Raw genomic sequence first — 230,686 nt, forward strand, 5'->3', positions numbered from 1 at the left:
AGTGGGAATAATGGAAATGACCGGATCCATACGGCAGGGCAGCTTCGGCAGGGACAGACAGAAAATGTGGAAATGAGTATTGGATCTTATGAGACAACTTTGAATCTGCAGTTATGGAAAGCCTATGCAGATGAAATCGAGATTTCCATAGAAATGCCATCCGGTGAAAGACTGCCGGCACTTTCGGAAAAAATCGGCACACAGAGATATCGTGCCGGGGAGACGGAGCTTCTGATTTATTATGGAAAGCCGGGGCCGTTTCAGGTGACACAGGAGATTTATTTTGAATTTATTCCTGTGGGAACATATCTTACCAGTGGAATCTGGAAGATTCATTTGCAGGGAAAACGAATCCGGGAAGGTAACTATAACCTGTGGCTTCCTGGGGGAAATGTCCTGAATCCAGTGACCGGATTTTACCGTCCGGTCGCTGCAGAAACACTCACAATCCCATCCACAGCGGCGAAAGTGATCACGGTGGGAGCCTACGATTCCAGACTGAATGCTTATGCCGATTTTTCTGGTCGCGGCGGAGAAAGACTTTCCTATCAAAAACCAGATCTTGTGGCTCCAGGAGTGAATATCACCGCACCGGTTCCGGGCGGCAGATATGCTGACGTAACCGGAACATCCTTTGCCACACCGTTCGTGACCGGGTCGGCAGCACTTATGATGGAGTGGGGAATTGTGAGGAGAAATGATCCATTTCTATGGGGAGAGAAGGTAAAGGCATATTTAAGACGCGGAGCACAGCCCCTGCCCGGGTTTGAGAAGTATCCGAATGAAAGTGTGGGGTGGGGACGCTTATGTATGCAATCAAGTTTGCCAAAATGAAAAAGATATAACTTATGAAATTGAATACTCGGTGAGAAAAGGAAAAAACGCAAAACATGAGTAAATATAAGGGATGAGGGGCCTATTTTGAAAATCAAACGTGTCGTTGAATAGCGCAAAAGACTCTGATAAAATATAATTATGTTAGCGCTGATAAATACTGATAAACAGAGGGAAGAGTATGAATTATAAAAAGGCATACAGGTGTAAAGTGGACTTGAAAATGTTAAGGGAAGAAATGAATTTATCCAAGGAGTTTGTTGCCAATGAGATTGGATATTCTGTTAGAAATTTAGAGCGAATTGAAAAAAATAATGCGGTTGCTAGTGAAGAAGCAGCACATAGAATATGCACACTTTATAAATTAAAATATGAGGAAACTTTTGCCATATATGATGACAGAGATCATATGGAAAGGGTTTTTAAAAATATAAGAAAAATTCCTAAAAATCAGATAAGACAAAATGAAACATATTACCTGTTATATGTAAATTATCAGGGGTTCTTTAGAGATTGTGTACTTGGTAAAGTGGGATGGATAGAAAATTGTGGTAAGAATATGGAACGGCGAAAACTTCGTAATGTCAATCCAGAAGGTGTTGTAAAACTAAATCCGGGAATTATTATTTTGAATGAGGAAGATGAATGGATGAATTGGTATTGCAATTTAATTGTAGGAAAATGGAATAAAGTGATGATTTCTGAAAGTTGCCTGATGAGGTGCATGAGGTCATGTCTGGATGAGGTGGTGGTAAGTAGTGACGAGCTGTTGAGATTCGATGGATTTTATGATATGGCTTTTCTCGGTGTGAAGAAACGGTCGAAACGTAAATCTAAAAATAAAAGGGGATAAAATATAAGCCATATGGTATTTAAGTTGCGTTAAGTTTCACTTATAGAAGTGAATAAAAGAAATTTAATAGAATAATATGAAAAAGCATTGAAATCTGTTGGATTATTGGCTTTATAGTGCTTTTTCTTTTACTAAAGAGAAAAAATAGAACGAATTTATAGCAATCCAATAAATTATTACACATAATTACACGAACGAAACCACCCTATGCAGTCCTTTGGACGAATTGTTAAAAATCCTTTTGAAATAGCTGATGGTAATTCCGATGCAATCCGTATCTTTTCTTTCCTTAAAAATGCTTTGAGTTTTGACCACATCTTTTCAATCGGATTCAGATCCGGACTATACGGGGGTAAATACAGATAGGTTACTTTTGAACTGTCCAGTAGCTGTTTCACCGCTTTTGCATGATGGGAACGCATATTATCCATGGAAGAAAAAGAACGCAGGAAATATTTGACGTGGGCAGAAAATATCATTTATAAAAGAGCTGATGCAATTGTATCAGGACAGCATAGAAGCCATTATGGCGAAGTTGCAGTACTTCTGGCAATCGTCGGAGAAATCAAAGAAGATATGGGACTGCAGAGAGCTGGAAGAGACATTTATGAACAGTATAAGAAAAAATTCCCAAGACATTCTTCTTTCCAGAGCCAAATGAAAGACTACTTCAATATAACGAAATGAACAAATCATTTTTGGATGAATGGAGAAAAAGGAAAATGAAATACGATTTTATATCAATCATAGACAGGCACAATATGGACGCCATTGCAGTGGATGGTGTGGGAAATGGGAGAAGGCGTCCTGCAAAACCGAAAGAGGGATTTGACATCATTCCAATGTGGGTGGCAGACATGAATTTTCCGACAGTACCGACAATTCCGGAGGCGATCATTGAACGTGCAAAACATCCCGCATATGGATATTTTGCGCCGCGAGAAGAATATTTTCAATCGATCATTGACTGGCAGACAAAGCGAAATGGTGTTTCAGGACTGAAAAAAGAACATATTGGTTATGAGAATGGTGTACTGGGATGTGTAGTTTCAGCTTTGACAGCTTTCGCAGCACCAGGAGATGCTGTGCTGCTTCATAGTCCAACTTATATTGGCTTCACTGGCAGTATTGGAAACAACGGATTTAAGATGGTTCACAGTCCGTTAAAGAAAGATGAAAATGGAGTCTGGAGAATGGATTTCGAAGACATGGATGCAAAGATCAAAGAAAACAACATTCATGTAGCAGTATTTTGCAGCCCACATAATCCGTGTGGACGAGTATGGGAGAAGTGGGAAATTGAGAAAGCAATGGAAGTTTACAAGGCAAATGATTGCGTTGTGATTTCTGACGAGATCTGGTCAGATCTGACTCTTGAGGATTATAAACATATACCGACTCAGTCCGTAAGCGAAGATGCCAGAAACAGAACGATTGCAGTTTATGCGCCAAGCAAGACATTCAATCTGGCAGGTCTGGTTGGCAGCTATCACATTATTTATAATAAATATCTCCGCGACAGAGTTGTAGCAAAGAGTAGTAAACCACATTATAATGAGATGAATGTTCTGTCCATGTATGCCCTTATCGGAGCATATAAACCAGAAGGCTATGAATGGGTAGATGAACTTCGCCAGGTATTAACAGGAAATGTGGATTTTGCCTGCAATTATATCAAAAAACATTTCAAAGGTGTAGAGGTCTGCAGACCTCAGGGAACTTACATGTTATTTCTGGATTGTACGAAATGGTGTGAAGAGCATAGCAAGAGTATTGCAAAAGTGCTGAAAGCAGGATGGGATGTAGGCGTTGCATGGCAGGACGGAAGAATGTTTCTGCATCCTTGTGCAATCCGCATGAACCTGGCATTGCCGCTTAGCAGAGTGCAGGAAGCATTTGACAGACTGGATAAGTATGTATTCAATGCAGACAAATAAAAATACAAAAGGAAGGAAAACAGATCCATGGTAAAACAGATTGTAAGAGATGTATTTTTTCTCAGCCAGAAGTCAGAGCCGGCGACGAAGGAAGATTTACAGATTGGGAGAGATCTCCAGGATACGCTGCAGGCGAATCGTGAGAGATGTGTCGGTATGGCGGCCAATATGATTGGCGTAAAGAAAAACATCATTATTGTAAATATGGGAATGATTGATGTTGTCATGTTCAATCCGGCCATTGTTTCAAAAAGAGGAAGCTACGAGACAGAAGAAGGATGCCTGTCTCTCGACGGAGTACGAAAAACAACCAGATATCAGGACATAGAAGTCGAATACTACGATTTTAACTGGAAAAAACAACGGCAGAAATTATCTGGCTGGACGGCTCAGATCGCACAGCATGAGATCGACCATTTATCCGGCAAGATCATATAGTCATTGTACATTTTAGTTCATTCACGGTTACACCAGGTATCACAGCCACAGGGAAACAGCGCGTTGCTTTTCCGAGCGATTCTTTTCTGTTATGATATCGATAACGGAGGTGGAGGCGATGGAAACAAAAAATATTATTTTAGAGCTTCGCACGAAAAAGGGATTGTCCCAGGACGAACTGGCGAAGAAAGTTATGGTTACAAGGCAGGCGGTATCACGCTGGGAAAATGGAGAGACAGTTCCCAACACAGAGACATTAAAAATTTTATCAAAAGAATTTGATGTTTCGATCAATACACTTTTGGGCGCACCGAGAAAGCAGATCTGTCAGTGTTGCGGAATGCCGCTCGAAGATGATGCGCTCATAAGTCATAACAGCGATGGCAGCCTGAACGAAGAATACTGCAAATGGTGTTATGCCGATGGAACGTACACGTACAGTGATATGGATGATCTGATCGATGTCTGCGTCACACATATGGTAAATGAACATTTTACAGAAGAACAGGCGCGGGCGTACATGAAGGATCTGCTTCCGAAACTGGATTACTGGAAAAGATATGAAGAACTCAGTGACAATGGGCAATTTGAAGCTTTCAAGAAACAACTGATGCAGGAAATCAATGATCTTCATATAGAAGGGCTGCCGGAAGTTAAGAAATTAAATGCACTTGTCGGAAAATATGTGAATCTTGAGTATCCATTGCCAAATGGTCAGAAAGTGAAATTTCTGAACGACCAGACAACTTACCTGGGAAATCAGCTGGAATCTGAATTTGGTGGTGACCGGTGTTTTGGAGTCCTTGCAGGTATGGATTTTATCATGATCAGTACGTATGAGACAGAAGGTGCGAATCCAGAACTGGTTCTCTATAAAAAAAGATAAATATGTGTTATGCTGAAAAGAGTCAGAAATGGCTCTTTTTTTGCAGTTAAGATATTGTTTTTTCTTTGAAAAAAGTTTTTAATAATATTTAGAAGTGCAGATTTTTGCACACCTATTTATGAGATAATACCTCTATCAGATGGAACAAAACCAGGAGCAATCGTGATTTCAGAAATACAACTTCTATAAAAATTGTGCTATATTGTATTCCAACAAAATAATAACAGAAAGGGGAAGCACAAATGTTGACGTTATTATTTATTATATGCATGTTTGGAATATTTGGAAAACTCTTCTGGTTTGGAATGAAAGCAGCCTGGGGAATTTCCAAATTCATATTGACGATCGTATTTCTGCCAATCGTTCTGGTTGGTCTCGTCGTAGGAGGATTACTTTCCATTGCATTCCCGATACTGATTGTGATCGGAATTATTGGATTCTGTGTATCAAAAGTATAAAGGAGCCCACCACATGCCACCACTGACACAAAATTTACGAATTTTATACCTTATGGATATCATGTTGCAGCGGACGGATGACCATCATATGTTGAATGCGGTGCAGTTATGCGAAATCCTGGAGCAGGAATATTCTCTTCCGACTGACCGACGGACAATCTATTCAGATTTGGAAATTCTCGAGAAGTACGGACTGGATGTGCAGCAGAAGAGAGGTAAGAAGCCGGGATATTACATCGGTGCACGTGACTTTGAACTGCCGGAGCTGAAACTTCTGGTGGATGCAGTACAGTCGTCAAAGTTCATTACCGAAAACAAATCACGGGAACTGATCAGGAAACTGGAGAAGCTGTGCTGCAGAACAGATGCCGATATCCTGGCAAAGCAGGTATTTGTCGTGAATCGTCCGAAGACAGAGAATGAAACAATTTATTATAATGTAGACAAGCTTCATACGGCAATCTTTGAGAATCGGGAAATTGCGTTTCAGTATGCAGAGTGGACCATGCAAAAAAAGATACGTTTGAAAAAGGATGGTGCCATGTATGTGGTCAGCCCATGGGCACTGACCTGGGACGATGAAAATTATTATCTGGTTGCCTATGATGCCGTGGCAGGAATCATCAAGCACTACCGCGTGGACAAGATGCTTAAGATGGCAGTTCTTGAGACAGAGCGCAAAGGGAAAGAAGCCTTTGAGGACTTTGATCTTGCTGACTTTGCAAAGAAAACATTTGGCATGTACGGTGGAGCGGATGCAGAAGTATCCCTGATCTGTGAGCAGCACCTGGCCGGGGTGATCCTGGATCGTTTTGGTCATGATGTCTGGATGAGACCGGTGGATTCCGAACATTTTCATGTAAAGGTGCTTGTGGCAGTCAGTTCACAGTTTTTTGGATGGGTCACAGGGATTGGCAAAGGACTGGAAATCGAAGGTCCGGAGAATATCCGGGAACAGTACAAAGAATATTTGCAGGAATTACTGACAAAGTACTGAGAAAATAGATAATTAAGACATTTATACGAAAGTCACATCACAGTAATTATGTGGTGTGACTTTTACTTTACCGGAAAATTTAGACGAAAAACGTGTAAATCCAATTTCTTCCGACAAATTCCATCAAGAAATCCCTTCAATATAATGCGAAAATATGCTATGATTTTTAAGATAGACAAAGTCTGCAATTCCAAACGGAGATAAAGAATGAACAACGGAGGAAAGAAGGATGAAAAAATGCAGAAAAGCAGCAGCCATACTTCTGATTGTAGCTATGGCAGCACTTGCACTGGCCGGATGTGGCGGCAACACTGTAACGACAGAGAATACAGGCAGTTCTGACTACAGAGTCTGTATGATCACGGATGCAGGAGATATCACGGACCAGTCATTTAACCAGACAACTTACGAGGCGTGCAGAGATTACTGTCAGGCGAATGATATTAATTTTACTTACAAGAAACCAGATGGTGATACGGATTATGCCAGAACAGCCATGGTCGATGTGGCAGTGGCAGAAGGATACAATATTATTGTAATGTCAGGATATGTATTTGCACAGACCGTTGTGGATACCTCTTTTAAATATCCGGATATTAAATTTATTGTACTGGATATGAGTGCCGGAGATATCGGTGCGGCGGCAGTTGGAAATGCATATTATGATGATCCGGATGCGTACAACGTAGCAGATTACTACAACACAGAAAACACCTATCTTGCAATCTATCAGGAAGCAATACCGGGATACCTTGCGGGTTATGCAGCAGTAAAACTTGGTTATCGTCATCTTGGTTTCCTTGGCGGACAGGCCGTACCGGGTGTAATAAGGTATGGATATGGTTATGTTCAGGGAATCAATGCAGCTGCAGAGGAAATGGGAATCACAGATGATGTGACGATTGAATATGCATATGGCGGACAGTTTTATGGATCTACTGAGATTACGGCAGCGATGGATACCTGGTACAGCAACGGAACAGAAGTCGTTTTTGCCTGTGGTGGTGGAATCTTTACATCAGCGGCAGAAGCAGCAGCAAAAGTTGGCGGCAAGCTCATCGGAGTCGATTCAGACCAGTCACCGACGATTGATGCGTACGGAGAGGGGATGACAGTTACTTCTGCAATGAAGAGCCTTACGGCAACAATAAATTCCATGCTGGATTCCATTATCTACGATGGCACATGGGAGGAACATGTCGGACAGGTAGAAAATCTTGGACTTGTTTCCAAAGATGATATGTCATTAAACTACGTTGGACTTCCGGAAGATACCACACAGTGGAATGATAACTTTACAATAGAAGACTATAAAAAACTTGTAGGTGACATCTTTGACGGCAAAGTGCAGGTAGATAACAGTACAGATAAAATGCCACAGGTATCTGTAACATTAAACGTACGTGAAGGTACGATCAAATAAGAAAAAGGGAAGGAACACGAGTATGTCTGAATATGCAATTGAAATGTTGAACATTACCAAACGTTTCCCTGGAATCGTTGCAAATGATAATATTACGCTTCAGTTGAAAAAAGGTGAGATTCATGCGCTTCTGGGCGAAAACGGAGCTGGAAAGTCTACTCTGATGAGTATTCTTTTTGGTCTGTATCAGCCGGAAGAAGGCGAGATCCGCAAAGATGGAAAGAAAGTAGAGATCAAGAATCCAAATGATGCCAATGCGCTTGGAATCGGAATGGTGCATCAGCATTTCAAACTTGTTGAATGCTTTTCTGTACTGGATAATATCATTCTTGGTGTGGAACCGATCAGCCATGGACTTCTCAAAAAAGATGATGCAAGAAAGAAAGTCATGGAATTATCTGAGAAATATCATCTGCAGGTAGACCCAGATGCGCTGATTGAAAATATCACAGTAGGTATGCAGCAGAGAACAGAAATTCTGAAAATGCTGTACCGTGACAATGAAATCCTGATCTTTGATGAGCCGACTGCTGTGCTGACCGTGCAGGAGATCGCGGAACTTATGAAGATCATGAAAGACCTTGCAGCAGAGGGTAAGAGCATTCTTTTCATTACACATAAACTGAATGAGATCATGCAGGTTGCCGATCGCTGTACCATTCTCCGCAAAGGAAAATATGTGGATACAGTAAACATCAAAGATACCACACCGGAGAAACTTTCTGCCATGATGGTTGGAAGAAACATCAGCTTCAAAGTAGAAAAAGCTCCGGCAAAACCGGGCAAAGTCGTTCTGGATGTCAAAGGAATGACTGTTGCAGGCGAAAATAACAAAAAAGATGCCGTCAAGAATGTTTCTTTCCAGGTAAGGGAAGGAGAGATCGTATGTATTGCAGGAATCGATGGAAACGGACAGAGCGAACTGGTCTATGGACTTTCCGGACTGTCCGATCTGAAATCCGGTACGATTCATATGAACGGTCAGGATCTCACGAAAGCATCTGTAAGACAGAGATCGATCCTGGGTGAAAGCCATATCCCGGAAGACCGTCATAAACATGGTCTGGTACTTGATTATTCTCTGGAGGATAACATGGTGCTTCAGACATATTTCAAGCCACGTTTTACAAATAAATTCGGTTTCCTGAAAAAGAATGAGATCCGAAACTATGCAGAGAAGCTGATCGGAGAATATGATGTAAGATCCAGTCAGGGACCGGTGACAGTCGCTCGAACCATGTCCGGTGGAAATCAGCAGAAAGCAATCGTTGCGAGAGAAATCGACAAAGATCCGACGTTCCTGATCGCAGTACAGCCGACCCGAGGAGTTGATGTCGGTGCGATCGAGCTGATCCACAAACAGATTGTGGAAGAACGCGACAAAGGAAAGGGTGTCCTTCTTGTCAGTCTGGAACTGGATGAGGTTATGGATGTGTCCGACAGAATTCTTGTCATGTATGAGGGTGAGATTGTCGGGGAATTCAACCCGGATGAAGTGACAGTAGAGGAGCTTGGCCTTTATATGACCGGTGCCAAGAGACAGGAGGTTTGATCAATGAACAATAAAGAGAAGAAAAATATACTGTCGAATGGAGCGGCACAGACACTGATCGCCTCTCTGATCTGTATTATTCTTGGATTGCTGGTTGGATATATCGTGCTTCTGGCCATCAATCCGGCCGGTGCGGGAAGAGCAATCACATCTATTTTAAAGAACTTTTTGTATTTTCCAAGACCGGAAGTAGCACTGGAATATTTTGGAAGCACACTTGCCAAAACTGCACCGCTTCTGATGTGTACATTGTCTGTTCTGTTTGCTTACAAAGTAGGACTTTTTAATATCGGAGCATCCGGACAGTATACGGTAGGAGCAGGTTTCGCATTGTATTTCGCTATCCATTACAATGCACCGTGGTGGGTATGCCTGATTCTTGCAATGTTTGGAGGTGCAGTACTTGGTGCGGCTGCCGGAGCACTGAAAGCATATCTCAATGTAAATGAAGTTATTGCATGCATCATGCTGAACTGGATAAGTCTTTATGCAGTAAATACTGTTCTTACAGAAGTAAAGGAATCTGGAACAACTTATACATTACCGCTTCGCACGAATAATCCCAATGCAATTATTCCGCATCTGGGACTGCAGCATTTATTTGCTGATAACCGCTATGTGACGATTGCGATTCCAATGGCAGTCGTTTTTGCAATCCTGGTATGGGTTGTACTTGGCAAGACAAAATTAGGATACGAACTGAAGGCGACAGGACTTTCTGTGAATGCAGCCAAATATGCCGGAATGAAAGAAAAGAAAAACATTATCCTGACTATGGCAATCTCCGGAGCGCTGGCAGGACTTGGCGCAGCGTTTCTTTACTTAAGCGGAATCGAGCAGTGGTCCTGTGCACAGACAGCAGTTCCGAATATGGGATTTAACGGAATCGCAGCAGCGTTCCTTGGCGGAATCCATCCGATTGGAGCAATCTTTTCCTCCTTCTTTATCCAGCATATCACCAGTGGCGGTGCGTATGTAGATAAGATGGTTTACTGCTCACAGATTTCTGACCTGATCGCAGCAATCATCATCTATTTCTGTGGTTTTGTACTGTTCTTCAAACACTGCATCAATCATGGAATCCAGAAATCTGAAGATAAAAAATTAAAAGCAGCACAGCAGAAAGGAGGAGAATAAGCATGGCTTTATTATTACAGTATACTCTGATCTACGCATCGGTACTGTTACTGGTTGCGTTGGGCGGCTGTTTCTCCGAACGAAGTGGAATTATCAACCTGGGACTGGAAGGAATCATGGTTGCCGGAGCTCTTGGTGGAGCACTGGTGATGAAATATATGCCGGGACTTTCTGCACCGATGATGGTAATCTGCGTGATCCTTGGAAGTGTGATCTTTGGAATGCTATTCTCACTCCTTCTTGCAGTTGCAGCAATCAATTTCAATGCGGACCAGACCCTGGTCGGAACTGCGATGAACATGCTTGCTACTGCGGCGGCGACTGTATTTGTCAAAGCAGTCAACATGGCAGAAAATCCGAACAATGTGTCATCTACCATTCAGTACATCAATCAGAAAAAAGCACTTTCCATCGTGAAAATTGCCGGATTTGAAATAAACTGGTTCATGATCATCACAGTCGTGCTTCTGATCGTGGCAAATATTGTACTGTACCGAACCCGTCTCGGGCTTCGTCTGAGAGCCTGCGGTGAACATCCACAGGCAGCGGATTCAGTTGGTATAAACGTATATAAAATGCGCTATATCGGTGTTTTGATCTCAGGATTTCTTGGTGGACTTGGTGGAATCGTATATATTACAGCCGGTGTTTCCGAGTGGAAATTTGAAAACGGTGTGGCCGGATTTGGATTCCTTGCACTGGCCGTTATGATCTTCGGACAGTGGAAACCAAATCTCATTGCGCTGGCAGCGTTATTATTCGGGCTTTTCCGTGCATTATCCAATGTATATTCCGGATTTGATTTCCTTGCATCCCTGAATATTCCGGGAACATTTTATAAGATGCTCCCGTATATTATTTCGCTGCTGGTACTTGCTGTTTCTTCGAAGAAATCAAGAGCACCGAAGGCTGAGGGAATTCCTTACGACAAAGGACAGAGATAAAGGAGAAAAAATACAATGGGAATTGTTGTAATTGGAGATGTTTTTATTGATGTCAAAGGCTATTCCACATCTCCGTATATTCCGGCGGGAAGAAATGCCGGAACGATCGTGCAGATCCACGGTGGAGTAGGTCGAAATGTTGTGGAGGATATTGCAAATGTAGAACTGGAACCGACGTTTATCGGAACTGTCGATGATGATGCAATGGGTGAAGAAGTCATTCAGAAGCTGAATCGCCATAAGGTCAACACACAGTACATGCGAAAAGTAAAAGACGGTATGGGAACCTGGCTGGCAGTTTTTAACCATGAAGGTGATGTCGTTGCATCCATTTCAAAAAGACCGGATCACAGTACGATTGAGCGGATTCTGGATGAACAGGGAGACGAGATCTTTAAAAATGCCGACAGTATTGTGATAGAGATTGACCTTGAAAAGGAAATTGTTAAAAAGACATTTGCTTATGCAGAAAAATATAACAAAAAAGTTTATGCGATCGTGTCCAACATGACGATTGCAATTGAACGAAGAGATTTTATCAGAAGAACGGCATGTTTTGTGTGCAATCAGCAGGAAGCCGGAATTCTTTTCTCAGAAGACTATGAGCATGTTACCGCAGAAGAAATGGCAGAGATTCTTGCACAGCGTATCCGCACAGCGAAGATTCCAAAGATGGTTGTGACCATGGGTAGTGATGGTGCTGCCTATGCGGAGCAGGAGGGTGAAAAAGGTGTATATCCGGCGCTTAAAGTGGATGTTGTAGACACAACCGGAGCCGGAGATTCCTTTTTTGCAGGGGTCTGCATGGGACTTACTTATGGAAAGACACTGCGTGAGGCATGCGGAATCGGAACGAGGCTTGCATCAACAGTTATCTGTACATCAGAAAATATCTGTCCGAGATTCATGCCTGAAGAATTCGGACTTACGAGGTAAAAAAAGATGGAAAGTATTATTATCGGGATTGCCGGGGGATCTGGATCCGGCAAATCCACATTTACAAACAGAATCAAAGAACGTTTTGGGAATAAGGTAGTGGTCATTTATCATGACAATTATTATCGCAGACAGGACGGTATTCCATTTGAAAAACGTGTTAAAGTAAATTACGATCATCCGGATTCTCTGGAGACAGATCTATTGGTTGAACATCTGAAGCAGCTCAAAGAAGGAAAGACGATCGAATGCCCGGTATACGATTACAGCCAGCATAATCGATCTGATAAAGTGATTCAGATTGAGCCAAGACCGGTTATTCTGGTAGAGGGAATCCTGCTTCTGGCAGATCCGAGAATCCGAGATCTTCTCGATATCAAAGTGTACGTTGAGGCAGATGCGGACGAAAGAATCCTGCGTCGTATTTCCAGAGATGTGGAGGAGAGAGGAAGAGACCTTAACGGAATTATTGAACAGTATCTGACTACGGTCAAGCCGATGCATTATCTGTATGTACAGCCGACGAGAGCAAAAGCCGATATTGTGATCAACAGTGGAAAGAATGATGTAGCATTTGACTTATTTGTGTCAAAGATTGAACAGCTTCTTCAGGAGCGGTCTCAGAAATAGTACCGAACAGCAGTAATATGGGGGATAAATGTACAGAGAAACAAATTCCAAAGGTAATAAAAGTGAAGAAGAACTGTTAACAGAATATAGTTATAAAGCATTGCACAAACTGATCAAATCCGGCATGTGGAAAATGTACTGCAACCGGGAGTTTCAGATTGACCGCGTGGAGTGGAGCGATGATCTGCGAAGAATGGTGGGATATAAGGATAAGTCGGATTTTCCTGACCTTCTGGAGTCATGGTCAGACCTTCTGCATCCGGAAGATCATGCCAGAGTTATAAATGGTATTGATCCGGTGCTTCGGGATGTGACCGGAAATACGATCTTCGATGAAGAATATCGTTTGAATACCAGAAATCAAGGTTATCGCTGGTTTCGGGCAACAGGAGATGTTTCCAGAAGAGAAGATGGCACGCCGCTCTGTTTTTTTGGAATTTTTATCGACATTACAGAGCAGAAGGAACATGACAGACTTGAGCTGGCAAGAGATGAAGCTCTTGAAAAAGCGAATGGTGCTCTGACGGCGATGAATGTACTGCACGAGACAATTGGTTCTGGTGCATGGAGCAATACATTTAATGAAGAAGGAAAATCTGTGGCAGTGGAATGGAGTGATGCATTTCGTGCTCTTCTAGGATTTAAAAACGAAGAAGATTTTCCAAATCAGCAAGATTTCTTTTTTTCCAGAGTTCATCCGGATGATATCCGGAAATTGTCTGATGATTACGAAAAAGCACTTTATGATACAAGTGGCAAAATAGTTTATGATACAGAATTTCGAGCTCAGGTCAAAAGTGGAGAATATCGTTGGTTTCGTACAACAGGACGTATGACACGGAAAGCAAATGAAAAATCTGGGACTTTTTACGGAATGCTTATGGACATTGACGAAAAGAAAAAAACGGATGCAGAGCTTTTGTGGCGTGACACCCTGGCAGACATTATGACGAGAAACCTGGACAGCGTTTATGTGATTCTGGACAAGCATAACCGTAACTCTGTTTATGTAAGTCCGAGTATTGAGCATGTGTTCGGAATAAAGAAGGAAACAGTGCAGCCGCTCCTTGCTATTCAAAAAATAGAGCAAAAAGGATCCGATGACTTTTCTATAGAAGAAGTGGTCAATCTTTTGCCGGGGCAGTCGCAGGTTAAGGAGTGTTGATCATGCCTGTGGGGAGTTCCGCGGCAAAGATGTTTCAGAAAACGATTCATCATGTAGTTCGAGGGGATGAGGATATTCTGATCTTTGAATTTGCGGATCATACCCATGAGCAGGAAATTCGTAAAAATATTGAAGATGCACTGGAAATTGCAAAGAGTGCCAATGCAGCTAAAAGCAGTTTCTTATCAAATATGAGCCATGATATTCGAACTCCGATGAATGTTATTACAGGTCTTTCAAAGCTGATGGAACATGAACTGGATAATCCGGCAAAGATGCAGGAGTATATTGGAAAGATTCAGACTTCCAGCAGTCATCTTCTGGGGCTGATCAATGATGTCCTTGACATGAGTAAGATAGAGAGTGGAGAAACTCGCCTGAATATTGAAAAATTTAATCTTATTCATCAGATTGAAGAAATCAGTATGCTGATTCGACAGCAGACGGTAGAGCATGGACAACAATTTGATACATATATTTCTGATATCGAACACAAAAATGTGGAAGGTGATGCATTGCGTGTTCGACAGGTATTTCTCAATATCCTCGGGAATGCGGTGAAATATACACCAGATGGTGGTAAGATTTCATTTACTGTAACAGAAGAACCGTGTTTTGCTGAATCCTGTGCAAAATACCGTTTTGTAATCACAGATAATGGAATTGGTATGAAACAGGACTATATGGAACACATTTTTGAACCGTTCAGCCGTCAGGAAAATTCTGTTACAAACAGAGTTCAGGGCACCGGGCTTGGCATGGCGATTACAAAAAATATCGTAGATATGATGGGCGGGACGATCCATGTCGACAGTGCAGAGGGCAAAGGAAGTTCGTTTGAAGTCATTTTGGAGTTTCGAATTGAGCGTGAGGCAGAACAAGATACCCGGACTCTTTCGGAATATGCGAATAATGAAACGATTGAGAATGAGATTTTGAAAGGAAAGCGTTTCCTGTGTGCGGAAGACAATGAATTGAATGCAGAAATCCTGCGGGCATTATTGGAGATGGAAGGGGCCAGCTGCGAAATCTGTACAAATGGTGTGGAAATCGTGGAGCGATTTACAGAGATCGGACCGGATGAATTTGATATGATTCTGATGGATGTTCAGATGCCGCTGATGAATGGGTATGAAGCGACAAGAGCAATCCGCAGAAGCAAGAATCCACTGGGAAAATCCATACCGATCGTTGCCATGACAGCAAATGCATTTGCAGACGATATTCAGCAGAGTATGGATGCCGGTATGAATGAGCATATTTCCAAACCAATGGATCTGCAACGACTGAAGAAAGTTGTGGCGAAACTGGTTCAAAAATAAATTCTCCAATATTTCATTATAACAAAAAGCGGTCTGCCACTTCGGCGAGACCGCCTTTCTATGTCTATATTTTAGCCAATTAATACTTTTTTGCCATGGAAAGCAAAACCATAGCATCGGATTCGTTCGGGATTTATACCATTTGCTTTCAATTCGCAGACATATTGTTTATCCTGGATCTGCTTTTTCGCGGCGGAAACGGTATCCTCCAGTGTCTGCTCGCCCTGTTCGAATACTTTAAATTCCAGAATAAATGCCAGATCATTATTATGAATCGGCTCCAGCATGACATCATAGCGACCATAACCGCTTTCGCGGTTAGAAGATATGCGATAGCGTCCCGCCAGTTCAACAATCAGTCCAAGTACAAAACCATGATAAAATCGCTCTGGTCTGTCTGGTCTTGTTTGCGAATTTGATGAACTGCCAACATCAAAAAAGCTGAAAGTTGCCATTGAAATTGCATTCATATAATGATTCATTTCTTTCACATCATCACGCAACAATGCACGAACAAAGTCATTATATGGTACATCTTCGTTGGAAAACCAGTCTTTTATCATGTTTTCGAACATCATGCGAACTTCACGATTTGTAATACTTAAATGATAGACAAATCGATCGGTATGTTCATCTACTTCTACATTTGATACCTTCAGATATCCACTTGCAAGCAAAAGACTCCAGATTGCATTTTTCTTTTTACTGAGTTGCTCAAAGATAATTTCTTCATCAATTTCCGTGATCAGTTCTCTGCCTTCGAGAAGTTCTTCCATGATAGTCTTGGTCTCTGCGTTTCCACGCTGAATCAGACTGGTGATCATTTCATTAGAACTAGTGTTTACCCAGTAGGGCTTGAATTTTTTTTCCTCAAGGAAACAGGTGATAGACCATGGGTTATATATATCTTTTTGTATTCCAAAAGAAAAACCATCATACCAGTATTTTACTTTTTCTTTCTGAGATTCTAGACCATAAGTTTCCAGTGCCCGGCAAACTTCTTCCTGAGTAAAGCCAAATTGAGTGCTGTATTTTTCGGAAGTTGTCGTTATTACAGTGAGATTGTTTAGGTCGGAAAAGATAGATTCCTTACTGACTCGGGTGATTCCGGTAAGCAGCCCACGTTCGAGAAAGGGATTACTTTTAAAGCTTGCATTAAATAATCCTCTCATAAATTCTACCAGATCTTTCCAGAATCCATTTACATAAGCTTCCTGGAGAGGTGTATCATATTCATCGAGAAAAATCAGTACTTTTTTCTTATAATAGCGGCTCAGATAATCGGACAAAGAGCTGATTGCCAGAGCCGCTGTTGTATCAGACATTTCCAGTCTTACGGAATCAAAAAATTCAAGATCCTGAGAGGACATGAAAGATTCATCACGGAGGTAAGCATACTTCCCATATAATCTTACCAAACTTTGTATGATTCCTTCTCTGACGGACTGAAATGTAGTTCCCTTAATATTGGCAAAGCTCATGTAAATGACCGGATAAGTTCCCTGTAAATCACGGTATTCCCGGGTTTCCCAAATAGACAGGCCCTCAAATAAATCGCTTCTGTTCTGATATACAATGGAGAAAAAACATTCCAGCATGCTTAAATTCAGTGTTTTTCCGAAACGGCGTGGACGGGTGATCAAAGTAACGGCATCTTTGTTTTCCCACCATTCCCGGATAAAATCAGTCTTATCTACGAGAAAGCAGTCGTTTTCTCTGATGTATGCAAAATCCTGCGCTCCCAGAGATACTGTCTGAGTCATGAGTGGTCACCTCCAGATGGAAATTGATAAGTTGTTGTGGAGCAGAGTAAAAAGTAATTTTTAATTTAGTTTAACATGAAGAAAAAAGCAAAACAAGGGATATATAAATGTAAAAATTTAGGAAATGTAGAAATGAATAATTTTTATGTGTTAAGAATTATGAGTGCATGTTATAATATATACAAATAGATGCGTGACAAATAAGGGTAGAAAGTGATTTCATATGACCAATGAAAGAAGATTGAGTAGTATTGAGACAAGTTTCAAAATGGAAGGCATGCCGTTTGATTCAAGTTGTCGCAGGCGGGTTCAGAATGTTCTTAATAATACAACAACTGTATCTGCTGTAATTAAAGAATTAAATAAAAAATATGGAGTATCTAAGAGCTGAAAAATCAGGAATATGAGTATTCGTATGATGATACAAAAGATGCTAAGAACTATTATCCAGGGACTAATGTTTTGAAAAATAAATTGAACATTCAGGACCTGGATATTTTAAAATCCGATGTAAAAATGTTTGGGGCACAGAGTAATTTGAAAAATAAAGAAGCCTGCATACGCAGGCTCAGTCCACACACTGTGGGTCACGGTTAAGTGACGATTTGAATTAAATTCTTATTTGAACTTATGATGTAAAGTTAGTATGGTACTAAACTTATTTTCAGTATAAAACGGGTCAACAGAAAAGTCAATTAAAATTTAAAGTACAGGAAGGAGAAAGTGCATTATGGAAAAAGAATATTTTTTGGGATTGGATATGGGAACCGGATCACTTGGATGGGCGGTTACGAACAACCAATATGAAATCTTAAGGGCACATGGAAAGTCCTTGTGGGGTGTAAGGTTGTTTGAAAGCGCAAATACGGCAGAAGAACGACGCATGTTTAGAACATCCAGAAGAAGATTGGACAGACGGAACTGGAGAATTCAGATTCTACAGGAACTTTTTGCCGAAGAAATTACAGCAGTAGATCCGGGATTTTATCTCCGGATGAAAGAGAGTAAATATTATCCGGAGGATAAGCAGGATATCAATGGGAATTGTCCAGATCTGCCGTATGCATTATTTGTGGACAAAAATTTTACAGATAAGGATTATCATGCACAGTTTCCAACTATTTATCATTTAAGAAAATATCTGATGGAAACAAAGGGAACACCAGATATCCGATTAGTATATCTGGCAATTCATCATATGATGAAGCATAGAGGACACTTCCTTCTTTCTGGAGATATTAGCCAGATTAAGGAATTCAAGGGAACATTCATGCAGATGGTTCAGAATTTAAAAGAAGAAGAACTGGAGTGGGGAATCGAGCCAGATGTAGAAGAATTGGGATGTATCGAAAAAATATTAAAGAACAGGGAACTGACTAAAACCGCAAAAAAGACAGCTCTTATCAAGCAGCTTAAGGCAAAGAGTACTTGTGAGAAGGCTATTTTAACATTGTTATCTGGTGGTACGGTAAAATTAAGTGACATTTTTGGAGTTGCTGAATTGAATGAAAGTGAACGACCAAAGATATCATTTTCAGATAGTGGATATGATGAGTATATTGGTTCTGTAGAAGCTGTTTTGGGAGAACAATATTATATTGTAGAATCAGCAAAAGCAGTTTACGATTGGTCTGTATTGGTAGAAATTCTTGGAGACAGCAGTTCTATATCTGAAGCAAAAGTAAAAACATATAAAAAGCATAAGCAGGATCTGAAATATCTGAAAATAATTGTGCGTGAACATTTACCATCAGAGTTTTATAAGAAAGTTTTTGTTGAAACCAGTGATAAGCTGGACAATTATTGTGCATATATCGGAATGACAAAGAAGAATGGAAGGAAAGTTGATTTACAGAGCAAACAATGCGATAAGGATGCTTTTTATGATTTTTTGAAAAAGACTGTAATAAAAAATATAACAGATCCTACGGTGAAAGAATATCTTGAAAAAGAAATAGACCAGGGCAGTTTTTTACCGAAACAGGTAAACAAAGAAAATGGTGTTATCCCATACCAGGTTCATCTGTATGAGTTAAAGAAAATATTAAAGAATCTGGAAAACAGAATTCCACTTATAAAAGAAAATCAGGAAAAAATTATTCAGCTGTTTGAATTTAGGATTCCCTATTATGTCGGACCATTAAATTATACGGATGGAAAAGAAGAAAAATTTACATGGGCAGTACGAAGAAGTAAAGAAAAAATTTATCCGTGGAATTTTGAAGAGGTTGTTGATACGGAAGCGAGCGCAGAAAAGTTTATTCGCAGGATGACGAATAAATGTACATATCTGGTGGGAGAAGATGTATTACCAAAAGATTCATTGTTATATAGTAAATTTATGGTATTGAATGAACTAAATACTCTTCGATTAAATGGAGAAAAAATTTCCGTTAAACTGAAGCAGCAAATTTATGAAGAAGTATTTTGCAGGTACCGTAAAGTAACCATTAAGAAATTAAAAAAATATTTGAAATGTCAGGGAATTGCTGATGAGAATATGGATATTTCCGGAATTGATGGGGATTTTAAGGCACAACTGACTTCGTATCATGATTTCAAAGAGAAATTGACAGGGGTGTCATTGAGTCAGAAAGCAAAAGAAGAAATTATTTTAAACATTGTTTTATTTGGGGAAGATAAGAAACTTTTGAAACAAAGACTGAAGAAGCGATTTCCTGAATTGACAGAAGGGCAGTTAAAAGCAATTAGTACTTTATCATACAAGGGATGGGGACGTTTATCTGACACTTTTCTGGAAAAAATAACAGTACCTGCTCCGGAAACTGGTGAGATTTGGAATATCATTATGGCACTGTGGGAGACAAATGATAATCTGATGCAGCTTCTTAGCAGAAACTATACTTTTGCAAATGAAATCGAAACTTTCAATGTAGGTAAGAAAACAGCAGAACTTTCTTATAAAACAGTTGAAGGACTGTACGTTTCACCGTCAGTTAAACGTCAGATCTGGCAGACACTTAAAGTAGTAAAAGAGATAAAAAAAGTGATGGGAACAGACCCACAAAGAGTTTTTGTGGAAATGGCAAGAGAGAAACAGGAAAGCAAACGAACAGAATCGCGTAGAAAACAGTTATTGGATTTATATAAGGTTTGCAAAAAAGAAGAATCTGAATGGGTTAGTGAATTGTGTGGACAGTTGGAACAGTGTCAGGATTATCAGTTAAGGAGTGATAAACTATATCTGTACTATACACAAAAGGGACGCTGTATGTATTCTGGTGAAAGAATTGAATTGGAAGATTTGTGGGATAATCAGAAATATGATATTGACCATATTTATCCACAATCTAAAACAATGGATGACAGCCTGGATAATCGAGTCCTTGTGAAGAAACGGCTGAATTCAGATAAAACTGATATATATCCAGTTAAGAAGGAAATTCGTGATTCGATGACATCGTTCTGGAAATCACTGCTGGAGCGTGGATTTATAAGTAAAAAGAAATATGAACGACTGACCAGAGCAACAGAATTAAGACCGGATGAACTGGCTGGATTTATTGAAAGGCAGTTGGTTGAGACCAGGCAGAGTACAAAGGCGGTAGCAGAGATTTTACAGCTTGCATTCCCACATACAGAAATTGTATATGTAAAGGCAGGAAATGTTTCGAGATTCCGACACGATTTTGACTTAATCAAGGTACGTGAAATGAATGATCTTCATCATGCAAAAGATGCATATTTGAATGTTGTAGTTGGAAACTCATATTATGTGAAATTTACTCGTAATGCAGCGTGGTACGTAAAAGAGAATCCTGGACGGTCGTATAATTTGAAGACAATGTTTACGTCAAAAGATAAGGATATCATAAGAAATGGTGAGATTGCGTGGAAGTCAGGAAGTAATGGAACGATAGCGACTGTAAAGAATTTTATGAAAAAGAACAATATCCTTGTGACAAGAAAAGCGTATGAAGTTAAAGGTGGACTGTTTGATCAGCAGATTATGAAAAAAGGAAAAGGACAGGTTCCGATAAAAGGAAATGATAACCGACTTAGTAGTATAGAAAAATATGGTGGCTATAACAAGGCAACAGGTGCATACTTTATGTTGGTGAAATCTAAAGACAAAAAAGGAAAAGAAATTCGTACACTTGAATATATTCCATTGTATATGAAGAAGCAGATAGAAAAAGATGAGAAAACTGCGCTCACATATTTAATAGACGTAAAAATGCTTAAAGAACCGGAAATTCTCATGAGGAAAGTAAAAACAGATACATTATTTGATGTAGATGGATTTAAAATGTGGCTGTCTGGAAGAACCGTTGATAGACTGCTTTTTAAAGGGGCAAATCAGCTTATATTATCTCAGCAGGATGCTGTGATTTTGAAAAAAATTATTAAATATGTAAATCGAAAAAAAGAAAACAAAGAAGTAGTTTTAAATCCAAGGGATGAATTGACAGAAGAAATGCTGGTGAGATTGTATGATGTTTTTGTTGATAAAATCCAGAATACAATATATGGAAAACGCCTACTGACCCAAGCGCAGACTTTGATAGAAAAACGTGAAAGTTTTGAGAAATTATGTGCAGAAGATAAATGTATTGTACTGAATGAAATACTACATATGTTCCAGTGTCAGAGTACAGCTTCTAATCTGAAGCTGATAGGCGGACCAGGAAGTGCAGGTATTTTGGTCATGAACAGCAATATTACAAAATGTACGAGAATTTCTATTATTAATCAGTCGGTTACAGGTATATTCGAAAAAGAAATAAACCTGTTGGCATTATGAGCTGGCGTGTAGTGGTAATCACAAAAAGAGCCAAGTTGGATCTGCAATTGGGTAAAATGGTAGTGAGAAGCGAGGAAACGATAAAAATTGTATTGAGTGAAATTTCTACAATTCTTATTGAGTCAACAGCAGTTTCACTTACCACAAGCCTGATTGCAGAACTGGCGAAACGAAAGATCAAGGTCATTTTTTGTGATGAAAAAAGGAATCCGAGTTGTGAGCTGGTAAATTATTATGGAAGCCATGATACCAGTAATAAAGTGCGCAGACAGATTGCATGGAAGCAAAAAACGAAAGAAGCGGTCTGGACAGAAATAGTAACAGAAAAGATACGAAAACAAAAGGAACTGTTGGAAGCATCAGGAAAGGAAGAATCAAAACTACTGACATCTTATCTAAGAGAAATTACATGGAATGATGGAACAAACCGAGAAGGACATGCAGCAAAAGTTTACTTTAATGCATTGTTTGGAATGGATTTTACCCGAACAGAAGATAATTTTATAAATGCTGCCTTGAATTATGGATATTCTATCATTTTGTCAGCTTTTACAAGAGAAGTTGTTGCAAACGGATATATTACACAGTTAGGACTTTTTCATGATAACATGTTCAATCAGTTTAATCTGGCATCAGACTTGATGGAACCATTTCGAATTCTTGTGGATCGAGAAGTAACAGAAATGGATTTGATGCAGTTTGAACACGAGGAAAAGATGCAACTTGTAAATATATTGAATCAGGAGGTTCAGCTGGATGGAAAGATTCAATATGTGAATAATGCGATTAAAATTTATTGTAAAAGTGTATTTGATGCGTTGGAGGAAGATGACAGTTCATTGATTCGATTTTACGGAATTGAGTTATAGATTTATGAGAGTGTTGGTATTTTTTGATCTTCCGGTTATCACAGAAGAGAACAGAAGGGAATATAGAAAATTCAGAAAATTCCTGCTTAAAAATGGCTTTTTAATGCTTCAGGAATCTGTTTATTGCAAACTTGCATTAAATAGTACAGCAGTGAGAACGATTGTTGACAATGTCCACAAAAATAAACCGGAAGAAGGATTGGTTCAGCTATTGACTGTGACAGAAAAACAATATGCAAAAATGGATATTATAATTGGTGACATCAAGAGTGAGGTGCTGGACAGTGATGAAAGGCTGGTGATTTTATGAAATTGGTTCATTTCGAATTGTCTGGGATACTTTTGGATGAAAAGACTGAATTTATGGAATGGATCATAGAGATGCCAGAAGCTTTTTCAGAATATGTAATGGAACTAAGTGCTCAGATTGATGGTGGCGAAGGACGGTTTGTTCTGTCCGAGAAGAATAAAGAATTGGATTTGGCAAAGAAGATGGACATTATATTTAATCCGTTCGCGGTAGATATAAATTCAAGGAAGATATTAAGTAAATTGTATCTGGAATTATCCGCTCTTTCAAAGGGAGAACAGATGTATGTCAAAACAACAGAACTTTTGAGATATTTACAGGAGTACATGCTGGATTTAGAACAGTGTACGGAATATATTCTTGAATTTGATGAGGAAGCAGATGTGACTGCATTATTGAAGGCAGTTAATGTTCATTATGAAACAAGTGATATGGATTTTCTGGAACGTTTGGTTCAATACATAAAAATTTTGGCAGCGATGACAGGGATAAAATTGTTTGTGTTTGTAAATCTCAGGAGTTATCTGGCAGATTACCAGATTCAGGAATTGATTAAAGAAATGAAATATCAGGATACCAGAGGATTATTTATAGAAAGCCAACAAAAAGGTTGCATGGAAGGGGTGAAGCAGTATATTATAGACGTAGATAGATGTGAAATATACTAAAATGTTTGAGTACCATGCATTTTATGCAGATGAGAGCATTTCATTTTTGGATTTGAGGTTTGAGAATGATGTAAATATGTATGGTACTCAAGCGACAAAACATCAGACAGCAAACACAAACTTGTTTGAGAATGATGTAAATATGTATGGTACTCAAGCTGCTGATGTGTACTATGGGAGAAGTACCAGTTTGAGAATGATGTAAATATGTATGGTACTCAAGCCAGGACCCGGCGGCTATGCTGCTATCATCCGTTTGAGAATGATGTAAATATGTATGGTACTCAAGCTTTACCAGAAGTTAAACCAGTGGGGACTTCGTTTGAGAATGATGTAAATATGTATGGTACTCAAGCAAGGACGCGCCAGACAAATAGCAGCTTCCAGTTTGAGAATGATGTAAATATGTATGGTACTCAAGCCGCGGAAGAAGCTATAGCCTATGACCCGTGGTTTGAGAATGATGTAAATATGTATGGTACTCAAGCAGCATACGGTTGAGCGCATGAGGAACATTGAGTTTGAGAATGATGTAAATATGTATGGTACTCAAGCCAGTATCTACCCCGGACTATATGCCGCCTGTTTGAGAATGATGTAAATATGTATGGTACTCAAGCTTGAAGCTGATTGACCCTAAACAGCCGGGAGTTTGAGAATGATGTAAATATGTATGGTACTCAAGCTATGTTGGATTTGAGGGCGAAATCTGGCAGGTTTGAGAATGATGTAAATATGTATGGTACTCAAGCGAAACGAAAAATGAGAACAGAGGACCAGGTGTTTGAGAATGATGTAAATATGTATGGTACTCAAGCAATATCCGGGTCAAGTTCAAAATACGCTTTGTTTGAGAATGATGTAAATATGTATGGTACTCAAGCTGTGGAAGGACAGCACCGCGTTCTTTGTCGTTTGAGAATGATGAAAAAGTGGTATATAAGCTAGCGAACCCGGGGCATTAGCCTCGGGTCGTTTTCTTTAGTATAGAATTAAATAATGAAAAGAATGTGATCGTGGTCACGGTCGCAGCAATAATATCACTCACCGGCTCGGCAAGGAAAACCGCAAATACTTTATCTGCGAAGAAGTGAGGCAGAATAAAGATCAGTGGAATCAGAAAGATAATCTTTCTGAGACATGCAAGCAGCAGACTTACCTTTGCCTGTCCAAGTGCCATGAAACTCTGCTGGCAGCTGATCTGGAAGCCAACCGAGAAGATTCCGGTCATATAGATACGAAGTGCCCATGCAGAATATGTAACGAGTTCTTTATCACTGGTAAAGATTGTTGCAAATGCCTGTGGTACAAGCATGACGATAATCCAGAACAGAGTTGTGTAGATGATGCAGGCACAAAATTGAGTGAAAAAAGCTTTTTTTACTCGTTCAGGTTTATCAGCACCATAATTATAACTGATGATTGGCTGACCACCCTGACAGATACCCTGAAGTGGCATGGTTACAAGCTGACTGACACTGGTGATGATCGTCATGGCACCGACAGCTACGTCACCACCATATCTGGAAAGGCTGCTTGTGAAGCTGATAGAGAGCAGACTTTCTGTTGACAGCATGACAAAAGTAGAGATCCCAAGGGTAAGGCATGGACCGAATACTTTGGCGTTCAGATGCATGTTACATTTCTTAAGGTGCAGGATTGTTTTATTTCCTGTCAGGAAACGCAGAATCCAGATTGCACCGACTGCCTGGCTGAGAACAGTAGCAAGTGCTGCGCCCCTTACTCCCATGCCAAAAGCAAAAATAAAAATCGGGTCAAGGATGATATTGATCACAGCACCTATAACAGTGGTCAGCATGCTGATCTTGGCAAATCCCTGCGTAGTGATGAAAGGATTCATGCCAAGCACGATCAGTACAAAGAAGCTTCCTAATATATAGATTTTTGCGTAAGCAGAAGCATAGGATAAAGTAGCACTGCTGGCGCCGAAAAGCTTCAGTAAAGTTGGTGCACTCACATAAAATCCGATGGTTAGTATAACTGCAAGTCCGACCAATAAAGTAAAACAGTTTCCAACGATCCTTTCTGCAAGATCATTGTCTTTCTTTCCCATGGCGATGGCTGCTCTTGGGGCACCGCCGGAGCCGACAAGCATGGCAAAAGCATTTAGCAGCATCAGAATCGGTGTAAAGAGTCCGACGCCTGTCAGAGCAGCGGCACCGATTCCTGGAATGTGTCCGATATAAATCCTGTCTACGATATTGTAGAGTAAGTTGATGACCTGAGCGACAACTGCGGGGATTGCCAGCTGCGCAAGAAGCTTTGGAATGCTTCCGGTCTCCATACGGTTTGTATTGCCTGATTGATTCATGATGATCGTCTCCTGAAAATGATATAGAAATGATTATATATGAAAAATGAACAACTTGCAATGGACAGCCGGCGGACTTTGAGGGAAGTAGATCACCGGAGGATCAAGTAAATTTGAAATGTTGAATGACCATGAGAGTGGTAAGTCACCAGGGGGGCCACCGAAATTGGAATGTGAAATGACCGGGAGAGTGGTAAGTTACCAGGGGGGCCACCGAAATTGGAATGCGAAATGACCGGGAGAAGAGTAAGTCACCAGGAAGTCCACAGAAATTGTAAAATCGAGTGACTTGAAGCAAAGAAAGTACTATGAGAGCCAACGAGATAAGAAAAATCGGATGACTTGCAGAAAAATATGTGCTATAGAAGTCAATAAAATAGGAAAAATCGGATGACCATGGAAATGGAAAGTTACGACAAGGTCAATGAATGCAAAAAAATAGGTGGTTTGAAGTAAGTTTGCTTGAATCTGAGCCATCAGGGTGTCCAAAAGAAAATGACCCAGATTACAGCAACTTATTTGAAAATCAATCAAATTAAGAAAATAATTCTGTCTGTAAAAAGATGTCCAAGGAATGAGGAGCCAGAAATACAACTCACTTCTCAAGCTCTCTGAACTTTCGTGCCGGGCGGTACACCATCAGTGCGATAAAGATCAGCACTGCCGTAGTCGCGAGGCTTACCGGATATACCAGCATGAGGCTTGCGAAGTTCCTGTGATGTGGGAATACGGTGAAGACCCAGGCGAGTCTTGTTCCGCAGACACCGATGGTTGTCAGGATTGCAGGGACAAAGGAGATTCCGAAGCCTCGGAGGTAGCCGGACATCACTTCGTAGAGCATGCTGAAGGTATATGCTGAAAAGATGATCAGCAGTCGCGTATAGCCGATTTCAATAACCTGCGGGTCGCTGTTAAAGAGTGAGAGCAGGAACTTACCACTGGCAAGGATCAGCAGGATGGAGCTGGCAGAGGCGATCAGGTCCTCAACCAGAGAGAGCGCAAAGACTTTTTTGCAGCGGCTGATCTGCTTTGCCCCATAATTTTGTCCGACAAAGGTGGTACATGCCTGACTGAAAGAGTTGAGCACATAATAAGCAAGGATCTCAATATTATAAGCAGCACTGGAAGCAGCGATAACAACCGTTCCAAGACTGTTGATCGCAGACTGGATCACCACATTTGCAATATTGAATACGGCACTCTGGATTCCGGCAGGAAGCCCGATCCGGAGGATCTTGAGCAGGCAGTCCTTATGGATCCGGAGTTCACTGAGCTGAACCCGGATCCATTTCTGTGTACGGGTCAGGCGAACAAGCAGGATCAGAGAACTGGTCAGGTTGGAGACCACAGTCGCAATCGCAACACCGTTTACGCTCATCTTAAAAACAATGACAAAGAGCAGGTTCAGAAGTACATTCAGAACGCCTGCAAAAGCCAGCGCCTGCAGAGGAACCTTTGTGTCTCCGGTACTTCGGAAAATAGCCGCTTCAAAGTTATACAGGAAGATAACCGGCAGTCCGATAAGGTAGATCCGGATATACAGAAGCGCATAAGGAAAAACATCCTCAGGAACATTCAGCATATTCAGAATATTTCCAATAAATAATTCCCCCAGGAGAGTGACAAGCAATCCTCCGATCAGAGCTGCAAGGACAGAAGTATGTACGGCCTGTTCTACGGCTTTTTTGTCTTTGCGTCCGATAGCATTGGCAATAATGACATTTGTTCCAAGAGAAATACCGATAAACAGGTTCAGGATCACGCCGATTACAGGACTGTTCGCCCCAACAGCGGCGATAGCAACAGTACGGTCGGTACTTGCAAAATTTCCGACGATCGCAAGATCAGAAGCATTAAATAACTGTTCCAGGATCCCGGTTGCAGCTACAGGAAGTGCATACAGCGGCAGTTTGTTCCAGATAGGGCCGTGTAAAATATCCAGTTTTTGAGTTTTGTTTTTTGATTCCATGGTAAATACCTCATTAGAAATAATAAGAAGTCTTTTTTTATCCGATTGTATTATACGTTCGAAACAAAATAATATCAAATACCTATTGACTATGATAAAATATAGATAAAAGGCATGACAGAAAGTAAAATCGAGTTTTGGGTGAAGATGCTGTCAAAGCTGGAGCAACGTGGTATAATAAAAGGATTATACGCATAAACAGATTGTCGAAATACAGGGGAAGGTAAAGGTACAAAATGCCAGAGGCAATGAAAAAGAATAATGAAAATATAAGCAGGCAGGCGTCTATTGTAAATGCACTGGGGAAAGATTACGTGAACATTTGTCTGCTGAATGTGGAGACAGAGACGGTGATTCTGGTCAAAGCATTTGACAGGACATTGGAAGAGCTGGGAAATCACAAAAATCCTGAGATGCCTTACTATGAGATGTGCGAAAGATTTATTCGGGATTTTGCAACATCCTTATGGGATTTCGAATGGTTGATTCCATTGTTGGTCCTGAGAAGCGCAAGAAGAGGGTTCTGGAAAAAACACTGAGTAAAGTATTATGAAACTGTCAGAATAAGAAAAAGGAGACATCGCCTATGAAAGAATTACTTTACGGAGCAGCCTATTACGATGAGTACATGCCATACGACCGTCTGGAGAAAGACGTTGCCATGATGAAAAAAGCCGGAATTAATACCGTCCGGATCGCAGAATCCACATGGAGCACCTGTGAGCCGCAGGAGGGAGTTTTTGATTTTTCTCATGTGATCCGTGTGATGGATGCGATGGAGGAAGCCGGGATCAACGTGATTATCGGAACTCCGACCTATGCAGTGCCGACCTGGATGGTAAAGGCATATCCGGATGTTCTGGCGGAAACGGTCAAAGGCAGAGGTATTTATGGCGCGAGACAGATCATGGACATCACACATCCGGTCTACCGTTATCATGCGGAAAAAGTCATCCGTAAGCTGATGGAAGTTTCCGCGCACCGTAAATGTGTGATTGGATTCCAACTTGATAATGAGACAAAATATTATGGGACAGCGAGCAAAAATGTCCAACTTGGTTTTGTGAAATATCTCCGCGGGAAATTCAATAATGATCTGGATGCACTGAACCATGAATTCGGGCTGGATTACTGGAGCAACCGTATCAATGCCTGGGAGGATTTCCCGGATGTGCGTGGTACGATCAACGGAAGCCTTGGAGCGGAGTTTGAGAAATATCAGAGAAGTCTGGTGGAGGAATTCCTTGGCTGGCAGGCAGATATCGTATCGGAATATAAGAGAGACGATCAGTTTATCACCCACAATCTGGATTTTGAGTGGAGAGGATATTCCTATGGCGTGCAGCCGGATGTGGATCATTTCAAATGTGCGAAACATCTGACTATGGCAGGCGTGGATATTTATCATCCGACACAGGATCATCTGACAGGTGCAGAGATTGCATTCGGTGGTGACCTGATCCGCTGTCTCAAAAATGACAACTATCTGGTCCTGGAAACAGAAGCGCAGGGCTATCCGGGCTGGACACCGTATGACGGGCAGCTTCGTCTGCAGGCATACAGCCATCTGGCATCCGGCGCGCTTGGTGTGATGTACTGGCACTGGCATTCGATCCATAATTCTTTTGAGACATACTGGAGAGGGCTTCTGAGTCATGATATGGAAGAAAATGCCGTATACCGTGAGGCTTGTATCATAGGCAATGAGTTTAAAAAACTTTCCCCTGTTTTATCAGGACTTAAGAAAAATAACAAAGTCGCGATCATGGTGAGTAACGAAGCTCTGACCGCGCTCAAATGGTTTGGGATTGAAGCGACTGCCGCAGGAAATGATGGAATCGGCTATAACGATGTCGTCCGCTGGATTTATGATGCACTTTACAAAGTAAATATTGAGTGCGACATTATCTGGGAGGAGAGTGAGGATATCGAGAAATACCAGGCGATCATCCTTCCGGCTATGTACACGGCAGATGAAAAAATCCTCACACGTCTGAAAGCGTACACCGCACAGGGCGGAACGCTGATCACGACATTCAAGACAGCATTTGCCAATGAGAATGTGAAAGTGTATTCTGACAGACAGCCACATATTCTGAGCGAAGTTTTTGGCATGTACTATCAGCAGTTCACGTTCCCGGAGAATGTTACTCTGACAGGTTTTGATGATGGTGAACCGGAGGCAGAGACATTTATGGAACTTCTGATCCCGGATGGAGCAGAAGTCATTTCTGTGTATCAGCATCCAAACTGGAAAAAATATGCCGCAGTCACACATCATCCATATGAGAAAGGTGAGGCGTGGTATATCGGCTGCATGTTTGAAGAACGTTACCTGCAGCAGTTACTGATGAAAATTTTGACAAAATCCGGTATAAATCCTGTGACATCAGAAACATTTCCTGTGATCGTGCGTGAGGGGATTAATGAAAAGGGCGAAAAGATTTGTTTTTATTTGAATTATTCCTGGGAAGAACGGAAAATTTCTGTGAAGGAGGGATTTGAGACAGTTCTTGGACAGGCGGATGAGCTGGAAAAAGAAGTCATTTTGAAACCGTGGAATGTATGTATCCTGAAAATAAAGTGATTGGGTCAGGGGGACGATGTTTCCGGCCTTTTGAGTGTCTCGCTGGTTCCCGATAGAGAAAATAATAATATATTACATGATAGAGGTTTTGTTCTGTTTTTAGACAAAACCTCTATTTTGTTTAATGACAGTAAAAAGACGAGTATGATATAATACTAACAAAAAGATTGTGAGGTAGACAAAATTATTTGAATAATTTGTACAAATGCATTGAGGTTTCTGTATATATGTGTTAAAATTTGACTATGCGTAAAAGAAAAAACAGGGAATTATTAGTAAAAATTATTGATAAAAAGGAGAACGATATTGAAGCAATGGTCAGAGATCATGCGTAATGTCACGATGTTGTCACAGCTGGGACTGTCGTTTATCACACCGCTTCTTTTGTGTCTGGCACTCTGCTGGTTCATTATTTCAAAAACCGGTGTGGGTGGCTGGATTTATATTCCGGGATTTTTCTTTGGAATGGGTGGTTCGGCAACAGTGGCATACAAGTTTTATCTGTCTGTCAACAAACAGCAAAAGAAAAAGCATAAAAAAGATAAAATATATTTTAACAGACATTCATAAACATCAACATGAAGGACAGAATAATGGAAAGGAAGTAACTGTTTAGCGACAATTTCATAATAATGCAGAACAGTTACGAAAGGAATAGAATTATGAGCAGTATACTGGATAATGTGCAGCCGGCGGTAAAGAAGGAGACAAAAAGAGTAGTTAAGATCACTGCAGTTGGACTGATTCTGATGTGGATTCTTTTTGTAGTACTTCATTTTGCAATGCCGGATAAAGTGCCGTTAGACTATACCGTGTTTTTAGGAGGCATCGGAGGCGGAGCGATCGCGGTTCTGAATTTCTTTCTGATGGGTCTGGCAGTACAGAAAGCAGCGTCAGCATCAGATGAAGGAACTGCAAGAATGAAGCTCAAAGCCAGTTATTCACAGCGTTTCATGATGATGATTCTGTGGGTGATCGTGGCAATCGTAGCACCGTGCTTCCATTTTGTTGCGGGAATTGCTCCACTTTTATTTCCGGGAACGGGAATTAAATTAGTGGGGATATTTCATAATAAAAACTAGGAGGGGAAAATCTGAAAAAGACGGGAGGTGAGTGAAGGTATGGAACTGGACATTAGTGGGGCAAGGATATTTTTTACTTTACCCATTGACCTGCCGGTTCTGGGACAGTTAAAGATCAGTGAGACTATGGTGGTGAGCTGGATTGTCATGATTCTGATCACAGGTTTATGTATCTGGCTGACACATGATCTCAAGGAAGAAAATATTTCCAAACGGCAGGCAGTAGCAGAACTTCTGGTAGAGCAGGCAAACAAATTCGTTGTCGGCAATATGGGCGAGAAATTCAGATACATGATCCCGTTTGTTGCAGCACTTTTTGCAACGAGTGTGGTATCAAACCTGATCAGCCTTGTCGGACTTCGAAGCCCGACATCAGATCTGTCTACTGAGGCAGCGTGGGCGGTTGTGGTATTTATCATGATCACTGCGCAAAAGATCAAGACCAGTGGATTCGGTGGATACTTAAAGGGATTTACACAGCCGATTCCGGTCATGACACCGTTTAATATTCTTTCCGAGCTGGCAACACCGGTAAGTATGGCGTGCCGTCATTTCGGAAATATTCTTTCCGGTGTCGTTATCAATGGTCTGATCTATGGGGCACTGGCAGTGGCAAGTTCCGCACTCCTGGGACTGATCCCGGGACTTGTAGGTGATGTATTGTCACAGATACCTATTCTTGATGTAGGTGTACCGGCTATTTTATCTGTATATTTCGACTGGTTCTCAGGAATTATGCAGGCATTTATTTTCTGTATGCTGACAGTTATGTACATTGCAAACGCAGCAGAGGAATAAGAGAGTGAGGATGTTTGAGGCTACTGTACACAGGGAGTATCCCGCGAGGTGTTTTGCCATGAATATGGCAAAATCCCGAGACATACGGGGCAAAATGCCATCACCGAAGGTGATATGGAATGCATTTTGACTAAACTGCTGTGAACGAAGTGAGCAGTAGCTTTGGGAGCGTTCAGAAGAAAAGGGATAATAATTTTATTACAGGAGGTTTTTACTATGGATTTTCAGTTATTAGCAAAAGGTATCGCATTAGCAGGTTGTGCAATTGGAGCAGGATGTGCGCTGATCGCAGGTATCGGCCCTGGTATTGGTGAAGGTAACGCAGTAGCAAGTGCTCTGGAAGCAATCGGACGTCAGCCGGAATGCAAAGGTGATGTTACATCTACCATGCTTCTTGGTTGTGCTATCGCAGAGACAACCGGTATTTATGGTTTCGTAACCGGTCTGCTCCTTATTTTCGTAGCACCTGGCATGTTCATGAACTTCCTGGGATGATCGGAAACATAAAATAGGAGGTTACAAAAATATGCAGGTACAGGAATTAGTAGGAATTGTGCCGTGGAATTTTGTAGCGACGATCTGCAACCTTTTTATTCAGGTGTATCTCATTAAGCGTTTTCTTTTTAAGCCGATCAACGAGATGCTGGACAAGCGCAAAGCCAAAGCTGACGCAGAGATCCAGGATGCAGTGAAGGCGAAAGAAGAAGCTCAGGCTATGAAAGCCGAGTACGAAAAGAATATGCAGGAAGCCAGGGACAAGGCAAATGACATTGTCAAGACCGCTCAGAAAACAGCGGCTGTCCAGAGTGAAGAGATGCTCAGGGAAGCTTCCAGTCAGGTAACTGCCATGAAAGAAAAGGCGGAGAAAGACATTGCGCAGGAGAGACGTAAAGCAGTCAACGAGATCAAGGGTGAGATCGGAGGCATGGCTGTTGAGATCGCCGGCAAGGTAATCGAGCGCGAAATTAACGAAGAGGATCACACGAAACTGATTAATGATTTTATTGAGAATGTAGGTGAGGCATCATGACACAGGCTGCCAAAGTCTATGGCGGCAGTCTGTACGATCTTGCTGCCGAAGAAAAGCTCGATGGACAGATCATGGAGCAGATGAATGAAATCAGACAGATTTTTCGGGAGAATCCAGGATATCTGAAATTACTGGGAGAACCGGCAATCCCGCAGGAAGAGAGAATGAAACTTCTCGATGAAGCCTTCGGCGGACAGGTAGAGCCGTATCTTCTTAATTTTCTTAAACTTTTATGTGAGAAGAAGATCCTGAGAGAGTTTTCGGGATGCTGTGAGGAATTTACCCGCAGGTATAATGTCGACCATGGCATTGTAGAAGCGGTAGTTACCAGTGCAGTCAAACTCAAAGAAGAACAGATGGAAGCTCTGCGCGCCAAACTGGAGAAGACAAGCGGCAAGAAGATCCATCTCACACAGAAGACAGACCCGACCGTTCTTGCAGGACTCCGCGTGGAGATGGAAGGCATACAGCTTGACGGAACGGTACAGGGACGTATTTCGGATATCACGAAGAAGCTGAATGAAGTAGTTGTTTGATGAAAAGTAAAATTTAGTAACTATTCAGCAGGTAGTATTCCGCGAGGTGTTTTGGCATGATTTTTGCCAAAATCCCGAGACATACAAGGCAAAATGCCATCACCGAAGGTGATTTGGAATGCATTTTGACTTGTAACTGTGAAGGTACTGAACAGTTACAAAAGCTATAAAATGTTAAAGGATGGAATGGACACATGCAATTAAAACCTGAGGAAATATCCAAAGTCATCCGAAGCCAGATAAAATATTACGAAAATGCGATCCAGCAGAATGAGACAGGAACGATCCTTATGGTCGGTGATGGAATTGCCCGTGCCAGCGGACTCGTAAACTGTATGGCGGGTGAACTGCTGGAATTTGAAGACGGAAATTTCGGAATGGCGCAGAACCTGGAAGAAAACAGTGTTTCTATCGTAATATTTGGCTCCGATGAAAATATTGGTGAAGGTCAGACCGTAAAGCGTACAGGCAAGGTCGTGTCTGTACCGGTAGGCGAAGCCATGATCGGACGAGTAGTCAATGCTCTTGGCCAGCCGATCGACGGCGCAGGCCCGATCGACACAAAAGAATTCCGCCCGGTAGAGACCAAGGCACCTGGAATCTGTGAGAGACGTTCTGTATATCAGCCTCTGCAGACTGGTATCAAGGCAATCGACTCCATGATTCCGATCGGCCGTGGACAGCGTGAGCTGATCATCGGCGACCGTCAGACAGGAAAGACAACTATCGCAACAGATACGATCATCAACCAGAAGGGCAAAGATGTTCTCTGTATCTACGTTGCGATCGGACAGAAACGTTCAACAGTAGCATCTCTGGTAGAGAATCTTACCAGAAACGGTGCTATGGATTATACGATCGTAGTTGCTGCTACGGCATCTGAATCAAGCCCGATGCAGTACATTGCACCATATGCAGGCTGTGCAATGGGTGAATACTTTATGAACCAGGGCAAAGACGTGCTCATCATTTATGATGACTTAAGTAAGCATGCGGTTGCTTACCGTGCACTTTCCCTTCTGATCCGTCGTCCGCCTGGACGTGAGGCATATCCTGGAGATGTTTTTTATCTGCATTCCAGACTGCTTGAGCGTGCAGCAAAACTTGACGACGAGCATGGCGGCGGTTCCCTTACTGCACTGCCGATCATCGAGACACAGGCAGGTGACGTATCTGCCTATATTCCGACAAACGTAATTTCCATTACAGACGGACAGATCTTCCTGGAAACAGAGCTTTTCCATTCTGGTATCATGCCGGCGGTAAACCCTGGTATTTCCGTATCACGAGTTGGTGGAGATGCACAGATCAAAGCTATGAAGAAAGTAGCAGGTACTCTGAAACTGATCTACTCTCAGTATCGTGAGCTTCAGAGTTTCGCACAGTTTGGTTCTGATCTGGATGCGGACACCAAGGCGCGTCTGGAACAGGGGGCACGTATTGTAGAAGTTCTGAAACAGAGCCAGAATGCTCCGGTACCGGTAGAGAAACAGGTAGCGATCCTGTATGCCGTAACCAAGGGCATCCTCGAAAAAGTCAAAGTTGAAGATGTAAGCGAATATGAATCAGGACTGTACACCTACCTTGATGCAGATGCAGCCGGCCTTGAAGTGATGCAGCTGATCAGCAGCACAGGCAAACTTGAGCCGGAAACCGAAGAAAAACTGCGTCAGGTACTGGAAGCGTATACAGAGAATTTCCTGAATACAAGACCTGACAAATAAAGTGATTAGGAGGGTATGATCATATGGCTGGAAATATGAAAGCGGTAAAGCTGCGTATCAAAAGCGTACAGAGTACGATGCAGATTACCAAGGCCATGGAGCTTGTTGCATCCTCCAAACTGCGTAAGGCAAAGGAACGCGCAGAAACCTGCCGTCCTTATTTCACAGAACTGCATGAGACACTGAAAGACATTGCCAGAGAAAACATTGATTTTTCTTCTGTGTATGCCAGAGAGTCATCCAATCCACGATACTGTTATGTGGTGATTGCAGGTGACAGAGGACTGGCAGGGGGATATAATGCCAATCTTTTTAAATGTCTGGAAGCGGCAGCAGAAGGTAAGGATTATATGGTTCTGCCGATTGGAAAAAAAGCAGTCGAGTATTTCAGACAGAGAGGCATTGAATGCCTGACAGATAAGTTTGCAGAGATTGCAGGTGTTTCTGTTGCAGACTGTTTTGAGATCGCAAATCTGCTTTGTGAAGAATTCCGTAAAGGAACTTTTGGCCATATTGAATTATGTTATACCGTTTTTGCATCTATGCTTTCCCAGCAGCCGGAGGTATTTTCCATACTTCCTATGACTGATATCCGAGAAGAAAGCGGCGGCAAGGTAGATACGAAGAATCTCATCCTCTACGAGCCGAATGCAGAAGTTGTGTTTGATGCCATTGTTCCGGAATATCTGGCGGGACTGGTTTATGGTGGTGTATGTGAGAGTACAGCCAGTGAACTTGCAGCCAGACGTATGGCTATGGATGCTGCGACAAGTAATGCAGAAGAGATGATCGATAAGCTGAATCTGTATTACAACAGAGCACGACAGGCCAGCATCACGCAGGAGATCACGGAGATTGTTGCAGGTGCGGAAGGGCTTTAAAATATCATAGGAGACTTAAAACATGAGTGAAAAACACATTGGCGAAGTAGTACAGGTCATCGGTCCGGTTCTGGATATCCGCTTTGCGCACGATGAACTCCCGGCTCTTCTCAATGCCATAGAAATAGAATCAAACGGCGCAAAGCTGACAGCCGAGGTAGCGCAGCAGATTGGTGACGATGTCGTGAGATGTATCGCCATGAACTCTACCGACGGTCTTGTCCGGGGCACAAAGGCAGTAGATACCGGCGGCCCGATCACAGTTCCGGTAGGAGATGCCTGCCTGGGACGAGTATTTAATCTTCTTGGAGATCCGGTAGATAACCAGCCGGCTCCGGAAGCACAGGAACGCTGGTCTATCCATCGTCCTGCTCCTTCTTATGAGGAGCAGATGCCGGCCACAGAGATCCTGGAGACTGGTATCAAGGTCGTAGACCTGATTTGCCCGTATGCAAAGGGTGGTAAGATCGGTCTGTTCGGTGGTGCCGGTGTAGGAAAAACAGTCCTTATCATGGAGCTGATCCACAACGTAGCTACTGCTCACGGCGGTCTGTCTGTATTTACAGGTGTTGGAGAGCGTACCCGTGAGGGAAATGACCTTTACAATGAAATGAAAGAAAGTGGAGTTATCGACAAGACTGCCCTGGTTTATGGTCAGATGAATGAGCCACCGGGAGCACGTATGCGTGTCGGACTTTCCGGACTTACCATGGCGGAGTATTTCCGTGATGAGAAGAACCAGGATGTGCTTCTTTTCATTGACAATATCTTCCGTTTCACACAGGCTGGTTCTGAGGTATCCGCGCTTCTTGGACGTATGCCGTCCGCAGTAGGATATCAGCCGACACTGGCAACTGAAATGGGTAACTTACAGGAGAGGATCACTTCTACACGTAAGGGGTCCATCACATCTGTACAGGCCGTTTATGTGCCTGCCGATGACCTTACAGACCCTGCTCCGGCAACAACTTTCTCACATCTGGATGCTACGACCGTACTTTCCCGTGAGATCTCCAGCCAGGGTATTTACCCGGCAGTAGATCCGCTGGATTCCACAAGTCGTATCCTTTCACCTGAGATCGTTGGCAAAGAGCATTATGAGATCGCGAGATCTGTACAGCGTGTGCTTCAGCGTTACAAAGAACTTCAGGATATCATCGCCATCATGGGTATGGATGAACTTTCTGAAGAAGATAAGCGTACAGTAAGCCGTGCACGTAAAGTGCAGAGATACCTGTCCCAGAGTTTCTCAGTAGCAGAGCAGTTCACAGGTATGCCTGGTAAATATGTTCCTCTCAAAGAAACTTTAAGAGGATTCAAGATGATTCTCAATGGCGAATGCGATGACATTCCGGAGAGCTATTTCCTGTTTGCCGGTACCATTGATGAAGTATTCGAAAAAGCTAAGAAGCAGTAAAGGAGGTGTCTTATGAGTACCTTCCCTTTACGGATTGGAACACCGGACGGACTGCTTTTTGAGGGCGATGTGGAGCGTGTAGTCTGCAGAAGTATCAGCGGTGATATCGCGATTCTTGCAAGACACTGTAACTTCTGTACTGCTCTTGGAATGGGTGAAGCCAGCGTAGTCATGGCAGATGGAAACAGACGGACTGCAGCCTGTATCGGAGGGATGCTTTCTGTCATGAACGGAACCTGCCGCCTTCTCGCAACCACCTGGGAGTGGAAAGAAGACATCGACGCAGAGCGTGCACAGGCAGCGAAGAAACGCGCCGAAGAAATGATCGCCAAAGGCGGCCTCACCGACCAGGAATATAAGATGGCATCTGCAAAACTGCAGAGAGCACTGGTGCGTCTGAGTGTAAAAGAATAAAGAGAGTGAATTTGCAGGGAGAGCTGTGGCTCTCCCTGTATTTTTTGTCGAATGATTTTTCTTGAAACAGAACTCGAAGAGCATATATAATAAAAATATGTATGTGCGAAATTTGACAGATGAATCAGTTTGAATTTTGGGAAAAGTAATATTGTATCAAGTACAGTTGCGGAGGTATAATGGGAAAAGTAATTAAAGAAACAATTCATGCTAATGGAATGGATATTGGGATTTATACACAAGATTTTGAAAATGAATTTATTTCGTTGACAGATATTGCGCGGTATAAAAGTGATGATCCAGGAGCAGTTATTCAAAATTGGATGAGAAATAGAGATGTGATAGAGTTCCTGGGGCTATGGGAAAAACTTCATAATCAGGAATTTAAACCCCTCGAATTCGAGGGGTTTAAAAAACAGGCAGGAGCAAATTCCTTCACAATGTCTCCTAAGAAATGGATAGAATCTACGAATGCGATTGGAATTGTTTCTAAATCGGGGCGCTATGGTGGTACATATGCACATAGTGATATTGCTATGTCTTTTGCAACATGGATTTCGCCTGAGTTCCAACTGTATATCATGAAAGATTATAGACGATTAAAGACAGATGAGAACAGTCGGTTGTCTTTGAACTGGAATTTGAACAGAGAGATTTCTAAATTGAATTATAGAATACATACAGATGCGATTAAGGATAATTTAATTCCGCCGGAATTGACATCTGCACAGGTAGCTTATACATATGCGAGTGAAGCAGATATGTTGAATGTAGTTTTGTATGGAAAAACAGCAAAGCAATGGAAAGATGAAAATCCAACTGTTAAGGGAAATATGAGGGACATAGCAACATTGAATCAATTACTGGTTCTTGCAAATTTAGAAAGTTATAATGCTGTGTTAATTAATCAGGGAAAAAAACAGAAAGAACGTATGGAATTACTTCGACAGTTAGCAGTACAACAGTTGAAGACATTGGAAACAGTAAGCCTAAATAGTCTGCCTAAGCTGGAGGTTAATAAAGAACAGGAAAGAGGGATTTTATGAAGGACACGACGCTTGAAGGTAGAGCGAAGACGAAAAATGGTGTTACAAGACTTGTTTTTTCGGCTGTGTGTATTCTGCTGGAAGTGATATTTATTTTACTGCTGTTTACAGGACTCAATCGTTATGCAGAGGCAATCAACCTGTTTACAAGGGTGTTGGGGCTGATCGTTATTTTGAATATGTATGCATCTCCGGTCACTTCGACAATCAAAATGCCATGGATTTTTCTCATCATGGTATTCCCGATCATGGGGCTTACACTGTATCTGCTGGTTGGTCTGAATGGCGGGACAAATAAGATGCGGAAACGTTATAAGGATATCGACGAACAGCTTCTGCCGCTGCTTCCGGAGAATCATGAGATTCAGGAAGATTTACAGCAGACGATTCCGAAGGCAGGAAATATATCTTCCTATATCCAGAGAAATGCAGCCTATCCTGTGTATCAGAATACAGATGTGGTCTATTATGATGAAGCTGCAAAGGGACTGGAAGCACAGATTGAGGAACTGGCGAAAGCAGAGCATTTTATTTTTATGGAGTACCATGCGATTGAGGATGCTGATGCCTGGCACCGTATCCAGAATGTGCTAGAAGAGCGCGTAAAAGCAGGCGTGGAAGTCAGAGTGTTTTATGACGATATGGGTTCTATTGGTTTTATCAATACGGATTTTATCAGGAAGCTGGAGGCAGTTGGAATCCGTTGCCGTGTGTTCAATCCGTTTATGCCGGGTTTAAATATGTTCCTGAACAATCGTGACCACCGCAAGATTACGGTTATTGACGGCAAAGTTGGTTTTACCGGAGGATATAATCTCGCAAATGAATATTTTAATCTGACACATCCGTATGGACAGTGGAAAGATACCGGCATCCGTCTGGAGGGCGATGCGGTGCGCTCCCTGACAGTGACTTTCCTTGAGATGTGGAATGCAGTCAACGATAAAGATGAGAATGATACGGATTTTGCACAGTTTTTGCCGCAATATCCGTATAAAGCACGGCAGACCGGCTTTGTTCAGCCATATGCGGACAGCCCGCTGGATGATGAACAGGTGGGAGAAGAAGTTTATATCAGCATGGTAAATAAGGCAGAAAAATACTGCTGGTTTATGACACCATATCTGATCATTACCGATGAGATGGCGCATGCAATGACACTTGCCGCAAAGAGAGGTGTAGATGTAAGAATCATCACGCCGGGTATTCCGGACAAAAAACTGATCTACAGTGTCACCCGGTCTTTTTATCATGAACTGGTTAAGGACGGTGTGCGGATCTACGAATGGACACCGGGATTCTGCCATGCCAAAATGAGTGTTGCAGATGACTGTATGGCGACCTGCGGAACCATCAATCTGGATTACCGAAGCCTGTATCATCATTTCGAAAACGGATGTTTTATGACAGACTGTGATGTGGTTCTGGATATCAGAAATGACCTGCAGGAGACGATGAAAGAGTGCCGGGAAGTTACCGAAAAATACCGTACCGGACGCAGTGCATATCTTCGCCTTGGTCAGCTGTTGATGAGGCTGTTTGCGGGACTGTTATAAGTGAATGAGAACAGTGCGGGTGGTAGATTTATTATAATAAAACAGCATGAGATATATATCTGTTAGCATTGACTCACTATAGCTGAATAAAGTACAATAAAAACAGAAAAAATGCAGAATAGAATGAAAGTTACTGTGAACGAAGTGACAGTAGCAATGAAAATAAAACAGACTCTGACGGCAAGGAAATCTCCGAGCGGGAATAGTTGGTGTTGTGAAATTTACAGGACTTCTCTACCCTGACGGTGGAGGAGTCTTTTTGATTTAAGGAACATTACAAAGGAAATTTGGAAAATTTGAAACAGACCTGTCTGCTTTGTTTTATAATCTTTTAAGGAACATTACTTTGTACAAATATGGGGAGGGAATTACGAATGCTTAAAGTAGCGATTTATGGAAAAGGCGGTATCGGAAAATCAACCGTGACCTCCAATCTGGCGGCGGCTTTTGCATCCATGGGGAAGAAGGTCATTCAGATCGGCTGTGATCCGAAAGCAGATTCTACGATCAATCTGCTTGGTGGCGAACCACTTCGCCCGGTGATGAACTATATGCGAGAAGAGGACGAGGAACCGGAGAAGCTTGAGGACATTTCCAAAGAAGGATTTGGAGGGGTTCTCTGTATTGAGACAGGCGGTCCGACACCGGGACTTGGATGTGCAGGAAGAGGAATCATAGCAACTTTTCAGTTGCTGGAAGATTTAAGATTATTTGAAACCTATAAGCCGGATGTTGTGCTTTATGATGTGCTCGGCGATGTAGTCTGTGGTGGCTTTGCAGCACCGATTCGTGAGGGATATGCAGAAAAAGTCCTGATTGTAACCTCTGGGGAGAAGATGGCACTGTATGCAGCAAACAATATTTCCAGTGCTGTGAGAAATTTTGAGGACAGAAGCTACGCGAGAGTTTTTGGTATTGTCCTGAATCATCGAAACGTTGAAAACGAAATCGAAAAAGTGCAGGCGTTTGCACAGAAAAGCAATATTCCAATCGTAGGTGAAATACCGAGAAGCGATGAGATTATCCGCTGGGAAGATCAGGGCAAGACCGTGATCGAGGGAGATGCAGGATCTGAGATCAGCAGACGCTTTTTTGACCTGGCAGAAATACTTTTGAAAGCAGAGGAAGAAGAATGAGCAGAGCCTATTATTGTACAGTAGAAGAATTAAATGAGCGTGGGAGGGACAATATTCCGGAGCAGTTCAGATCAAATATGCATCTGATATACAGCTCTCCGGCGACACTTGCCTTTAATTCTCCGGGAGCAGAGGGGTTCGGTGTAAAGAGAGCCGGACTTGCTGTTCCGGATTCGATCATGCTGATCGTGGCACCGGGATGCTGCGGGCGAAATACATCCCTGATCAGCTCCATGCGTGAATATGATAATCGATTTTTTTATCTGATGATGGACGAGACAGATATCGTGACAGGCCGTCATCTCAAGAAAATTCCAAAAGCAGTAGAAGAAATCTGTAACAGTCTGGATAAGAAACCATCGGTTGTGATGATTTGTATCACTTGTGTGGATGCACTTCTTGGCACAGATATGGAGCGTGTCTGCCGTAAAGCGGAGGAGAAGGCGGGACTTCCGGTGCGTCCGTGTTACATGTACGCACTGACCAGAGAGGGGCGGAAACCACCGATGGTACATGTACGACAGTCTTTATATTCTCTTCTTGAGCCGGCAAAAAAGAAAGGAAATGTTGTCAATCTTCTGGGATTTTTTTCGCCGCTTGTGGACGACTGTGAACTGTATGATCTGCTTCACGGTGCGGGAATCAAGACAATCCACGAGATATCCAGATGCAGAGATTTCGAAGAATATAAGATCATGTCGGAGGCGAATTTCAATCTGGTCCTGCATCAGGAATCACGCTTTGCGGCAGAGGACTTTAATGACAGACTGAAGATTCCGTTTATTGAGTTACGACGTTTATATCAGACAGATAAGATACAGAATCAGTATCAGGCGTTTGCGTCTGTACTGGGCGTTTCTTTCGAACTGGACAAGTATCGAGAAGCAGCAGAACAGGCAATCGAGGACTTTCGAAAAGTCTGTCCGGATGCATCATTTGCCGTCGGGGAATGCATGAACGGAGATCCGTTTGAACTGGCACTTGCCCTTCTGAAATACGGATTCAAAGTACCGGAAATCTATGGAACGATCACAGTAGAGAACTTCGTATATATGAAACAGCTTGCCCTCTTAAGTCCGGAAACAAAAGTATTTTCCAATATGGAACCAACCATGATCTACTACGATCCGGCGCAGAGCGGTGTAAACATCACCATAGGCAAAGACGCCCTCTACTACCACCAGGACTGTCCGGGACTGATGTGGAACCAGGACGAGCAGCCGTATGGCTTTGCAGGGGTGAGACGGTTGTTTGAGGCATTGAAGGGTGTATGTGAACGATAGAGTTCAGACGGTCAGGAAATTTGGTGCGGAGTAATTTGTAAAGATTATACTGTAGTTAATAATGGGGCATCTACAGAAATGTGGATGCTCTTATTTGAATTAGTTTGAGTAGGGACTTGATTTTGATGCAAATGAAATGAGACTGGACAATCTTTTTCGATTAAAAGATGATTCACTTGCATTGGTTGATTATGAAAGTACGTATGATTATGAGGATAAGATCAAATATCTGAATTATATTGTGCGTACTTTAAAGAGATGTAAAGTGTTTAAGGATTCGAGGCAGGTTATTCGGATGATTGTGATTTATACAGGAGAATCCCTATTAGAGCAGGAACAAATGCAGTTTATAATTCTGCCATTAATTTACAAAGGCATAGAAGAAAAACAAAACTGCATTCAGCGATGTTTCGAAATGGGAAAAAGGATCGAAAGCAGAGAAATACAGACGTTTGTATTTACCGGACTTCTGGTGTTTACAGATAAAGTAATCCGAAGAGAAGATTCAGAAAAAATCAGGAGGTGGCTCGAGATGACACAGGTTGGACAGATCATAGAAGAAGAGATACAGCAGGCGGTTGCAGAAGTGCGAAGACAGGCAGATGAAGAAAAGAAAGAAGCAGTACAAAGTGCATCAAAAAATGCAAACTACAGTACTGCTCAAAAGATGTTGGCGTGTGGGATTTCCATAGATCAGATTCTGCAGTGCATTGATGGACTGACAAGGAGGGAACTTGAAGCGATGAAATAAAGAAAATAATTGGAATATTCATGAAAAGGCATGTATTTACGACTTGAGATTGCAGGTAATGGATGGGAATTTCCTGTGAACAGTGGTACTGAATAAAAAGTGGTTGCAGATTATAGAAATTGCGAATAAAATAGTAAAAAATCCTGAGAATAGTGAAGCTTGGAATAAAGTATATGGGGGGAGCAATTTCTATGAAAACAGTAATCATACACGGGCAGAACCATAAAGGAAATACATACATGATCGCGCATGAACTGGGTGAGAAAATCGGAGGAGAACTTAAGGAATTTTTTCTTCCCAAAGATTTTGATGAACCTTGTCGGGGATGCTGGACGTGTTTTAATAAAGATTTAACGCATTGCCCGCACTATAAAAAACTAAAACCTCTGGCTGACGCTATGGATGAGGCTGATGTGGTAATTCTGGCAAGTCCTGTTTATGTGTATCATGCGACAGGGCAGATGATGGCTTTTCTTGATCATTTTGGTACAAGGTGGCTTGTGCACAGACCTGATGAACGTGCATTCAGGAAACAGGGAGTAGCTGTCGCGACAGCAGCTGGAGGCGGAATGAAAAGTACGGTAAAAGATATGTATCACAGTATGTTCTTCTGGGGTTATCCGAGAATCTATCGTTTGGGTGTGGCTGTTCGGGCCTCCAAACCAGATGAGATTCCGGAGAAAATCCAGCAGAAGATTCACAGAGAAACAGATCACCTGGCTGCAAAGATAAAGAAAAATCATGGTTCATTTGCACCTACATTAAAAACAAGAGTATGGTTTATGATGATGCGCTGGATGCACAAAGTTTTCTGGAAATTTGAACCGGATTATTCATACTGGGAAGAGCACGGCTGGCATGACAGAAAACGTCCGTGGAAATCTTGCTAAATGAACAAAAATGCAGAATTATATATTATATATGGTCTCTCTATTTTGATGGTAGAGAGACCTTTGATATTTTTAAATACTAATGGCAAAATTACTGTAAATGCAAAGTAACAAGAGCGAATAGAGGGAGAAAGTGTCGAACGATTTTTCTTGAAATAAAGGTATGAAAGCTTATATAATATCTATATTCACATATGAAACTGATCTGAAATTCAAAAGGCAAATCAGCCTGAAATTCCCTAAAATTAAGAGATTTTCAAGAAGAATGTTGAAGTCTGAAAGCAGAACATATATAATATAATTATAGAACAAAATGTAGTAAACATTCTTTGAGAAAAATTTATATCAGAAGATTCATACAGGCGAATCTTTATCGGAGCAGGAACAAATGCAGTTTGTAATTCTGCCATTGATCTACAAAGGCATAGAAGAAAAACAGAACTGCATCCAGCGATGTTTCGAAATGGGAAAAGAGATTGAAAGCAGAGAAATACAGACGTTTGTATTCACCGGACTTCTGGTGTTTACAGATAAAGTGATCCGAAGAGAAGATTCAGAAAAAATCAGGAGGTGGTTCGAGATGACGAAGGTTGGACAGATCATAGAAGAAGAGAAACAGCAGGCGATTGCGGAAGTGTGGAGACAGGCAGATGAAGAAAAACAAGAGGCGATAAAAGAAAATGCAAGAGGAACTGCACAGAAGTTATTGAAATGTGGAATTTCCATAGACCAGATTCTACAGTGCATCGATGGACTGACCAGAGGGGAACTTGAAGAGATGAAATAAAATTCAAATAACCAAAGTAACCCTTGCGGAAAATATATGGCAAAACGAATGTGTTAGCGTTGACTGACAACTTGTGTATGAGATATAATAAATTCTAACAGCAGACAGGATGATTTGATCTACCTGAATGCAACTACACAGACACGTTCAAATTTTATAAATACTAAAGAACAGACTCTGATGGCGAGGAAACATATGTATAGGGGTTACTTGTTCACAAGTAGTAACCCGCGAGGCGTTTTGCCATGAATATGGCAAAATCCCGAGACATACAGGGCAAAATCCCATCACCGAAGGTGATTTGGAATGGATTTTGACCAAGTTACTGTGAACGGAGTGAACAGTAACTTATAGGACCGGGTAGGTCACTGCAGATCCGAGCAGGAATAGTTGTTGGCATGAATTTACAGGACTTCTCTACCCTGATGGGCGAGGAGTCTTTTTGTGTATAAGGGGGAAAATAATGAGAGGACTACGGAAATACCTGACGCCATTCGCACCGGACCAGTCAGGTGCAGTATCGGTACTTTTTGAACTGGGAGGTATTGTGGTGATCTGCGATGCCGGGGGATGTACCGGCAATGTATGCGGATTTGATGAGCCACGTTGGTTTGAACAGAAGAGTGCAATTTTCAGCGCCGGACTTCGAGATATGGATGCGATCCTTGGACGTGATGACCGTCTGGTGGAGAAGCTTGCAGATACGGCACAGAAGGTGGATGCAACGTTCGCGGCAGTGATCGGAACTCCGGTTCCGGCGGTGATTGCAACGGATTATCTGGCATTGAAACGTATGAGCGAGAAGAAGATAAATCTGCCGATCCTGACCGTTGATACAGATGGAATGGAACTTTATGACAAAGGTGAGGAGAAAGCTTTTGTGGAGCTTTTTAAAACTTTTGCGACAGAAAAATATCCAGTGGAAGAACGCAGGATTGCTATCCTCGGGATGACTCCGCAGGATGTCAGCGACCTTGACGCGGCGGAAAAAATACGTGCTCTGTATTACCAGAAATATGACCAGCGGGCGATCTGTTACTGCATGGGAGACGGGCTGGAAGAAGTAAAAAAAGCTTCCTCAGCGAGCAGAAATATCGTGGTTTCTCCGGCGGCACTTATGGCGGCAAAATATCTGGAAAAAACATTCGGAACGCCATATGAAATGCATTATCCGCTGGTAGAGGAACTGATTCCGGATATAGATTATACCGGCAAAAGAGTTCTTGTCGTACACCAGCAGGTAATTGCAGATTCCATCCGTAGAGAATTGTTAAAAAAGGGTGCAGAAACCGTCCAGACAGCAGGGTGGTTTATGATGAAAAAAGAACTTCTGGCGGACGGAGATGTTCTTCTTCGGGACGAAGATGACTACATAGAACTGGTACAAAATGGAGAATATGACATCATTTTTGCAGACGGATGTATGGAGCGTATGACACCGGAATTTAAAGGAATATTTGTAAATACAAGGCACTTTGCAGTATCAGGGAAACTGATCGGGAAGTAAAGTCAGCTGATCACGAGCAGACAAGCATAAATAAAAAATCCTGCTGTATCTATGGAGTGATATAGCAGACTGGAGAAGAGTATGAGTGAAGAAATCACCAGACAGATCCGCGTTTACGGAATCGTACAGGGGGTAGGATTCCGACCAACTGTCAGCCGTCATGCGGCCACGCGGGGCATTCGTGGAAATGTCTGTAACAAGGGACCTTATGTGGAAATTTATGCACAGGGATCAGAGGAAGCGGTCAGAGGATTTATCTCAGATATCCAGAACCGGCCGCCGAAACGTGCAGCAATCCTCAAGGTAAATGTCGAAAATGTAGAGCATCCGGAAGCGTATACACAGTTTGATATCATCGAAAGTGAGAAGACAAAAGGAGAGATTTTTGTCTCACCGGACATCGCGATCTGCGATGAATGCAGGGCGGAAATGTTTGATTCCAGGAACCGGAGATACCTGCATCCGTTCATCAATTGTACCTGCTGTGGACCGAGACTGACGATCCTGGATTCGCTTCCTTATGACAGAGAACGGACCAGTATGAAAGAGTTTCCAATGTGCCCGGACTGTGCGAAAGAATACCATGATCCGGCGACCAGAAGATACGATGCACAGCCGGTCTGCTGCAATGAATGTGGTCCGGAAGTATACCTGATCGGCAGAGAAGAAAGAGGCAGAGCTGCGATCACTTATGCGAGAAAAACAATCGCAGAGGGCGGCATTGCTGCGATCAAAGGCATCGGAGGATTCCATCTCTGCTGTGATGCTTCAAATGAGGCAGCAGTCAGCCGTCTGCGTGAGCTCAAACATCGTCCAATGAAGCCATTTGCAGTGATGGCAAAAGATCTCGAAGCAGTCAGAAAAGAATGCAAAATAAGCGAAGAACAGGTCAGAATCCTTGACGGACATCAGAAACCTATACTGCTTCTGGATAAGAAAAAAGAGGCTGCGATCCTCTGTCCATCCGTGGCACCGGGCAACCCCAAAATTGGAGTGATGCTGCCATATGCACCGGTACAGCTTCTGATTTTTACTTATGATGACGGAATCGAAATGCCGGAATTTCTGGTAATGACCAGTGGAAATACATCCGGCGCACCGATCTGTCGTGACGATCAGGAAGCAGAGGCAGAACTGTCTGGATTCTGCGACTGTATGCTGTCCCATGACCGCAAGATACGTATCCGGGCAGATGATTCTGTAATGGATTTTTATGAGGATAAACCATATATGATCCGCCGCTCCAGAGGTTATGCACCACTTCCGTTTATGGTTTCCACACCGTATCGGGGACAGGTACTTGCAATCGGTGGAGAACTCAAAAATTCTTTCTGCATTGGTGTGGATAACCGTTTTTATCCGTCCCCATATGTGGGGGACCTGGAAGATCTGCGCACAGTAAAAGCACTTCGTGAGACAGTCGGAAGACTGGAAACACTACTGGAAGTGGAGCCGGAGATCATATGCTGTGACATGCATCCGAAGTACAATTCCGTGATGGTTGCAGAAGAACTTGGATTACCGGTAGTGAAGGTACAGCACCATTATGCACACATTCTTTCCTGTATGGCAGAGAATGACTGTGCGGGTCAGGTGATCGGCGTATCTTTTGACGGAACCGGCTATGGAACGGACAGTACGATCTGGGGAGGAGAGATCCTTCTGTCAGATCTGAATGGATTCGAGAGAGTAGGAAGTGTCATGCCATTTCTGCAGATCGGCGGAGATGCTTCTTCAAAAGAGGGATGGCGTATCGCAGTTTCTCTGATCTATGGAATGACAGGTGACAGGGAAAAAGCATCTGAAATTATAGAGAAATTAGGACTTTGTACGAAGCAGGAAGCAAACGTACAGTTTACCATGGCAGACCGGAAGATCAATGCCGTTATGTCAACCAGTGCAGGCCGTTTGTTTGACGGGGTGAGCGCGATACTTGGAATTCGCAGGAAGTCCACATTTGAGGGTGAGGCTTCCATGGCACTGGAATTTGCTGCGGAAGAGTATCGGGATGCAATGCTTGAAAAGAAAAAACAGCAAATTTTGGAACGTGAAAAATATAGTTTCCATAAAGTGAATACAGATGCTCTCGTTGAAAATAAAAATCAGCCAGATATAGAAGATGAAAGGTATCTGAAACAGACTGAGGACAGAATAATTTTTAACAATAAACGAAGGACTTTGGAAAGTGATCGATTACTTCTCAACACAGAATCTTTGATAAAAGAAATTTTGAACAGCCGGTTGAATGGTGAAGATTCTGGCAGTCTGGCATATTTTTTCCATCAGGAACTTGCCCGTCAGATCACGACAACCTGTGTGAAGATCAGAGAGCAGAGTGGCTGTAATAAAGCGGCTTTAAGCGGTGGCGTTTTTCAGAACCGGCTGCTTCTGGAACTGACCGATCATATGTTGAAACAGCAGGGATTTGAAGTGTTGAAACATCAGCTTGTGCCGCCAAATGACGGTGGAATCGCACTTGGACAGGCAGTATATGCGATGGCATATCTTGAAAGAAATAAAAGGGGGACATTACCATGTGTGTAGGTTTATCAGCAAAAGTAGTAAAAATCAGTGAAGGAACAGCAGTTGTAGATGCTGGCGGAGCCAAAAGAAAAGTTTCCGCACAGCTTCTGGAAGACCTGGAACCGGGCGATTATGTGATGGTCCATGCAGGTGTTGCAATCGCAAAGATCACTGATGAAGATGATGACGAAACAGATCAGTTAATGGAGGAACTGCTGTAATGGGAGAAGAGAAAAAAAGAACTGCCCGCGAGATCATAGAGAACTACGACGGACCGGCAGTACGTATCATGGAAGTCTGTGGAACGCATACACATGAGATCTTCCGGCTGGGAATCCGCAAACTTCTGCCGCCGCAGGTAGAACTGATCTCCGGCCCGGGATGTCCGGTCTGTGTGACACCGGTTGGATTTATTGATGAGGCAGTGTGGCTGGCACTGGAAAAAAATGTAACGATCTGTACCTTCGGAGATCTGGTACGGGTGCCGGGAACGAAGATGAGCCTTGCAGGAGCGAGAGAAAAAGGCGCAAAGATCCGTATCGTTTACTCCCCGGCAGATGCAGAAAAATATGCACTGGAACATCTGGAAGAACAGGTTGTATTCCTGTCTGTCGGATTTGAAACCACAACACCGGCAGAATGTCTTTCTGTAAAACAGGCGAAAAAAGACGAACTTTCCAATTATTCTCTGCTGATGGCAAACAAGGCCATGCCGCAGGCATATGAGGCACTAAAAGGAAGCGCAGATGTTTTTCTGTATCCGGGACATGTCAATGCGATCACAGGAACAGAACTCTGCGAACATCTGACAGAAGAAGGAGTCAGTGGCGTTGTTGCCGGATTTACTGCGAAAGAACTTCTCACAGCACTTGCAGTTTCCCTGGTGAAATTCCAGGAAGGAAAACCGTTCTTTGTAAACTGCTATCCAAGAGTCGTGAAACCGGAAGGAAGCCGCGAAGCACAGCAGCTCACCGAAGAAATGACAGAAGCCTGTGACAGTGAGTGGAGAGGGCTTGGTGTGATTCCGAGATCAGGTGTCTGTCTTAAAAAAGAGTGGAGCGATTTTGACGCAAGAAAGAAATACAATATTCCACCGATCCAGGGTAAAGCAAACCCGGCATGCAGATGCGGCGATGTCCTGCAGGGCAAATGTAAACCATCCGACTGCAAAGTGTTCGGCAAAGTCTGCACCCCGCAGCACCCGGTAGGTGCATGCATGGTTTCAAATGAAGGTGCATGTTCAGCTTATTACGCGTATGGAGATAATACCAGTGCTACCAGGGGTTAAAGTTCCAAATGCTGAGCATGTTTACAGGTATGATAATGTTAAGAGAAAAGAGGACAATCCTATGAGCAGTTTAAAAGATAAAACAGTAACAATGGCGCACGGCGCAGGCGGCCGCCAGACTTCAGAACTGATCGACCAGATCTTTGCTGCACACTTTGCCAACCCGGATCTGACAGCAGATGATGCGGCAGTCCTGACACCACCGGCAGGAAAAATGGCAGTTTCCACAGACGGATTTATCGTCTCACCGGCATTCTTCCCGGGCGGAAATATCGGCAAACTTTCCATCTGCGGTACGGTCAATGACCTCGCATGTATGGGTGCAAAACCTCTGTACCTGACCTGTGCATTTGTCATCGAAGAAGGCTTCCCGATGGAAAAACTGGAAGAAATCGCCTCCGCAATGGAAAAAACAGCCGCAGAAGCAGGCGTACATATCGTGTCCGGTGATACAAAAGTTGCAGGCAAAGGACAGGTTGATGGTGTCTTTATTACGACAACCGGAATGGGACAGATCGAGGATGGTGTAAAAGTTGGCGGAACCCTCGCACAGCCGGGAGATGCGATCATTGTGACTGGAGATGTCGGAAGACATGGATGTACGATCCTTCTGGCGAGAGAAGATTTTGGAATCGAGGCAGATGTCACAAGCGATTGTGCTCCGCTCTGGAAAACAGTAGAAGCTGTCATGAATACTACCCACGATCTCCATGTGATCCGCGATGCCACAAGAGGCGGTGTCGGAACCGTTCTTTATGAGATCGCAGGACAGAGCAACGTTGGAATCCGCCTTGATGCAGCCTCTGTGCCGGTAGCACCGGAAGTCAGGGGAGTCTGCGGCATGCTTGGACTTGAACCACTCTATCTGGCATGTGAGGGGCGGATGGTCATCATGGCACCGAAGGATGAAGCGGAGAAAATCGTGGAAACCCTCCGGCAGTGTCCGTATTCTAAAGATGCCGCTATTATTGGGGAAGTTACTGCGGACCAGCCGGGTAAGGTTGTTATGACGACTGAGATTGGAACGCAGGCGTTGTTGCCGCAGCCAGGTGGAGAACTGTTGCCGAGGATTTGTTGAGTCAAGATTTCAAAGCCCGATAGATTTGCATGCATAATCGGAAGGAATGTGAGAATTGCAAAGCAATCACGAACCTGCACTGAGATAGAAAAACAGGGAGATATTTTTAAGAAACTTGAAATTTACATTTTATAAAAAATGGGTAGCAGGTTTGAGTAAGATATTTTTCAAATAGAATCAGAGAAATATATTAAAAATTAGTAAGCATTTTATAGAACTTAGAAATAGAGTTATTGATGAATCCGACACTGCACTGAGAAAACAGGATTGAACTGACGGCAAACGGAGATTTCGTCGAGAGTTATGTGCTAGCTGCTGTCACCGAACGCACTGTCTGAGGCGAAGCCGAGTTTGCGTGAATGACAGCAAATAAGCGCACGTAACGAACAGAAATCGCAGTGTGTCAGGAAAACTGTTTGGCTCAGGCAGTGGAGACATACACACATTAACACAAGGAGGATCAACATGGACACAAGAGTAGCAGTAATCTCCATCATCGTCGAAGACAGCGATTCCATCGAAACCCTCAATCAGCTTCTTTACGATGCCCGCGACTACATCATCGGCCGCATGGGCATTCCATACCGTGAAAGAGGAATCAGCATCATCAGCATCGCCATCGATGCCTCACAGGACATCATCAGCGCCCTTTCCGGTAAGATCGGCCGTCTGAAAGGCGTGTCCACCAAGACCGCTTATTCCAATGTTATCACACACGCGGAGGAAAAACATGATTAAAATAGCAGTATACGGCAAGGGTGGAATCGGCAAATCCACAACCGTATCCAACGTGGCAGCCGCCCTTGCAGAAAAAGGACTGACCGTCATGCAGATCGGCTGCGACCCAAAAGCAGATTCCACGATTCAGCTCCGGCACGGAAAACAAATGCGGACCGTACTCGATCTCTACAATGAGAAAAAACAGAACCTCAAGCTCGAAGACATGACCACAACCGGCTATCAGGGCGTGGTCTGTGTAGAGGCCGGCGGTCCCACACCGGGGCTTGGCTGTGCAGGACGTGGGATCATCACTGCCCTTGAAAAATTAAAAGAAACAGGAGCCTACGAGACCTATAAACCGGACATCGTCCTCTACGACGTTCTCGGAGACGTCGTCTGTGGCGGCTTCTCCATGCCGATGCGAAAAGGCTATGCAGACAAAGTTTTCATCATAACTTCCGGTGAAAATATGGCAATCCATGCCGGAGCCAATATCGCCATGGCAGTGCAGAACTTCAAAAATCGTGGTTATGCAACCCTTGGCGGCATTATCCTGAATCGCCGCAATGTAAAACGAGAAGAAGAAAAAGTACAGGAACTTGCCGATGATTTTGAAACGCAGATAATCGGAACACTTACCCGCAGCGACCTGGTCACAGACGCAGAAGAACAGGGCAAAACCCTGCTGGAATGTTACCCGGACAGCGAAATGGCTGCAGAATACCGCACACTGGCAGAAAATATTCTGGCTATCTGCAGAAAGGACGGCCTATGCTGAAACGAGTTGGCGATGAAATAAACCCGGAAGGTGCAGTCATAACGATCAGAGAAGCTGATTTTCCCGTTCCATTTCCTCTCGGACTGGAATTCAACTCCCCGGCACATGGCAACTGGAATATCGTCCATACCGGAATGCTCATGCCCGAGGCAATCCAGATCTACGTCTGCGCAGACAACTGCATGCGCGGCGTCGTTCTGACAGCGGCAGAGATGAATGCGGCAGACCGATTTTCCTTTGTTACTGTTGAAGAAGAAAATCTTCTGAACGGAAATCTGGAGGATGTGACGATCGAAGGCGTGACAGATGTCCTCAATAAATTAAAACAGAAACCAAAGGCGGTGCTTCTTTTTACCGTCTGTCTGCATCATTTTCTGGGGTGTGACCTGGACAGAGTCTATGAAGAACTGGGCACATGTTTTCCGGAAATCGTGTTTGTGCGCTGCTTCATGGATCCGATCATGCAGAAACATGGACTGACACCGGATCAGAAACTGAGAAAGGCAATGTACGATCCGCTGATCCCGAAGGAGGCAGATCCGCATACAGTAACGCTCGTTGGAAGCGACTTTGCACTTGATGAAAGCAGTGACATCAAGCGTTTGCTGAAAAGTACCGGTTACACTTTGCGGGAACTTCCAGCCTGTAAAACATGGGAGGAATACCAGCAGCTTGGAAGAGCAGGAGTTTTTGTTTCCTGTTATCCGCCGGCAAAATACGGCGCAGACATGCTGGCAGAACGCCTGAACAGAAAGCATCTGTATCTGCCGGGCAGTTTTGATTATGGGGAGATTAAAGAAGAGATACGACGATTGATACAAAATTTGAACATAAACTATATGAGAAAAAATGGAGTAGAGCATGGCAGAGAGAATTGTTGTGTTATAGAAGAAAGACGAGATACAGGAGCATATGAGAACGATAAAAAAGAGGGGAATGAGCACTGTATTAATGAAGAACTCGAAGCCTTCTTCAAACGTGAAATTACTCTTTGCGAAGACTCTATCAACCACGCAAAATCCATCCTCGGTGACACCCCGATCGTTCTGGATTATCTGTACCATCCAAGACTATTAGGTCTCGCAAAACTTCTCCTGGAACACGGTTTCCACGTAACAACCGTCTATCTCGACAGCATAAGCCCGGAAGAAAAGTCAGCGTTCGACTGGCTGAAACTTCATCATCCGGACCTGGAACTGCGTGCCACGATTCAAACCAAGATGCGTGTCCTTCCGCGCGGGACAGAAGGCAAAGTTCTTGCCATCGGACAGAAAGCCGCCTGGTTTTCTGCAAGCAGAAATTTCGTTAATATGGTACAGGGCGGCGGTTTGTGGGGGTTCGACGGGATTCGAAGAACCATGGAACTGATGACAGAAGCTTTTCTTGAAGAAAGAGATCCCGAGGATCTGATCGTTCGCAAAGGATGGGGGTGTGAAAGCTGCATATGAGACAGTCATACAAAATCATACCAATCTACACTGCCGATGTTTCCGGTGTATGCTCTGCCCTGTATGAACTGGGCGGCATGGTAGTCATGCACGACCCGTCCGGCTGTAATTCGACTTACAATACACATGACGAGATCCGCTGGTACGACCAGGACAGTCTGATCTATATTTCCGGGTTGACAGAGATCGATGCAGTTATGGGAAACGATGCAAAATTCATTCACGATATTGAAGAAGCGGCTAAGGAACTGAAACCGAAGTTCATCGCACTTGCAGGCTCGCCAATCCCGTTTATGAACGGGACAGATTTTCCTGCGATCGCGCAGGTGATCGAAACAGAGACAGGAATCCCGGCTTTTTCAGTTCCGACAAATGGCATGCATGATTATACTTACGGTGCAGGACTTGCGTTGGCTGAGATTGCCGAACGATTTGTCAAAGAAGCGGAAGTCAGAGCAGTAACAGCAGCGTCAGATATTGACAGAAATTCTGCATATTCAGAAGTGTCATGTATTCGTCCACATACCCTTAATCTTCTCGGCGTAACTCCGCTGGATTTCGGTCCGCAGGCAAACGTAGATGCCATGAAGCAGACTTTACGCCAGCGTGGCTGGGAGGTCATATCCACCTGGGCAATGGGTGATACACTTGAAACTTTGTCCTATGCAGGTGAAGCAGAAGTAAATCTGGTCGTATCCTCCGTAGGTCTTCCGACAGCAAAGATCCTCCAGGAAAAATTCGGGACCCCATACATCATCGGAACGCCAATAGGGGGATTTACAGAAGAACTCATTCAGGCAATAAATGAAAAAGCTTTCCTTCATAATGAAGCAAAAAAAGCAGACAAGAACAACATTCCAGCGGCATATCTCAAGAATCGTCTGGCAGGAACTCCGCAGATAACTCTGATTGGAGAAGCCGTAACCATGGGCTCCCTGGCAGCAGCTCTCGAAAAGCAATACAACAAACCGGTCCGCGTCATCTGTCCGCTGGAAACTCACGAAGGTCTTCTAGCACCAAATGACTGTACAGCAGATGGAGAGGAAGAAATGGAGCAGCTTCTGAAGGATGCAGGGATCATCTTTGCAGATCCTCTTTACCGCCCGATCTGTCCGCCAGATTCTACATTCATCGAACTTCCGCATATCGCTTTTTCCGGCAGGATTTTTCTGAAAAAGATCAAAAAATGTGGGATCTTTGGAGATTTAAACGATATAAAATTGACGTAAAAACGTACATTTTGGTGGACAAAAACCCTGAAGACTTCTATAATTATTATAGTATGTTTTGGACTTAAGAAATCTTATTCAGCTTCCAGATCTACATGCAGCACTGTAGAGACTGGAAGCTTTTTTTGAACACAGGAAGGAAAAGAATGGAAATTTTTACATCTTATGGGAAGGGTGCTTTTATCAGTTTTATCGTAAATGTGAAGGATGACACTTATGTATGTGCACATATGCCGCGAAAAACAGAGAATCTGGCAAAGACAGGAGACTATTCAGAACTTCTGCCGCGCCTGATCCATGCAAGTGCATACGAGTCAGACTGTGAACAGCTGCTCGAAAAACTCAGTCTGGAATACCTCCGGAAATTCCGCGATGATTTAAATGAAACTAACGACAGCGGTAGTTTTTATATGGATTATCAGGTCAAGGATCTGAGCATAAAACGCTGGGGCAGAGTTTCAGTTTACGCTGTGGACAATGATGAATTTAATTCCGCAGAACACGTAATGATCCTTTTTCAGGACATCACAGAACAAAAAGAAAAGGAAATCGAATACCAGCAGACACTCCGGGAGGCATATGAGATCGCGGAGCGTGCAAATCAGGCAAAAACAACGTTTCTCAACAACATGTCACACGATATCCGTACGCCGATGAATGCGATCATTGGTTTTACATCTCTTGCAGCAACTCACCTGGAGGATCCTGAGCGGCTCAAAGGTTATCTTAGCAAGATCATGGTCTCCAGTAATCATCTTCTTTCCCTGATCAATGATGTGCTTGATATGAGCCGCATTGAGAGTGGCAAAGTCAAAATAGAAGAAAATGAATGCAGTATTCCTGTAGTGATGCATGACCTCCGAAATATCCTTCAGTCAGATATCAAGGCGAAACGACTGGATTTCTTTATTGATACGGTAGATGTTGTGAATGAAGATGTCATCTGTGACAAACTGCGACTGAACCAGGTGCTTCTCAACTGTATGAGCAATGCCATGAAATATACCAGACCAGGTGGAACCGTCGGAATCCGCATTATCCAGAAAGAAAATTCACCGGAAGGCTTTGCTGATTATGACTTTGTGGTACGCGATACAGGAATCGGAATGAGTGAGGAGTTTACCGCACATATCTTTGAACCTTTTACAAGAGAAGAGAATTCTACGATCAGCCGCATTCCGGGAACCGGTCTCGGAATGGCCATCACCAAGAATATCGTAGACATGATGGGCGGCAGTATCAGAGTCAAGAGTAAGATCGGCGAGGGAACGGAATTTACGATCTCCCTTCGTCTCAAGATCGCATCCAGAGGCAAAGAAAGAGGTGTGATACGAGAACTCAATGGATTTCGTGCGCTGGTTGCAGATGACAGCATGGACAGCTGCGTAAGTGTCGAAAAGATGCTGCGTACTATCGGACTTCGCCCGGAATGGACAACTTCCGGCAAAGAAGCAGTGTTCCGTGCGAAATATGCGACCGAACAGAATGACCCGTTCCAGGTTTACATCATTGACTGGCTGATGCCGGATATGAATGGAATCGAAGTAGTAAGAAGAATCCGTTCCGAGATCGGAGAGCAGGTGCCGATCATCATCCTGACTGCATATGACTGGTCAGATATTGAGGAAGAGGCGAGAGAAGCAGGTGTTACTGCATTCTGTGCGAAACCGCTGTTTCTTTCTGAACTGTACGATGTCCTGCAGAGTGCAAGTCAGGCACAGAGTGCAATGAAAGTTCCGACGTTCTACAAAGAAGAATTCGATGGCAAAAAGATCCTTCTCGTAGAGGATGTAGAACTTAACCGCGAGATCGCAGAAACGATCCTGACAGAAGCCGGTTTCCAGGTCTATACGGTGGAGAACGGCAGACAGGCAGTAGAATATATGGCAACGGCGGAACCGGATTTTGTTGACGTAGTACTGATGGATGTCCAGATGCCGGAAATGGACGGTTATGAAGCAACAAGACAGATCCGAAGACTGGAAAATCAGGAGATCGCATCGAAGCCGATCATAGCCATGACAGCCAATGCTTTTGAAGAGGACGTACAGGAAGCACTTAAGGCAGGCATGAATGATCATATGGCAAAACCGATACGGATTGAAACGCTGTATGCATTGATGCGAAAATATTTGTAAAATATTACATTGACTAAACAAAAGTTCAGTGATATGATAAAGAAAAAATGAAGCACAGGAGGAATTTATCATGAAAACACTTGAAACAAAAAAAGCACCAGCAGCAATCGGACCATATTCACAGGCAAAAATGGTAGGAAACTTTGTATTTGCATCCGGACAGATTCCGGTAGACCCGGCTACAGGCGAAGTTGCAGGCGACAAGATCGAAACTCAGGCAGAGCAGTCCTGTAAGAACGTCGGAGCAATCCTCGAAGAAGCAGGTCTTACATTTGACAACGTTGTAAAGACAACATGCTTCCTTGCTGATATGGCAGATTTTGCTGCATTCAACGCAGTTTATGAGAAATACTTCACAAGCAAACCGGCTCGTTCCTGTGTTGCTGTAAAACAGCTTCCGAAGAACGTTCTGTGCGAAGTAGAAGCAATCGCAGTAGCTGAATAAATCATAAAAGGTACAGGTAAGAAGGGGATGTTTTGACACCCCCTTTTTGCGTTGCAGGAGAATAAAATGAAAGACCATCATGTGAAATTAACGGAAACAGACCGTGAGATCCTGAAATCTTACAGCGTGATGCTGGAAGGGCTGTCCATGTATCTTGGGGAAGGGTATGAACTGGTGCTTCACAGTCTGGAGGATTATTCAAGCTCTGCGGTCAAGGTAATCCACGGGCTTCACACAGGAAGAACGGAAGGTGCGCCGCTTACAGACCTTGCACTTGATCTGCTGGAAGAGATGCAGAAGGATGATGCGGACAGTCGCGGGATTACGTATTTTACCCACAATAAAAAGGGAGAACCGCTGAAATCCGTGACGATTCCTGTCCGTGGAGAAAAAGACCGCATCATCGGTCTGCTCTGTATCAACTTTTATCTGAATACACCGTTCTCAGAATATATCAGTAATTTTGTGGCATGTGGCCTGAAACCACAGGAGCAGTACGAAAACCGCAAAGAGAATTTTTCTTCCAGCAGTGTGGAACTTCTGGAGGACATGGCAGAGGAGATCCGACGCGAGGTCATGGAGGACAAAGATATCCCGACCTCTAACAGAAACAAAGAGATCATACAGAGACTTTATCAGAAGGGTGTCTACAACATGAAAGATGCGGTAGGCAGGACCGCGGAGATCCTTGGAATCAGTAAGAATACGGTGTATCTACATCTGAGGAATCTGGAGCAGGAATAACAGAAACAAAAATACGGAGATAGGAGAAGAACTGTTTGCAGGAGGTTCAGTTCATGGAAGTATTGAGAGAAATACAGGATACAGCGATCCTGTATGCCAACATTCTGTCAGAGATCCTGAAAATAGATGTTACGATCGTAGATACGACACTCCGCCGTGTGGCAGGGACCGGACGTATGGAAAAACAGGTGGACAGAGATATTTCAGAAGAAGGGCATATTTTTGCACAGACGCTTAAGACCTGCCGGACGCAGGTGGTCGATACACCGGGAGAGAATGAGATCTGCAGAAAATACTGCTCGCATATCAATGACTGCAAAGAAACTTTTCATATGAGTACTCCGATCATGGAGAAGGGGAAGCCGATCGGTGTGATCTGTTTTACCTGCTATACACAGAAACAGAGAACCCATGCGATGCGAAATAAGGAATCTTTTCAGAGGTTCCTTCAGCAGTTTGCGGATCTGATCGCACTCAAGGCAGCAGAAAAAAGGGAGACACAGCGGGACGCGGCGATGAAGGAACTGCTTAAGACGATCGTCAATCATCTGGATGCAGGTGTACTTGTATTGAATCAACAGGCACAGGTCGTGGAACTGAACAGTATGTGCTGTGAGATACTGAAACTTCCGGAGAGTCAGATCTATGCAGAAAAAGCAACGATCTCTGACACAGGAAACCAGATCGGCGGCTTCGAAGAATATCGTGTACGGGCAGGAGGAAATTCCTATCATCTGGCCGGTCGATTGATAGAACTTGGAATGGAAGAAGGTATGCAATTCCTTCTTTTTAAGCAGGCAGAGAGAACCATGAAGGAGTCACTGGGTCTGCGAAACAGGAATCGCCTCATGGGAATTATGAATATCGAGGGAGAATCCCCGCAGGCAAAGAAGCTGAAACAGGAAATCCTGAAAGTAGCGGACTCTCCGTCTTCTGTTCTGATCCTCGGCGAAAAAGGACTGGAAAAAGATAAGATCGTTCGTGCAATCCACGAAGAAAGCCGGCGGAAAGAACAGCTTTTTGTGACGGTCAACTGTGCGGTGGAAGATCCGGAAAGACTGGAAAAAGAACTTTTTGGAATCGCAGGAGGAAAAAATTCCAAGGGAAAAGTCGGTAAACTTGAAGCAGCGTCCAAAGGTACGGTTGTTCTGGAAGATGTGGAGAAACTGACACAGGAGCTTCAGCGTAAGATATGGCAGTTCCTGGAAAGTGGTTCGATCATTCGATGTGGAGGAACAAGAAAGTACAGAACATCCGCAAGAATGCTTTTTACCTCTTCGGCAGACCTTTCCAAAATGGCAGAAGAGGGAAGTTTTCTTTATCCGTTGTATTATCGGATCAGCGTACTTCTTCTGAGAGTTCCGCCGCTTCGCGAGCGTCAGGGAGACATCCACTATTTTGCACAGAAATATCTCCAGCAATATGCAGATTCGATGAAAAAAGAAATCCGCGCTATCAGCCCGGAAGTATATCGTTGTGTAGATGCCTATACATGGCCGGGAAATCTCTGGGAAATCCGGAATGCCATGGAATATGCAGTAAATATGATGAAACTGGACGGAACGATCACAATGGAAGAACTGCCGGAGAGACTGTGGCTGGAGACACTGACCGAAGAAGACGAGGAAGAAAATCTGAATCTGGAAGCAATGGAAAAGCGCATGATCGAAAAAGCAATCCTCCGCTACGGCAAAGGAACCGAAGATAAGAAAAAAGTAGCAGAAGCACTTGGAATCGGAATGGCAACCCTTTACCGTAAAATAAAAAAATACCAGATAGAGATATAAAGCAGGCAAAATATAAATAAAAAAGACCAAAAATCCAGAAACAGGATTGTGAAGAATGTTGTAAAAAGGGACTTTTCGAAGTCTCTTTTTTTGTTGTCTAAAATAAAAAATTCTCATAATGATAATAAATTCTTATTTTGATAATTAAGAGATGAAAAGTGAGAAAAAGTCTATAAATCCTGTTTTTAATAGTGTTTGGGGTATGGATATTAAAAATAGAAATCTTAAAAATTCTCAAAATGAGAATAAATAAACAGGATTTTATGAAAAAGCTGCCAGTTTGACCATGGAAGAAAGAGAAAATAAAATACAGTCATAAACAAAAAGGAAGGAGCATTTATCTCATGAATGAAACGATCAAGGCGGTAAAAAACCAACATCTTTCTAAGGACTACAGCAAGGATTCGATATTTGGAAAAGCACAGGCGGTACTGGTAAAAAAATATCATGAAAGTTTCCCGACATATCATCCTACAGATTTAAAGAAGCTGGATTATCTGGCAGAGTATCTGGGAATCAGTGCTTTGTATGTTAAGGATGAGAGCACACGTTTTGGGCTGAACGCATTCAAGGGACTGGGTGGAAGTTACTGCATTGGAAAATATATCGGAGAAAAATGTGAGATTCCGGCAGCAGAACTTACTTACGACAGGCTCAAAAGCGAGAAAGTCAGAAAAAATACACAGGATCTTACCTTTGTGACTGCGACAGATGGAAACCATGGAAGAGGTATTGCCTGGACTGCACATGAACTTGGTATCAAAGCAGTTGTCTATATGCCGAATGGAAGCGCCGAGGAGCGTCTTGAGAATATCCAGAAGCTTGGGGCACAGGCGAGCATTACAGATCTGAATTATGACGATACCGTTCGGTTTGCGGCGCAGTGTGAGAAAGAAAAAGGCTGGGTTCTGGTTCAGGATACAGCATGGGAAGGATATGAAAAAATTCCGACCTGGATCATGCAGGGATATACAACGATGGCTCTGGAGGCTGCGGAACAGCTTAAAGGTGAAAAACCAACACATATTTTTCTTCAGGCAGGTGTAGGCGCTATGTCAGGTGCACTGACCGCTTTCTTTGCAGATTACTATCAGGAAGACAAACCTGTTATCGTGATCGTAGAGCCAAACAAAGCAGACTGCATTTATCGCACAGCAGAAGCAGATGACGGGAAACTTCATGTTGTGGCTGGAGATATGAACACGATCATGGCAGGACTTGCCTGTGGCGAACCATGTACTGTGGGATGGGATATGCTGGGAAGTTACGCAGATTACTTTGTATCCATGCCGGATTATGTGGCAGCAAAAGGAATGAGAGTTCTTGGAAATCCGATTACAGGAGATGAAAAAGTCATTTCCGGTGAAAGCGGGGCGGCAACAACAGGATTTGTGGCAGAATTAATGATGAATGAGAGTCTGGAATATCTGAGAAAGATGATTGGAATCAACAAAGATTCTAAAGTACTCTGTTTTTCCACAGAAGGAGATACTGATCAGAAAAATTACAGAGATATTGTATGGGATGGTACTCATCCGAGTTTTTAAACGAAAAATAAATCAAAAAATATATAAAACATGAGGAGGACAATACTATGATGACAATTAACGGAGAACGCATGCTGGAAAGAGTTCGTGCACTTGGAGCAATCGGCAAGGATGCTGAGGGAAGAAGAACAAGACTTGCCGCCTCTGATGAAGATAAGGCAGGAAGAGATGCAGTTGTAGAGTGGATGAAAGACGCGAACCTTAAAGTGGTTGTAGACCGCATCGGAAACATTTTCGGTATCTGGGAAACAGAAGAAAACAAAGATAAAAAACCACTGATGGTTGGTTCTCATATTGATTCTGTTATCAATGCAGGTCAGTATGACGGATGTATCGGTGTGATCGGCGGTATCGAAGTGATCAAAACACTTCAGGAAGCAGGGCTGAAAACAGAAAGACCGATCGTAGTTGGTGCATTTACAAACGAAGAAGGTGTCCGTTATTCACCGGACATGATGGGATCTCTGGTATATGCAGGCGGAATGGATATTGAAGAAGTTCTTAAAACAGTTGGAACAGATGGAACGATCCTTGGAGAAGAATTAAAGAGGATCGGTTATGAAGGAACCGTAGAACCTGGATTCCTTGAGCCGGAAGCTTTTGTGGAATATCATATCGAGCAGGGACCGATCATGGATGTCGAAGGTGTACAGATTGGTGCAGTAGAGAATCTTCAGGGAATCCACTGGCAGAGAGTGACGATCGAGGGAACTGCAAATCATGCCGGAACCACACCGACCAGACTGAGAGTTGACGCAGGTCTTGCAGCAGCAAAAGTCAACGTATTCTTAAGAGAACTGGTAGAAAAATCCAATGGTGTGGCAACTGTCGGAACGATTGCATTTGAGCCGAATGCAGTCAATGTTATTCCGTCCAAAGCTGTTTTCACCGTAGACCTTCGTAACCCGAACAAGGAAAAACTGGATGCAGATGAGAAAGCACTGGCAGATTATCTGAAAAAACTGGAAGAAACAGATAAAGTAAAGATTACGACAGAGCGTATGACAGAGTTTGATCCGGTTCTCTTTGATGAAGGAATCGTACAGAAAATTGAAGCAGCAGCCAAAGCACGTGGATTAAGCACAAGACGCATGACTTCCGGAGCAGGACAGGATGCACAGATGATCGCAAGAATCTGCCCGACAGCGATGATCTTTGTACCGAGTATCAAAGGCATCAGCCACAACCCGGCAGAATACACACCGGATGAAAATGTGATCGAAGGGGCAAATGTATTCCTGGATGTTGTAGCAGATATGGCAGGCGCAGAATAAAAATAAGGGGTTTTTACAGAACAGGAGAGAGTTCGATGAAAATAAACAATCTTCATTATGTGGCGTATGCAGTCAATGAATATGATAAGGTAAGAGAATTCTGGAAAAAACTTGGGTTCTCCATACTTGGTAACAATCGTGAAACAATATTCTGGATTGGAAAAGCACAGATTCAGCTTCATTCAACAGCCAATACAGCGTTGGCTGCTGAATGGAGAAAAAGACATACAAGAGATGACCTGTACGAATTGTGTCTGGAGGTAGAAAACCTTGAGGATACTATAAGGGAACTTCAGGAATCCGGTATCAAAATCGAAGGAGAGATACAGGAAAGCGTACAGGGAAGATCCGTTAGGATCAACAGCCAGCATACGGGTGAATACTATCTGCGCTTCATAGAATTAAAAGATTCCCTGAAACATCATTCTGTACAGGAACAGCAGAATACATTGGCAGGTGAATTTGGACAGAAAGAGATTACGGCTGAGATGCTGTCAGTAAATAAAGTGGGTATGACGAATATCCACCATATAGGAATCAGTATTCGTGATTATGAAAGAGCACGTCATCTGTGGCAGGATGTTCTTGGATTCGAGGCACTGTACCAGCATTTCAAAGAAAGAGATTTCAAAGAAGATGCGATGTATCTCGGAGATGCTCAGATTCATTTATATCGTTCAGAAAATCCAGAACTCAAATTCTGCTGGTGGCCACAGAAAAACGGAGATGGGATGGAGACACTCAGTGTATGTGTAGACAAGATCAATCAGACCATCCGTCAGATCAGAGAATGCGGAATGGATATTGTAGGAGACGGACCGGAATCTATGTCACAGGGAATGGATGTATTTATTGACAAGAAATATACGGGTGGCAATGATTTTGAAATTGTAGAACTGCACTATTTCCTGAAAGGAAAAACAGTTGAACAGCAGAAGAAAATAGTATATCACTTCTTTGGAGAAGGAACTGTGCTGTAGGAGGAAGAACAATGGGGAAAGAGAATAAAGTAAAACAAAAGCCGGGTTTTGCTTATGCAGCATTTGTAATGATCGTCTGCTTTGCATTTGTAATGATTCCGACGATTGTGGCTGGCGTAAACATCAGAGTCATGTTTTTACTGTCCTGGCTTCTGGCGTATCCGCTTTGTATGAAACTGGGATATACATTTAATGAACTTCAGGCAGGTATGATGAAATTTATACCGAAGTGTATCATGCCAATGTTATTGCTGCTCACGATCGGATCAGTCGTAGGAACATGGTGTGCGAGCGGTACGATAGGATATGTTATGGTACTCGGTTTGAAAATAATCAATCCGCAGTATTTTCTGGCAACTACATTTATTGTCTGTCTGGTCTTTGCATGCATGGCAGGTACAAGCTTTGGAACAGTAGGTACTGTAGGCGTTGCGCTTATGGGTGTTGCGATTGGAATGGGAATCGATCCGCTGATCGCAGCTGCATGTATCATCAGTGCGGCATTGATCGGAGATGGCGTTTCACCGATGTCAGATACTCCGAATGTCATCAGTGGTTCAGCAGGTGTGGATCTTTTTGACTCCATCGTATTTCAGCTTCCGATGACAATACCGGTTGCCCTGATTACTTTTTTGTATTATCTCATCATGGGAGCAACGGGAAAAGTACAGACAGCGGATACTTCTTCTATTCAGCAGTTGATCACAGATATTGAGGGAACATACCATATGGGTGTTGTATGCCTGCTTCCGATCCTTATCGTTCTGGTACTTCTGGTTATGAAATTTCCTACGATACCGGCATTGATGCTGGGAGCAGTTTCAGGTGGTGCGGTGGCATGGATCGTTCAGGGAGAAAGTCTGAAAGATATCATCGGATTTATGTGGAATGGTTTTGCAGTGGAATCTGAAAATGCCCTGATCGTTTCTCTTTTTACAAGAGGCGGTATCATGAGCATGGTCGGAACGGCATTGCTGTTTATCTTTTCATTTGGCTTATTTGGAATTTTAAATGAATGTCAGATCCTTGAGACTCTTGTAGAACCAATTCTTGGAAAGGTAAATGGAAGATTCAGTGGATATGTATGTACGATCCTTCTTGGATTTATTGCATTGTTTTCTTCATCTGCAAGCTTTTCTGAAGTATTTACCTGTAACATCATGAAAGAAGTTTATGAAGCAAAAGGGCTGGACAAACGAGATCTGGTCAGAGCCGCAACAGTTGGCACGTTTGCATTGCAGTTATACATTCCATATGTTCTTATGGTACAGACAGTGTGCGGTTATCTGGATGTGGATGGAGTGGCAGTAATGCGTCATTATATCACATCCCCGCTTTACCTGATCGTATGTCTCGTGATCGTTGGTTTTAATCTTGATAAAAAATTATTTAAGGGGCTGTTTAAAGAAAAATGATACGTCTGGATAATGATTATAATCACAATGCACAGGAAGAAATCCTGAAACGTCTGATGGAAACGGGGCAGGAAGGTTATGCCGGATATGGAGAAGATGTCTGGTGTGATAAGGCAGAAGAACTGATCAAAAAGAAAATTGACCGGGAAGACTGCAAAGTATACTTTTTTGCAGGAGCAACACAGGCGAATCTTGTGGTACACAAAGCAGCTCTGAACCCGGTACAGGCAGTGATTTGCCCGGACTCTGGACATATATATGCACACGAAGCCGGTTCGATCGAAGCAACCGGACATAAACTTATCCCGCTGCCAGCAAAGGATGGAAAGATCACAGCAGAACAGGTTCGTCAGAAAGCTGCCGAGTATTACGAAGCAGGCGAACCGGAATATCTCTGCGAACCCAAAATGGTGTACATTTCCTTTCCGACAGAATGGGGAACCCTATATTCCCGGGAAGAACTAAAAGCACTTTATGAAGTATGCAGACAATATGATATGTATCTGTTTGTAGACGGAGCACGCATGGGTTACGGACTTGCTTCCGAAAAAAATGATCTGACATTAAGAGATTTTGCCAGATTTACAGATATATTTTACATTGGCGGCACCAAATGCGGCGCATTGTTTGGGGAAGCCCTTGTGATCCTTAACAAAAATCTGGAAAAAAATTTCAAAACCTACATGAAACAGAGCGGTTCTGTGCTGGCAAAAGGCTGGCTTCTGGGATTGCAGTTTTATGTATTGCTGGAAAACGGTCTTTATGAGCAGATTGCAGAGCAGGCAGATGAGCGTGCCATGCGTATAAAGGAAGCATTTCACCAGAAGGGAATAGAGTCCTATATAGAGAGCTATACAAATCAGCTGTTCATGATCCTGACCAGGGAACAGGCTGCAAAAATGGCAGAAATCTGTACTTTTCAGTTTCAGATGAACCTGCCCGACGGACGGGAAGTCGATCGTTTCTGTACAAGCTGGTCCACAACAGAGCAGGAAACAGAAGAAATTATCAATGCGATCAAAGATTTATAAGTTGTAAAACAAACTCATTTTTGCCAAACCCTTTCAAGTTTTGGGAGCTGTCCGGATGGATGGCTCCTTTTTATGTTCTTGTGTATTTTTCTTGGGGCATGTATAATGAAATAACAGCAATATTTTAGCTCTATAACTGCGATATAGGCACTGCACAGTTGCAGATGGGTAAAGTATAGGAGGTGTTGGTGTGGATGATATAATGCTGACGGAAGAAATGAAATTACCACTTCCAGTTGGAATTTCGGATTATCGGCGGGCATCTGAAGAATATTACTATGTAGATAAAACTCTGATGATCAGAGATATTCTGAACGAGCGTCCTATGGTTTCTTTGTTTACACGGCCACGACGGTTTGGAAAGACCCTTAACATGGACATGCTCCGCACTTTCTTTGAAAAGACAGAGGAAGATACTTCTATATACTTCAAAGATAAAAAGATCTGGAAATGTGGAGAAAAGTATCGCGAGTATCAGGGAAAATATCCGGTGATTTTTCTTACATTTAAAGATGTAAAACGAAATACGTGGGAAGAGACATATGATCATATTTTGTTACTGATCAGTGAGGAGTATCAGCGTCACAGTGAGATTCTGGAAAGCAATATCTGTAATGAATATGAAAAGGAAATATATCGCAGAATCGCTGAAAGAACAGCTAATAGCACAGATTATATGAATTCTTTGAAGAATCTTTCTGAAATGCTTCATAAGCAGTATGGAGAAACGGCAATCATCATCATCGATGAGTATGATACTCCGATCCAACAGGGACATGTCTGCGGTTTCTATGATCAGGTAGTATCTTTTATGAGGATTTTTTTCTCCGGTGCGTTTAAAGATAACCGGCATCTGGCATTTGGATTTCTGACAGGAATTCTGCGTGTCGCGAGGGAGAGTATTTTCAGTGGATTGAATAATCTGATCGTAAATTCGGTCCTCGACAGGAAGTACAGTGAATATTTTGGATTTACCAGAGATGAAGTGGCAGAGATGGCTTCTTATTATAATGCACAGGACTGCATGGAGGAACTTTGTGAATGGTATGATGGTTATTGCTTTGGAAAAACAGAGATATTCAATCCATGGTCAGTGATCAATTATTTCAGTCATGACTGTGAAGCGAGGGCTTACTGGGTATCTACAAGCAGTAATGACATTATAGGGGAAATTCTTGCGGAGGCAGATGAAGAAATATGGAATTCGCTTACGGGGCTTTTGCAGGGGGAAAAGCTTCTGACCTATATAGATACCAGTGTAGTGTATCCGCAGATAAAGAAAAATGTTTCTTCTGTGTACAGCTTCCTTTTGATGTCGGGATATCTTAAAACTACCGGAAAAAATCAGCTGTTTGGAGCCGGATATATGTGCGAAGTGGCACTGCCGAATAAAGAAATCCTGTTTGTATATCAGAAAGAGATTCTGGACCAGTTGGAATATATGATTCCACAGACGGCATCAATAGGAGTTCAGCAGATTGAGGAAAAACAATATGATATGCAGCTTCGACAGCAGAATGTGAAACATATCATCCGATATGGCGTGGCGTTCAGTGGGAAGAATTCAGAGGTTGTAATGAAAGAAAACTAAAATCGGAGGCAGCATGGCAAAAAAGAAATTTTATGCAGTAAGACAGGGAAGAAAGACCGGGGTGTTCCTTACCTGGGATGAGTGTAAGAAGCAGGTAATGGGTTATCCGGGCGCGATATACAAGAGTTTTGGGACAGAAGCGGAAGCGAAAGAATATCTGGGAATTGGCACCCCAATAGAAAAAACTTCCTCAGACGCAGTAGAAATCTACGTCGACGGAAGTTACCACGCAGCCACGAAAGAATTTTCCTACGGAATGGTTGTTCTGATCGATGGAAGAGAAGAGAAATTTTCACAGAAAATGTCCGATCGGGAGCTGGCACAGATGCGAAATGTAGCCGGTGAGATCAAAGGAAGCGAAGCAGCGATGCAGTACGCTCTGGATCATGAGATCCCGGCAATTATCATTTATCATGATTACCAGGGAATCGCGAGCTGGTGCAACGGTGACTGGAAGGCGAATAAAGCCGGGACGATCGCATACCGAGATTTCTACCAGAAAGCGAAACAGAAAGTACACATTGAATTTCGCAAGGTTAAGGGACATTCCAATGACAAATATAATGATATGGTAGATGAACTTGCAAAAGAAGCACTTGGAATCCATTGACAAAATCCGCTATGAAGTCTTATACTATCACTGTCTCCGGCATAGCCGGAGCGAGACTTTTTGAGGAGGATACTATTATGAAAAACAACAGCAGTATCAAAACCGTGGTTGCTGTCGGAATTGGCGCAGCACTGTTCTTTGTACTCGGACGTTTTGTTGCAATACCAAGCCCGGTACCGAACACAAATATCAGTCTTCAGTATGCAGTACTTGCACTTCTGGCAGCTATGTATGGACCAGTTGCCGGCGGACTGATCGGTTTCATCGGTCACGCACTGATCGATCTTTCCTGGGGTGGAAGCCCGTGGTGGAGCTGGGTGATCACATCCGCCTTTGTTGGTGTGGTTATCGGACTTTTTGCAAAGAAACTTGATGTTCAGGAAGGAGAATTCGGCAAAGGCAAAGTTGCTGTATTCGTAGTTTCCAATGTGATCGCACATGTGATCGGATGGGTAGTTGTAGCTCCTGTACTTGACATTCTGATCTATGCAGAACCGGCAAACAAGGTATTTGCACAGGGTGTATTTGCAGCTGTTTCCAATACCGTTACAGGTGTAGTCGTTGGTGGACTTCTGATTCTGGCATATACGAAGACGATTGCCAAGAAAGGTTCCCTGGATCAGGAATAAATTATGGAGTTGCTGTTCATGGATCGTTTTATATAACAAAAGTGAACAGCAGCGTTGAAAAAGCCTTCTCATGCAGCTTTTATGGCTTGTGAAAGGCTTTTTCTATGTGAAAGTAAGTATACGGAGAAGCTGTTGATGGCAGTTTTTCTGTATAGGCAGATAGTATTCTCAAATTCTTATTTAGTAAGTATTAAAATTATTAGGTTACAATGAACAGTAATATCATAAATTTTGAGGTGTTTAAATGACTGAGAAAAAATCCCCTGTTATTTCATTCAAAGATTTTTCATTCCAGTACCGGGCGCAGAAGAAGCCCACACTTACAGGTATTGATCTGGATATTTATCCGGGAGAGAAGGTGCTGATCGCAGGTCCTTCCGGAAGTGGTAAGAGTACTCTGGCGGGATGTGTCAATGGATTGAATCCGTTTTCCAATCCGGGAGAGTGTAAGGGCACTCTGACTGTAGATGGTGTAGATGCACCACACAGCAGTATTTTTGAATTGTCTGCACATGTAGGAACTGTTCTGCAGGATCCGGATGGTCAGTTTATCGGACTGACCGTCGGTGAGGATATTGCATTTGCACTGGAAAACAGTTGTACACCTCAGAACGAAATGCATGCGATCACGAGACATGCAGCAGAACTGGTTGGAATCGAGAACCATCTGGATTACGCACCGCATGAACTGTCTGGCGGACAGAAGCAGAGAGTCAGTCTGGCAGGAGTCATGGTGGATCAGGTAAAGATCCTTCTGTTTGATGAGCCCCTGGCAAACCTTGATCCGGCAGCAGGCAAGCAGGCGATCGAGCTGATCGATGAGATTCAGAAAAAAACAGATACGACGGTTCTGATCATTGAGCATCGTCTGGAAGATGTTCTCTGGAGAAATGTAGATCGTATTGTATTGGTCAATGAGGGAAAAATCCTTGCAGATATGACGCCGGATGAACTGCTTTCCACCAGTCTGCTTGCAGACAATGGAATCCGTGAACCTCTTTACGTGACAGCCATGCGCTATGCGGGAATTGATATTACAAGAGAAAAGAAACCGGCACATGTGGATTCTGTCGTACTGGATGAAGCTGACCGGAAGAAACTGCAGGACTGGTTTGAAGCACAGCCGTTGCAGGAGGATGCTGGAGAACATGAAAAACTTCTGGAAGTAAAGAATCTGAGTTTTGGTTATACAAAAGAGCACCAGACGCTGAGAAATGTCAGTCTGTCAATTGCCAAAGGTGAGATGGTCAGTATTGTGGGACGGAACGGTGCAGGAAAATCAACATTTTCCAAGCTGGTGTGTGGATTTGAAGACCCGGATTCCGGCGAGATTACTTTCCATGGAAAAGATCTGTTAAAAGAAAATATCCGTCACCGTGCGAAATATATAGGATATGTCATGCAGAACCCGAATCAGATGATCTCCAAGACCATGATCTATGATGAGGTGGCACTGAGCCTTCAGAAATCAGGTTTGCCTGAGGCAGAGGTTCGACAGAAAGTAGAAGACACACTCAAAATCTGCGGCCTTTATCCATTCCGTAACTGGCCGGTATCTGCTTTGAGTTTTGGTCAGAAGAAGCGTGTGACGATCGCAAGTGTACTGGTACAGGACCCGGAACTGATCATCCTGGATGAGCCGACTGCGGGACAGGATTTCAAGCATTATACAGAGATCATGGAGTTTTTGCGTAAGCTCAATGAACGTGGAGTGACGGTCGTTATGATCACACATGACATGCACCTGATGCTGGAATATACACCAAGGGCACTTGTGTTTTCAGACGGACAGCTGATCGCAGACCGCAGAGCTTCTGAAGTGCTTTGTGATCCGGAACTGATCGAGCGTGCCGCTCTGAAAGAGACAAGTCTTTTTACACTGGCAAACCACTGCGAGATCACGCCGCCGGAAGCATTTGTAGAAAGATTTATCGGAGAAGACAGGGAGGTGAGAAGCCATGGCCGCTAAGACCGTACTAAATTATCTGAATCGTGACAGTGTGGTACACAAGATGACAGGAACTACCAAACTGGCATTTTTTCTGCTGTTTACGTTTGCAAGTATGATCACCTATAATACGTGGGTGCTGCTGGGGCTTTTTGCAGTCAGTCTTGCCGCATTTAAACTCAGCAAGATCAAATACCGCGAAGTGCGTTTTATGATGATCTTTATGCTTGTATTTCTGCTTTTGAATAACTTGTTTATTTTCCTGTTTGATCCGAATCAGGGAACGAACCTGTATGGGACAAGGCATGTACTTTGTCATCTGTTCTGGAGATATGATGTGACTGCAGAGCAGTTGTTTTATATGTTGAATATCTCTCTGAAATATTTTGTGGCATTGCCGGTAGCAATTCTGTTTATCTCTGCAACGAATCCGAGTGAATTTGCAGCGAGCCTGAACAGCATCGGAATTTCCTATAAGGTAGGATATTCTGTAGCAATCGCGCTTCGTTATATCCCGGATATCCAGAGAGATTATCACAGTATCAGCCAGGCACAGCAGGCAAGAGGAGTGGAGCTTGGAAAGAATGAGCATTTCTTCTCCAGGTTGAAGAACTCTGTTAATATTTTGTTGCCACTGATTCTGACAAGCCTGAATCGTATTGATACGATTTCCAATGCGATGGAGCTGCGTGGTTTTGGGAAAAACAAGAAACGTACCTGGTATACCAGGAGGCCGTTTGCAAAGAGGGATTTCATCGCCCTGGGGCTGGGCGTGGCGCTTCTGATTGTAAGCCTTACGGTAACCATTAAGTTTGGAAGGTTTTATAATCCTTTTGTGTGAAAGGATTAAAAAGGAATCAATGGCTCGAAGGGACATTGGTTCCTTTTGGTGCATTCTGGGGAATGAGAAGACCGCGAAGGGACTTGTCCAGTCCCCTCGCCCACCCCTGGGAATGTACTCGACGGAACGGGTGTAAAGGGGAAGGGTACAAGAGTTCCAGGTGGAATAAGACGGAAGAGGACTGACTTTACTGAGGATGGGAAAACCAGGAATTTATGGTAGCTGGATGACCGGTAGAAGAGTAAGTCATCTGAGAGTCCACGAAAATCGAGGCATGGAATGACAGGAAAAAGAGAAAGTCGTCTGAGAGTCCATGAAAATCGGGGCATGGAATGACTGGGAAAAGAGAAAGTCGTCTGAGAGTCCATGAAAGTTGAGGTATTTGGATGACCGGTAGAAGAGTAAGTCGTCGGAAGGTCCATAAAACTTCGGAAAATGGATGGTTTAAATGGAAACTACCCGAATAAGGGTCAATATAAGCCCTAAAATTAGATGATCGAGATAATAGTAACTTATGCGCGGGTCAACGAGTAATATGAAACTTAATATTATGTAAACTTATTGTGCCTGATTTACATTTAGTTGAATCAATAGAATGAAAAAATAGCGGGACATCTTCTCGATATGACAGAAGAAGAGTCTCGCTATCTTTATATATTGCGATACTATTTATACGAAAACCTCCCGACCTGAAACACCAGGAGAATTTTTCAAAACCTACCCCATAAAATAAAATTTCCGTCAACACTCATCCCAGGGGTTGCGAGGGGACTGGTCAAGTCCCTTCGCGGTTTTTTTGCATTCCGAATGCATAATACTGGTTACAAGGGGAATCCCCTTGACATTTCTACATTTCCGAAATGCAATCCCTTTTTAAAGGGTTATTGTATAGCAGCCTTCTTAACCTGTGCCAGTGCTTTTGCCACTGCCGGAATGGAAATCACGATCACTGTGATAATTCCTTCTGCGAGCAGATAGCTGTAGTTATACACGATAGGATAGATTGTAGTCAGGGATTTCGGGAAGTTATCCGGCATGTAGCTCATCCAGTACAGATAGCCACCAAGTGCATGAAACGCACCTCTGGCGATAACTGCCACAATGTATCCTTTAAGCAGTCCATGGCTCTGTTTTGCAAAAAATCCCGCAACGCCAAGTGCCGCGAATGCAAGAATATAATCACAGCAAACCTGGAAAAAGGAAAGTACATATGGCTCCTGGATAAACTGCAGGATTCCATAAGCAAGACCAACAGTAATGCCGGTTCCAACGCCATACCAGTTAGCAACCAGTACAATGAACAGCATACTGCACAGAGTAACACTTCCGCCCCATGGCAGAGTAAAAATCTTCAGATAAGAAGTAACAAAAGCAAGCGCCATTGCCACAGCACAGAATACAAGCTGTCTTGTAGTAAGCTTCTGTTTTTCTGAATGCTTGCCTGCAAAATAGATCGCAGCCAGGAACAGAACGATTCCGGCGATGATCGCGATGGAATATCCGGCTGTAGTCAGCCCGCCGTCGCTTGTAACCATAAAGTTAAACATAAAATAAGACCTCCCTCGTCTTCGATTGAAAACAAAGGAGATCATGAAATGTCACTGCCCGGTTCATTTGCAGTAACCTGGCAAAAATGCATTCTTAAAAATCTCATCTAACGCATCCCTACGCTGGCATTATCCAAATCAGGTTATGGGTCGAAGTTGTAAACTTCCTCTCAGCCTGTTGTACAAGCTCCCCTGTTATCAATCCGTATGTAAATTAAAATGTGAGCTACTGTTCATAGAATAAGTTTCGATGATCAGTAACAAATTATCTGAATTTTTTCAGACATGCTTATTATAAACAAAGGAAAGAGTAACGTCAAGAGCGTGAAACGACAGAACCTGCTGACAAGCCAAAGTCCAGTTGATGGTTATTTTACTCACAGTAATCTGGGAGAAATCCATTCTAAATTATCTTTTGCGTAATAACCGACTGGAAATAAGGAAAACAGCAGCCATCATTAATCCCAGCAGACTCAGAAACTTTCCAACTTTCACACCGGGAGCATGATACAGAATTACAATATGATGCTTCCCGGTGGTTATCGGAAATCCCAGAAATGCAGTATTTACTTTTTCTATGACAGTTTGCTTTCCATCTATGTATGCAGTGAAATTTTTATCATACGGAATGGAAGCAATAAAATAACCGGCCTTTGAGACATTGATACTGCCTGCGATGCAATTGCCCTTCGTCTGTTTACGGTCGACCTGAAAGACAGACTGATATAGATTACAGGATTCAGACATATCTTTCGTAAAAGCCTGCTCTGTTCCGGTATAACACCGGATATCTGTAAGTTCATAATCTCCCTTGCCAAATGTTATTGGAACAGAAGTCTGACTGGGTGAAAGCGTCATAACATAGGTGAAAATAGTATTTTCATTATAATAGATATGATTTCTTGCACTCAATTTGTTTTGAATATCATTGACCCAGATGGACATGTCATGATCAGGATTCAGGTTTTTTACCTGGAACTGCAGATAGAGATTGTACTTTCCGGGTTTCTGAGAGTCTGGAGTCGGAACCTGAATCGTTGTTTTGGACTTAGTTTTTACATGAACAGTTCCGCTGGTATCCGTATGGATCTGTGCCTGCCTGGTTTCAGTGTCAGGGACAGCAAAGATACTTTCGGATACTGTTTCAAGAAGCTTTTTTTGAATATCATCTTTTTGAACAATTTCTTTCTGGACAGAATCTTTCGTCTTTTCATTCTGTAAATTTTCTGTTTCTACATTTAAATTTTTTTCATTTCCCACGACAGCATAGTTCATCAGGGCTGTCTGGTTATATGGAAAATAAAGTTTACTATAAATTTTTTCTGACAGGATTCTGTCAGTAGCATATGCAATCGGTGCGGTGTCTGCATTTTTTGTGACAAATGGCGTTCCGTCTTTTTTCTGACGGATCTGATATTTTATTCCCATAAATCGCTGAAACAGAGGATTTTTTGCCGCACCCTGCATCAGATTGTTGCGGTACGGCAGCTCAAGCTGAAATGTTTTTGTCCGGAAATCCAGATAATCTGTATTATATGCGGAAGAATACAGAGATGATGTCCACTGACCGGGAGCCCATGTCCGATTGAGATTTGCAGCATTTTCCGGTTTTTCGCCCATTTGTTCTATTCGATAAAAAGAAGGATCTTTTTGCAGAACATCGTTTATTTCAGCAGCAGTCCGTTTGTCAGTTACTTTCGTATATTCTGTTTTGCTTACCAGTTCGTCGGAAGTGGCACTGTAAATACCATGAAACAGCATCAGGCAAATGAGCGAAGGTACAATCAGAATTGCCACCTTTCGGAATCTGTAAAAAACAATGATTAAGATCAGCATAAGGATTCCATCGGCCATAAAAAGCAGCCGTTGTCCATTGATTGTGAGGGGCGCATGGTGACTGAAAGATCCCCCAAAAATCAATAGCAAAGTCAGCCCGGCAGAAAGAAGATTTATGTGTTGTGGTATTTCGTGCTGTTCATTTTTTTGCAGGTATAAAGCGATCAGATAACAGATCAGTGGTAAAAAGGGAATAACAGCCTTGTCTCTTATATATAATCCACCATTCAGCAGCCAGGCAAACAAAGGAATGGTAATAATCACAATACATCCCACGGTAAGCAGCCGCTGATTTCGCTCTCGGTAAGTCAGACCAACGATCAATACAGTAATTGCGAGGGTGGTAAGCCCAAGCCCATAAGTACTATATGCGATGCGGGCAGGTGGAAACTGAGGAATCAGAAGATCCTGCAAAGACACAGTCAAAGTGGAAGAGTGCTGTTTTCTGCCAAAGAGCGCCAACGCAGTGGGAACCAGAAAAACTCCGCTCATGCAGACCGCTGTCAGTATGGGAAAAAGGAAGCAGATGCCATCTTTTAAAAAGTTGAACAGATGAATCTGAGGAGTAGTCTCCAGATATCGATATATACCGTAGAGTACCAGCGCGAGTATTCCACCGATGCTGAAATAAAAACTGGTCATGATCATCAGAAATACACCGGTCAGATACAGTCCTGATCTTGCTTTGACGAAATACCGGTCAATACCGATAAAAGAAAGATACAGAAACGGCATATAGTTAATGAACATGATGTGGTGACATGCATGATAGGTGACAGGACCGGCAAGCAGATACATAAATGCAACACCAAGACGGATCGTCTGTGAAAACCTGTGTTTACCCAGCCAGTAATATAGAAGACATACAGATGCAGCAATCCCCGCAATGCTGACTGCCATAATATAATCTTCCATTTTTACAAAAGGCAGCAGATAAGAAGGCAGGATCAGTGGACTGAGCAGCCCATAATAAGCGAAATTGTAAATGTTCTGACCACCGCCTAAGTTTGGTGCAAATTCGGGAATCAGTTTTCCGGTAGCATAAAACTGTTGACGAAAATAATCCGGAATAACGCTGTGCTGGCTGATCCAGTCTGTCTGTGCACCAAATATATCATTCTGTCCGGTAAACAACCAGCACAGGAAAACTGTCATAAGACATAGAAATGGATAGACCAGCCAATTTTTCTTTTTACGGATATACATGATTGAAAAATTCCTTTCAGATTTCTGAGTGTAACTTTAAAGTTCGAATCTTAAGTGCCGGTGAAATCCTTTCTTAAATTTTTTTAAATTTTACAGGTGCTCCATTTCAAAAATTTTCCACGTTTTTAAAAAATTACTATCTGTAAACTCCCCCTCTTCAATGGTAGAATTCTATCATCAGATAAAACAAACGGCCGTAACAAAAATGTCACTGTGAACTGAAAACACAGTGGTATGAAAACAAAAATTATTCTGTATCAGGGAGGAAAAATAATATGAAACGTAAAGTGGTAGCAGCGGGAATGGCAGCAATGATGGCATTTTCAGTGATGGCAGGAACAGGCGCAACGATCGTAAAAGCAGATGATGAAGTGACCTTAAAGGTCTTCTCAAACCTTCCGGACCGTAAAAACGGACAGGGACTTGTAGAGCAGATGATCATTGATGATTATATGGAAGAAAATCCAAATGTCACCATCGAAGTAGAAGCACTCGATGAGGAAGCCTACAAGACAAAATTCAAAGCCTATTCCATGGAAGGCATGCCGGATGTCGTAAGCATCTGGGGACAGCCGGCTTTCCTTGACGAAGTTCTTGACGCAGGAGTTCTTGCAGAACTGAATCAGGATGATTACAAAGATTACGGATTTATTTCCGGTTCCCTTGACGGATTTATGAAAGACGGCAAACTCTACGGACTTCCAAGAAACACAGACGTAGCAGGATTCTACTACAATCAGAAAATGTTCGAAGACAACGGCTGGGAAGTTCCGACTACATACGATGAACTCCTGACACTCGCAGGCGAGATCAAGGACAAAGATATCGTACCGCTTGCAATGGATGGCGGCGATGGCTGGCCGATGGCAGTCTACCTTTCCGACATCCTTTTCAAACTGACAGGTTCTGATTACTCAGATGTTGTAAGCAACGCGATCTCTACAGGCGATTTCTCCGATGAGAACCTCAAAAAAGCAACCGAACTTCTCAAAGAAAGTGCCGATGCAGGACTTTTCCAGAATGGTTATGATTCTCAGGATTATGGAACAGCCATGAACTTGTTCACAAATGGTCAGGCAGCAATGTTCTACATGGGAAGCTGGGAAGCATCCATGGCACTGAATGAAGATATCCCGGAGGAAATCCGTACCAATATCCGCGTATTCACCATGCCGGTGATCGACGGCGGCAAAGGAACAGCAACTGACATTGCTGCATGGAACGGCGGCGGATATGCAGTTTCCGCTGATTCCGAAGTCAAAGAAGAAGCTGTAAAATTCCTCAACTACATGTACCAGCCAGACAAACTTTCCAAATATGGATGGGAAAACGGTGTAGGAATGTCTGCACAGGATCAGAGCGCATACATGACCGGAGATGAAACAGAACTCCAGATGCAGTTTGTAGACGCAGTCAACAATGCAACAAGCGTATCCGGTACCCCGATCAACGACTGTGGACCGTCTGCATTTAAGACAAGCATTGAAAGCGAGATCCAGAGCGTATCAAACGGAAGCATCAGCGTAGATGATTTCCTTGCTGCAATCGGCGAAGCCTGCAAATAAAGCAGTGTAAGCGGTATGACCTGTAATGCATAAAAAATATGACCGCCGGTGAGATGATCCGGTGGTCATATTCAGTTAGGAGCAGAAAGTATGAAGAAATTATATAGTAATAAGCTGGTGATTTTCAGCCTCGTACTTCCGGGACTTTTGTTATTCTTTTTTGCAATCCTCGCACCGATCTGTCTGAGTGTGTACTACGGATTCACGGAATATTCCGGAATGGGAACAGCGACCTTCATCGGAATGGAAAACTACAAAAAACTGATGACTGACAAAGCTTTCTGGATGTCTATGCGAAATTCTCTTCTGCTGGCGATCGGATTCATCTGCATCCAGCATCCGCTGGCAATGATCACGGCGGCGATCCTTGACAAACTTGGCGGCAGAGGAGAAGGATTTTTCCGCTGCGTATACTTTATCCCGAATGTTATTTCCGTAGCAGTCATTGCCTATCTGTGGAAATTCATCTACAACCCGGACTTCGGTCTTCTCAACAATATCATCAAAGCTTTTGGCGGCAAAGGTGATATCAACTGGTTCAGCACCGACAATGCAATCTGGTCCGTACTGATCGTACTGATCTGGCACGGTTTTGGCTGGGGCATGCTGATTTACTACACAGGAATCAAAAATATCGACCCGGTTCTCTATGAAGCAGCAGCAATCGACGGAGCAGACCAGAAAACAACTTTCCTCAAGATCACACTTCCACTGATGAAACCGGTCATTCAGGTAAACGTGACCATGGCAGTCATCTCCGCGTTAAAACAGATGGAGACAGTCTATCTTCTCACAAACGGCGGACCCGGAAACAGCACACAGTTTGCGGCAAACTATCTGTATCAGCAGGCGTTCAAAGCATTCAAATACGGCTATGGTAACGCGATCGGTGTCGTATTTATCATCATCTGCCTGATTACGACAGTTGTCCTGAACAAGATTTTTGAAGAACGGGATGACAGACCGGCAAAAGCAAAAAGAAGGAAGGGGGCTGCATGATGGAACTCGCAGGCAAAAAGAAAAAAAGCAAAGCAGGCAAGATTGTACTCTGGGTGGTCCTGATCGCAGTGGCAGTCATTCAGATCTTTCCACTGGTATGGCTGGTTGATTTTTCACTCGCAAGCAGCACGGAAATGTTTACAAGCGGACTTCTTATTATCCCGCAGAAGATCCAGTGGGGAAATTATGTCAAGGCATTTGTAGACGGACACTTCCTATTATATCTCAAAAATAGTATACTGATTAATGGACTGGCAGTGGTACTCGTGATCCTGGTATCCATCATGACCGCTTTTGCATGCAGACGTATGCAGTGGAAATTAAGCGGCCTGGTCAAAACGCTTCTTCTCATGGGAATGATGATACCGATCCATGCGACACTGCTTCCGAACTACAAGATTTACAGCCAGCTTGGACTGACCGATACGATCTGGGCACTGCTGATCCCGTATGTGGCTTTTTCGCTTCCGCAGGGACTTTTCCTGATGACCAGCTTTCTGGAATCCATTCCGGTAGAACTGGAAGAGGCGGCAGTTATGGATGGATGCGGTATTTACAGGATCATTTTCCAGATCATCACACCGATGCTCAAGTCTTCTATCGCAACCGTTGCGATCATGACTTTCCTGAACAACTGGAATGAATTCATGATGGCGAGCACCTATTTGAGTTCACAGAAATGGAAAACACTTCCTTTCTCCGTCCTTGAATTCACCGGTCAGTATTCATCCAACTATGCAGTTCAGTTTGCAGTTATGGCACTGACGGCAGCACCGGCTGTTATCGTGTATATCTTGTTAAATAAACACATCACCAAAGGTGCAGCGATGGGAGCTGTCAAAGGATGATGCATTAATATAAAAGAGGGATTTTTCCCTAACTTAATACGACAAAAACAGGAGTGCAGGCATATGAAAAAAATCAGACAGTGGGTAGATCATTTAAGTGTAAAAAAGAAACTGATATTTTACGGTTATCTGACCATCACTCCTGTTCTGATCGTCATATGCCTGGTCCTTCTGGTGAATAACTATCACAAAGTACAGGACGAAAAACTGAAAAATGACACCGCCAGTGTAGACACGCTGGCAGAGAGCCTTGGCATCCTTCAGACGGATATCAAGGATTTTTCCACGTATATCTGTATCAATAACGACATTCATGCACTTCTCACCACAGAGGATGTGGAGGAAAAAAACAAAAATGCCAAACTCTGGCTGGAAGAGGCCCCGATGGCAATCGTGCAGGACATGATGGCACTCAAAGGTCATATCAAGACCATCGCGATCTATCCGGAAAACGGCATCCGCCCGTATCTTCGCTGTATGGATGGAAGTGCTTATATTGATGACCTGGAAGTTGTGCATAGCACAGACATTTATGGGGAAACCCTGGCAAGCAAGAATGGCATGGTGTGGAAAAGTGTCCCGAAAGGCAGCGGCGATACGTATCTTACCAATCGTTCTGACAAGATCGTGCTCTATCGTGAGATTTTTGACCTGACGCAGAAAAAAACGCTGGGCTATATCGCAATCGGTGTCAGCCAGGAATATTTCCAGAATCTGTGCCAGAATATCACCAAAAATGAAAAAGAGAGCGTCCTCATCCTGGACAAAAACGGTGGAGAGCTTGTCAAGACTGGAACTCTTCCGGAGAAACTGGAAGATTATCTGACGGGTGAAGATTTTATCCAGCAGAATTACAAAGAACGTGAGAAACATTTTACTTACGGAGATCATGAAGTGATCTGTACGCAGACGGACAAAAATTCCAGTATTGTCTGCAAGGTCGTCCCGGCATATGGTCTGCAGATGCAGGTGCTGGATATCGCCTATATGCCGTTGATCTTGCTGATCGGTATGCTGATCGGACTGATGCCTCTTCTGATGATCATTTCAAATCTGGTGACCAAGCCGCTGCGCAGGCTGTGCGAAGCGATCAATGAATTTTCTACCGGTGATTTTGAGCAGCAGGTAGAGGTTATGACACATGATGAAGTCGGAGAAGTGGCGGAATGCTTTAACCAGATGGTTTATGCGATCAAGGAACTGATCGATGAAAATTATGTCATCACTCTGGCAGAAAAGGAGAGCGAACTGGCGGCACTGCAGGCGCAGATCAATCCGCATTTCCTTTATAATACGCTGGATTCCCTGTACTGGCAGGCGATGAACGCAGATAATGAAGAAATCGCAGAAAGTATCCTGGCACTGTCACAGTTGTTCCGGCTGGTATTAAGCCAGGGAAAACGTGAGGTGACTGTAGGTCAGGAGACAGAACTGGTTTCCCGCTACCTGCAGATCCAGAAGATGCGTTTTTCCAAGAGGCTGGAATATCAGATTGATGTGGAAGATTCTGTTAAGAAAGCAAAAATTCCGAAACTGATCCTGCAGCCATTTGTGGAAAATGCGATCGTGCATGGGTTTGAAAACGTCAGCACGCCATGTGAACTGACCGTATCCGGAATCAGAGAGGGAGATAACATTCGATTTGAGATCCGCGATACAGGAATTGGCATGCGGCAGGATCAGATTGATGAAATCTGGGAAGAAGAACCGGATCAGTATCGCAAACAGAGGATTGGCAGATATGCCATCAAAAATATCAGAGAACGTCTCCAGCGAAAATATCAGGACCGGTTTACGCTGGAGATCCAAAGCGAAGTAGGAAAAGGAACAACAGTCATTCTGATCGTTCCGTATGAGGAGGAGTAACTTGAGATGGGCTTAAAATTACTGATTGCAGATGATGAAGATACGATCCGCAGAGGCGTGTCGAAATATGTGCAGCTTCATTCAGACCGTTTTACACAGGTCTATGAGGCAGAGAACGGGCAGGAGGCACTGGATATTTTGCTTAAATATCAGCCGGAGATTTTGCTGCTGGATGTGCAGATGCCGCTCAAAAACGGAATTGATGTTATGAAAGAAGCTGCAAAAGCGGGGCTTCGTCCGGTTACCGTGATCCTTAGCGGATATGATGAATTTACATATGCACAGCAGGCGATCCGTTATGGTGCCAAAGAATATCTTCTGAAACCTGTCCGCGCGACGGATATTCTTGCGTGTTTGAATAAGCTGGCAGATGAGATATACGGCGCAGAGATAAAAGAAAATATCGATTCCGAAGGAGAGCAGGGAAATCACTTTGTCAAAGAAGCACAGGAGTATATCGCAGAACATTATGCTGAAGATATCCTGCAGTCAGAAGTGGCAGAAAAACTTGGGATTTCAGGAGGTTATCTGTCAACGCTGTTTTCGCAGAATCTGAACTGTAAATTTGTCGATTATCTGAACCAGGTTCGGATTGAGCGTGCCTGCACGTATTTGAAGCAGAATTTTCTCAAGACTTATGAGATCGCTTACCGTGTTGGATTTAAGGATGAGAAATATTTTTCAAAAGTATTCAAGAAGATCAAGGGAATGTCACCGAAAGAGTATCGAATGAAGGGAGAAACATCTATATGAAAGTAACCTACACAGAAACAACTTATAAAGATAATGTTCGCAAGACAACAACCCAGGAGCTGCCAACCATCAAAGACAACGACCGCGAAAACAATCTCATCAACATCTATCCACAGATGAAATATCAGAAACTCGAAGGCTTCGGCGGCGCAGTCACAGACTCCGCAGGCTATGTGTTCTCTCTTCTCAACGAAGAACAGAAATCAGAAATGGTCAACCAATATTTCAGCACAGAAAACATGGCCTATAATCAGGTGCGCATCCCGATCGACAGCTGTGATTTTTCCCTGGAACACTACGAAGCAGATTCCGACCCGGACGACACAGAATTTCAGAAATTCTCTTTTGCAAGAGTAGAAAAATACATTCTCCCGCTTCTGGATGCGGCAGAAAAAGCCTACGGAGGCAAACTCGATATCATGCTTTCCCCATGGAGCCCGCCGGCATATATGAAAACTACCGGGGAGCGAAACCACGGCGGCAAGCTGAAACCGGAATACCGCAAGCGCTGGGCAGAATATATCTGCCGATATATCGAAGAATACAGGAACAGAGGCTATCACGTTACCAAACTGACGATGCAGAACGAGCCAAAAGCAGTCCAGACCTGGGATTCCTGTATCTATACTGCAGAAGAACAGAAAGAATTTCTCCGCGATTATCTCTGGCCGTCTCTTAAAGCACACGGACTGGATGACATCGGGATCTATCTGTGGGATCATAACAAGGAGCGTGTTTTTGAATGGGCAGAGACGATCATTGATGCAGAAACGACCAGCATGATCCGTGGAATGGCATTTCACTGGTACAGTGGAGATCATTTCGAAGCACTTCGCATGATCCGTGAGAAATACCCGGACAAGCAGCTTCTTCTCTCGGAAGCCTGCATTGAATACAGTAAGTTTTCCGCGGACGATTATCTGAATAATGCACAGAAATATGCCCACGACATGATGGGAAATCTCAATGAAGGGATGAACACCTTCCTCGACTGGAACCTGATCCTGAACGAAGAGGGCGGTCCGAACCATGTAGGAAATTTCTGCGATGCCCCATACCTCTTTGACCGTAACAGCAAAGAACTCAAAGAAAGCAATATCCTCGGCTACCTCTGGCATTTCACCCATTTCCTTGAGCCAGGAGCCGTCAGAATCGGCGTGAGCAGATACACCGACAAACTCGAAGTAACAGCCTTCGAAAAAGATGACAAGATCACCTTCGTTATCCTGAACCGGACCGATGAAGAACTCACCGCACATATCCGCCTCGGAGAATACTGCACAGAGCTTACTGTTCAGCCGAAGTCCATCGGGTCCGGCGTGATGACGGAGTGAAAATGATTTTTTGACTTTAAACCCCAAAAGCACTTGTGTTTACAGGTTACTATGAGCTATACTGAAATGGTATCTGTCCGGAACCGTATGTTTCGGGCGTGTGTGAAAATTGGAGAGGGTTTAAATCATGATTGTTACTTTAATTGAGAAAGTTTACAGCTTTCTGTGGGGAGATCTGGTGCGGATTCCGCTGCCGGGAGGCAGTTCGCTTGGAATTTCACTGCTGATCATCCTGCTGATTCCTACAGGAATCTATTTTACGATCCGGACACGTTTTTTGCCGATCCGTCTGTTTCCGGATATGGTAAGTGCACTGGTTGAGAAGAAGAAGGACAAAAACAGCCTGTCATCGTTTCAGACACTGATCGTATCGACGGCGACCAGAGTTGGTATGGGAAATCTGGTCGGTGTGGTTGCGGCGATATCAGCCGGAGGGGCCGGGGCAGTGTTCTGGATGTGGATCACAGCATTGATCGGTTCATCGACCGCGTTTATTGAGGCAACGCTTGCGCAGCTTTATAAAGAAAAAGATCCGCTGTATGGTGGTTACCGGGGCGGCCCGGCGTATTATATCCATGCATACATAGAAGAAAAACAACACAAAAAGAGAAAGAAGGTCGTGATCTCTGTATTATTTGCAATCTCCGGCTTGATCTGCTGGTGCGGTATCAGCCAGGTGATCAGCAATTCGGTTGTTTCTTCCTTTAAGAATGCATTTTCTATTCCGCCGATCTATACGACAGTTGTACTGGTTGCAGTTGCTGCAGTGATCGTGCTTCGTAAGAATGCGACAGTTAAAGTGCTTGATATGGTTGTGCCGGTGATGGCAGTGTGCTATTTTGCAATCACAATTTTGATCATTGTGATGAACATTGGAAGCCTTCCGGGAGTTTTTGCAAGGATCTTTCAGGAAGCATTTGGACTTCGTCAGGCGGCGGCCGGTGGTTTTGGCGCAGTACTGATGAATGGAATCAAGAGAGGTCTGTTTTCAAACGAGGCAGGCTCCGGTTCTGCACCGTGCGCGGCAGCAGCGGCAGAATGTGACCAGCCGGTCAAGGCAGGACTTGTACAGGCACTTGGTGTTTTTGTAGATACGATCGTGATCTGCAGCTGCACTGCAATGATCATGCTCCTTGCGCCGGAAGAAAAGGTCGCAGGACTTTCCGGAATGGATCTTCTGCAGACGGCAATGGAACATCATCTTGGAAGATTTGGCGTGATCTTTATTGCTGCGACTCTGTTTCTGTTCAGTTTTTCCACTTTCCTTGGAATCCTGTTTTATGCGAGAAGCAATGTGGCATATCTTTTTGGAGATAACTGGATTTCACAGACCGTATACAAAATCGTGGCACTGGTTATGCTGTTTATCGGCGGCCTTGCGGCGTATACTTTCGTGTGGGATCTGGGGGATGTGGGAATCGGTCTGATGACAGTATTCAATATCATCATCCTGTATCCACAGGGGGAGAAAGCACTGAGAGAATTAAAAGAATACGAAAAAATGAAGAAAAACGGATAAATACAAAAAAGGGGCTGCCTGTTTCAGGCAGCTCCTTTCGACGTTACATAAATGAATATTTCAATGATCAATAATAATCCACGGCTTCTACGGTTTCACTTCCGGACATGAAGTCTGTTGTGATAGAGAAGTCATTGAAAGAATAAACACCGCCGACTTCGTTTCCATCTGCATCGTATGCCGGTTCGTATTCGATCGGAGTACCGTATACGCTCATAAAGTCGTTCAGGGTGGAGCCTACATATGCAGATGCATCACCGGAAGAACTGGAGTTGCCAGATGCAGAACTGCTGTCGTCGGAGCCTGTGGATGCATCTGAAGCAGAAGTAGTATCACCGGAAGTGCTGCCATCAGCAGAGGTGGAAGTTCCATCAGTTGTTGTACCGTCTGTGGATGCGGATGTGCCGTTTGCGGTTGCCGGAGCCGGAGTTGTTGTCAGGCTGGCCGCCGGAGTAACGGTAGGAGCCGGAGTTGTGGTAGGAGCTGGTGTTGAGGTTGCTTCTGCTGGTTCTGGTGATATGGTCACAGCCTGGCTGTCGCCGGAATCATCAGGGGAAAAACCACAACCGGTCATGATGATTGATGCTGCAGCAATAGCTGATAAAAGCATAAGATTTCTTTTTTTCATGAGTATTATCTCCCTTACTTTTTAAGTATTTACTTCTATTATGCTTGCTTTTTTGGACTTGTCAATGGGATATGCAAAAAGTTTAGAAAAAAACATGAAATAAAGAGGTTTCCTTACGGACTTCAGAAAGACCGTGTACGAAAAAGAATGCAGATGGAATGCGGATGGAACGCTTGCCGATAACCATTATAAATGATATATTAATAAGGAAATGTAGGAGGCAGAGATATGTTTAAAGAAATCGGGAACGAGCGGGCGTTTAATGGAATCTTGAATCAGATCATAGAGAATATCCAGAACGGCCGTCTGAAGGCGGGGGATGCGCTTCCGGCAGAGAGAACAATGGCAGAAACAATGGGAGTATCCAGACCGGCAGTACGTGAAGTACTGAGAGCACTGGAATTACTCGGAATCGTGAATCCGGTACCAGGTGGCGGTAATTATATTGCAGAGGACCTGGATTCCTGGCTGATCGGTCCATTGGCTATTCTGTTTAAGCTGAATAATGGATACCTGAGACAGAACCAGCAGCTTCGAGCGGCATTGGAACGGGAGGCTGCAATTCTTGCAGCACGAAAATGTACGCCACTGGATGCGGCAGAGCTTCTGGGGATTCTTTCACGCATGGAGAGTGCGGAGGACAGGGCTTCAAAAGATGAATTTGACAAGGAACTGCATACCAAGATCGCGAAGATCGCAGATAATCCGATGATCTACAGCGTCCTTGCGGCAGCAGACCAGCTTACTGAAAATACTATTTCCGGAATCAGAGATTATATAATGAAAACGAATCAGTCTGCGACAGATGTGGATGAGCAGCATCGTCATCTGGTCGAGGCCATCATCAATAATGACGAAAAACTTGCAAACCAGTATATGTCTGAACATATGGATATGATTGAATCATGCATGGATGAGATGCAGAAAAACAATCCGGGAAATAAAAGACCAGGAACGACAATAGGAGGAAAGTAAAATGGATTACGCAAAAGAATCACTGAGATTACATGGAGAATGGAAAGGCAAGATCGAAGTTGTCACACGAGTACCGGCTGAGAACAAAGATGATCTTTCGCTTGCATATACACCGGGCGTTGCACAGCCGTGTCTGGAAATCCAGAAGGATGTAAACAAATCTTATGATCTTACCAGAAGATGGAATATGTGTCTGGTCGTAACAGACGGATCTGCAATTCTGGGTCTCGGAAATATCGGACCGGAAGCAGGAATGCCTGTAATGGAAGGAAAATGTGCACTTTTTAAAGCTTTTGGCGATGTAGATGCATTTCCACTCTGTATCAAGAGTAATGATGTAGATGAGATCGTAAATACAATCTATCTGATCTCGGGATCTTTTGGCGGAGTCAATCTGGAGGATATTTCCGCACCGAGATGTTTTGAGATTGAAAAAAAACTCAAAGAAAAATGTGATATTCCGATCTTCCATGATGATCAGCACGGAACCGCAATCGTAGTTTCAGCAGGACTGACCAATGCATTGAGACTTGTAGGAAAGAAATTCTCAGAAGCAAAGGTTGTGATCAATGGAGCCGGTTCTGCGGGCATTTCCATCTGCAAGCTGCTGCTGGAACTGGGAATCGGTGATGTGGTCATGGTCGATCGCAAGGGAATTCTTGCACCTGGTGAGGAATGGATGAATCCGGCACAGAAAGAAATCGCAGAAAAAACAAACAAAGAGCAGCTTCATGGTGATCTGAAGACCGCAATGAAAGGCAGAGATATTTTTGTCGGTGTATCTGCACCGAATATCGTGACTGCAGAGATGGTAAGTACTATGGCAGACGATGCCATTGTATTTGCAATGGCAAATCCGACACCGGAAATTATGCCGGATGAAGCCAGAAAAGGCGGCGCAAGAGTTATTGCGACCGGACGTTCCGATTTCCCGAACCAGATCAACAATGTTCTGGTATTCCCGGGAGTATTCCGCGGAGCTTTTGATGTAAGAGCAAGTGACATCAATGAAGAAATGAAGATCGCAGCAGCAAAAGCGATTGCAGATCTGATTTCAGATGAAGAACTTTCTGAAGATAATATCATTCCGAAAGCATTTGATAAGAGAGTTGGACCAGCAGTAGCCAAAGCAGTTGCAGAGGCTGCAAGAAAAACCGGCGTAGCACGTATCTGATACACAGGGTATAAAGTTCTGAATCCACATGAGCTCGCACAGCACATAACAAGTCGTGTGTATCAAAAATATAAAGAAGAAAGAAGACATGAAGATGAGTAACTGGGAAAAAAATATCCGCAGAGTGACTCCTTATACACCGGGAGAACAGCCGAATCAGCCGGATATGATAAAATTAAACACAAATGAAAATCCATATCCACCGGCACCGGGAGTTGCCAGGGCACTCAGAGATACAGAAACAGATGCACTGAGACTTTATCCGGATCCTGCAGCAAAGGATCTTGTCCATGCGATCGCAGAGGAATACGGCCTGCAGGATGAGCAGGTATTTGTAGGAGTTGGTTCTGATGATGTGCTTGCCATGAGTTTTCTGACCTTTTTTAATGGAGGAAAACCGATCCTGTTTCCTGATATTACGTATTCTTTTTATGATGTATGGGCAGATCTGTTCCGTATCCCATATGAAAGACCGGAACTGGACGCACATTTTCATATCAGAAAAGAAGATTATTTCAGAGAAAACGGAGGCATTATTTTCCCGAATCCGAATGCACCGACGGGAGTTTCCCTTCCTTTAAGTGATATTGAAGATATTGTGGCACATAATCAGGATGTGATCGTGATCGTAGACGAGGCATATGTGGATTTTGGTACACAGTCAGCGCTTCCATTGATCGAAAAATACGAAAATCTTCTGGTTGTTCAGACATTTTCCAAATCCAGATCCATGGCAGGAATGCGTATCGGATATGCGATGGGATGCCCGAAACTGATCAAATATCTGAACGATGTAAAATATTCTTTCAATTCCTATACGATGAACCGTACTTCCATCGCAGCAGGTGTGGCTGCGATCAGAGATCAGGAATATTTTCTGGAAACCTGTACGAAGATCATTGAAACGAGGGAATGGACAAAGAAAGAACTGAAAAAGCTTGGATTTACCTTTGAGGATTCCAAAGCAAACTTTATCTTTGCGACACATGAGAACTGCCCGGCACAGAAACTGTTCCAGGCACTGAGAGAGCATCATATTTATGTGCGCTACTTCCCGGGTGGAAGAACGGAGAATCATCTTCGTATTACGATCGGAACCAGAGAAGAGATGGAGACTTTCCTTGGTTTCGTCAAAGAATATTTAAAAAAGGAGAATTTATGGAAGTTTTAGTACAGTGGTTTACAGATAATCTTTCACAGCATATTTCCAGAGAACTGATCATTTTTATTATCTCTATGATCCCGATCCTGGAACTGAGGGGAGGTCTTCTGGCGGCATCACTGCTCAAGGTCTCAGCAGCAAAAGCGATTCCGATCTGTATCATCGGGAACATTATCCCGATTCCGTTTATCCTGCTGTTTATCCGCCAGATTTTTAAAGTCCTCAAGAAAACGAAGCTGTTTCACAATCTGATCGTCAGAATGGAAAACCGTGCGATGGGAAAAAGTGACCAGATCAAGCGTTATGAATTTCTGGGATTGCTTTTATTCGTAGGAATTCCGCTGCCGGGTACAGGCGCGTGGACAGGATCGCTGATCGCATCTCTTCTTGAGGTGGATATCAAGAAGTCCTCTATCGCTATTTTCTGTGGACTGATCATGGCTACGGTTATCATGTATGTAGTTTCCTATGGAATCGTAGGAAATCTGATACACTGATCTTCAGGAAAGCGTGAACAGTTATCATTTCAGCCTTTTGTGACTACAAGTGTTCTAATTTATAGACATGACTTTGAAGTTGTGTTAAAATATTTCTAAATGTAAATTTCAACTGCAGGACTGCACAGTCAGTCTCAGAGAAAGACGGCTTTATCGGTGGATGCTGTACGGTGATACAGCATCTTTCCGGTATTTCTGAAATTCATGTCGATTCAGACAGATATTCCGTAGAGAAAAGCATCAAATGAATATAAGATAAGAAGACAGAGAGGTTTTTTTATGAGAGAAAAATACGAATCATTGTCGCTTGCAACGTTAAAAGATCTTGCAAAAGCAAGAGGACTGAAGGGCATTTCCACATTGAGAAAGCCGGAACTGATCGAAAGAATGCTTCAGGAAGACGAGAAGGAAACGTCTGAAAAAGAAGCAGAAGTAAAGAAAGAGACCAGTGCGGAACCGATCAGACAGGAAAACAGAGTGCGTGAACAGAAACCGGCATACGACGCTGGTGAGAGAAAATCATATCAGGAACGCGGCAGTTACCGTGAGCGTAATAATTACCAGGAGCGTAATAATTATCAGGAACGCAACAACTACCAGGAACGTAATAATTACCAGGAACGCAACAACTACCAGGAGCGCAATAATTACCAGGAACGTAATAATTACCAGGAACGCAATAATTATCAGGAACGTAATAATTATCAGGAACGTAATAACTATCAGGATGGAACAGAGTATGCACATAAAAATCCGACTCCGGCAGAGACGGCGCAGCTTGACAGTGGTGAGAAGGCAAACGGCATTCTGGAGGTCCTTCCGGATGGATACGGTTTTATACGCTGTGCAAATTATCTGCCAGGTGAAAATGATATTTATGTGTCTCCGTCACAGATCCGCCGTTTTAATCTGAAGACCGGTGATATTCTCAAGGGAAGTATCCGTATCAAAACACAGGGGGAGAAGTTCAGCGCACTTCTGTATGTGGATTCCATCAATGGATTTCCGCCAAGTGAAGGACAGAGACGATACAATTTCGAAGATATGACACCGATTTTTCCAAATCAGCGTCTGCGTATGGAACGACCGGGCGGCACAGTTGCCATGAGGATCATGGACCTTCTGAGTCCGATCGGCAAAGGACAGCGAGGCATGATCGTGTCCCCGCCAAAAGCAGGTAAGACCACTCTTCTCAAGGATGTGGCAAAATCAATCCTCAAAAATAATCCAAACATGCATCTGATCATTCTTCTGATCGATGAACGTCCGGAGGAAGTGACCGATATCAAGGAAGAAATCCGTGGAAGCAATGTAGAAGTCATCTATTCTACATTTGATGAGCTTCCGGAGCATCACAGACGTGTTTCAGAGATGGTTGTGGAACGTGCACGCCGTCTGGTGGAACACAAGCAGGATGTAACGATCCTTCTGGATTCGATCACGAGACTTGCAAGAGCATACAATCTCTGTGTGACACCGAGTGGCAGAACTCTGTCAGGAGGTCTGGACCCGGCGGCACTGCATATGCCGAAGCGATTTTTTGGTGCAGCCCGTAATATGAGAGAGGGAGGAAGCCTGACGATCCTTGCAACAGCACTTGTGGATACCGGCAGCAAGATGGATGATGTCATCTATGAGGAATTCAAAGGAACTGGTAATATGGAACTTGTCCTTGACCGCAAACTGCAGGAAAAGAGAGTGTTCCCGGCCATTGATATCCAGAAATCCGGTACGAGACGGGAGGACCTCCTGCTGACACCGGACGAACAGGAAGCGGTCTACAATATGCGCCGTGCACTGAACAGTCTGAAGGCAGAAGATGCGGTTGAACAGATCCTGAATATGTTTTCCAGAACGAAGACAAATGAAGAGTTTGTACAGACAGCAAAAAAACAGAAATTTTTATAAACAGCTTGCATTTGAAGAACCAGTATGTTATAATCAGAAAGCTGCGAAATAAATTGGCAATTTCGTTGAGTTAATACGAATAGAAAAATAGAAGAAATATAGAGAGGTGAAAATCATGCGCGAAGGAATCCATCCGAACTACTATCAGGCAACTGTAACCTGCAACTGCGGAAACACATTCGTAACAGGATCTACTAAAAAAGATATCCATGTTGAAATCTGTTCCAAATGCCATCCATTCTACACAGGACAGCAGAAAGCAGCTCAGGCTCGTGGACGTATCGATAAGTTCAACAGAAAATACGGCTTAAACAAATAATTCAGACTGAATAATGAAACAAGAGACAGGTTGAGGTTGGGAAATCTCAACCTTTCTTTGCTTTTATCGTGATAATGGAGTGATATATGAAATCATCAAATATTGGTGGTCAGGCAGTAATGGAAGGCATCATGATGCGCCACAAAGACAAGTATGCCATTGCAGTACGCCGTCCGGACAAAGAAATAGAATTAAAAGTAGAGGACTATAAATGTACTTTTGGCAAGGCTGCTTTTCTGAAATGGCCTATCATCCGTGGAGTGGTAAGTTTTGTGGATGGCCTTGTCGTAGGAACCAAATGTCTGATGTATTCGGCAGAGATCGCCGGAGATGAGGAAGACGAAAAAGAGGCTGCCAAAAATGCAACACTGACAGAAGAAGAACTTTCTGCAAAGAAAGCAAAAGAAGCAAAGCAGTTTCAGTGGCTTCTGTACATAACGGTGGCGATTTCAATCGTAGTTTCAGTTGCAGCTTTTATGCTGCTTCCGTATGCGCTGGCAAGCCTTCTGCGCAATGTGGGAGTGTCAGAGTTTGGTGTAACAGTGGCTGAAGCGTTTGTAAAACTTGCACTGTTTATGGGATACATGCTTCTGATCTCCCGGATGAAAGATATTCAGAGGACGTTTATGTATCATGGCGCGGAGCATAAGTGCATCAACTGTGTGGAGCATGGACTTCCGCTCACAGTAGAAAATGTCATGGCAAGTTCCAGACAGCATAAGCGTTGTGGCACAAGCTTTCTGTTTCTGGTCATGCTGGTGAGTATCTGCCTTCATTTTGTGTTTGTACTGGTTCCGGTTTACTGGGTTCGTTTATTTGGGCGTCTTCTGATGGTACCGGTCGTATCTGGAATTTCTTTTGAAATGATTCAGTGGGCCGGAAGAACGGACAGCAGACTGGCAGATATTTTGAGTAAACCGGGTCTTGCCATGCAGAAGCTGACGACTAAAGAACCGACAGCAGATATGGTGGAAGTTGCAATCGCGGCAGTGGAGGCTGTTTTTGACTGGAAGGCATATCTGAAAGAAGAATTCGGCTGGGAGCCGGAAGAAAAAGAAGAAAAGGAGTAACTGTTCACAGTAACGAAAAACATGCGGACATATAAAGAAGTACTGGAAGATGGAATCCAGATTCTGAATGCTGCTGCAATCGAAGAAGCCAGGTTAGATGCCTGGCTCCTTCTGGAGTATGCGGCAGATATTACAAGAGCATGGTATTATGCGCATATGGATGATATGCTGGCCACAGAAACAGAGGCACGTTATCTTGCTCTGTGTGCAGAGCGTGCACAGCATATCCCACTGCAGCATCTGACCGGACGGGCATATTTTATGGGCTATGAATTTTATGTGGATGAAAGAGTGTTGGTTCCACGGCAGGATACAGAAGTCCTGGTAGAAGAAGCACTCAGCCATCTGAAGGACTGTACAGCCCCGAAAGTTCTGGATATGTGTACCGGTTCCGGCTGTATCCTTCTGAGTATCCTCAAAGAAAGAGAGGATGCAGAAGGAACCGGAGCGGATATTTCAGAGGATGCACTGGCAGTGGCAAAAGAGAACCGGAGACGGCTTGGACTGGAAAAACGGGCAGTTTTTGTACAAAGTGATACATTTTCTGCGGATTATTTTCAGAAAAACAGTGGAAATACAAGTTCGGAATATGATATGCTTATTTCGAATCCGCCTTATATCCGAACACAGGATATACAGGAACTGATGGAGGAAGTACGGCTTCATGATCCGATGCTGGCACTGGACGGAAAAGAGGACGGACTGTACTTTTACGAGAAAATTACGGCGCATGCCGGAGACTATCTGAAACCAGGTGGCTGGCTGATGTATGAGATCGGCTGTGACCAGGGACAGGAAGTTGCTGAGATTCTGAAGAAAAACAGATTTACAGATATAGAGATCAAAAAAGACCTTGCCGGACTGGACAGGGTTGTGATCGGAAAATTGCAGACGCAGGAGGAACAGAATGTTTGATAAACTAGAAGATTTGCTTGTGCGTTTTGAGGAAGTCCTGAACGAGTTGGGAGAGCCGGGCGTGACGGATAACCAGGAACGCTTTCAGCGGTTGATGAAGGAACAGAGTGAACTTCAGCCAATCGTAGATGCCTACAGAGAATACAAAGAAAACAAAGAGACCATACAGGACAGTCTGTCCATGCTGGAAGAAGAAAAAGACGAAGAAATGCGTGAGATGCTGAAGGAAGAACTTTCAGATGCAAAGAAACGTGTGGAAGAACTGGAAACAGAGCTGAAGATCCTTCTTCTTCCGAAAGACCCGAATGACAGCAAAAACGTAATCGTAGAGATCCGTGCAGGCGCAGGTGGCGATGAGGCAGCCCTGTTTGCGGCAGAAATCTATCGCATGTATGTAAAATACGCAGAATCCCGTCGCTGGAAAACAGAAATGATGAGTCTGAATGAAAATGGAATTGGTGGATTCAAGGAAGTAACCTTTATGATCCAGGGACAGGGCGCATATTCCAGACTGAAATATGAGAGCGGTGTTCACCGTGTACAGCGTGTCCCGGAGACAGAATCCGGCGGACGTATCCATACATCTACCTGTACTGTAGCAATCATGCCGGAAGCAGAAGAAATCGATTTCCATCTGGATATGAATGACTGTAAATTTGACGTGTTCCGTGCGTCCGGTAATGGTGGACAGTGTGTCAATACCACAGACTCTGCGGTACGTCTGACACATATTCCGACAGGTATCGTAATTTCCTGTCAGGATGAGAAATCACAGCTTAAGAATAAGGATAAGGCACTTAAGGTACTGCGCTCCCGTCTGTATGAGATGGAACTGGCAAAGCAGCATGATGCGGAGGCTGAAGCGAGAAGAAGCCAGATCGGTACCGGAGACCGTTCCGAAAAGATCCGTACTTACAATTTCCCGCAGGGACGTGTGACGGATCACAGAATCAAACTGACGCTGCATCGCCTGGACAGCATCCTTGGCGGAGACCTGGATGAGATCCTGGACAGCCTTATTGCCGCAGATCAGGCAGCAAAACTGAGTTCATTAAATGAGGAAGAATAAAAAATACAAAACTAACAGGAGGAAATATTTATGAAAAAGACAGCATTAGTCATTATGGCAGCAGGTATTGGAAGTCGCTTCGGAAAAGGAATCAAACAGCTCGCACCGGTAGGACCGAACGGAGAGATCATCATGGATTATTCCATTCATGATGCGCTGGAAGCTGGTTTCAATAAGGTGGTATTCATCATTCGTAAGGATCTGGAAGAAGAATTCCGTCGTGTGATCGGAGAGAGAATCGAAAAGATCACAGAAGTAGAGTATGCATTCCAGTCTCTGGAAGATCTTCCGGCAGGTTTTGAAAAACCGGCTGACCGTACAAAACCGTGGGGAACAGGCCAGGCTGTTCTGGCTGCAAAGGCAGTACTGAACGAGCCATTCATGGTAATCAATGCGGATGACTATTATGGAAAAGAAGCTTATGTAAAAGTACATGATTATCTGGTACAGGAGCAGCCGGATGATGGTATCCTTCATATCTGCATGGCAGGATTCCGCCTTGGAAATACCCTGAGTGATAACGGAAGCGTTACCAGAGGAATCTGCCATATTGAGGATGGGGCACTGACAGGTGTTACAGAAACACACAACATCTTTAAGACAGCAGATGGTGCAGAAACCCGCGATGATAACGGCAATACAGAGACACTGGATGTAAAGAGCCTTGTTTCCATGAATATGTGGGGACTGACACCGGTATTTATGGATACTCTGGAAAAAGGATTTGTAGAATTTCTGCAGGGAAGCAAAGAAGGAGATATCAAGAAAGAATATCTGCTTCCGGAAATGATCGACCGTCTGATCAAAGATGGCAAAGCAAAAGTAGATGTTCTGGAGACAAAGGACACATGGTTTGGAGTAACTTATCAGGAAGACAAAGCTTCTGTAACAGCAGCTTTTGAAAATCTGGTAAAAGAGGGCGTATACCCGGCAGATCTTTACAAATAATCAGTGGTCGACGAAGCGATACAGAATTGTGTGCATAAACAGGCACAGTGAGGAGTTTAAAATGGGTAAATATTTTGGAACAGATGGTTTTCGTGGAGAAGCAAATATTCAGTTGACAGTAGATCACGCATTCAAAGTAGGACGCTATGTGGGCTGGTATTACGGCCGTGAGCACAAAGCCAAGATCGTGATCGGTAAGGATACAAGACGCAGCAGTTATATGTTTGAGTATGCACTGGTTGCGGGACTTACTGCATCAGGTGCAGATGCTTATCTGCTTCATGTAACGACAACACCAAGTGTTTCCTATGCAGTACGTACAGAAGATTTTGACTGTGGAATCATGATCTCAGCGAGCCACAATCCGTTTTATGACAATGGAATCAAACTGCTGAACGGAAACGGACAGAAGATTGAGGCGGAAGTAGAGGCAAGAATCGAAGCATATCTGGATGGCAAGATCGAGGAGCTTCCTTATGCTACCCGTGAAGATATCGGACGTACAGTGGATTTTGCATCCGGACGTAATCGCTATATCGGTTATCTGATTTCTATCCCATGCCGTGATTTCAAAAATATCAAAGTTGGTCTGGACTGCTCAAACGGAAGCTCTTCTGCGATCGCAAAGAGTGTGTTTGATGCGCTCCGTGCAAAGACATATGTCATCAATAACGAGCCTGACGGAACAAATATCAACAGAGGCTGTGGTTCCACACATATTGAGGTGCTTCAGAAATATGTGGTAGAGAATGGTCTGGATGTTGGTTTTGCATATGATGGAGATGCAGACCGTTGTATCGCAGTGGATCACAAAGGAAATATCATTGATGGAGATAAGATCCTGTATGTATGCGGAAAATTCCTCAGATCTCAGGGCAAGCTGAACGGAAATACAGTAGTCACAACGGTTATGTCCAATATGGGACTTTATAAGGCATTTGAGGCAGAGGGAATCTGCTACGAGCAGACTGCTGTTGGTGACAAATACGTGGCAGAGAATATGCTGGAGAACAACTACAGCATCGGAGGCGAACAGTCCGGTCACGTGATTTTCAGCCGCTATGCAGCAACAGGTGATGGAATCCTTACTTCTCTTATGATCATGGAAGCATGTGTTGAACAGAAAGCAACACTGTGTGATCTTGCAAAAGAAATGAAGGTATATCCGCAGATCCTTCGAAATGTACGTGTAGCTGACAAAAAGACTGCCAGAGAGAATCCGAAAGTTGTAGAAGCAGTAGAGACAGCAGCAAAGGCACTTGGCACAGACGGACGTATCCTGGTGCGTGAAAGTGGTACGGAACCACTGATTCGTGTCATGGTAGAGGCGGGAACACAGGAAATCTGTGCAGAACACGTCAATAACGTGGTACGTGTCATGGAAGAAGAAGGACTTATTGTAGAATAAGTTCTTTGCAGCAGAAAAATTAAAGGATATCAATGAAAAATAAAAGAATGCTATGGATGCTGACAGCCGGACTGGGAATCTGTGCCCTTACCGGCTGTGGCGGAGAAGAAAAAAAGGTATATAAGCAGGCAGCGGTGGATCTGGAACAGGGCAGCTACGATTATGCCCTGCAGGGATTTCAGTCTTCCATTTCTTCCAGATACAAGACTACGGAGTCTTATCGGGGAGCGGGAATTTCCAATCTGCATCTGGGAAATTATCAGGATGCGATCGACTGTTTTACCAGTGGACTGGATAACGAAAAAGCAACGAAAAAGCTGAAAAAGGACATGCTTGCCTATCGTGCGACAGCAGAACTCAAAGCGGACCTCTATGAAGCAGCGATGGCTGACTGTCAGACTCTGGCAGAAGAATATACGATGGATGCGGATACGTATTATCTGACTGGCTGCGTGGCACTTGCGATGGATTCTTATGATGAGGCTTCTTCAAATTTTACAGAAGCGTATTCAGCAGATGCCACATACGATATGGCAATCCAGATCTATGAAGCATATCTGGAAAAGGATATGGAAGCAGACGGAACCAGATATCTGGAGCAGGTACTGCAGACAGAGCCAAAGGATGCAGCCGATTACTGTGACAGAGGAAAAGCTTATTATTACATGCAGGATTATACCAACGCACAGAAAGAACTGACAGAGGCGGTAAATAAGAAAAGTACAGAGGGAATGCTCCTTCTGGGAATGGTTTATCAGGCTCAGGGAGATACGGCAAATGCGAGAGCCATGTATCAGCAGTATGTGGAGGCGGATGGAAGTGATCCGGCGAGAGGATATAATGGACTTGCACTCTGTGACATGGATGAAGGCTCGTATGACAGCGCACTGGAAAATATCAGCAAAGGTCTGGAGGATGCATCTACAGAAGAAATGCAGGATCTTTACTTTAACGAGATCGTGGTATATGAGAAGCAGCTTGATTTTGCGACTGCGTTGAGTAAGATGCAGGAATATATCAAGATGTTTCCGGATGATGAGAATGCTGCAAAAGAGCTGACATTCCTTCAGTCACGTAACGGAGAACTCAGTAATGATACAGCTTCAGATACAACATCTGATACGGCTGAGGATACATCTGCAGACACAGGAGATTCTTCTGACAGTTCTGACGGATACGATGAATCCGGCGAAGAGGAGTACTGATCTATGCAGTTTTATGACTTCAAAGAAATAGAAGAACGCGTCATTCTGATCGGTGTACAGACAGAGCAGGATGAGGATGTGGCAGCATCTCTGGATGAGCTGGAGGAACTGGCTTCCACGGCGGGAGCAGTGACAGCCGGCAAGGTAATCCAGAATCGTGAGGCGGTTCATCCGGGGACATACATTGGCAAAGGAAAGATCGAGGAAGTGGCTGCACTTCTGAAAGCACTGGATGCCAATGGTGTGATCTGTGATGATGAACTGTCTCCGGCACAGATGAACAACCTGGAGAGGGAACTGGGATGCAAAGTAATGGACAGAACACTGCTGATCCTGGATATTTTCGCCCGTCGTGCAACAACCAGTGAGGGTAAGATACAGGTAGAACTTGCACAGCTTCGATATCGTTCTGCAAGACTGGTCGGTCTGAGAGAATCGTTATCCAGGCTGGGCGGTGGAATCGGAACAAGAGGTCCGGGAGAGAAAAAACTGGAGACAGACCGTCGTCTCATCCGTACCAGGATCTCTGCACTGAAAGCAGAGCTTGCACAGGTAGAAAAGCACAGAGAGCTGATCCGTGGAAAAAGGACCAGAGGCAATCTCAAGACTGCGGCGATCGTGGGCTATACAAATGCGGGCAAATCGACGCTTTTGAATACGCTGACCGGTGCAGGGATCCTGGCAGAAGATAAGCTGTTTGCAACACTGGATCCGACTACACGTGTACTGGAACTGAAGGATGGACAGCAGATTCTTCTGACGGATACGGTAGGCTTTATACGAAAACTGCCGCATCATCTGGTCGAGGCATTCAAGAGTACGCTGGAAGAGGCAAAATATGCAGATTATATCATTCATGTCGTGGATGCTTCCAATCCGCAGGCAGAACTGCAGATGCATACAGTTTATGAGACTCTTCGTGAACTGGGGGCAACAGGAAAGAAAATCATTACGCTTCTGAATAAGCAGGACCGCGTGCAGGGAGAGCAGATGCGGGATTTCCGGGCGGATTATACGGTGAAGTGTTCGGCACGTACCGGAGAAGGCCTGGAAGAATTTAAAGAGGTTCTTGCAAAACTTCTTGCAGAGAGCCAGGTCTATCTGGAAGAACTGTATGATTACAAAGAGGCGGGCATGATTCAGATGATCCGTGAGTATGGCAGCCTGATCTCTGAAGAATATCGGGAAGATGGAATTTTTGTTAAGGCCAGAGTACCGGCGGAAATCTTTGTTTCGGTGATTCCGAAAGCCCGAAAATAAAGGAAAAACAGCGAAAAATATAAAAAACAGACAACACCATATAGTTGTGCATTTGTATTATCGGCACAATATATGGTGTTTTTTGTCTATTGACGGATAGATAAGAGTCTGATACAATAGGTTCTACACGGTTGCTGTGAATGAAGAAAACAGCAATCAGAGGTGCAGATTCACGGACATGAGTTTGTTCGTATTTATGAATACAGGTGCAGCAGTAGAGGGAGGAATGTTAACATGTTTCAGGTAGTAAAACGAGATGGAGAGATTGCTGAATTTCAGATGAATAAGATCACAGCAGCGATCGATAAGGCGTTTGATGCCAAAGAAAAAAATTACAGTAAAGATATGATCGACCTTTTGGCCCTTCGTGTTACTGCAGATTTTCAGAATAAGATACAGGATGGCAAGGTAACGGTAGAGGATATCCAGGACAGTGTGGAGAATGTTCTGATCCAGGCCGGATACAGCGATGTTGCCAAGGCTTATATCCTTTATCGCAAACAGAGAGAAAAAATCCGTAATATGAAATCTACGATCCTTGATTACAAAGAGATCGTAGACAGTTATGTGAAGGTTGAAGATTGGCGGGTAAAGGAGAATTCCACCGTTACGTATTCGGTAGGCGGACTGATCTTAAGCAACTCCGGTGCAGTTACTGCCAATTACTGGCTGTCAGAGATCTATGACAATGAGATCGCAGATGCACACAGAAATGCAGATATCCATATTCATGATCTGTCCATGCTGACAGGATACTGTGCAGGATGGTCTTTGAAACAGCTGATCAAAGAAGGTCTGGGCGGAATCGAAGGCAAGATCACATCCGCACCGGCGAAGCATTTAAGTGTGCTCTGCAACCAGATGGTGAACTTCCTTGGAATCATGCAGAATGAATGGGCCGGCGCGCAGGCATTTTCTTCTTTTGACACATACCTGGCTCCATTTGTAAAAGTGGACAACCTGACTTATCCGGAAGTTAAGAAATGTATTGAATCCTTTATTTACGGCGTAAATACACCGAGCCGCTGGGGAACACAGGCACCGTTCTCAAACATCACACTGGACTGGACAGTTCCGGACGACCTGGCAGAGCTTCCTGCGATCGTAGGCGGCAAAGAGATGGACTTCAAGTACAAAGACTGCAGGAAAGAAATGGATATGGTCAACAAGGCATTTATTGAGACGATGATCGAGGGTGATGCCAACGGACGTGGCTTCCAGTATCCGATCCCGACCTATTCTATCACAAAAGAGTTTGACTGGTCTGATACAGAGAATAACCGTCTTCTGTTTGAGATGACTGCCAAATACGGAACACCGTATTTTTCAAATTATATCAACAGTGATATGAAACCAAGTGATATCCGCAGCATGTGCTGCCGTCTGCGTCTGGATCTTCGTGAACTGCGCAAAAAGAGTGGTGGATTCTTCGGCTCCGGTGAGAGTACCGGTTCGGTAGGTGTTGTTACGATCAATATGCCGAGAATCGCATATCAGTCCAAGACACCGGAGGAATTTTACAGAAGACTGGATCATCTGATGGATCTGTCTGCAAGATCTCTCCACATCAAGAGAGAAGTGATCACCAAACTTCTGAATGAGGGATTGTATCCGTACACGAAGAGATACCTGGGAAGCTTTGACAATCATTTTTCTACCATTGGTCTGGTGGGCATGAACGAGGCTGGTCTGAATGCCAGATGGCTGGGATGTGATATGACTGATGCACGTACACAGAAATTTACCAAAGAAGTTCTGACACATATGCGCAATCGTCTGTCAGACTACCAGGAGGAGTATCCTGGTGAACTGTTCAATCTGGAAGCAACTCCGGCAGAATCTACGGCATATCGTCTTGCCAAACATGACCGCAAGCGCTGGCCGGACATCCGTACAGCCGGAAGCAAAGGAGATACACCGTACTATACCAACAGCTCTCATCTGCCGGTAGAATTCAGTTCAGATATCTTTGATGCTCTGGATATTCAGGATGAGCTGCAGACCCTGTATACCTCAGGTACAGTATTCCATGGATTCCTTGGCGAGAAACTTCCGGACTGGAAGGCAGCAGCATCTCTGGTACGCAAGATCGCAGAGAACTATAAACTTCCATATTACACGATTTCTCCTACCTATTCAGTATGTAAGGAGCATGGATATTTAAGCGGTGAGCACTTTACCTGTCCGAAATGTGGCAAAAAAGCAGAAGTCTACAGTCGTATTACAGGATACTACCGTCCTGTACAGAACTGGAACGATGGTAAGGCACAGGAGTACAAGAACCGTACACTGTACGATGTGCTTCATTCCAAGCTCAAGAAAGTCCACACCAGCATGGTAACTGTGACAGACGACGATGTGAAGATCGAACCGGTGGAAACACACAAATATCTGTTTACCACAAGCACCTGTCCGAACTGCCGTATGGCAAAGAAGATGCTGGAAGGAGAAGACCTGGAGATTATTGATGCAGAAAAGAACCCGGATCTGGCACGGCAGTTTGGTATTATGCAGGCTCCGACACTGGTCATCACGGACGGAGAGCATCTGAAGAAATACGTAAATGCATCCAATATCCAGAAATATGTGGATGAAGAGCTGGATGACTGATCTGAGTTGTGGATAAGTGTTTCGGAAATGACAATAGATGAAAGTAAAAGGAATCCTCGTGGGGCAGAAAAGCTTCACGGGGATTTTTTTAACATGACAGTACCTGATATTATTTTAGGACTAATATTATTTTGGTTTGCAAAACTTTACATTTGAGAAAAACGTGAGTATAATGGTATTCATTGGTATATTATGCAATATTGATTAACTTTTATGCAGAGGATGAGGAGAGAGAACAATGATCAAACAGAACATCGTATTTATTGAAAATAGAGCAGGAAGTCTTCAGAAAGTTACTGGCCTTCTGGCAGAAGCAGGTATTGATATCTATGGATTTGCATGCTTTGATGCACCGGAATTTGCACTTTTCCGTATGGTGACAAATCAGGCAGATGAGGCAGAGAAGCTTCTGACTGAAAATGGATATATGAACCGTGTGACGGAAGTTATCGCTGTAGATATCAAGGATGAGGTCGGCGGACTGAATACCGTACTGCAGGTACTTGGAAACTGCAATGTAAATCTTGATTATATTTATACATCTTATCACAGAGGAAACAGCCTTCCGATCATGATTCTTCAGACAGATGATGTGTTTGTAACAGAGAATGTGCTGAGTAATAATGGATTCCGTGTGCTGAATTCTCTGGAGGACTGATACGATCATGAATAAAACGAGTTTTCGGAAAGGTCTTCAGGATGGAATTCCGATTGGTCTGGGATATTTTGCAGTATCCTTTACGTTTGGTATCATGGCGATCCAGTCAGGCCTGACAGCGTGGCAGGCAGTTCTGATCTCACTTACGAACCTTACTTCCGCGGGTCAGTTTGCCGGTATTGGCATTATGGCAGCAGGCGGTTCTCTGTGGGAGATGGCACTGACGCAGCTTGTTATCAACTTAAGATATTGTCTGATGTCTTTTTCTCTGTCGCAGAAGCTAGAGAAAGGTGTTTCGAATGGACATCGCCTGGCAGTGGCTTTTGGTGTGACGGATGAGATCTTTGGTGTCAGCGCAAGCCAGGAGGGACGCATCAGCCCGTGGTACAATTATGGCGTGATGTGTATTGCGATTCCAGGCTGGTCGCTGGGAACGCTGGCAGGAGCCGTTTCCGGCAGTCTGCTTCCGGACTTTCTGGTAAGTGCCCTGAGCGTGGCAATTTATGGAATGTTCCTTGCAGTGATCATTCCTCCGGCAAAGAAAAATCGTGCCGTACTTGGTGTTGTGATCGGAGCTATGGCAGTGAGCACACTGTTTGCAGTTGTTCCGGGACTTAATAAAGTATCGACCGGTTTTGTGATCATCATTACGACCCTGCTTGTGGCGGGACTGGCGGCACATTTTTGTCCGATCAAAGAAGAAACAGAGGAAAAGGAGGCGGCAAACTGATATGAGACCAAACGCATATCTTTATATTCTGGTGATGGCAGGTGTGACCTATCTGATCCGTATGCTTCCGCTGGTTCTTTTTAAGAAAGAGATCACCAGTCCTTTTGTAAAATCCTTTCTGTATTATGTACCGTATGCCTGTCTCGCTGCGATGACATTTCCGGCAATCCTGACAGCGACCGCAGGAGGCATCATCTCCGGGGCAGTGGGACTTATTGTCGCGCTGATCGTGGCATATCGTGAAAAAAGTCTTCTTACGGTTGCACTGTTTGCGTGCGCGGCGGTATTTATTGTAGAACGTATTATGGGATTCCTGATGTAGAAGTCAGGAGTCCTTTTTTTTCGAAAACAGTTAGCTCCGGCAAATTTTCTTGACAAACCAGATAGTCTGAACTAACATAAGTATAGATACGACTAACCGATGCGAGTCGGGAATGTATGAAAAGGAGAAACCTATGTTTTTGGAAATAAGGGACATCAAAAAATCATTTGGCTCAGGGGACAGCAAGGTAGACGTTCTCAAAGGGCTGGATCTCGACATTGAGAAAGGAGAATTCTGTGTACTGCTGGGACCGTCCGGTTCCGGTAAATCCACTCTGTTAAATATTATCGGGGGAATCGAAAGTGCAGATGGAGGAAGTATTTCCATCGAAGGTGAAAAGCTGGCAGATATGAAGGAGAAGAAGCTTTCTCAGTATCGCAGGAAACATCTGGGATATATCTTTCAGATGTATAATCTGATCCCGAACCTGACAGTCCGTGAAAATATTGAAGTCGGGGCATACTTAAGCGACCGGGCGCTGGATGTGGATGAGCTTCTGCACACTCTTGGCCTTTATGAGCACCAGAGAAAACTTCCGAATCAGCTTTCCGGTGGCCAGCAGCAAAGGACGGCAATCGGACGTGCAATCGTAAAGAATCCGGATATCCTGCTCTGCGATGAGCCGACAGGTGCTCTGGATTACAATACGTCTAAAGAAATCCTGAAGCTGATTGAGACCGTCAACCAGAAATACGGCAATACTGTCATCATGGTAACACACAACGATGCGATCAAGGACATGGCAGACCGTGTAGTCAAGCTGCGTGACGGTATGATCCGCAAAAATTATCAGAATGAACATAAGATTCCTGCTATGGATCTTGACTGGTAAGGAGGCGGTATCATGAAAAGTCCTCTTAGAAAAAGAATTCCCCGTGAACTCAAAGGAGAATTCGGAAAATACCTCGTTGTCTTTATTCTGATGGTTGCAACGATTGGAATGGTATCTGGTTTCCTGGTTGCCGATGGAAGTATGATCCAGGCGTATAATGAGGGATTTACAAAGTATAACATTGAAGACGGAAACTTCCGTACCGGAGAGCGGCTGTACCGCGGTCAGAAGGAAGCAATCGAGGAAGAAGGCGTCAAAGTCTATGAGAACTATTATATAGAAGATTCTCTGTCAAATGGCAGTACGATGCGTTTCTTCAAGAACCGTACAGATGTTAACAAAGTCTGCCTGATGGATGGCAGACTGGCAGAAAAAACAGGAGAGATCGCCATCGACCGTATGTATGCGGACAATAATGATCTGAAGATTGGTGATACATTGGATGATGGAATAAAATCCTGGACGATCACAGGTCTGGTTGCACTGTCTGATTACAGCTGCCTGTTTCAGAACAACAGCGACACCATGTTTGATGCAGTAAAATTCGGAGTCGGTCTGGTGACGGAAGAAGAATTTGCTGCTCTGGATCAGGAGAAACTCCAGTACAATTATGCATGGATCTATGATGAGAAGCCGCAGACGGAACTTGAGGAAAAAGAGGTCTCAGAAGATCTGATGAAAGCAATGGGAAAAGTGGTCACACTGGAGAGCTTTGTTCCACAGTATCAGAACCAGGCGATCATCTTTACCGGTGATGATATGGGAAGTGACAAAGCTATGATCACGATGCTTCTCTATATTATTATTGTGATCATGGCCTTTGTATTTGGCATTACGACAAGTAATACGATTGCCAAAGAAGCCGGTGTGATCGGAACACTTCGTGCATCGGGCTATACCAGAGGCGAACTGGTCCGCCATTATATGACATTGCCGGTCATTGTAACGCTGATCGGGGCGCTGGTTGGAAATATTCTGGGATATACGGTATTTAAAGGTGTATGTGCCGATATGTATTACGGAAGCTACAGCCTTCCGACGTATGTGACGATCTGGAATGCAGAAGCATTTCTTCTGACAACGGTGGTTCCGGTCGTGATCATGTTCGTAGTCAATTATGCGATATTGCACTATAAGCTCAGGCTTTCTCCGCTTAAATTCCTCAGAAGGGATCTGTCTACAAGAAAGCAGAAAAGGGCCCTCTATTTAAGCCCGAAGCTTAAGATCTTCCACAGATTCCGTCTGCGTGTGATCTTCCAGAACATCAGTAACTATCTGGTGCTCTTTGTAGGAATTGTTTTTGCGAACCTGCTTCTGATGTTCGGACTTCTGCTTCCGTCTGCACTGGATCATTACCAGATGGAGATCCAGAACAATATGCTGGCAAAATATCAGTATATGCTTTCTGTTCCGGTAAGCGTGATGGGCGGCAGCAATAAACTGGAAGGCATGCTGGATATGCTGCTGTTTTCCCATGATACGGAGACAGACAACGAAGATGCTGAGGAGTTCAGTGCGTATTCTCTGAATACACTTCCGGACAAATATAAGAGCGAAGAAGTAACGATCTATGGTATCCATGATGACAGCAAGTATATTGAGGCGGATTTTTCGGAAGGTGTCTATATTTCACAGGCATATGCAGACAAATTCCTGCTGAAAGTGGGAGATTCCATCACTTTGAAAGAAAAATATGAAGATGATGAGTATACTTTTAAGATTGGTGGAATCTATGATTATAATGGAGGTCTCTGCATTTTTATGCCACAGGATGACCTGAATCAGATGTTTGATCTGGGAGATGATTATTTCAGCGGCTATTTCAGCAATACAGAGATTACAGATATCGACAGCAATAACATCGGTTCCGTGATCGATCTGGATGCACTGACCAAGGTTACCAGACAGCTCAATGTATCGATGGGAAGCATGATGGGACTGGTCAATGTCTTTGCAATCGCAATCTATATGATTCTGATCTATCTTCTGTCCAAGATCATCATTGAAAAAAATGCCCAGTCGATCTCGATGACGAAGATTCTTGGCTATACGAACGGTGAGATCAGCAGGCTGTATATCATGTCCACATCGATCGTGGTCATTCTGTGTCTGCTTATCAGTCTGCCAATTGAGGCTGTAGTCATGAAAGTACTGTTCCGGGAAGTGATGTTGCAGAGCATTTCCGGATGGATCACACTCTGGATCGACCCGATGATCTATGTGCAGATGTTTGCGGCGGGATTTGTGACGTATGCGATTGTTGCACTGCTGGAATACAGGAGAATCCGGAAGGTGCCGATGAGCGAAGCATTGAAGAATGCGGAATAGTGAATAATAGCGAATGAGAGTGTCAGGCTGCTGTAAAAAGTGGCCTGACATTTTTACAAGGATAGTCAAAATATTTGAGAAAAATCGTCACTTTATATTGTTAACGTGCTAAATAACTGTTATAATGAGCAAATAGTGATGCTGCGAACAAAGGGAATATAAAGTGTTCACAGTGATAAATTTGTTTATAAGAGAGGGAACGATACAGATGAATCAGTTGGAAGTACTCAGAGAGAGCCTTGGACAGTGTGATGAGATTGTGCTGGATGCACTGCTTATGAGAAATAGAATTGTAGAGGATATCATGGCATATAAAGAAGCAAATGATATCCCGATCCTTCAGCCGGAGCAGGAAGCGAAACAGAGAGAGTGGCTGAACCGGAGAATGGAAGGCAGACGTCATAAAGATGAAGTAACTGCTGTATTTGAGGAGATCACCAGAAACAGTAAGAGAATCCAGGCACGTAAACTGTTTGATTACAATATCGTGCTGATCGGATTTATGGGTGCAGGCAAATCTACGATCTCTGATTTTCTCAGAACCGTATTTGCCATGGAAGTTGTTGAGATGGATCAGATCATTGCAGAGAGAGAGGGAATGTCCATTTCTGATATCTTTGAGACATATGGTGAAGAGTACTTCCGTAATCTGGAAACAGAACTTCTTATTGAAATGCAGTCCAAGACAAATGTTGTTATCTCCTGTGGTGGTGGTGTACCGATGAGAGAGCGCAATGTTGTTGAGATGAAAAAGAACGGACGTGTTGTCCTTCTGACTGCGAAGCCGGAGACGATCCTCAGCCGTGTCAAGGACAATCATGACAGACCGCTTCTTGAAGGCAACAAAAATGTTGATTTTATTGCAGACCTTATGGAAAAACGTCGCGAGAAATATCAGGCGGCAGCAGACATCGTGATCGAGACAGATGGAAAGGATAAACTTGAAATCTGCGAAGAGCTTGTCCAGAGAATCCGTGCTCTTGATGCAGAAGAGTAGCATACAGTAGCACAGGATAGCAATAATAGCATAAAATTATTATTTTTTTAATGAATTTATCAAAAATATCCAGATGGGACTCATCTGGGTATTTTTTTATCACAAAAATTGAAAGATGCATCCAAAAACAGTCCATTTTGTTTAATATATCCATATGGTATTATAATTTCATCAAAAAGCTATACGAAATAGCTAAAGAGAACGAATCAAAATTATGGGAGGTTTCTTATGAAGAAAAAATTAGTTTTAGCGATGGCAGCAGCAATGGCAATCACATCATGTGCAGTTCCGGTACTTGCAGATGACGCAGCCGGCGGCGGAAAGATCGGTATCTCCATGCCAACACAGTCTCTGGAACGTTGGAACAGAGATGGTTCTTATCTGGAAGAACAGTTCAAAGCAGCCGGATATGATGTAGAGCTTACTTATTCCGACAACGAAACAGACCGTCAGGTAAATGATATCCAGAACCTGATCTCTGACGGAGTTGACCTCCTGGTAGTTGCAGCTATCGATGGTGAAGCTCTTAATACAGTTATGGATGAAGCTGCAGATGCAGGAATCCCGGTTATCGCTTATGACCGTCTGATCAAATCCGACGCTGTTTCCTACTACATTTCCTTCGATAACTACACAGTAGGTACTCTGCAGGGCCAGTACGTAATCGATACTCTGGATCTTGACAATGCAGGCGACAACACCTACAACATCGAGTTTACAGCAGGTGACCCGGCAGATAACAACGCTGGATATTTCTTCAACGGTGCTTATGATGTACTGAAACCGTATCTGGATGCCGGCACATTAAACGTAGTTTCCGGACAGACCGATTTCGACTCTGTTGCAACCGCACAGTGGGATACACAGACAGCACTCGAAAGAATGCAGAACATCCTTGCTTCCTATTATGCAGACGGAACACAGCTTGACGTAGCTCTCTGCTCCAATGACTCTACAGCACTTGGTGTTACACAGGCAATCGAATCTGACTATGCAGGCAAAAATGATGTTCTGATCACAGGACAGGACGGTGACGAAGCAAACCTTGCAAACATCGTTGACGGAAAACAGTCCATGACCGTTTACAAAGCAGTTGCAAACGAAGCAGTCGTTACACTTGACCTTGCAGAAGCAATGCTGAAAGGTGACACAATTGATGAATCTCTGATCGAAGCATCTGGCTGGGATTTCGATTGTGCATATGATACAGAATCCTATGAAACATCTGATGGAAACAAATGCCCATCCTTCCTGCTTGTTCCTACAGTTGTAACTAAGGACAACATGAAAGAAGAACTGGTTGACACAGGATACTATACACAGGACGACGACGGATACCTTCATCCGGCAGGCTGAGATTAAGCAGAGCCAGATAGTTATCAAGAATCTGCAAATCATGCTTGCATGAATGCGTAACCAACAAAACATAGAACTTGAATTTTAAGGGCGGGGTGTATGCCCCGCCTGCTTTTTGGAAAGGGGGCGCCATTTTGGCAGACAATATTTTAGTAATGGATCACATTACAAAAGAGTTCCCCGGTGTCAAAGCTCTGGACAACGTAAATCTTGAAGTCCAGCGAGGAGAGATTCACGCGCTGATCGGTGAAAACGGTGCGGGAAAATCCACACTGATGAACGTTTTAAGTGGTCAGTATCCATATGGAAGTTATACAGGTACAGTTACCTATGAAGGTGAGGAATGTAAGTTTAAAAACCTGAATGACAGTGAAGCGAAAGGTATCGTTATCATCCATCAGGAACTTGCACTGATTCCGTTGCTTTCTATTGGCGAGAATATGTTTCTCGGAAACGAGATTAAGAATAAAAGAGGCAGCATTGACTGGGACAGAACATACAGTGAAGCAGAAAAGCACATGGCACAGGTGGGACTCCATGAATCTGCACAGACACTGATCAAAGATATCGGAACAGGCAAACAGCAGCTGGTAGAGATCGCAAAGGCATTTTCCAAGAAGGTTAAACTTCTGATTCTGGATGAGCCGACTTCTTCTCTGAATGATGAAGATGCAAAGATGCTTCTGGATCTTCTGATGGAATTCAAGAAGAATGGACTGACCTCTATCATCATCACACATAAACTGAATGAGATCATATACTGTGCAGACCGCTGTACGATCATCCGAGATGGTACAACGATCGAGACGCTGACAAAAGGCGTGGATGATTTAAGTGAAGACCGCATCATCAAAGGTATGGTTGGTCGTTCCATGGATGACCGTTATCCTTCCAGAAAACATAATGTCAGCAAAGAAGTTATGCTGGAGGTAAAAAACTGGACTGTTCATCATCCGCTGTATCCTGAAAAAATCGTAGATAATAATATCAACTGTAAAGTACATAAAGGTGAGGTTGTCGGATTTTCGGGACTGCAGGGTGCAGGACGTACGGAGTTTGCAATGTCCGTATTTGGTAAGAGCTATGGCTCTAATATTTCCGGTGAACTTTATATCAAGGGAGAAAAAGTAAATCTCAAAAATCCACACGATGCAATCCGTCATGGCCTTGCATATGTGACAGAAGACCGTAAGACGAACGGACTGATCCTTGGAGAATCTATTCGTTTTAATACAACTCTTGCAAGACTTTCCAAAGTCTGTGAGAAAGGTGTCATCAATACCGATATGGAAGTCCATATGGCTGATGAGATGACAAAGGAAATGGGAACCAAAACTCCTTCCAATGAGCAGAAGATCGGTAACCTTTCCGGTGGTAACCAGCAGAAAGCACTGCTTGGTAAGTGGATGTTTACAGAACCGGATATCCTGATTCTGGATGAGCCTACACGAGGCATCGATGTAGGTGCAAAATATGATATCTACTGCCTGATCAATAAGATGGTAGAAGAAGGAAAATCAGTTATCATGATTTCTTCTGAAATGCCGGAGCTTCTCGGCATGTGTGACCGGATCTATGTTATGAGTGAGGGCCGACTGGCAGGTGAACTCAGTGCTGAAGAGGCAACTCAGGAACGTATCATGGCTTCGATCATGCAGGAACAGAATAAAAAATAAGATTGGTACTGAATAAGTTACTGAGAAGTAGACAGTAACCTGATTCTACTGGGAAAGGGGTAAAAAAATGAATTTTAATGTAAAAGAGTTCTTAAGAAAATATACGATGGTCATTGCACTGGTAATCGTATTCATCCTGTTCTGTGGACTGACAAACGGAAGACTTCTGTATGCGCAGAACATGTCAAACTTAATGCTTCAGAACGGTTATGTTCTCGTTCTTGCCTGTGGTATGTTATTATGTATCCTGACTGGTGGTAACATCGACCTTTCTGTTGGCGCTGTTATCTGTCTGGTTGGTGGTCTTGCCGCAGTCCTGATCAGCAACAAAGGCATGAATCCATATCTGACCATCCTCATCTGTCTGGTTGTAGGTCTTCTGGTTGGTGTATGGCAGGGTTACTGGATTGGTTATAAACGTATTCCTCCATTTATTACAACACTTGCAGGTATGTTTATCTTCCGTGGATTTGGACGTCTGATCCTGGATAACAAGACTGTTTCTATTCAGAACAAAGACTTCCTGAAAGTATTTACTTCCTACATCAATATTCCTGGACTGGATGACACTGCAAACTATTCTGCACTGATCGTTGGTGTAGTCGTAGCAGTTTATGTGATTTTCAATGTAGTTCGTTCCAGAGCAAACAAAGCAAAGAGAGGATATCGCCAGAATACAGCATTCTCTGATTACAGCAAAGCAGTCATCATTGCAGCAGTTATCCTGTGGTACTGCTATAAACTGTTCCAGTACAAAGGTATCTCTGTAATGTTTATCTGGGTAGTTGCAATCTGCCTGATCTACAACTTCATTACATCCAGAACAGCATTTGGACGTTATTTCTATGCAATTGGTGGTAATGAAAAAGCTACACAGCTTTCCGGTATTGACACAAACAAAGTTTACTTTATTGCATATGTAAACATGGGACTTCTTGCAGGTCTTGCAGGTCTTCTCTGTGCAGCACGTGTAGGTTCTGTAAATGGTAGTACAGGTACATCCTTTGAGATGGATGCGATCGGTTCCTGTTTCATCGGTGGTGCTTCCGCATACGGCGGCAGCGGTACTGTAGGCGGTGTTGTAATCGGTGCTCTTCTTCTTGGTGTCATCAACATGGGTATGTCTATCATGGGTATCGGTGATTCCTGGCAGTATGTAGTAAAAGGTGCCGTACTTCTGATCGCAGTAGTATTCGATGTATTATCCAACAGAAAGAACGGATAATAAATATAATATGATGAATGACGGGGGTCATTGCGTGTGACGCAATGGCCCTTTTGCTTTAAACGTTATGGTTTGTATTAACTCTTTTGCACTATGTGACAGAATATGTTACACTGATAACTGGTAAAAATGACCAGAAAACATGAAACCAGATAGAATTAATATAGAAAGTACAGAGATTATGAAGAAATTTACACTGACAGTTTTTTGCATATTGGCAGGCTGTATTTTCTTCCTTTCGGGAATCTGGATCTATTTTCAGAAGAGCCTGGATCGGGTAGAACTCGGGGAGGGAGAACACGCAGCCAGTTATCAGAGACATTACCTGATGATCGCAAATGATAAGGATACAGGTATGTGGCAGTCTGTTTATGAAAGTGCTTCCAAAGCAGCGGAAAAAGAAAATGCTTACGTGGAATTGCTTTCTCCTGAACAGATGACAGGATATTCTCAGGCAGACTGTCTGCGCATTGGGATTGCATCACAGGTAGACGGGATTATCCTGGAGGCAGATGGAAGTAAAGAAGAACAACATCTGATCAATGAAGCCCTGAAGGATAAGATTCCGGTAGTAACAGTCATGACAGATGATACGGCGACCGGACGAATCAGTTTTGTAGGACTGAACAGTTATCAGATGGGAAGTGCTTATACTGAGCAGATCAGCGGGCTCCTCAAAGAAAAAGGAAAAACCAGCATTATGTTTCTGTCTACATCAAATTCCAAGACTCAGGAGACCAACCTGGTCTATTCACAGGTCAAGAAAGAACTGGAAACACAGAAAAAAACGGGGCAGTCTGTAGAGCTGACAGAGTACTGTGTGGACAGCAGTGCTGATTTTGACACAGAAGAGTTTGTGCGGGATATGTTTGTGAATGATGAAAGTTTGCCGGATATACTGGTATGCATGGATGAAGTCGTGACAGAGTGTGTTTATCAGGCATTGATCGATTATAACCAGGTTGGTAATGTCAAAGTGATCGGCTTCTATTATTCGGACATGATCCTGGATGCGATCGATAAGGGGATCATTTCATCGGCGATCGCGCTGGATATGGATGAGATTGGACGGTACAGCATCAATGCACTGGATGAATACCTGTCTTTGGGACACAGCAACAGTTATTACAGTGTAGGTCAGCATATCATCACAAAAGACAATACACAGGATTACAGGACGGAGGCTGAGGAATGAGACAGGAAAAAGAGATTTCTTCTGTAAAAAACTCCATACAGACCCGACTGAGCGGAGTTATGCTCCTGGTCCTTGTATTTGCCCTGGGAATCAATGTTTTTATCTTTAACCAGATCCACACGGCGGTGACAAGGATTGATGCGGTTTTTTCCAGTAATACGGCAGTGAACGAGCTTTCGGAAGCTCTGGAACAGGTGGAGAGTACGGTTTATGAATATCTGAATACAAAAAGTACAAAGGCTCTGGAAAACTATTATCGTTATGAACAGAATTATAAGAACCTGATCGAAGAACTGAATGACCGAAATCTGGATAATGAAGTGAAAATGCTTGAAAAAAACATCCGGAGGATGTCTGAGAGCTATCTGGAGCAGACAAATGAGACCGTGCAGGCAAAACGAGGACGAAATGTAGAAAAATACAAGACTTCTTATGAGACGGAGAATGAACTTTATGAATATATCAATTCATATATTTATAAGTTGAACAATCTTCGATTCAAGACAAACTCTGCGAATTATCAGTTGTTGCTTGGGGCAATGAACGTACTTTATAAGCTCTGTATCTGTGTCATGCTGATCGTGTATGCACTGGGGCTTGCGGTTACGACGCTGCTTGTTCGGAACATGATCCGCCCGCTCACAGAGCTTTCCAATACAGCGCATGAGGTGGCAAAGGGAAATTTGAATGTACCGCAGCTTCCGGTTGTTGTGGAGGATGAAGTTGGTGTCGTAACGCGGAGTTTTAACCAGATGCTGGAGAGTATCCGGCAGAACATTGACCAGTTGAAAGACAGCATGGAACGACAGGCACAGATGAAGGAGCGGGAGCTTCTGATGGAGACGCATCTGAAAGAGGCACAGCTGAAATATCTGCAGGCACAGATCAATCCGCATTTCCTTTTTAACTCGCTGAATGCGGGCGCACAGCTTGCCATGATGGGGGATGCCGATAATACGGGGATTTTTCTGGAAAAGATGGCAGATTTTTTCCGTTACAATGTACGTAAGATGGAAGAAGATGCCATGCTCTGGGAAGAAATAGAGGCGGTTGACAACTATATCTATATTTTGAATGTCCGCTTTGCAGGGGATATCACATATATAAAAGAAGTGGATGAAGGCATTGAAAATATTCGTATTCCGAGTATGATCCTGCAGCCACTCGTAGAAAATGCAGTACAACATGGAATCCATGACTGTATGGAAACTGGATGGATCCGGATGGAGATTCACCGCAACGGTGATATGCTGGAAGTTACGGTGAGCGACAACGGAGCCGGAATGACACAGGAAATGATCGATAAGGTTATGGCAGGCCGTGTGGATCAGAATGAAGAAGATCGCTTTTCTACCGGCATCGCCGTAAGAAATGTAATTGACAGGCTACAGCTGTATTATAAAGAAGAGAATCTTTTTACGATCAAAAGTGACGGGCCGGGCACGGGAACCAGAGTTCATATTATCCTTCCGGTGGATAAAGAAGAGTTTGCGTAGCAGGACAGTGGATAAGTATTTCAGGTAAGGGGAGATAGAAAAATGTATCGGATTTTAATTGCAGATGATGAAGGAATCATGCTGGAAGCTTTCAAAAATGTCATATCCAGTACGTTTGGAGATTCGTGCATCGTAGAAACTGCCAAGACAGGAAGGGCAGTCACGGAGATTGCGGAAACATTTCATCCGGATATTGTGTTTATGGATATTCATATGCCCGGTATCAATGGAATACAGGCAATGCGTGAAATACGAAAATTCAATACAACGGCATTGTTCTATGTTGTGTCTGCATATGATAAGTTTGATTATGCAAAAGAAGCGATCGATCTGGGAGTTGAAAGGTATCTGACAAAGCCGATCTCAAAGGCAAAGATCATTGCGGCGGTGGAAGAAGCGACTGCAAAAGTAGATACCAAGAGGAATCAGCGCAGTAATCTTTTGCGAATACAGGAGAAACTGGAGACAGTCATTCCGGTTGTGGAGAACAGTTTTGTAGGAAGTCTTCTGCTTCAGCAGGAGATGCAGGCGGCAGATTATTATCAGCAGCTTCTGGATATTGATGAAAAGCAGGGATATGTCATGATCATTCAGTTTGGACAGTCCTATGAGAATGGAAGACTGGTAAGTCCGGTCGGGATGAACGTGAAGGCACAGGATTTTTATGCAGAACTCAGAGAGGTTGTGAAATCTGCTTTTACCTGTGCTGTTGGCTCGATCATGTCCAATCGTATTCCGATCGTCGTGCCATGTGCACCATCCGAAAATCCGTATGAAGACCGCATCGATCTGGTGGAGCAGGCAAGAAGCCTGATCAGCAGACTGGAGGGGCGGATCGAAGCAAAATTCCGTATTGGAATCGGAAGAGTACGTGAGATGCAGGAAATGGAGCGCTCTTACCGGGAAGCACTGCGTGCGCTGAATGGAAGCAAGAGCCGCGTCATACATATTGAAGATCTTTCTCAGAATGGTGTCTATGATGAGGAATTTCCGGTTGCCATGGAAAAAAGTATCTTTCGTTATCTGGAAGAAGGAAAAGAAAAAGAATGTGTGGCGGAGATCAATGTGTTTTTTGACTGGATGTTGACTCACTATGCAGAGGATATGAACAATATCCGTCTGAAAGTACTGGAATATATTATCTGGGGAGAGAAAAAAGCATTTGAAGCAGGTGCAATCAATTATGGATTCAGTTATCGCAGGGACTATCTTGATGCGGCAATGGCGTGCGGCGGATATGAAGAACTGCGTAAATGGTTTCTTGACAAGATGGTGAATGCATGTCGTGCGATCCGCGATCAGAAAGAGGACCAGTCTAATTCAGCTGCGAAGAAAGCGATGCTCTATATTCAGGAAAATTATAATAAAGATATTTCACTGGATGATGTTTCCGGCATTGTGAATATCAGTCCATATTATTTCAGTAAGATCTTCAAGGAAGAGACAGGGGAAAATTTTATAGAATATCTGACAAAAGTACGAATTGAAAAAGCTAAGGAATTTCTGGTACAGCCTGATGTCAGCATTAAAGAGGCAGGCATTCAGAGCGGTTATACAGATCCGAATTATTTCAGCAGGATTTTTAAGAAACAGACAGATATGACACCAAGTGAGTACAAGACAAGATATGGAAAAGTTACTGTTCATGGATAATATGGAATGGAAAATAGGATATGCAGGTGGGGTAGACAAAATGAAGAAAAAAACAGGTGTTTTTCTTATAATAAGTGCAATGTTGCTGATGTTACTGGCGGGATGCGGAAGCTCGAATGAAGAAACAGAGACAACACATGCATCAGAAGAAGAGAAACTGCAGATCGGACTCAGTTTTGATTCGTTTGTGATCGAACGATGGCTGCGTGACCGTGATATGTTTGTATCAACTGCGAGCAGTCTTGACGCAGAAGTGAATGTACAGGTTGCCGGTGGGGTGGTGGAAGAGCAGATTTCTCAGATTGAATATTTTATCCAGAAAAAAATGGATGTGATCGTGATCATACCGATCGATGGCGATGCACTGCATGATGTGGTAAAGGAAGCAAAGAGTAAAGGAATTTATGTGGTCTGCTACGACAGGATCATCCCGAATGTAAATGCAGATCTGTATATTACCATCGACAATGAGATGGTCGGAACGCTGATGGGAGAGAGTCTGGTCGAGGCATGTCCGGACGGCGGAAATATTTTTGTGATCAATGGTTCCCCGACGGATAAGAATGTGGAAGAAGTGGAAAAGGGATTTAAAGATGCCATCAAGGGAAGCAAGCTTAAAGTGGCATATTCAGGATACTGCGATAACTGGCTGGCAGAACTGGCAGCAACGCATGTAAATAAAGGACTTGAAGTGACGGATGATATTGTGGGAATCATGTGTGGAAATGATGATCTGGCAAGTCAGGCAGTAAAAGTCCTGTCCGAAAATCGCCTTGCAGGTCAGGTTGCACTGGTAGCACAGGATGCAGATCTGGCAGCATGCCAGCGGATTGTGGAAGGCACTCAGACAATGACCGTGTATAAACCGATCGAACAGGAAGCAAGCACGGCGGCGACACTGGCAGTGATGCTTGGCAAAGGGGAGGATATCGGGGGTTCAGACTGTGAATATCCCGTTACAGAAACGATCAATGACGGAGAATATGAGATCCCGTATTACAAGATCACACCCGTGGCAGTCACCAAAGAAAATATGGATGAAGTGATCATAGATGGAGGGTTCCATACAAGAGAAGATGTGTATTTGAATGTGAAGTGAAAACATGATAGCGTAGTCGGTATATAAATTAAATATCCCTTCTGATGTCTCCAGGTAGTTTCGTAAATCTGGAAGTACTGAATAAATAAAAGGGCGTCTCATATCTGATCTTTCAAGCCGGTTCAAAGATCTGAAAGTACTAAGAGAAGAAAATCCTACAAAAATCACTTCGAAAAATGTCAAACTCGTTGACACTCAGACAGTGCCATTTTTCGAAGTAAAGTAGTATTTTATTCTCTAAGTACTTTGAACAGATCTTATCAAGGCTTGAAAATCAGATAGGAGACGCTTTTTCTTTGCATTCAAGTACTGTTCAGAAGTCGACGTTCTGGAGAATCAGAAGAGATATTTTTTATATTTGACATACGTATCATGGGGGGGAGGGAGGATCGCCGCCAGAGGGCATTGGCAGAGGCTAACCGACGGAGGCGGCTAAAACCAGTAGCGAGCAGCGCGAGTGACCTTCCCCACGCGAGGGTGTCGTGGAGAAGCAATACGGTAAAAAAAGAGTATCCTGTCTGAGTTTATACAGGCCTTGATAAAATCTGTAGAAGTTCTTAGAAAATAAAATTCTACTTTGCCGTGAAAAATGACATTGTTTGAGCGATAGCGAGTTTGGCATTTTTCATGGTGCTTTTTGTAGAATTTTCTTTTCTTAGCACTTCCAGATTTTGGAAACAGCCTGTATAAAACAGATTGGATACTACTTTTTTGGAAACGTATTCTTCTTTTCTTATTTTTCTACATTTTCCATATAGGAATCGTAAATCGCAGGATCAATCACTTTCTTGATGGATTCGTAAACCCCTTTGGAGGCTTCACGGATCTCTTTCCGTGTTTCATCAGACAGTGTAATGATCTGAGTACCGCTTTCCTCAATCGTCGCAACTTTATCTGCGATACGTGCATCGGACTGTTCCCTTGCGTACTCTGTCGCGAGCTGTGCCGCTTCTGTCATGATCTCCTGTTCGTCCGCAGGGAGATCCTTAAAGAAATCATCGTTGACGATCAGAGAGATCAGATGCGGCAGATGATTTGTCTCCACCACATAATCCTGCTGTTCATACAGGTTGTTGGAAACGATAACCTCATATGGGTTTTCCTGTGCATCAATCGTATGCTGCTGCAGACCGATATAAACCTCACTGAAACTCATCGGAGTCGGGTTCGCACCAAGCGCTTTCCAGAATGCCAGATGATAACTGTTTTCCATGGTACGGATCTTCTGCCCTTTGAAATCAGCAAAGCTGTTGACTGCTTTATTTGTACTCATGACACGGAATCCCTGGTCAGCCATACCGAGCAGATGATAGCCTCCATCTGTGTAAACGTCGCTGATGAGACTGTAGAATTCCGGATCGTCAATCTTCTTACGACAGTCGTCGAGAGAATCAAAGACACACGGAAGGTCAAAGACCGCCAGATCACTCATGAAGGAGACCTGAGGGGCCGTATTCTGTACGACAAATGGAATATCACCATCAGAGCAGGTTTCGAGCAGATCACGGTCACCACCAAGCGTGGAGTTTGCATAAACCTGAATTTTCATTTTTCCATCGCTTAAATCAGCAACTTCTTCGGCAAACTTTTCCGCAAAGATCTGTGTTACCGTATCTTCCGGGCTAGCAGTTGCCAGCGGCCAGGAATAACGCTGTACCTCATCCTCGGAAGTTCCACATCCTGTAAGCGCGATACTTAAAGCACCGGCTACAGCTGCTACTGGGATCATACGGAGGATGCGACCACTTTTTTTATCTGTATTGCATGTAGTAAATTTTTTCATGTCTTTCCTCCTATAAGATTCCAATAGAGATTGCCGGGATGAAGGTGATCAGAAGAAGCGCGATCAGGAAAAATATGATCATCGGCATTGCTTTCTTCGCGATATCCATAACCGGTACGTCGGTCAGAGAACTTGCAACGAACAGGTTTACTCCGATTGGAGGAGTTACGAATCCGATCGCAAGGTTTACGACCATGATGACACCAAACTGGATTGGGTTCATGCCGATTGCCTGCACGATTGGAAGCAGGATCGGTGTCAGGATCAGGATAGCCGGTGTGGTATCCATAACCATTCCCACGATCAGCAGGAAGACATTGATGATCAGCAGAATCGCTACCGGGCTGTGGAAGTTGTTCAGGATAAATTCACTGACAGTCTGCGGTACCTGCATCAGAGTCAGGACTCTGGAGAAGGCTGTGGATGCTGCCAGGATGAACAGAATCGGTGTAAAAGTACGGATCGCTTCTACAAGGATTGCCCAGATATCACGCACATGGATGCTTTTGTATACAAACAGACTGATGATCAGTGCGTAGAAGACAGAGATAACAGCGGCCTCTGTCGGAGAAGCGACACCGGTATAGATGCATCCGAGGATGATAACCGGGCTTAACAGTGCGAAGAAGCTTTCTTTCAGCACTTTCAGCAGACCTTTGTCGTGAAGCATCTGTACTTCCTCATGGATTTTCGCTTTATCTTCACCATAGCGTTTGCAATGGTAGATGGCGTAAATCATCAGCAGAGCTCCAATCATCAGACCCGGAATAATACCGGCAAGGAACAGGTCACTGACGGATGCGCCGGATGCCATACCGTACATGATGAACGGGATACTCGGAGGAATGATAACGCCAAGTCCTCCGGCTACAGCCACGATCGCGGTAGAAAAAGTCAGGTCATATCCGAGGTTGGTCAGAATCGGAATCGTCATACTTCCGACAGCGGCAACAGTAGCAGGCGCAGAACCGGAGATCGCACCGTAGAAAAGGCAGGTGACGATAACGGCACACGGCATACCTGCTGTGAATTTACCGAGGAAATAAGCAAAGACATCAAACAGTTTCTTTGAAATACCGCCCTTCGCCATGATGATACCGGAAAGGACGAACATCGGAACTGCAAGGAGCGGGAAGGAGTCCAGACCTCCAAACATGGCACGGATCAGATATTTGGCACCGACAGTAAAGGATGGATCAAACACGGAAGGAAGAACAGAGGTAATTCCAAGTGTGATGGATACCGGAACTGCGATGACCAGTAAGGCTACAAAGATAATAAATAAAACTACGACTGGCATTAGTGTTCCTCCTCATTTGAATTTTTGATCGTATTGATACGGTTGTCGATTCCTGCTTCAATGGCCTGTTCAGCAGGAGATTCAGCATTGGCCTGGATAAAGGATTCCGGAGTGTTTCGTTCCGGATGAGCCGGGTCAAATACGTTTTCGCCGCGTGCTACACGGAATTCGATGATCCAGCGCTGCAGGACACGAAAAGCGACCAGTACGAAGGAAACCAGAGGAGCTGCCTGCACATAGTACATCGGGATGCCGCAAGCCGGAGAAAGCTGTCCGCTGTGAACAGAAGACATCATATAAGAATAAGCAAACGGAATCATGTAGATGAAAAAGATCAGCTCGAATGTGTGGTTCACTACTTTGAAGATAGCCTTGCCGCGACGCGGGAAGATGGCGACAAACTGCTCAATCTTGATGGATAAGCATTTCTTACTGCAGTAGCTTACGCTTAAGAATCCGCACCAGATGAAAAGATATCTGGTAAGTTCCTCAGACCAGGAAAGAGACATTCCAAGAACATAACGGCAGAATACCTGAATGCCCATGATGAGTGTCATGGCGATCAGGAAAACGACCAGGATAAATTCTTCGAGGTTCTCGTCCAGCCAGTGAAGTATTTTTTTCATGAAGGACCTCCCTTAAAAGTAAATATAGATGTTTTTCCGCGAATAACTGTTTAGTGCTTTATAGTTATAAAAAATTACAGTTATAAAAACACCGGTATCTTTATTTTAAATAAAAATACCGGTGTTTTCAAGAAGTAAATATTATATATAATTACAGAGCATTGTGAAGAAGTCCAAGGACTGTATTCAGATCATTTACTCCCATCTGTCCCGGTGCGGATGCTTTCTTTGCGGCACCGAATGTCATGGAAGAACCAAATACTTCACCGCAGAGACGGCTGATTACGCCAGTGCCTGCCATAGACATTGTGATGATCGGTCTGTCTGCATAATCTGTAGACATTTCTTCTGTTGCAGCCAGAAGAGTAAGAACGTCTTTCTTATTCTGTGGCATAACAGCGATTTTCGGGATATCTGCGTTCATATCCTGCATCTTGCGGAGACGATAGATGATGTCTGCTTTTGCAGGAGTCTTGAAGAAGTCATGGTTGGAAGCGATAACTTTAACGCCTGCTGCATGAGCTCCGTCGATGATCTTTTTAACGATGTCATCACCTGTAAAGATCTCTACGTCAATGAGATCTACATAACCAGTCTGAGCTGCTTTGATGTTCAGTTCTGCATATGCTTCCGGCTCGATCGCTTTTTCTCCGCCTTCTTTGGAAGTACGGAATGTCATAAGAATCGGAATATTTCCAAGAGCCTCACGAAGGTCTTTCAGTACATCTTCAACTTTAGCAAAATCAAAAACACCTTCAAACCAGTCTACACGCCATTCAACAACATCAACCGGAATGGAATCAAATGTTTTGGCTTCTTCAATGATGTCTTCTTTTGTAACGCCAACGATCGGAACGATGATCTTCGGTGCGCCTGCACCGATTTCGATGTCACGGATTTTAACTGTATTCATGATGAGTTTCCTTTCTATTATATAATGATTACGGATTGTTCCGTGCTATGCACTCTCACAATCCTGCAAACCACCCTTGGTTCTCATTTTAGTTCTCAGCTTCTGCGAGTGCAACCATTTTTTTGTAACGGATGTTTACATACAGTCCGAGTACAACACCAACTGCTGTAAGAACAATGTTCATTGTCATAACCTGAGACGGCTGCATTTTGGATGCTGCTGTCAGGATCGTGTAGTTGCAGAGGGAAGATGCGATCATTACAAGTGCGGTTACAGTTCCCTTGATCTTAGGGAAGAGCATGTTGCATACGGAAGTTGCAATCTGCAGAAGTCCGCCTGCGCCTGCCCATCCGATGATGAATGCACCGGCGATCATAAGTGTCTGGCTCTGTCCCATAAGTACAACGATCAGAGTTGCAAGGCAGATAACCGGGTAGATCACGATGAAACGAACGTCTTTGATCTTTCTTGTAAGCAGTGCTGTTACAACAAGTGCGATCAGGGTTCCTGCTGAGTAATATGTCTGCATGATAGACGGGTCAGCCCAGCCTACGTTTTCTTTTGCAAAGTTCTGTGCACAGTTCAGCCATAACTGGAAAGTACCTGTGCAGGTGAATCCGATCAGGATCATAGCAACGGATTCAAGTGAAAAATGAGTGTGTTTCAGGCTGTCGATAAGGCCTTCTTTTTTGCCGGCTGCTTTCTGGTCAGCATCCGGAAGCGGGAACAGGAATACCAGTACAAAAAGTACAAGGTAGATGATTCCACATCCGTAGAATAAACGGTTGTAAGAAGTAAGTCCTGCAGCAGTAGTAGCTACGGTTGCACCGAGTACGAATGGAAGCATCATCTGTGCGATAGCGATGAAGAATTTGATTCCCATTGTAGCAACACCAGGAGCTTTGTAGATAATCTCGGAAACTGCCGGGTAGATACCTGTATCAAGGAAGGAGTTTGCGATACCGCCGACGATCGCGCATACATAAGCGATTGTGTATCCGCCGTTTGTTCCGGCGTTAAATGCGAGTGCCAGACCGATCAGATAGATTGCATAGGAAGCACTTCCGATCGCTGTGGAAATACGGCGTCCTAATTTGTCTGAAAGAGGGCCTGCAAAAGGAAGGGCGATCAGTCGTCCAAGTCCAAGAGCAGCAGAGATTGCTGTGATTGCCATTGCCTCAACGCCCCATGCGGTTGCGAGCGCTTCTTTGATGACTGCCTGTCCTAAGATAGAACATCCAACACCATGGATGAAGTAGTTCAAGTACAAAATTAATGCACTTGGCAGGTATTTCTTGTTCATGTTGTTCTCCTTTTCTTTTCCTGAAAAAATAAAATAGTGTGGGGGGTAATTATGCTGTTACTGTGCACAGGTAATATCCCGCGAGGTGTTTTGCCATGAATATGGCAAAATCCCGAGACACACGGGGCAAAATGCCATCACCGAAGGTGATTTGGAATGCATTTTGACCAAATGCTGTGAACGGAGTGAGCAGCAGTAATTACGTCGGTTTTCTTTTGTTCTGTCACAAACAGTAGAAATGCCGTGGTAAATTGTGTTAAAAAAATAACATTTGATTGTATTGTAACAGGTACAATGCATGTAGTCTAATGCTTTTAAAGGGGAAAACTAATGCATTGAATGCATTAATGTGATATAATAAATGCAAATTTTGTACGATTACAATAATGTAAGGATTTTTATAAAAAAGCAGGGTAATACGAATGAATTTGGGGCATGGTATACAGGAGGAAAAAGAATATGACACTGAATCAGATTCTGTATTTTCAAAAAGTAGCAAGACTGGAGAACTATCATCAGGCAGCAGAAGAACTGTACATTTCGCAGCCATCGCTGAGTCGTTCCATGGCGGCACTGGAGAGTGAACTGGGGGTTGCTCTCTTTGAGAAAAAAGGACGTGGTGTGACACTTACCAAGGCGGGACAGCTTTTTCTGGAGCATGCAGACCGGATCGCAGCAGACTGTGATGTGGCAGTAGGAAAGATGCAGGAGCTTTCTTCGGACGGTGGCAAGATTGATATTGGTTATATTTTCCCGCTTGCAGGCCATTATATTCCACATAAAGTAAGAGAATTTCTGAATAAAGAAGAGAATAAGAATGTCGTTTTTAATTTCTGGCAGAACCATACACCGGCAATCGCTGCGAAGGTGCGGACAGGAGAACTGGACATTGGATTTGGAGGATATTTACAGAAAGATGATATGGAGTTTTTTCCACTTAGCGCGCAGGAACTGGTGATCATCACTCCGAAAGCTCATCCTCTTGCAGGAATCCGGGAAGTACCGCTTGCAGAGTTGAACCATTATCCGGTGATTGGTTACGAAAAAGCCTCCTGGATGGGAACCTATGCAAAGTATCTATACAAAAAATACCAGATCGATCCGAATATGATCGTAGAATGTCCGGATGAGTATTCCATCGTTTCACTGGTAAGAGAAAATTTTGGAATCGCATTGATGCCACGGACAGATATCCTTGAGAATTCATCAGGGATCAATATCCACAAATTAAAAGGGCTGGAGATCTACCGCCAGGTGTTTATGTTCTGGATGAAAGACCGTTATCGCCTGCCGGCAGTGGAACGTTTTATTGATTATATGAAGGAGCAGCAGGCAGAAAATGCAAATGATACCGAAAATGTATCAAAAATTTATCTGAAAGATATTGTTAATTTTTAATACAAAGAGTTATGATAATTGTGTCACAAACAAAGGATTGCCACTCATGTGAATGTCATATTTGATTATTTATGAATGAATAGGAGATTATTTCATGAAGAGTGATTACCCAAAGATTTTTGAACCGATAACAATTAAAAGAACTACTATTAAAAACCGTATTGCAATGACCCCGATGGGAACAAACTACGGTGAGACAAGCGGTGAGATGAGTAACCGTCATATGAATTATTACTCACTCCGTGCAAAAGGCGGCACAGGTCTTATCATTCTGGAAAATGCCAACATTGAGTATCCGGTAGGATCCAACGGTACCAGTCAGATCCGTATTGACCACGACAGCTTTATGCCGCGTTATTATCAGCTCGTAGAAAACCTTCATAAGAATGGTGCTACAGTAGCAATCCAGGTAAACCATGCCGGAGCATCTGCTTCTTCTGCAAGAACCGGAATGGAAACCGTATCTTCTTCAAATATCCCGACAAAGGCCGGCGGAGAAGTTCCGCGTCCGATGACAAAGGAAGAAATCCTTACAACTGTTAAAAAATATGGAGAGGCTGCAAAGCGTGTCCAGGCAATCGGTTTTGATGCGATTGAGATCCACTGCGGACATTCTTATCTGATGAGCCAGTTCATCTCCCCTTACTATAATAAGAGAACAGACGAGTTCGGAGGTTCTGTTGAGAACCGTCTTCGTTTCCCACGTATGGTACTCGAAGAAGTTCGTAAGAATGTAGGACCTTGGTTCCCGATCATCGTCCGTATCTCTGCAGAAGAGAGAGTACCGGGTGGAAACACTCTGGAAGACACTCTGGAATATCTGGAATATCTCGATGAGTTCGTAGATATGTACGATGTTTCCTGTGCTCTGAACCCATCTCTTCAGTATCAGATCGACTCCAACTATCTTCCGGATGGATGGAGATCCTACATGGCAAGAGCCGTAAAGGATAAATTCAAGAAACCGGTTATCAATGCAGGTAACTACCGTGATCCTAAGATCGTCGAGAAAGTTCTCGAGAGTGGCGATGTAGATATCGTCGGAATGGGACGTGGTCTTATCGCAGAGCCGAACTGGGTTAAAAAAGTAGAGAATGGCGAGGAAGATATTCTTCGTAAATGTATCTCATGTAATGTCGGATGTGCCGGAAACCGTATTGGTGTTAACCGCCCGATCCGTTGTACAGTCAACCCGGCTGTACCGGAAGGTGATATCTATAAAGCACTCAAAGTCAACAAGAACTGCAATGTTGTAGTTGTAGGTGGTGGTACAGCGGGTCTGGAAGCTGCATGTACAGCGGCCGAAGTAGGCTGTAACGTATTCGTTCTGGAAAAGAAGGATCACCTTGGAGGTCTCTCCACATTTATTTCAGATCTTCCGAGCAAGACCCGTATGAAAGATTTCCCGAAATATCTGGAAGCACGTGCTGCCAGACTGAAAAATCTTTATGTTTTCCTGAATACAGAAGCAACTGTTGAAAAGGTAAAACAGTTCAAGCCGGATATCGTTGTAAATGCAACAGGTTCCGTACCGCTTGTTCCGCCGATCAAAGGTCTCAAGGAAAATATCGAGGCCGGAAACGTGGCTACAATTTTTGATATGATCAACAACCTGAATGCCGGCAAATATCCGGATGAAGCATGCAAAGGCAAAAAAGTCGTTGTAGTCGGCGGTGGATCCGTTGGACTTGACGTGATCGAATATTTTGCACCTCGCGGAGCAGAGTGTACGATCATTGATATGCTTCCTCAGATCGGTATGCTTGCAGACCCGATCACCAAATGTTCCATGCGTGAGACTCATGACAAATATGGTGTCAAGGAATATGTAAACACAGCGCTTCAGGAAGTAAAAGAAAATGCATTTACAGTAAAACTTCCGGATGGACAGATCAAGGATATGGAATTCGACCTCGGATTCAACTGCCTTGGAATGCGTTCCAACAACCCGGTACTTCCGGAACTGGAAGAGGCGTTCAAGGATACAGATACTTATGTATACACCATCGGAGATTCCGTTCGTGCCCGTCGTATCATGGAAGGTACCATGGAAGGCCGTGCAGTACTGAACGTACTGGAATCTCAGGGATTCCTGCACTTAGAGCCGCTTGAATAAATGATACCAAGGCTTTAAAAGTACAAATGCTGAACCATGCTTACATGGGGAAGCGTTTGAATTTAAAAGCCACTCAAACATGAGAAAGCAGCGAGTTGCGTAGCAAATCTGCGGATTTCTCATGTTTGCAGACTTGTGGGAATTGCGAAGCAATGGAACAAGTCGTGGGTATCAGAATACATATCATATAAAAAGAAAAGAGGAAAAAATTATGCCAAACGTAACAGGACATACAGAATTAGTAGGATTAATGGCTTACCCGATCCGTCATACACAGTCACCGACAACTCACAACCTCGCATATGACAAAAACGGTGATGACGTTATCCAGCTTGCATTTGAAGTAGACAACGATTCCCTGAAAGACGCTGTTCAGAGTATTCGTGCTCTCAAAATGCTTGGCTCCAACATCTCCATGCCGAATAAAACTGTTGTTCACAAATATCTGGACGAAGTTGATGAAGCTGCCAAATTATGCGGTGCTATCAACACAGTTGTAAACATGCGCGACGAAAACGGACAGGTTACAGGAAAGCTCAAAGGCTACAACACTGACGGTATGGGATACTGGCAGGGACTCAAAGAAGAAGGCATTGATTTCAAAGGAATGAAGATGGTTCTGATCGGAACCGGCGGAGCTGCTACAGCAATTGCAGTACGCGGAGCTCTTGACGGAATCGCAGAGATCGAGATCTTCAACATCAAAGATAAATTCTACAGCCGTGGAGAAGAGATCGTTGACCTGATCAACAAGAATACAAACTGCAAAGCTACAATGAATGACCTTGCAGACCATGACCTCCTCAAAGAAAAAATGCATGCAGCAGATCTGTTCTGCGATGCAACAGGTGTAGGAATGCATCCACTGGAAGACCTTTCCAACATCCCGGATACTTCTTTCTTCAAGAAAGACCTGATCGTAACAGATACTGTTTATGCACCACGCGAAACTGTTATGATGAAACAGGCTAAAGAAGCAGGATGCGAAAAAGTTTACAATGGTATGAGCATGATGCTGTTCCAGGCACTGATCGCCATCAAACTGTATACTGGAAAAGATACACCGGTAGATTACATGAAAGAAAAACTTGGAATCTAAGAGAAATTTAGTATATTGATTTAAGAAGAGACATATGCTATAATGCCAATAGGCGAAAAGAAATGACGAGTCCAAGGGGACAAAAAAGAGTGAAGCCCTCAGTAGTGCGAATACTGGGGGCTTCTTCTTGTTTATTTATAGTAGACAAGAAACTACCAGGCTAGTGTTGCCTCACTTGTCGCCATCTAACCATTTGCAAACATAATAGGCGGCTATGCTTGCCGTACAGGAGACAAGAAAAGAAATAATGATGTTTTCCAAGGGGCTTACACCTCCTCCCGTTGCCGGGTATTGGTTGGACAACATAATCAGTATAACATGGTTTAGAACAAAATGGGACATGCTTTAGAACAAAATAGGGTGTATACGAGAAAATGAAAATAGTCTTTGCTTTATCACGTTAAATCGTGTATAATAAATCACATGTACAGGCGAGGGTGAAATCGCCAAATCTTGATACGCGGAAAGGAATATGGATTATGTCAAAACATATCACAGGACACACCGGATTATTATGTTTACTTGGAAGCCCGGTCGCACACAGTGTTTCTCCGGAAATGCACAACGAAGCATGCGATCAGCTGGGACTGGATTATACATATCTTGCATTTGATGTACCGGAAGATAAAATGCCGGAAGCAGTACAGGGACTGAGAACAATGGGTGCAAGAGGATGGAATATCACCATGCCGGGCAAGAACATCATGTGCAAACTTGCTGACAAGGTATCTCCTGCATCTGAAATTTCAGGGGCATGTAATACCATCGTCAACGATAATGGCGTACTGACTGCATATACTACAGACGGTGTTGGATTCATGCGAGCTGTCAAAGAAGATGGCGTGGACATCATTGGAAAGAAAATGACACTTCTCGGTGCCGGTGGAGCTGCAACAGCGATTCTGGTACAGGCTGCACTGGATGGTGTTGCTGAGATTAATGTATTCAATGTAAGAGATAATTTCTTCGGAAGAGCAGAGGAAATCGTTGCGAAGCTGAACGAGCGTACAGAGTGCAAAGTAACTCTGCATGATTTCTCTGATCCGGAGATCCTGCGTGCATCTATCGCAGACAGTGCAATCCTTGTAAATGGTACTTCTGTAGGAATGGCACCGAATGTAGACAGAACGATCATCACAGATACAAGCATGTTCCACAAAGATCTGTTTGTATTTGATGTAATCTACAACCCACAGGAAACAAGACTTCTCCGTGAAGCGAAAGAAGCCGGATGCAAGACCGGTAACGGCATGTACATGCTGCTGTATCAGGGAGCTGCATCCTTCAAGCTTTGGACCGGTGAGGAGATGCCGGTAGAAATCATTAAAGAGAAATATTTCTCTTAAGAAGAGAGAATATACGGCTTGAGAAGCTGTGAAGGGAACCTGGAAGTTCTACCTCAACTCCTCATTGGAGTGAGAAAACCGTGAAGGGACTTGTCCAGTCCCCTCACACTCCCCTCGGAATGCATTCGACGTGACGAATGGAGTGGGGAAGGGTACAAGAGTTCCAGGTGAGGAAAGACAGAAGTGTATTAACTTTACTGAGGATGAAAAAATCGAGGTCTGAAATGACCAGGAGATGAGTAAGTTATCGGGAAGTCCATGGAAATCGAGGTCTGAAATGACCAGGAGATGAGTAAGTTATCGGGAAGTCCATGGAAACCGAGGCCTGAAATGACCAGGAGATGAGTAAGTTACCGGGAAGTCCATGGAAATCGAGAGCTGGAATGACCAGGAGATGAGTAAGTTACCGGGAAGTCCATGGAAACCGAGGTCTGAAATGACCAGGAGATGAGTAAGTTACCGGGAAGTCCATGGAAATCGAGGACTGGAATGACCAGGAGATGAGTAAGTTATCAGGAGACCAACGAGGATTGAGGAAAACGGATGACCTTGAAGAAAATAAGTAGATTCAGAGTCCATAAATCAAGAAAAATTGGATGGTCTGGAAGGAAGTTATTTGATTGCAGGTCAAAAAATAGCTCGAAAATGGATGGTTCAGAATGGTGTTATTCGATAGCCGGTCAACCGAACCAATAGAATGTCAAAATAGCGGGAAATCTTTGTATTACGAAAACGAAGAGCCCGCTATTTTTACTTTATACAAAATTACTCCGTAATGTTCCAATAAAGCAAAAACGCTCCGTGAGGATGCGACTAGATGCATTTGAAATAATAAGAGTTTCTTATGCTTTTCAACCTCTAAAAACGTCAATGCAAGTTGACGGGTTCAAGGGAAGTCCCCTTGCAAATCTTGACAAAATTCTTGCTTTGTATCTATAATGAAAAATAGTTAGTCACATCTAATAACAGCTGTACACATATCATTTACTGCAAGGAGGACATGCACATGCAGAAAGTCACTTTGCCAACGCGGATCGGTCTTGACATGCCGTCTTCGCACAGGGAGATAGAAGAAGATCTTCTGGAAGAACTTTGTCGTATTTCACAGAGAAAAAATCTTTTAACCATACAGGATATCAGTGCACAACTGAATTTTTCAGAAAAAGAGCTGACATATTATATCCGCCAGATGAAGCGGCATGGTTATGTGGAGCTTTCTCCGGAGGGAAAACAGATCTGTATTACTGAACTTGGACGTATCACTGGTGCGGAATGCAGTCACCGCCACGAAACTTTTATGCAGTTTTTGCAGTTTGTCGGGGTGGAGAGTGAGACTGCACGAGAAGATGCCTGCCGTATCGAGCACATTGTCAGTGAAGAGACCGTTCGTCAGATATGTAATTTCATGAATTATGGTGAAACATTCGAAAGGGTACTTCGTTATACGGACCTCAGTTATCGTTATGATCCGGGAGAGTATGCCTTCCTGATGGGGATTTATTATATGGAAAAAACCTATCCACGCAGATTTGCCCGTGAATTTCAGAATTTTTCCGAAAATATCCGCCTTCATGTAGAGGAAGACAGAAGCTGGTTTGAGCTGGAGCCGACAGGGGATCATTCGGGCCATTTGTGGTATCAGGAACAGAAGCAGTGGGTTTGTGCGCAAGAACACGATGGCAGACCTGTTTTGCCATCCGATATCTTTGAATTTACATTGCAGAGACAGGATCCGATCATAGAAGGAAATGTACTGATTGCGTTTGCACGCGACGGTGAATATCCACTGGACTGGAATACTCGTGAACTGGATGTACATATCTGGTAAAAAAGCATGAAAAGGAAACATTTTTGGATAAACACGAATTTTCCAAATGACAAATAGCTGCGTCGTATATTGATACCATAATGATAAGGGGATTTTAGAAATGCAGGAATTACTTCATCCATCGCTTCTTCAGATTACATATTTGATCGCTCTTGAAAAGACAGAGAAAAAACGCGGATGTGTTGGGAGAGTCGCAGATATCTGCGGGGTAAGCCATGGTCCGGTGAGCCGCTTTTTTAAAGAGTGTGTGATCTGTGGATATCTGACAGAACAGTATGAATTCACGGAACCTGGTATTTGTGCACTTAAAATGTATAAAAGACTTCTCCACGATACGCGTGACTATCTCGCACGTCTTGGCATCAGCGAAGAAGAAATGCCGAAAAGACTTCGACAGCTTGTTGAAAATGTTGACTATGAGCTTTTGATGTCGATTACCAGAAGTGATATTAAAGTAAAAAAGGACACGACTAATATACAGACCGAAGAGTCAACCGCCTGGTTTCTGGAAAAAGTTCTGGAAAAGGGCAACTATGAAGTGGAAATTGCGCTTCTGCAGGTCAACCGGAATGCAAAAACGCGTCTGTCCATGGCACATTATGGATTTGAGCATCTTGCAATGATCCGACACAACAACAGAGGAAGTTGGATTGAACTTACGATTTGTCCGGTGCATGGAATTTCCAGGATTGATGGAAAAGATATGACAGGATGGCTTTCTTCCTTGAAATATGAGAAGCAGGGGCAGCTTTACGAAGTGGATCTCCGTACGGACAAAGTACGTATTCCTTTAAGTGCGTGCCGTTTTATAAAAAGCAGCCACGGAAATATCAAAGGCATGATCATGATTACTGTTACCTGCAGTGCAGGCAAAGCACATATGCCGGAAAGCACCGCACTTCTGATGTTTTGGCTGTAAGGAAAAGAGCGGATCTGTCAGAGATAATTTATATTGACGGGGAAGGAGAAGTTCCTCAAAAAGATTAAAGGTTGAAATGAAGAAGTTTTGGCCTTTTTTTGTTGGGAAAATCTGAGAAAGCTCCAAATTACGCATTTTTTATGAATTCAGTTTCGTGCCCGACGGGAACGAAACAAAGAAAAACAGTTGATTTTGGCTGATTACATGTGTTAGTTTCGTAGCAGAGTAAGAATAACGGAGTGGTTTAGCATGATTAAAAAAAGACTTGTGGGACTTTTATCCCATGCAAAAAAATACATCGGATTGCAGGTTTTCTGGCAGTGGCTTGCACTGATCGCGCAGATGACGGCTGTTTTTTCCATTGCAGGACTTCTGGAAAATGTCTTGTATGGAACTGTGGATGCGGCAGATTGGCAGAAAACAGTCGTGGTGCTGGCAGTCTGTATCGCTTTGCGGTTTGTCTGCGAGAGACAGGCAGCAGCTGCCTCCTACAAAGCGAGCGTGGATGTCAAAAAAATTCTCCGTCAGAAGATTTACGACAAAATGCTGCGCCTCGGACCGGCATACCGTGAGTGGGTTTCAACTTCTGAGGTCATGCAGGTGAGTACAGAGGGTGTAGAGCAGTTGGAAACGTATTTCGGACGTTATCTGCCACAGCTTTTTTACAGTCTGCTGGCACCGGTGACGTTGTTTGTAGTACTCTGCCGGGTAAGCATGAAGGCGAGTGTCGTTCTTCTGATCTGTGTGCCACTGATTCCGATTTCCATTGTAGCAGTGCAGAAGATTGCAAAAAAGCTTCTTAATAAATATTGGAGTATTTACACGGGACTGGGCGATTCTTTTCTGGAAAATCTGCAGGGATTGACAACTCTGAAAATTTATCAGGCGGATGAGAAAAAAGCTGACGAGATGGATGAAGAAGCACAGACATTCCGTCGTATCACGATGAAAGTACTCACGATGCAGCTGAATTCCACGAGTGTGATGGACATTGTGGCATATGGCGGGGCGGCGGTCGGAATGATCGTGGCAGTTTCAGAATTTCTGGCGGGACGGCTTGGTTTTGCAGGATGCGTAACGATCGTGCTGCTGGCATCGGAGTTCTTTATTCCGTTACGACTGCTGGGTTCATTTTTTCATATTGCAATGAATGGAATGGCAGCGAGTGACAAGATTTTTGCAATTCTGGATCTTCCGGAGCCGGAAGCTGGTCAGGTGGAACTGGATGAAGTATTGTGCGGAGGGGCGTCGGCAGACAGCGTGACAGGAGCAGAAGAAGGTGTGGATTCAGGTAGAGATATTGAGAAGTCGGGGTTCGCGGTGAAATTCGAGAATGTTCATTTCTCATATGAGAAGGAGCGGGAGATATTGAAAGGGATTTCGTTTGAGGTTCCGGTCGGAAATTTTGTGGCATTGGCTGGTGAATCCGGCTGCGGGAAAAGTACGATCGCAGGTATTTTATCCGGAAAAAATCATGGATTCAGTGGAAAAGTGACAATTGGCGGTGTTACGATCGGAGATATCGCGGAAGAATCCCTGATGAAGAACGTGACTCTGGTACGGCACAACAGCTATCTGTTTAAAGGAACTGTGGAAGAAAATCTTCGGATGGCGAAGCCGGATGCGACAGAAGCCGAGATGCGTTCTGTGCTTGGTCGTATGAATCTGATGGCTTTTCTTGATGCGCAGGATGGATTGCAGACACAGCTTCAGGAGCAGGCGGGAAATCTGTCTGGCGGACAGAAACAGAGGCTTGGACTTGCAAGAGCACTTTTACATGATTCACCAATCTATATCTTTGATGAGGCAACAAGTAATATAGATGTCGAGAGCGAAGAGATGATCATGGAAGTCATTCGGGAGCTTGCAAAGACAAAAACGGTAATCCTGATCTCACACAGACTTGCGAATGTTGTTGAGGCAGACTGCATTTATATGATGAAAAACGGTGAATTTGTGGAGCAGGGCGTTCACAAGGAACTGCTGAAACGGAATGGTTATTATGCGGAACTGTTTGAGCGTCAGAGAGTGCTGGAAGAGTATGCGGAGTCCAGTGGGAATACCGGAGAGAAGCGTAAGTCCGAGAATGGTGGAAATTTCGAGATGAATGTGAACGTTGAGAATAGAGATTTTGGAAAGAAAATTTCCGGGGACATGCAGTATGGAGTAAATGTCAGTCAGGAAAAATGACAGGAAGGAGGTAATGGAATGAGTTCAAAAATGAAGAGAGATGGGGCGGCAGGCTCTGAGGCTGGTACGTCGAGAAGAAGTGCCGGGAAGATCATGTTGGAGCTGATCGGACTGATCAGGCCGCTGCTTCATATTATGCTGCTTGCAATCGTGCTTGGAACTGCAGGTTATCTTTGTGCGATTTTCCTGACGATCCTTGCAGGACAGACGATTTTGCGGGGGCTTGCAGCAGGTGTATCAGGAATGGATTTGCCGGGAGGGTTTGCGGAAGCAGCAGGTGGATTTTTCCTGGGTTTTTTGAGTGTAAAGGGAATTTTTATTCTCATGGCAGTAATTGCGGTTTTGAGAGGCGTGCTGCATTATGCAGAGCAGTATTGCAACCATTTTATTGCATTTAAATTGCTGGCAATCATCCGTCACAAAGTGTTTGCCGCACTTCGCAAACTGTGTCCGGCGAAACTGGAAGGTCGCGATAAAGGAAACTTGATTTCTATTATTACAACGGATATTGAACTTCTGGAAGTTTTTTATGCGCACACGATCTCTCCAATTGCCATTGCTGTGTTGACATCTCTGGTGATGATTCTTTTTATTGGTGGATATCATCCGGCAGCAGGAGTGTTTGCGTTAGTGGCATATTTGATTGTAGGCCTTGTGATTCCTCTCTGGAATGGAAGAAGAGGTGGCGACAGTGGCATGAAGTTTCGTACAGAGTTCGGAGAGCTGAACAGTTTCGTGCTGGATTCACTGCGTGGTCTGGATGAAACGCTCCAATATCAGCAGGGGGCGAAAAGGGCCACTGAGATGCAGAGTCGTTCTGACGGGCTTGCCGGAATGCAGAAAAAACTGAGTGAGATGGAAGGAAGCCAGCGTTCCGTGACGAATCTGACGATTTTGTTTGCATCTTTTGGGATGCTGTTTCTGACACTGAATCTGTATGGGCAGGGCAGTATCGGATATGATGGAGTGCTGACGTGTACGATTGCCATGATGGGATCTTTTGGCCCCGTAGTGGCATTGTCAAGTCTTTCCAATAATCTGAACCAGACCCTGGCGAGTGGGGAGAGAGTTTTGTCGATCCTTGAAGAAAAACCACAGGTGGAAGAAGTAAAAGGTGAGTGGAATGGGCTACAACAAAGTAAAGAGGATATAAAGCAGATGGCTGTTGGGGGGATTCTGGTGATGGATGACCTGAGACAGTCTGCTGGCGACGCAGTTGGTGGTGATAACGGAACTACGGGATGGAAATTCTCGGGTGCGGATGCACAGCATGTGACATTTGCGTATGAGAATGAGACGATTTTGGAGGATTATTCGCTGGATATTCCGGTTGGGAAGATCCTGGGAATTCACGGAGCGAGTGGTTCTGGTAAATCCACGCTTCTGAAACTTCTGATGCGTTTCTGGGATGTGAATTCCGGTGTGATTCATGTGGATGGGGAAGATGTGCGGAAAACTACGACGAAACATCTCCGTGACATGGAAAGCTATGTTACACAGGAAACACACCTGTTTCATGATTCGATTGCGAATAATATTGCAATTGGTAAACCGGGGGCAACAAGAGAAGAAATCATGGAAGCTGCCCGTAAAGCATCCATTCATGAGTTTATCGTGCGCCTGCCAAAGGGATACGACACAGAAGTAGGAGAACTTGGAGATACACTTTCAGGCGGGGAGAAACAGCGAATCGGTATTGCACGGGCATTTCTCCACGACAGCCCGTTTCTGCTTATGGATGAGCCGACCTCTAATCTGGATTCCCTGAATGAAGGTATCATCCTCAAGTCCCTCAGGGAATCCGCCGAAGAAAAGACGGTAGTACTTGTGTCGCACAGGAAGTCAACCATGAATGTAGCAGATGTGGTGTTTGAAATGAAAGAAGGAAGGTGCTCTTGAGAAGAGAAGCAGAATCGCGAAGGGACTTGTCCAGTCCCCTCGCCCACCCCTGGGAATGTGTTCGACGGGACGAATGAAGTGGGGAAGGGTACAAGAGTTCCAGGTGGAATAAGACGGAAGGGTACTAACTTTACTGAGGATGAAAAAATCGAGGGGCTGGAATGACCGGGAGATGAGTAAGTTATCGGGAAGTCCATGGAAATCGAGTGCTGAAATGACGGGGAAATGAGTAAGTTATCGGGAAGTCCATGGAAATCGAGTGCTGAAATGACCAGGAGATGAGTAAGTTATCGGGAAGTCCATGAAAATCGGGGGCTGAAATGACTGGGAGATGAGTAAGTTATCAGGAGACCAACGAGGATTGAGGAAAACGGATGACCTTGAAGAAAATAAGTAGATTCAGAGTCCACAAATCAAGAAAAATTGGGTGGTCCGGAAGGAAGTTATTTGCTTGTAGGTCAAAAAATAGCTCGAAAATGGATGGTTCAGAATGGTGTTATTCGATAGCTGGTCAACCGAACCAATAGAATGTCAAAATAGCGGGAAATCTTCGTATTACGAAAACGAAGAGCCCGCTATTTTTACTTTATAGGAAATTATTCCGTAATGTTCCAATAAAGCAAAAACGCTCCACGAGGATGCGACTAGATGCATTTGGAATAATAAGAGTTTCTTATGCTTTTCAGCCCAGGGGTTGCAAGGGGATGGCGAAGTCCCCTTGCAGTTTCTTACATGCCAGTGTAAACAGGCGGGTACAAGGGAAGTCCCCTTATCGTTCCAAAAAGCTTACATCAATCTCTCCATCAAATACGGTCGTTGCCGGACCGGTCATATAGACCAGATTCTCCTGGCGGTTCCAGAGAATCTGCAGATCTCCGCCGAGCAGTTTTACAGTAACAGGCTGATCCTCATCGACCAGTCCGTTCAGGGTGGAAGCAACAGCGACTGCACATGCCCCGGTACCACAGGCAAGGGTTTCACCGGAACCACGTTCCCATACACGCATCTGCAGAGTATGACGATCAATTACCTTGACAAATTCTGTATTGATACGGTCCGGGAAAGCAATATGATTTTCAAATTTCGGGCCGATTTTTTCGATATCCAGATTTCTCAGATCATCCATATATACGATTACATGTGGATTTCCCATAGAAACAGCGGTGATGCGGTAAGGTGTGCCATCTACATTTAATGGCTCATCAATTACCTGCTCTTTTGTAGAGACAACCGGAATCTGTCTGGAATTCAGAATGGGCGCTCCCATATTGACTTTAACAAGCGCAACCTTTCCGTCTTTACCCAGAGTCAGATCCAGATATTTGATGCCACTTTTGGTAGCGACAGAAATACTGGTCTTGTTTACGATACCATAATCATAGGCATATTTTGCGACACAGCGGATGCCATTTCCACACATTGCACCCTGGGAGCCGTCCAGGTTGTACATATCCATTTCGCAGTCTGCCACATCGGATGGTTTGATCAGAATCAGTCCGTCTGAACCAATTCCGAAGTGACGGTCGCTGACAAATTTTGCGACAGCAGACGGATTAGTGACCGTTTCTTTAAAACAGTTTACGTATACGTAATCGTTTCCAATTCCATGCATTTTTGTAAATTTCATAAAACAGATCCTCCTTATTATCTTTATTATCTATAGAAGTAGGACTCTTCTTAGCTGAGATAAATATTCCCCCTGATAAAAGCACGTCCCCTTTGATAAAACCTGGTTTGATAAATTTTAAACTGATTTTTTATTACGAGGTTCCAGTATAACGAAAAAATGTTATAGTTTTGTGAAACCAGAATAAAAAATTGCAATTCAATTACAAATATAACATAAATGTGCGGAGGCTGTATAGCACAGAAACGTTAAAATTTGATTTGAAATCCAATGCTTTAAAAGTCAGATCAGCTGCTGCATTTCCGGGAAAGGTCCAAGACTGCGTTTCAGAATTCCAGTCACCTGCGCGATCAGAATTCCATAATTGGTGATCGGCACGCCCTGATCCTGGCAGCAGGCGATGCGGTACTTCATTTCCCGTTCATTCAGCATACAGCCACCGCAGTGGACAACCATCTTATAGGAAGAAACATCATCCGGAAACTCTGTGCCGGAAGTGAATTCAAATACTGGTTTTTTACCTGTATAGTTACGGATCCATTCAGGCATCTTGCAGGTCCCGATATCTCCACACTGACGGTGATGTGTACATCCTTCTGCGATCAGAATACGGTCTCCGTCTTCAATGGAAGAAAGTGCAGCAACGCCTTTCAGCTGTGTCTCCAGCTCGCCTTTATATCTTGCAAAAAGAATAGAGAACGAAGTCAGCGTGATATTTTCCGGTACATCTTTTGAGACACGTGCGAATGCCTGGCTGTCTGTGACAACCAGCTTGGGACAGACACCCTGCGCCAGAAAATGATCCAGAGTGCTTTTTAACTCCGTATCACGTACCACAAGCGAAAGTGCCCCGCGTTCCAGAATATCCCGAATCGTCTGCTGTTGCGGCAGGATCAGACGGCCTTTTGGGGCTGCCTTGTCGATCGGGACGACCAGGATCACCAGATCCAGAGGTTCGATCAGATCCTGGATCAGAGGATATTGGTGTGTATCCTCTGGCTTCAGAGTGGCAATCTTTTCTTTCAGCTCCTGGATATTCATCCCGTCAGCGGCACTGACCAGAACTTCACCGGCGCGCACGGACATGGCGAGATCCCTGACTTCTTCGCCTGAGAGCAGATCAATCTTATTATATACGATCAGATACGGGATTTTTTTCTGGTGGAAACGGTGGATCATGGCAAGTTCTTCTTCGCCCTTGCCTGTTGTGCTGTCCACAACAAGGATGGCAATGTCTGTTTTGTTTAATACCTGATAACTTTTGCGAACACGGAGTGCACCAAGTTCTCCCTCATCATCAATTCCCGGTGTGTCAATGACAACCACAGGACCGAGTGGCAGAAGTTCCATCGTCTTGTAGACAGGGTCAGTTGTTGTTCCCATGACCGAGGAAACAATTGCAAGATCCTGTCCGGTCACCGCATTGATGACACTGGATTTTCCGGCATTTCTTTTTCCGAAAAAGCTGATATGTACCCGTTCAGAAGCGGGTGTCTGATTCATTCCCATAAAGCGTCCCTCCTTAAAAAATACTGCGGATTTTAACACAATAAAATGTGAAAGTGTATTGCTTATATTATATGAAATGTACCGGGGATGTTCAAGCAGAAGTTGTGCATTTTATGCGTTTTATCAGAGTAAAGAGGGAATGCATCAAAAATTTTGTATACTATAATAAGAAAGTATTGCTTGTAATTTTGGAATAGTGTGATACAATAAGACCAATGAAAAGGAATTATGCATTTTTCATGCATAAATATTCCAGGGACAAACGAGGAGGAAAAGAAGATGAATTTAAAGAAAATTACAGCACTTATGATTGGTGCAGTTATGGCAGTATCCATGGCAGTTCCGGCAATGGCTGATGATAAGGTAGAAACTGTTACAGATGGCAAACTTACAGTAGCAACAAGCCCGGACTTCGCACCATATGAATTCTATTCAATCGACGAAGATGGCAACCCGACACTTTCCGGATTTGATATGGATCTGGCTCAGTACATCGCAGACAAGATGGGACTGGAACTTGAAGTAGTTCCGATGGACTTCGACGGTGTATTAAGCGAACTTGCTCAGAAGAACGTAGATCTTGGCATGGCTGGTCTTTCTCCGGACCCGGCTCGTGAAGATGCTATGGATTTCTCCGATCTGTACTACATGGGCGGACAGTCTTTTGTAACAGTAAAAGACAAAGCAGACCAGTTCAAGACTCTTGAAGATGCAAATAACAAAGACTACTCCATCGGAGCACAGACTGGTTCTATCCAGCTTGACCTTGCAAATGAGAACACTCCGGATGCAGATATCGTATCCCTTCCGAAGGTTACAGACCTGATCACAGAGCTTCTGACAGGCAAGATGGACGGTGCATTCATCGAGACAGCCGTAGCAGAAAGCTATCAGAAAAACTATCCGGATCTTGAGATCGTATGTGATGTACCATATGATACAGAAGGATCTGCAATCGGTGTATGCAAAGGAAATGAAGAACTTCTCAAAGCTGTAAACGCTGCGATCGCAGATGCACTGGATGACGGTTCTATGGATAAATTCATCGCAGATGCAACAGAACTTGCAGCAGGTCAGACATACGAAGGAACACTGGATGAGAACGGTGCAGTTCCGGAAGCTGACGACACTGCAGAAGACGCAGAATAATTTCAGTAACTAATTTCAGATCAGAATGGTAAATGAGTTCTGAACTCATTCATAGAAAGAACTGAAGGTTACCGGCGAACAGTAACAAATGGATAACGGATTCCTCCCCATACATGCATGGGGAGGATTTGTTGCTGTTTAAAAAGATATCTTTGTATTCAGTATTCAGAAGTAATACAGCAAAATTAACTATACAATGAAAGGAGTTTATATGGACAGTTTTATTAAATTATCTAATTTTGGCAAAATTGCCCCATATGCACAGCTGTTCAGACAGGGTCTCCTCGTAACCGTTCTGCTGTCACTGTTTACAGTAGCGATCGGTTTCGTGCTTGCTCTGATCCTCGCTCTGATGCGTATGTCAAATATCCGTCCGTTTCGTGCCCTGGCGGTAGACCGTAATGGACATCTGAGAGAGGGAGGACCGCTGGTGTGGCTGTCCAAATTTAATCCCCTTTCTTTTCTTGCAACTGCTTATGTTGAGATCCTTCGTTCCACTCCGGTACTGGTACAGATCTTTATCATCTACTACGGTGTATTCGGAATGATCGATCTTCCGTCTTTCCAGATGTTTGGATTTATCAAATTTAACCGTTTCTTCCCTGGTGTTGTTGCACTTGGTATGAACTCCGGTGCATATCTCTGTGAGATCATCCGTGCCGGTATCCAGTCCATCGATCAGGGACAGACAGAGGCAGCACGTTCACTGGGACTTTCCCAGACAATGAACCTGCGTTATATCATTCTTCCGCAGGCACTCAAAAATATCCTTCCGGCGATCGCAAACGAGTTCGTTGTTATTATCAAGGAATCTGCGATCACTTACACCATCGGTGTACAGGATATCATGTCTGCTGTAAACGCAGTAAAAGGTGCGACCTTCATCATCATTGAGCCTCTGCTGGTAGCAACAGCAATTTATTTCTGCCTGTGCTTCCCGACCTCCAAACTGATTGCATATTTCGAAAGGAGAATGAGCCATGGCGACAAGCGATAGTCTGATTCAGGTAAGGAACCTCAAGAAACATTATCACAGAGGTGCGATCAAAGCACTGGATGGTGTGAATGCAGATATCAACAAAGGTGATGTAATGGTAGTTATCGGACCATCCGGTTCCGGTAAATCTACATTTCTCCGTAGTCTGAATCTTCTGGAAGAGCCGACAGACGGTGAGATCATTTTTAACGGTGTGGACATCACAAAAAAGAAATACAAAGATGCTTCCGGTAAGACTGTGAAGCTCAACATCGACGAGCTTCGTCAGAAAATGGGAATGGTTTTCCAGCATTTTAACCTCTTCCCTCATATGACGATCCTGGACAACATGACGCTGGCACCGATGAAAGTCAAAGGTGTTTCCAAAGAAGAAGCAGAGAAAAAAGCACTGGAGCTTCTTGATCGTGTAGGACTTGCCGACCGTGCAAATGCATATCCGATCCAGCTTTCCGGTGGTCAGAAACAGCGTGTTGCAATCGTGCGGGCACTTGCGATGGAACCGGAAGTTATGCTCTTTGATGAGCCGACATCTGCACTTGACCCGGAAATGGTAGGAGAAGTTCTGGATGTTATGAAAGAACTTGCAAAAGAAGGTATGACCATGGTTGTGGTAACACATGAGATGGGATTTGCAAGAGAAGTCGGAAACCGTGTCCTTTTTATGGCGGACGGAAAACTTCTTGTGGATGGAACTCCGAAAGAAATTTTTGAAAATCCGACCAACCCGCGTCTGCAGGAATTCTTATCAAAGGTACTGTAATAATAAGAATACACATGAAGTTAAAATGTTTGATGGAAGGCTTTTTCATCAGTATATAAGATTTTGTGAAAAGGTGACCGGAAAACCCTGGTCACCTTTTGGCGTTATAGGAGACGACTCTGTAATGTTTCAATAACGTAAAAACGCTCCGCGAGGATGCGACTGGATGCATGATTCATAAAGAAAGAAGGTACGATACATGACAGGAGAGAAAAAGTCTGCATTGCAGACGATTGAAGATAAAAGAGAATTGATCACCGGTATAGCTGATAAAATCTGGGAATTCGCAGAACTTTCCCTTCAGGAATTCAAATCAGCTGAAACCTACTGTGAAGCGCTGGAAAAAGAAGGCTTCGAGGTGGAACGTGGAACATGTAACATTGAGACTGCCTTTGCTGCATCTTATGGAAAGGGGCGGCCGTATATCGGAATCCTGGCAGAATACGATGCTCTTTCCGGTCTTTCCCAGGAAGCGGGACTGACAGAGCGCAGAGAAATCCATGCAGGCGGCAACGGACATGGATGTGGTCATAACATTCTTGGCGCAGGAGCCTTTGCGGCTGCACTTGGAATTAAGGCATATCTTGAGCAAAATGATATTTCCGGAACGGTGATTCTCTATGGCTGCCCGGGAGAAGAGGGCGGTGCGGCAAAAGCATTTATGGCCCGTGACGGTCTGTGGAAAAAACTGGATGCAGCACTTACCTGGCATCCGGAGGATGTCAATGAGGTAGCGACCGGTTCTTCCAATTCCTGTATCCAGACACAGTATAAGTTTACAGGAATTGCTTCCCATGCGGCTGGAGCCCCGGAAATGGGTCGTAGTGCGCTTGATGCAGTGGAACTTATGAATATTGGCGTGCAGTTCCTGAGAGAGCATATGAGCGACAAGGCACGTATCCATTATGCGATCACGGACGCCGGTGGATGCAGTCCGAATGTCGTACAGCCGAAAGCAAGTGTTCTGTATATGGTTCGTTCCAATCATGTGGCTGAGGCAGTGGAACTTCAGAAACGTGTAGATAAGATTGCAGAGGGTGCTGCTCTTATGACAGAGACGACGTATGAGAAAAAATTTATTGACGGACTTGCCGATACCGTAAGTAACTTTGCACTTGAGAGAGTTCTGTACAAAAACTTTAAGGAACTGGGGGTTCCGCAGTATACAGACGAGGAAAATGCGTTTGCAGATGCGCTTGCAGAAACCTACGATCACAGTGCAGTTCCTGGCGTTGCGGCAGAAAATGACGAGGAAGCGAAGGAACAGGTAGAAAAAATGCAGAAAGAGTATGGGCATGCGATGAATGCATTCCTGACGCCACTGTATCAGAAGGATGCTTTCAAGGCGGGTTCCACAGATGTTGGAGATGTAAGCTGGCTGACACCGACGGCACAGATCCATGTGGCTGCATGGCCGAATGGCTGCCCGGGACACAGCTGGCAGAACGTATCCTGTGACCGTACAGAGATCGGCCATAAGGCTGCGATACATGCGGGAAAAGTACTTGCAGCGACCGCGATCGATCTGTTTGAGGATACATCCCTTCTGGATGAGGCAAGAGCAGAGTTTGAAAAGAGAACAAAAGACGGATTTGTCTGCCCGATCCCGGCAGATGCTGTACCGGTAATCCCGGACTGATTCTGATAATTAAAGAAGGCGGAAAAAAGAACCGGCTCCCGGTGCAATATAAAGCACACGGGAAACCGGTTTTATTTGCTTGCTGAATAAAATCCTGTCATTCGGAATCTTCCATTTTGGCACGAAGGGCACTTAATTCCTTCATTTCCTTGTAACAGTATTTGATGATCTCCTTACGGGTGATGATGCCGATAAAGGAACCCTTGTCATCTACGACAGGAACATAGTTCTGGTTGATGGCACGGTCCAGAAGATCCTCCATATCCGCATCGGCGTGTACCGGCTTGTAGGTGGCACGTCGGGGAATCGCATTGATGGAGACATTTTCCATTTCTTTCAGGTCCGTGCTGTTGATATTGAGACGTTTGATACCCCAAAGGATATCTCCCTCGGAAATTGTTCCGGTATACTGTCCCTCGCTGTTGAGGATCGGGATACAGGAAAATTTGCGATGCTCCATCTTTTCAACGGTCTGACGCAGGGTCTCATCTTCAAATATATAAGCTACGTCACTCTTTGGAGTCAGAAAAAATAAAATATTCACGGTAAGTACCTCTGTCTTTCATATATGTTGCAGCTGTAAACAGCTGATGTATATTTATTGATACAATTTATGTCAGTTGCTATTGATATGATAGTATGAAGGTACCTGTCTGTCAATAATTCAATTATTAAAATTTGGTGAAATCTTACTATAGAAGAACTGTTTTGCAGTTGATCTTACAGCAGATTTACACCTGCTTCCTCAGCCGCACTGGCAATAGTTTCCGGCCACAGGGACACATGGACTTCTCCGATATGCGCTTTGCGCAGGAAGAACATGCAGATACGGGACTGACCGATTCCGCCGCCGATGGTGTATGGAAGTTCTTTGTTCAGGATTGCTTTCTGGAAAGGAAGTTCTCTGCGGTCATCACAGCCTGCTTCTGTCAGCTGGCGGTCAAGAGCCTCTTCGTCAACACGGATACCCATGGAAGAAAGCTCCAGAGCAATGTCAAGAACAGGATAGTATACCAGAATATCGCCGTTCAGTTCCCAGTCATCGTAGTCCGGAGCACGTCCGTCGTGGCGCTCGCCGTTGGATAAAGTCTTGCCGACCTGCATAAGGAATACGGCACCTTTTTCTTTGACGATCTTATATTCTCTTTCCTTCGGGGTCAGGTCCGGATACATGTCTACCAGTTCCTGAGTGGAAACAAAAGCGATTTCTTTTGGCAGGATCTCTTCGATGTAATCATACTGTACTGCCATGTATTTCTCGGTTTTGCGAAGTACGCTGTAGATAGAGCGGACGGTGTTGATCAGCGTTTCCATAGTACGTTCTTCTTTGGAAATGATCTTTTCCCAGTCCCACTGATCAACATATACGGAATGAATGTTGTCCAGATCTTCATCACGACGGATAGCGACCATATCGGTATAAAGACCTTCGCCGTGGGAAAAACCATATTTTTTTAGTGCGTAGCGTTTCCATTTTGCAAGGGAATGTACGATCTCGGCATTTTCGTCCTGGCCTTTGATATCGAAGCTTACCGGACGTTCTACACCGTTAAGATTGTCATTCAGACCTGAGGATGGGGATACGAAGATCGGAGCAGAAACGCGGAGAAGATTGAGCTTCTGAGAAAGTGTCTGCTGGAAAAAGTCTTTGACTGTTTTAATTGCAACCTGTGTATCATGCAGATTAAGATCTGAATGATAACCGGCAGGAATCTTGATTTGTTCCATAATAATCCTCCTAATGTTAATAGAATTATTATAGCAAGAAAAATTCTGTATTGCAATTTTAAGTTGTGCTTTATTTGACCAAGTTGCAGTGAACAGTAATGAATTTTACCTTGTAAGATTTCAGCAAAAAGGATACAATATCTAATACAGCAATGAAAAAGCAATCTGAATTGAGGAGGTGCTGTCTATGAAATGTCCGTTATGTGACGGAACAGTAGTGAATGGGCGCTGCAAAGAATGTGGGATGCCGTATCGGAATGATGAGATCCTGTATCATCTGAACGAGAGCCGAAGTGATCATTACCGGCATGCATCAGATAAGGCACGCAAGATCATGCAGGCGCAGCAGAGAGCCGGAACCCGGACGAATGCAGGGACCAGAAAAGGTGCAGAGAGCCGGACAGCATCTGTAAACAGGTCAAATAGCCGGACGGTATCCAGACAGACGCTTCAGGAGCAGCAGAAAAAAATCCGCCAGGAAGCAATTCGTAAGATGACAGATTCTGTAAACACAGCTGCCACGATTCGGACAACACAGAAAAAACAGAGTACAGCAGGGAATATACCGGACAGACCTGAGAAGGCAAAAAAGCGTTCAAAGCTCGGATTCCTCTGGGCTCTTGTACTCATACTTGCAGCACTTGCGCCGATGGCAGATGACCTTGGAAATCTCATAAAAGAAACGGTGCAGTCCGAATTTGAGGACAGCAGTGCGGAACAGATCTCTGAGGAGATGGATTCGGCTGCATATTTCTACAGTTATGAGGATGGAAATCAGAAATATTATTCGATCGCAGCAGGGTTCGGACCTGCAGAGGCAGGGGTGGAATTTGATGCAGGAAATTATGAAGTATATACAAACTGCGATGAAGTAACGTTTACGGTCAAAAGAAAAACTGCGGATGGAGAGAGTTACATACTCAGAGACGGTGATGAGGGGATACGTCTGAGCCTCAAAGAAGGGGACCGTATTCTGGTGGAATCAGAAGAGAGTGACTATGACAGCATTTATCTGTTAGAGAGTGAAGAGTAGAAATATTATATTTAAAAAGACTTTTCAGGGGAAGATTTCAGACAATAAAAATGAAATTTCCCCCTTTTATTTCACATGATATTGTGCTATACTCTCATGTGCAACACAATATATGGGGAGAACGTAATGGGGCATAAGAAGTGCTGGAGTGTATATGATGAACGACAGCAGAGCCTTATAAAATAAATAGGAGAGACAAGGTATGATTTACGTAATTAAAAAAGACGGGACAAAAGAAGAGTTTGATCCGCAGAAAATCGTGAAAGCGGTAAATAAATCTGCGGCACGAATTCTCTATACATTTTCACAGGAAGAAAAAGACTTTATCTGTCGCTTTGCACAGGAGCATGCGGATTCTCTTGGAAAGAATGAGATTGAGATCCAGGAGATGCATAATATTGTAGAAGGTGCACTGGAACGTGTAAATCCGGCGGTTGCAAAGAGCTATCGTGATTATCGTAATTATAAACTTGATTTTATCCATATGATGGATGACGTATATACCAAGAGCCAGGCAATCCGTTATATCGGTGACAAGAGCAATGCCAATACAGACAGTGCACTGGTTGCCACAAAGCGAAGCCTGATCTTTAATGAGCTGAACAAAGAGCTGTATCGTAAGTTTTTTATGAACCGCAACGAGTTGCAGGCATGTAAAGACGGATATATTTATATCCATGACCAGTCTGCGCGTCTTGACACGATGAACTGCTGTCTGTTTGACGTGGGTGCTGTTTTAAGCGGTGGTTTCGAGATGGGAAATGTCTGGTACAATGAACCAAAGACCCTGGATACTGCATTTGATGTCATGGGGGATATCATTCTGAGCACGGCAGCACAGCAGTATGGTGGTTTTACGGTACCGGAAGTAGACAAGATCCTGGGACCATATGCAAAGAAGAGCTATGACAAATATGTCAGTGAATTTCTGAAGTATGCAGATGAGAGCTGGAGCGGACGAGAAGAAAAGGCAATCGAATATGCGCTGGACAAGGTGCGCAGAGACTTTGACCAGGGATGGCAGGGAATTGAGTACAAGCTCAATACGGTAGGTTCTTCTCGTGGAGATTATCCATTTGTAACGGTAACACTTGGTCTGGGAACCGGTCAGTTCGAAAAGATGTGCAATATTTCTCTTCTGGAAGTCCATAAGGGCGGACAGGGAAAGAAGGGCCATAAGAAGCCGGTACTCTTCCCTAAGATCGTATTTCTTTATGACGAAAATCTGCATGGACCTGGAAAATCATGTGAGGATATTTTTGAAGCAGGCGTGGACTGTTCTGCAAAGACGATGTATCCGGACTGGCTGTCTCTGACAGGTAAGGGGTATATTGCCAGCATGTACAAACAGTATGGCAAAGTCATCAGCCCGATGGGATGTCGTGCATTCTTAAGCCCATGGTATGAGCGAGGCGGTATGTATCCGGCAGATGACAAAGATACACCTGTATTTGTAGGTCGTTTCAATATTGGTGCGGTCAGCCTTCATCTTCCGATGATCCTTGCAAAGGCAAGAGCAGAGAGCAGAGATTTTTATGAGGTACTGGATTTCTATCTGCAGATGATCCGTAACCTGCATATCCGTACTTATGAATATCTGGGACAGATGCGTGCATCCACTAACCCGCTGGCATATTGTGAGGGTGGTTTTTATGGCGGACATCTGAAACCAAATGAAAAGATCGGCAAACTTCTGAAACCGATGACCGCTTCCTTTGGTATTACAGCACTGAATGAGCTGCAGGAGCTTTATAATGGTAAATCTATCCGTGAAGACGGACAGTTTGCTCTGGAAGTCCTGAAATATATCAATGATAAGGTAAATCAGTTCAAACAGGAAGACGGATATCTGTATGCAATCTACGGTACACCGGCAGAGAGTCTCTGTGGCCTGCAGGTAGAGCAGTTCCGTAAGATGTACGGAATCGTTGAGGGTGTTTCTGACAGACCGTATGTCAGCAACAGTTTCCACTGCCATGTAACAGAGGATGTAACTCCGATCGAGAAGCAGGATCTGGAGGGACGTTTCTGGGAACTTTGCAATGGTGGCAAGATCCAGTATGTGCGTTATCCGATCGGCTATAATAAAGAAGCCATCCGTACGCTGATCCGCAGAGCAATGGATCTCGGATACTACGAAGGAGTCAATCTTTCTCTGGCATATTGTGATGACTGTGGACATCAGGAGCTTGAAATGGATGTGTGCCCGGTATGCGGTTCACGCAATCTGACCAAGATCGATCGAATGAACGGATATCTTTCCTACAGCCGTGTGCATGGAGATACACGACTGAATGAAGCCAAGATGGCAGAGATCGCAGAAAGAAAATCTATGTAAATAAAAACAGCCGGTACATCATGGTGTACCGGCAATTTTTATATAGTTCGTTTATTTTTTCTTCGGTGTCACTGGCGGCAGTTCGCAGTGATATGCAATTCCGAGTGGAGTTACGAGAAGCGGATGGACCGGACGATAGACCGGAAGTTTCAGTTTCTTCTCGAATACATTTGTAAATTGTTTAAAGCTTGCAGAACCACCTACGACATAAATAGCAGGAACTTCATATCCTTTGAGGAATTTCTCGGTAATGGTTGCCATTTTTTCAATGGTTGCCTTGATGACCGGAAAAATCTCATCCTCTTTTTCCGGTGTGGTCTTGAGGACTTCTGCCTCTTCATAAGGGATTTTGTAATGACCTGCCACAGTCATAGTCATATGACTTCCTCCTGTGGCTTCATCATCGGTATAGATGACTTTGCCGTCTTTGAGGATGCTGATACCGGTAGTACCGCCGCCGACATCGACAACGGCGCCGTCTGTGATTTTGAGTACAGCAGAGGCAGCAGTAGGCTCGTCTACGATATTGGTTACTTCAAAACCGGCACCCTCAAGCACATAACCGATGCTCTTGACACTTCCCTCAGAAACTCCGGGCGGGATGGCAGCTGCTGCATAGAGCAGTTCTGTTCCAAGCTTTTCTTCCAGTTCTTCTTTCAGTTTGGTGACGAGTTGTACGGATTCATAATAATTTACGATCACGCCGTCACGGATCGCATGAGAAGGCGCGGAAGCACCTGCGATCGGACGATTGGTACTGTCTACGACTGCAAGAACCGTGTTGGCGGTACCAAGATCCACACCGACTTTCAGACGCCCCTTAAATTTCTTACATTCTCCGGTACGTACCAGTTCTGCAAAATTTGATAAAGTTCTGTTTTTTATTTCCATGTCAGATTACTCCAGTTCTAATAGATATGGACGAAGGAGATACAGATACATCTGTAATACTTTACGTCAAAGATCGTGCTACTGAAAACAGTAACATAATAGTTCTATTATATATGAAATGACAGAAAAATACAACGTCGACCGACGCTGTTTACAGTACATTATCTGAAAAAATAACTGTTCACAGTAAAACAATATTTATAAAGTCTTTGACAGCCCTTTCATATATGAAATAGCCAGAGCCTTGTCCTCCGGGCTGAGTGCAGTAAAGAGGTTCAGGCATTCTGCCTGATCACTGGTCAGTCCCTGGCTGCTTTTTCCTGGTTCAAAGAAATCTGTAATAGAAATGCCGAATCCTGCACAGAGTTTCTGCAAGGTTGGAAGAGACGGCATGTTATGTTTATTGATCATAGTGCTTAATGTGGAATAAGCGATTCCGGATACTTTTGCCAACTGATAATAGGACCAGTTACGCTCATCACACAGTTCCTGGATACGATCCAGGGGATTTAATTCGGTCATGTTGTTCACCTCGTAGTCATTTGTGTGTAAAAAACTAGTAAATACTTCCAACAATATATTAACGAAATAGCAGATAGAAAGATAGATTAGATTAAACGATATAAGTAGCATGCAGTTGCGTTGTGAGACGAAAAAATGCTGCCTTCCGGTGGAAGACAGCATGTCATGACAGTATTGAGATGTAGATCGTCATAATTGCATAGAGCAATTATTTGATGATGGTGCCTGTTTTTTCTCTGTAACCATCTTTTGCATGAGCAATATCTGTGATAATAGTGCGATGTCCATCGCCTTTTTCTGCAAATGTGACTGCAGCTTCGATTTTGGGAAGCATGGAGCCGGCTGCAAACTGATTTTCATCAATATATTTACGGGCATCTTCTGTAGAAACGGTGTCCAGATAAGCTTCCTTGTCGGTGTCTTTGTTCAGACTGACTTTTTCTACACTGGTGAGGATCAGCAGTGTGTCGGCATTTAATTCTTCTGCGAGAAGTTCGCTTGCGAAATCTTTTTCGATGATGGCACTTGCTCCGTGAAGGTCAATGCCCTGTTCCATAACCGGGATTCCACCGCCGCCGGCTGCGATTACGACCTGTCCGGCATCGGCAAGAGTACGGATCGTCTCAATCTCTATGATTTTCTGCGGTTTTGGGGCTGCAAGGATTCTGCGGTATTCTCCCTCGGCAACTTCTGTGACAAAATTGCCTTTGTCTTCTTCTGCTTCTGCTTCTTCGGAAGTCAGAACACGTCCGATGATTTTCTCTGGTTCACCAAAAGCCTCGTCATAAGGATCAATGACCACCTGTGTAAGAATCGTGGCAACTGGTTTGTAGATGCCTCTGGAAATCAGCTCAGCACGGATTGCATTCTGCAGGTCATAACCGATATATCCCTGGCTCATGGCGGAGCATACAGACATCGGGGCAAAAGTATAATCAGGGTGTGCCTTACCGAATTCATTCATGGCAGTATGGATCATACCAACCTGCGGTCCGTTACTGTGGGAGATGACAACCTGAGTGCCTTCTTCTACAAGATCTGCGATGGCTTTTGCGGCAGCCTTGGTAGCCTGTTTCTGTTCTGGAAGTGTTGTGCCCAGGGCTTTGTGACCAAGAGCAACAACGACAGTTTTTTCGCTCATATGGATTCCTCGTTTCTTTTCAGTTTGTCTATAAATCAAGTTATTTTCTATTATAAAAGAATGGGAATGGAATTGCAATAAAAAGATAGAAACCTTGTGTGCAGCATGCTATACTGAAAAAAATAAGTACCTGTAAACAATGGGGAAAGCAGCCAGAATAAAATTTCTGCATGCAGGTACACAGGGAGGGTGACAGCATGAACTATACGATCAGAAATGAAAAACTGACACTGGAGATTTCATCCAGAGGAGGAGAATTTCAGTCAATCCGCGATGCAGAGGGCAGGGAGTATCTCTGGCAGGGGGATCCGGCTACCTGGAAAGGCAGGGGGCCAAATCTGTTTCCTTATATAGGAAGGATGACAGATAAGAGCTATTACTATCAGGGACAGCTGTATCATATGGATATCCACGGATTTCTGCCACATGCAGAGATGGCGCTGACAGAGCAAAAGGACGATGAACTGACTCTCAGACTTACGGATTCCGAAGAAACACAAAAACAGTATCCGTTCAGATTTGAACTGGATATTACCTGGAAACTGGATGGAGAAAAAATCAGTGTGTCCTATCTGGTCAGAAATAAAGACGAAAAAACCATGTATTTTGCTATCGGAGGGCATCCGGGATTCAATATCCCATTTGAGGATGGACTGGAGTTTGAGGATTACAGGATTGATTTTGGCGAAAATGCTAGTCCGGACAGAATCCATTTTTCAGAAGATGGTTTTGCACTTGAAGAAGAGGAAGCTCTGAAACTTGAAGAGGGACGCTATCTGAAAATGAAACGACACATTTTTGGAGATACGATTGTTCTGAAAAATATGCCGCATGAAGTGAAAATCAACAGTACGAAAGGCAAAAAAGAGATTCGGGTAATCTTTCCGGATATGGAGCATCTGGGCTTCTGGAACTGGGCGGATGCGGATGTGGACTATGTATGTGTAGAACCGTGGAGTTCACTGCCATCCCGTAAAGGAATCATAGAAGATCTGGAAACACAGCCGGGATTGATCCGTCTGGAAAGTGGAAAAGAATACAAAAATACCTGGAGTATCATGATCATGGGATAAACAAAAGATTTTGAAATAGAAAGACTAAGATAAGGAGCGGGATTATGAAGAGATCAGAAATCAACCGGGCATTAAAAGAACTGGAGCAGATGATCGCAGAATACAAATATTATCTGCCGAAATTTGCAGATTTTACACCGGAAGAATGGCAGACAAAAGGACACGAGTTTGATGAGATCCGTGACAACATGCTTGGATGGGATATCACAGATTATGGAATGGGAGACTTTAACAAGATTGGATTTTCGCTGTTTACAGTGAGAAATGGAAATCTTAAAATGCAGGAAAAGTACAAAAAACCATATGCAGAAAAGTTTCTTTATCTGAAAGAGGGGCAGTATGCACTGAACCATTTTCACTGGTACAAAATGGAAGATATCATTAACCGGGGCGGCGGAAATCTTCTGATCCGCGTGTATAATTCGCTTCCGGATGAAGCTGTGGATAAAGAGGGAGACGTTACAGTACATATTGACGGAGAAGTAAGAACAGTACCGGCTGGCACACAGGTGAAACTGGAACCGGGGATGAGCATTACGATCATGCAGGGAATGTATCATGACTTTGAGGTAGAACCGGGAAGTGGTGCCGTGCTGATCGGAGAAGTGAGTCAGTGCAATGATGATAATACAGATAACTGCTTCAATCCTCCGGCAGGAAGATTCCCGGAGATCGAAGAGGACGAAGCACCGTATCGACTGCTCTGCAATGAATATCCGGAAGCACCGGACAAGTAAACAGGACATAAGGAAAAGCCGCCTGTTCGGGCGGCTCATTTCCTTAACTTTTTTGAGGGGGGAGATAGAGAGTGGTTATTCATCTATCCAAAACCTATTATAAGTAAGAAATATGTTCAAAGTGTGTACTAATTCTAAAAGAAATCGAAAATTTCTAAAGAAAAGTTAAAGAAAATCTATAATTTCTGCAGGTTCTTGTAGTTTTAAAGAAAACATGATAGAGTGTAAGCGTCTGTTATCGTCGGTGGTAACAGAGTCTGGATCCTGGTTCTAAGAGATCCACCATTCAAATGTCATTTCGACAAATATTCCAAAGCAATGCAAAACAAAGAGAAGAAAGGGGAGATGCCTATGCCCTTGGGGAGTTTGCTGCCCGTTTGACTTGAAGTTGTTTTGAAAGGAGTATATTATGAAAAACAGAATATGGAAAAAACTGAGTGCATATGGTCTGGCTCTCTTTTTGGCCGGAATGCTGCCGGAGATGGCAGGAGCATGTGGAACAGTTGCGTATGCGGCAGAGACGTGTTTTGCAGAAGTGGAACAGAAGACAGAGACAGAAACAGCAGAGAACCTGTGGACAGAAGAGTATCTGACAGAGGATGTGGCAGAAATTTCTGATGAAAGACTGGAAGAAGACGATGGTGAACTTGAGGAGGAAGCTCCAGAAGAAGCGAGAACAGAGAGCGTACCAGAAGTGGAGGAAACGGTTCAGTTACAGGAGACTTCTGAAGCGATATCGAGAGTTACAGAGGGAGAAAGTGACGGTGAAATTTCCGATGGCCGACAGGAATCAGAAGATACAAAAAAGAAAGCAGATCTGAGTTTGCATGTGACGACAGATGACGAAACAGTGAAGGCCGGCAGTGTGCTGGTTTATACAGTGGAACTGGAAAACACAGGTGATCTGATGCTGGAGGAGCTGCAGCTTTACTATAGTCTGGCAGAGAAAGGAATTTCAGCTGCCTGGTCGGAGACAGATGCTGAACAGACAGATACTGCCGAAAACTGTATGAAAATAGCCAGTCTGGATGCCGGCATGAAAAAAACATACTATCTGACTTGTACATTGCCGGAAGATCTGAGTGAGTCATTCACCACAGAGTTTACTGTTGAGGCTAAAAGTGAGGGACAGGATGGAATAGAAGAAAAATTACAGCGAAAGACATCGTTGAGTACGGGAATCATTCCGCTGAAGGCCGCATTTGAAGTGACAAAAACAGCGGATCGTACAGTTGCAGTGCCAGGCGACAAAATCGTATTTCAGATCTGCATCCGAAATACAGGAGAACGGACACTGCATTCTGTAATAACGACAGAACGATTTCAGCTTGGAAATATCCAGGTCCGTTTTCTGGAAAAAGAAGGGGTGGTACTGAACAACACCCGAACGAAAGCAAGAATTGAAAAAATAGATCCGGGAAGTGCTGTGGGATTGCTGGCAGAAGTAACACTTCCGGAAAATATCAGGGAACAGGAACTTTTGAATGAAGTGACGGTTACAACACTGGAAACAGGAGAAGAGGTGACTGTGTCACAGGCGAAGATACAGGTAAAAGCTGCAGAAGAGATGGAAAAAACAGAAAAAAACACAGATGAAGGGTCTGTGGATGCAGAAGGCGGGGCTGTCGTACAGAAGGGGGAAAGCTATCCGGTTTCCACACATCCAAAAACCGGAGACCCGTACCAGCCATTTTTATGGCTGGCAATGATCCCCGGTTCTTTGCTGGCAGCAGGCTGGATCCGCTGTCGAATGTGATTACAGAATATCGATGTGTTCACCTGCAAGAGCCTTGTTCATGCTGCGGACTGCGCAGAATTTACCGCACATGCTGCAGGTATCGCTGTGGTCATCTTCCGGAAGACGGTCATCGCGGATTGCTTTGGCTGTTTCCGGATCAAGAGCACAGTCAAACTGTGCATCCCAGTCGAGGACACGGCGGGCATCTGCCATTTTGTCATCGATGTCTCTTGCATGCGGGATTCCTTTGGCGATGTCGGCTGCATGAGCTGCAATCTTGGAAGCGATGATTCCCTGTTTTACGTCATCAACATTTGGAAGTGCCAGATGTTCAGCCGGTGTTACATAGCAGAGGAAGGCTGCTCCGTTCATGGCTGCAACAGCACCACCGATCGCTGCTGTGATGTGGTCATATCCAGGTGCGATATCAGTAACGAGAGGTCCAAGTACATAGAACGGAGCTCCCATGCAGATAGTCTGCTGTACTTTCATATTAGCGGCAACCTGGTCAAGCGGTACGTGTCCCGGTCCTTCGACCATAACCTGCACGTTGTGATCCCATGCACGTTTGGTAAGCTCACCAAGACGGACGAGTTCTTCAATCTGGCAGACGTCAGTAGCGTCAGCAAGGCATCCCGGACGGCAGGCATCCCCGAGGGAGATCGTAACGTCATGTTCTTCACAGATATCGAGGATCTCATCAAAGTATTCATAGAACGGGTTTTCCTCACCGGTCATACTCATCCATGCAAACACAAGGCTTCCTCCACGGCTTACGATGTTCATTTTACGTTTGTGCTTTTTGATCTGTTCAATGGTCTTGCGGGTGATTCCGCAGTGAAGAGTGACAAAGTCCACACCATCTTCTGCGTGCAGACGGATCACGTCAATGAAATCTTTTGCTGTCAGTTCAGAGAGATCTCGCTGATAGTGGATGACACTGTCATATACCGGAACGGTTCCGATCATTGCCGGACATTCATGGGTGAGTTTCTGACGGAACGGCTGAGTGTTGCCGTGGCTGGAAAGGTCCATGATCGCTTCGGCACCGAGGTCTACAGCTTTCATGACTTTTTGCATTTCAATATCATAATCTTTGCAGTCTCTGGATACTCCAAGGTTGACATTGATCTTGGTGCGCAGCATGCTTCCGACACCTTCCGGATTCAGGCTGGTATGATGTTTGTTGGCACAGATCGCTACTTTGCCTTCTGCAACGAGCTGCATCATTTTTTCTACTGGCATATGCTCTTTTTCTGCAACGGTTTTGATCTGTGGGGTTACGATGCCTTTGCGGGCTGCATCCATCTGTGTTGTATAAGTTGTCATAATCTGTATTCTCCTTATCGTGTAATGTATTTAAAGATGTTTTTACTGGAACCGTCCAAGTGTGTGATCAAGAGGACCGGAACCGTGCCCGAGATCCATCTGCGCTTTCAGTGCATCGGTCAGATACTGTTTAGCACGGCGTACAGAATCTTCCAGTGAAAATCCCTTGGCAAGGTTAGAAGCAATGGCACTGGAGAGTGTGCATCCGGTACCATGGGTGTTTGGATTATCAATGCGTTCGCCATGCATCCAGATTCCCTGTCCTTCCGTATAAAGGAGGTCGTTTGCATCGTTGATACGGTGGCCGCCTTTTAAAAGAACAGAAATATGGAAGTTTTCATGGAGCATTCTGGCTGCCTGTTCCATGGAGACTGCATCGGTGATCTTTATTCCGGTAAGTGCTTCAGCCTCCGGAATATTTGGGGTAATGATCTCGGCAAGTGGAAAAAGTTCTTTCTGAAGAGTCTCTTCTGCATTTTTGTCCATCAGACGATGTCCGCTGGTAGAGACCATGACAGGATCCAGTACGATATGGCGGGCTTCGTACTGACGCAGTCTGGCGGCAACATGACGCATGATCTCAGAAGAGGAGAGCATGCCGATCTTTACCGCATCCGGAAAGATATCCGTGAAGATACAGTCCAGCTGATTGTCGAGAAATTCAGGAGATGCTTCCTGAATGCCGTATACACCGTTCGTATTCTGGGCAGTCAGAGCTGTGATCGCACTCATGGCATAGACACCGTTCATGATCATCGTTTTGATGTCGGCCTGTACGCCTGCACCACCGCTGCAGTCACTTCCGGCAATGGTTAATACAGTTTTCATGATGTTTTTATCCTTTTCTTATTTTGGTTTTATCTGAGGTTACAGTTTCTTCAGCTGTTCCAGAAATCGTCTGACAGCAGCAGCTTTGTCCGTTGGCTTAAAAAGTCCGCTGATTACAGCTGCACCGGCAACTCCGCTTCCGGAAAGGAGCGGGAGATTGTCAGAAGTGATACCGCCGATCGCAACGACCGGAATCGTCACGGCCTGGCAGATTGCTTTCAGAGTTTCAAGTGGAAGCTGGGTAACATTGGTTTTGGTCGTACTGCCAAAGACCGCACCGCAGCCGATATAATCTGCTCCGGCTTCCTGCGCAGCAAGTGCTTCTGCTACATTGTGGGCACTTCCACCGATGATGAAGTCTTTTCCGAGCAGTTGTCTGGCTTTTTGGATTCCCATATCGGAGAGACCGACATGGACCCCGGAAGCACCGACTTTAAGAGCAAGATCTGGGCGGTCATTGATGATGAGTGGGACGTGATAACGTTCGCATAGTTGTTTTAATAGTTTGGCCTCCTGAAGAATTTCTTCATCAGAAATGTTTTTTTCTCGAAGCTGAACACAGCTGACACCTGAGCGGAGAAGTTCTTCCGTAACTCCGGCAAGTGTTTCGCCGGGATTAAGCCAGCTTCGATCAGTGACAGCATACAGTTTCAGTTGTTCAGGTGTTATGTTCATAAGGGAGTCTCCTGTTGTGATCTGAAAATTTTTTCTTCCAGCACATCAAACAGATGTACATGGAAACTTCCGATACCGGAGTGGCACAGATCTGTTCGCCTTCCTGCTTCAAAGGCAACATCCCGCCAGAGATGGCCGGCTGCGCAGACTGCATCAAAAGCAGAAATATCTGTACAGAGAAACAGTGCGCATAGAGCAGAAAGCATGCATCCGCCTCCGGTGATCCTGCGGATCCTGGAGTCACCTCCGGTCAGGATCTGCGTTCTTTTTCCATCGGATACCACATCACGTCTGCCCGTGATCAGAACTGTACAGTTATAAAGCCGGGCGGTTTTTAAGGCTGTCTGACAGACTGCTTCATCTGTCATGAGCAGGGCACTTTCTACACCGCCATGCAGTTGTGGAGATGCAGTATCGGAAAGAAAGGAGCACAGAACAACGGCTTCTTCCTGGTTGCAGCGGATTGCTGTAGGGTGTACAGCGTTAAGAAGCTTCTGCAGTTCCTTTTTGCGAAAAGCACTGGCACCGACACCAACCGGATCGAGTACGATCGGATGACCGAGTTCTTCGGCCTTCTGGCCGGCAGAGATGCAGGCCTGTATTTTGTCAGTGTCCGGGACTCCGGTATTGAGAAGCGTTCCCTGGCAGAAGGAAGTGATCTCTGCCGCTTCTTCTTTGTTCTGTCCCATGACGGCACTGCCACCGGCGGCAAGAAGAATATTGGCGACATCCTGCATGGTCACCGGGTTGGTAAGACAGTGGATTCTGGGTGTGTGCTGATGAATATAAAGAGAAATTTCTTCTATATTATTGTTGTGTGGCATAAGCTATCTCCTGGCAGTAAAAAGTACCTGGCTTTTTTCAAAAACGCGAAGCAGGATAAAGGCCAGGACACTTCCTGTGAAAGTTGAGATAAAAAATGGAAGCATATATACTGTGAATCCGGCAGGTGCCAGTCCCATAAGGAGTCTGGCCACCGGATAAGCAGCAAGACCGCCGAGAATTCCGGTTCCCAGTGCTTCTGCGACACAGGTAAGGCTTAAGCGGTGGGTGAAGCGAAAAACAAGACCGCAGCACAATGCACCGACCATACTTCCCGGAAATGCCAGAAGACTGCCGATCCCAAACAGGTTACGGATCAGGCTTGCGCAGAATGCAATTCCGATGCCCCACCACGGACCGAGCATAACGGCAGCAAAGACATTGACCATATGCTGTACCGGGGCACATTTGCTTCCGGCAACCGGAACACTGATCATACTGCCGGCTACAGCAGCCGCAGTCAGCACTCCTGCGATGGCAAGCTTCTGTGTTGATGTAGTTTCTTTTGTGTTCATTTTCAGTGGACCTCCTGTTCTACCTGCAGGATCTGCCATCCGCAGAACTTTGCGGATGTTGAATAACAAAAAAGAAGGCACCGCAAGGGTACCTTCTTCAATCATTGCATTCGGTATGTTCCCTACGTTGGCATTATCCAAATCAGGTTAAGGGTCGAAACCAGTCAGTTTCCTCTCAGCCGGCTTCAGCCAGCTCCCCTGTTTTTTGCTGTTACTGTGAACAGTTATGTTTTACTTTCCTATTATACAGCCAGTTTCCGGAGATGGCAAGATATGATTCAACAAGATATTTCAAAAATCGACAGTTATCAATAGAATTGACCATTTTCCAAACATTGAAAAGACATTCTGTTTGTGATATTCTGTAATGGAGTATATCAATGACTGCATACAGCAGTCTGATCCCGAGGCAGAGGAGGAAAAAATGAAAGTATCAGCACTATTGGAAGGTTTGGAATATAGCTGCTGTCAGGGCAGTACAGATCAGGAAGTCAGTACCGTTGTATATGACTCCCGCAAAGTAAAAGAAAACTCTCTGTTTATCTGTATCCGCGGTGCGGTAGCAGATGGACACAAATTTGTACCGGATGTTATCGAAAAAGGCGCGAAGACACTGATCGTGGAAGAAGAGGTGGAAGCACCGGAAGATGTAACTGTGATCAAAGTGGCAGACAGTCGTTATGCGATGGCATTCATTTCTGCTGCATATTTTGGACATCCGGCGGAAAAACTGAAAACAATCGGAATTACCGGAACCAAAGGCAAAACAACTACAACCTATATGGTAAAGTCTATTCTGGAAAATGCCGGATACAAAGTCGGACTGATCGGAACCATTGAGGCGATCATCGGAGAAGAATCCATTCCGGCATGCAACACGACACCGGAATCCTATCTGGTACAGGAGTACTTCCGCAGGATGGTGGACGCAGGCTGTGACTGTGTAGTTATGGAGGTCTCTTCGCAGGGACTGATGCTGCACCGTACACAGGGATTTGTGTTTGATTATGGTATCTTTACCAATATCGAACCAGACCATATCGGACCGAATGAGCATAAAGATTTTGATGATTATCTCAGATGTAAATCTATGCTGCTGCGTCAGTGCCGTGTAGGGATCGTCAACAGAGATGATGAACATTTTGAGAGGATTATTGAAGGTCATACCTGTCAGCTTGAAACTTATGGATTTTCACCGGAAGCTGATCTGCGTGCAGAAGATGCGCATATGGTTGGCGGCAAAGGCTATCTTGGAATTTCCTATCAGTTAAAAGGTCTGATGGAATTTCCGGTAGAGATTGATATTCCCGGAAAATTCAGCATTTACAATTCACTGACAGCAATTGCAATCTGCCGCCATTTCAAAGTATCGCAGGAAAATATCATCAAAGCTCTGAAAGTGGCAAGGGTCAAAGGACGTATTGAGATGATCAAGGTGTCTGATGAATTTACATTGATGATTGATTATGCACACAATGCGATGGCACTGGAAAGCCTGCTTACTACTTTGCAGGAATATCATCCGCATCGTCTGGTATGCCTGTTCGGATGCGGAGGAAACCGTGCAAAATCCCGTCGTTATGAAATGGGTGAGGTTTCCGGACGACTGGCAGATCTGACGATCATTACATCCGATAATCCGAGATTTGAAGAGCCGCAGGATATCATTGATGATATCAAAATCGGAATTTCAAAAACAAATGGAAAATATGTGGAGATCTGTGACCGTAAGGAAGCAATCGCTTATGCGATCCATCATGGAGAACCGGGAGATATCATTGTTCTGGCTGGTAAAGGACATGAGGATTACCAGGAGATCAAAGGAAAAAAATATCCTATGGATGAAAGAGTTCTGATTGCAGAGATTCTTCAGGAGGATAAAGAAAGAGCAGATAAATAATGATGTATGCAGATATCATTGTGGATATATCCCACGAAAAACTTGACCGCAGTTTTCAATATAAAGTTCCGGAAGAACTGGAACAGGAGATCCAGGTGGGAATGGTGGTCACCATTCCTTTTGGAAACGGTAATCATGAAAGAAAGGGATATGTGATCGGCCTTTCGGATAAGCCCGTATTTGACACAGCCAGGATGAAGGCACTCCGTGGTATCTGCAACAGTGAGGAAACGACAGAAGCGAGGCTGATCACACTGGCGGCCTGGATGAAGAACCAGTATGGTTCTACAATGGTGCAGGCGCTGAAAACAGTGCTTCCTGTACGGGAAAAAGTCAAGGCAAAAGAAAAACGATATGTAGTTCTGAATATCAGCCAGGAGGACGCACACAAGCTGGCAGAAGAGCTGGAGAGCAGCAGATGCAAGGCAAGAGCACGTCTGCTCCGGGCCCTTGCCGATGAAAAAAAACTGGATTATACCAGGGCATCCAGAGAGCTTGGAATGACAACTTCTGTGATACGGCCGCTTTTGGACCAGGGAATCATCCGGGTGACCCAGGATGAGGTTTATCGTATGGCGGTAGACGGTGCAGCAATCCCGAGAGAGAGCCTGCCGGTACTTACAGAAGTACAGCAGGCGGCTTTTGCACAGATTACAGAAGAATGGAAAAAAGAAACACCGCGGCCGGTGCTGATCCATGGTGTGACCGGAAGCGGTAAGACGCAGGTCTATATGAAACTGATACAGCAGGTGATCGATGAGGGCAGGCAGGCAATCGTTCTGATTCCTGAGATTGCATTGACGTATCAGACTGTTCGCAGATTTTACGGATGGTTCGGAGACAAAGTGTCAGTTCTGAATTCCCGACTTTCCGCAGGAGAACGATATGATCAGTTCAAAAGAGCCAAACGCGGCGAGATCCAGATCATGGTGGGACCGCGTTCTGCTCTTTTTACACCTTTTTCCAGACTGGGCCTGATCATTATTGATGAGGAACATGAACAGACTTACAAAAGTGAGAACAGTCCCAGATACCATGCCAGAGAGACGGCTCTTTACCGGGCAAAGATGGAGCATGCAAAGGTCGTACTGGGATCGGCAACACCATCTCTTGAAGCTTATACCAGAGCAGTGCAGGGAGAATATCTTCTTGTAAAACTAAATGCGCGTTTTGCAGACCGTCCGCTTCCGGAGGTTTCTGTTGTGGATCTCAGAGAGGAACTCAAAGCCGGGAACCGCTCTGTGCTCAGCAGAAAACTGAAAGATGCTGTCGAAAAGAGGCTGGAGCGGGGAGAACAGTCGGTACTGTTTCTGAACAGAAGGGGTTATGCAGGCTTTGTTTCCTGTCGTTCCTGTGGAACGGCGATGAAATGTCCACATTGTGATGTGGCACTGACGGAACATAACAATGGCAGGCTCGTATGTCACTACTGCGGTTATGAAAGACCGAGAGTAGAGAAATGTCCGTCCTGCGGTTCTCCGTATATCGGTGGATTTAAGGCCGGAACACAGCAGATCGAGCAGATCCTTCGCAAAACATTTCCGAAGGCAAGAATTCTCCGGATGGATTATGATACCACCAGGACAAAAGGCAGTTACGAAAAAATCCTGTCTTCTTTTGCGGCGCATGAGGCAGATATTCTGGTCGGTACGCAGATGATCGTCAAAGGACATGACTTTCCGGATGTGACACTGGTCGGAGCTGTGGCAGCAGATCTTTCGCTGAATGCAGCCGATTATTGCTGTGCAGAACGGACATTTCAGCTTCTGACGCAGGCAGTCGGGCGTTCTGGCAGAGGACGCAGACCGGGAGAGGCGATCATTCAGAGCTATCATCCGGAGCATTACAGTATTCAGGCAGCGGCCAGACAGGATTATGAAGCGTTTTATCAGGAAGAAATGTCGTACCGTGTGCTGATGGATTATCCACCGGCAGCACATATGCTTTCGGTCCTGGCATCCGGGGAAAATGAAGAGCTTCTTGATCAGGGAATGGAATATCTGGCAAAGTTCGTGGAGAGAATCAGCGCGAAATACAGGATTCATGTGATCGGACCCGCTTATGCTACTGTGGGAAAAGTCAATGATATCTACCGTAAAGTCCTTTACCTGAAACACCAGGATGGTCATGTGCTGCAGGATATAAAAAACAAAACAGAGAAATACATTGAAGTAAATTCCGGTTTCCGGAAATTATATATTCAATTTGACTATATATAAATACCAAGGGGGAAAAGTTCAAAAAGCTGTTCGTGCTTGCACGATAAGGCTTTTGAACTTGGACCCCGCCAAATATGAGAAAGTAGCAATTTACGTAGTAAATTTGCGGATTTCGAATATTTGTAGGATTGTGAAAGCAGTTTACTGCGGAACAATCCGTAGGTATTTATATAGTACTATAATACATATTGTACTATATATACATAAGACAAAGAAAAGAGGAAGAAAAATGGCAATCAGAGTAATTCGTACAGAAGAAGATCCGGTACTGAGAAAAATCAGCAAACCGGTAAAAGAAGTAACCCCAAAGATCGTGACACTGATCGATGATATGCTGGATACAATGTATGAGGCAATGGGAGTTGGTCTGGCAGCACCGCAGGTCGGTATCCTGAAACGTATTGTAGTCATCGATGTAGGAGAAGGCCCGATCGTGCTGATCAATCCGGAGATTCTGGAGACTTCCGGAGAACAGACAGGTGATGAAGGCTGTCTGAGTGTACCGGGAATGGCAGGACAGGTGACCAGACCGAATTATGTAAAAGTCAGAGCGATGGATGAGGATATGAATGAAGTGATCTATGAGGGAACGGAGCTTCTTGCCCGTGCGTTCTGCCATGAGATCGATCATCTTGATGGAAAGATGTATACAGATCTGGTCGAGGGAGAACTTCACAGAACCAGTTACGATGAAGAAGACTGAAATAAAATAAAGGTTACCCGGAATAACGGGAGAAAAGAGGAACAGATTACTATATGAAAATTGTTTATATGGGAACTCCGGATTTTGCAGTGCCGCCGCTCGCAGCACTTGTAGAGAACGGATATGAAGTGGCTGCGGTGGTAACACAGCCGGACAAACCAAAGGGAAGAGGCAAGACACTTCTGCCGACACCGGTCAAAGAAGAAGCTTTGAAACATGAGATTCCGGTTTATCAGCCATTGAAAGTGCGTGATCCGGAATTTGTGGAACTGCTGCAGAAAATGGAACCGGATATGATCGTGGTAGCTGCTTTTGGGCAGATCATACCAAAAATGATCCTGGATATGCCAAAATATGGATGCCTGAATATTCATGCATCTCTTTTGCCGAAATACAGAGGTGCTGCACCGATCCAGCAGGCGGTGATCGATGGTGAAAAAGAATCCGGTGTGACGATCATGAAAATGGGAGTGGGACTGGATACCGGAGATATGATCTCTCAGGCAGTCGTACCACTTGCCGAGGATGAGACAGGCGGAAGTCTTTTTGACAAACTTGCAGAGGAAGGAGCCGCTCTTCTGATCAAAACGATTCCTTCTATTGTAGACGGAACTGCTGTATATACAAAACAGCCGGAAGAAAGTCCGACACCGTATGCCGCGATGATCAGCAAAAAAATGGGGCTGATGGATTTTTCCAGAAGTGCAGTGGAGCTGGAACGACTGGTACGTGGACTGAATCCGTGGCCGAGTGCATATACCTTCCTGAATGGAAAAACATTAAAGGTATGGAAATGTGCAGCAGAAGAGGAAATATGTGGAAAAGAGGCCCCGGGAACGGTTATCCATGTGGATAAAGCCGGCATTCATGTAGCGTGCGGAACCGGCACACTGGTACTCAAAGAAGTACAGCTGGAAGGCAAAAAACGGATGGAGACCGATGCGTTCCTCCGTGGATATCAGGTAACTGCAGGAACGATGCTGAAAGATCATAAGGAGTGATGCGGATGTACGGATATGGTTATGGATACTACGGATTTGACTGGACTTATATGCTGCTGATCATAGGAATGCTTCTGTCTCTGGCAGCTTCAAGCAGACTGAAAAGTACGTTTTCTTATTATCGGAGAATCAGAAGTGCATCCGGACTTACCGGCGAGGAAACAGCCAGAAGAATTCTGCAGGCAGCCGGAATTACGGACGTGAGTGTAAGAGCAATTTCCGGAAGCCTGACAGATCATTACGATCCGAGAACCAAAACAGTCAGTCTTTCAGAAGATATCTATGGACAGACATCTCTTGCGGCTGTTGGAGTAGCAGCGCATGAGTGCGGACATGCTATTCAGCATGCGATTGGTTATGCACCACTGGAATTTCGCAGTGCGATCGTTCCGATTGCCAATTTTGGCAGTTCCCTGTCCTGGCCGTTGTTTCTGGTAGGTCTTGTGGCAGGCATCCGTCCGCTGGTGACGGCAGGCATCGTACTGTTTTCGCTTGCAGTACTGTTTCAGCTTGTAACACTTCCGGTTGAGATCAATGCATCTTCCAGAGCTCTGAAAATGCTGCAGAGCACAGGAATACTCGGAGCAGATGAGACAAAAGGAGCCAGAAAGGTCCTGACAGCGGCTGCGATGACATACGTAGCTGCCCTGGCAGCTTCTGTTCTGCAGCTTCTGAGACTTTTGATCCTTGCAGGAGGAAGACGACGAGATGACTAATGGAATCAATACAAGAGAGATGATACTGGAAATCCTTCTTCAGATTGAAGAAGAGGGGGAACACAGTCATATTGCGATCAGAAATGCTTTATCAAAATATCAGTTTCTTCCCAAACAGGAACGTGCGTTTGTTACAAGAGTCTGTGAGGGAACACTGGAATATCGTATCCTGATCGACTATATTATTAATTCATTTTCAAAAACACCGGTGGACAAGATGAAGCCGGCGATCCGTGAGATTATGAGAAGTGCTGTGTATCAGCTGAAATTTATGGATCGTGTGCCGGACAGTGCCGTCTGCAACGAAGCTGTCAAACTGGCACAGAAAAAAGGATTTTATAATCTGAAACCTTTTGTAAACGGAGTGCTCCGCACGGTTGCCAGACAGCTTGACGATCTGGAATATCCTTCCAGAGAAGAGAATCTTGTCCGTTATCTGTCTGTCCGTTATTCTATGCCGGAAGAACTGGTGACACGCTGGCTGGATGCCTATGGCGAAGAAACGACCGAAAAAATGCTTGCAGATTTTCTGGAGGAAAAACCGGTAACAGTACGTTGCCGTACATACCTGAATTCTGTGGACAAGATCTGTGACAGCCTGAAAAGCCAGGGAGTCAGGGTAGAACAGGCACCGTACCTTCCTTATGCCAAAAAGATTTCAGGATACAACCACATTCTGGCACTGGATGCGTTTATTCAGGGAAAGATCGTGGTACAGGATGTCAGTTCCATGCTTGTGGCAGAAATCGCCAATCCGCAAAAAGGGGATTATGTGATCGATGTCTGTGCGGCACCGGGCGGCAAAAGCCTTCATATGGGTGACAAGATGGAAGGGTATGGTACAGTAGATGCCAGAGATGTCAGCCAGTACAAAGTAAACCTTATAGAAGAGAATATCCGAAGGACCGGTTCGATCAATGTGCAGGCGAAAGTGCAGGATGCAACGATTTTTGATGTGGAATCAGAGTGTGGGGCAGATATCGTTCTGGCAGATGTCCCCTGTTCCGGATATGGTGTCATTGGAAAGAAACCGGAAATCAAATATCGTTCCACAGCTCAGAAAGAAGAGGAACTGGTGATCCTTCAGAGGATGATCCTGGATAAAGCAGCAGAATATGTGAAGCCACGTGGAGTGCTGGTTTTCAGTACCTGTACTATTGCAAAAGAAGAAAATGAAGAAAATATGATGTGGTTTATGAACAACCATCCGTTCAAACTGGAAAGCATTGATGAATTTGTTCCGGAAGAACTTCGTTCAGAAACAACAGGGCTTGGTTACCTGCAGCTGCTTCCGGGTGTGCATGGTACAGATGGATTCTTTATTGCAAAATTCAGAAGGAAATGATTATGACAGATATTAAATCAATGACAATAGATGAGCTGAAAGAGCTTATGGTACAGATCGGGGAAAAGCCGTTTCGCGCAAAGCAGATCTACAGCTGGCTGCACGAGCATCTGGTGACTTCTTATGAGGAGATGGTGAATCTTCCCAAAAGCCTGAAACAGAAGCTGAGTGATTACCCGATCACAGCTCTGGAAACGCTGGATGTGCAGATTTCCAAAACAGACGGAACCAGAAAGTATCTGTTCCGTCTTTCTGATGGGAATGTGATCGAGAGCGTACTCATGAGATATAAATATGGAAATTCCGTCTGTATCTCTTCACAGGCCGGATGTCGTATGGGATGTCGTTTTTGTGCTTCTACGATCGGAGGCCTGACCAGAAATCTGCTTCCGTCAGAAATGCTGGATCAGATTTACCGTATACAGACTTCCATCGGAGAGCGTATCTCCAATGTGGTAGTCATGGGAACCGGTGAGCCGCTGGATAATTATGATAATCTTTTGAGATTTATCCATATTCTTACAGAAGAAGGCGGAATCCATATCAGTCAGAGAAATCTGACGGTATCTACCTGCGGACTGGTCCCGAAGATCTATGAGCTTGCAGAAGAAAAACTTCAGATGACGCTGGCAGTTTCCCTGCATGCGCCAAATGATGAAAAAAGACGTGAGCTTATGCCGATCGCCAACAAATATTCTGTGGAGGAGCTGCTGGCCGCATGTCGGAATTATTTTGACAAGACCGGCAGAAGGATTACTTTTGAATACAGTCTTGTAGCTGGAGTGAATGACAGTAAAGAAAATGCCGAGGAACTTGCCGGTCGTCTGAAAGGACTGAACTGTCATGTGAATCTCATTCCGGTGAATCCGGTAAGAGAGCGTTCCTTTGTACGTTCTACCCGTCAGGCAGTGGAGAATTTCAAAATAAATCTTGAAAAATGCGGAATTAATGGTACTATTAGAAGGGAAATGGGCAGCGATATTGACGGTGCCTGTGGGCAGTTAAGAAAAAGATATATGGAAAAAACAGAAAGTGAGAAGTGACATGAGGGTATATTCAGCTACGGATGTAGGGCAGAAGCGGAAAATGAACCAGGATTATGTGTTCGTTTCCGAAAACCCGGTAGGAAATCTCCCGAATCTGTTTGTCGTTGCTGATGGAATGGGCGGACATAATGCGGGGGATTATGCATCCTCACATGCAGTTCAGACCTTGGTGGACGAGATTCGGAGGGATGCGGATTTCAACCCTATCAAGGTGATTCGTCATGCCATTGAGACTGCAAATACAGAGATTCTGGATCGCTCCAGGCGGGAAGAACATCTGAGAGGGATGGGTACGACTATGGTCGTATGCACGGTCGTCGGACATTATGCATATGTGGCAAATGTTGGTGACAGCCGTCTGTACATAGTGCAGGGACAGATCCGTCAGGTGACAAAAGACCATTCTCTGGTTCAGGAGATGGTACGTATGGGAGAGATTCGTCCGGAAGAAGCAAGAAACCATCCGGATAAGAACATCATTACAAGAGCACTTGGTGCCGAAAGAACCGTAGATATTGACTTTTTTGACCTGAAACTGGAACCGGACAGTACGATTCTTATGTGTTCCGATGGTCTGAGCAATATGGTAGAGGACAGTAAGATCGAAGAGATCATACTGGACCAGACAGAGGAACTGCCGAAAAAAGGCGAGAGACTCCTCCGCGAGGCAAATGACAACGGTGGTAAGGACAACATAGCAGTCATACTGGTAGAACCATTCACGAACGAGGTAGAAAAATGTTAAAGACGGGAATGACCATAGCGGAACGCTATGAAATATTAGGTAAGATAGGCACCGGCGGAATGGCCGATGTGTATAAGGCAAAGGACCACAAGCTGAATCGTTTTGTGGCAGTAAAAGTATTAAAACCGGAATTCAGAGAGGATACCACGTTTATCCGCAAATTCCGCAGTGAGGCCCAGGCGGCGGCAGGACTGACACATCCGAATATTGTCAATGTATTTGATGTCGGTGATGACGAAGGCGTATATTACATCGTCATGGAGCTGATCGAGGGAATCACACTCAAAGAATATATTGCAAAGAAGGGCAAATTATCTATTAAAGAAGCAACAAGCATCGCAATCCAGGTTTCCATGGGACTGGAAGCAGCTCACAATCATGGAATCGTTCATCGTGATGTAAAACCACAGAATATCATCATTTCAACAGATGGTAAGGTAAAAGTTACAGACTTTGGTATTGCCAGAGCGGCATCCTCCAATACCATCAGTTCCAATGTGATGGGATCTGTGCATTACAGCTCTCCAGAACAGGTACGTGGCGGATACAGCGATGAAAAAAGCGATATTTATTCTCTTGGTATCACATTATACGAAATGGTCACAGGACGTGTTCCGTTTGACGGGGATACAACAGTTGCAATTGCGATCAAACATCTGCAGGAAGAAATGGTTCCGCCAAGTGTGTATACAGAGGAACTTCCATACAGTCTGGAACAGATCATACTGAAATGTACACAGAAGAGTGTGAACCGCCGCTATGAAAAGATGGAGGATGTGATCGCAGATCTGAAACATTCTCTGATCGATCCACAGGGGAACTTTGTAAAACTGTCTTCCGTAGACAATGAGGCAAAGACGGTTGTTATTTCAGATGAAGAGCTTGGAGAGATCAAACATACTCCGAAGAACCGTGGCACACAGCAGTACGCACCGGAAGTTGCGGATCTGGAAGAAGAAGTTTATGATGACGATTATGAAGACAGTGACTATGGTTATGAGGATTACGAGGATGACGATGACCGCCGTCATGAAGAGAGACGTTCCAGAAGCAAGAATAAGAAACATAAATCCTCCGGTGGCAGTGCGGTAACGATCCTGGCTCTGCTTGCAGGTGCAGTTGTCCTTGTGGTGGCGATCTTCTTTATCGGAAAAGCTGCCGGTATCATCGGAAGTGAAGAACAGACAGATACGCAGAAAGAACAGACACAGAGTACAGATACTGCAGCGGATGAAAATGGTATGGTAACTGTTCCGAATCTGGTAGGAAAGACAGAAGAAGAAGCTTCTGCACTTCTTGAAGAAGAAAAGCTTGGCAAGCAGATGGTTGGAGAGGAAGACTCTACACAGGAAAAAGGCCGTATTTCTTCTCAGGACATTCCGGCAGGAACAAAAGTAGAACAGTATACAACTTTGAAATATTATATCAGCAAGGGACAGCAGACAGTTACAATGCCGGATGTAACCGGTGAGACTGGCGTAGATGCACAGCAGACACTGGAAGACCTCGGCCTGACAGTAACGGTACAGAAGGAATACAGCGAAGATGACGGAACTGGCTATCCGCTGGTAAATCCTGGATATGTAGATTCTGTTACACCAGAAGCAGGAAGCAGTGTATCATCCGGTGATGAAGTAACACTGGTAGTCAGCCGTGGACTGGACTATGGAAACAGCGTATATGTTCCAAGCGTAGTGGGCATGACAAAGAATGATGCGATCACAACACTTGGCAAATGGCTGGATATTCAGGTAACAGAAGAACAGAGTACAGAAGTGGCAGCGGGAGAAGTTATCTCTCAGAGCCCGGAAGCAGATGAAGCAGCTGATCCGGATCAGCCGATCACAATCGTGGTAAGCAGCGGAGACCAGGCTCCGTCTACAGAAGATACTTCTTCAGAGGATGTATCAGCACAGAGCACGGATACTGCAGATCAGAGTGCGGCAGCAGCAAATGGAGAAGTATGGAAATGTACACAGACGCTGAACACACCAACTGGATACCAGGGTGGAGAGATCCGTCTGGAACTGATCCAGGATGTGAATGGTGAGACAAAATCCAGCAAAGTAGTGGATGGAGAGAAGATCACATTCCCATATACGCTGGATATCACAGGAGCACCGGGTGTCAGTGAGGGTACACTGTATGTATCTGAGGTGATCGACGGACAGTACCAGCAGCTGGGACAGTATCCGATCACATTCCAGAAGGTAGAATAATACATGCAGGGAAAAATCATAAAAGGAATTGCAGGTTTCTACTATGTGTATGGAGAAGATGACCGTCTGTATGAGTGCAAGGCAAAGGGAATCTTCCGCAAAGACAAGCAGAAGCCTCTGGTGGGTGACAATGTGGAAATCACGGTACTGGATGAACAGGAACAGACCGGAAATCTGATCAGCATTCTTCCAAGGAAGAACGAACTGATCAGACCGGCAGTTGCCAATGTCGATCAGGCATTTGTGATCTTTGCACTGGAAAGCCCAAAACCTAATTTTATGTTGTTGGATCGTTTTCTGATCATGATGGAGCAGGCAGCGGTTCCGGCAGTGATCTGTTTTAACAAAAAAGATCTGGCTGCGGAGGAAGAGACAACAGCACTTTATGAAACTTATCGAAACTGTGGATATCAGGTGATTCTTTCCAGTGCACTGGAAAAAGAAGGACTGGATGAGATTCATGAGATTCTCCAGGGTAAGACAACGGTTGTGGCAGGTCCCTCCGGAGTCGGGAAATCGTCCCTGACCAATCTTCTGCAGGGTGAAGTGCAGATGGAGACCGGAGAGATCAGCAGAAAGCTCAAACGCGGTCGTCATACAACACGTCATTCACAGGTGATTCCGGTAGGAAAAGATACATTTCTTATGGATACGCCTGGATTTTCTTCCCTGTATCTGACAGATATGGAAGAGCAGGAGCTCAAAGATTATTTTCCGGAATTTCGGAAATATGAGGATGCATGCAGATTTCAGGGATGCAGACACATTCATGAACCGGGCTGCCATGTAAAAGAAGCACTGGAAAATGGCGAGATCAGCAGGATCCGTTATGAAGATTATCTTAGTTTATACGAAGAATTGAAAGAGAAAAGGAGATATTAAATGGAATATCGATTGTGCCCCTCAATTTTGTCGGCGGATTTTAACCGCCTGGGCGAACAGATTCAGACTTTGGAAAAAGCTGGAGTCGAATGGCTTCACATTGATGTCATGGATGGAGATTTTGTACCAAGCATTTCTTTTGGAATGCCGGTGATCCGTTCCATTCGTAAAGAATCCAAAATGTTTTTTGATGTGCATCTGATGGTATCTGCACCGGAACGCTATATTCAGGATTTTGTCGATTGTGGTGCAGACTCGATTACTGTACATGCAGAGGCATGTGAGGATCTGGAGAGAGCAATTGAGCTGATTAAAGATGCCGGTGTAAAAGTCGGTGTTTCTATCAAACCGGCGACACCGGTGAATGATATCAGCCATCTTCTCGAAGATGTGGATATGGTTCTTATCATGACTGTTCAGCCGGGATTCGGCGGACAGAAATATATTCCGGAATGTACGGAGAAGATTGAAGAACTGAAAGAACTGATCGACAAAGAAAATCTGGATGTGGACATACAGGTAGATGGTGGAATTAATGGTGACACCATGGAAACTGTTATGAAAGCCGGTGCCAATCTTCTGGTTGCAGGTTCTTATGTATTCAAGGGTGATCTGGAAACAAATGTCCGGGATATTATGAAAAAGATGGATGAGATTAAATCAGAGATTGATTGAGGAAAAGCATGAAAGATGTGATCATCGTAAGCGGGGGCAATATCCAGAGAGATTTTGCCCTCGATTTTTTAAGAAAAAATAAAACAGAACAGGTGTGTCTTATGGCAGCAGACAGAGGGGTAGAGTTCTTTGAGGGAACAGAATGGATGCCGGAAGTGGCAGTGGGAGATTTTGACAGCCTCTCTGCAGAGGGAGCAAACTATCTGGAAACACTGACAGAGACGGAAGTTGTGCGTCTGAAGCCGGAAAAAGATGATTCAGACACACAGTCAGCGGTGAATTTTGCCATTGACCATGGAGCAGAGAAAATCACAATCCTGGGAGCAACCGGGAAACGGATCGACCATCTGATGGCAAATTTTGGTTTGCTAGTACACGGAAAGAACAGAGGAGCCGATATTACGCTGATCGATCAGTGGAATTATATGAAGCTCATTGAAAAGCATACGGTTCTTAAGAAGGCAGAGCAGTTTGGAAAATATGTTTCTTTCTTTTCGCTTGAAGGGGATCTGACGGGGCTGACGCTGCGCGGATTCAAATATCCGCTGAACGGGTATCATCTGAGAGTAGCAGACAGTGGACTGACTGTCAGCAATGAGATCGTGGATGAAACTGCAGTTGTGGAATTTGATTCCGGAACACTGCTGATGCTCATGACACGGGACTGAATAGATATACAGTACGTGCACAGCGAAGAGAGGATAAGACATTGATAGAATATGAACTGATACGTTCCGCAAGAAAAACTGTAACGCTTCAGGTGAAGCCGGATGGGAGAGTGGTCGTCCGGGCACCTTTGCGTCTCGCAAAATATCGAATCGCAAAATTCGTAAAAGATCATGAGACATGGATCGCTGTACAGCAGCAAAAACTGGAAGAATCTCGGAAACATGTGCATGTCATCACGGAAGAAGAACGATGTGAGGGCATTGCGCGGGCAAAGCGGGTATTTCCGGAACGTACGGCATATTTTGCGAAAAAGATGGGAGTCACCTACAACCGAATTACCATCCGGGAGCAGAAAACCCGTTGGGGAAGCTGCAGTTCAGCAGGCAATCTGAATTTTAACTGGAAGCTGGTCCTGATGCCACCTGAACTTCTGGATTACGTGGTTGTGCATGAACTTGCGCACCGCAGAGAAATGAATCATTCACCACGTTTCTGGGCAATCGTGGAGCAGGAACTGCCCGATTACCGTGAACGTCAGGAAAAACTAAAAATATTTGGAAGACAGCTGGGGTAATGATATCAGGATCCCGGCTGTTTTTTTGCCATTCTTTCAGAATTAGTGTATAATCTGCACATAACTAGTTGAGCACACGAGACAAGGAGGCGGAATATGCTGAGTTATCTGTATTTTTATCTGGCGGGAATTAATATCGTTACCTTTCTTCTGTATGGTTCAGATAAGAACCGGGCACGCAGACATGCCTGGAGAATACCGGAGAGAACACTTCTGGAACTGGCAGTGATCGGAGGCGGTTTTGGAGCATTGCTTGGGATGATTGTGTTTCATCATAAAACGCGGAAACCCAAGTTTTATATAGGTGTTCCGCTGATTCTGGTCGTGGAGATCGCTTTGGCTGTACTGTACTGGAAAACAGGCAGACCTTTCTGAAAACAAAAAAGATATCATGAAAATAAAGAAAAGAGGAAAAACTATGCCGGGAACAATGATCTGTTACGGAGATTCCAATACTTATGGATATGATCCACATGACAGCATGGAAGGAAGATATCCGAAGGAAATCCGCTGGACGGGAATTCTGGATGAGGAGACGGAATGGAAAATTGAAAACCACGGAGTCAATGGACGGAGCATTCCACACACAGTCAGTACCGTGAAATTTGCCTGTCAGCAGGTACGCGACTGGCATCGCCGGCCGAATTCGGTCTGGCTTCTGGTGATGCTTGGAACAAATGATCTTCTGGAAAATCCGGATTTTACTGCGGCTGATGTGGCAAAAAGAATGGAACGCTTTCTGAAAAGGATGATGGAAGAGGCCGGACTTGCCAGCCGAAAGATGCGTCTGAGACTGATCGCACCGCCGGCGATGCATGAAGGACAATGGATCGACCGGCCGGAACTTCTGACGGAATCCCGTAATCTGGGAAAGGAATACAAAAAAACAGCAGAGCGTCTGGGAATTGCCTTCACCGATGCAAGTGGATGGGAAATCCCGACGATTTATGACGGGGTTCATTTTACAGAAGAAGGACACCGCATGTTTGCGGAGAATCTGCGAAAAGAATTAAAGATATAAACGTATAAGGAAAGACACAGGGAAAAGACAATGGTAAAAGTAGATTTGATCACAGGATTTCTTGGATCCGGAAAGACCACATTTATCAAAAAATATGCCGGATATCTGATAAAACAGGGACTGAATATCGGCATTCTTGAAAATGATTTCGGCGCGATCAATGTAGATATGATGCTGCTCCGGGAACTGGAAGGCGAGAACTGTGAACTGGAAATGGTAGCAGGCGGCTGCGACAAAGACTGCTACAGAAGGCGTTTCAAAACGAAACTGATCGCGATGGGAATGTGTGGCTATGACAGAGTACTGATCGAGCCGTCCGGAATCTTTGACGTGGATGATTTTTTTGATGCGCTTCATGAAGAGCCGCTGGATCGCTGGTACCAGATCGGAAATGTGATCACAGTGGTGGACGCAGGACTGGATGAGAAGCTTTCAAAAGAAGCGGATTACGTACTGGCTTCAGAAGCTGCCAGTGCGGGCTGTGTGCTTCTGAGTAAGGCACAGAATGCTTCGGAAGAAGAAATTCAGAGCACTGTTACACATCTGAACCGTGCATTGCAGGAAATACGTTGTTCACGTATTCTGAAAGATGAGGTGATCTGCAAAGACTGGGAAGCGTTTACTGAAAAAGATTACCAAAAAATCATGGAGTCCGGTTATGTGGCAGAAGACTATGAGAAACGGTATGTAGATCAGGATAAGATCTTTCAGACATTATTTTTTATGGATGAGAAGATCGATGCGTCCAAAGCAAAGAATGCAGTAAAGAAGATATTCGAAGATTCTTCCTGTGGAGATGTTTTTCGTATGAAAGGATTTTTGAAAGACGGGGAAAAATGGTTAGAGTTGAATGCGACGCACCATGAGACAACTTTGAAACCGATCAATGTGGGGCAGGATGTGCTGATCGTCATCGGTGAGAGATTAAACGAAGCAAAAATACGAACTTATCTGGAATGATCTGCTGTGGACAGGACAGCAGCGTGGAATAATGGAGGAAGAATATAAAATGTCTGTTGATACAAGAATTTTGTTTACAGATCTGGATGGAACATTACTGAATGATAACAAAGAGGTGACACCGGGAAATCAGGCGGCAATCGATGAGGCACTGGCACGCGGACACAAGATTGTGGTCTGCACGGGGCGTCCACTGGCAAGCGCACGTGTCTGCGCTGCAAAAGCCGGTCTGGACAAGGAAGGCTGTTATGTGATCTGTTTTAACGGGGGGCAGATTTATGACCCTTATAATGAGAAGAATGTTTATGGAAAAACATTTCCAAAAGAAACAGCAGTAAAGATCATCAGAGAAGCATTAAAAAGACACCTGCATATCCAGAGTTATTCGGATACGGAGATCCTTGCAGTCAGAGATACAGAAGAACTTCACAAATATGCAGATACCAACCGTCTGCCATACAAACTTGTAGAAACTGCAGAGGAAGTGGTACCGGAAGATCCGTACAAGCTGATTGCGATCACAACTGCGGAGGATCGCGAAAAAAATGACAGATTTCAGAGAGAAGTCATTTCACAGTATGCGGGGGAAGTGCACAGCTTTTTCTCTAATGACCGTTATCAGGAAATCGTTCCGGAAGGAATTTCCAAAGGCTTTGCGGTTCGCTGGTTCTGTGATTACATGGGGATTCCGATCGAGAATTCAGTAGCGGCAGGAGATGCACAGAATGATGTGGAGATGCTGAAAGCAGCTCATGTAGGTGCAGTCATGTGCAATGCGTTTCCGGGAATTGCGGAATATGGAAATTATGTGACAGAACATGACAATAATCACGATGGAGTGGCGGAGATCATACATAAATTTATTCTGAAAGATGCCTGATCATGCAGAAAGCAGGAGTTACTGTAACCGAAGTGAACAGCAACAGGCAAAACAGACAATGTTTTGCGGATGACGGGGATATAGACTTTTTAACATATGTGTGATAAGATGGAAAATAAGTATGAATTGTAACTGTAAGACTATTGAACAGTTGCACAAAATCTAACAAAATAACGAAATGGAGAACCATAGAGAGATGAAACTTGGAATCGTAGGACTGCCAAACGTAGGAAAAAGTACATTGTTTAATTCACTGACAAAAGCCGGAGCGGAATCTGCAAACTATCCGTTCTGTACCATTGACCCAAATGTAGGTGTGGTAACTGTTCCGGATGAGAGACTGAAACTTCTGGGAGATTTTTATCACTCCAAAAAAGTGACACCGGCCGTGATCGAATTTGTTGACATTGCAGGTCTTGTCAAGGGCGCATCCAAAGGAGAGGGACTTGGAAACCAGTTCCTGGCAAATATTCGTGAAGTAGATGCGATCGTACATGTAGTACGTTGTTTTGAAGATCCGAATGTCATCCATGTAGATGGAAGCATTGATCCACTGAGAGATATTGAGACGATCAATCTGGAACTGATCTTTTCTGATATCGAGATTCTGGAACGTCGTATCGCAAAAGTGACCAAGACAGCACGTATGGACAAAGAAGCTGCAAAAGAGCTGGATTTCCTTCAGAAAGTAAAGAAGCATCTGGAAGACGGCAACATGGCGATTACCATGGAGCTTGAATCAGAGGATGAAGAAGGCTGGATGGGAACTTACAACCTGCTTACATGGAAGCCGGTGATCTATGCAGCAAACGTAAGTGAAGATGACCTTGCAGATGATGGGGAATCCAATGCACATGTACAGGCCGTACGTAAATATGCAGCAGAGCAGAAGAGTGAAGTTTTCGTGATCTGTGCAGAGATTGAGGAAGAAATCTCTGAACTTGATGACGATGAAAAGAAAATGTTCCTCGAAGATCTGGGACTCAAGGAATCCGGACTTGAAAAACTGGTAAGAGCAAGCTACAGTCTTCTCGGACTGATGAGTTTCCTGACATCCGGAGAGGATGAGACCCGTGCATGGACGATCAAGATCGGAACCAAGGCACCACAGGCTGCCGGCAAGATCCATACAGACTTTGAGAGAGGATTTATCAAAGCGGAAGTTGTGAATTTCCAGGATCTGCTGGACTGCGGCTCATATGCAGGCGCAAGAGAAAAAGGTCTTGTACGTATGGAAGGAAAAGAATACGTTGTACAGGATGGCGATGTGATCCTGTTCCGTTTCAATGTATAATGTATGAGGCAGCTGATAACACAGAGCATATAATGAAGGTGTTTTATGGAGATAACAGTAAGATTTCCGAATCTGGGGTTTTTGTTTGAATATGAAGACAGGGCATTCTCTGTTTTCGGATTTGAGATCACAATATATGGGATTCTGATCATGGCAGCCCTGCTTGTCGGGACAGCTGTGATACTTCTGACAGCAAAGAGACAGCGGATGGATCCAAACCGCTGCCTTGGTGCTGCAATCGCTGCATTTCTGGGAGGTGTGATCGGAGCGAGACTGTATTATCTTGCTTTTGCATGGGGACAGCTTAATGATCATTCCTGGAAAAGTCTGTGTGATATCCGCAGTGGTGGAATGGCAATATACGGAGCAATCCTGGGCGGAGCACTGGCGATGGCACTTTTTTGCAGAGTCAGCAGAGTTTCCTTCTGGAATACGGCAGATCTTGTGTGCATGGGACTGCTGAGCGGACAGATCCTGGGTGTCTGGGGGAATTTCTTCAACAGAGATTCTTTTGGAGAGTATACAGACAGCCTGTTTGCAATGGGACTTCCGCTGGATTCGGTACAGAGCAGTACTGTTACAGCACTGATGAAAAAACATCTGACAACGTTCAGAGATATGAAATATATACAGGTACATCCGCTGTTCCTGTATGAAAGCATCTGGTGTCTGCTGCTCCTGTTTGTCTTGGTGGCATACAGCAGAAAAAAGAAATTTCAAGGAGAAATTTTTCTCAGATATCTTGCCGGTTACGGACTGGGAAAATGTGTCTTTGAATGGCTTCGTACAGACAAACTGTATATTCCAGGGACAAAGATACCGGTTTCTCTGCTCATATCGGCCGTACTGTTTGTGGTCTGCAGTATCGTTGCAACAGTACGAAGAATACTTTCGAAAAAGCGTGAAACAGTCAGCAGACGAAGAAAAGAAGCGTAAATATAGGAGGTTCTCCGGTGGGAGAATCTCCTTTTTGTTATATAGTTATGTAAATTTGGAAAATAGAAAATCTTCTGTAATACTATCGTAAAATATGGCGTTTTTACGCTGAAAATGTGTAAAATTGTTCAGAAAAAAACTACGATTTCCACTTGTATTTTCAAAGTAAATAGGTTAGAATGGCAGTATAAGTGGTAGAAAGTGGTGAATAGTGGTGGCGAATGGGGGGAATGTGGCAGATCCGTCCATCCCCGCCTGAAGGTACGAAGGGGAGAATCGTATCTTACGAGAGTAGGTGAGTTCGGATGTTCATGGGTGAGTATAATCATACGATTGACGCGAAGGGGCGTCTGATAATCCCTTCCAAGTTCAGAGAACTCCTGGGAGAAGAGTTTGTTCTGACAAAGGGACTGGATGGTTGTCTTTCCGTTTACCCGATGGATGAATGGAAAACCTTTGAAGAGAAACTCAGAGCCTTACCACTTACAAATAAAAATGCCAGAACCTTCACACGTTTCTTTGTTGCGGGTGCGACAAGCTGTGAACTGGACAAGCAGGGGAGAATTCTTGTACCGCAGACTCTGCGGGAGTTCGCTGGTCTGGAAAAGGATGTTGTGCTTACCGGTAATCTCAACAGGATTGAGATCTGGAGCAAAGAGAAGTGGAGCGAGAACTGTGATTATGATGATATGGACAGCATTGCACAGGGCATGCAGGACATGGGAATCATCATCTGAGCATTACGCCGGAAAGAAATCCAACAGGAGACGGATATGGAATTTAAACACAAATCTGTATTACTGGACGAGACCATCGACGGTTTAAGGGTAAGACCGGATGGTATTTACGTGGATGGAACTCTGGGAGGAGCAGGGCACGCACAGGAAGTGTGCCGCAGACTTTCTGCCAAGGGGAGATTTATTGGCATAGATCAGGACCAAGATGCAATAGTTGCTGCGAGTGAACGGCTGGCTGCCTATGAGGACAGAGTAAAGATCATTCGCAGCAATTATTGTTACATGGCGAATGAGCTGAAAAATCTCGGGATTCAGAAAGTCGATGGAATTGTTCTGGACCTCGGCGTTTCATCTTATCAGTTAGACAATGAAGAGCGAGGATTCACCTATCGTGTGGATGCACCGCTTGATATGAGAATGGATCAGAGACAGAGCCGCACAGCTGCGGATATTGTCAATGGTTATGATGAAAAAGAACTGTACCGTATCATTCGTGATTACGGTGAAGATAAATTTGCGAAAAATATTGCCAAGCATATTGTAGCTGCCAGAGCCAGTGCACCGATTCAGACGACCGGAGAACTGACTGAGATCATTCGTCAGTCGATTCCGATGAAGATACAGGTGACAGGAGGACATCCGGCAAAGAGAACGTTTCAGGCGATACGAATCGAACTGAACCGGGAACTGGATGTGCTGAGAGAGTCTCTGGATGGCATGATCGATCTTCTGGATGATGGTGGAAGAATCTGTATCATTACATTTCATTCACTGGAAGACAGAATTGTCAAGACAATATTCCGCAAGAATGAAAATCCATGTACCTGCCCGTCTGATTTTCCGGTCTGTGTATGTGGCAAGAAATCCAAGGGCAAAGTGATCACCAGAAAGCCAATTCTGCCAAGTGCGACAGAAATGGAAGAAAATCCGAGATCAAAGAGTGCAAAGCTCAGGATATTTGAAAGAAAATACCTTTAATAAGTCTATAGAAAGTTGTGAGAGTCAAATGGAGAGGACGAACAGAGCGGTCACATCCAGAAAAAGCAGAACAAATGCAAGAAATGCCCGGGGAATGTATGTGGATGGAAATACAGCACGCAGACTTCAGGAAGTTCCGGAGAGACCACGCCGAACAGCAGCAACGCAGAATGCGCGGCGCGTGCGGGAGCCCGATCGTCAGGCAGTGTCCCGGCCAAGGCAGCTTAGTCGTGAAGCACAGAGAAACCGTGCAAAAGCGATGAGCATGGGACGCGGCTTTGTTGTTTTTCTTGCAGTAGTCAGTGTGGCAGTGCTTTTTTGCTGTGTGAATTATCTGCAGCTGAAGTCGGAGCTGACAGGCAAAATGAAAACAGTCGCTTCTCTGGAGTCAGAATTGTCACAGATCAAAGAAGAAAACAACGCATACGAAAGTCAGGTGACTTCTGATGTGGATCTGAACACGATCAAGAAGCTGGCTATCGGTCGTCTGGGAATGAATTATCCGACAGATGATCAGAAAAAGACATACAGTATGCCAAGTAACAGTTATGTGCGACAGTATCAGGATGTTCCTGAGACCAAGAGGTGATAGATCATTGAGCAATACCAGTAAGAGGAATCGCAGAAAACCTCAGAAAAAAATAAATACCCTTATGAGAGGAAAGCTAGTAGGACTATTTGGTGTAGTGCTGCTAGCTTTAGTTTGTTTGCTTGGAAGGATTACCTATATCAATGCGACCAGCGGCAAAAAATACAAAAAACAGGTGCTGACACAGGCACAGCAGAAATATCAGAGCAGTACACTTCCGGCAAAACGCGGAGATATTTATGACCGGAATGGAAATATCCTTGCAACCAGTCAGAAAGTATATTCCGTGATCCTCGATTGCAAGACAGTAAATTCCGATGAGGCTTATGTAGAACCGACCGTAAAGGCACTGACAGAGGTTCTCGGACTGGATGAGAATAAGATTCGTTCAATTCTTTCGGCTGCAGATACCAAAAACAGTCAGTATCGGATCCTCAAGAAACAGCTTTCCATGGATGAAAAGAAAAAATTTGAGGACTATGAATCACCGGGAGAAGACAGCAATCTTTCAGATGCGGAAAAAAAGGAACGTCAGAACATCAAAGGTGTCTGGTTTGAGGAAGATTATCTGCGCGTGTATCCCTTTAATGAACTGGCATGTGAGACGGTAGGTTTTACTTTGTCACGTGACACCGCGGATGTCGGACTGGAAAGTTATTACAACAGTACGCTGATGGGGGCAGATGGCAGACAGTATGGATATGTCAATGACGATGCAGATGTGGAACAGACGATCATCGATCCGAAGAACGGACAGAGCATTGTAACGACGCTGGATGTCGGAGCACAGCAGATCGTAGAAAAATATGTCAACGGTTTCAAGGAAGCAATGGGTTCCAAAAATATCGGTGTGATCGCTATGAAACCTTCTACGGGTGAGATCATTGCCATGGATGGAGGTGACCGTTTTGATCTGAATGATCCGCGAGATCTTTCCAGCCTGTATTCAGAGGAAGAGATCGCTGCGATGAATGATGAGGAAACGGTAACTGCACTGAACGGCATGTGGAGCAACTTCTGTGTGACAGATGCTTTCGAGCCGGGATCTGTAGTAAAACCGATCGTTATGGCCGGAGCACTTGAAAAAGGCAAGATCTCAGATACCGATACCTTTAACTGTGATGGCGGACAGACGTTTGGCGCGAATGGAGATACCTACATCAAATGTGCAGTATGGCCGGATGCGCATGGAACAGAAACTCTGCGGGAAGTCATCGCGAATTCCTGTAACGATGCGATGATGCAGATCGCTGCAAAGATGGGGACAGAGCAGTTCCTCAAATCACAGACACTTTTTAATTTTGGCAGCCGTACCGGAATCGATCTTCCGAATGAAGGAGCCGGTGTGATCCATACACAGGAAACGATGGGAGAGACAGAGCTTGCGTGCTCGGCATTCGGACAGGGATTTACCTCTACGATGATCCAGGAGATCAATGCCATGTGTTCGGTTATCAACGGAGGCTCCTATTATCAGCCTCATCTGGTATCAGAGATTCGGGACAGCAATGGTTCTACAGTTAAGAAGTATGATCCGATCCTTCTCAAACAGACGGTATCTTCTGAAATCTCAGCAGATATTCGTTCTTATATGGAAGCCAGTGTACAGGAAGGTACCAGCCGTACTTCCAAAGTGGAGGGATACAGTTCCGGTGGTAAAACAGGAACTGCAGAAAAACTTCCACGAGGAAATGGGAAATATCTGGTTTCTTTTATTACATTTGCACCGGTAGCAGACCCGCAGGTACTGCTGTACGTCGTTGTGGATGAGCCAAATGCAGAAGACCAGGCAGACAGTAAATATCCGCAGTACATTGCACAGGGAATCCTGTCAGAACTTCTTCCATATCTGAATGTCGCTCCGGATGAGAGCGAGGATGGAAGTGTTCCGGATACAGAACTCTGGGAAGGCTTTAAAGGACATCTGGTAGATGTATCCGGAAGCAGTGTGGATGAACAGGGAAATCTGGTAGACGGAAGTGGAAACCGTGTAGATCTGGAGGGAAACCGTATTGACGAAAACGGATATCTTCTGGATGATAATGGGCAGTTAAAAGTAGATGAAAATGGACAGTATATCAAGTCTGATTCGGTGATCTCTTCTTCAACTGCTTCTTCCGGAGACACGCTCAAAGAGGCAATCTCGGATACAAATGTTCCGGCACCGCCAGAAGGTGATGAGAGCGAAACAACAGAAAATAATGACATGGAAAGTGAAGGCATTACCAATGAGGAAGCTGGTCTGGATTAATCTGGATCAATGCGGAATCTGCAATGTCAGCAGTATCTCCCCCGGAGAACAGTCATATATTAGTATGACTGTATCCGGGGGATTTTTTTATGAAAAAGAACTATACGTTTCACAAACGAAAAGTCTGGATCGTTTTCCTGATCTGTATGGCGCTGATCGCAGGACTGATCGCCCGACTGGTTTATCTCATGGGGATCCGTTCTGATTATTATTATGAAAAAGCAGAAGATCTGCATGAGAGAGAAAGAGATATCAAAGCTGCCCGCGGGGAGATCCTGGATGCAAAAGGAAAAGTTCTGGCGGCTAATAAAACGGTCTGTACGATCTCTGTGATCCACAGCCAGATCAGTGAACCGGAAAAAGTGATACAGGTACTTTCTGAAAAACTGGGGATAACGGAGGAAACGCTGAGAAAAAAAGTAGAAAAAGTATCTTCTATAGAAAGAATAAAGACGAATGTGGAAAAGGAAACCGGTGATGCGATCCGGAATGCAGGGCTTGCAGGTGTAAAAGTAGATGAAGATTACCGCAGGTATTATCCGATGGGCTCACTGGCATCCAAAGTACTGGGATTTACAGGCGGGGATAATCAGGGAATCATCGGACTGGAGGTTGAATATGAGGATGTCCTGAGGGGGGAAGCAGGTAAGATCCTGACGACTACAGACGCGAGAGGAATCGAACTGGATGGAATCGGAGAAAACAGGAAAGAGCCGCAGGCAGGACAGAATCTCAGGATCAGTCTGGATGCGGACATCCAGAAATATGCACAGCAGGCGGCGTACAAAGTGATGGAAGAAAAGCAGGCAGAACGTGTTTCCATTCTTTTGATGAATCCACAGAATGGAGAAATCTATGCCTGTGTAAATGTGCCTGAATTTGATCTGAATGATCCATTTACTCTGAATACAAATGTGGATACCTCCGGGCTGAGCCAGGAGAAAAAACAGGAGCTTCTTAATCAGATGTGGAGAAATCCATGTCTGAATGATACATATGAACCGGGATCAACGTTTAAGATTATCACAATGGCAGCAGGACTGGCGGAAGGGGTAGTATCGAAGCAGGATTCTTTTTACTGTCCGGGTTATAAACTTGTAGAAGACAGGCGGATCCACTGTGCAAACCGAAGAGGACATGGGGCACAGAATTTTGTACAGGGGGCAGAAAATTCCTGCAATCCGGTCTTTATAGAAGTCGGTCTTCGACTTGGCGTTGAAAATTATTATCGTTATTTTGAACAGTTTGGCCTGCTGAAAAAAACTGGCATTGATCTGCCGGGGGAAGCAGGCACGATCATGCATCGCAAGGAAAACATGGGAGAGGTAGAACTTGCAACGGTATCTTTTGGACAGTCGTTTCAGATCACACCGATCCAGCTTGCCACAACCGTGAGTTCCCTGATCAACGGAGGCAGACGGATCACACCGCATTTTGGCGTAGCAGTTGAGAATGCAGACGGCTCTCTGGTAAAAGAACTGGAGTATCCGGTAGAGACAGGGATCTTGTCAGAAGAGGTATCAACAGAGGTGAGGGGAATTCTGGAAAAAGTGGTTTCTGAAGGATCCGGGAGGAATGCGGCGATAGAAGGATATCGTATTGGCGGTAAGACGGCAACGTCTCAGACTCTTCCGCGAAGTGCCAATCGTTATATCTCTTCGTTTCTGGGATTTGCACCGGCAGATGATCCACAGGTACTGGCACTGTGTATCATTCATGACCCGCAGGGAATCTACTATGGAGGTACGATCGCAGCTCCGGTCGTGCGCAGTATTTTTGAGAATGTCCTTCCATACCTTGATAAATCTGAGGAAAAGCCTTATAATCAAACGTAATAAAAAACGAAAGAATGATAAGAGGTGTGAGGATGAATATTCAAGTTGTATTCCCGGTACTGATCTCTTTTGCGATCAGTGTGATCCTGGGACCAGTCATCATCCCGTTTCTGAGAAAACTCAAGATGGGACAGACAGAACGAGTGGAAGGTGTGCAGTCACATCTGAAAAAGGCTGGTACACCAACAATGGGCGGTGTGATCTTTTTGATCGCAGCAGTGGTAACATCCCTGTTTTATGTGAAAGACTATCCGGCGATCATTCCGGTGATCTTTCTGACACTCGGATTCGGGATCATCGGTTTTCTGGATGATTATCTGAAAGTTGTCCTGAGACGTTCTGACGGTCTGCTTCCGTGGCAGAAGTTTGCATTACAGATCGTGGTGACAGGAATTTTTGTTTACTATCTTCTGAATTATACAGATGTAGATCTGGCAATGAGAATTCCGTTCTGGACAGATCATTATCTGAATCTTGGCTGGCTGGCGATTCCGGTACTGTTTTTTGCGGTTATCGGAACGGTCAATGGCGTAAACTTTACTGACGGACTGGACGGACTGGCATCCAGCGTAACACTGATCGTTGCGGTGTTCTTTACCGTGGTTTCCATTGGTACCAACAGTGGAATCGAACCGGTAACCGGCGCGGTTGTTGGCGGACTGATGGGATTTTTGCTGTTTAATGTCTATCCTGCAAAAGTCTTTATGGGAGATACCGGATCTCTGGCACTGGGCGGATTTGTGGCAGGTGCTGCATATATGATGCAGATGCCGCTGTTTATTCTGCTGGTAGGTCTGATCTACCTGGTAGAAGTACTTTCGGTTATGATCCAGGTGACATATTTCAAAGCAACTCATGGCAAACGTATTTTCAAGATGGCACCGATCCATCATCATTTTGAGCTGTGCGGATGGTCAGAAACAAGAGTGGTTGCAGTATTTTCTGTGATCACTGCAGTGATGTGCCTGATCGCACTTCTGGCATTGTAAGGAGGAAACAAAAATGGATTTACAGGGGAAAAAAGTACTGGTATTTGGTTCCGGAAAGAGCGGAATCGGTGCAGCAGAGCTTCTGGCACAGGTAGGTGCCCGTCCTGTTATTTACGATGGAAATGCAGACCTCGACAAAGAGGCTGTATTACATAAATTACCGGACTGCAAAGATGTGGAGATCTATGCGGGAGAGCTTCCGCAGGAAGTGCAGGAGACACTGGATCTGGTGGTCCTGAGCCCTGGTGTTCCGACGGACATTCCGGTAGTAAAAGGTTTTTATGAGCAGGGACTTCCGGTGTGGGGTGAAGTGGAACTTGCTTATCGTACAGGAAAAGGCAGAGTCCTTGCGATCACAGGTACCAACGGAAAGACTACCACAACAGCTCTTCTTGGTAAGATCATGGGAGATGCTGAAGACTCTGTGTTCGTGGTTGGAAACATCGGTACACCGTATACTTCCAAAGCACTGGAAATGAAAGAAAACTCCACAACTGTGGCAGAGATCAGCAGTTTCCAGCTGGAGACGATTGATGCATTTGCACCAAAAGTCAGTGCAATCCTCAATATTACAGAAGATCATCTGAACAGACATCATACAATGGAAGAATACATTCGTGTCAAAGAGCTTATTGTCAAAAATCAGACTGCAGAGGATTTCTGTATTCTCAATTACGAAGATGAAGTGCTCAGAGAATTCGGCAAAAATATTGTTCCAAAGACTGTATATTTTTCCAGTGTAAGAAAACTGGATGAGGGCATTTATCTGGACGGAGACCTGATCGTACTCAAAACGGCAGACGAAGAGATCCCGCTGGTACATACCGGAGAGCTCAAACTGCTCGGACAGCATAATTTTGAGAATGTGATGGCAGCATCTGCCATGGCATATTATGCAGGGGTTTCGGTAGAGAGTATCCGTAAGAGCATCTGTGAGTTTACTGCTGTGGAACATCGTATCGAATACGTGACAGAGAAAAACGGTGTTGCTTACTACAACGATTCCAAGGGAACCAACCCGGATGCTGCGATCAAGGGCATTCAGGCGATGAACCGTCCGACACTGCTGATCGGCGGAGGATATGACAAAGGCTCCAGTTATGATGAATGGCTGAATGCTTTTGACGGCAAAGTGAGATATCTTGTGCTGATCGGTCAGACTCGTGACAAGATCAGAGAAGCGGCAGAACGCCTTGGGGTATGCCCGTGCATTCTGTGTGAAAATCTTGAAGAAGCCGTAAAGGTATGTGCAGAAAAAGCCAACCCGGGTGATGCGGTATTACTTTCACCGGCATGTGCAAGCTGGGGACAGTTTGACAATTATGAACAGCGTGGCGATATGTTCAAAGAATACGTAAGGAATCTGTAACAGCAGGATACAAGGACCGGAAGGCAGTTGTACCTGTATCATGAATTATAACTTATCAAAAGCCAGACTTCTGTGACGGAGGTCTGGCTTTTGGCATATACTAACAGTAAGAGTCCCTGAAGGAGTGGACCAGGTGGATGAGATTCACATTGTCGGGGGGAAAAAGATCTGTGGAAGTATAGTGGTGCAGGGATCCAAGAATACGGTGCTGCCTCTGATGGCAGCTTCTTTACTTCATGCCGGGGTCAGCGTGCTGAGAGGATGCCCGCGGATCACAGATGTATTTTGTATGGAAGAGATCCTGCAGAGACTGGGAGCAGTTACCTGGTGGAAAGAACATGATCTGTATCTGGATTGCACGCGGGCGAATGGAACAGAAGTACCGGAACAGTATGCCGGAAAAATGCGCTGTTCTGTAATCCTGCTGGGGGCTTTGCTGGGAAGATGGCAGAAAGGCGCTATCGGTTATCCGGGTGGCTGTGTGATCGGAAAAAGACCGGTAGATCTGCATCTTTATGCCTTACGTTCTCTTGGCGCGGAGATCACAGAACAGGAGGGAATGCTTCATGCATCTGCCAGAAAACTGAAAGGCGGAGAGATCTTTTTTGCAAAGAAGAGTGTGGGAGCGACAGAGCAGGCTGTACTGGCAGCGGTGCTTGCAGAGGGGAAGACTGTGATCAGAAACTGTGCGGAAGAACCGGAAATTCTGTGGCTGTGCAGATATCTGCGCAGTATGGGCGCCAGGATCTGTGGAGAGGGAGGACCATGTATTGAGATAGAAGGAGTGTCGGCACTTCAGGGTGGAGAGATGAAGATCCCGGCAGACCGGATCGTGACAGGAACCTATCTCTGTGCGGCTGCAGCAACGCGTGGGAAGGTCACGATTCCCAATGCCCCGGAAGGCGAACTGGACGCTTTCCTGGAAGTATATCGGAAAATGGGTGGACAATATGAATGGAAGAGTGGTAAACTAATAGCTAACGGAATGGGAATCCGTTTTCCGGTGGAATATCTGGAGACGGCAGTTTATCCTGGATTTCCGACAGATCTTCAGTCTCCGCTCCTTGCAGTTCTTGCAACAGTGGATGGAGAAAGCTGTATAAAAGAAAATATATTTGAAAACCGTTTCAGAATCTGTCAGGAACTCGCGGAAATGGGCGCGGAGGTACAGACTGACGGACGCAAAGTAAAGATACGAGGTGGCAGACTTGCCGGATGCAGAGTGAGGGCAGGAGAGCTGAGAGGTGGAGCAGCGCTTGTGATCGCGGCACTGGCAGCAGAGGGATACTCGGTTGTTGAGGGCAATTCTTTCATCAGGCGTGGATATGAGAATCTCTGTGGAGATCTCAGAGCAGCAGGCGGTTTGATAACAGAGGATACAGGTAGTATTTATATATGAGAACATCCAATTACAGGAAATTTAAAATAACAAAACAAACGATCAGGACGATTCTGGGAGCAGCAGCGGTGGCAGTGCTTGCAGGAATCATTTTTTTCTTTGCTTATTTCCATGTTACAAAGGTTGAAGTGATGGAGAGTACGCATTACAGCAGTGATGAACTTAAAGAAATGATTCTGACAGGAACGTTTTCTTCCAATTCCATTCTGGCACCGCTTACATGTTCCAGAGATCATGTAGAGGATATTCCGTATATTGAGGGATATTCAGTCAGTCGTTCTGGCAGAAACTCGATCGTGATCAGTGTTCGTGAAAAAAATATAGTCGGCTGCATTCCATATCTGGATAATTATATTTATTTTGATCGCAGTGGCATTTTTGTGGAAGGCGACAAAAACAGAGATGAGACAGTGCCGTTTTTTGACGGGATCGAAGTCAGGAAGGTAATCATGAATGAAAAACTTCCGATCAAGGATTCTGTTTTGAATACAGCGGTGGCACTTTCTACGATCTTTGCCAAAAATGATATGACGCCGGATCACATTGAGCTGGAAGAGGATTCTACGATCGATCTGGTTTATGGGGATATCACGGTCAAACTTGGGAAGGATAAATATCTGGAGGACAAAATGAACAGAGCCATTGCGATCCTTCCGCAGATAGCCGGAGAAAAAGGTGTGCTTCATATGGAGAACATCACGGAAATTTCCAAGACAGTTACTTTTGAAAAAGAAGAGGAAGAGGTAACTGCGGAGAACTGGACCGGAGGCTATGATGAAAACGGGGAATATACCGGTGATGGAGAATACGATGCAAATGGCAAATATGTAGGCGCCAAACCTATGACTGCACTGGATTATGCGGTTCAGAACTGGATCGGTGGTTATGATGAAGATGGAGATTATACGGGGTCAGGGGAATATGATGCGGATATGAATTACGTGGGACCTGCACCGACTCAGGATCTGATAGACAGTTTTGGAGACTGGAATGGCGGCTACAATGAATCTGGCGGATTTGACGGTGTGAGTGAATACGACAGAGAAGGGAATTATGTCGGTCCGATGCCGGGCAGTGAGGGAGCTGATTCCTCAGAAGATACTTCTGATGAGAGTGATGAAAGTACCGATGAAGAGACCGACAGCTACAGTGATTACAATGATTACAGCGATGAGTATTCAGAAGACTGGGGTCAGGATAACTACGATGAGGAATATTATGAATAGCGGATTTCATGCCGAATAATCGTGAAAAAAGTATAAAAAAACAAAAATAGTAGTTGATTAATTTAAGAAAAAAATATATGATATATCTATATGCAGCCTGATACGCTGATATTGGGTAAATAAAAGGAGGAAGTACATTGTTAGAGATTATGTCAAATGAAGCCGAGTCCTCTGCAAAGATCATTGTGATCGGTGTAGGCGGTGCCGGTAATAATGCTGTCAACAGAATGGTGGAAGAGGCTATCGGAGGAGTTGAGTTTGTTGGTGTAAATACTGATAAACAGGCTCTGACACTTTGCAAAGCTCCAACAGTACTTCAGATTGGTGAAAAGATTACAAAGGGCCTCGGTGCCGGTGCACAGCCGGAAGTTGGACAGAAGGCCGCTGAAGAGAGCATAGAAGAAGTAAAACAGTTGATCGAAGGCGCAGATATGGTATTTGTTACCTGCGGTATGGGCGGTGGTACCGGTACTGGTGCAGCTCCTGTTATTGCAGCAGCAGCCAAGGAAATGGGAATCCTGACTGTAGGTGTAGTAACAAAACCGTTCCGTTTTGAGGCCAAAACACGTATGAACAATGCTCTTTCAGGAATCGAAAATCTGAAGAAAGCTGTTGATACGCTGATCGTTATCCCGAATGATAAATTACTGGAGATCGTAGATCGCCGGACAACTATGCCGGAAGCTCTCCGCAAAGCGGATGAAGTTCTTCAGCAGGCAGTTCAGGGTATTACAGACCTGATCAATCTGCCGGCGCTGATCAATCTTGACTTCGCAGATGTTCAGACAGTTATGACAGACAAGGGTATTGCACATATTGGTATCGGTGAAGCAAGAGGAGACGACAAAGCCATGGAAGCTGTTCAGCAGGCGGTATCCTCCCCGCTTCTGGAAACGACCATCAAAGGTGCGACTCATGTTATCATCAATATTTCCGGAGATATTTCTCTTATGGATGCAAATGATGCAGCAAGCTATGTACAGGAGCTGACAGGAGAAGATGCAAATATCATCTTTGGTGCAATGTATGATGATTCTGTAGCTGATTATGCAAGAATCACAGTTATTGCAACAGGATTATCTGATGAAGCTGCAAAGACAACACCATTCGGTTCAAGAAGCAATGCCACACCATTTAATGTGCGCAAACCGGCAGCAGGTACATCTTCACCGGTTTCCGGTGGTATGACTATGCCGAGCTTCAGCCTTCCGACAATGAACAGTGGTTCTTATACAGGAAAGGTTCCGACAAGCACAGTACAGAAAAAGGACATCCAGATTCCGGATTTTCTGAAAAACAGATAAGAAATGCACATATAAAAAGACGCTGTTTGAGGCAGCGTCTTTTTTGTGGATATGTCAGCACTTACATGCAAACGTACTGCATTTTGTTTCGTTGCAGCCATCAGTACTGCAGCCGGATACGTTGATCGCGGATGCGGTACAGTTACAGTGATCATTGTAGGTACATTCCTGGGCTTTACAGTCGATGTTGATTTTTTCACATCCACAGTGCTGAGCTTCACTGTTCATCATGCCTGCTGTTGTACGGTCGCGGAAACTTCCGCAGTTGGTTTCATCAGCACGATGTGCGTTGTCGCCGGTGATCTCGATATCACCTTTTGAACAGAGCTCGTTTTCGTTGTAGATACATTTGGTTGCACTGCAATTCAGAATTGTCATAGTTGTAACCTCCTTATCAGATGATTCATGGATGCTGTACATCCATTCGGATACAGTATCTGCAGAATCCGGAAAAATATACGGATTAAAAAAATGAAAAAACTTCTTGACTTTGAACAAAACTCATGATAAATTAATTGAGTACGTGAAGAAAACAAAGCAGAGTAACACTCTCACCTCAGCGCACAGGATGCGGCTCGGGTTGATATATCACAGCAAATCGTTTTAAAAACGAAGTTGTTGTACTGAATACGGAATATCGTTCCGTTATTGCAGGATATAGTAGAGTGTGGATTGCTGTCCATACTCTTTTTTGTTTCGGAAGTATGAGGGTGACAGAGAGTCAGGTTTATCATTTACAGGTATGGAGGTGTACTACAATTAGCAATTTAATGATTAACGAACAGATCAGAGACAAAGAGGTACGTTTGATCGGGCCGGATGGAGCACAGCTTGGAATCGTTTCTTCCAGAGAAGCGTATGCAAAAGCACAGGAAGCCGGACTTGACCTTGTAAAAATCGCACCGCAGGCAAAGCCGCCGGTTTGTAAGATTATCGATTACGGCAAGTATCGTTATGAGCTCTCCCGTAAGGAAAAAGAAGCTAAGAAAAAACAGAAAACAATCGACATTAAGGAAGTACGTCTTTCTCCAAACATTGATACCAATGACTTAAAGACGAAGGTCAATGCAGCAAGAAAGTTCCTTTCCAAAGGAGACCGTGTAAAGGTTACTTTACGTTTCCGCGGAAGAGAAATGGCACATATGGCAAGCAGCAGACATGTGCTGGATGATTTCGCTGAACTTCTCACAGACATCGCAGTCGTAGAGAAGGCACCGAAGATCGAAGGCAGAAGCATGACAATGTTTCTGAGTGAAAAGCGTTAAGCAGTTATCACAGGTCGTGTGCCGTCGCACACATTTATGATAATATGAAATAAAAAACAGAACCACGAATCAAGGAGGAACTAATTATGCCTAAGATTAAAACTTGTAGAGCAGCAGCAAAACGTTTCAAAAAGACCGGAACCGGAAAAATCATGAGAAATAAAGCTTATAAGAGCCATATCTTAACAAAGAAATCTCAGAAGAGAAAGAGAAATCTGAGAAAAGCTACTGTTGTAGATTCTACAAACCTTAAGAACATTAAGAAAGCACTGCCTTATTTATAAGAATAAGTAAGCAGCAGACGATATTGGAAGACAAACAGGAGGAAATAAGAAATGGCAAGAATTAAAGGCGGATTAAACGCAAAGAAAAGACATAACCGTACATTAAAACTGGCAAAGGGCTACAGAGGAGCTCGTTCCAAACAGTATAGAGTAGCAAAACAGTCTGTTATGAGAGCACTTGCAAGCTCTTATGCAGGACGTAAACAGAAAAAACGTCAGTTCAGACAGCTCTGGATCGCTCGTATCAATGCAGCAGCAAGAATGAACGGACTTTCCTACAGCAAAATGATGCACGGACTTAAAGTTGCAAACATCGACATCAACAGAAAGATGCTTGCAGAGATGGCAGTAAATGATGCAGAAGGTTTTGCAGCACTTGCTGAAATCGCTAAAAAAGCAGTTGCTTAATAGCAGATCATGAGACAAAAGACCGCAGCGCCGCGATCGGACTGCGGTTTTTTTATAACCTTTGTGTCCGCGTAAGAAAGACAACGGTTGCCTGAGAAAAAACAAATTCTTAAATAAATATAAAATTTTCTCTTGCAATCGGCTATGGCCAATGCTATAATCAAAAACATTAAAGCTTTAGCGAATGAAAGTGATGTTGCTGTGAATGGACTGAGCAGTAACAGGTAACGCGGGCTAGAGGATAAAAAGGAGGAGCTTTATTATGAGAAATTGGAAGAAAGCACTTAGCTTAACAGCAGCAGTAGCAATGGCAGCGACAATGATGCCGGTATCTGCATTTGCAGCAGATGATGAGACCTTCAAGATCGGTGTGATCGGACCGATGACAGGTGACAACGCACAGTATGGTCTTGGTGTATACCATGCAGCACAGGTTGCAGCAGAAGAAATTAACGCAAACGGCGGATTCAACGGATACAACGTTGAGATCCTTGACGCTGGTGATGATCAGGCTGATCCGGAAAAAGCAGTCAACGCATACAACGACCTTCTTGACAAAGGAATGCAGATGCTTTGCGGTACCGTTACATCCGGTGCTTGTATCGCTGTAGGGGCAGAAGCAGCAGAGAGCACATTCCTGTTCACACCATCTGCAACAGCAGTAGACAGTATCACAGCCGGAAGCAATGAATTCCGTATGTGTTTCACAGACCCTGCACAGGGAACCAAATCCGCACAGTACATTGGTGAACATCAGCTGGCTACAAAAGTAGCAGTTCTTTATGATTCATCTGCAGACTACAACTCAGGTATCAACGATGCATTCGTTGCAGCAGCAGACGAAAACGGTCTGGAAGTTGTAGCTGACGAGGCATACACAGCAGACAGCAACACAGACTTCTCTGTACAGCTTAAAAAGATCAAAGACAGTGGCGCAGAACTTCTGTTCCTTCCAAACTACTATGCAGACAATGCTCTGATCCTTCAGCAGGCACATGACGCTGGAATGGATGATGTTAAGAAATTCGGTGTAGACGGTATGGATGGTATCCTTGGAGTAGAAAACTTCGATACATCCCTTGCAGAAGGCGTTATGCTTCTGACACCATTCTCTGCAACAGCAGAAGACGAAAAATCTCAGGCATTTGTAAAAGCATACGAAGATGCAAACAAAGACGAAGTTCCGAACCAGTTCGCAGCAGATACATACGATGTTATCTACGCTATGAAAGAAGCAGCAGATGCAGCTGCAATCACACCGGATATGTCTAACGAAGACATCAGCGCAGCTATGTCTGAGGCAATGCTCAGTGTAGAACTTGATGGTCTTACCGGTAAAGCAAAATGGACAGAAGACGGCGAGTGCGATAAAGAGCCAAAAGCTTTCGAGATCCAGGACGGCGCTTACGTAGAAATGGAATAATCACATTAAGATGAACTAATAAGAGGACGGGGGACGGTTGCCTGTTATCACAGGGCCGTCCCCCTTTCTTGCACTAATAAGACAATCAGTTAATAATTTAAAGAGGTGCATTATGAGCTTTATATCCTATTTAAAAGATGGAATCAGCCTGGGCAGTATCTATGCGATCATTGCCCTGGGGTATACAATGGTATACGGTATCGCCAAAATGCTGAACTTCGCTCATGGTGATGTCATCATGGTCGGCGCATTTGTGATCCTTACCGCTGTTACCAAAGGAGGTATGTCTCCGGTGCTGGCTATTGTACTTTCCGTAATCTTCTGTACCGTTCTTGGTATGGTGATCGAGAAAGTTGCTTACAGCCCGCTTCGTAAAGCTTCCTCCAACCTGGCAGTACTGATCACCGCGATCGGTGTCAGTTATCTGCTTCAGAACCTGGCATTACTGATCTTCGGTGCAGATGCCAAAAGTTTTGTAACTGTTATTGATGTGCCAACGTTGTCTTTGTTTGACGGACAGCTGGTTATCAAGGGAATTACGATCGTAACGATCCTGACCTGTATCGTGATCATGGTCGGACTGATGTTCTTTGTTCAGAAGACAAAACCGGGACGTGCCATGCAGGCAGTTTCCGAAGACCGTGACGCTGCACAGCTGATGGGTGTCAATGTCAATGCAACGATATCCATGACATTTGCAATCGGTTCCGGACTTGCTGCAATCGCAGGACTTCTTCTCTGTCAGACTTATCCGACACTGACACCATACACTGGTGCGATGCCTGGTATCAAAGCATTCGTTGCAGCCGTATTCGGTGGTATCGGATCTATTCCGGGAGCCATGGTCGGCGGTATTCTTCTTGGAGTGATCGAGATCTTTGGCAAAGCCTATATTTCTTCACAGGTTGCAGATGCAATCTGCTTTGCAGTTCTGATCGTGGTACTTCTTGTAAAACCTACCGGACTGTTCGGAAAGAACATCCAGGAGAAAGTATAAGGGGTGGCCGAAATGAAAAAGACAATGAACAAAACAACAAGGAACAATCTGATCAACTATGGAATCGTGATCGCACTTTTTGTGATCGTACAGATCCTTTCCGGAACAGGACATCTGTCCAGACTTCTTACCGGTCTTCTGGTTCCGCTGTGTGTGTATACAATTGCAGCGATTTCCCTGAACCTGGTAGTTGGTTTTTCCGGTGAACTGAGTCTTGGTCATGCAGGATTCATGTGTGTCGGCGCGTATTCCAGTGCATTATTTTCACATATTGCAAGCGATATCCCGCAGGTACCGAGATTTATCCTCGCAATCCTGATCGGTGCAGCAGTAGCCGCTGTATTTGGTGTGATCATCGGTATCCCGGTACTTCGCCTTCGTGGTGACTACCTTGCAATCGTAACACTGGCATTTGGTGAGATCATTAAGAACCTGATCAATATCCTGTACATCGGTTTTGATGAAAACGGACTTCACGTTGCAACAAGCGCCGCAAATCTGAAACTTGCGGCAGGCGGCAAGCAGATCCTGAAAGGTGCGCTTGGTATCTCCGGAACAGGTGCTCTTTATAAAGATGTGAAGCATTATTTCTTCCCGATCGGAATCCTTCTGGTCCTGCTGACTCTGTTTATCGTACAGAACCTGGTAAACTCCAGAAGCGGACGTGCCATCATGGCAACCAGAGATAACCGTATCGCAGCAGAATCCGTAGGTATCGACATTACAAAATTTAAACTTCTTGCATTTACGATTTCCGCAGCTCTCGCTGGTGTTGCAGGTGTTCTTTATGCACATAACCTTTCTATGTTAAAGGTATCCGGATTTGACTACAACATGTCTATCCTGATCCTGGTATATGTGGTACTTGGTGGAATCGGAAATTTAAGAGGTTCTATGATCGCGACGATCATCCTCTATGCACTTCCGGAACTTCTCCGTGGATTTGCAAACTATCGTATGCTGATCTATGCGATCGTCCTGATCGTGATGATGCTCTTTAACTGGGCACCGGCAGCAAGAAACTGGAGAGCACGTGTCATGGAAAAAATCAGAGGCACTAAGGGCAAAAAGGAGGCAGCTTAACTATGGCAATGTTGGAAGTAAATCATCTGGCAATCCAGTTCGGCGGTCTTCGTGCAGTTGACGGATTCAACGTATCTATCGAAAAAGGTCAGCTGTATGGTCTGATCGGACCGAACGGTGCAGGAAAAACAACAATCTTCAACCTTCTCACAGGTGTATACAAACCGACCGAAGGTATTATCAAACTGGATGGACAGGATATCACAGGAAAGAGTACGATTGAGATCAACAAAGCCGGTATCGCAAGAACTTTCCAGAATATCCGCCTGTTCAAGGATATGCCGGTCCTTGACAATGTCAAGGTCGGACTTCACAATCATCATGCGTATTCTACTCTGACAGGAATCTTACGACTTCCGAAATACTACAAAGTAGAAAAAGAAATGAACGAAAAAGCGATGGAGATCCTTAAGGTATTTGACCTTGACAAAGAAGCAGATACCCTTGCAGGAAATCTTCCATATGGTAAACAGCGTAAACTCGAGATCGCCAGAGCACTGGCAACCAATCCGAAGCTTCTTCTTCTGGATGAGCCGGCAGCAGGTATGAACCCGAATGAAACACAGGAACTGATGGATACCATCCGTTTCGTACAGAAACATTTTGATATGACTACTCTTCTGATCGAGCATGATATGAAGCTGGTCGGCGGTATCTGCGAAGAGGTAACTGTACTGAACTTCGGTCAGGTGCTCGCACAGGGCGAGACACAGAAAGTCCTGAAGGATCCGGCAGTTGTCACTGCATATCTGGGAGAATAGGAGGAAAATCAAATGTCAATGTTGGAAGTAAAAGATCTCCAGGTTTATTATGGTGTCATCCAGGCATTGAAGGGGATTTCCTTTCATGTAGAACAGGGAGAAGTTATCGCGCTGATCGGTGCGAACGGTGCTGGTAAGACAACGACTCTGCAGACACTGACCGGTATCATCCCGGCCAAAGCAGGAAGTATCATGTTTGGCGGCAAAGACCTTACAAAGACACCGGCACATAAGATCGTAGAGATGGGTATGGCACATGTACCGGAAGGACGTCGTGTATTTGCAGATATGTCTGTATACGAAAACCTTCTGATGGGTGCTTACACAAGAAAAGATAAGAATGAGATTGCACAGAGCCTTGAGATGGTTTACAAGAGATTCCCACGTCTGAAAGAACGTACAGGACAGCGTGCCGGTACACTTTCCGGTGGTGAGCAGCAGATGCTTGCAATGGGACGTGCTCTTATGAGTAAACCGAGCATCATCCTGATGGATGAGCCGTCCATGGGTCTGTCTCCGATCTTTGTAAATGAGATCTTTGATATTATCAAAGAAGTAAGTGAAAGCGGCACAACCGTTCTCCTCGTTGAGCAGAACGCAAAGAAAGCCCTTTCTATCGCTGACAGAGCATATGTCCTGGAGACAGGAAGCATTACTCTGGAAGGAAAAGCAGATGATCTGCTTCATGATGAATCTGTCCAGAAAGCATATCTGGGAGAATAGGGAGGAATCAATAATGGATCAGGTTGTAATCACAATTGCAAGACAGTATGGAAGCGGCGGACGTACCGTCGGCAAAATGCTGGCAGAACGTCTGGGAATCTCTTTTTATGACAAGCAGATCATTCAGATGGCATCCGATGAGAGTGGAATTGACGTAAAACTTTTTGGCAAGGTAGAAGCAGGAGATAAGATCAAAAGTTCACTTTTCGGAAGCAAAGAAAGTATCTACAAAGGAGACCTTCATCAGCCGGGCAGCAAGGACTTCATCTCTGATGAAAACCTTTTCAATTACCAGGCGAAGGTTGTCAATGATCTTGCGGAAAAAGAATCTTACGTGATCGTAGGACGCTGTGTCAACTATGTATTCAAGGATCGTCCGAATACCTTGCGTGTATTCATCCATGCACCATGGGAATTCCGTGTAGAGCAGGCTTCCGAGAAGATCTCCGGATCAAGAGAAGATGTGGAGAAATTCCTTCTCAAGGATGACAAGCGCAAACAGGACTACTACCGTAAATTTACAGGTGGTGTCTGGAACGATGCGACCAATTACGATCTCTGCCTGAACAGTGGTAAACTCGGATTTGAGAAATGCGTAGATGCGATTGAAGCGCAGTTAAAGATCATGCTGAACAAATAAGAACGAAAGAAGCATCGACAGTTTTGGGAAAACCAGAACTGCCGGTGCTTTTTTGCATCAGGCTATCATATATTGAAAAGAAGGAAAAGCTGAGAACCGGAAAATGAAAAAAGGAAAGATTTTTTCTGCTGTGATCGCGACTGTCATTTTGGCAGCTGCCATGTGGAGCATAAAAAGTGATTCAGAAGCTGTGCGGACATCAGGAAGGGCTGTGGCGGAGACCATTGCCGGTCAGGGGATGCTGCGTCTGGTGGAACAGTCAATACAGGAAAAGCAGCTGTCAGAGACTGTGGTAACGGAAGGGTGTTCACTGGAAGAGCAACAGCATCCGCAGGCGGCGCTGACCTTCGATGACGGACCGGATGCGAGATATACACCGCTTTTGCTGGATGGTTTCAAAGAAAGAAATATAAAGGCCTCTTTTTTTCTGCTGGGAGAGAAGATCGAGAAGAACAAAGAACTGGTAAAGCGGATACAGGAAGAAGGGCATCTGGTTGGAAACCATACGTATCATCATGTACAGCTTGACAAGCTGAATGAAACAAAAGCACGGGAAGAAATACTGAAAACGAACAACGTCATTTTTGAGACGACCGGAAACTATCCGCAGTATATGCGTCCGCCGTTCGGGGCATGGAAAAAGAACCTGGAACTTTGTGTGGAGATGCTTCCGGTGTTCTGGACGATCGATACACTGGACTGGAAAGTACAGAATACCGAAAAAATCATCGGAACGGTGCAGGAACAGATCAAGGATGGTTCGATCATCCTGATGCATGATGAATATGCGACAACAGTGGATGCAGCCCTGCGTGTAGCAGACAGCCTGAAAGAACAGGGATATGAACTGGTAACGGTAGATCAGCTGATCGTCCCATAGAGAGAAAACAACTGTTTGGGTTTTGATTGCTTTTTTGAGAAAATTTCGTTATACTGTTAAGCAGAGACCGATGAAAGATCGGATGAAAAACGAGATAGAAGGAGCTGTGCATATGGGACGTTTTTTCAATATGGACAATAAGTTTTTTACATTTATGAATAAGGTGGCAGATCTGTTTATTTTAAATATCATCTGCGTGATCTGCTGTATTCCGATTGTTACTGCCGGAGCTTCCATTACAGCAATGTACTATGTGACGCTGAAAATGGTACGAAACGAGGAAGCATATATTGTGAGGAGTTTCTTTAAGTCCTTTAAAGAAAATTTCAAGCAGGCAACGGTCATTAACCTGATACTGATCGCGGTTGGTGTGATCCTGTATCTTGACCTGAATGTGGCAAAATCCATGCCTGGCAGTGCCGGACAGATTCTGCATATCATCTTTATGGCATTTGCAATCATTTATTTTGTATTGTTTTTGTATGTGTATCCGATTCTTGCGAGATTTTATAATTCAACCAAAAATACGCTCAAGAATGCACTGTTCATGGCGATCCGTCATCTTCCATATACGGTGATCATGATCCTTATCGGGCTGTGTCCGCTGCTGATTCTGTTTGTGCAGTCTTATCAGCTGCAGTCCTCCCTGTTTGTTCTGTTTCTGTTTGTAGGATTTGGACTGATCGCATACTGCAATTCGTTTTTCCTGGTAAAGATCTTTGACAATTATATGCCGAAGGAAACAGAAGAAGAGTCACAGAGTGAAGGCACCGCTGTATGAGAACGGAGATATCGATGCAGAAGAACTGGAACGGGAAGCCGTATCATTCCCTGGACTATATGCTGCGGGAGACCTTTGGAGAAAAAGTATACAAGGTTACGTTGAATGGCGGAATGTCCTGCCCGAACCGTGACGGGAAACTTGGCAGCAGGGGATGCATCTTCTGCAGTGCAGGCGGAAGTGGAGACTTTGCTGCAGATGCGGCATTGTCGGTGACAGAACAGATCGACAGCCAGATCGCGATTCTTTCTGCGAAACGGCCGATCCATAAGTATATTGCTTATTTTCAGGCATATACCAATACGTATGCGCCTGTGGAATATCTGCGGAAGATTTTTACCGAGGCAATTGCACATCCATCGGTAGTTGCACTGTCGATCGGAACCAGACCGGACTGTCTGGGAGATGAAGTGCTGGAACTTCTGGATGAACTGAATCAGGTAAAACCGGTATGGATAGAACTTGGACTGCAGACGATCCATGAAAAGACGGCACAGTATATTCGAAGAGGATATCGGCTGTCCTGTTTTGAAGAGGCTGTTCAAAACCTCAGAGAGCGCGGGATCGACGTGATCGTACACACGATACTGGGACTTCCGGGAGAATCTGAAGAGGATATTCTGGAGACTATGAACTATTTGAACAGACAGAATATACAGGGAATCAAACTTCAGCTTTTGCATGTTCTGAAAGGAACCGATCTGGCAGATGATTATCTGAATGGGAAGTTTCAGGTTTACGAAAGAGAGGAATATCTCAATTTACTGATAGAGTGTCTGGAACATCTGGATCCCTCAATCGTGATTCACAGGATGACCGGCGACGGACCGGAGAAACTGCTGATTGCGCCACTGTGGGCCAGCCGGAAACGTGAAGTATTAAATTTACTGCATCATGAGATGAAGGTAAGAGACAGCTGGCAGGGGAAACGACTGCAGTAAAGGCTGTGATACAGCAGAAGATCACAAAAGAAAAGCCTGACTTGTATGAGAAAGAGGTGATTGTAATGGCAGAACCATTTACAACTTATAAACTGATTGTTTTATATATGGCGAAACATGCAAAAGAAACACTGACAAATTCTCAGATTTCAGAGTTCATACTGGATCGGGAGTATACGGATTATTTTCAGCTCCAGAAAGTACTTTCAGAGCTGACAGAGACGGAACTTCTGAGAAAGCGGACAATTTCCAACAGTTCGTATTATGAGATCACAGAAGAAGGAAGAAAAACACTTTCCTATTTTGAAAAGGAACTGTCCGGAGAGATCAAAAAAGAAGTAAAAGAGTATCTGCAGACTCATGGTGGTGAGGTGAAGGACAGAATCCTGACACCGGCAGACTATTATACCACGCCGCAGGGAAATTATGCGGTGCGCTGTCAGATCATTGAAAAAGATTCTACAGTGCTGGATCTGACGCTGGCGGCACCGGGACTGGAGGCAGCACAGGCGATGTGTCACAACTGGGCGAAGAAATCCCAGGACATTTATGGAATGTTGATGGGAGAGCTGATCTGAAATAACAGACCAGATGATAAAGGCGGGGAAATATTCCTCGCCTTTTGCCATGCAATAAAAGTTATCCTTTGATCTTTTTGAGATATTCTTTGAGTGTTTTTTCGTATCCGAGATCACCTGGTTCGTAGAAACGGGAGCCTTCGATCTCAGAAGGCAGATACTGCTGATCGACATAGTGATTCGGATAATTGTGTGCATATTTGTAACCGATTCCCTTACCAAGCTTTTCGTGACCGCCGTAATGGGCATCCTGCAGATGGACAGGAACGGTTGTTTCGGTCTTCTTGACAGAATCCATAGCTGCAAATATCGCATTGACAGCTGCATTGCTCTTTGGAGCACATGCCATATAAGTGACTGCCTGGGAGAGGATGATCTGGGACTCCGGCATACCGACACGTTCAACGGCCTGTGCGGCAGCAACTGCAACCTGGAGTGCCTGTGGATCTGCGTTTCCGATATCTTCCGAGGCGAGGATCATGATACGGCGTGCGATAAATTTCACATCTTCGCCGGCATAGAGCATCTTTGCAAGATAGTAAACGGCGGCATCCGGATCGGAACCACGCATACTCTTGATAAAGGCCGAAATGATATCGTAATGATTGTCACCTTTTTTATCATATTTAATGACTCGTTTCTGGATGCATTCGGAAGCAACATCCAGTGTCAGATGAATATAACCGTCTTCACTCTTTGGGGTGGTAAGGATACCCAGTTCTACCGCATTCAGGGCACTGCGGGCATCGCCGCCTGCCATATCAGCCAGAAATTCCAGTGCATCGTCATCAATAACTGCCCCGTAGTTTCCCATACCCTTATCACAGTCATTTACTGCACGAAGAAGTAAGGTACGGATATTTTCATTGCTGAGCGGTTTTAGTTCGAAGATAATGGAACGGGAAAGAAGAGCTCCATTGACTTCAAAATAGGGATTTTCGGTAGTCGCACCGATCAGGATGATCGTGCCGTCTTCTACGAACGGGAGCAGGTAATCCTGCTGGCCTTTATTGAAGCGGTGGATCTCATCGATGAACAGGATTGTTTTTTTACCGTACATGCCGAGGCGATCCTGAGCTTCTTTGACAACTTCTTCCATGTCTTTTTTTCCGGCGACAGTCGCATTGATCTGTGTAAAACTGGCACTGGTGGTGTTCGCGATCACCTTGGCAAGTGTGGTCTTGCCGGTTCCGGGCGGTCCGTAAAAAATGACAGAAGTCAGCTTGTCGGCTTTGATCGCACGATACAACAATTTGTCCCTGCCGACGATATGTTCCTGACCAACGACTTCGTCCAGCGTAGTCGGGCGCAGGCGGGAGGCCAGCGGTGATTCACGGTCAAGTGTTTTTGATTTTGCATATTCAAATAAATCCATAACAGATACTCCATTCTGAAAGCAATTAGATACTTCAAATCAGGCAAGAGAATACCCTGATTCAAATACGTACATTTGTTCTAAGTATACTTGATAAGAAAACAAAATTCAAGAAAAACGAAAGAAGGATTTCCTGAAAGCACGGGTTCTGAATTACTCCATTGGTGTATTGAGGAGACAGGTTAATGCATTAAATTAATCCTTGCTTTTCACATGTTAAAGTGTTAAAATACGATGTATATGAAACAGAACATAGAATGTAACTAAAGGAGCAGGGTTATGGGTAAAAAAATCAGAACAGAAGAGGTTGACCATTTATTTGAAGCAATCCTTTGTCTGAAGAATAAAGAAGAATGTTATACATTTTTTGAAGATGTATGTACGATCAATGAACTTCTTTCTCTGTCACAGCGTTTTGAAGTAGCAAAGATGCTGACAGACAAACGCACTTATCTGGATATTTCCGAGAAGACAGGTGCTTCCACAGCAACGATCAGCCGTGTAAATCGTTCGCTGAACTACGGAAATGACGGATACGAGATGGTCTTTTCCAGAATGAAGGAAAAAGAAGCAGCAGAAAAAACAGAAGATTAAACGATACAGAAAATACAATAAAATACAAAAAAGAACAGGCGACGGAGTGATCCGGAGCACTGTTCTTTTTTGCGTTATAGGAAATTATTTTTGTTTTGTAGTCATATATGTATAGACATCAGAAGAGATTTTTTTGATCGTATCCTGTGCGCTGGTATTGTTTTGAATATTGTTGGAGAGAACACAGAGCACATAAGGATGATCTTTGTCAAAAACGATAGCAATATCATTTTCTACTACACCGAGTTTATCGGAAGCTGTAAGTTCGCCGGTTTTGTTGGCGGTTGCGATGCCGGAAGGGACACCTGCCGGAATCTTGGCTGTCTTGGTCTGAGCCTGAAGAAGTGCCAGCATCTCAGCAGATGCATCTGCATTTACAAGAGAATTGGTGTAGATTTCAGATAGCAGTCGGCAACAGTCGGAAGCACTGGTGTAATTGTCATCAGTCGGATCTTTTGCGAGAAATTCACGCCCAAGGTGTGTGGCTGTATAATTGTGCTCCTGACAGAATTCATTGACGACGGCGGCACCTGCCTGAAAATCTCCTCCACCGAGTTTGCGGACCAGTTCGTTTGCTGCACTATTGTCACTGACGGTGATCATACTGGTGAGGAGTGGCTTCAGGGTACTTTCGTAATCAGATGAAATGGTGGTTCCTTCATCCGGATAAACCAGTCTGTCATAGACGGCTGCCATGATGAAGACTTTGATGACACTGGCTGACTGCATGGACTGTTCAGCGTGGATGGTGCTGTATGCCTGAGTGGTAAGGTCCATGGCAGCGATTGCCCATGTCTCACCCTTTGCTTCGAGCGGATCGGTGTATGTCTTCTGCAGAGACTCTGTAAGTTCGGCAAGATGTTCGCCCATGGCAGCAATATCCGGTTCAACAGTCTGGAAATAAGCGTCAATTCCATCCGCGATGCCCTTGGCCATGGTTTCATGATTGGCAGAATTAGTGATATACAGGTCATCATTCTGATTGCTCATAAATCCCATTTCGAGGATTGTGACAGGAACTGTACTCCAGTTGGTACCGGTCATGTTGTCGGCGGAGATGACACCTTTGTTGGCAAGACCGGTTGCAGCGCAGTAGCTGTTGATGATACAGGATGCGAGGGTATTGCTTTTTTCGATGAGATCCTGGTCCAGATACTGGTTGGAAGTGGTCGGTGCCATAGTCAGTGCACCGGCTGCGGAAGCACTGTTGTCACTGTTGGCGTGGATACGGACAGTGATATCAGCATTGGCTTCGGTTGCCAGTTCGGCACGCTCTTTGTTGCTGATTGCCTTGTCATTGTCTTCACGTGTCATAATGACTTTATAACCGCGGCTTTCCAGCTCTTTCCGGAGAACAAGAGAAACCTGCAGATTGACTTCGTATTCCGGAACTTTGGAAAAATTGCCGCTTGTTCCGGTAGTGGCTTTATTTTTGGTCTGAGAAGAACCGGGTGCCATTGGCTCCTGAGCACTCATATCAACCCAGCTGCCCTGGTGTCCGGGATCGATGCAGACAATGAATTGTCTGGAAGCGGATGTGGGCGTGCCGGCAGTGTTTGCAGCAGACCAGTCTATTCCGGAAGACGAGTCCGGGGCGCTGAGTGCCCCTTCTTCTTCATCATCAGAAGCGGCATCATTGTCAGTGTCTGTCTTGTCTTTGGCTGAGGAAGGGGCTTTGATCATGGCCTGTCCCTGTTCGCTTTCGTAGGTGGTTCCTTCCGAAGCCCACACGGTGGCAGGAAGCATAAGAAGCAGACATCCTGCGAGAAATAGAGAAAAGATTTTACGCATAAATTAGATCCTCCTGAAATAATGTATTTTACAGAAAGTTGTTTTCTATATGATAAACTATAATAAAAAAAATGACAAGAACGCTTCAGGGTCAGAATATTTTGCAAAAGAAAAGGAGGGCAATATAATGAAAAAAAGATTTTCCACAACACACAGGACAGATTTTATGAAAAAGTTTCTTGCGGTTCTTATGGTACTTGCACTTTCTCTGCCGGTAACGGCACAGACAAGCCGGGCAGCCGGTACCTCTTATACGGTTACGGTAGCGAGTGGTTATCTTGCACTCCGTAATGCAAAGGCGTATGATGATGCAAATGAGATTGGCAAACTGTATACCGGTGACACGGTTGAGGTGCAGGATTCCAGCGGAAGTACTTATTGGTATGTATATTCTTCCAAACTGAACAAATACGGATACACAGACAGGAGATATCTGACTAATCTTTCCAGTGAACGTACCGTAAGTGTAAAGAGTGGATACCTTGCACTCCGTAATGCAAAAGAATACAAAGCGTCCAATGAAATCGGAGAACTTTACACCGGTGACAAAGTGCAGATTGCAGATGCAAGCGACAGTACCTACTGGCTGGTGTTTGCACCGGGACTTTACAAAGGCGGATACGTTGATAAGAACTATCTGATAAAAGAAGAAACTGTGACCAAAACAGTCAAAGTAGAGAGTGGTTATCTTGCACTTCGCAATGCAATGGCATATGACAGTGCCAATGAGATCGGACAGCTGAACACTGGTGATACTGTTCAGGTCAAAGATTCCAGTGGAAAGACCTACTGGTATGTATACTCTTCCAGACTTGGAAAGAGCGGTTATGTCAATAAAAATTACCTGCAGTGATGCAGGTAATTTTTTTGAAGATTTTATTTCTTTTTATGTCTGGGATCTGTATCGGCAGTGGCACGCAGATCATCGATCATCTGCTCGATCAGCATTTTTTTGACGTAAACATCAAAACTGAGAAGGCAGATAAAGGAAAATAATTTCAGAAAATCTTTATCTTCTTCAGGCGCATCTTCAAAAGTGCCCTGCGCGATCTCGTAACGTTCCATAAGTTCTCTCTGGAGAGCTTCGATCTGACCTTTTTCCATACTGAATACTTCATTATAAATTGCCGTAAGATTCATATCTTCTTCGGATTTGAAATATTTATCCGTAAGAGGACCGAGCAGTGTCTGGATATCGTTGATCGATAAAATATTTTTGAAATAGTAGATAAAGATCAGAACCAGAAGGTGTTCTTTGGAATAACGCTTCTTTTCCGGTGAGGGAAGAAGATTATTTTTGGCATAATTGTTGATCATGGTTTTCGTAAGGATCTTGTCATCCTCATAGCGCTTGGAATGTGCGAGCTGTGCTTCCATAAAAGTAGTTACCTGATCCATATAAAGATCTATATTGGGAATGTCCTCCGGCTTTACGTAACCGATTCTGGAAACACGCTCCAGAATATTGCGGATCATAGATTCTGTATTGACTGACATATGTTCATCTCCTTTGCCTGTTATGGCGGGCAGAATGGTACTTCTGTACCTGTACGCTCTATTATATAGTTTTAAATACTACTTGTAAATGGTTTTTGTAAATTAAGTTTTAAAAGTGTTACTGTTTGCAGGCAGTAATTTTTAAATATCCTTTACCCCATACAGGGATTCATGTATAATAGACAGATAACATGAAAACATCAGTTCGACATATATAACCATAAAGAAACAGGAGAAGTTTAATGAGCACAATTTATGATACGTTAAATGACCGACAGAAAGAAGCTGTTTTACATACAGAGGGACCACTTCTGATCCTGGCAGGAGCCGGATCAGGTAAAACCAGAGTCCTGACACACAGGATCGTTTATCTGATCTCAGAAAAAGGTGTGAATCCATGGAATATTCTGGCGATCACCTTTACCAACAAGGCTGCTCACGAGATGAGAGAGCGTGTGGACCGGATCGCAGGAAGTGAGGGTGGAAGTGTCTGGGTATCCACTTTCCATTCTACCTGTGTGCGTATCCTCAGAAGACACATTGACCGTCTGGGATATGACAACAACTTTACCATCTATGATACAGACGATCAAAAGACCCTGATCAAGGAAATCTGCCGCAAGATGGATATTGATACCAAAAAAGTCAAAGAGAGAGCACTTCTGGCACAGATTTCCCATGCCAAGGATGAACTTATGAATCCGGATGAGATGGAGATGAATGCAGGAGCAGATTTTAACCAGAAAAGAGCGGCACAGGTCTATCGTGAATATCAGGCGGCACTTCGCAGAAATAATGCGCTGGATTTTGATGACCTGATCTGTAAGACGGTGGAGCTTTTTCAGAACTGTGGAGATGTGCTGCAGTATTATCAGGAACGTTTTCAGTATATTATGGTGGATGAGTACCAGGACACCAATACAGCACAGTTTAAGTTTGTCAGCCTTCTGGCATCACGATATGAAAATCTTTGCGTGGTCGGTGATGATGACCAGTCTATCTACAAATTCCGTGGAGCGAATATCGGAAACATCCTTGGGTTTGAACGGGTATTCCCGAATGCAAAGGTCATCCGGCTGGAGCAGAATTACCGCTCTACACAGAATATCCTGAATGCGGCGAATGGCGTGATCGCAAACAATACAGAACGTAAAGAAAAAACTCTCTGGACAGAAAATCCGGAGGGAGAAAAAATTCATTTTCGTCAGTTTATGAACGGTTACGAAGAAGCTGAGTATGTAGTTGGAGACATTGCGAAGCGACACAGGGAAGGAACAGCAGATTACCATGACTGTGCGGTTCTTTACCGTACCAATGCACAGTCACGTCTTTTTGAAGAAAAGTGCCTGCTTGCAAACATTCCGTACAAGATCGTGGGCGGGGTGAATTTCTATGCACGAAAAGAAATCAAGGATCTTTTGTGCTATCTGAAAACAGTGGATAATGCGGCAGATGATCTTGCGGTAAGAAGAATTCTTAATGTACCGAAGCGAGGAATCGGTGCGACGACAGTGGGCAGGATCCAGGACTATGCAGACATGATGAATATCAGCTTTTATGATGCTCTTCGTGTGGCAGAGGAGGTTCCGGGAATCGGCAGAAGTCTGTCAAAAGTAGATGGTTTTGTGACCTTTATGCAGTCACTCAAAAGCAAAGCACAGGCATATTCAGTATCCGAGCTTCTGGAAGAAATCATTGATCTGACTGGATATGTAGATGAACTTAAGGCAGAAGATACCGAAGAATCCAGAGCAAGAGTAGAAAATATCGATGAATTGATCTCCAAGACGGTTTCCTATGAGGAGGCAATGAAAGGCGAGGACCGGGAGGCGACGTTGTCTGGCTTCCTGGAAGAGATTGCCCTGATCGCCGACATTGATTCTGTAGATGAAAATCAGGATTATGTGATTCTGATGACATTGCACAGTGCAAAAGGACTGGAGTTTCCGTATGTGTATCTTGCAGGTATGGAGGATGGTATGTTCCCGAGCAGCATGTGTATCTTTTCCGGTGACCAGTCTGATATGGAAGAAGAGCGTCGTCTGTGTTATGTGGGAATCACCAGAGCCATGAAGGAACTGACACTGACCAGCGCACAGCAGCGCATGGTACGTGGTGAAACACAGTACAATCGTGTATCCAGATTTGTCAGAGAGATTCCGCGTGAACTGGTTGACCTCGGACACACGGTACAGGAGCACAAACCGAAGATGCCGGAGACGAAATCACCTCTGAACAGCTATCTTCAGATGAAAAAGAATTTCCACACAAAGGCTTTTCAGCCACAGAACTTCAAAGTCACGAAAGCTGATACGTTGGATTATGCTGTAGGAGACACGGTACGCCATGTCAAATTTGGTGTCGGGATCGTTAAGGATATCGTAGAGGGCGGCAGAGATTATGAAGTCACCGTAGAATTTGACAAGGTCGGTGTCAAAAAGATGTTCGCAGCTTTTGCAAAGCTGAAGAAAATATAATTTTTTTCATATCCGCAATCATTATATTTTTCTTAAGAAATCTTAAAGTTTCCGTACTTTTGTTGTTTTACTATCTAAGGAATGCTATACTGAATATATGAAAAATCCGAAGGGAGTATAAGATGAAAAAGATTTTGAAAGGTATCACCAGGATACTCCCTGCATATGGAGTTTTTCCAGTTATTTTTTCTTTTATATTTAATTGTCTTGTTTATTCAGGCTCGAGGATGATTGCAGGCGGATGGCCGCATTACAATATAGAAACCAGCGTGGACAAAGCACTTCCTTTTGTCCCGCAGTTTCTGGTGATCTATTTCGGCTGCTATCTTTTCTGGGCTGTCAATTACATTCTGATTGCCAGGCAGGATCGACACAGTGTGTATCAGTTTTTTACAGGAGACTTTATATCAAGATGTATCTGCCTTGGTTTCTTTCTTTTGTATCCCACAACGAATACAAGACCGGTGATCACAGATGGTGGATTATGGAATCAGCTTGCTTTGTGGCTGTACGCCGTTGATGCGGCTGATAATCTGTTCCCGTCGATTCATTGTCTGGTCAGCTGGTTCTGTTATCTGGGTATTCGCGGCAGGAAGGAGATTCCGGTCTGGTACCAGAGAGTTTCCATGGTGATCGCGATACTGGTATTTGCATCCACCCTTTTGACAAAGCAGCATGTGATCGTGGATGTAGCAGGTGGAATCCTTCTGGCAGAGCTGTGTTTCTATATTGGCAGGAAGACAGAGTTATACAAAGCATATGAAAAAATCGGCAGCAGGATCGAACAGGCAATTCTAAGGATAACAGAAGGGTGAGCTGCTTATGAAAAAAAACAGAAAAGTGATTTTTAACGGAGTATTCCTGGTTGTTGTCTTTGTGCTCACACTCTATGGAGTATTCCATGGGGAAGACCTGGGGGCAATGATGGATGCCATTCGGAGTGCAGATAAGCGATGGCTCTTACCGGGACTTGCTCTGGTGGCATTTTTTATCTGGGGCGAATCGATCATTATATGGTATATGATGCGTTCTTACGGAATCAAACTCAAAAAGAGTACCTGCTTTCTTTTTTCGTCAGTAGGATTCTTTTTCAGCTGTATTACGCCATCTGCAAGCGGCGGTCAGCCGATGCAGGCATACTATATGAAGAAGAAAAATATATCTATTCCGGTGTCGGCTGTTATACTGATGATCATTACGATCACATACAAACTGGTCCTGGTTGTGGTCGGTATCGGAGTTGCTGTATTCGGAAGAGGATTTCTGCATCAGTATCTGGAGGGTATCCTTCCTGTTTTTTATCTGGGCCTGGGACTGAATATCTTCTGTGTGACGTTTATGACGATTCTGGTCTTTCATCCGATGCTTGCCAGAACGTTTCTGGTATGGGGACATGGAATCCTGGAAAAACTTCATATCCTCCGCCACAAAGATGGCAGATTGAAACGCCTGGAAGATTCCATGGATACATACAGAGATACAGCGGCATATCTGAAGACACATCCGAGGGTGATCGTGAATGTCATTGCGATCACGTTTGTACAGCGAATGGCAATGTTTGCGGTAACATGGTTTGTATATAAAGCATTTTCGCTGTCAGGAACGGGGTTCTGGACAGTACTGTTCCTTCAGGCAGTGATTTCGGTTTCGGTAGATATGCTTCCGCTTCCAGGGGGGATGGGAATCAGCGAGACGCTGTTTCTGACAATTTTTACATCGGTATTCGGAGCACTGCTCCTGCCGGGTATGGTTCTCAGCAGAGGACTTGGTTATTATGGGGAGCTTTTGATCAGCGCACTTTTTACGGTTGTGGCACAACTTACGATCGGACAGGCGCATGGCAGTGAAAGTAAGGAGAAGTACGAATGATAGGATTTTACGATTATACAGTAGTTGTTACATATATCAGCCTGGTTTCATCGATTCTGGGAATGTTCTGTGCGATTGACGGGAAACTGAATCTGGCAGTTTTCTGTCTGGCTTTTTCAGGACTGTGTGATATGTTTGATGGAAAGATAGCCAGAACCAAGAAAAACAGGACCGATGATGAGAAATCCTTTGGCATTCAGATCGATTCTCTCTGTGACATTGTCTGTTTCGGTATTTTTCCGATCATCCTCGGATACAAACTTGGGATGTGCAAAGCATACAGCATTGCGATTCTGGCATTTTACGGACTTGCAGGTGTGATTCGTCTTGCGTATTTTAATGTAATGGAGGCAAAACGCCAGAGTGAGACATCTGAGAACCGCAAATACTATCAGGGACTTCCGATCACATCCATGTCTGTGATCATGCCTCTTCTGTTTGTGGCATCCATATTTTTCCCTGGATTTCGTTACTTCGTGGGTGTGCTTCATGCGGCGATGCTGATCGTTGGATTTCTGTTTATCTTTAATTTCCGGTTCCGTAAGCCAACCAATCAGGAGCTGGTAGTGCTGGTCGGCATTGTGGCAGTAGCAGTCCTGTTTATCCTTTTATATAAAGAAGGATGGTGGGCACATTACAGTGCCATGAGGAAACTGAAAGGAGCAGCAGTATGAGTACTTATACCGCAGACCGTCTGGGATATGTGCAGGAGAACGATTCTGCGCAGGACCGGATTCTGGAAAAACTGTATGGATCAGTGACAGGCAGGGCAATTTTGAAACCGCTTGTAAATCCTGTATTGTCTGAGCTGGGAGGGAGACTTCTGGATTCCAGGATATCTGCACTGGCAGTTCCTGTATTTATCCGGCATGCAGGGATCAATCTGTGGGAATATGAACCGCAGAGATATTGCTCCTATAATGAATTTTTTACCAGACAGATTCGGGAAGATGCCAGAAAGATCGATATGGTGCCGGAACATTTTGTCAGCCCGTGTGACAGCCGGGTAAGTGTGTATCCAATTGATGAGAAGTGCTGTGTAAAGATCAAACATACACCATATACAGTAGCTGAGCTTCTGAAGAATCCGGTTCTGGCAAAACGATACGAAGGCGGATATCTCTGGGTGTTCCGCCTGTGTGTGGATGATTATCATCATTATATTTATATTGATGACGGTTTTGAATCCAGAAGGGTTCATATCCCGGGAGTCCTGCATACAGTCAATCCGGTTGCAAATGATGTGTATCCGATCTACAAAGAGAACACACGGGAATATGCACTGCTTAAGACCATGAATTTTGGCACGGTCCTGATGATGGAAGTTGGTGCGCTCATGGTTGGAAGGATTGAGAATGTGCCACTTCGTGGAAGGGTCAGACGTGGAAAGGAAAAAGGTAATTTTGCCTTCGGAGGCTCAACGATCGTTCTGATGACACAGAAGAACCGTGTTATGCCGGATCCGGACATTTTTATCAATTCTGAAAAGGGAATTGAGACACGTGTGCGGCTGGGAGAAAAAATCGGTGTATCAGAAGTAAAGAATTCATAAGGCAGATATGAAGGGAAAATTAGCTGACAGAACGTCGTCGAAAATTTGTGAGAAAATATGGTAAAACAAAACAAATAGTGATATACTATATGCTATAAAATGAGTATGAATGAGAGGAAGGTGCCCATCATGAATCTGAACAATTTAAACCTGAACGAAAAAATTGAGGATTTACTTGCTGCCTTAAAGAAAAAAGAAGACGAAAAAGAAAAAAATACAGTCCTCTGGGTACTGGCAATCATCGGTGCTGTTGCGGCAGTTGCAGGAATTGCGTTTGCAGTATATCGCTTCTTTGCTCCGGATTATCTGGAAGACTTTGAAGAAGATTTCGATGATGACTTTGATGATTACTTTGAGGATGAAGAAGAGTAGGATCACTGTTCGCAGAAGGAACAGCAGAGTAAGCGTAGCATGAATTTTGAGCAGCTCCGGCAGACAACCGGGGCTGTTTTACTGCTCTATCTTTGATAGCCGCAGTACGCTTTGTGAGGATGTGACCAGATGCAGTTGGAAAAGGAATAGATAAGATGAAAAAAGGTGAAATTTACGAAGGTGTAATAGAAAAGGTAGACTTTCCAAATAAAGGATATGTCTATGTAGAAGATCAGAAGGTACTGATCAAAAATGGAATTCCGGGACAGAAAGTCCGGTTTATGATTCAGAAGAAACGTTCTGGCAGAGCACAGGGACGCATTATGGAAGTACTGGAAAAATCCCCATTGGAAACAAGAGAACCGGTATGCAGCAATTTCCCGGCATGTGGCGGCTGCATGTACCAGACGATGTCCTATGAGAATCAGCTCCAGATGAAAGAAACGCAGATCCGGGAGCTTCTGGAAGAAGCGCTGGTCCAGGGCGGTCAGGTTAAGACTGACGGAAGTGCAGACTTTGAATGGGAAGGCATCCATGGAAGTCCGATTGAATTTGGATATCGGAACAAAATGGAGTTTTCTTTTGGCGACGAGTACAAAGACGGACCGCTTTCTCTTGGTCTGCACAAGAAGGGAAGCACGTATGATATCCTGAATACGGATGACTGCAGACTGGTACACAGAGATATGACAGAAATCCTGACCTGTGTACGTGGATTTTTCCGCGAAAAAGGTGCTTCTTATTACAGAAAACTGCAGCATACCGGCTACCTGCGTCATCTGATGCTGAGACGAGGTGTGACTTCCGGTGAGATTCTTGTGCATCTTGTAACGACTACACAGGAAGACTATGATCTGGAACCATTGAAAGAGCGTCTTCTGGCATTGCCGCTGGAAGGGAAGATCGTTGGAATCATGCATATCCTTAATGATTCTCTTTCGGATGTGGTGCAGAGTGATGAGACAAAGATTCTGTATGGACAGGACTACTTTTATGAAACACTGCTCGGACTGAGATTTCGTATCAGTACGTTTTCGTTCTTTCAGCCGAATTCTCTGGCAGCCGAAGTGCTGTACAGTATTGTTCGCGATTATATCCAGAATACCAGTGGAATGGAAGTATTTGACCTTTACAGTGGAACAGGAACGATCGCACAGCTCCTTGCACCGGTGGCAAAAGAAGTCATTGGTGTTGAGATCGTAGAGGATGCTGTTGCTGCGGCGAGAGAGAATGCAAAACTGAATGGCCTTGATAACTGCAGGTTTATTGCGGGTGATGTCCTTAAAGTTCTTGACAATCTGACGGAAAAACCGGATGTGATCGTACTGGACCCGCCGCGTGATGGTATTCACCCGAAGGCACTGCCAAAGATCCTTTCCTATGGTGTGAACCGTATCGTGTATGTGTCCTGTAAGGCAACCAGCCTCGCACGCGATCTTGAGGCATTTCTGCAGGCAGGATATCGTCTTGAAAAAGCCTGTTGCGTAGATCAGTTCTGTGAAACGGTATGGACTGAGGCAGTGGCACTGCTGGTAAAGGAATAAAATATAAGATCTCTTCAGTATTTTGACGGTACTGAAGAGATTTTTTTGATAAGAAATTATGCTGTTCTACCTGGAAATTTAAGCAAAACATATTGACATCTGCATACGATATGCTATAATACAAACAAACATATGAATAATTGTTCATATGAAAACGTGAATAAAAATTATATCAGAAGGAGATCACTACTATGAAGAAATCTTACAAAATCGAAGTTGACTGTGCAAACTGTGCAAATAAAATGGAAGAAGCTGCCAAGAACACAGCTGGTGTTAAGGACGCAAGCGTAAACTTCATGATGCTCAAGATGAAGGTAGAATTTGAAGAAGGACAGGATCCGGAGAGTGTTATGAAAGAAGTCCTCAAGAACTGTAAAAAGGTAGAGGATGACTGTGAAATCTACTTATAAGATGGATGGAGAATGCTCTGCTGCGGATGTGGCAGAGCATCTTTCTCACTTTATAGGAACTCCGTAATGTTCCAATAAAGCAAAAATGCTCCGTGGGGATGCGATAGGTCAAGGAGAGAGAAGATGAATAAAAAGCAGAAAAAAATGCTCACACGCATTATCATAGCGGCAGTACTTCTGATCGTACTGCATTTCATTCCGATTACAGGAATCCCGAGATTTGCCTGTTATCTGGCCGTTTATCTGGTGATTGGTTATGACATTGTAAAGAAAGCGTTTAAAGGGATCAAAAACGGTCAGGTATTTGATGAGAATTTCCTGATGGCAGTTGCCACAATCGGCGCATTTGCACTGGCCGTTTATGAGAGAAGCGGTGATTATAATGAATCTATTTCTGTTATGTTGTTTTATCAGATAGGAGAACTCTTCCAGAGTTATGCGGTCGGCAAGAGCCGTCGGAACATCACCGAACTGATGGATATCCGTCCGGATTATGCCAATATCGAAAACGATGGAAAGCTGGAAAAAGTCGATCCGGATGAAGTCGAGATTGGTTCGATCATCGTTGTGCAGCCGGGAGAAAAAGTCCCTCTCGACGGTGTGATCGTAGAAGGAAACACAACGCTGAATACCAGTGCACTGACTGGTGAGAGCCTTCCGCGTAATGCAAAAGCAGGAGATGAGATCATCAGCGGATGCATCAATATGACCGGTGTGCTCAAAATCAGGACAACCAAAGAATTTGATGAATCTACCGTTTCCAAAATTCTGGAACTGATCGAGGAATCCAGTTCCCGTAAATCCAGATCCGAGAATTTTATTTCAAAATTTGCCCGTTATTATACACCGGCAGTCTGCTATGGAGCGCTTGCACTGGCAATTCTGCCACCACTCGTAAACCTTGTGCTGCTTCATAATCCTGCACAGTGGGGACAGTGGATCTACAGAGCACTGACGTTCCTGGTAATCAGCTGTCCGTGTGCACTGGTCATCAGTATTCCGCTCAGTTTCTTTGCAGGAATCGGTGGAGCCAGCAACGCGGGTGTTCTGGTCAAAGGTTCCAACTATCTGGAAACTCTGGCGGAGACAAAATATGTGGTATTCGATAAAACCGGCACATTGACAAAAGGAGTATTTGAGGTAGCCGGTGTGCATCACAATACCATGGAACAGGAAAAGATCCTGGAATATGCGGCACTTGCAGAAAGCTTTTCCACACATCCGATCAGCCGCAGTCTCAAGAGTGCTTACGGCAAAGAGATTGATCAGAATCGTGTGACAGATGTAGAAGAAATCAGCGGAAACGGTGTGACTGCAAAAGTAGATGGTATTTCTGTTGCGGTCGGTAATACAAAGCTTATGAAACGAATCGGTGTAGAAGCGGTAGAATGCCATCAGGTAGGAACGGTCATTCATGTGGCGATCGACGGTGTCTATGCCGGTCATATCCTGATTTCAGATGTGCCAAAACCGACATCAAGAGATGCAATCACAAGTCTCAGAAAGAATGGAATCAAAGAGACCGTTATGTTGACCGGTGACATTGACCGCGTGGCACAGCAGGTAGCAGGAGAACTTGGCGTGGACCGTGTTTACAGTGAACTTCTTCCGGCTGACAAGGTAAGCAAAGTAGAGGAACTTCTTGCGAAGAAGGCGGAAAAAGAAAAACTTGCGTTCGTCGGTGATGGTATCAATGATGCACCGGTACTTTCCAGAGCAGATATCGGTATCGCAATGGGAGCTATGGGCTCTGATGCAGCAATTGAGGCTGCGGATGTTGTTCTGATGGACGATGATCCGATGAAGATTGTCAAAGCGATCCGCATTGCCAGAAAATGTATGCGTATTGTTTATGAAAATATTTATTTTGCAATCGGTATCAAAGTACTTTGCCTGATTCTTGGTGCAGTCGGCATTGCCAATATGTGGGTGGCAATCTTTGCAGATGTAGGAGTCATGATACTTGCAGTGCTGAATGCAATCCGTACCCTGTTTGTAAAAAAACTGTAACTACAGGATACGAAGGTCAAGAATTCATTCGTGCTTGCACGATAAGAATTTTGAACTTTGTATCCGCCCAAACATGAAAAAAAGAAAGAGAGACAGATATGGCAGAAGAAAGAGAAGAAATAGCCTGCGAATGTCAGGAGATTCACGAAGAACTGCTGCAGATCGTGAATGAGACTATGCCAGATGAAGAAGAATTATATGATCTGGCAGATCTGTTCAAAGTATTTGCGGATTCTACCCGTATCCGTATTTTGTTTGTCCTGTTTGAGTCGGAAGTGTGCGTCTGCGATCTGGCAAAAGTCCTGAACATGACGCAGTCAGCAGTATCACATCAGCTTCGCATCCTGAAGCAGAACAAACTGGTAAAAAATCGAAGAGAAGGAAAATCTATTTTTTACTCCCTGGCGGATGACCACGTGAGAACGATCATTTCCATGGGAAGAGAACATATCCTGGAATAAAGCAGGTGCCGGTGCCGGTCTGACAGAAACAGACATGCATCGGCATTTTTGTGTGGTCAAAAGCAAAAGAATAAGGTAAGATATAAGTCAGAAATAACAGATAAGGAGGACCAGGATGATAAAAGCAGTCATTTTTGATATAGATAATACGCTGTACAGTTATGATGAGAATCATATGTATGGTATGCAGGCACTGGCAGATTACTGCAACAGGACATTTGACATATCCGAAGAGGAGATGCGCAACTGCTATAAGAAGGCAGGTATTATCATGATCGATCGGATTGGAACAGATACAGCAGCGATCCACAGTCGTATGCTTCGTATGCTGTGCATGCTGGAACTTCTGGGACAGCCGCTTTTTCCTCATGTACGAAATATGTATCACGCTTACTGGGATACGCTGATCGCACATGCAGTTCCTTCACCGGGGGTGCTGGAGTTTTTAAAAGAGCTAAAAGACAGAAATATCCGTATTGGGATAGGTACAGACATGACTGCATATATCCAGTACAAAAAACTTGAAGCGATCGGAGCAGCACCATACATTGACTTTATTGTGACAAGTGAGGAAGCGGGTATCGAAAAACCGGCCGGCCGCTTTTTTGAACTCTGTGTGGAAAAAGCCGGTGTAGCAGCAGAAGAATGTGCATTTATCGGAGACAATGTCAGAAAAGACATCGAAGGAGCCTGGGAGAATGGGCTGAAAGGAATCTGGTATACACAGGAAAAAGAACCGGCAGAGAGCTGCGATTTCCCGACTCTGCGGTCATTTGTCGGAATTGATGTCGAGGAGTTTCTGAATGGTAACACTTTATAAAGATTTTAATGAGATAATAAACAACAAGAAGGGGCAGCCGGGAAATAACTGCCTCTAAAACGGGGAGGGAAAACATGAATCTTTTTGAACTATATAAGGTATTAAATGAAAATCAGCAGCAGAATAATAATTTCCTGGCAACAGTGATAGAGGGAGAAAACACAGGAAGCCGTTATTTTATGGAAAACGGAGAGATTCTGGCACAGTATGGAAACAGAAAACTGACGGAAGAGGAACTGCAGACGCTGAAGCAGTCAGAAGAAAGTGGTATTGTAGAAACAGAAAACGGCAAATTTTTTATGGAAGCACTGAAACAGCCGGCACATCTGGTGATCTGCGGAGCCGGACATGTGGCACAGCAGGTGATTCTTCTGGCAGCAAAAGTTGGGTTTAAAGTTACCGTACTGGAAGACCGTGTAAGTTTTGCGGGAGAGGCGAGAAGAGCCGGTGCGGATCAGGTTATCTGCGACAGTTTTGAAAATGCACTGAAACAGATTCCGGGAAGTGAGAATACTTATTTTCTGGTGGTGACCAGAGGACATCGATATGATCATGTATGCCTGAGCAGCATTCTCCGCAAACCACACTGTTATGTGGGAATGATGGCAAGCAGGGGGCGTTCGGCACTTCTTAAGAAACAGATGGAGGAAGAGGGCTTTGACAGGACAGTCCTTGATGAGATACATACACCGGTCGGAATGCAGATCCATGCAGAGACTCCCGAAGAAATTGCGGTGTCGATCGTTTCAGAACTGATCAAAGAAAAAAACAGTATCCGTAAGACCAGCGGTTATGATACGGAACTTATGGAATATCTGACCGGACAGAAAGAGCCGGATATGCCAAAGGCACTGGCAACGATCGTGGCAAGAAGAGGTTCCGCACCGAGAGGAATCGGAACCAAGATGCTGGTTCTTGCTGATGGAAGGATCATCGGAACGATCGGTGGCGGATGTATGGAAAGTGAAGTACAGCATCTCTGTCTGCGCATGCTTCACGAAGAAAAGGCAGAAGGGAAACTTTTTACGGTAGATATGACCGCATCGCAGGCAGAGGAAGAAGGTCTGGTCTGCGGTGGAACGATCCGGGTATTTCTTGAAGTTCTCGGGGAATGAAATAAAATTAAAAATACAATTACAGACAGATCTGTGCTATAATGCATGTATTAAATAAGAGCAGATGATTAGCCGGACGGAGGCAGAGGACACTTCCGGATGGCATGAATGATGGAGGAAGAAAACATGAAAAAAAGAAATATCATAGTGGCGATGCTTTGCAGTATGTGTCTTGCAGTCAGCACACCGATTCCGGCAATGGCAGATGCAACAAAGGTAGTAACACTTGGAGCAGATCTTACCGAAGATCAGAAGAATACCATGATGAATTATTTCAAGGCAGATTCCAGTCAGGTACAGATCATTACTGTTACCAATCAGGATGAGCATAATCTCCTTGGTAAATATATTCCGAGTGCACAGATCGGAACAAGAACTTTAAGCTGTGCCTATGTCAAACCTACACAGTCCGGCGGAATCAAAGTCCGTACTGCCAACTTAAATTATGTGACCTGCAATATGATCGCAACTGCACTTTCCACAGCAGGTGTAAATAACTGTGAAGTTGTTGCGGCATGCCCGTATGAAGTATCCGGTACCGGTGCACTGACCGGTGTCATGAAAGCTTACGAATCTGCAAGCGGACAGGAACTGGATTCTACCAAGAAAGATCTGGCAGCCAAAGAAGTGGTTGTTACAGGAGATGTCGGACAGCAGGTAGGCCAGGATAATGCGACTAACATCATTAACCAGGCAAAGATGCAGATCATCGGAGACAACATCCAGAATGCAGATGAGATCTACAATATCGTTAATAATATTGCTGTACAGAATGGGGTTTCCCTCAGTCAGGATGAACTGGATACGATCGTATCTCTGCTTCAGCAGATCGCACAGCAGAATTACGACATTCAGGAAATGAAACAGACTCTGGAAAATATCCAGCAGAATCTGGAACAGACCAAGGCTCAGGAGGAAGGCCAGCCGACACCGACTCCGATTGAGAGCGATGTTGCCGATGAGGGCAATGACGGAGATGACATTACTGCCAATGTAGACAGTGGCGCACTTGGCGATGTCAAAGAAACTTCCACAGAGGATCCGGGCCTTGCAGAGCAGACAGGTGCAGATACCAACAATGCCGGAAGCAGTGAAAACACAGATGGTTCTGATGAGAGCGGTATTCCGGAGGCAACCGAGGACGGAACGGTAGTCGATGAAGGCAGCGATACAGATGCGACAGAAACACCGGACGAAAGCGCAGACAGCAGCAACGAAGAAAATACAGACAGCAGTACCGATCAGATTCCGGAAGCAACTGAAGATGGCAGTGAAAGTGCGGACAATGCCGATACTGCTGATACAGAGACACCGGATGAAAGCACATCTGAGGACAGCGACAGCACAGATGCATCTGAAGAAAGTGGCGAAGATACTCTGAATACAGATGCACTCAGTGAAGATGACAAAGCAAAATTCCAGCAGGCGCAGCAGTTCTGCCAGGGTGAGTATGAAGGTGACCTTGCGGTACTTCAGGGTGTCGTTGCGGATGTGACAGAACTTCCTGTAACACTGGATGCTGAAACAGGCAGCAAGCTTACCAAGAAAGTTCTGGAAGGATATCTGGAGATCCTGAATGATGGAGGCGCTACCTATGTTCCGGCAGACACAGATATGTATCTGACAACGGCATTGAATATGCTTAATGCAGAACTCAAAACTGTATTCAGTATCGAGACAGAGCCGGCAGCAGATGATATTCTGGTCAATGTAGATGCAGAGACAAGGCAGAAACTTTACAGCGATACCATGAAGTTCTTTGAGAAACTTTATGGAGAAGAAGCAGAAACATCTTCTGATGAGGGTACCACACAGGAAAATACGGAAGAAACTTCCGGTGAAGAAAATACAGAAGAAGCTTACTAAAGAGATCACAGGAAAAGGATGTTGCATTTTTGCAGCATCCTTTTTTGTCGGCTGTGAAGAGAGTGTGAAAAACTGGAAATCGTGAGATATCTGTGATAGAATAGAGGAAGTTTTACAGTTTCTGTGAACTGACGCAAAAGGGAAACTATATGATCAGAAAGAACAATCCGAAAGGGGAAACAATATGAGTCTTGCAGTGGTTACACTGAAAAAAGGAGAGGGCCGCCTTCTGAAATCCGGCGGAATGTGGGTATTTGACAATGAAATTTCCACGATCATGGGAAGCTTTGTAAATGGTGATGTGGTTCTGATCCATGATTTTGACGGATATCCACTGGGAAGGGGATTTATCAATACCAATTCCAAAATTACGGTCCGCCTGCTGACAAGAGATGAAAATCAGCGTATTGATGAGAAATTTCTTGAGAAACGTGTGCGCGATGCATGGGAGTACAGAAAGAAAGTAACAGATACATCCAGTTGTCGTGTGATTTTTGGCGAAGCAGATTTTCTTCCGGGTCTGGTAGTAGATAAATTTTCCGATGTACTGGTAGTACAGTCTCTGGCAATGGGAATCGACCGTCTCAAGAATACAATTCTGGATCTCCTGAAAAAAGTTCTTGCCGGGGATGGAATCGAAATCCGTGGTATTTATGAGAGAAGCGATGCCAAGGTGCGCAGACAGGAAGGCATGGAACTTTATAAAGGGTTTATCGGACCGGAATTTCCGACTCTGGTGGAAATCGTAGAAAATGGTGTGAAATATCAGGTGGATGTCAAGGACGGACAGAAGACGGGATTTTTCCTGGATCAGAAGTACAATCGCCTGGCAATCCAGAAACTTTGTAAAGATGCAAGAGTTCTTGACTGTTTTACTCATACAGGATCTTTTGCTTTGAATGCAGGTATCGCAGGAGCAAAAGAAGTGACCGGAGTAGATGCTTCTCAGCTGGCAGTGAATCAGGCAGAAGCAAATGCAAAATTAAATGGACTGGACAAAACAGTGAAATTTATCTGCGAGGATGTATTTGAACTGCTTCCAAAACTGGAAGAGCAGGGAGAAAAGTATGATGTGGTCATTCTGGATCCTCCGGCGTTTACAAAATCCCGCAGTTCAGTCAAAAATGCAGTAAAAGGATATCGGGAGATTAATCTCAGAGGTATGAAACTTGTCAAAGATGGCGGATTTCTGGCGACCTGTTCCTGTTCCCACTTTATGGAGTACGAATTGTTTACCAAGACGATCGGTCAGGCAGCACGTAGTGCACACAAGAGACTGCGCCAGGTAGAATATCGTACACAGGCACCGGATCATCCGATTCTGTGGGCTTCTGATGAATCGTATTATCTGAAATTCTATATTTTCCAGGTATGTGACGAGAAATAACCAAAAGACCGGACAGTGAAAAGAAAGAAGGACTTAAATGAGAGACAAGTTTAATAAATTTATGCAGGGACGTTACGGTGTGGATGCATTTGCGAGATTTACGATGGGAGTTGCGCTGGCAGCGATCATTCTGTCAATCTTTTTCCGGAGTGGAAGCCGTGTAGGCGCTTTGTTTGACACGATCGGACTGCTTGTGCTGCTGTATACATATTATCGTATGCTTTCCAGAGACATTCAGAAACGTTACGCTGAGAATGAAAAATATCTTGCGTCGACTGCAAAGATCAGACAGCGGTTTAATCGGGAAAAAAGTATGATGAACCAGAGAAAGACACATCATATTTATACTTGTCCAGGTTGTGGACAGAAGATCCGTATTCCAAGAAATAAAGGGAAAATTGAGATTGAATGTCCGAAATGCCATACAAAATTTATTAAAAGAAGCTGATCAGAAACGATATGGAGTGTGCCTATGTTTGGTTATGTGGTAATGAATAAGCCGGAAATAAAATGCAAAGATTTTGATATGTACCGCTCTTTTTACTGTGGATTGTGCAGGGAACTGAGAGAACGTTACGGAATCTCCGGGCAGATCACACTGAGTTATGATATGATATTTGTGATCCTTCTGCTCAGTGGCTTATATGAGCCACCTACCAGAAAGGGGACCACCAGATGTATTGTGCATCCGGTCTGCAAGCAGCAGGTACGCAAAAATACCATAACAGAATATGGTGCAGATATGAATATCTTTCTTACTTATTATAAGTGCAAAGATGACTGGGAGGATGAAAAAAAGCTCCTCAGTCTTGTTTACGGGAAAGTGCTGGAGGGCAAAGAAAAAAAGAGCGAAAAACTCTGGCAGAAGAAGATTCAGGTGATCATAGAATGCCTGAATGAACTTTCCGAACTTGAAAAAGTACAGGAAACAGATATTGACAGAGTATCCGGCTGTTTTGGACGGATCATGGCGGAAATTTTCGCATATCGGGAAGATGTGTGGGAATCTACACTGCGCCGTATGGGATTTTATTTCGGGAAATTTATTTACCTGATGGATGCATACGATGATGTAGAAGAAGATGTCAAAAAAGGAAATTACAATCCTTTTGCAAAAGATTATATAATAAAAGGGTTCGACGACAGGGTAAAGGATATGCTTCTGATGATGATGTCGGAAACCTGTCGGGAATTTGAAAAACTTCCTATTATAAAATATGCAGACATTTTGCGGAATATTCTGTATTCCGGAGTGTGGTGCAGGTTTGAAAGCATATCCAAAAAGCGGAAGGAAGAGCAGGAGAAAGAGCATGTTTGATCCATACAGTGTTCTGGGGGTGTCCCGGGATGCATCAGATGACGAAATCAAAAAAGCATACAGGAAACTGAGCCGCCGTTATCATCCGGATGCGAATATCAACAATCCGAATAAGGCACAGGCAGAAGAAAAATTCAAAGAAGTTCAGCAGGCATATGAGCAGATCATGAAGGAAAGGGAGTACGGTTCCTCGGGAACGAATGGTTCCTATGGAGGCTTCGGAGGTTTTGGAGGCCAGGGACAGACGACTTATCAGGATGAAGAAGCGGTGCGCCGGCAGGCGGCATTCAACTTTATCAACAGCAGACATTACCGGGAAGCCATGAATGTTCTGTCCTCACTGCAGCAGAAGAACGGTCAGTGGTATTACCTTTCTGCACTGGCAAACAATGGACTTGGAAATAATGTCAATGCATTGAATGATGCAAGGACTGCAGTCAATATGGAGCCGGACAATATGCAGTACCGGATGCTTCTGCAGAGACTGGAAGGCGGAGGAACCTGGTATCAGGAACAGCAGAATCCGTTTGGAGGAATGCCGACAGAAGGCGGAGATTACTGCATGAAACTCTGTCTGATGAATATGGCATGTAATCTCTGCTGTCCGGGAAGTGGTATGTTCTGTTGCTGATAAAAAATAAATTGACAATTAACGATTGTGATATTATCATAATGGGTGTGTTGCCATGCTAAAGCGATGTAGTGGCAAAGGACAGCACTGCAGATTATAACTACAGGAGGAAATCACAATGAGTATTCGTATTGGTATTTTAGGTTACGGTAATCTTGGACGAGGTGTGGAATGTGCAATCAAACACAATCCGGATCTGGAGCTGGTTGCTGTATTTACACGTCGTGATCCTGCAACTGTAAAGATTCTTACAGAGACAGCAGCAGTTTATCATGTAGACGAAGCAGAAAAAATGAAAGATAAAATTGATGTTCTGATTCTTTGCGGAGGAAGTGCAACAGATCTTCCGGAACAGACACCAAAATATGCGCAGTGGTTCAATGTTGTAGACAGTTTTGATACACATGCCAGAATTCCGGAGCATTTTGCAAATGTAGACAAAGCAGCATCTGAGAATGGCCATGTAGGAATCATCTCTGTTGGCTGGGACCCGGGAATGTTCTCCCTCAACAGAATGTATGCAAATGCAATTCTTACAAACGGCAGGGATTATACATTCTGGGGCAAAGGAGTCAGCCAGGGACATTCTGATGCAATCCGCAGAATCGATGGAGTAAAAGACGGCAAACAGTATACCATTCCGGTTGAAGCAGCTCTTGAGTCTGTAAGAAACGGAGAGAATCCGGAACTGACTACCAGACAGAAACATACAAGAGAATGTTTCGTTGTAGCAGAAGAAGGTGCAGATCTTGCAAGAATTGAAAACGAGATCAAGACAATGCCAAACTACTTTGATGAGTATGACACAACAGTACATTTCATTTCCGAGGAAGAACTGAAACGTGACCACAGCGGAATTCCGCATGGTGGATTTGTGATTCGTACAGGAAAGACAGGCTGGAATGATGAAAACAGCCATGTGATCGAATACAGTCTGAAACTGGATTCCAACCCGGAATTTACATCTTCCGTAATCGTTGCATATGCAAGAGCTGCATATCGTATGAGCCAGGAAGGACAGAAAGGATGCAAGACAGTATTTGATGTTGCACCGGCATATTTAAGCGCACTTGATGGTGCTGAACTGAGAAAACATCTTCTGTAATTAAACAGGTATGGGGGATAGAGTTAGTGGCCTTTTAAAATCACTTTAACTCTGTCCCCCATAGTTTTTACTTTTTTATTGACGGAATTACAAACATGGGATATAATACCTACATACTATTGTAACAAGATTGTAAAAAATACGAATATAAATGTTCGCAGAAAGAGGTCATGTTTATGGGAAAGGGATGTAAAAAGTCCTGGGTTTTTGGAATCTTTTTAGGTATTATGCTTTTTGCGGCAGGATTTGCATTTCAGTCTACAACGGTAGAGACGCAGGCTGCCACGACAGGATTCCGTACAGTAAGTGGAAAGACTTATTACTATAAGAACGGCAAGAAGGTAAAGGGATGGCTGACACTTGGAGGCAAGAAATATTTCCTGAATACAAAGACAGGAGTACTTCTTAAGGGATGGCAGAAAAGCTCCAAAGGTCCAAAACGCTATTTTGACTCCCGTACAGGAGTGATGTACACCGGCATGAAAAAGATTGGTGGCAAGTATTATTACTTTGATTATAAGACCGGCTACAGCAAGAGCGGCTTTGTAAAAGCAGCAAATGGAACTGTGGTACGGTATTTCAGTCCGTCTACTTATACGATGGCAACAGGCTGGATGACCAATTCCAAGAATCAGAAATGGTATTTTGCAAGTAACGGTAAGATGTATATGGGATTAAAAAAAGTTGGTAAATATTACTACTATTTCAACCCGAAAACCGGAATTGCAGCCAAAGGTTATGTTACTACAAGCGGCGAGACAAGGTACTTTAATTCCAAGTATTGCCGGATGGTTACCGGATGGACCAAATCATCTAAGGGCGAGTACCGTTATTTTGACAGTAAAGGTGTCATGTATAAGGGACTTAAAAAGGTTGGCAGCAGCTATTATTACTTTAACACCAGCAACGGAATTGCAGCCGGCGGCTGGGTAACAATCAGTGGAAACAAATATTATTTTGATAAGACTTCCTTTAAGATGGTTACGGGAACCAAGACCATCGATGGAATTATTTATACGTTTAATTCCTCGGGTGTACTGACCAGTACGACAGATCCGAGCAAAGATGACAATAATAACAATAACAGTAATAATACAAGCAATTCCTATTTTGCGAATGACCCGAAACCGGTCAAACAGACAGGAAGCAAGACCATTAAGAATTATCTTGCAGGAGCACTGATGCCGGTGGGACAGGCACTGTATATCTGGGGCGGTGGATGGAATGATTCCACACTGAAGGGAGTCAAAGCCAACTGGCAGAACTTCTACCTGAGCCAGAGCAGCAGTTATAACTATAATAACTACCGCGATCTCAGCATGGGTAACAGAGCCAAAGGTCTGGACTGTTCCGGGTTTGTAGGATGGGCTACGTATCAGGTAATGCAGACAAAGAGTGATGTAGGTTATGGATATACTGTTGTATCCGGAGACATCGGAAGCTACTATAAGGGAAAAGGATGGGGCTCCATTGTTAATCAGAACTATCTGTCTCAGACTAACTGGAAAGTATATCCGGGTGATATCGGTTATGATGAGGGACATACATGGATCATTCTTGGCCAGTGTTCAGATAAGAGTGCGGTGATCGTGCATTCTACACCGAATGCAGGAGTTCAGATAGCAGGAACCTGCACGCCGTCCGGTAATT

The 230,686-nt window shown here is 44.2% G+C and carries 204 protein-coding genes, 1 CRISPR repeat array and 2 riboswitches (2 of these 207 only partly in view); of the genes, 176 read left to right on the forward strand and 28 right to left on the reverse strand.

Annotated features, from left to right (window positions below; all coding sequences use genetic code 11):
• Window positions 1-834, forward strand: the end of a protein-coding gene (locus KQI91_RS03410; protein WP_216391478.1) for a S8 family peptidase. The gene continues 894 nt to the left of window position 1, outside the view; only the last 834 of its 1,728 coding nucleotides appear in the window; its start codon lies beyond the left edge, outside the window; the stop codon is at window positions 832-834.
• Window positions 835-1,015: 181 nt separating this feature from the next.
• The gene (locus KQI91_RS03415; RefSeq protein ID WP_216391479.1) at window positions 1,016-1,687 is read left to right on the forward strand and encodes a helix-turn-helix transcriptional regulator; all 672 of its coding nucleotides are present in this window, start codon (window positions 1,016-1,018) and stop codon (window positions 1,685-1,687) included.
• Window positions 1,688-1,863: 176 nt separating this feature from the next.
• On the opposite strand, the gene KQI91_RS16450 is transcribed toward KQI91_RS03415, so the two are convergent.
• A complete protein-coding gene (locus tag KQI91_RS16450; protein WP_442860594.1) occupies window positions 1,864-2,166 on the reverse strand; it encodes a transposase in 303 nt (100 codons plus the stop codon).
• Here KQI91_RS16450 and KQI91_RS03425 point away from each other — a divergent pair.
• The 14 genes from KQI91_RS03425 (at window position 2,117) to KQI91_RS03490 (ending at window position 15,512) form a co-directional block, all read left to right on the forward strand.
• A complete protein-coding gene (locus tag KQI91_RS03425) occupies window positions 2,117-2,374 on the forward strand; it encodes a hypothetical protein (protein ID WP_216391481.1) in 258 nt (85 codons plus the stop codon). The genes KQI91_RS16450 and KQI91_RS03425 overlap by 50 nt on opposite strands.
• Before the next feature lie 35 nt (window positions 2,375-2,409).
• Window positions 2,410-3,624 carry a MalY/PatB family protein gene (locus tag KQI91_RS03430; RefSeq protein WP_216391482.1) on the forward strand — a complete coding sequence of 405 codons (1,215 nt, stop codon included), beginning with the start codon at window positions 2,410-2,412 and terminating at the stop codon, window positions 3,622-3,624.
• A 27-nt stretch (window positions 3,625-3,651) separates the two neighbouring features.
• Window positions 3,652-4,062 carry a peptide deformylase gene (locus KQI91_RS03435; RefSeq protein ID WP_216391483.1) on the forward strand — a complete coding sequence of 137 codons (411 nt, stop codon included), beginning with the start codon at window positions 3,652-3,654 and terminating at the stop codon, window positions 4,060-4,062.
• A gap of 118 nt (window positions 4,063-4,180) precedes the next feature.
• Window positions 4,181-4,948: a zinc ribbon domain-containing protein gene (locus KQI91_RS03440; protein ID WP_216391484.1), complete on the forward strand. Its 768-nt coding sequence runs from the start codon at window positions 4,181-4,183 to the stop codon at window positions 4,946-4,948.
• Between the two features lie 242 nt (window positions 4,949-5,190).
• Window positions 5,191-5,406, forward strand: coding sequence for a hypothetical protein (locus KQI91_RS03445; protein ID WP_216391485.1), 216 nt, complete (start codon window positions 5,191-5,193; stop codon window positions 5,404-5,406).
• 13 nt (window positions 5,407-5,419) lie between these two features.
• A complete protein-coding gene (locus KQI91_RS03450; RefSeq protein WP_216391486.1) occupies window positions 5,420-6,403 on the forward strand; it encodes a helix-turn-helix transcriptional regulator in 984 nt (327 codons plus the stop codon).
• Between the two features lie 229 nt (window positions 6,404-6,632).
• Window positions 6,633-7,826: a BMP family lipoprotein gene (locus tag KQI91_RS03455; RefSeq protein ID WP_216391487.1), complete on the forward strand. Its 1,194-nt coding sequence runs from the start codon at window positions 6,633-6,635 to the stop codon at window positions 7,824-7,826.
• A 22-nt stretch (window positions 7,827-7,848) separates the two neighbouring features.
• Complete coding sequence (locus tag KQI91_RS03460) at window positions 7,849-9,378, forward strand: ABC transporter ATP-binding protein (protein ID WP_216391488.1); 1,530 nt, start codon at window positions 7,849-7,851, stop codon at window positions 9,376-9,378.
• Window positions 9,379-9,381: 3 nt separating this feature from the next.
• On the forward strand, window positions 9,382-10,515 hold the full coding sequence (locus tag KQI91_RS03465; RefSeq protein WP_216391489.1) for an ABC transporter permease: 1,134 nt from the start codon (window positions 9,382-9,384) through the stop codon (window positions 10,513-10,515).
• A gap of 2 nt (window positions 10,516-10,517) precedes the next feature.
• Window positions 10,518-11,459: an ABC transporter permease gene (locus tag KQI91_RS03470; RefSeq protein WP_216391490.1), complete on the forward strand. Its 942-nt coding sequence runs from the start codon at window positions 10,518-10,520 to the stop codon at window positions 11,457-11,459.
• A 15-nt stretch (window positions 11,460-11,474) separates the two neighbouring features.
• Window positions 11,475-12,395 (forward strand): carbohydrate kinase family protein, encoded by a 921-nt coding sequence (locus tag KQI91_RS03475; protein ID WP_216391491.1) that lies wholly within the window; start codon window positions 11,475-11,477, stop codon window positions 12,393-12,395.
• Window positions 12,396-12,401: 6 nt separating this feature from the next.
• The gene (udk, locus tag KQI91_RS03480; protein WP_216391492.1) at window positions 12,402-13,025 is read left to right on the forward strand and encodes a uridine kinase; all 624 of its coding nucleotides are present in this window, start codon (window positions 12,402-12,404) and stop codon (window positions 13,023-13,025) included.
• 28 nt (window positions 13,026-13,053) lie between these two features.
• Window positions 13,054-14,190 carry a PAS domain-containing protein gene (locus KQI91_RS03485; protein ID WP_216391493.1) on the forward strand — a complete coding sequence of 379 codons (1,137 nt, stop codon included), beginning with the start codon at window positions 13,054-13,056 and terminating at the stop codon, window positions 14,188-14,190.
• Window positions 14,191-14,219: 29 nt separating this feature from the next.
• Window positions 14,220-15,512, forward strand: a complete 1,293-nt coding sequence (locus KQI91_RS03490) for an ATP-binding response regulator (RefSeq protein WP_216391494.1) — start codon at window positions 14,220-14,222, stop codon at window positions 15,510-15,512.
• A gap of 71 nt (window positions 15,513-15,583) precedes the next feature.
• Here KQI91_RS03490 and KQI91_RS03495 read toward each other — a convergent pair whose 3' ends face one another.
• Window positions 15,584-17,275 (reverse strand): AAA family ATPase, encoded by a 1,692-nt coding sequence (locus tag KQI91_RS03495; RefSeq protein WP_216391495.1) that lies wholly within the window; start codon window positions 17,273-17,275, stop codon window positions 15,584-15,586.
• A 730-nt stretch (window positions 17,276-18,005) separates the two neighbouring features.
• On the opposite strand from KQI91_RS03495, the gene cas9 reads away from it, so the two are divergent.
• Genes cas9 through csn2 form a run of 4 tightly spaced genes read left to right on the forward strand, consistent with a single transcriptional unit; the run spans window position 18,006 to window position 23,887 of the window.
• Window positions 18,006-22,040 carry a type II CRISPR RNA-guided endonuclease Cas9 gene (cas9, locus tag KQI91_RS03500; RefSeq protein ID WP_216391496.1) on the forward strand — a complete coding sequence of 1,345 codons (4,035 nt, stop codon included), beginning with the start codon at window positions 18,006-18,008 and terminating at the stop codon, window positions 22,038-22,040.
• An 11-nt stretch (window positions 22,041-22,051) separates the two neighbouring features.
• Window positions 22,052-22,909 (forward strand): type II CRISPR-associated endonuclease Cas1, encoded by an 858-nt coding sequence (cas1, locus tag KQI91_RS03505; RefSeq protein ID WP_330654440.1) that lies wholly within the window; start codon window positions 22,052-22,054, stop codon window positions 22,907-22,909.
• A 4-nt stretch (window positions 22,910-22,913) separates the two neighbouring features.
• Entirely contained in the window at window positions 22,914-23,219 is a 306-nt protein-coding gene (gene cas2 / locus KQI91_RS03510; RefSeq protein WP_216391498.1) for a CRISPR-associated endonuclease Cas2, read from the forward strand.
• A complete protein-coding gene (gene csn2 / locus KQI91_RS03515) occupies window positions 23,216-23,887 on the forward strand; it encodes a type II-A CRISPR-associated protein Csn2 (RefSeq protein WP_216391499.1) in 672 nt (223 codons plus the stop codon). Before cas2 ends, csn2 begins: the two co-directional genes overlap by 4 nt.
• A gap of 57 nt (window positions 23,888-23,944) precedes the next feature.
• Window positions 23,945-24,771: a CRISPR direct-repeat array (repeat unit 36 nt; unit sequence GTTTGAGAATGATGTAAATATGTATGGTACTCAAGC).
• Window positions 24,772-24,848: 77 nt separating this feature from the next.
• Here the strand turns inward: csn2 and KQI91_RS03520 are convergent.
• Together KQI91_RS03520 and KQI91_RS03525 are read right to left on the reverse strand one after the other, a co-directional pair.
• Window positions 24,849-26,219: an MATE family efflux transporter gene (locus KQI91_RS03520; RefSeq protein ID WP_216391500.1), complete on the reverse strand. Its 1,371-nt coding sequence runs from the start codon at window positions 26,217-26,219 to the stop codon at window positions 24,849-24,851.
• Window positions 26,220-26,814: 595 nt separating this feature from the next.
• Complete coding sequence (locus KQI91_RS03525) at window positions 26,815-28,188, reverse strand: MATE family efflux transporter (RefSeq protein WP_216391501.1); 1,374 nt, start codon at window positions 28,186-28,188, stop codon at window positions 26,815-26,817.
• A 236-nt stretch (window positions 28,189-28,424) separates the two neighbouring features.
• On the opposite strand from KQI91_RS03525, the gene KQI91_RS03530 reads away from it, so the two are divergent.
• The 42 genes from KQI91_RS03530 (at window position 28,425) to KQI91_RS03735 (ending at window position 73,657) form a co-directional block, all read left to right on the forward strand.
• Entirely contained in the window at window positions 28,425-28,727 is a 303-nt protein-coding gene (locus KQI91_RS03530) for a hypothetical protein (RefSeq protein ID WP_216391502.1), read from the forward strand.
• Window positions 28,728-28,774: 47 nt separating this feature from the next.
• The gene (locus tag KQI91_RS03535) at window positions 28,775-30,775 is read left to right on the forward strand and encodes a beta-galactosidase (RefSeq protein ID WP_216391503.1); all 2,001 of its coding nucleotides are present in this window, start codon (window positions 28,775-28,777) and stop codon (window positions 30,773-30,775) included.
• Window positions 30,776-31,081: 306 nt separating this feature from the next.
• On the forward strand, window positions 31,082-31,345 hold the full coding sequence (locus KQI91_RS03540) for an AtpZ/AtpI family protein (RefSeq protein WP_216391504.1): 264 nt from the start codon (window positions 31,082-31,084) through the stop codon (window positions 31,343-31,345).
• A 92-nt stretch (window positions 31,346-31,437) separates the two neighbouring features.
• On the forward strand, window positions 31,438-31,857 hold the full coding sequence (locus KQI91_RS03545) for a hypothetical protein (protein ID WP_216391505.1): 420 nt from the start codon (window positions 31,438-31,440) through the stop codon (window positions 31,855-31,857).
• 39 nt (window positions 31,858-31,896) lie between these two features.
• Window positions 31,897-32,655 carry a F0F1 ATP synthase subunit A gene (locus KQI91_RS03550; protein WP_216391506.1) on the forward strand — a complete coding sequence of 253 codons (759 nt, stop codon included), beginning with the start codon at window positions 31,897-31,899 and terminating at the stop codon, window positions 32,653-32,655.
• A 216-nt stretch (window positions 32,656-32,871) separates the two neighbouring features.
• A complete protein-coding gene (gene atpE, locus KQI91_RS03555) occupies window positions 32,872-33,150 on the forward strand; it encodes an ATP synthase F0 subunit C (protein ID WP_005428180.1) in 279 nt (92 codons plus the stop codon).
• Between the two features lie 31 nt (window positions 33,151-33,181).
• Window positions 33,182-33,685: a F0F1 ATP synthase subunit B gene (atpF, locus tag KQI91_RS03560; RefSeq protein ID WP_216391507.1), complete on the forward strand. Its 504-nt coding sequence runs from the start codon at window positions 33,182-33,184 to the stop codon at window positions 33,683-33,685.
• Entirely contained in the window at window positions 33,682-34,221 is a 540-nt protein-coding gene (gene atpH / locus KQI91_RS03565; protein WP_118699480.1) for an ATP synthase F1 subunit delta, read from the forward strand. The genes atpF and atpH overlap by 4 nt, the downstream gene beginning before the upstream one ends.
• 194 nt (window positions 34,222-34,415) lie before the next feature.
• The gene (atpA, locus tag KQI91_RS03570; RefSeq protein ID WP_216391508.1) at window positions 34,416-35,945 is read left to right on the forward strand and encodes a F0F1 ATP synthase subunit alpha; all 1,530 of its coding nucleotides are present in this window, start codon (window positions 34,416-34,418) and stop codon (window positions 35,943-35,945) included.
• A 23-nt stretch (window positions 35,946-35,968) separates the two neighbouring features.
• Window positions 35,969-36,826: an ATP synthase F1 subunit gamma gene (atpG, locus tag KQI91_RS03575; protein WP_216391509.1), complete on the forward strand. Its 858-nt coding sequence runs from the start codon at window positions 35,969-35,971 to the stop codon at window positions 36,824-36,826.
• Window positions 36,827-36,848: 22 nt separating this feature from the next.
• Window positions 36,849-38,243 (forward strand): F0F1 ATP synthase subunit beta, encoded by a 1,395-nt coding sequence (atpD, locus tag KQI91_RS03580; RefSeq protein WP_022213587.1) that lies wholly within the window; start codon window positions 36,849-36,851, stop codon window positions 38,241-38,243.
• 12 nt (window positions 38,244-38,255) lie between these two features.
• Complete coding sequence (gene atpC, locus KQI91_RS03585; protein WP_022213586.1) at window positions 38,256-38,657, forward strand: ATP synthase F1 subunit epsilon; 402 nt, start codon at window positions 38,256-38,258, stop codon at window positions 38,655-38,657.
• A gap of 179 nt (window positions 38,658-38,836) precedes the next feature.
• Window positions 38,837-39,703 (forward strand): KilA-N domain-containing protein, encoded by an 867-nt coding sequence (locus KQI91_RS03590; protein WP_216391510.1) that lies wholly within the window; start codon window positions 38,837-38,839, stop codon window positions 39,701-39,703.
• Window positions 39,700-41,259: a cardiolipin synthase gene (cls, locus tag KQI91_RS03595; RefSeq protein ID WP_216391511.1), complete on the forward strand. Its 1,560-nt coding sequence runs from the start codon at window positions 39,700-39,702 to the stop codon at window positions 41,257-41,259. Before KQI91_RS03590 ends, cls begins: the two co-directional genes overlap by 4 nt.
• A 374-nt stretch (window positions 41,260-41,633) precedes the next feature.
• Window positions 41,634-42,395 (forward strand): nucleotide-binding protein, encoded by a 762-nt coding sequence (locus KQI91_RS03600; RefSeq protein ID WP_216391512.1) that lies wholly within the window; start codon window positions 41,634-41,636, stop codon window positions 42,393-42,395.
• Window positions 42,392-43,678 (forward strand): nitrogenase component 1, encoded by a 1,287-nt coding sequence (locus KQI91_RS03605; RefSeq protein ID WP_216391513.1) that lies wholly within the window; start codon window positions 42,392-42,394, stop codon window positions 43,676-43,678. The genes KQI91_RS03600 and KQI91_RS03605 overlap by 4 nt, the downstream gene beginning before the upstream one ends.
• Window positions 43,679-43,814: 136 nt before the next feature.
• Window positions 43,815-44,429 carry a hypothetical protein gene (locus tag KQI91_RS03610; RefSeq protein WP_216391514.1) on the forward strand — a complete coding sequence of 205 codons (615 nt, stop codon included), beginning with the start codon at window positions 43,815-43,817 and terminating at the stop codon, window positions 44,427-44,429.
• 191 nt (window positions 44,430-44,620) lie between these two features.
• The gene (locus KQI91_RS03615; RefSeq protein WP_216391515.1) at window positions 44,621-45,319 is read left to right on the forward strand and encodes a flavodoxin family protein; all 699 of its coding nucleotides are present in this window, start codon (window positions 44,621-44,623) and stop codon (window positions 45,317-45,319) included.
• Window positions 45,320-45,707: 388 nt separating this feature from the next.
• Window positions 45,708-46,106, forward strand: a complete 399-nt coding sequence (locus KQI91_RS03620) for a hypothetical protein (protein ID WP_216391516.1) — start codon at window positions 45,708-45,710, stop codon at window positions 46,104-46,106.
• Window positions 46,107-46,569: 463 nt separating this feature from the next.
• On the forward strand, window positions 46,570-47,613 hold the full coding sequence (locus KQI91_RS03625; RefSeq protein ID WP_216391517.1) for a nitrogenase component 1: 1,044 nt from the start codon (window positions 46,570-46,572) through the stop codon (window positions 47,611-47,613).
• A gap of 81 nt (window positions 47,614-47,694) precedes the next feature.
• Window positions 47,695-50,157 (forward strand): carbamoyltransferase HypF, encoded by a 2,463-nt coding sequence (gene hypF, locus KQI91_RS03630; protein ID WP_216391518.1) that lies wholly within the window; start codon window positions 47,695-47,697, stop codon window positions 50,155-50,157.
• Window positions 50,148-50,357, forward strand: coding sequence for a HypC/HybG/HupF family hydrogenase formation chaperone (locus KQI91_RS03635; protein ID WP_022213579.1), 210 nt, complete (start codon window positions 50,148-50,150; stop codon window positions 50,355-50,357). The genes hypF and KQI91_RS03635 overlap by 10 nt, the downstream gene beginning before the upstream one ends.
• On the forward strand, window positions 50,357-51,424 hold the full coding sequence (hypD, locus tag KQI91_RS03640) for a hydrogenase formation protein HypD (protein WP_216391519.1): 1,068 nt from the start codon (window positions 50,357-50,359) through the stop codon (window positions 51,422-51,424). Before KQI91_RS03635 ends, hypD begins: the two co-directional genes overlap by 1 nt.
• A 61-nt stretch (window positions 51,425-51,485) precedes the next feature.
• On the forward strand, window positions 51,486-52,502 hold the full coding sequence (gene hypE / locus KQI91_RS03645; protein ID WP_216391520.1) for a hydrogenase expression/formation protein HypE: 1,017 nt from the start codon (window positions 51,486-51,488) through the stop codon (window positions 52,500-52,502).
• 465 nt (window positions 52,503-52,967) lie between these two features.
• Complete coding sequence (locus tag KQI91_RS03650; protein WP_216391521.1) at window positions 52,968-53,240, forward strand: TM1266 family iron-only hydrogenase system putative regulator; 273 nt, start codon at window positions 52,968-52,970, stop codon at window positions 53,238-53,240.
• Window positions 53,233-54,000, forward strand: a complete 768-nt coding sequence (locus KQI91_RS03655; RefSeq protein WP_216391522.1) for a nitrogenase iron protein NifH — start codon at window positions 53,233-53,235, stop codon at window positions 53,998-54,000. Before KQI91_RS03650 ends, KQI91_RS03655 begins: the two co-directional genes overlap by 8 nt.
• Window positions 53,994-55,448 carry a nitrogenase component 1 gene (locus KQI91_RS03660; RefSeq protein ID WP_216391523.1) on the forward strand — a complete coding sequence of 485 codons (1,455 nt, stop codon included), beginning with the start codon at window positions 53,994-53,996 and terminating at the stop codon, window positions 55,446-55,448. The genes KQI91_RS03655 and KQI91_RS03660 overlap by 7 nt, the downstream gene beginning before the upstream one ends.
• Window positions 55,445-56,677, forward strand: a complete 1,233-nt coding sequence (locus tag KQI91_RS03665) for a nitrogenase component 1 (RefSeq protein WP_216391524.1) — start codon at window positions 55,445-55,447, stop codon at window positions 56,675-56,677. Before KQI91_RS03660 ends, KQI91_RS03665 begins: the two co-directional genes overlap by 4 nt.
• 146 nt (window positions 56,678-56,823) lie before the next feature.
• Window positions 56,824-58,815 carry a response regulator gene (locus tag KQI91_RS03670; protein WP_253288346.1) on the forward strand — a complete coding sequence of 664 codons (1,992 nt, stop codon included), beginning with the start codon at window positions 56,824-56,826 and terminating at the stop codon, window positions 58,813-58,815.
• Window positions 58,816-58,885: 70 nt separating this feature from the next.
• Window positions 58,886-59,260 carry a RidA family protein gene (locus KQI91_RS03675; protein WP_072522091.1) on the forward strand — a complete coding sequence of 125 codons (375 nt, stop codon included), beginning with the start codon at window positions 58,886-58,888 and terminating at the stop codon, window positions 59,258-59,260.
• Window positions 59,261-59,326: 66 nt separating this feature from the next.
• Window positions 59,327-60,004, forward strand: coding sequence for a helix-turn-helix transcriptional regulator (locus tag KQI91_RS03680; RefSeq protein ID WP_216391526.1), 678 nt, complete (start codon window positions 59,327-59,329; stop codon window positions 60,002-60,004).
• A 53-nt stretch (window positions 60,005-60,057) separates the two neighbouring features.
• The gene (locus KQI91_RS03685) at window positions 60,058-61,791 is read left to right on the forward strand and encodes a sigma 54-interacting transcriptional regulator (RefSeq protein ID WP_216391527.1); all 1,734 of its coding nucleotides are present in this window, start codon (window positions 60,058-60,060) and stop codon (window positions 61,789-61,791) included.
• A gap of 344 nt (window positions 61,792-62,135) precedes the next feature.
• Window positions 62,136-63,338 (forward strand): diaminopropionate ammonia-lyase, encoded by a 1,203-nt coding sequence (gene dpaL / locus KQI91_RS03690; RefSeq protein WP_216391528.1) that lies wholly within the window; start codon window positions 62,136-62,138, stop codon window positions 63,336-63,338.
• 47 nt (window positions 63,339-63,385) lie between these two features.
• Window positions 63,386-64,612: a Zn-dependent hydrolase gene (locus tag KQI91_RS03695; RefSeq protein ID WP_216391529.1), complete on the forward strand. Its 1,227-nt coding sequence runs from the start codon at window positions 63,386-63,388 to the stop codon at window positions 64,610-64,612.
• A 35-nt stretch (window positions 64,613-64,647) separates the two neighbouring features.
• Window positions 64,648-65,592: a VOC family protein gene (locus tag KQI91_RS03700; protein ID WP_216391530.1), complete on the forward strand. Its 945-nt coding sequence runs from the start codon at window positions 64,648-64,650 to the stop codon at window positions 65,590-65,592.
• 11 nt (window positions 65,593-65,603) lie between these two features.
• Window positions 65,604-67,007, forward strand: a complete 1,404-nt coding sequence (locus KQI91_RS03705) for a Na+/H+ antiporter NhaC family protein (RefSeq protein WP_216391531.1) — start codon at window positions 65,604-65,606, stop codon at window positions 67,005-67,007.
• The gene (locus KQI91_RS03710; RefSeq protein ID WP_216391532.1) at window positions 67,004-68,038 is read left to right on the forward strand and encodes a threonine aldolase family protein; all 1,035 of its coding nucleotides are present in this window, start codon (window positions 67,004-67,006) and stop codon (window positions 68,036-68,038) included. The genes KQI91_RS03705 and KQI91_RS03710 overlap by 4 nt, the downstream gene beginning before the upstream one ends.
• A gap of 190 nt (window positions 68,039-68,228) precedes the next feature.
• Entirely contained in the window at window positions 68,229-69,629 is a 1,401-nt protein-coding gene (locus tag KQI91_RS03715) for an AAA family ATPase (protein ID WP_330654441.1), read from the forward strand.
• A 13-nt stretch (window positions 69,630-69,642) separates the two neighbouring features.
• The gene (locus KQI91_RS03720; RefSeq protein ID WP_216391533.1) at window positions 69,643-70,239 is read left to right on the forward strand and encodes a ribonuclease H1 domain-containing protein; all 597 of its coding nucleotides are present in this window, start codon (window positions 69,643-69,645) and stop codon (window positions 70,237-70,239) included.
• A 77-nt stretch (window positions 70,240-70,316) separates the two neighbouring features.
• Window positions 70,317-70,868, forward strand: coding sequence for an ECF-type riboflavin transporter substrate-binding protein (locus tag KQI91_RS03725; protein ID WP_216391534.1), 552 nt, complete (start codon window positions 70,317-70,319; stop codon window positions 70,866-70,868).
• A 244-nt stretch (window positions 70,869-71,112) separates the two neighbouring features.
• Window positions 71,113-72,837, forward strand: a complete 1,725-nt coding sequence (locus KQI91_RS03730) for an ABC transporter ATP-binding protein (protein ID WP_216391535.1) — start codon at window positions 71,113-71,115, stop codon at window positions 72,835-72,837.
• A complete protein-coding gene (locus KQI91_RS03735; RefSeq protein ID WP_216391536.1) occupies window positions 72,827-73,657 on the forward strand; it encodes an energy-coupling factor transporter transmembrane component T family protein in 831 nt (276 codons plus the stop codon). Before KQI91_RS03730 ends, KQI91_RS03735 begins: the two co-directional genes overlap by 11 nt.
• An 881-nt stretch (window positions 73,658-74,538) precedes the next feature.
• Here the strand turns inward: KQI91_RS03735 and KQI91_RS03740 are convergent.
• Both KQI91_RS03740 and KQI91_RS03745 read right to left on the reverse strand, forming a co-directional pair.
• Window positions 74,539-75,204, reverse strand: a complete 666-nt coding sequence (locus KQI91_RS03740) for an energy-coupled thiamine transporter ThiT (RefSeq protein WP_216391537.1) — start codon at window positions 75,202-75,204, stop codon at window positions 74,539-74,541.
• A gap of 95 nt (window positions 75,205-75,299) precedes the next feature.
• Window positions 75,300-75,408: riboswitch (TPP riboswitch) on the reverse strand.
• 204 nt (window positions 75,409-75,612) lie between these two features.
• Window positions 75,613-78,246, reverse strand: coding sequence for a YfhO family protein (locus KQI91_RS03745; RefSeq protein ID WP_253288347.1), 2,634 nt, complete (start codon window positions 78,244-78,246; stop codon window positions 75,613-75,615).
• Window positions 78,247-78,521: 275 nt separating this feature from the next.
• Between KQI91_RS03745 and KQI91_RS03750 the strand changes: the two genes are divergently transcribed.
• The 7 genes from KQI91_RS03750 to KQI91_RS03780 all read left to right on the forward strand — a co-directional run bounded on the left by KQI91_RS03750 (window position 78,522) and on the right by KQI91_RS03780 (window position 87,130).
• Entirely contained in the window at window positions 78,522-79,811 is a 1,290-nt protein-coding gene (locus KQI91_RS03750; RefSeq protein WP_216391538.1) for an ABC transporter substrate-binding protein, read from the forward strand.
• Between the two features lie 90 nt (window positions 79,812-79,901).
• A complete protein-coding gene (locus KQI91_RS03755; protein ID WP_216391539.1) occupies window positions 79,902-80,810 on the forward strand; it encodes a carbohydrate ABC transporter permease in 909 nt (302 codons plus the stop codon).
• Window positions 80,810-81,658, forward strand: coding sequence for a carbohydrate ABC transporter permease (locus KQI91_RS03760; protein ID WP_216391786.1), 849 nt, complete (start codon window positions 80,810-80,812; stop codon window positions 81,656-81,658). The genes KQI91_RS03755 and KQI91_RS03760 overlap by 1 nt, the downstream gene beginning before the upstream one ends.
• A 63-nt stretch (window positions 81,659-81,721) precedes the next feature.
• A complete protein-coding gene (locus tag KQI91_RS03765; protein ID WP_216391540.1) occupies window positions 81,722-83,524 on the forward strand; it encodes a sensor histidine kinase in 1,803 nt (600 codons plus the stop codon).
• 6 nt (window positions 83,525-83,530) lie between these two features.
• Window positions 83,531-84,277 carry a response regulator transcription factor gene (locus KQI91_RS03770; protein ID WP_216391541.1) on the forward strand — a complete coding sequence of 249 codons (747 nt, stop codon included), beginning with the start codon at window positions 83,531-83,533 and terminating at the stop codon, window positions 84,275-84,277.
• Complete coding sequence (locus KQI91_RS03775; RefSeq protein ID WP_216391542.1) at window positions 84,274-85,611, forward strand: glycoside hydrolase family 30 protein; 1,338 nt, start codon at window positions 84,274-84,276, stop codon at window positions 85,609-85,611. Before KQI91_RS03770 ends, KQI91_RS03775 begins: the two co-directional genes overlap by 4 nt.
• Window positions 85,612-85,738: 127 nt before the next feature.
• Complete coding sequence (locus KQI91_RS03780) at window positions 85,739-87,130, forward strand: alanine/glycine:cation symporter family protein (protein ID WP_216391543.1); 1,392 nt, start codon at window positions 85,739-85,741, stop codon at window positions 87,128-87,130.
• A gap of 67 nt (window positions 87,131-87,197) precedes the next feature.
• Here the strand turns inward: KQI91_RS03780 and KQI91_RS03785 are convergent, their stop codons facing one another.
• Complete coding sequence (locus KQI91_RS03785; RefSeq protein WP_253288348.1) at window positions 87,198-87,758, reverse strand: hypothetical protein; 561 nt, start codon at window positions 87,756-87,758, stop codon at window positions 87,198-87,200.
• A gap of 228 nt (window positions 87,759-87,986) precedes the next feature.
• On the opposite strand from KQI91_RS03785, the gene KQI91_RS03790 reads away from it, so the two are divergent.
• From KQI91_RS03790 to KQI91_RS03920, 27 genes are all read left to right on the forward strand, one after another.
• Window positions 87,987-88,733, forward strand: coding sequence for a FadR/GntR family transcriptional regulator (locus KQI91_RS03790; protein ID WP_216391544.1), 747 nt, complete (start codon window positions 87,987-87,989; stop codon window positions 88,731-88,733).
• A gap of 1 nt (window position 88,734) precedes the next feature.
• Window positions 88,735-89,907, forward strand: a complete 1,173-nt coding sequence (locus KQI91_RS03795) for an NAD(P)-dependent malic enzyme (RefSeq protein WP_216391545.1) — start codon at window positions 88,735-88,737, stop codon at window positions 89,905-89,907.
• 94 nt (window positions 89,908-90,001) lie between these two features.
• Entirely contained in the window at window positions 90,002-91,078 is a 1,077-nt protein-coding gene (hisC, locus tag KQI91_RS03800; RefSeq protein ID WP_216391546.1) for a histidinol-phosphate transaminase, read from the forward strand.
• Window positions 91,066-91,566, forward strand: a complete 501-nt coding sequence (locus KQI91_RS03805; protein ID WP_216391547.1) for a COG2426 family protein — start codon at window positions 91,066-91,068, stop codon at window positions 91,564-91,566. Before hisC ends, KQI91_RS03805 begins: the two co-directional genes overlap by 13 nt.
• A 279-nt stretch (window positions 91,567-91,845) precedes the next feature.
• Window positions 91,846-93,474 carry a transcription termination factor Rho gene (gene rho / locus KQI91_RS03810; RefSeq protein WP_216391548.1) on the forward strand — a complete coding sequence of 543 codons (1,629 nt, stop codon included), beginning with the start codon at window positions 91,846-91,848 and terminating at the stop codon, window positions 93,472-93,474.
• Window positions 93,475-93,589: 115 nt separating this feature from the next.
• A complete protein-coding gene (rpmE, locus tag KQI91_RS03815; RefSeq protein ID WP_022215410.1) occupies window positions 93,590-93,793 on the forward strand; it encodes a 50S ribosomal protein L31 in 204 nt (67 codons plus the stop codon).
• A gap of 86 nt (window positions 93,794-93,879) precedes the next feature.
• Window positions 93,880-94,863, forward strand: a complete 984-nt coding sequence (locus KQI91_RS03820; RefSeq protein WP_216391549.1) for a DUF1385 domain-containing protein — start codon at window positions 93,880-93,882, stop codon at window positions 94,861-94,863.
• Window positions 94,864-94,884: 21 nt separating this feature from the next.
• Window positions 94,885-95,778: a peptide chain release factor N(5)-glutamine methyltransferase gene (gene prmC, locus KQI91_RS03825; protein WP_216391550.1), complete on the forward strand. Its 894-nt coding sequence runs from the start codon at window positions 94,885-94,887 to the stop codon at window positions 95,776-95,778.
• Window positions 95,771-96,847: a peptide chain release factor 1 gene (gene prfA, locus KQI91_RS03830; protein ID WP_216391551.1), complete on the forward strand. Its 1,077-nt coding sequence runs from the start codon at window positions 95,771-95,773 to the stop codon at window positions 96,845-96,847. Before prmC ends, prfA begins: the two co-directional genes overlap by 8 nt.
• A 30-nt stretch (window positions 96,848-96,877) precedes the next feature.
• A complete protein-coding gene (locus KQI91_RS03835) occupies window positions 96,878-97,795 on the forward strand; it encodes a nucleotidyltransferase family protein (protein ID WP_216391552.1) in 918 nt (305 codons plus the stop codon).
• Between the two features lie 61 nt (window positions 97,796-97,856).
• Window positions 97,857-99,203, forward strand: coding sequence for a phosphoglucosamine mutase (gene glmM / locus KQI91_RS03840; RefSeq protein WP_216391553.1), 1,347 nt, complete (start codon window positions 97,857-97,859; stop codon window positions 99,201-99,203).
• Between the two features lie 32 nt (window positions 99,204-99,235).
• Complete coding sequence (locus KQI91_RS03845; RefSeq protein WP_216391554.1) at window positions 99,236-100,408, forward strand: tetratricopeptide repeat protein; 1,173 nt, start codon at window positions 99,236-99,238, stop codon at window positions 100,406-100,408.
• 3 nt (window positions 100,409-100,411) lie between these two features.
• Window positions 100,412-101,668, forward strand: a complete 1,257-nt coding sequence (hflX, locus tag KQI91_RS03850) for a GTPase HflX (RefSeq protein WP_216391555.1) — start codon at window positions 100,412-100,414, stop codon at window positions 101,666-101,668.
• 234 nt (window positions 101,669-101,902) lie between these two features.
• On the forward strand, window positions 101,903-104,278 hold the full coding sequence (locus KQI91_RS03855) for a ribonucleoside triphosphate reductase (RefSeq protein WP_216391556.1): 2,376 nt from the start codon (window positions 101,903-101,905) through the stop codon (window positions 104,276-104,278).
• 238 nt (window positions 104,279-104,516) lie between these two features.
• The gene (locus tag KQI91_RS03860) at window positions 104,517-104,936 is read left to right on the forward strand and encodes an amino acid-binding protein (RefSeq protein WP_216391557.1); all 420 of its coding nucleotides are present in this window, start codon (window positions 104,517-104,519) and stop codon (window positions 104,934-104,936) included.
• Window positions 104,937-104,943: 7 nt separating this feature from the next.
• Complete coding sequence (locus KQI91_RS03865; protein WP_216391558.1) at window positions 104,944-105,666, forward strand: AzlC family ABC transporter permease; 723 nt, start codon at window positions 104,944-104,946, stop codon at window positions 105,664-105,666.
• A 1-nt stretch (window position 105,667) separates the two neighbouring features.
• The gene (locus tag KQI91_RS03870) at window positions 105,668-105,988 is read left to right on the forward strand and encodes an AzlD domain-containing protein (protein ID WP_216391559.1); all 321 of its coding nucleotides are present in this window, start codon (window positions 105,668-105,670) and stop codon (window positions 105,986-105,988) included.
• Between the two features lie 133 nt (window positions 105,989-106,121).
• Window positions 106,122-106,820, forward strand: a complete 699-nt coding sequence (locus KQI91_RS03875; protein WP_216391560.1) for an ABC transporter ATP-binding protein — start codon at window positions 106,122-106,124, stop codon at window positions 106,818-106,820.
• Window positions 106,821-106,832: 12 nt separating this feature from the next.
• On the forward strand, window positions 106,833-109,148 hold the full coding sequence (locus KQI91_RS03880; RefSeq protein ID WP_216391561.1) for an ABC transporter permease: 2,316 nt from the start codon (window positions 106,833-106,835) through the stop codon (window positions 109,146-109,148).
• Between the two features lie 208 nt (window positions 109,149-109,356).
• Entirely contained in the window at window positions 109,357-110,145 is a 789-nt protein-coding gene (locus KQI91_RS03885) for a shikimate kinase (RefSeq protein WP_005428076.1), read from the forward strand.
• A 228-nt stretch (window positions 110,146-110,373) separates the two neighbouring features.
• Window positions 110,374-111,501 carry a substrate-binding domain-containing protein gene (locus KQI91_RS03890; protein ID WP_216391562.1) on the forward strand — a complete coding sequence of 376 codons (1,128 nt, stop codon included), beginning with the start codon at window positions 110,374-110,376 and terminating at the stop codon, window positions 111,499-111,501.
• Between the two features lie 134 nt (window positions 111,502-111,635).
• The gene (locus KQI91_RS03895; RefSeq protein WP_216391563.1) at window positions 111,636-113,177 is read left to right on the forward strand and encodes a sugar ABC transporter ATP-binding protein; all 1,542 of its coding nucleotides are present in this window, start codon (window positions 111,636-111,638) and stop codon (window positions 113,175-113,177) included.
• A gap of 67 nt (window positions 113,178-113,244) precedes the next feature.
• On the forward strand, window positions 113,245-114,402 hold the full coding sequence (locus KQI91_RS03900) for an ABC transporter permease subunit (protein ID WP_216391564.1): 1,158 nt from the start codon (window positions 113,245-113,247) through the stop codon (window positions 114,400-114,402).
• 181 nt (window positions 114,403-114,583) lie between these two features.
• A complete protein-coding gene (locus KQI91_RS03905; RefSeq protein ID WP_216391565.1) occupies window positions 114,584-115,597 on the forward strand; it encodes a substrate-binding domain-containing protein in 1,014 nt (337 codons plus the stop codon).
• On the forward strand, window positions 115,594-117,093 hold the full coding sequence (locus KQI91_RS03910) for a histidine kinase (protein WP_216391566.1): 1,500 nt from the start codon (window positions 115,594-115,596) through the stop codon (window positions 117,091-117,093). Before KQI91_RS03905 ends, KQI91_RS03910 begins: the two co-directional genes overlap by 4 nt.
• Window positions 117,094-117,135: 42 nt before the next feature.
• Entirely contained in the window at window positions 117,136-118,746 is a 1,611-nt protein-coding gene (locus KQI91_RS03915; protein ID WP_216391567.1) for a response regulator, read from the forward strand.
• A 40-nt stretch (window positions 118,747-118,786) separates the two neighbouring features.
• Window positions 118,787-119,845: a substrate-binding domain-containing protein gene (locus KQI91_RS03920; RefSeq protein ID WP_216391568.1), complete on the forward strand. Its 1,059-nt coding sequence runs from the start codon at window positions 118,787-118,789 to the stop codon at window positions 119,843-119,845.
• 733 nt (window positions 119,846-120,578) lie between these two features.
• Here the strand turns inward: KQI91_RS03920 and KQI91_RS03925 are convergent.
• From KQI91_RS03925 to KQI91_RS03945, 5 genes are all read right to left on the reverse strand, one after another.
• Window positions 120,579-121,628 (reverse strand): TRAP transporter substrate-binding protein, encoded by a 1,050-nt coding sequence (locus KQI91_RS03925; protein WP_216391569.1) that lies wholly within the window; start codon window positions 121,626-121,628, stop codon window positions 120,579-120,581.
• Between the two features lie 10 nt (window positions 121,629-121,638).
• Window positions 121,639-122,928 (reverse strand): TRAP transporter large permease, encoded by a 1,290-nt coding sequence (locus KQI91_RS03930; protein WP_216391570.1) that lies wholly within the window; start codon window positions 122,926-122,928, stop codon window positions 121,639-121,641.
• Window positions 122,928-123,554, reverse strand: a complete 627-nt coding sequence (locus tag KQI91_RS03935) for a TRAP transporter small permease (protein ID WP_216391571.1) — start codon at window positions 123,552-123,554, stop codon at window positions 122,928-122,930. Before KQI91_RS03935 ends, KQI91_RS03930 begins: the two co-directional genes overlap by 1 nt.
• A 151-nt stretch (window positions 123,555-123,705) precedes the next feature.
• Window positions 123,706-124,467, reverse strand: a complete 762-nt coding sequence (gene aroD / locus KQI91_RS03940; protein WP_216391572.1) for a type I 3-dehydroquinate dehydratase — start codon at window positions 124,465-124,467, stop codon at window positions 123,706-123,708.
• Window positions 124,468-124,555: 88 nt separating this feature from the next.
• Complete coding sequence (locus KQI91_RS03945; protein WP_216391573.1) at window positions 124,556-125,770, reverse strand: MFS transporter; 1,215 nt, start codon at window positions 125,768-125,770, stop codon at window positions 124,556-124,558.
• A gap of 459 nt (window positions 125,771-126,229) precedes the next feature.
• On the opposite strand from KQI91_RS03945, the gene KQI91_RS03950 reads away from it, so the two are divergent.
• From KQI91_RS03950 to KQI91_RS03985, 8 genes are all read left to right on the forward strand, one after another.
• On the forward strand, window positions 126,230-127,168 hold the full coding sequence (locus KQI91_RS03950) for a LysR family transcriptional regulator (protein ID WP_216391574.1): 939 nt from the start codon (window positions 126,230-126,232) through the stop codon (window positions 127,166-127,168).
• Between the two features lie 94 nt (window positions 127,169-127,262).
• Window positions 127,263-129,284 (forward strand): oxidoreductase, encoded by a 2,022-nt coding sequence (locus KQI91_RS03955; protein WP_216391575.1) that lies wholly within the window; start codon window positions 127,263-127,265, stop codon window positions 129,282-129,284.
• Between the two features lie 208 nt (window positions 129,285-129,492).
• Entirely contained in the window at window positions 129,493-130,383 is an 891-nt protein-coding gene (locus tag KQI91_RS03960) for a quinate/shikimate dehydrogenase (RefSeq protein WP_334290851.1), read from the forward strand.
• 479 nt (window positions 130,384-130,862) lie between these two features.
• Window positions 130,863-131,729 carry a shikimate dehydrogenase gene (gene aroE / locus KQI91_RS03965; RefSeq protein ID WP_216391576.1) on the forward strand — a complete coding sequence of 289 codons (867 nt, stop codon included), beginning with the start codon at window positions 130,863-130,865 and terminating at the stop codon, window positions 131,727-131,729.
• Between the two features lie 1,006 nt (window positions 131,730-132,735).
• Window positions 132,736-133,557, forward strand: a complete 822-nt coding sequence (locus tag KQI91_RS03970; protein ID WP_216391577.1) for a metal-dependent transcriptional regulator — start codon at window positions 132,736-132,738, stop codon at window positions 133,555-133,557.
• A 100-nt stretch (window positions 133,558-133,657) separates the two neighbouring features.
• The gene (locus KQI91_RS03975) at window positions 133,658-134,476 is read left to right on the forward strand and encodes a hypothetical protein (protein ID WP_216391578.1); all 819 of its coding nucleotides are present in this window, start codon (window positions 133,658-133,660) and stop codon (window positions 134,474-134,476) included.
• Window positions 134,477-134,725: 249 nt separating this feature from the next.
• Window positions 134,726-136,666 carry an ABC transporter ATP-binding protein/permease gene (locus KQI91_RS03980; protein ID WP_216391579.1) on the forward strand — a complete coding sequence of 647 codons (1,941 nt, stop codon included), beginning with the start codon at window positions 134,726-134,728 and terminating at the stop codon, window positions 136,664-136,666.
• A gap of 18 nt (window positions 136,667-136,684) precedes the next feature.
• The gene (locus tag KQI91_RS03985) at window positions 136,685-138,565 is read left to right on the forward strand and encodes an amino acid ABC transporter ATP-binding/permease protein (protein ID WP_253288349.1); all 1,881 of its coding nucleotides are present in this window, start codon (window positions 136,685-136,687) and stop codon (window positions 138,563-138,565) included.
• A gap of 769 nt (window positions 138,566-139,334) precedes the next feature.
• On the opposite strand, the gene dapF is transcribed toward KQI91_RS03985, so the two are convergent.
• On the reverse strand, window positions 139,335-140,192 hold the full coding sequence (gene dapF / locus KQI91_RS03990) for a diaminopimelate epimerase (RefSeq protein WP_216391580.1): 858 nt from the start codon (window positions 140,190-140,192) through the stop codon (window positions 139,335-139,337).
• 282 nt (window positions 140,193-140,474) lie between these two features.
• Window positions 140,475-141,701, reverse strand: coding sequence for a [FeFe] hydrogenase H-cluster maturation GTPase HydF (gene hydF, locus KQI91_RS03995; protein WP_216391581.1), 1,227 nt, complete (start codon window positions 141,699-141,701; stop codon window positions 140,475-140,477).
• Between the two features lie 279 nt (window positions 141,702-141,980).
• On the opposite strand from hydF, the gene KQI91_RS04000 reads away from it, so the two are divergent.
• From KQI91_RS04000 to KQI91_RS04015, 4 genes are all read left to right on the forward strand, one after another.
• The gene (locus KQI91_RS04000) at window positions 141,981-142,850 is read left to right on the forward strand and encodes a transporter substrate-binding domain-containing protein (RefSeq protein WP_216391582.1); all 870 of its coding nucleotides are present in this window, start codon (window positions 141,981-141,983) and stop codon (window positions 142,848-142,850) included.
• 211 nt (window positions 142,851-143,061) lie between these two features.
• Complete coding sequence (locus KQI91_RS04005) at window positions 143,062-143,847, forward strand: amino acid ABC transporter permease (protein ID WP_216391583.1); 786 nt, start codon at window positions 143,062-143,064, stop codon at window positions 143,845-143,847.
• Window positions 143,831-144,607 (forward strand): amino acid ABC transporter ATP-binding protein, encoded by a 777-nt coding sequence (locus KQI91_RS04010; protein ID WP_253288350.1) that lies wholly within the window; start codon window positions 143,831-143,833, stop codon window positions 144,605-144,607. Before KQI91_RS04005 ends, KQI91_RS04010 begins: the two co-directional genes overlap by 17 nt.
• Before the next feature lie 199 nt (window positions 144,608-144,806).
• Entirely contained in the window at window positions 144,807-146,246 is a 1,440-nt protein-coding gene (locus KQI91_RS04015) for a M20 family metallopeptidase (RefSeq protein WP_216391584.1), read from the forward strand.
• Window positions 146,247-146,343: 97 nt separating this feature from the next.
• Here KQI91_RS04015 and KQI91_RS04020 read toward each other — a convergent pair whose 3' ends face one another.
• Entirely contained in the window at window positions 146,344-146,790 is a 447-nt protein-coding gene (locus KQI91_RS04020) for a CBS domain-containing protein (protein ID WP_216391585.1), read from the reverse strand.
• 176 nt (window positions 146,791-146,966) lie between these two features.
• Complete coding sequence (asnA, locus tag KQI91_RS04025; RefSeq protein ID WP_216391586.1) at window positions 146,967-147,974, reverse strand: aspartate--ammonia ligase; 1,008 nt, start codon at window positions 147,972-147,974, stop codon at window positions 146,967-146,969.
• 187 nt (window positions 147,975-148,161) lie between these two features.
• Here asnA and KQI91_RS04030 point away from each other — a divergent pair, with 187 nt between their 5' ends.
• Complete coding sequence (locus KQI91_RS04030) at window positions 148,162-149,007, forward strand: hypothetical protein (protein ID WP_216391587.1); 846 nt, start codon at window positions 148,162-148,164, stop codon at window positions 149,005-149,007.
• Between the two features lie 202 nt (window positions 149,008-149,209).
• Window positions 149,210-151,345, forward strand: coding sequence for an anaerobic ribonucleoside-triphosphate reductase (gene nrdD / locus KQI91_RS04035; RefSeq protein ID WP_216391588.1), 2,136 nt, complete (start codon window positions 149,210-149,212; stop codon window positions 151,343-151,345).
• Window positions 151,346-151,396: 51 nt separating this feature from the next.
• Here nrdD and eutJ read toward each other — a convergent pair whose 3' ends face one another.
• The 3 genes from eutJ to arcC form a co-directional block, all read right to left on the reverse strand.
• Window positions 151,397-152,236, reverse strand: a complete 840-nt coding sequence (gene eutJ, locus KQI91_RS04040) for an ethanolamine utilization protein EutJ (protein WP_216391589.1) — start codon at window positions 152,234-152,236, stop codon at window positions 151,397-151,399.
• Between the two features lie 198 nt (window positions 152,237-152,434).
• Complete coding sequence (locus KQI91_RS04045; protein WP_216391590.1) at window positions 152,435-152,758, reverse strand: helix-turn-helix domain-containing protein; 324 nt, start codon at window positions 152,756-152,758, stop codon at window positions 152,435-152,437.
• 208 nt (window positions 152,759-152,966) lie between these two features.
• Entirely contained in the window at window positions 152,967-153,899 is a 933-nt protein-coding gene (gene arcC, locus KQI91_RS04050) for a carbamate kinase (RefSeq protein WP_216391591.1), read from the reverse strand.
• Window positions 153,900-154,096: 197 nt separating this feature from the next.
• On the opposite strand from arcC, the gene KQI91_RS04055 reads away from it, so the two are divergent.
• From KQI91_RS04055 to KQI91_RS04065, 3 genes are all read left to right on the forward strand, one after another.
• The gene (locus KQI91_RS04055; RefSeq protein ID WP_253288351.1) at window positions 154,097-154,972 is read left to right on the forward strand and encodes an aldose 1-epimerase family protein; all 876 of its coding nucleotides are present in this window, start codon (window positions 154,097-154,099) and stop codon (window positions 154,970-154,972) included.
• Between the two features lie 44 nt (window positions 154,973-155,016).
• Window positions 155,017-155,709, forward strand: a complete 693-nt coding sequence (locus KQI91_RS04060; RefSeq protein ID WP_216391593.1) for a D-lyxose/D-mannose family sugar isomerase — start codon at window positions 155,017-155,019, stop codon at window positions 155,707-155,709.
• A 409-nt stretch (window positions 155,710-156,118) separates the two neighbouring features.
• On the forward strand, window positions 156,119-157,465 hold the full coding sequence (locus tag KQI91_RS04065; protein ID WP_216391594.1) for a COG1470 family protein: 1,347 nt from the start codon (window positions 156,119-156,121) through the stop codon (window positions 157,463-157,465).
• Here KQI91_RS04065 and thiC read toward each other — a convergent pair whose 3' ends face one another.
• The 5 genes from thiC to thiW are packed head-to-tail and all read right to left on the reverse strand — an operon-like array spanning window position 157,466 to window position 161,616.
• Complete coding sequence (gene thiC / locus KQI91_RS04070; RefSeq protein ID WP_216391595.1) at window positions 157,466-158,776, reverse strand: phosphomethylpyrimidine synthase ThiC; 1,311 nt, start codon at window positions 158,774-158,776, stop codon at window positions 157,466-157,468. It lies immediately after the preceding gene.
• Window positions 158,777-158,818: 42 nt separating this feature from the next.
• Window positions 158,819-159,604, reverse strand: a complete 786-nt coding sequence (thiD, locus tag KQI91_RS04075) for a bifunctional hydroxymethylpyrimidine kinase/phosphomethylpyrimidine kinase (RefSeq protein WP_216391596.1) — start codon at window positions 159,602-159,604, stop codon at window positions 158,819-158,821.
• 39 nt (window positions 159,605-159,643) lie between these two features.
• Window positions 159,644-160,279, reverse strand: coding sequence for a thiamine phosphate synthase (gene thiE, locus KQI91_RS04080; RefSeq protein WP_216391597.1), 636 nt, complete (start codon window positions 160,277-160,279; stop codon window positions 159,644-159,646).
• Window positions 160,276-161,103, reverse strand: coding sequence for a hydroxyethylthiazole kinase (locus KQI91_RS04085; protein ID WP_216391598.1), 828 nt, complete (start codon window positions 161,101-161,103; stop codon window positions 160,276-160,278). The genes thiE and KQI91_RS04085 overlap by 4 nt, the downstream gene beginning before the upstream one ends.
• Window positions 161,104-161,106: 3 nt before the next feature.
• Entirely contained in the window at window positions 161,107-161,616 is a 510-nt protein-coding gene (gene thiW, locus KQI91_RS04090; protein WP_216391599.1) for an energy coupling factor transporter S component ThiW, read from the reverse strand.
• A 102-nt stretch (window positions 161,617-161,718) separates the two neighbouring features.
• A riboswitch (TPP riboswitch) is annotated at window positions 161,719-161,826 on the reverse strand.
• A gap of 214 nt (window positions 161,827-162,040) precedes the next feature.
• Between thiW and KQI91_RS04095 the strand changes: the two genes are divergently transcribed.
• The 29 genes from KQI91_RS04095 (at window position 162,041) to ftsZ (ending at window position 194,078) form a co-directional block, all read left to right on the forward strand.
• Window positions 162,041-163,516, forward strand: a complete 1,476-nt coding sequence (locus KQI91_RS04095; RefSeq protein WP_216391600.1) for a UDP-N-acetylmuramoyl-L-alanyl-D-glutamate--2,6-diaminopimelate ligase — start codon at window positions 162,041-162,043, stop codon at window positions 163,514-163,516.
• Window positions 163,516-165,735 carry a replication restart helicase PriA gene (priA, locus tag KQI91_RS04100; RefSeq protein WP_216391601.1) on the forward strand — a complete coding sequence of 740 codons (2,220 nt, stop codon included), beginning with the start codon at window positions 163,516-163,518 and terminating at the stop codon, window positions 165,733-165,735. Before KQI91_RS04095 ends, priA begins: the two co-directional genes overlap by 1 nt.
• Before the next feature lie 229 nt (window positions 165,736-165,964).
• Window positions 165,965-166,438, forward strand: a complete 474-nt coding sequence (gene def, locus KQI91_RS04105; RefSeq protein ID WP_216391602.1) for a peptide deformylase — start codon at window positions 165,965-165,967, stop codon at window positions 166,436-166,438.
• Between the two features lie 53 nt (window positions 166,439-166,491).
• Window positions 166,492-167,439: a methionyl-tRNA formyltransferase gene (gene fmt, locus KQI91_RS04110; protein ID WP_216391603.1), complete on the forward strand. Its 948-nt coding sequence runs from the start codon at window positions 166,492-166,494 to the stop codon at window positions 167,437-167,439.
• A 5-nt stretch (window positions 167,440-167,444) separates the two neighbouring features.
• Complete coding sequence (locus tag KQI91_RS04115) at window positions 167,445-168,155, forward strand: zinc metallopeptidase (RefSeq protein WP_216391604.1); 711 nt, start codon at window positions 167,445-167,447, stop codon at window positions 168,153-168,155.
• Window positions 168,148-169,500 (forward strand): 16S rRNA (cytosine(967)-C(5))-methyltransferase RsmB, encoded by a 1,353-nt coding sequence (gene rsmB, locus KQI91_RS04120; RefSeq protein ID WP_216391605.1) that lies wholly within the window; start codon window positions 168,148-168,150, stop codon window positions 169,498-169,500. The genes KQI91_RS04115 and rsmB overlap by 8 nt, the downstream gene beginning before the upstream one ends.
• A gap of 2 nt (window positions 169,501-169,502) precedes the next feature.
• Window positions 169,503-170,543, forward strand: a complete 1,041-nt coding sequence (gene rlmN, locus KQI91_RS04125) for a 23S rRNA (adenine(2503)-C(2))-methyltransferase RlmN (protein WP_216391606.1) — start codon at window positions 169,503-169,505, stop codon at window positions 170,541-170,543.
• 1 nt (window position 170,544) lies between these two features.
• Window positions 170,545-171,291 (forward strand): Stp1/IreP family PP2C-type Ser/Thr phosphatase, encoded by a 747-nt coding sequence (locus KQI91_RS04130; RefSeq protein WP_216391607.1) that lies wholly within the window; start codon window positions 170,545-170,547, stop codon window positions 171,289-171,291.
• Entirely contained in the window at window positions 171,285-173,510 is a 2,226-nt protein-coding gene (gene pknB, locus KQI91_RS04135; protein WP_216391608.1) for a Stk1 family PASTA domain-containing Ser/Thr kinase, read from the forward strand. Before KQI91_RS04130 ends, pknB begins: the two co-directional genes overlap by 7 nt.
• Window positions 173,511-173,513: 3 nt before the next feature.
• Window positions 173,514-174,392, forward strand: coding sequence for a ribosome small subunit-dependent GTPase A (gene rsgA, locus KQI91_RS04140; RefSeq protein ID WP_216391609.1), 879 nt, complete (start codon window positions 173,514-173,516; stop codon window positions 174,390-174,392).
• Window positions 174,393-175,067: a ribulose-phosphate 3-epimerase gene (rpe, locus tag KQI91_RS04145; RefSeq protein WP_216391610.1), complete on the forward strand. Its 675-nt coding sequence runs from the start codon at window positions 174,393-174,395 to the stop codon at window positions 175,065-175,067. It begins immediately after the preceding gene.
• Between the two features lie 8 nt (window positions 175,068-175,075).
• A complete protein-coding gene (locus KQI91_RS04150; protein ID WP_216391611.1) occupies window positions 175,076-175,735 on the forward strand; it encodes a thiamine diphosphokinase in 660 nt (219 codons plus the stop codon).
• 41 nt (window positions 175,736-175,776) lie between these two features.
• Window positions 175,777-176,310 (forward strand): M48 family metallopeptidase, encoded by a 534-nt coding sequence (locus KQI91_RS04155; protein ID WP_253288352.1) that lies wholly within the window; start codon window positions 175,777-175,779, stop codon window positions 176,308-176,310.
• A gap of 96 nt (window positions 176,311-176,406) precedes the next feature.
• On the forward strand, window positions 176,407-176,685 hold the full coding sequence (locus KQI91_RS04160) for a DUF1294 domain-containing protein (RefSeq protein WP_216391612.1): 279 nt from the start codon (window positions 176,407-176,409) through the stop codon (window positions 176,683-176,685).
• A gap of 43 nt (window positions 176,686-176,728) precedes the next feature.
• Window positions 176,729-177,331, forward strand: a complete 603-nt coding sequence (locus KQI91_RS04165) for a GDSL-type esterase/lipase family protein (protein WP_216391613.1) — start codon at window positions 176,729-176,731, stop codon at window positions 177,329-177,331.
• Window positions 177,332-177,361: 30 nt separating this feature from the next.
• Window positions 177,362-178,291, forward strand: coding sequence for a GTP-binding protein (locus KQI91_RS04170; protein ID WP_216391614.1), 930 nt, complete (start codon window positions 177,362-177,364; stop codon window positions 178,289-178,291).
• 49 nt (window positions 178,292-178,340) lie between these two features.
• Window positions 178,341-179,171 (forward strand): Cof-type HAD-IIB family hydrolase, encoded by an 831-nt coding sequence (locus KQI91_RS04175; protein ID WP_216391615.1) that lies wholly within the window; start codon window positions 178,341-178,343, stop codon window positions 179,169-179,171.
• 196 nt (window positions 179,172-179,367) lie between these two features.
• A complete protein-coding gene (gene ychF / locus KQI91_RS04180; RefSeq protein ID WP_216391616.1) occupies window positions 179,368-180,465 on the forward strand; it encodes a redox-regulated ATPase YchF in 1,098 nt (365 codons plus the stop codon).
• A gap of 45 nt (window positions 180,466-180,510) precedes the next feature.
• Window positions 180,511-181,401 (forward strand): prolipoprotein diacylglyceryl transferase, encoded by an 891-nt coding sequence (gene lgt / locus KQI91_RS04185; RefSeq protein ID WP_216391617.1) that lies wholly within the window; start codon window positions 180,511-180,513, stop codon window positions 181,399-181,401.
• A gap of 305 nt (window positions 181,402-181,706) precedes the next feature.
• Window positions 181,707-182,138 (forward strand): division/cell wall cluster transcriptional repressor MraZ, encoded by a 432-nt coding sequence (gene mraZ, locus KQI91_RS04190; RefSeq protein WP_216391618.1) that lies wholly within the window; start codon window positions 181,707-181,709, stop codon window positions 182,136-182,138.
• 36 nt (window positions 182,139-182,174) lie between these two features.
• Window positions 182,175-183,116, forward strand: a complete 942-nt coding sequence (gene rsmH, locus KQI91_RS04195; protein WP_216391619.1) for a 16S rRNA (cytosine(1402)-N(4))-methyltransferase RsmH — start codon at window positions 182,175-182,177, stop codon at window positions 183,114-183,116.
• A 28-nt stretch (window positions 183,117-183,144) separates the two neighbouring features.
• Complete coding sequence (locus KQI91_RS04200) at window positions 183,145-183,705, forward strand: hypothetical protein (RefSeq protein ID WP_216391620.1); 561 nt, start codon at window positions 183,145-183,147, stop codon at window positions 183,703-183,705.
• A 97-nt stretch (window positions 183,706-183,802) separates the two neighbouring features.
• Complete coding sequence (locus KQI91_RS04205) at window positions 183,803-185,956, forward strand: penicillin-binding transpeptidase domain-containing protein (RefSeq protein ID WP_330654444.1); 2,154 nt, start codon at window positions 183,803-183,805, stop codon at window positions 185,954-185,956.
• An 89-nt stretch (window positions 185,957-186,045) separates the two neighbouring features.
• The gene (locus KQI91_RS04210; protein ID WP_216391622.1) at window positions 186,046-187,791 is read left to right on the forward strand and encodes a peptidoglycan D,D-transpeptidase FtsI family protein; all 1,746 of its coding nucleotides are present in this window, start codon (window positions 186,046-186,048) and stop codon (window positions 187,789-187,791) included.
• Between the two features lie 32 nt (window positions 187,792-187,823).
• Window positions 187,824-188,780: a phospho-N-acetylmuramoyl-pentapeptide-transferase gene (gene mraY / locus KQI91_RS04215; protein WP_216391623.1), complete on the forward strand. Its 957-nt coding sequence runs from the start codon at window positions 187,824-187,826 to the stop codon at window positions 188,778-188,780.
• A 13-nt stretch (window positions 188,781-188,793) separates the two neighbouring features.
• The gene (gene murD, locus KQI91_RS04220) at window positions 188,794-190,149 is read left to right on the forward strand and encodes a UDP-N-acetylmuramoyl-L-alanine--D-glutamate ligase (protein WP_216391624.1); all 1,356 of its coding nucleotides are present in this window, start codon (window positions 188,794-188,796) and stop codon (window positions 190,147-190,149) included.
• A 133-nt stretch (window positions 190,150-190,282) separates the two neighbouring features.
• The gene (gene murA, locus KQI91_RS04225; protein WP_216391625.1) at window positions 190,283-191,548 is read left to right on the forward strand and encodes a UDP-N-acetylglucosamine 1-carboxyvinyltransferase; all 1,266 of its coding nucleotides are present in this window, start codon (window positions 190,283-190,285) and stop codon (window positions 191,546-191,548) included.
• A complete protein-coding gene (locus KQI91_RS04230) occupies window positions 191,545-192,774 on the forward strand; it encodes a cell division protein FtsQ/DivIB (RefSeq protein ID WP_216391626.1) in 1,230 nt (409 codons plus the stop codon). Before murA ends, KQI91_RS04230 begins: the two co-directional genes overlap by 4 nt.
• 149 nt (window positions 192,775-192,923) lie before the next feature.
• Entirely contained in the window at window positions 192,924-194,078 is a 1,155-nt protein-coding gene (ftsZ, locus tag KQI91_RS04235) for a cell division protein FtsZ (RefSeq protein ID WP_216391791.1), read from the forward strand.
• A 54-nt stretch (window positions 194,079-194,132) separates the two neighbouring features.
• On the opposite strand, the gene KQI91_RS04240 is transcribed toward ftsZ, so the two are convergent.
• A complete protein-coding gene (locus KQI91_RS04240) occupies window positions 194,133-194,456 on the reverse strand; it encodes a DUF1540 domain-containing protein (RefSeq protein ID WP_216391627.1) in 324 nt (107 codons plus the stop codon).
• 392 nt (window positions 194,457-194,848) lie between these two features.
• Here KQI91_RS04240 and infC point away from each other — a divergent pair, with 392 nt between their 5' ends.
• The 13 genes from infC to KQI91_RS04305 all read left to right on the forward strand — a co-directional run bounded on the left by infC (window position 194,849) and on the right by KQI91_RS04305 (window position 204,842).
• The gene (gene infC, locus KQI91_RS04245; protein WP_216391792.1) at window positions 194,849-195,343 is read left to right on the forward strand and encodes a translation initiation factor IF-3; all 495 of its coding nucleotides are present in this window, start codon (window positions 194,849-194,851) and stop codon (window positions 195,341-195,343) included.
• Window positions 195,344-195,429: 86 nt separating this feature from the next.
• Window positions 195,430-195,627 carry a 50S ribosomal protein L35 gene (gene rpmI / locus KQI91_RS04250; RefSeq protein WP_015541985.1) on the forward strand — a complete coding sequence of 66 codons (198 nt, stop codon included), beginning with the start codon at window positions 195,430-195,432 and terminating at the stop codon, window positions 195,625-195,627.
• A gap of 51 nt (window positions 195,628-195,678) precedes the next feature.
• A complete protein-coding gene (rplT, locus tag KQI91_RS04255; protein WP_216391628.1) occupies window positions 195,679-196,035 on the forward strand; it encodes a 50S ribosomal protein L20 in 357 nt (118 codons plus the stop codon).
• A gap of 262 nt (window positions 196,036-196,297) precedes the next feature.
• On the forward strand, window positions 196,298-197,458 hold the full coding sequence (locus KQI91_RS04260) for an ABC transporter substrate-binding protein (protein ID WP_216391629.1): 1,161 nt from the start codon (window positions 196,298-196,300) through the stop codon (window positions 197,456-197,458).
• A gap of 112 nt (window positions 197,459-197,570) precedes the next feature.
• Window positions 197,571-198,455 (forward strand): branched-chain amino acid ABC transporter permease, encoded by an 885-nt coding sequence (locus KQI91_RS04265; protein WP_216391630.1) that lies wholly within the window; start codon window positions 197,571-197,573, stop codon window positions 198,453-198,455.
• Window positions 198,456-198,467: 12 nt separating this feature from the next.
• On the forward strand, window positions 198,468-199,538 hold the full coding sequence (locus KQI91_RS04270; protein WP_216391631.1) for a branched-chain amino acid ABC transporter permease: 1,071 nt from the start codon (window positions 198,468-198,470) through the stop codon (window positions 199,536-199,538).
• 2 nt (window positions 199,539-199,540) lie between these two features.
• Complete coding sequence (locus KQI91_RS04275; RefSeq protein ID WP_216391632.1) at window positions 199,541-200,299, forward strand: ABC transporter ATP-binding protein; 759 nt, start codon at window positions 199,541-199,543, stop codon at window positions 200,297-200,299.
• Window positions 200,300-200,311: 12 nt separating this feature from the next.
• Window positions 200,312-201,022 carry an ABC transporter ATP-binding protein gene (locus KQI91_RS04280; protein WP_022213249.1) on the forward strand — a complete coding sequence of 237 codons (711 nt, stop codon included), beginning with the start codon at window positions 200,312-200,314 and terminating at the stop codon, window positions 201,020-201,022.
• 13 nt (window positions 201,023-201,035) lie between these two features.
• Complete coding sequence (locus tag KQI91_RS04285) at window positions 201,036-201,662, forward strand: cytidylate kinase-like family protein (protein ID WP_216391633.1); 627 nt, start codon at window positions 201,036-201,038, stop codon at window positions 201,660-201,662.
• 103 nt (window positions 201,663-201,765) lie between these two features.
• Window positions 201,766-202,542, forward strand: a complete 777-nt coding sequence (locus KQI91_RS04290; protein WP_253288353.1) for a polysaccharide deacetylase family protein — start codon at window positions 201,766-201,768, stop codon at window positions 202,540-202,542.
• 112 nt (window positions 202,543-202,654) lie between these two features.
• Window positions 202,655-203,323, forward strand: a complete 669-nt coding sequence (locus KQI91_RS04295; RefSeq protein ID WP_216391634.1) for a YesL family protein — start codon at window positions 202,655-202,657, stop codon at window positions 203,321-203,323.
• Between the two features lie 14 nt (window positions 203,324-203,337).
• Entirely contained in the window at window positions 203,338-204,264 is a 927-nt protein-coding gene (locus KQI91_RS04300; RefSeq protein ID WP_253288354.1) for a TIGR01212 family radical SAM protein, read from the forward strand.
• 65 nt (window positions 204,265-204,329) lie between these two features.
• The gene (locus KQI91_RS04305; protein ID WP_216391636.1) at window positions 204,330-204,842 is read left to right on the forward strand and encodes a DUF4364 family protein; all 513 of its coding nucleotides are present in this window, start codon (window positions 204,330-204,332) and stop codon (window positions 204,840-204,842) included.
• 61 nt (window positions 204,843-204,903) lie between these two features.
• On the opposite strand, the gene KQI91_RS04310 is transcribed toward KQI91_RS04305, so the two are convergent.
• Window positions 204,904-206,217, reverse strand: coding sequence for a replication-associated recombination protein A (locus KQI91_RS04310; RefSeq protein ID WP_216391637.1), 1,314 nt, complete (start codon window positions 206,215-206,217; stop codon window positions 204,904-204,906).
• Window positions 206,218-206,496: 279 nt separating this feature from the next.
• Here KQI91_RS04310 and KQI91_RS04315 point away from each other — a divergent pair, with 279 nt between their 5' ends.
• The gene (locus KQI91_RS04315; RefSeq protein WP_216391638.1) at window positions 206,497-206,811 is read left to right on the forward strand and encodes a YerC/YecD family TrpR-related protein; all 315 of its coding nucleotides are present in this window, start codon (window positions 206,497-206,499) and stop codon (window positions 206,809-206,811) included.
• An 84-nt stretch (window positions 206,812-206,895) separates the two neighbouring features.
• On the opposite strand, the gene KQI91_RS04320 is transcribed toward KQI91_RS04315, so the two are convergent.
• Complete coding sequence (locus tag KQI91_RS04320) at window positions 206,896-208,602, reverse strand: serine hydrolase (protein WP_216391639.1); 1,707 nt, start codon at window positions 208,600-208,602, stop codon at window positions 206,896-206,898.
• A gap of 127 nt (window positions 208,603-208,729) precedes the next feature.
• Between KQI91_RS04320 and KQI91_RS04325 the strand changes: the two genes are divergently transcribed.
• Complete coding sequence (locus KQI91_RS04325; RefSeq protein WP_216391640.1) at window positions 208,730-209,455, forward strand: SH3 domain-containing protein; 726 nt, start codon at window positions 208,730-208,732, stop codon at window positions 209,453-209,455.
• Window positions 209,456-209,478: 23 nt separating this feature from the next.
• Here KQI91_RS04325 and KQI91_RS04330 read toward each other — a convergent pair whose 3' ends face one another.
• Window positions 209,479-210,099, reverse strand: coding sequence for a DUF1836 domain-containing protein (locus tag KQI91_RS04330; RefSeq protein ID WP_216391641.1), 621 nt, complete (start codon window positions 210,097-210,099; stop codon window positions 209,479-209,481).
• 242 nt (window positions 210,100-210,341) lie between these two features.
• On the opposite strand from KQI91_RS04330, the gene pcrA reads away from it, so the two are divergent.
• The 19 genes from pcrA to KQI91_RS04425 form a co-directional block, all read left to right on the forward strand.
• Window positions 210,342-212,576: a DNA helicase PcrA gene (gene pcrA, locus KQI91_RS04335; protein WP_216391642.1), complete on the forward strand. Its 2,235-nt coding sequence runs from the start codon at window positions 210,342-210,344 to the stop codon at window positions 212,574-212,576.
• Between the two features lie 122 nt (window positions 212,577-212,698).
• Complete coding sequence (locus tag KQI91_RS04340; RefSeq protein WP_216391643.1) at window positions 212,699-213,391, forward strand: phosphatase PAP2 family protein; 693 nt, start codon at window positions 212,699-212,701, stop codon at window positions 213,389-213,391.
• Between the two features lie 7 nt (window positions 213,392-213,398).
• On the forward strand, window positions 213,399-214,445 hold the full coding sequence (locus KQI91_RS04345) for a lysylphosphatidylglycerol synthase transmembrane domain-containing protein (RefSeq protein ID WP_216391644.1): 1,047 nt from the start codon (window positions 213,399-213,401) through the stop codon (window positions 214,443-214,445).
• Entirely contained in the window at window positions 214,442-215,119 is a 678-nt protein-coding gene (locus KQI91_RS04350; protein WP_216391645.1) for a CDP-alcohol phosphatidyltransferase family protein, read from the forward strand. The genes KQI91_RS04345 and KQI91_RS04350 overlap by 4 nt, the downstream gene beginning before the upstream one ends.
• Entirely contained in the window at window positions 215,116-215,997 is an 882-nt protein-coding gene (locus tag KQI91_RS04355) for a phosphatidylserine decarboxylase (RefSeq protein ID WP_216391646.1), read from the forward strand. The genes KQI91_RS04350 and KQI91_RS04355 overlap by 4 nt, the downstream gene beginning before the upstream one ends.
• 129 nt (window positions 215,998-216,126) lie before the next feature.
• On the forward strand, window positions 216,127-216,369 hold the full coding sequence (locus KQI91_RS04360; RefSeq protein WP_005427824.1) for a hypothetical protein: 243 nt from the start codon (window positions 216,127-216,129) through the stop codon (window positions 216,367-216,369).
• Between the two features lie 155 nt (window positions 216,370-216,524).
• Entirely contained in the window at window positions 216,525-217,913 is a 1,389-nt protein-coding gene (gene rlmD, locus KQI91_RS04365; protein ID WP_216391647.1) for a 23S rRNA (uracil(1939)-C(5))-methyltransferase RlmD, read from the forward strand.
• Window positions 217,914-218,104: 191 nt separating this feature from the next.
• Window positions 218,105-218,323, forward strand: a complete 219-nt coding sequence (locus KQI91_RS04370; protein WP_216391648.1) for a cation transporter — start codon at window positions 218,105-218,107, stop codon at window positions 218,321-218,323.
• 123 nt (window positions 218,324-218,446) lie between these two features.
• On the forward strand, window positions 218,447-220,333 hold the full coding sequence (locus KQI91_RS04375) for a heavy metal translocating P-type ATPase (protein ID WP_216391649.1): 1,887 nt from the start codon (window positions 218,447-218,449) through the stop codon (window positions 220,331-220,333).
• A gap of 98 nt (window positions 220,334-220,431) precedes the next feature.
• Window positions 220,432-220,794 carry an ArsR/SmtB family transcription factor gene (locus KQI91_RS04380; RefSeq protein ID WP_216391650.1) on the forward strand — a complete coding sequence of 121 codons (363 nt, stop codon included), beginning with the start codon at window positions 220,432-220,434 and terminating at the stop codon, window positions 220,792-220,794.
• Window positions 220,795-220,909: 115 nt separating this feature from the next.
• On the forward strand, window positions 220,910-221,614 hold the full coding sequence (locus tag KQI91_RS04385; protein WP_216391651.1) for an HAD family hydrolase: 705 nt from the start codon (window positions 220,910-220,912) through the stop codon (window positions 221,612-221,614).
• Between the two features lie 74 nt (window positions 221,615-221,688).
• Window positions 221,689-222,729: an XdhC family protein gene (locus tag KQI91_RS04390; RefSeq protein ID WP_216391652.1), complete on the forward strand. Its 1,041-nt coding sequence runs from the start codon at window positions 221,689-221,691 to the stop codon at window positions 222,727-222,729.
• A 126-nt stretch (window positions 222,730-222,855) separates the two neighbouring features.
• Entirely contained in the window at window positions 222,856-224,595 is a 1,740-nt protein-coding gene (locus KQI91_RS04395; RefSeq protein WP_253288355.1) for a DUF1002 domain-containing protein, read from the forward strand.
• A 184-nt stretch (window positions 224,596-224,779) separates the two neighbouring features.
• On the forward strand, window positions 224,780-225,982 hold the full coding sequence (locus KQI91_RS04400; RefSeq protein WP_216391653.1) for a class I SAM-dependent rRNA methyltransferase: 1,203 nt from the start codon (window positions 224,780-224,782) through the stop codon (window positions 225,980-225,982).
• Window positions 225,983-226,019: 37 nt separating this feature from the next.
• Window positions 226,020-226,430 carry a hypothetical protein gene (locus tag KQI91_RS04405; RefSeq protein WP_216391654.1) on the forward strand — a complete coding sequence of 137 codons (411 nt, stop codon included), beginning with the start codon at window positions 226,020-226,022 and terminating at the stop codon, window positions 226,428-226,430.
• Between the two features lie 24 nt (window positions 226,431-226,454).
• Window positions 226,455-227,300, forward strand: coding sequence for a DUF5685 family protein (locus tag KQI91_RS04410; RefSeq protein WP_216391655.1), 846 nt, complete (start codon window positions 226,455-226,457; stop codon window positions 227,298-227,300).
• Window positions 227,293-227,931: a DnaJ domain-containing protein gene (locus tag KQI91_RS04415; protein ID WP_216391656.1), complete on the forward strand. Its 639-nt coding sequence runs from the start codon at window positions 227,293-227,295 to the stop codon at window positions 227,929-227,931. Before KQI91_RS04410 ends, KQI91_RS04415 begins: the two co-directional genes overlap by 8 nt.
• A 118-nt stretch (window positions 227,932-228,049) precedes the next feature.
• The gene (locus KQI91_RS04420; protein ID WP_216391657.1) at window positions 228,050-229,036 is read left to right on the forward strand and encodes a diaminopimelate dehydrogenase; all 987 of its coding nucleotides are present in this window, start codon (window positions 228,050-228,052) and stop codon (window positions 229,034-229,036) included.
• A 176-nt stretch (window positions 229,037-229,212) separates the two neighbouring features.
• Window positions 229,213-230,686: the 5' portion of an N-acetylmuramoyl-L-alanine amidase family protein gene (locus KQI91_RS04425; protein WP_216391658.1), read on the forward strand. The gene runs 200 nt beyond the window's last position; only the first 1,474 of its 1,674 coding nucleotides appear in the window; it begins with the start codon at window positions 229,213-229,215; the stop codon falls past the right edge of the window.

The organism is Blautia sp. MSJ-19 (assembly GCF_018918125.1).
In the GTDB taxonomy this organism is placed as follows: domain Bacteria; phylum Bacillota; class Clostridia; order Lachnospirales; family Lachnospiraceae; genus Blautia_A.

Coding starts and splice junctions, on each gene's coding strand:
- KQI91_RS03415 (WP_216391479.1), top strand. CDS start 1,016: ATGAATTATAAAAAGGCATACAGGTGTAAAGTGGACTTGAAAATGTTA.
- KQI91_RS03425 (WP_216391481.1), top strand. CDS start 2,117: ATGGAAGAAAAAGAACGCAGGAAATATTTGACGTGGGCAGAAAATATC.
- KQI91_RS16450 (WP_442860594.1), bottom strand. CDS start 2,166: ATGATATTTTCTGCCCACGTCAAATATTTCCTGCGTTCTTTTTCTTCC.
- KQI91_RS03430 (WP_216391482.1), top strand. CDS start 2,410: ATGAAATACGATTTTATATCAATCATAGACAGGCACAATATGGACGCC.
- KQI91_RS03435 (WP_216391483.1), top strand. CDS start 3,652: ATGGTAAAACAGATTGTAAGAGATGTATTTTTTCTCAGCCAGAAGTCA.
- KQI91_RS03440 (WP_216391484.1), top strand. CDS start 4,181: ATGGAAACAAAAAATATTATTTTAGAGCTTCGCACGAAAAAGGGATTG.
- KQI91_RS03445 (WP_216391485.1), top strand. CDS start 5,191: ATGTTGACGTTATTATTTATTATATGCATGTTTGGAATATTTGGAAAA.
- KQI91_RS03450 (WP_216391486.1), top strand. CDS start 5,420: ATGCCACCACTGACACAAAATTTACGAATTTTATACCTTATGGATATC.
- KQI91_RS03455 (WP_216391487.1), top strand. CDS start 6,633: ATGAAAAAATGCAGAAAAGCAGCAGCCATACTTCTGATTGTAGCTATG.
- KQI91_RS03460 (WP_216391488.1), top strand. CDS start 7,849: ATGTCTGAATATGCAATTGAAATGTTGAACATTACCAAACGTTTCCCT.
- KQI91_RS03465 (WP_216391489.1), top strand. CDS start 9,382: ATGAACAATAAAGAGAAGAAAAATATACTGTCGAATGGAGCGGCACAG.
- KQI91_RS03470 (WP_216391490.1), top strand. CDS start 10,518: ATGGCTTTATTATTACAGTATACTCTGATCTACGCATCGGTACTGTTA.
- KQI91_RS03475 (WP_216391491.1), top strand. CDS start 11,475: ATGGGAATTGTTGTAATTGGAGATGTTTTTATTGATGTCAAAGGCTAT.
- udk (WP_216391492.1), top strand. CDS start 12,402: ATGGAAAGTATTATTATCGGGATTGCCGGGGGATCTGGATCCGGCAAA.
- KQI91_RS03485 (WP_216391493.1), top strand. CDS start 13,054: ATGTACAGAGAAACAAATTCCAAAGGTAATAAAAGTGAAGAAGAACTG.
- KQI91_RS03490 (WP_216391494.1), top strand. CDS start 14,220: ATGTTTCAGAAAACGATTCATCATGTAGTTCGAGGGGATGAGGATATT.
- KQI91_RS03495 (WP_216391495.1), bottom strand. CDS start 17,275: ATGACTCAGACAGTATCTCTGGGAGCGCAGGATTTTGCATACATCAGA.
- cas9 (WP_216391496.1), top strand. CDS start 18,006: ATGGAAAAAGAATATTTTTTGGGATTGGATATGGGAACCGGATCACTT.
- cas2 (WP_216391498.1), top strand. CDS start 22,914: ATGAGAGTGTTGGTATTTTTTGATCTTCCGGTTATCACAGAAGAGAAC.
- csn2 (WP_216391499.1), top strand. CDS start 23,216: ATGAAATTGGTTCATTTCGAATTGTCTGGGATACTTTTGGATGAAAAG.
- KQI91_RS03520 (WP_216391500.1), bottom strand. CDS start 26,219: ATGAATCAATCAGGCAATACAAACCGTATGGAGACCGGAAGCATTCCA.
- KQI91_RS03525 (WP_216391501.1), bottom strand. CDS start 28,188: ATGGAATCAAAAAACAAAACTCAAAAACTGGATATTTTACACGGCCCT.
- KQI91_RS03530 (WP_216391502.1), top strand. CDS start 28,425: ATGCCAGAGGCAATGAAAAAGAATAATGAAAATATAAGCAGGCAGGCG.
- KQI91_RS03535 (WP_216391503.1), top strand. CDS start 28,775: ATGAAAGAATTACTTTACGGAGCAGCCTATTACGATGAGTACATGCCA.
- KQI91_RS03545 (WP_216391505.1), top strand. CDS start 31,438: ATGAGCAGTATACTGGATAATGTGCAGCCGGCGGTAAAGAAGGAGACA.
- KQI91_RS03550 (WP_216391506.1), top strand. CDS start 31,897: ATGGAACTGGACATTAGTGGGGCAAGGATATTTTTTACTTTACCCATT.
- atpE (WP_005428180.1), top strand. CDS start 32,872: ATGGATTTTCAGTTATTAGCAAAAGGTATCGCATTAGCAGGTTGTGCA.
- atpF (WP_216391507.1), top strand. CDS start 33,182: ATGCAGGTACAGGAATTAGTAGGAATTGTGCCGTGGAATTTTGTAGCG.
- atpH (WP_118699480.1), top strand. CDS start 33,682: ATGACACAGGCTGCCAAAGTCTATGGCGGCAGTCTGTACGATCTTGCT.
- atpA (WP_216391508.1), top strand. CDS start 34,416: ATGCAATTAAAACCTGAGGAAATATCCAAAGTCATCCGAAGCCAGATA.
- atpG (WP_216391509.1), top strand. CDS start 35,969: ATGGCTGGAAATATGAAAGCGGTAAAGCTGCGTATCAAAAGCGTACAG.
- atpD (WP_022213587.1), top strand. CDS start 36,849: ATGAGTGAAAAACACATTGGCGAAGTAGTACAGGTCATCGGTCCGGTT.
- atpC (WP_022213586.1), top strand. CDS start 38,256: ATGAGTACCTTCCCTTTACGGATTGGAACACCGGACGGACTGCTTTTT.
- KQI91_RS03590 (WP_216391510.1), top strand. CDS start 38,837: ATGGGAAAAGTAATTAAAGAAACAATTCATGCTAATGGAATGGATATT.
- cls (WP_216391511.1), top strand. CDS start 39,700: ATGAAGGACACGACGCTTGAAGGTAGAGCGAAGACGAAAAATGGTGTT.
- KQI91_RS03600 (WP_216391512.1), top strand. CDS start 41,634: ATGCTTAAAGTAGCGATTTATGGAAAAGGCGGTATCGGAAAATCAACC.
- KQI91_RS03605 (WP_216391513.1), top strand. CDS start 42,392: ATGAGCAGAGCCTATTATTGTACAGTAGAAGAATTAAATGAGCGTGGG.
- KQI91_RS03610 (WP_216391514.1), top strand. CDS start 43,815: ATGAGACTGGACAATCTTTTTCGATTAAAAGATGATTCACTTGCATTG.
- KQI91_RS03615 (WP_216391515.1), top strand. CDS start 44,621: ATGAAAACAGTAATCATACACGGGCAGAACCATAAAGGAAATACATAC.
- KQI91_RS03620 (WP_216391516.1), top strand. CDS start 45,708: ATGCAGTTTGTAATTCTGCCATTGATCTACAAAGGCATAGAAGAAAAA.
- KQI91_RS03625 (WP_216391517.1), top strand. CDS start 46,570: ATGAGAGGACTACGGAAATACCTGACGCCATTCGCACCGGACCAGTCA.
- hypF (WP_216391518.1), top strand. CDS start 47,695: ATGAGTGAAGAAATCACCAGACAGATCCGCGTTTACGGAATCGTACAG.
- KQI91_RS03635 (WP_022213579.1), top strand. CDS start 50,148: ATGTGTGTAGGTTTATCAGCAAAAGTAGTAAAAATCAGTGAAGGAACA.
- hypD (WP_216391519.1), top strand. CDS start 50,357: ATGGGAGAAGAGAAAAAAAGAACTGCCCGCGAGATCATAGAGAACTAC.
- hypE (WP_216391520.1), top strand. CDS start 51,486: ATGAGCAGTTTAAAAGATAAAACAGTAACAATGGCGCACGGCGCAGGC.
- KQI91_RS03650 (WP_216391521.1), top strand. CDS start 52,968: ATGGACACAAGAGTAGCAGTAATCTCCATCATCGTCGAAGACAGCGAT.
- KQI91_RS03655 (WP_216391522.1), top strand. CDS start 53,233: ATGATTAAAATAGCAGTATACGGCAAGGGTGGAATCGGCAAATCCACA.
- KQI91_RS03660 (WP_216391523.1), top strand. CDS start 53,994: ATGCTGAAACGAGTTGGCGATGAAATAAACCCGGAAGGTGCAGTCATA.
- KQI91_RS03665 (WP_216391524.1), top strand. CDS start 55,445: ATGAGACAGTCATACAAAATCATACCAATCTACACTGCCGATGTTTCC.
- KQI91_RS03670 (WP_253288346.1), top strand. CDS start 56,824: ATGGAAATTTTTACATCTTATGGGAAGGGTGCTTTTATCAGTTTTATC.
- KQI91_RS03675 (WP_072522091.1), top strand. CDS start 58,886: ATGAAAACACTTGAAACAAAAAAAGCACCAGCAGCAATCGGACCATAT.
- KQI91_RS03680 (WP_216391526.1), top strand. CDS start 59,327: ATGAAAGACCATCATGTGAAATTAACGGAAACAGACCGTGAGATCCTG.
- KQI91_RS03685 (WP_216391527.1), top strand. CDS start 60,058: ATGGAAGTATTGAGAGAAATACAGGATACAGCGATCCTGTATGCCAAC.
- dpaL (WP_216391528.1), top strand. CDS start 62,136: ATGAATGAAACGATCAAGGCGGTAAAAAACCAACATCTTTCTAAGGAC.
- KQI91_RS03695 (WP_216391529.1), top strand. CDS start 63,386: ATGATGACAATTAACGGAGAACGCATGCTGGAAAGAGTTCGTGCACTT.
- KQI91_RS03700 (WP_216391530.1), top strand. CDS start 64,648: ATGAAAATAAACAATCTTCATTATGTGGCGTATGCAGTCAATGAATAT.
- KQI91_RS03705 (WP_216391531.1), top strand. CDS start 65,604: ATGGGGAAAGAGAATAAAGTAAAACAAAAGCCGGGTTTTGCTTATGCA.
- KQI91_RS03710 (WP_216391532.1), top strand. CDS start 67,004: ATGATACGTCTGGATAATGATTATAATCACAATGCACAGGAAGAAATC.
- KQI91_RS03720 (WP_216391533.1), top strand. CDS start 69,643: ATGGCAAAAAAGAAATTTTATGCAGTAAGACAGGGAAGAAAGACCGGG.
- KQI91_RS03725 (WP_216391534.1), top strand. CDS start 70,317: ATGAAAAACAACAGCAGTATCAAAACCGTGGTTGCTGTCGGAATTGGC.
- KQI91_RS03730 (WP_216391535.1), top strand. CDS start 71,113: ATGACTGAGAAAAAATCCCCTGTTATTTCATTCAAAGATTTTTCATTC.
- KQI91_RS03735 (WP_216391536.1), top strand. CDS start 72,827: ATGGCCGCTAAGACCGTACTAAATTATCTGAATCGTGACAGTGTGGTA.
- KQI91_RS03740 (WP_216391537.1), bottom strand. CDS start 75,204: ATGTTTAACTTTATGGTTACAAGCGACGGCGGGCTGACTACAGCCGGA.
- KQI91_RS03745 (WP_253288347.1), bottom strand. CDS start 78,246: ATGTATATCCGTAAAAAGAAAAATTGGCTGGTCTATCCATTTCTATGT.
- KQI91_RS03750 (WP_216391538.1), top strand. CDS start 78,522: ATGAAACGTAAAGTGGTAGCAGCGGGAATGGCAGCAATGATGGCATTT.
- KQI91_RS03755 (WP_216391539.1), top strand. CDS start 79,902: ATGAAGAAATTATATAGTAATAAGCTGGTGATTTTCAGCCTCGTACTT.
- KQI91_RS03760 (WP_216391786.1), top strand. CDS start 80,810: ATGGAACTCGCAGGCAAAAAGAAAAAAAGCAAAGCAGGCAAGATTGTA.
- KQI91_RS03765 (WP_216391540.1), top strand. CDS start 81,722: ATGAAAAAAATCAGACAGTGGGTAGATCATTTAAGTGTAAAAAAGAAA.
- KQI91_RS03770 (WP_216391541.1), top strand. CDS start 83,531: ATGGGCTTAAAATTACTGATTGCAGATGATGAAGATACGATCCGCAGA.
- KQI91_RS03775 (WP_216391542.1), top strand. CDS start 84,274: ATGAAAGTAACCTACACAGAAACAACTTATAAAGATAATGTTCGCAAG.
- KQI91_RS03780 (WP_216391543.1), top strand. CDS start 85,739: ATGATTGTTACTTTAATTGAGAAAGTTTACAGCTTTCTGTGGGGAGAT.
- KQI91_RS03785 (WP_253288348.1), bottom strand. CDS start 87,758: ATGAAAAAAAGAAATCTTATGCTTTTATCAGCTATTGCTGCAGCATCA.
- KQI91_RS03790 (WP_216391544.1), top strand. CDS start 87,987: ATGTTTAAAGAAATCGGGAACGAGCGGGCGTTTAATGGAATCTTGAAT.
- KQI91_RS03795 (WP_216391545.1), top strand. CDS start 88,735: ATGGATTACGCAAAAGAATCACTGAGATTACATGGAGAATGGAAAGGC.
- hisC (WP_216391546.1), top strand. CDS start 90,002: ATGAGTAACTGGGAAAAAAATATCCGCAGAGTGACTCCTTATACACCG.
- KQI91_RS03805 (WP_216391547.1), top strand. CDS start 91,066: ATGGAAGTTTTAGTACAGTGGTTTACAGATAATCTTTCACAGCATATT.
- rho (WP_216391548.1), top strand. CDS start 91,846: ATGAGAGAAAAATACGAATCATTGTCGCTTGCAACGTTAAAAGATCTT.
- rpmE (WP_022215410.1), top strand. CDS start 93,590: ATGCGCGAAGGAATCCATCCGAACTACTATCAGGCAACTGTAACCTGC.
- KQI91_RS03820 (WP_216391549.1), top strand. CDS start 93,880: ATGAAATCATCAAATATTGGTGGTCAGGCAGTAATGGAAGGCATCATG.
- prmC (WP_216391550.1), top strand. CDS start 94,885: ATGCGGACATATAAAGAAGTACTGGAAGATGGAATCCAGATTCTGAAT.
- prfA (WP_216391551.1), top strand. CDS start 95,771: ATGTTTGATAAACTAGAAGATTTGCTTGTGCGTTTTGAGGAAGTCCTG.
- KQI91_RS03835 (WP_216391552.1), top strand. CDS start 96,878: ATGAAAAAGACAGCATTAGTCATTATGGCAGCAGGTATTGGAAGTCGC.
- glmM (WP_216391553.1), top strand. CDS start 97,857: ATGGGTAAATATTTTGGAACAGATGGTTTTCGTGGAGAAGCAAATATT.
- KQI91_RS03845 (WP_216391554.1), top strand. CDS start 99,236: ATGAAAAATAAAAGAATGCTATGGATGCTGACAGCCGGACTGGGAATC.
- hflX (WP_216391555.1), top strand. CDS start 100,412: ATGCAGTTTTATGACTTCAAAGAAATAGAAGAACGCGTCATTCTGATC.
- KQI91_RS03855 (WP_216391556.1), top strand. CDS start 101,903: ATGTTTCAGGTAGTAAAACGAGATGGAGAGATTGCTGAATTTCAGATG.
- KQI91_RS03860 (WP_216391557.1), top strand. CDS start 104,517: ATGATCAAACAGAACATCGTATTTATTGAAAATAGAGCAGGAAGTCTT.
- KQI91_RS03865 (WP_216391558.1), top strand. CDS start 104,944: ATGAATAAAACGAGTTTTCGGAAAGGTCTTCAGGATGGAATTCCGATT.
- KQI91_RS03870 (WP_216391559.1), top strand. CDS start 105,668: ATGAGACCAAACGCATATCTTTATATTCTGGTGATGGCAGGTGTGACC.
- KQI91_RS03875 (WP_216391560.1), top strand. CDS start 106,122: ATGTTTTTGGAAATAAGGGACATCAAAAAATCATTTGGCTCAGGGGAC.
- KQI91_RS03880 (WP_216391561.1), top strand. CDS start 106,833: ATGAAAAGTCCTCTTAGAAAAAGAATTCCCCGTGAACTCAAAGGAGAA.
- KQI91_RS03885 (WP_005428076.1), top strand. CDS start 109,357: ATGAATCAGTTGGAAGTACTCAGAGAGAGCCTTGGACAGTGTGATGAG.
- KQI91_RS03890 (WP_216391562.1), top strand. CDS start 110,374: ATGAAGAAAAAATTAGTTTTAGCGATGGCAGCAGCAATGGCAATCACA.
- KQI91_RS03900 (WP_216391564.1), top strand. CDS start 113,245: ATGAATTTTAATGTAAAAGAGTTCTTAAGAAAATATACGATGGTCATT.
- KQI91_RS03905 (WP_216391565.1), top strand. CDS start 114,584: ATGAAGAAATTTACACTGACAGTTTTTTGCATATTGGCAGGCTGTATT.
- KQI91_RS03910 (WP_216391566.1), top strand. CDS start 115,594: ATGAGACAGGAAAAAGAGATTTCTTCTGTAAAAAACTCCATACAGACC.
- KQI91_RS03915 (WP_216391567.1), top strand. CDS start 117,136: ATGTATCGGATTTTAATTGCAGATGATGAAGGAATCATGCTGGAAGCT.
- KQI91_RS03920 (WP_216391568.1), top strand. CDS start 118,787: ATGAAGAAAAAAACAGGTGTTTTTCTTATAATAAGTGCAATGTTGCTG.
- KQI91_RS03925 (WP_216391569.1), bottom strand. CDS start 121,628: ATGAAAAAATTTACTACATGCAATACAGATAAAAAAAGTGGTCGCATC.
- KQI91_RS03930 (WP_216391570.1), bottom strand. CDS start 122,928: ATGCCAGTCGTAGTTTTATTTATTATCTTTGTAGCCTTACTGGTCATC.
- KQI91_RS03935 (WP_216391571.1), bottom strand. CDS start 123,554: ATGAAAAAAATACTTCACTGGCTGGACGAGAACCTCGAAGAATTTATC.
- aroD (WP_216391572.1), bottom strand. CDS start 124,467: ATGAATACAGTTAAAATCCGTGACATCGAAATCGGTGCAGGCGCACCG.
- KQI91_RS03945 (WP_216391573.1), bottom strand. CDS start 125,770: ATGAACAAGAAATACCTGCCAAGTGCATTAATTTTGTACTTGAACTAC.
- KQI91_RS03950 (WP_216391574.1), top strand. CDS start 126,230: ATGACACTGAATCAGATTCTGTATTTTCAAAAAGTAGCAAGACTGGAG.
- KQI91_RS03955 (WP_216391575.1), top strand. CDS start 127,263: ATGAAGAGTGATTACCCAAAGATTTTTGAACCGATAACAATTAAAAGA.
- aroE (WP_216391576.1), top strand. CDS start 130,863: ATGTCAAAACATATCACAGGACACACCGGATTATTATGTTTACTTGGA.
- KQI91_RS03970 (WP_216391577.1), top strand. CDS start 132,736: ATGCAGAAAGTCACTTTGCCAACGCGGATCGGTCTTGACATGCCGTCT.
- KQI91_RS03975 (WP_216391578.1), top strand. CDS start 133,658: ATGCAGGAATTACTTCATCCATCGCTTCTTCAGATTACATATTTGATC.
- KQI91_RS03980 (WP_216391579.1), top strand. CDS start 134,726: ATGATTAAAAAAAGACTTGTGGGACTTTTATCCCATGCAAAAAAATAC.
- KQI91_RS03985 (WP_253288349.1), top strand. CDS start 136,685: ATGAGTTCAAAAATGAAGAGAGATGGGGCGGCAGGCTCTGAGGCTGGT.
- dapF (WP_216391580.1), bottom strand. CDS start 140,192: ATGAAATTTACAAAAATGCATGGAATTGGAAACGATTACGTATACGTA.
- hydF (WP_216391581.1), bottom strand. CDS start 141,701: ATGGGAATGAATCAGACACCCGCTTCTGAACGGGTACATATCAGCTTT.
- KQI91_RS04000 (WP_216391582.1), top strand. CDS start 141,981: ATGAATTTAAAGAAAATTACAGCACTTATGATTGGTGCAGTTATGGCA.
- KQI91_RS04005 (WP_216391583.1), top strand. CDS start 143,062: ATGGACAGTTTTATTAAATTATCTAATTTTGGCAAAATTGCCCCATAT.
- KQI91_RS04010 (WP_253288350.1), top strand. CDS start 143,831: ATGGCGACAAGCGATAGTCTGATTCAGGTAAGGAACCTCAAGAAACAT.
- KQI91_RS04015 (WP_216391584.1), top strand. CDS start 144,807: ATGACAGGAGAGAAAAAGTCTGCATTGCAGACGATTGAAGATAAAAGA.
- asnA (WP_216391586.1), bottom strand. CDS start 147,974: ATGGAACAAATCAAGATTCCTGCCGGTTATCATTCAGATCTTAATCTG.
- KQI91_RS04030 (WP_216391587.1), top strand. CDS start 148,162: ATGAAATGTCCGTTATGTGACGGAACAGTAGTGAATGGGCGCTGCAAA.
- nrdD (WP_216391588.1), top strand. CDS start 149,210: ATGATTTACGTAATTAAAAAAGACGGGACAAAAGAAGAGTTTGATCCG.
- eutJ (WP_216391589.1), bottom strand. CDS start 152,236: ATGGAAATAAAAAACAGAACTTTATCAAATTTTGCAGAACTGGTACGT.
- KQI91_RS04045 (WP_216391590.1), bottom strand. CDS start 152,758: ATGACCGAATTAAATCCCCTGGATCGTATCCAGGAACTGTGTGATGAG.
- arcC (WP_216391591.1), bottom strand. CDS start 153,899: ATGAGCGAAAAAACTGTCGTTGTTGCTCTTGGTCACAAAGCCCTGGGC.
- KQI91_RS04055 (WP_253288351.1), top strand. CDS start 154,097: ATGAACTATACGATCAGAAATGAAAAACTGACACTGGAGATTTCATCC.
- KQI91_RS04060 (WP_216391593.1), top strand. CDS start 155,017: ATGAAGAGATCAGAAATCAACCGGGCATTAAAAGAACTGGAGCAGATG.
- KQI91_RS04065 (WP_216391594.1), top strand. CDS start 156,119: ATGAAAAACAGAATATGGAAAAAACTGAGTGCATATGGTCTGGCTCTC.
- thiC (WP_216391595.1), bottom strand. CDS start 158,776: ATGACAACTTATACAACACAGATGGATGCAGCCCGCAAAGGCATCGTA.
- thiD (WP_216391596.1), bottom strand. CDS start 159,604: ATGAAAACTGTATTAACCATTGCCGGAAGTGACTGCAGCGGTGGTGCA.
- thiE (WP_216391597.1), bottom strand. CDS start 160,279: ATGAACATAACACCTGAACAACTGAAACTGTATGCTGTCACTGATCGA.
- KQI91_RS04085 (WP_216391598.1), bottom strand. CDS start 161,103: ATGCCACACAACAATAATATAGAAGAAATTTCTCTTTATATTCATCAG.
- thiW (WP_216391599.1), bottom strand. CDS start 161,616: ATGAACACAAAAGAAACTACATCAACACAGAAGCTTGCCATCGCAGGA.
- KQI91_RS04095 (WP_216391600.1), top strand. CDS start 162,041: ATGAAAGTATCAGCACTATTGGAAGGTTTGGAATATAGCTGCTGTCAG.
- priA (WP_216391601.1), top strand. CDS start 163,516: ATGATGTATGCAGATATCATTGTGGATATATCCCACGAAAAACTTGAC.
- def (WP_216391602.1), top strand. CDS start 165,965: ATGGCAATCAGAGTAATTCGTACAGAAGAAGATCCGGTACTGAGAAAA.
- fmt (WP_216391603.1), top strand. CDS start 166,492: ATGAAAATTGTTTATATGGGAACTCCGGATTTTGCAGTGCCGCCGCTC.
- KQI91_RS04115 (WP_216391604.1), top strand. CDS start 167,445: ATGTACGGATATGGTTATGGATACTACGGATTTGACTGGACTTATATG.
- rsmB (WP_216391605.1), top strand. CDS start 168,148: ATGACTAATGGAATCAATACAAGAGAGATGATACTGGAAATCCTTCTT.
- rlmN (WP_216391606.1), top strand. CDS start 169,503: ATGACAGATATTAAATCAATGACAATAGATGAGCTGAAAGAGCTTATG.
- KQI91_RS04130 (WP_216391607.1), top strand. CDS start 170,545: ATGAGGGTATATTCAGCTACGGATGTAGGGCAGAAGCGGAAAATGAAC.
- pknB (WP_216391608.1), top strand. CDS start 171,285: ATGTTAAAGACGGGAATGACCATAGCGGAACGCTATGAAATATTAGGT.
- rsgA (WP_216391609.1), top strand. CDS start 173,514: ATGCAGGGAAAAATCATAAAAGGAATTGCAGGTTTCTACTATGTGTAT.
- rpe (WP_216391610.1), top strand. CDS start 174,393: ATGGAATATCGATTGTGCCCCTCAATTTTGTCGGCGGATTTTAACCGC.
- KQI91_RS04150 (WP_216391611.1), top strand. CDS start 175,076: ATGAAAGATGTGATCATCGTAAGCGGGGGCAATATCCAGAGAGATTTT.
- KQI91_RS04160 (WP_216391612.1), top strand. CDS start 176,407: ATGCTGAGTTATCTGTATTTTTATCTGGCGGGAATTAATATCGTTACC.
- KQI91_RS04165 (WP_216391613.1), top strand. CDS start 176,729: ATGCCGGGAACAATGATCTGTTACGGAGATTCCAATACTTATGGATAT.
- KQI91_RS04170 (WP_216391614.1), top strand. CDS start 177,362: ATGGTAAAAGTAGATTTGATCACAGGATTTCTTGGATCCGGAAAGACC.
- KQI91_RS04175 (WP_216391615.1), top strand. CDS start 178,341: ATGTCTGTTGATACAAGAATTTTGTTTACAGATCTGGATGGAACATTA.
- ychF (WP_216391616.1), top strand. CDS start 179,368: ATGAAACTTGGAATCGTAGGACTGCCAAACGTAGGAAAAAGTACATTG.
- lgt (WP_216391617.1), top strand. CDS start 180,511: ATGGAGATAACAGTAAGATTTCCGAATCTGGGGTTTTTGTTTGAATAT.
- mraZ (WP_216391618.1), top strand. CDS start 181,707: ATGTTCATGGGTGAGTATAATCATACGATTGACGCGAAGGGGCGTCTG.
- rsmH (WP_216391619.1), top strand. CDS start 182,175: ATGGAATTTAAACACAAATCTGTATTACTGGACGAGACCATCGACGGT.
- KQI91_RS04200 (WP_216391620.1), top strand. CDS start 183,145: ATGGAGAGGACGAACAGAGCGGTCACATCCAGAAAAAGCAGAACAAAT.
- KQI91_RS04210 (WP_216391622.1), top strand. CDS start 186,046: ATGAAAAAGAACTATACGTTTCACAAACGAAAAGTCTGGATCGTTTTC.
- mraY (WP_216391623.1), top strand. CDS start 187,824: ATGAATATTCAAGTTGTATTCCCGGTACTGATCTCTTTTGCGATCAGT.
- murD (WP_216391624.1), top strand. CDS start 188,794: ATGGATTTACAGGGGAAAAAAGTACTGGTATTTGGTTCCGGAAAGAGC.
- KQI91_RS04230 (WP_216391626.1), top strand. CDS start 191,545: ATGAGAACATCCAATTACAGGAAATTTAAAATAACAAAACAAACGATC.
- ftsZ (WP_216391791.1), top strand. CDS start 192,924: ATGTCAAATGAAGCCGAGTCCTCTGCAAAGATCATTGTGATCGGTGTA.
- KQI91_RS04240 (WP_216391627.1), bottom strand. CDS start 194,456: ATGACAATTCTGAATTGCAGTGCAACCAAATGTATCTACAACGAAAAC.
- infC (WP_216391792.1), top strand. CDS start 194,849: ATGATTAACGAACAGATCAGAGACAAAGAGGTACGTTTGATCGGGCCG.
- rpmI (WP_015541985.1), top strand. CDS start 195,430: ATGCCTAAGATTAAAACTTGTAGAGCAGCAGCAAAACGTTTCAAAAAG.
- rplT (WP_216391628.1), top strand. CDS start 195,679: ATGGCAAGAATTAAAGGCGGATTAAACGCAAAGAAAAGACATAACCGT.
- KQI91_RS04260 (WP_216391629.1), top strand. CDS start 196,298: ATGAGAAATTGGAAGAAAGCACTTAGCTTAACAGCAGCAGTAGCAATG.
- KQI91_RS04265 (WP_216391630.1), top strand. CDS start 197,571: ATGAGCTTTATATCCTATTTAAAAGATGGAATCAGCCTGGGCAGTATC.
- KQI91_RS04270 (WP_216391631.1), top strand. CDS start 198,468: ATGAAAAAGACAATGAACAAAACAACAAGGAACAATCTGATCAACTAT.
- KQI91_RS04275 (WP_216391632.1), top strand. CDS start 199,541: ATGGCAATGTTGGAAGTAAATCATCTGGCAATCCAGTTCGGCGGTCTT.
- KQI91_RS04280 (WP_022213249.1), top strand. CDS start 200,312: ATGTCAATGTTGGAAGTAAAAGATCTCCAGGTTTATTATGGTGTCATC.
- KQI91_RS04285 (WP_216391633.1), top strand. CDS start 201,036: ATGGATCAGGTTGTAATCACAATTGCAAGACAGTATGGAAGCGGCGGA.
- KQI91_RS04290 (WP_253288353.1), top strand. CDS start 201,766: ATGAAAAAAGGAAAGATTTTTTCTGCTGTGATCGCGACTGTCATTTTG.
- KQI91_RS04295 (WP_216391634.1), top strand. CDS start 202,655: ATGGGACGTTTTTTCAATATGGACAATAAGTTTTTTACATTTATGAAT.
- KQI91_RS04300 (WP_253288354.1), top strand. CDS start 203,338: ATGCAGAAGAACTGGAACGGGAAGCCGTATCATTCCCTGGACTATATG.
- KQI91_RS04305 (WP_216391636.1), top strand. CDS start 204,330: ATGGCAGAACCATTTACAACTTATAAACTGATTGTTTTATATATGGCG.
- KQI91_RS04310 (WP_216391637.1), bottom strand. CDS start 206,217: ATGGATTTATTTGAATATGCAAAATCAAAAACACTTGACCGTGAATCA.
- KQI91_RS04315 (WP_216391638.1), top strand. CDS start 206,497: ATGGGTAAAAAAATCAGAACAGAAGAGGTTGACCATTTATTTGAAGCA.
- KQI91_RS04320 (WP_216391639.1), bottom strand. CDS start 208,602: ATGCGTAAAATCTTTTCTCTATTTCTCGCAGGATGTCTGCTTCTTATG.
- KQI91_RS04325 (WP_216391640.1), top strand. CDS start 208,730: ATGAAAAAAAGATTTTCCACAACACACAGGACAGATTTTATGAAAAAG.
- KQI91_RS04330 (WP_216391641.1), bottom strand. CDS start 210,099: ATGTCAGTCAATACAGAATCTATGATCCGCAATATTCTGGAGCGTGTT.
- pcrA (WP_216391642.1), top strand. CDS start 210,342: ATGAGCACAATTTATGATACGTTAAATGACCGACAGAAAGAAGCTGTT.
- KQI91_RS04340 (WP_216391643.1), top strand. CDS start 212,699: ATGAAAAAGATTTTGAAAGGTATCACCAGGATACTCCCTGCATATGGA.
- KQI91_RS04345 (WP_216391644.1), top strand. CDS start 213,399: ATGAAAAAAAACAGAAAAGTGATTTTTAACGGAGTATTCCTGGTTGTT.
- KQI91_RS04350 (WP_216391645.1), top strand. CDS start 214,442: ATGATAGGATTTTACGATTATACAGTAGTTGTTACATATATCAGCCTG.
- KQI91_RS04355 (WP_216391646.1), top strand. CDS start 215,116: ATGAGTACTTATACCGCAGACCGTCTGGGATATGTGCAGGAGAACGAT.
- KQI91_RS04360 (WP_005427824.1), top strand. CDS start 216,127: ATGAATCTGAACAATTTAAACCTGAACGAAAAAATTGAGGATTTACTT.
- rlmD (WP_216391647.1), top strand. CDS start 216,525: ATGAAAAAAGGTGAAATTTACGAAGGTGTAATAGAAAAGGTAGACTTT.
- KQI91_RS04370 (WP_216391648.1), top strand. CDS start 218,105: ATGAAGAAATCTTACAAAATCGAAGTTGACTGTGCAAACTGTGCAAAT.
- KQI91_RS04375 (WP_216391649.1), top strand. CDS start 218,447: ATGAATAAAAAGCAGAAAAAAATGCTCACACGCATTATCATAGCGGCA.
- KQI91_RS04380 (WP_216391650.1), top strand. CDS start 220,432: ATGGCAGAAGAAAGAGAAGAAATAGCCTGCGAATGTCAGGAGATTCAC.
- KQI91_RS04385 (WP_216391651.1), top strand. CDS start 220,910: ATGATAAAAGCAGTCATTTTTGATATAGATAATACGCTGTACAGTTAT.
- KQI91_RS04390 (WP_216391652.1), top strand. CDS start 221,689: ATGAATCTTTTTGAACTATATAAGGTATTAAATGAAAATCAGCAGCAG.
- KQI91_RS04395 (WP_253288355.1), top strand. CDS start 222,856: ATGAAAAAAAGAAATATCATAGTGGCGATGCTTTGCAGTATGTGTCTT.
- KQI91_RS04400 (WP_216391653.1), top strand. CDS start 224,780: ATGAGTCTTGCAGTGGTTACACTGAAAAAAGGAGAGGGCCGCCTTCTG.
- KQI91_RS04405 (WP_216391654.1), top strand. CDS start 226,020: ATGAGAGACAAGTTTAATAAATTTATGCAGGGACGTTACGGTGTGGAT.
- KQI91_RS04410 (WP_216391655.1), top strand. CDS start 226,455: ATGTTTGGTTATGTGGTAATGAATAAGCCGGAAATAAAATGCAAAGAT.
- KQI91_RS04415 (WP_216391656.1), top strand. CDS start 227,293: ATGTTTGATCCATACAGTGTTCTGGGGGTGTCCCGGGATGCATCAGAT.
- KQI91_RS04420 (WP_216391657.1), top strand. CDS start 228,050: ATGAGTATTCGTATTGGTATTTTAGGTTACGGTAATCTTGGACGAGGT.